The following is a 226740-nucleotide window of genomic DNA, read 5'->3' on the forward strand; positions in this document are numbered from 1 at the left end:
CCGAGCACGCGCTTTTCCACGAATGCCCTTGCTCGCATCAGTTGGTCCGTCGATTGATACGTCACGCGTTGCCCGTCCAGCTCGCAGGTCAACACGCCCGAGGCGATCGCCTGATCGAGCGCGTCGAGATCCGTTTGCGTTAGTGCCATAGCGGCCCTCACAGCCAGTTGTCGCGATCCGGTATCCAGTCCGAACCGCCGTTGTCATAGTTACGCGGCGCCGGCTCGCTCGGTGCAGCTGCCGCCGCCTGAGGCGGGACCGCCGCCCCGTCGTCGGCCACGTCGTCTTCGACTCGCTCAGCAGGCATGGCGCCAGCGCTGAAAAAGTCACTTTGCAGCGGGGCGACGCGATCGGCGAGCACTTGCCACATCGCATCGGTAAATCGATGCAGGTCCAATGCATGCGCCGCGAAGAGCGAATACACGGTGCAGTCCAGCACCTCGTTACGAGCGCCAGGCTTGCGCTTGATCCAGCGCGATTCCTCGCCGCTTTTCGTGCGCTGCACGATCCGCACTTCGGCGGTTAGCTGGTCGTAGAACGCGTCTTCCAGCTGGTCGCTAAAGTGCATGTAGCCTGGCCCCGGCTGGGTGAGCGCGAGCCGGTTGTGTATCAAGTCCTTGGCCGTATCGGTGCCTACGTGCCAGAGCTTCACGCCGCGCTTCTGGACCTTCCCGTTTTCGTTGACGTCCTGCTTGGACGGCTTGCCCTTGATCGGCTTGCCAGCCGCTGGGTCGCCGCGTATCGCATAAACGCGCCGATACGCGCGATCGCGGCAAAACGCGTACACGGAATGCGTATGGTGTCCCTGCGTGTCGATCGCGACAGCTTCGATAGAGAGCATCTGACCGGCAGCATGCAAATAGCGTGTCTGCAAGTACGCGTCGAGCTTGTCCCACGACTCTCGCTGCGCGGGATTCGCCGACAGCACCGTGTAATCGACGATCCACATTTCCTCGCCGCGTCCAAAGGCCCACACGGTGATTTCGAACCGGTCGTCTTGGGTGTCGACCCCTGCCCCGAGGATCAAGCCGCCCATCGGCACGGTGCGCAGCGCGTAGGGTTCCGCACGCTTTTTCAGTAGATCGACGTCCGTTTCCTCGACGTCTTCCTCCCAGGCCTCGCCCAGCGTCGTATTGACGAAGGTTTTCAATTCGGACGTATCGCCGGTCTTTGCTTTCTCCTTCGCGCCCTTGAACTCTCGGACCAATTTTTCCCAACTAACTTGTGGGCTATACGCCGTCCAGATCGAGAAGCCGACCGAAGGCGGCGTCGGCGCAAGTGCGCCGTCAGGCCTGCGGAATCGCCCAGCGTGGTCGATCCAGGTGCCATCCTTCGCTTTCCAGCGTCCCAACTCCCAAACATTGAGATATTCGGCCTGCGTGTAACCGACGCCGCAGGCGGGACAGTGATGCACAACGCCAGCTGGATCGTTGAAATCGAACTTGAAGCCATGCGGTACATCCTTTCCTCCCCACCGCATCACATGCTCGGCTTGGCAGTTCGGACACGGCACGTGGAACTGAAACTGCGCGGCCGTCTCGTCGTGCCGCGACTCAATCAACGAGAAGCCCTTGAGCTTCAGCGTGCCGCCGAAGATCATCTTCGGGAACGTCGCGCCTTCAACGCGCTTTGCAGCGAGCAGGCCCGGAGACCCCTCCTTTTCAATGTCCCGATCAAAAGCGTCGGCCTCGTCGAGATAGCCAACGTCGACGGAAAGGCGCCGGTAATTCTTGGCGGCTTTGCCACCGCGAATGTGCAGCGTCGAGCCGAGGAACACTTTCTGTCGCAGCGTGTTGTGCTTGCTCCGCTGCATATACGACGGAAACACGTCGCGCATGACCACGACGTCGCGCAACATCGGCTCAATCTCAGTTTTGACGAATTCCGCTGCGTCGTCGTCGGTCGGTTGCCACACGCACTGATTGCGCCGGCGGTGATGCGCGAAATATCCCATCGACGCCAGGATCATTTTCGTATAGCCAACACGCGCCGATTTTTTGAACACCACCTCGCGGATGTCGTCGTTCGACATCGCGTCGAGGATCGCCCGCTGATACGGGTACGCGCTCCACCGCTGCTCAACGTAGCTGGACTCTGCCGACAAGTAGAAGTGATCCGAGGCCCACTGCGACAGCGTCATTGGCGGCGCCGTCGCGAGAGACTTAAGCCCCTTCGTTACCGCTTTCTGTATCTCCGCCCTCTGTATCGTCTCCTGGTCCATCCAGCGCCTCATCCAATTTCATCGCGGCAGCTACGTTGCGCGCTCTACTGATTTCGGCCTCGATCGCTTCCACGTCCGAGGCCGGCAAGTGAGGCAGGCGACGCTTGACCTGCGGCGGTATCGCCTCAAGAATTGCACTCACCCGCCGGCCAATGCGCGCGCAGGTCGCTTCGAGTAACGCAATCGGGGCCAGCTCGCGGCGTTGCACCGCGTTGGCCATCTCGATTCGGATACGCTGTTCGCGAGCCAGGGCGGCCCGCTCTTGCGCCAAGTCCAGCACGCCCTCCGAGTAACGGCCAGCGGCTTGCTCGCGCAGATGCCCGCAGTAGCACAGCAGCCATTCATGTGCTGCGCCGTCGCGGGTAAGAACGCCGCGCATGATCAGGTCGCTGACGGCCGGCTGTGAAATGCCGACCATTGCGCCGAACTGCGCTTGCGTGATTGGCGTTTTCGTCTCAATGGCTTCTTGCCCCATCGTATAACCCCCTTACACACGGCTCGTAAGTAGTTTTCGAACAGGGCTCGAATTACCCGTGAGATACCCCGCCCCTGGGAAGGACCCATTGGCCGCGGGCGACGGCATCAGCTGCCGAATTCGCGCTCGATTGCTTGTCGCAACAGCTCGTCGCCGAACGTGTCGACCACCTCGTCCGCCGTCTCGTAGAACGGGAAACGCTGCACGTACTGCGGCGTTGAACGAGCCGCGAGCAACACCGGCCGAATGGCCCAGCCGTGCGCGAACGGGTAGCGAACCCAGATGCCTGGCGCCAGATGCCGCGCACGGTACAGGCCCGCGATGAAGAAGCGCGGCCCGGCACGCTTGCGCCGCCCCTTCGCACCGGCTTTCCCTTCGCGTCGCCCGCGCGAGATCGGCGTCTCGTTCGTGTACGCGTCACCCTGCGCGCTCAACTGCGAAAGCAGCTTTGAATACTGGCCGCGCTGCACGTTGCCATAGGCATCGAGCGATGCAGCAGCGGCCGGGACAAACTGACCGGACAGACCTAAGCGAGCGAGCAGCTCGCCCGCCCGAGCGCTGCGACGGGCGAGCGCGTTCTCAACCCCTTTCGTGTTTCGCCGGCCGCCCTCGATCTGCGGCGCCAGGTACTTCGCCGCAGGCGTTCCCTTGTACGCCTCATCCTTGATGCCGACTTCGGCCGTCAGTTGCTGCGTGGTCGCTCGTCGCAGATACAGCGCGTTGAGCGTGTACGGCGTAGGACGATCGAAGACCTCGCGCATCTTGCGCACCAACTCACCGCGCACTTCGGTCGCTAGATCGTTGAGAGCAGCCCGTTGCGCGTATGGCAGTTTGCGGTCGACGACTTCCCGCAGCCGATCATTAAGACCGGACGCATCGATGCTGATACCGAAATGCGCCATCTCGATCCCCAAAAGCAAAAGCCCCGAGGGCTTTCGCACTCAGGGCTTTTCGTAATCAGTTTTGCTAGGCCGAGCTTCGCCCAAAGACCTCACAGGCTCCATTTTTAATTATTGTGTCCCGAGAGGTTTGCACGACTAAAGCGCGGTGCCAGCAATCGTCCAGTGCCACAGTAAAGAACGTGCGGCAAGTATGCACACGGGTTCAAGGATTTTGCAAGCCATCGCATCGGTGTTGCTGCCTCATCGTGTCGTTGACGAGCGCATCAAGGTTATCGAGCATGGTTAACGCACTTTCAAAGCGCGTATGCCACACGTGCTCATATGTCCGCAGCGGCAAGCCCAGGTGTCGCGCACGCAGCGCCCGATTTACCGGCCTGGTGCCCGTGCCGTTGCAATCGGGGCATATCTGCCGATGAGGGATGGTCGTGCGGGCAACGGCCTTTCCCGTGCCGTCGCAACACGGGCAGGCGGACCTGACGCGATAGATCAGCGGCCCGCTGCCTTCCGGGTGCGCCGCGAACGGTATCAGGTGTTCGTCGATTAACACCCCTGCGCCATCGCAAACCGCGCATGTCTCGACACGGGCGGAAGCGGATGCCTCTTTCCCGCCCACCGTGCCGCGCCCCTTACATGTCGGGCATCGGTCGTTGACCCATTCATCAAGCACGGCCGCCGCAAGACGATCGTACACCTCGCCGTGCTGCGGACCGCTTCTATCGCTGGACGACAACAGCAAACGATTGCGCCCGTGTCGGGTTCGACTTACTGGCCGGCTGTTTCGAAGGCTCTCTGAAAACAGCAGCGACGCCCGGGCGATGCCAGCCCGTTTCACATCCTGCCCGTACTTCATACGCCACAAGAGCCGGCCTAGCTCGTTGGCAAAGGCCAAGGCGCCCAAAGTCACTTTGCGGTCAGGCGTGGCGTCGGTAAAAGCGCCGCGCGTACTCATCGCAATCCCGGCTCGCTCTCTGAAGTCGATCATTCGTTTCCGTCTCCTTGTCCCAGTGTCCTAACGTCCCGAGGGGAAGCGTTGTGGGTGCGCATGCGTGCGCGACCTGCGACGTGCGCTCCTGCGTCGCGCACGTCGCGCCGCACGGGCACGTACACGGGGCGGTGCGCTTGGGACGGCGAGACGTAGTCGGACGTTTGGCGCGCCGTGCGTCGAATGCTGGCGCGCCGCGAGACAGGTGCGCGCGCGCCATGTTGAGACGACGATTCACAGTGGCGCATCATCGGTCTCGCTTGTGCTGGTGGTTGCGATTGGCGACGGGCGATCCGGCGGGCATTCGTAGTACCAGTCACGCCGACCGGTAGACTGGCGCTTCCGAATCCAGCCCAGCGCTTTCAGAGCCTTTCCAACGCGCCGTTGTTCGGCCGGCGTCCACTTCGAGGTTTCGAGCCGAAGGCAATTTTCGAAGATCTCGCGCATCGTTATGGTCGTCAGCCCGACAACGTGCTCCCCGATCATCGTTTCGTAGATATCCCCCTCATACCGGGCGTCCTGCTCGATCTCGAACAGCTGACGCTCATGCGACAGAACCGCCCAGGGTCGCGGGGTGTTTCCGCCTGACAGGCGATTCTGCTCATGCCAGCGCTCGTACAGGTGATAGGCTTCCGCCCAGATCTGATCGCGGTTCAGTGCGAGCGCCTCAAGGTCAACAGGGCGCTCGACCTTGACAGGCCAGTAACGCCGGTTCCCGGACTCGTCTTTCAGGTAGGAGTCGAAGTTGACCGAGCCAGCAAAGACGCCTTGCCGGGGCACGTCAATCGCTCGTCGCCCGTAGGGCGGCCGGTAGGTGTCGTGACTGGACGAGAAGAATCGCTTCGTGGCCGAAGACTCCGCCTTGCTCAACGCGTCCAGTTCGCCCAGCTCGATGATCCATTTTCCGACCATGACGACATAGGTGTCCTTGTCGCCAATCACCATCTGAGCGTCGGTGAACCAGGCATCCCCCGCCAGGATGCGCAGCGCGGTCGACTTACCTACGCCCTGGTCGCCTTCGAGGATCAGTACGTTGTCGACCTTGCAGCCTGGCTCCATCACACGCGCTACGGCGGCGATCGGCCATTTGTATCCGACAGATCGCGTGTACTCGGTGTCCGGCACGCTGAGGTAACGGCTTAACCAGCCATCGCTAACGCGCTTTCTGCCGTCCCACTTCAATTCCCTGAGGTATTCGCGCACGACGTGGTAGCGGTGCCGGTCAGCCGCGAGTTGTACGGCACTGATGATGACGTCCGATCGAGCGTTGAAACCGTAGCGCTGCGCCAGCCATAGTGCGCAGCGGGCGTCGTCCATGTCGGTCCACTCCCCTTCCTCGCCACCGATGAACGGCGGCGCCTTGCGCTTCATGACCCTGCTGGCGAACTCTTCAAAGGCGATGATGCCGGCCCATGCCTCATCGTTTTCGAGGATGAGAAACACGTTGTCGAGCGTGGGCAGCACCGCGCGACTCTTCTCGGCGCGTTTCAGATCCTGTTGCCAGGTGTACGCGCCGTTTTCGACAATCTCCCCTTCGTCGGCTGCCGCCTCAGGCGAAGGTTTCACGGTGTCCGCCGCCACGCGCGCCCTGACCGCCTCTGGCACCAAAGCGGACAGGATTGCCGCTGCTACCTGCGTCTTGACCGCTTCCAGGCCCTGCTCGACGTGCAGGTCGTTGAAGTCCGTTAGTCCGCGCTCGCCGCGATTTGAGAAGCGTGGGGACACAACCGAGGCATTGCCCACTTGAGCTGCCGCCTCGTAGGCGTACTTCAGCCCCGCATTCTCGAAACGCACGGTCCTTTCTGCATGCGCCGTCGCGACTGTCAGTTCAAGGAACGCAACACCGTGCCGGTCCAACTTCTTCAACGCTGCCAGCTGATAATCGACGCCCGCATGCGTGCCGTTGACCGCCGCTCCGTCCAACGGCAATGAGTCCGCCAGGCCGAAGCGCTCGCTGACTTCATCGCGTAGGCGGCGCTCAATCATCCAATCGTCGTCTGCGCAGAACAGCAGGTGAAGGTCGGGATGCCGAGCACGGATCGCTGCTGCCGCTGGTGCGAGGTTGCCCGCATCGAAGCACACAAAGACAGGCACCGAATCATCGGTGGACATTCGCACGCTTCGCGCCGTCGCGTAGCCTTCGGTTACCAACGCGATGCGGTCGTCGGCACCGAGGTCGCCGAGACGGCAAGCCGCAGCACGCTTACCTACGCCCTTGTTAAAGCGTTTCGCACCGTCCGGTGTGATTTTCTGCAGACCGACTAAGTCGCCCGTGTCATAGCGCAGCATTGGCACTAGGATTTGGCCATCCGCGTCGAAGCGTACCGTCTCAGCTGTGATCCGCTTCCGTTCGAGGTATGGCGAGTGCCCTTCTTTGTTTGCGCTCGTCCACTGCTGCCGCGCGCGAGTAGCCGCCCGCTGGGCTGACGCTGCCTTCTGCTCCGCTTCCTTTTCGGCGGCTTCCCTCTCGCGCCGCTGTAACGCGTCGCGCTCGTCCTGCGTCATGGGAGAGCCTTCCCACTGAAAGCGCTCCGCCCCATTGTCGGTGCCCCGCCAATACCCGTAGGCGCCCGCATAGCTGCGGCTGCCGTCCATCCGGCTAACCTCATGCAGGGCGTACCAATACTTCTTTTGCTTGCCGTACCGGTGCACCTTGCCATCCGCCACGGGATGACCATCGGGCAGTGTCGGATGTCCTGCCGCCGCCAACTGCGCCACGACGCTATCCAGACTTCTCATGCCGCCTTTTCCCCGCAACGCTTGATGACGCATTGCCGCCGGAAACGAGCGGGCGCAGAAAGGCCAAGCCGACGAACGAGGATGCAGACAGCCCCACGTGCTGCGCACGCGTTACGGTGTTTTCTCAAAGTCACTTTGCTTACTCTGGTTATTTGCCGCGTAGTCGTTTCCACTCGGCCGCGTGGAGCGCTTCGAAGCGCTCCAGCTCGGAGGTGACGAGATGCGGCGTGATCGCCGCGAGGAAGAGTTGGCGTTCCTGTTTGGTTACGTGGGCAGCACATACTTGCGATGCGGCGTCGATGAACGCCGGCATGCAGCCAACTGTGCGGGCCATTGCGGCCACATCACCAGCAGGAAGCGCCCGGAGGATGCTGAGCAGCTGCGCGTGCAACTGCTGCGGGCCGAGGCGCATTGCACGCCGACACGCGCATAGGGCACAACCAATCATGCTTTGGTAGTCGCAATCTAGACCCATCGTGACGCGGTCTTGTTTGCAGCAGGTCATGCCAGGCTTGAAGTGCATGCCATCAGTCCGGGCGGGTTTCGGACATGCCCTGCAGCGCGGCGACCAAGTGCTGCAATGCTTCGCTCACAGCGAGCGCGTTCCGCTTTACGTGGTCCACCTCATGCTGCTCGACCCGGCCGTCAGCAAGCGTCTCGTACACGGATTTACCGACCGCCCCCTGACGAACCATCAGGACCGCAAGGTGTTCGACCACGTCCAGATCCGCTGCGCAGCCATCGGCCGACACGGGGATCATCACGTAGCCGTGCTGATGCACAAGTGCCCGCAGTGGCCGAACGTCGCCGGTCACCCCAATCAGGCGATCCAGCTCTGCGACGGTCAGGTGATGCGTCGCATTGTTCGGGTTGACCTTGTTACGGAGGACGGCGGGCGACATGCCAATGCGCGGCGCAAGCGATTCGCTGCCGCCGGCATAGTCGTGCACCATCGCGTGCGTGGCGTCTGCTATGTTCATTGCGACCTCGATTGAACGTATCGCGTAGCGGCTCGTGCCGATAAAGTCCGGTTGCGGCTGAAGCTTGGGCCGGCATCGACAGAGCTGACAAAGTGAGAATCTTGCAAAGACGTGTAGCCCGACGAATCTCGCCTCTTGGCAAGCGGCGACTTCTGCACCGCGGATTGCGGGGCCAATCCCTCTTGAATGGGCGGAGTACACCGGTCAGTGCGCATGTGCAGCCCCCTTCGATAAGCCTAAAGAAGCCTGCGGGCGCACCGACCGAGGCCAGCGGCTTGCCGTCGGGCCATTGGTCACCTGGCGAGAGGAAGTGCTCAAATCAGCACCTGCTCTCGTAACTGGGGAGGCGCGAATGCGTCGGGGCAAGCCAATCGCAGATATTGCAGGCGTGCCTTGGGGATTCCGTTGCGACGCCACTGCGAAACCGCGCCCGGATCGATCTCGCAAAGCCGCGCGACGGCTGAGGTCCCTCCCAGGGCGTCGATCAGACGGCAAGCGTCGGGATTGTGTAGGCGCGAAGTCATGCCCGGATTTAAGCGCACTCAAACGCATAAGTCAAGTCAACTCAAATGCGTTTGTTTAAGCTGCCTTAAATGAAAGCCCCTTCGACATTCATGGATCGCTTGCAGCAAGCCATCGCCACGCGCGAGGGCGAGCTTGGCGTTCGCATCCTTAAAAAGGACCTCGCCAGGGCTGCCAACGTCTCGTCATCCGCGGTGACGCTTTGGTACAAGGGAAGCACCGAGCAATTGAAAGCGGAGTCGCTTTTCGGGCTTGCTCGCTATCTGAGGGTCCGTCCCGAATGGCTCCGGGACAATGTCGGACCGATGCGCGATAGCAAGTCGCAAGAGTCGGTTGAGCCGGCTTTCGCGGCCCTGTCTCCAGCCGCTGAAGCGGCCATAGCAGCGATTCGAAGCGGCGATCAAGCGGGAATGCCCGCTGAAGTCTTCACTGCCATCGAGACGCTTCTTCGGTCTGTTCACCGTCGGCCTGAAGGGACCGACGACGGAGACCTGCCGCATCTTCAAGCGTGATCTCGATGTCGCACGGCATCGGCAGATCAATCGGCTCCAATGCTGCGTCGTAAGCCAGCATACGTCTCGCCGCCGTCAGCCGCCGTCGATTTTTGGTGAGGGTCAGACCCGGTTCCCCCACGAGCGTCACATTCCACTCAGTCGCCGAATGGGCGCTGCCTATTACGACGAGGCGCCCTACCAGCGCTTTATTCCATGCGTTCTTAATCAACGCCAAGTCGCCCGGCTTGCATCGCATCTCCGCCTCTCCGCCTGTGTGGCGTACTGTATATTTACACAGTAGTTTGCATTTCTTTTGAGATGGTTTCAAGCGCCATCTCGTGAGTGGCCACGACAAGGCGTCAACCGAGCCAGTTAGAGCGGGCCTTGAATTAAGCGTACTCAAATTTTCTTCCCTCTTTTGTTTGAGTGTGCTTAAATTCGCTACATGCACTTACGGAGCATGAGCGATGCCCTCTTACCGTTGCCATTTTCTGAACGAAGGACAGGAGCCGTCCGCTTCCCTGGTCCCAAGTATTCAGGTTCAAGCACCCAATGCCGTCGAGGCCGCACGCCTCACGCAGGCTGTCACCGGTTGCGCAATCGTCGTCGACGTTGAGCGGGTGGCCTCGTGAAAGCCTTCCTCGTCAAAGTCACTTTGCAGACCGGGCCGGTCGCGCCCTACTACGTGCTCGCGCGCTCGACGTGTGAAGCATGCGTGCAGGCGATGGACGTGCACGGCTTCGCGAGCCGCATCACCGTCAAAGCGGTGACCGCATGAAGTCCCCTTCCTTGTTGCTCATTTGGGCGGCCATCTGCGGACTGTTTGCGCTGATCGGAATCATGCAGCAGCTCGACGACATTGGCCGTCAGCCTGCGCCGGTCTCATCGAGCCGCGCCTGACGCCATGGCACAGCACGCGCCCGTGTCGCTCCTGCAAGTAGCGCGGACCTGGAAGCGTCTTCAGCTCACCGGAACGCTGCGGGACGCGGCCGCTAATCCTGCACTTTGGCGCGCAATTCTCGCAACCGCCAAAGCTGCCGCACGCAAACGGGCCGCGCAAAGCATCCGTCTTTCTCCCCTTCCGCCGGTTGATTTAAAGCGCCTCGCGTCCGGCGACAACGACTGAAACGACTCATGAAAGAGATACGCAACTTCCCGGCCGTGGACGTTGCGCGTCGCGGCACGCTCGGCGTCCGGACACGCACGTTTTACAAGCCGACGCACAGGCCGCTGATGGCGACCATCGTGATAGGCCGATTCGTCGTCCTTTGCCGACCAATCGCTGCCACGCCCTACACGCTGTACAGCGTTCTGTTCGAGGGCGCCGTAGTCCGACAACAGATGTCGATGCCGTGCATCGCGGACTGCGAGGCAGGACTGCGCCACCGCGCCCCCTCAACGGCGGTAGCCGCCGGCGCACTCAAACGCACACCCTCGACGCAAAGCCGTGCGCTACGCGTGAAGGTGCCCGCATGAAGAGGCTTGCGTCTGGCGACCTGCCATTACTGGCACCGATCGTCACAGGCAACACGAAAGCCGCTGTCGCACAGGCGGGCGGCAAGTCGGCCGACCTGTGGATGCTTGCGCCCGACCAAATCCATTACGACGCGCTCGACAACATTCGCCCGCTCAACATCGACCGCGTCAGGCATCTGGCGAATCTGATGCTGGCGAACGGTTACGACAGGAAAAGCCCGCTTGGGTGCTTCGTTAGAAAGGTCGACGGGCAAGACCTGATTTTTGTCTACGCCGGCCAGCACCGCTACCACGCCGCGAAGCTCGCGATTGCCGAAGGGGCCGACATACAAAAGCTGCCGGTCATCATCGACGCTGCGAAGTCCGTCAGCCGTGTCGCGCTGATCATCGCAGGCGTCAACGGCAACGACGGGGAGCGACTGACGCCCCTGGAATTGTCAGCCGCTGTCGCGGAACTAGAGCGCGAAGGGCTGGATGCGAAAGCCATTGCAAAGTCACTTTGCGTAACCGACCAGACGCTCAGAGATTTGCGCCTGCTGCGCCAGGCCCCGGAACGGGTGCACGAAATGGTGCGTCGCGACGAAGTAGCCGCAACGCTCGCGATTGAACAACTCCGCCAGCACGGTCCCGAAAAGGCGCTCGCGAACCTCGAAGCGGCGCTAGCGCGGGCCGTTGAAGCAGGCAAGCCCCGAGCAACTGCCAAGCACGTCCACGCGGCTGAGAAGCCCCCTGCGGCACCGCCACGGCCGCCCCGCGCAGTAGCACGCACGGTCCCTAAGTCCGCCGCCAACCATGACTCACGACCGAACGGGGAAGCCAGTCACAGCGTTCCCGATCGTAGCAACGAATCCGACAGCGAATGCCGCCCTCCGCCCGTGCGGGCGCAGTCGATCACTACTGCTCGCCGACTCGACTCTGCAAGCGAAACCGCGCCCCCTAATCTGCTCCTGCGTCAGGTTGCCGAAGACGGCGCCTTCCGCTTTTTGTCCGATTCCCTGCGTCAACGCATCGCGCGATTCCTGGAGACAAACCCGCAATGAATCACAACACACCGCCCGACGACGGCCGACCGTTGGCCGACCTGATTCGCGAACTCCGCGAGCACCGCGAATTCGTCCCACGTCACGAGCTGGAGCTATTGGACCACGTGGCCGACTTCGCCGCCCGTAACGAAGTCACTGCCGTTCCGCCCCGTGCTCGCGACGCTGTGCGCGATCTGCATGCGCGCTTCGTTCGTCCCCACCTTACCGCCGCTCGGAGCAACGAAGAATGAAGCCCGACCCGTTCACGCAAGCGATGCCCAAAGCGCCCCTCGCCGAGGAGCAGGATGCAAACAAGCAGGCCAATCAGTGGCGCGCGCTTTTCTGCAAAGTCGCGATCGAACTGAATTGCCTGCCGAGTATGTCTATCGACGGCAACGAACATGTCCTACGCGCTGCACGAGAATACGGGGCACCGCCCGTCGAGCAGGCGGCAGGGGCGCTGACCGGCGACCTTGGTCAACTGATCGAAACCGTCAAGCGGCGAGATAAAGCTTGCGGCATTGCCGCCAATACACCCGGTGCCGACTATTTCGACGCCAGCACGAACATGCTGATCGCGGTTCGCGCTCTTGTGGCAAAGATCGAGACCGCCCCCGCACAGTTGCACCAAAGTGCAATTTCGGCGGGAAATGACACTCTAGTATCACCTGCTGCGCGTGACGTGCTCGCCGAGCGCCGTCGACAGATTGAGGTCGAAGGCCGGACGCCCGAGGAGGACGACCTTTACGACCGGGGACAAATGGCGACCGCCGCTGGATGCTACGCCATGTTCACGAAGGCATACCCGGCAGGCGATCCGTCGAGGCATTGGCCGTGGTCCTCGGAATGGTGGAAGCCGACCACGCCGCGCCGCAACCTTGTGAAAGCCGGTGCATTGATCCTGGCCGAGATCGAGCGCTTGGACCGCGCCGCACTCGCCGCCCGCAATGCAGAGAGCAAAGCCAGACAGACGGATGGTGCGTGATGGGATGGTCAATCGGCTTCGATAGCAACTGGCAGCGCGACATCGGCTACGGCGTACCCGCGCAATGCGATCATCCTGAATGCAACGAGAGAATCGACCGCGGCCTGGCATACGTCTGTGGCGGCGAACCCTACGGAGGGGATGACGGCTGCGGCCTTTACTTCTGCGCCAGTCATCTTCGCTGGCGCCGCAACCTCTGCGAGCAGTGCGTCGCCGGCAAAGCTGCTTTTGCCGCCAAGCCTGACGTCGCTGAGTGGCTGCAACACAAGCTGACCGATCCATCTTGGGCCGATTGGCGCACCGAGCACGCGCGAGAGGTGCACGAAATGCGCATGACCCTCGGCATAAGCCAAGGGGTGAAGCCATGAGCCGCATCATCGGCCTGCTCGTCTGCCTGGCGCTGCCCGTGTGGCTGCTGTTCGTCGCCATCTATCTCTGCGTGGAACCATCATGAGCAACGACAACACCGATGTGCTGAACGAACTGCGACGAGCCTGTGCGGAAATCCTGGGAAACGATGGTGATACGTGGCCCGACCACGGTAACGCCGCTTTGGCTATTGCTGCGGCGCTGGGACTGTACGTCAACGCCGCGAGAACTCTCGAAACCGAGAACGCCCGGCTCCGCCAACATATCGAGGCGGCGCAGAAGCAGGAGCCGGCGGCGTGGGTCCGTTATCGCAGCGACGGCGGTTTCGAAGGCCCGATCATGGATACCGATGCCCGCATGTGTGACACGCGCCGGGGATTTTGGACGCCGCTATTCGCCGGCCCTGCTATCGAGGTAGCGCCTGACAACTCGCAGGCGGCGGCACTGAGCGCAGCGAATCGCGGCGAGGATGCGCGGGACGCGGCGCGCTATCGTCGCTGGCGAGACGCCGCAATAGCGAATGACACAGTGTTCGCGCGAAACGTTCGCAAAGCGTTGCCACCTGAAGCGCGAGACGGCAAACCGCGCTGGCCCATCGCGTCTGAGTGGGACGCCGCCATCGACGCCGCCATCGCCCAATCCACGGCCCGCGACGGGAAGGAGCGGACGTGAAAGCGCCAAAGAAGCGGACTCGAAGCTACGATCCGACACGCTGGCTTCGCCGGGTCGAGGCCGGCGCGCAGCGTCGCCGTGACGCGAGCACGTTGTCGCATGAGCAGACGCTCGACGTTGGCATTGCCTGCCGGCTCTCTTTGGATCGCTTACGCCAGGGCGGCGACGAGTCGTCGTGGCACACGCTGGCGCTAGCCTTCAATGTGTCCCTCATTCTTTGCGAGCGCGGCGTCTGCGAGTCCTACTTGCCCGAGATTATCGCAGGCCAAGAGGCGCTCATGCGGATAAAGAAGCGAACACGCACAGCGAGAAGTTGGGCAATGGATGGAGCGGGCCGGCAAGCAATCGAGATTGCGCTCGATGTACATGAAGCGCACATGGAAGGTTGTACGCAGGGCGAGATACGGCTTGCCATCCGCGAGGTCGAGCGGCGAATGGCTGCGGGCGACGTGTTTGAAGAATCGGCAGAGCAGCAATTGACAACGCCAACGACTCCCGCCGAGCAGGCCGTTATCGGATGAGCAGAGAAACCGGGAGGATCAAATGAGCGAAAAATTGAACGCCCAGGAAGCCGCTGCGGTTGTCGGCGTTTCCGCACGGCAGGTCTACGCGCTCGCGTCGCCCAACGGACCGATTCCATGTTATCGGATCGGCGGACGAATCATCTTCGACAAAGACGACCTCAACGAGTACCTGAAATCATGTCGGTTTATCGAGACAAAGCGCGCGGTCGATACGTGTTTGAGTTCGACGCGCGTATCGATGGACAGCGAGTCCGCGCTAGAAAGATCCTTCCGAAAACTTGGAGTCGAACCCAAGCGGAGACGTTCGGAGAGAGAGAGCGAGCGCGGCTCTACAACCACGTCCGCAACGGCCATCGTGCCGCCCACACGATAGACGACGCTGTATCGAAGTATCTGGACTATCGCTGCCCAGAGTTGAAGAGCGGCCGAGCCGCCGCCGCAGAACTCGCCCAGGTGCATTGGGCATTTTCAGGAAAACCGTTGACCGCGCTTGACGAGGTATGCAGGGAGATAGCGCGCGACGGAAGAGAGGATAAGCCAAATCGCCGCCCACTGGCGGCGGCGACTATACGCAACCGTATCAGGTATCTGACGGCCGCATGCCGCTACGCCTGGAAATTTCACGGCATGGGCGAGACCGATCCAGCCGCGCGGGTGTCCGTTCCCGAGGTGCGAAACGAACGGCATATTTATGCCACTCGCGCGGAAATGCTCAAACTGGCTCGGGCATGCCGGAATAGGACCGTTCGGGCCATCATCCGCATTGCGTTCTACTCAGGCATGAGACGGGGCGAGATCCTGCGCGCCGAGCCGCGTGCGGGACTGTTCGTTCTGGAAACAACGAAAAATGGCATGCCGCGTCGCGTACCGATCCATCCGCGCATTCGCTGCTGTCTATCGATTTACCCAATTACCATCTCAGTGTCAACGATCGTCAAACACTGGATGATCGCGCGCGAGGCAACGGGACTCACCCATCTCCATTTTCACGACATTCGACACAGCGCAGCGAGCGAAATGATCAACGCTGATATCGATCTGTACACAGTCGGGTCCGTGTTAGGTCACAGAGACCCTCGCTCAACGCAGCGTTACGCGCATTTGGCAACCCAGACGCTGGCTACCGCAGTCGATCGGATTGGGCGCCGGAAATAGGCATTGGTCAATATTTTACCCACCGCACGCGCAAAAAAGCCGCCCGTGGGCGGCTTCAATAAAACTTTAACGCTATGAATTTATGGCGGAAAGGGTGGGATTCGAACCCACGTTACGGAAGAACCGTAAACCAGATTTCGAGTCTGGCGCATTCGACCACTCTGCCACCTTTCCTGATTTCACTACGCACCCGGCATTCGCGAGTGCTTCGCCGCGGGTCGAATCGCGACGAAGCGGCAATTATAGACGTTTGCGCGGAATGCGCAAGCGCTTTCGCGGCGCCAGTCCCGTTGCAATCGCTCAGGCGCGCAGCACCTCGGCGCCGCCCAGGTAGGGGCGCAATACCGCGGGTACCGTCACGCTGCCGTCCGCGTTCTGATAGTTTTCCAGCACGGCAACCAGCGTCCGTCCGACCGCGAGGCCGGAGCCGTTGAGCGTGTGCACCAGGTCCGGCTTGCCGGCCGCGTTGCGGTAGCGAGCCTGCATCCGGCGCGCCTGGAACGACTCGGTGTTCGAGCAGCTCGAGATTTCGCGATATGTGTCCTGCGCCGGCAGCCACACTTCGAGGTCGTAGGTCTTGGCCGCCGAAAAGCCCATGTCGCCCGTGCACAGCGTGATCACCCGATAGGGCAGGTCCAGGCCCTGCAGCACCGCCTCGGCGTGCCCGACCATCTCCTCCAGCGCGGCATACGACTGCGACGGCTCGACGATCTGCACCATCTCGACCTTGTCGAACTGGTGCTGGCGAATCATGCCGCGCGTGTCGCGCCCGTAGGAACCGGCCTCCGAACGGAAGCATGGCGAATGGGCGGTCATCTTCAGCGGCAACGTCGCCGCATCGAGGATTTCGCCTCGCACGGTATTGGTCAGCGTGATTTCGGACGTCGAAATCAGGTACTGGGCGGCGGGTCCCTGCTCTTCACCGCCGCGCTCGACCCGGAACATGTCGTCGGCGAACTTCGGCAACTGGCCGGTGCCGACCAGCACGTCCGCATTGACGATGTACGGCGTGTACATCTCGGTATAGCCGTGCTGACCGGTGTGCAGGTTCAGCATGTACTGCGCGAGCGCCCGATGCAGCCGTGCGATCTGCCCGCGCAACACGGTGAAGCGCGCCCCGGACAGTCGCGCGCCGGTCTCGAAATCGAGGCCGAGCGGCGCGCCGACATCGACGTGGTCGCGAATCGGGAAGTCGAAGCTGCGTGGCGTGCCGACACGCCTGACCTCCACATTGCCCGCCTCGTCGGCGCCTACCGGCACGCTCTCGTGCGGCAGGTTGGGCAGCGTCAACAGCCAGTCGCGCAACTCCGCCTGGACGGCGTCGAGGCGCGCGGCCGACGCCTTCATCTCCTCCTCCTGGCCTTTCACTTCGGCCATCAGGGCCGTGGCATCCTCGCCCTTGCCCTTCTTCATGCCGATCTGCTTCGACAATGCATTGCGCGAGGCTTGCAACTCCTCCGTGCGGGTCTGCAGCGCACGGCGCTCGCCCTCGAGCGCGGCAAAGCGCTCGGTGTCGAGCGTGAAGCCGCGCTGCGCAAGGCGCGCGGCGACTTCGCCGATGTTTTTGCGAAAGAGTTGGATGTCCAGCATGACGCCTCGGGCCGCAAGTTGGCAAAAGCGGAATTCTATCTTAGGCGCCGGATCCGGCGCCCGCGCCGCCGCGACGCGACACTTTGTTGCAGTTGCGCCGCCCGGCCAGCCTTGACTGCGGCCGCGCTTATGACTAACATCCAACCGCTTTCCATCAATGGAGATTCTCAGTGGACAGTGACTCTCATAGTCACTCGCCGGCACCAGCCGGCGGAAACTGACGAATCAGCTCGACGTTCCTCGCCGCCGCTGATTCGTCGCAAGACGGGTTAGCGCGCGCGACAATGCGTGACCGCCGCCGGACGCTCGTCCGGCACCGAAGCCAGGTTGCAACGACCGCAGCCGACGCCTTCCGGTCCATCGCTTCGGCGCACCGCTTTCCTTTTTGAATTGAACCTGAGCCACGCGCGACCGTGCTGGCCAGGCCAATGCGCGCGACCGGGCCTTCCGCAGGCCCGCGTCCTCCGTCATGCGTCGTACGCCATGACCCGCTCCGGCCTGCCCGCGAAATTCGCGTGACTCACTCCGGCCGTTTCAATGCGCCGCGAGCGTTCGAAAGGAGTGAACCATGCAGCACAACTTCCGCCCCGCCCACCGTGTCGTGCGTCGCGACACGCGCGAACTCAACGTGGTGTGCGCCGCCAGCGCACTGAACCTGGTACGCAAGCAGCTTTTCAACGCGTTGCGCGCCATCGGCCTCGATGCAAGTTGCGTGGTCGTCAGCCGCTGCAACGCGCATACGCACGCGTCGCTGGACGCCACCATCCAATGCCGTGCCGGCGACGAGGCCAAGCTCTATGCAATCGCTGACTCGCTGCGCCGACAGGAAGGTGTCAGCGGCGCAAACTGGCGCATGCCGCTTTACCCGGCGCTGGCGGCCTGAGTTCGCCTGAGCTTGCCTGCGTTCACGCCGCACCGGCGGCGTCAACTCACCGTGAGGCAAGCCACGTTGCGGTTCACGCCGCCACGGCCGTCGCGCCTGGTTCCGGCCGCCACCTGACGAGGCACGCGCCGCTGGCGCACCGACCCGCCGGCCCCGTCGCGCAAGGACCCACAACACCGACATGACGCGTGCCGGCAGCGCCTCGTGCGCCGCCAGGCGCACATGCGTCGATCGGCACGCCGCACGGGTCGGTCGCAACCTCGCAGCGCCGTCGTGGCAACGCGAAGCAGCGCGCAAAGCAGGCGCAGTCGGTCCGCCGCCACGCCGCGCACGCGCCGATGACTCGAGCCGATGACTCAAGCGGATGACTCGTGCCGATGATTCAGGCGGATGACTCAAGCCGCCGTCCGCGCGCCGCCGGACGTCGCTTCCCCCACCGGCGATACCGATGTATCTCCGCCAGCCGGACCACCGGCCTCTTGCAAGGCGAAACTCGCCTGACACCGATGTAGAAAAGGAGTACCAAGCAATGCGAACGACAGAACGAGACCGCATGGCTCGCACCCGTAACCCACGCCGCCGCAGCGGCTCATCGTTCGACATGCCATCCCGGCATGACACGATCGATGACACTCTGCAGTACTATCAATCCGATCGGGAGGGCCTGACCGAACTGGAAGCCGCCCATCGTCTCGAACGCGACGGCCCCAATGTGGTCGCGCAGCAGGGTCCGCCGAGCGCGATCAGTCAGTTGCTCAATGCGTTCAACAATCCGTTCATCGCGATCCTGGTCGTACTGGCAGCGATCAGCGCCTGCACCGACGTCATCTTCGCCGACGCGGACGAGCGCAGCTACAAGTCCGTGATCATCCTGTCGACGATGGTGCTGCTCAGCGCGGTGCTGCGGTTCGTCCAGGAGTACCGTTCCGAACGCGCTGCGCAGGCCCTGCGAGCCTTGGTGAGCGCGACCGCGACCGTGCTCCGTCGCATGAACGGCACCGGACAGGTGGTCGCGCGCACCGTGCCGACGCAGGACCTGGTGGTCGGCGACATCGTGGCCCTCTCGGCCGGCGACATGGTGCCGGCCGATGTGCTGTTGATCGAGTCGCGCAACCTGATGGTCAGCCAGGCCGCGTTGAGCGGCGAATCGCTGCCGGCCGAGAAATACGACACGTTGGGCGCGGTCGCGAGCAAGGACTCCGGCACGCCGGCCGGCCAGAGCGACGGCTCCCTGCTGGAGCGTCCGAACGTCTGCCTGATGGGCAGCAATGTCGTCTCCGGATATGCGCGTGGCATGGTGATCGCCACCGGCGCGCAGACCTATTTCGGCATGCTCGCCGGCAAGGTGTTGAACCGCAAGCCGGCGCCCACCGCCTTCGACCTGGGCGTCAACAAGGTGAGCCGTCTGCTGATCTGCTTCATGCTGGTGATGGTGCCGATCGTGTTCGTGCTGAACGGCGCGAGCACCGGCGACTGGCTGACCGCGGTGACCTTCGCGCTCGCCGTGGCCGTCGGCCTGACACCGGAAATGCTGCCGATGGTGGTAAGCGCAAACCTTGCCAAGGGCGCGCTTGCGATGTCTCGCTGCAAGGTAGTGGTCAAGCGCCTGTCGTCGGTGCAGAACTTCGGGGCGATGGACGTACTGTGCGTCGATAAGACGGGCACGCTGACCGAGGATCGTGTGGTGGTGACCCGGCACGTCGACGCCGGTGGCTACAGCAGCGACGAAGTGCTGCGGCTCGCTGGACTGAACAGCCGCTACCAGAGCGGCATGCGCAACGTCATCGACCAGGCCATTGTCGAGGCGGCCCAGACCCAGCGCGACCCCGACCTCGCGGGCTGGCGGAAGGTCGACGAGATTCCATTCGATTTCGAGCGGCGCCGGCTGTCGGTGATCGTCGAGGACATGCAGGGCGAGCACCGCTTGATCTGCAAGGGTGCCGTTGACGAGGTGCTGTCGGTCGCGACGTCGGTCCGTCTGTCCGATCGCACCGTGGTGGCGCTGGATGCGACGCAACGTGCCGACCTGCGCAAGCGCTGCAATGCATTGCAGCGCGATGGCTTGCGCGTGCTGGTGTTGGGCAGCCGCACGATTCCGGTCGGCATGCGCAACGACAGCTACGACGCCTCGGTCGAGTGCGAACTCGTCATCGAAGGCATGTTGACGCTGTTCGATCCGCCCAAGGCGTCGGCACCCGGCGCCTTGGCCGCGCTGGCCCGCCGCGGCGTCGCGGTGAAGGTGCTGACCGGCGATGCGCCGGAGGTGGCGCGCGCCACCTGCGCGCAGGTCGGCCTGGACGCGAGCCGGCTGCTGTGCGGCAGCGACCTTGCCACGCTGGGCGACAAGGCGCTGCGCGAATGCGCGCGCGACACGGTGGTCTTCGCAAAGCTGACGCCGATGGACAAGGCGCGCATCGTACGTGCGCTGCGCGCCGACGGACATACCGTGGGTTTCCTGGGTGACGGCATCAACGACGCACCGGCGCTGCGCGACGCGGACGTCGGCATTTCCGTCGACAGCGGGGCCGATATCGCCAAGGAGACGGCCGACATCATCCTGCTCGAAAAGGATCTTGCGGTGCTCGAAACCGGCGTGGTCAAGGGCCGCGAAACCTTCGGCAATATCCTCAAGTACCTGAACATCACGGCCAGCTCGAACTTCGGCAACGTGTTCTCGGTATTGATCGCCAGCGCGCTGTTGCCGTGGGAACCGATCCTCGCGCTGCAACTGCTGGTGGTCAACCTGATCTACGACACCTCCCAGATGCTGCTGCCCTGGGACAAGATGGACCCGGAGTTCATCGACAAGCCGCGCAAATGGGACCCGCGCAACATCCGTCGCTTCATGATCTGGATGGGACCCACCTCATCGGTATTCGACATCACGACCTTCTGGCTGATGTGGACCGTCTTCGGCGCCGGCGCGATGTATCACGCCGGCGGCGGCAACGCCGGCCAGATCGTGATGAATTCAGGCTGGTTCATCGAGTCGCTGGTGTCGCAGACGATGGTCGTGCATGTGCTGCGAACCGCGCGCCTGCCGTTCATCCAGAGCCGTCCGGCGTGGCCCGTGTTGATCTCGACAAGCCTGGCGATCGTCATCGGCTGCGCGTTACCCTATTCGCCGCTCGGCGAAGCGTTCGGCTTCGTGCCGATGCCGGCCAGCTACTGGCCATGGCTCGCACTGACCATGCTCGGCTACATCACGCTCGCCCAGGTCATCAAAAAGTGTTACATCGCCCGTTACGGACAGTGGTTCTGAGTAGAGTGACGCCACGCAAGCCTGCAAGAAACCGCTTCATCAACTTGAAAGAACCATGACGATGCATCGATACACGCCGCGTGACGGGACGCAACAAACGCCGCGGCATAGGCAGGAAGGCCAGGGGGGCGGGCCACGCCGAGCGGCCGCCGCGCTGGCCGCCGCCGCGCTGGTCGCAAGCCCTCCAGCGCACGCGGCACATCCACTCTTCACGGACGACCCCGGCACCCAGGGCAACGGCGGCTGGCAGGCCGAATTCAACGCCGAGCGCACCAGCCATCAGGACGACGATGGGCGTCAGGTGCTGTTCGGCACCACGCTCACCCGGGGCATCGGCGAGACCGTCGACGTCTATGCGACCTTGCCCTACACCAGCACTTCGGCCGCGCCCTATGGCGTCGGCTCCGGCATCGGCGACACGGAAGTTGGCGCGAAGTGGCGCTTCATCGACTCCGGTCCGTTCTCGGTGGCGGTACGCGCCGCGGCCATCCTGCCCACCGGCAGCACCAGCAGGGGCCTTGGCAACGGCCAGACCGGCGCCGTCGCGCTGCTCCTGGGGCAGTTCTCGCAGGGCCCGCTGACCCTGCTCGGCAGCGTCGGCAACACCTGGGCACCCAACGACCAGAACAACCGCAGCCGGATCTGGCAGGCCTCGGCCGCGGTGCTGTATCGAATCGTGCCGTCGGTTCAGCTCGTCGCAAACGTCGGCACCACGGCCAACGAGGATCGCAGCGCCGATCGCGCGCCAGCCTTCGCGATCGTCGGCGCGATCTGGAGTCCGAACAAGACCGTCGATCTCGACGTCGGGTATCGGCGTGGGCTCAATCGCGAGACCTACGATCACTCGCTGATGGCGGGTCTCACGCTGCATTGGTGATCCGTGAAAGCGGCACCGGTGCCGGGTGCATGGCGGGGCGCAGGCCCCGCCCGTGCCGCTCCATATCAATCCGTGCCGTCGTTCCGCCCGGCCATCTCGGCGTTCGCCGGCATGCGCATGAGCGTCGAGCGCGATTTCGCCGAAGCGATTACCCCCGCCACCGTCAAGACCGCCTGACACGGACGCGGCCCGGCACTGCGCCGGCGCCGCCATGCGCCGCCGAGCGCCGCTTCGGCAATTCAGTCGTCGCCGTCCGCCGCCGCGCTCTCCGGCGGCGTTGCGGCGACGCCGCCCCGTGTCGTCGCCTTTCTGCCCTGGGTCGCGGCGTCCTGCTTGGCGGCGCCGCGACTGGGCGCCGACGCGCGGGCCTGCGCATCCAGCTGCGACAACCACGCCAGCTTCTCGCCGATCTTCTGCTCCAGACCACGCGGCGTCGGCCGATACCAGTTCGGCGCCGGCATGCCCTCCGGCAGGTAGCTTTCCCCGGCCGCGTACGCATTCGGTTCGTCGTGCGCATAGCGGTACTCGTGGCCGTAGCCCAGCTCCTTCATCAGCTTGGTCGGCGCGTTGCGCAGGTGGATCGGGATCGGCCGGCTCTTGTCCTGCGACACAAAGCGGCGGGCGGCGTTGTACGCGTTGTAGCCGGCGTTCGATTTTGCCGCCACGGCGAGGTAGATCAGCGCCTGGGCGAGGGCCAGCTCGCCTTCCGGCGTGCCGAGCCGTTCATAGGTCTCGGCGGCATCGAGCGCGATGCGCGCGCCCCTGGGGTCCGCAATGCCGATATCCTCCCACGCCATCCGGACGATCCGCCGGGCCAGATAGCGGGGATCGGCGCCGCCATCGAGCATCCGGCAGAACCAGTACAGCGCGGCGTCCGGGTCGCTGCCGCGTACCGACTTGTGCAGCGCGCTGATCTGATCGTAGAACGCGTCGCCGCCCTTGTCGAAGCGGCGCAGGTTCTGCGCCAGCGACGACGCCAGCAAGGCCGCGTCGATGCGTCGCGCGGGCGTCCGCACGGCGGCGCGCGCCGCGATTTCCACGTTGTTCAGCAGCTTGCGGCCGTCGCCATCCGCCGAGGCGATCAGCGCATGGCGCGCTTCCTCGTCGGTTTCCAGATCGCCCAGCTCGTGCAGCGCGCGCGACAGCAGCTCGCCCATTTCCTCGTCGTCGAGGCTTTTCAGCACGTAGACGGCCGCGCGCGACAGCAACGCGCCGTTGACCTCGAACGACGGGTTCTCGGTGGTGGCGCCAATGAACACGAACAGACCCGACTCCACATGCGGCAGAAAGGCGTCCTGCTGGCTCTTGTTGAAGCGGTGCACTTCGTCGACGAAGACCAGCGTGCGCTTGCCGTGCGCCTGGTAATTGCGGGCCATCTCCACGGCTTCGCGGATGTCCTTCACGCCGGAGAGCACGGCGGACAACGCGATGAACGCCGAATCGAAGGCATTCGCCATCAGGCGCGCCAGCGTGGTCTTGCCGACGCCGGGCGGCCCCCACAGGATCATCGAATGCGGCTCGCCCGACGCGAAAGCCACCGCGAGCGGCTTGTCGGGGCCGAGCAGGTGGCGCTGGCCGATCACCTCGCCGATGTTCTTCGGGCGCAGGCGTTCGGCGAGCGGCGTGGCGTGAGCGGGGTCGAGATCAATCATCGTTGGGTCGGCCGGGACCTTGCTGCCGGTCCGGCGTTGAAGCGGCTGTGAAAGGCGGGTCATTCGATTATGCCAGCAGGGGCGTTTCCGCAACGCCGGCGCTTTTTGAGATAATCCGCGCGCAATGGCGGGCGATGCGGCGCGGTGGCTCGCCTCGCCGCCGCTGCAAGCGCAACCGTAGCCGTAGCCGCAGCCGCAACCGCCCTCCGTTGTCCCGAAAACTGTCACTGGCCAGGCGCCGATCACGATGAGCGATACCCCGCAGCGATCCTCCTATTCGCCGGCCGCGCCGGTGCCTCCGTCGGAACGCGTGTTCAGTGGCCGCGACGCGTTCGCATTATGGTTCTCGCTGGGCATCGGCCTGCTGGTGCTGCAGGCCGGCGCGCTGCTGGTGCCGGCGCTGTCGCTGCCGCAGGCGTGCGCGGCGATCGTGGTCGGCAGTGCGATCGGCGTGCTGCTGCTGGCGCTGGTGGCGACGATCGGCGCGGACACCGGCACCGCCGCGATGGCCTCGCTGGCGCCGGCGCTGGGCCGGCGCGGCGCCACATTGCCGGCGTGCCTGAACGTGGTGCAACTGTTCGGTTGGGCCGCGTTCGAGATCATCGTGATGCGCGACTCGGCGAACGCGCTGACGAGTCAGGCCTTCGGCGTCTCGCATCCGCTGCTGTGGACCGTGATCTTCGGCGCGCTCGCCACCTGGCTGGCGATCGCCGGCCCGCTGTCGTTCGTGCGCCGCTTCCTGCGCAGCTGGGGCCTATGGCTGCTGCTGGCGGCCGCGCTCTGGCTGAGCTGGAATCTGTTCGCCCACGAGGACGTCGCGGCCTTGTGGCATCGCGCCGGCACCGGCGGCCTGGCCTTCGGCGCCAGCCTCGATCTGGTCATCGCCATGCCGCTGTCGTGGCTGCCGCTGATCGCCGACTACTCGCGCTTCGGGCGCAGCCCGCGTGGCATGTTCATCGGCACCGCAGCCGGCTACGGCATCGCGAATTGCTGGTTCTACCTGCTGGGCGCGGCCTATGGACTGGCGGCTGGCGGCGGCGACATGCTGACGCGCTCGCTGGCGCTGGCCGGTGGCGGTTTCGCGCTGCTGCTGATCCTGATCGACGAAACCGACAACGCATTCGCGGACATTCATTCGGCTGCCGTCTCGGGCGGCGTGCTGCTGCCGTCAGCGCGTACGCCCGTGCTGGCGCTCGCGTTCGGCGCCGCCGCGACGCTGGCCGCGTTGACCGTACCGATGGCCCGCTACGAGAATTTCCTGCTGCTGATCGGGTCGGTGTTCGCGCCGCTGTTCGGCGTGGTGTTGACCGATCACTTCGTGCTGCGGCGCCGCCGCGCGCCGCAGGCAAACGGTGGCTGGCGCGGTCTGCCGTATCTCGCCTGGGCGCTCGGCATCGCCGCCTATCACGCGATCGCCCGCTGGCTGCCGGACGCCGGCGCGACCCTGCCGGCCCTGGCGATCGCGGCGCTCGCGCATTGGCTGATGCAGCGCGGCGCACAGCGTCGCTTCGCGCAACATCGCGCCTGACCGGGCGAACGACTGCATCGCATGCGCGCCGCGATTGCGTCGCGGCCGCTGCCAACGCGGTCACCGCGCTGAGGGCTGAGGCTGTCGCCGCTCGGCTAGGAGCGGCCACCGGTGGCGCTCCGCCCCATCCTCAGCCGCCAGCCGCCAGCCGCCACCGGTAGCCGCGGTCGGCACCGCACACGGGCCGCGAGCGTGCGTGACGGCACCCGACCGCGCTGCGCCCGGGTTGCCCCGATCAGCCCTTGACCACGTCCGCGCCCTTTGGCGGGGTGAAGCGGAACGTGTTGCTATCGAGCGCGGGGTTGCGCTGGATGTTCGCGAACGTCAGCATGGTCACGTTGCCGAACACGTCGCGCAGCTCCATCGTGTCCAGCGTGCCTTGCCTGAAGCCGATGATGATGCGTTCGAACTGCGTATCGTTGGCCTTCGGCGTGAGTTCGACCTTTTCGACGCCATCCTGCGCGCCGGCATCCTTCAGGTTGAAGCTCTTTTCGATTTCGTTGCTGCCGAACAGGATCGCCGCCGGGCTGGCGCCCAGCGCATCGCCGAGCGCGCGCTCGGTGACCTGGTTCAAGTCCTTGTCATAGACGTACAACGTCTTGCCGTCCGCCTGCAGCAGTTGCTCGTAAGGCTTGTTGTAGTGCCAGACGAAGCGGCCGGGACGCGAGAACACGAAATTGCCGGTGGCGGTCCCGCCACCCTGCGCGCCAGCCGACTGTCCATTCGCCTGGCCACCGGTCTTGACCTGCTTCTGCACGAAGTCGCCACGCGCGGTCTTCACCTGGGCCACGAAGGTCTTCAACTGCTCGATGCCGCCGGCGAACGCCGGCGTCGCGATGCAGAGCGCGGCGGCCACGCCGGCCAGCACCAGCGTGGCGCGGCGCAACGGGCCAGCGTACGGTTTCGGGGAGACAGCTCGGAAATGGGCACTCATTACGTTCTGATCCTTCCTATTCGATGTCGCGGTTCGGTACCAGTATTTCACGATTGCCGTTCGACGACATCGGCGACACCAGTCCCGAGTTCTCCATTTGTTCGAGCAGGCGCGCCGCGCGGTTGTAGCCGATGCGCAGATGACGCTGCACCAGCGAGATCGACGCGCGCCGGTTCTTGACCACGACCTCGACGGCCTGATCGTACAACGGGTCCGATTCGTCGCCGCCCTCGCCGCCGCCGGCCCCGCCGCCTTCCTCGCCTTCCGCCACGCCGCCCTCGAGCAGGCCCTCGATGTAGTTCGGCTCGCCCTGTTCCTTCAGACGCTCGACCACCCGGTGCACTTCGTCGTCGGACACGAACGCACCGTGCACGCGCACCGGCAGGCCGGTGCCCGGCGGCAGATACAGCATGTCGCCCATGCCGAGCAGCGTGTCCGCGCCCTGCTGGTCGAGAATGGTGCGCGAATCGATCTTCGACGACACCTGGAACGCGATCCGGGTCGGCACGTTGGCCTTGATCAGGCCGGTGATCACGTCGACCGACGGCCGCTGCGTGGCCAGGATCAGATGGATGCCCGCCGCCCGCGCCTTCTGCGCGATACGGGCGATCAGTTCCTCGACCTTCTTGCCGACCACCATCATCAGGTCGGCCAACTCGTCGATCACCACGACGATCGACGGCAGCCGGTCGATCGGCTCCGGCGCGTCGGGCGTCAGGCTGAACGGATTCGGGATCTTCTCGCCGCGTTTCGCGGCGTCGTCGATCTTCGTGTTGTAGCCGGCGAGGTTGCGCACGCCGAGCTTGCTCATCAGCTTGTAGCGCCGCTCCATCTCGGCGACCGTCCAGTTCAGCGCATTGCCCGCCTGCCGCATGTCGGTGACCACCGGGCACAGCAGATGGGGGATGCCTTCGTAGACGCTCATTTCGAGCATCTTCGGATCGATCAGGATCATCCGCACTTCATCGGCACGCGCCTTGTAGAGCAAGGACAAAATCATCGCGTTGATGCCGACCGACTTGCCCGAGCCGGTGGTGCCGGCCACCAGCAGGTGGGGCATCTTGGCGAGATCCGCGCACACCGGATTGCCGCTGATGTCCTTGCCGAGCGCCATCGTCAACGGCGACCCGGCACGGTTGTAGACGTCCGCGCCGATCACCTCGGACAGCCGCACGGTCTGCCGCCGGCTGTTCGGCAGTTCCAGGCCCATCAGGTTCTTGCCCGGAATGGTTTCGACCACCCGGATCGAGACCAGCGACAGCGAACGCGCCAGATCCTTCGCGAGATTGACGATCTGGCTGCCCTTCACGCCGGTCGCGGGCTCGATCTCGTAGCGGGTGACCACCGGCCCGGCGAACGCGTCCATCACCGCCACCTCGACGCCGAAGTCCTTCAGCTTCTTCTCGATCAGCCGCTTGGTGAACTCGATGGTCTCGCTCGACACCACTTCCTGCACGGTCGGCGCCGGATCGAGCAGCGACAGCGACGGCAGCGAGCCATCGCCATGGTCGACGAACTGCGGCGTGACCGGCACGGTCAGATAGCTTTCGGTCGCGCCGCGGCTTGGACGCTCCGCCGCACGCTCGACCTTGTCGGCCGGACGGTCGACCGCCCGGTCGGCCGCGCGCGCGGCCGGCGCGGCGCCACGCACCGGCGCCTCGGCGTCGTCCAATCCGACCGCCGGCTCGGTACGCGGTCCGCCGGCCTCGTCCTTGCGGCGTACAACCTTGCCCAGCAGCTTTTCGACCGCTCCGAAGCGCGGCTCCGGCCGATTTGCCTGCGCTTCGCCAACATAGGGCGGATCGAACGGCGGATCGAGCGCGTCGGCGCCGTCCCGGGGCAGTTCGGCCGGCGCCGGACGCGCCGGGGCGGCCGACTCGGCTTTCCTGCCCTTGCGCGGCATCGCGTCACGGACATCGTCGTAGGCGTCGTCGTAAGCATCGTCGAAGCCATCGGTCGCGGCATCGAACGACGGCTCGCGCGCCAGCGTCGGCTCCACGGCGGCGCGCTCGCGGCGCGCCCCGGCGCCGGCGGCCGGCACCGTGGCCACCGCAGCCGGCGCCACCGGCGCGGCCATGGTCTCGGCGCCGCGGCGTGAACGTGCGACCACGCTGCCGCGCTCGCTGGCCGCCGCTTCGCCCAGGCGTCGGTCGCGGCGCGCTTCCTGGCGCAGGCGGGCCAGCGTCACGGCCGAAATGATGCCATCGCCCAGACGCTCGGCAACCGACAACCACGAGAAGCGGAAGAACAGCGAGCTGGCAATGGCCATCGCGAACAGCAACAGCAAGGTGCCGCCAGTGAAACCGAGCGCCATCGAGACCGCGCGCGCGACCACGTCGCCCAGCACGCCGCCCGGCGCGCGCGGCAGCGCGACCGGCAGCGACCACATCCGCAGCGCCTCGATGCCGGTGCTGCTGACCAGCAGCAGTACGAACGCGAAGGACTCGATCAGCCAGCCGCCCTCGCCATGTTGGCCGGGCGGCTCCGCGATACCGTTCAGGCGCCGGAAGACGGACGCGACGCGGCGCGCGATCAACAGCACCCACCAATAGGCGGACATGCCGAACATCAGCAGCATCAGGTCGGACACATAGGCGCCGACGCGGCCGCCCCAGTTCGCGACGCGGGTCACCTGCGCCGCGTGCGTCCACGCGGGATCGCGCGGATCGTAGCTGAGCAGCGCAAGCAGCAGCAGGAGTGCGAGCGCGATCTGTATCAGCCAGCGGATTTCGGTGAAAAGCCGCGACATCCGATGAGGAAGGACCGGCGCGGCCGAGGAAGCGGAGGATTTGGCCATTGACTCTGAGCAGTGCCGGAGGCGTTGCGCCTCCCGTATTTCAATCCGACTATTGTAAACGCATGGCGCCGGGGCGCCCGCTCGGGTGCCAGCGGCAGGCCGGCACCGCTAGTATCATATACACCTCTACATCCAGACCCGGAACATCTATCCGGCCAGCGCGACGCATCCGGCGCGCGGCGGCCGGCAGGCTCCGATCGGTACGCGGCGTCCGTCATCCAGGCACGCCGCGCACCGATCCATATTGTCGGAAACACGTCCATGTCGCAAAACAAACACGCCAAAGTCCTGATTCTCGGCTCCGGCCCGGCCGGCTACACGGCGGCCATCTACGCCGCGCGTGCCAACCTGTCGCCGCTGCTGGTCACCGGCATGGCCCAGGGCGGGCAGTTGATGACGACCACCGACGTCGAGAACTGGCCGGCGGACGCCAATGGCGTGCAGGGCCCCGAACTGATGCAGCGTTTTCTGGAACACGCCGAACGCTTCAACACCGACATCGTGTTCGACCACATCCACACCGTCGAACTCGGCTCGCGCCCGTTCCGCCTGTTGGGCGACGCCGGCGAATACACGTGCGACACGCTGGTGATCGCCACCGGCGCTTCGGCGCAGTATCTCGGCCTGCCGTCCGAAGAGGCATTCATGGGCAAGGGCGTGTCGGCCTGCGCGACCTGCGACGGCTTCTTCTACAAGAACCAGGATGTCGCGGTGGTCGGGGGCGGCAATACCGCGGTCGAGGAAGCGCTGTACCTGTCCAATATCGCGAACAAGGTCACGGTCGTGCATCGGCGCGACAAGTTCCGCGCCGAGCCGATCCTGATCGACCGGCTGCTCGCGAAGGAAAAGGAAGGCAAGGTCGAGATCCGCTACAACCAGGTCCTCGACGAAGTGCTGGGCGACGATTCCGGCGTGACCGGCGTGCGCCTGAAGGCGGGCGACGGTGCGACGGCGGACGTCGCGGTGCAGGGCGTGTTCATCGCGATCGGTCACAAGCCGAACACCGACCTCTTCGCGGGTCAGATCGAGATGGAGAACGGCTATATCGTGACGGGCCGCAACGGCAAGAACTACGCGACGATGACCAGCCTGCCCGGCGTGTTCGCGGCGGGCGACGTGCAGGACCACGTTTATCGCCAGGCAATCACCAGCGCCGGCACCGGCTGCATGGCGGCACTGGACGCGCAGCGCTTCCTGGAAGATCCGGAAGCCACCGAAAGCCTGCAGAAGTGGTGAGCTGACGGCGCGCCGCCGACCGCGCCCCTCCCTGCCCTTGCGTGCCCGGCATCGCCGGACACGCACCCGGACCCGTATGCGATGGCCCGACACCGCAAACCTGGCGGCAAGCCCGGCAAGGCCGACGCACCGCCGGCCGTGGCGGTGCATGACCTCTCGTTGCTGGGCGCATTGCGCGACCAGTTGTCCCAACGCGCCGCGGCCGAAGCCCGGGCCGAGGCGCGCCGCCGCGAAGCGGCCGCGCAAGCGGCGGCCGATGCCGACCTGTTCCGGCGTTCGATCGGCACGGTAACGCCGCTGCGCGCCGAGGAACATGTCGTGACCTCGCCTCCCCGGCCGCTGCCGGTGCCGCTGCACACGCGGCGCGACGAGGCGCAGGTGATGCGCGACGCATTGTCCGATGCCTACGATCCGGACATGATGCTCGACTCCGACGACTCGATCTCGTTCCGGCGCAACGGCATCGGCTTCGACGTCGTCCGTCGCCTCAGGCGCGGCGAATGGGTCGTGCAGGCGCAGCTGGACCTGCACGGGCTGCGCCGCGAGGAAGCGCGCGAAGCACTGTCCAGCTTCATTCACGAAGCGGGCAAGCAGCACTTGCGCTGCCTGCGCGTGATCCACGGCAAGGGCCTTGGCTCGGCCAACCGCGAGCCCGTGCTGAAAGGCAAGGTACGCAGCTGGCTGACCCAGAAGAACGAGGTGCTCGCGTTCGCGGAGACGCGGGATCGCGATGGCGGCGCCGGCGCGGTACTGGTGCTGCTGCAACCGACACGCACGCGCTGCTGAGGCGCTCCTGAGGTGTTGCCGACGCGCCGGGTGGACGCCGGCGCGCGCGACATCAGCCTGGTTCAGATCGCTGCCTCGTCCTCTTCGCCGGTCCGGATCCGCACCACGCGGCTCACGTCGGTGACGAAGATCTTGCCATCGCCGATCTTGCCGGTGCGGGCCGCGTCGACGATCGCGTCGATGACCTTGTCGCATTGCTCGTCCGCCACCACCACTTCAACGCGGATCTTCGGCAGGAAATCGACGACGTACTCGGCGCCACGGTACAGCTCGGTATGCCCCTTCTGCCGGCCGAAACCCTTCACTTCGGTCACGGTCAGGCCGGTCAGGCCGTTTTCCGCCAAGGCCTCGCGCACTTCGTCGAGCTTGAACGGTTTGATGATCGCGGTGATCTGCTTCACGATGTCTCCTGATGGGGTCGCTGGCGCGGGCATCGCCCGCCGCCGGCCGCTGGGTCAGCTGGCCGGTTCCTGATAGCGAGAGGTGATCGGGTAACGCCAGTCGCGGCCGAATGCCCGATGCGTGATGCGCACGCCGATCGGGGCCTGCCGGCGCTTGTATTCGTTGATCTTGATCAGGCGCGTGACGCGGTTCACGTCCGCCGCGCTGAAACCCGCCGCGACGATGTCGCGAGGCGACTCGTCCTCCTCGATGTACCGGCGCATGATTTCGTCGAGCACCTCGTACGGCGGCAGGCTGTCCTGGTCGGTCTGGTTCTCGCGCAGTTCGGCCGACGGCGCGCGCGTCAGGATGCGTGACGGAATCACGTCGGCGCGGCCGAATTCGCTGCTGCCGTTGCGGTAGTGGCAGAGCCGGTAGACCAGTGTCTTCGCGATGTCCTTGATCACCGCGAAACCACCGGCCATGTCGCCGTACAGCGTGCAGTAGCCGACCGCCATCTCGCTCTTGTTGCCGGTGGTGAGGACGATCGCGCCGAACTTGTTCGACAGCGCCATCAACAGCGTGCCGCGCACTCGGGCCTGGATGTTTTCCTCGGTCGCGTCCTCGGGCAGGCCTGCGAACTCGGTCGCGAGCGCGCCACGGAACGCGTCGAACATCGGTGCGATCGGCACGATGTCGTAGCGCACGCCGACGCGCGCGGCCATGTCCTTCGCGTCGGCCAACGAAATGTCGGCGGTGTAGCGCGACGGCATCATCACCGCGCGCACGCGCTCGGCACCGAGCGCGTCGCAGGCGACCGCCAGCACGAGCGCCGAATCGACGCCGCCGGAAAGCCCGATCAGCACGCCCGGAAAGCCGTTCTTCGACACGTAGTCGCGCACGCCCAGCACCAATGCGCGATAGACCTGCGCCTCGATCGGCAGCGTGGCGGCCACCGTGCCCGGCAACGGCGCGGCGCCGTCGAATTCGACGATGCCCACCTGTTCCTCGAACTGCGGCAGCCGGGCCACCAATTCGCCCTCGCGGTCCAGTACGAAGGAGCCGCCGTCGAACACCAGCTCGTCCTGGCCGCCGACCATGTTCGCGTACACCATCGGCAGGCCGGTCTCGGCAATGCGCGTGCGCACGATGTCCTGCCGCACCTCGCCCTTGGCGATGTGATACGGCGAGGCATTCGGCACCAGCAGCACCTGGGCACCGGCGGCCTGCGCGAGCAGCGCCGCACTGCGGTGCCAGATGTCTTCGCAGATCACGATGCCGAAACGCACGCCATCGAGTTCGAACACGCATGGCGCGGTGTCCTGCGCGAAGTAGCGCTTCTCGTCGAAGACTTCCGCGTTCGGCAGCTCCTGCTTCAGGTAACGCGCCACCACCGCGCCGTCCGCCAGCACCGACGCCGCGTTGAAGGTATCGCGCGGCGGCACGCCGCGCTCGATCGGGGCGTTTGCTTTATCATTTCTGCGATAGGGATGGCCGACCACCACGTGCAGGCCGGCGAAGCGGGCCAGGCGTTCACGCAGCGCCTCCAGCGCCGACTCGCACTGCGCATAGAAGGCCGGACGCAGCAGCAGGTCTTCGGGGGGATAGCCCGACAACGCGAGTTCGGGCGCCACCATCAGGCGGGCGCCGCCCGCATGCGCTCGTTCGGCAGCGGCGACGATACGGTCGACGTTGCCGGCGAAATCGCCGACTGTCACATTCAGTTGCGCGAGCGCGATTCGAAGTCTCATAAACGAGTCAACGGCAAGTGCCAGGTCGAGGTTCGATGGATTATCTCATGCGCATCGCGGCCTCGCCGGCCGAGATCGAGCGTGGACAATGGAACGCGCTGCTGGCCAGGCAGCCGGCCCCAACCCCGTTCCTGCGACATGAATTTCTGTGCGCGCTGACCGAGGCCGGCTGCGCCACGCCGGAGACGGGCTGGTCGCCGCAGTTCGTCACGCTGTGGCAGCGCGACGGCGAGGACGAAACGCTGGTGGGTGCGGTGCCGCTCTATGTGAAGTCCCACTCGTACGGAGAGTACGTGTTCGACTGGGCATGGGCCGACGCCTATCGGCGCAACGGTCTCGACTACTATCCGAAGCTGCTTGCCGCGGTCCCCTTCACCCCGGTGGCTGGGCAACGCATGCTGGCCGCCGACGACGCAGCCCGGCGCGCGCTCGCCGAGACGCTGATCCCGATCGCATCCAGGGCGGAGGAAATTTCCTCGCTGCACGTGCTGTTTCCCACGCCAGAAGAAGGCGCATTGCTGCAGGAAGCCGGCATGCTGTTGCGGGAAGGCGTGCAGTTCCACTGGCTCAACGACGGCTACGCCGACTTCGACGCGTTCCTGGCCAGTCTCGAACAGAAGAAGCGCAAGAACATCCGCGCCGAGCGGCGGCGCGTCGCGGAAGCCGGCGTGACCTGCCGGCGCATACGCGGCGAGGACGCGACCGACGCGGACTGGCAGTTCTTCAATCGCTGCTACCGGCGCACCTATCGCGAACACCATTCGTCGCCCTACCTGAATCTCGAGTTCTTCCGCACCATCGCACGCACGATGCCGGAAAACCTGCTGCTGGTGATCGCCGAACGCGACGGCGCGCCGATCGCCAGTTCGCTGCTGGTCTATCAGCGAGAACGCGGCGGCACCCTGTTCGGCCGCTACTGGGGCGCACTCGAACGCGTGCCGTGCCTGCATTTCGAGGTCGCCTACTACCAGCCGTTGATCTTCTGCATCGAAGAGAGGCTGGCGGTGTTCGAGGGCGGCGCGCAGGGCGAGCACAAGATGGCGCGCGGTTTCATGCCGACCGTCACCCGCTCGGCGCACTGGCTCGCGCATCCGGCGTTCTCCGATGCGGTCGCGCAGTTCCTGCGCCGCGAGAAGGAAGGCATCGACGACTACATCGACGAGCTACGCGAACATGCGCCGTTCCGGCGCGACGACGCGCCGTCGGACTGACGCCAGCGCGGCGGCGCGTGCTCAACGAAAGGCGCGCATCTGCGCCCCCATCATCTGCAGCATGCGGTTTGCCGCCACTGACAGACGGCGCCCGACGCGCGTGACCAGGTGGGCCTGCGCCTGTCGGAACAGTGGGTGGTCCAGTTCCAGCGCGAACAGCGTGCCGGCGTCGAGTTCGTCGGACACCGCGAACGCCGGCAGGCAGGTCACGCCCAATTCCGAGCGGACGAACTGCTTGACGATGGCGATCGAGTTGGTCGTCACGGCCGGCTCGAAGCGGATCCGCTCGGCAAACGCCACCGCTTCGACGATCTGACGCGTACCGTAGGCGGGATGGGTCAGCGCCATCGGGAAACGTGCGAGTTCGCGCGGCGTCAGTGCGCTCTGTTTGCCGCGCAGTGCGAACGCGGGGCCCACCACCGCCTGCAACGGCTGCGTGCACACCAGTCGCGACACGATGCGCGGATCGGGCGGCGGACTGTACACCAGTCCGATCTCCGCCTCGTCCTCGGCGACGCGCCGCACCACTTCGTTGGTGCCGGCCAGATCCAGCGTCACCGTGATCGCCGGGTGCTGCGAGCGGAACAGCCTGAGCGGCCCCGCCAGGACGTCCGCGACGAAGCCTTCGCCGAGCACGATGTCGATGTGTCCGCGCCGCAGGCCGCGCAGTGCGTCGAGACGCGACAGCAGATCGTCGCGATGCGCGGCCTGCTCCCGGAAGTAGTCGATCAGTTGCTGCCCGGCGGCGGTCGGCGTGACGCCGCGCGCATGGCGCTCGATCAACGGCACGGCCAATTCCTTTTCGAGCAAGCCGATCTGCCGGCTGACCGCCGACGGCGCAACGTCGAGCCAGTCCGCGGCGGCCCGAATGCTGCCACAACGCACCGCCTCGTACAGATAGACGATCCGGCTTTCGTTCATCGACTGCGCCATGCGGCCGCTCCCATCTAAAAAACAGAACGCTTTTGATATTGGCGTTGATGGATTGTACGCGTCGGCGCCCGCAATATGGCAGCGCCGGACCGCTGGCGCGCGCGGCGAGATCGTGAGCGCGAGTCGTCTCCCAAGTCGCGGCGGCAGTCCCTATCGAATGGAGCTTCGCAATGAACACAACAGGCAAGGTCGGCGTGATCGGCCTCGGCAATATGGGACGCGGCATGGCAACCTCGCTGGCGCGCGCCGGGCATTCCGTGCTGGGCTACGACGCCGCGCCCGGTGTCGCCGCGGCGCTCGCCGACCAGGGCGTCGGCGCAGCGGACTCGATCGCGGCACTCCTGGCCGAAGTCGACTGTGTGATCCTGTCGCTGCCGACCTCGGCAGTGGTCGAACAGGTCGTGTTCGGCGCGGACGGAGTCGCCCGTCAGGCCCGGCCCGGCTTGCTGGTGATCGACACCACCACCGCCGAACCCGCCAGCACCCGCCGCGTCGCCGCCGCCTTGGCCGAAGCAGGCATCGCCTTCATCGATGGCCCGGTCAGCGGCGGCCCGAAAGGCGCGGCCACCGCGACGATGACGATGGTGCTGGGCGGCAGCAGCGAAGACGTTGCGCGCGCCGAACCGGTGCTGGCCGCGATCAGCGCCAAGCGCGTGCACGTCGGCCCGGTTGGCGCGGGACACGTGACGAAGATCATCAACAACATGCTGACCGGCATCCACCTGCTGGCGGCCAGCGAAGCCGTGCGCGTCGCGCAGGCCAACGGCGTCGATCCCGAGAAGCTGGTCGACGCGCTCAATGGCGGCTCGGGTCGCAACAGCGCGACGCTGACCAACTATCCGACCTGGATCTTCAACGACCGTTTCGATTCCGGTTTCACGATGAAGCTGATGCGCAAGGACGTGCGGCTGGCCGAGGCCCTGCTCGACGGCGCCCAGGTGCACGCGCCTGTCGCACAAACCGCGGCCCGGCTGTGGGCGGCCAGCGAGGCGACGCTCGGCGACGGCGAAGACTTCAACCGCATCGTCCAGTTCGTACCGCCGCGCGATTGACGCGTGCTCGCCGCCGGCGCCAGCAGGTACATGAGCGAGCGCACCGGCGGGTGCACCGGCAAGCGCACCAGCGCGTGCGCCAGCAGATGAGCGGCCCAATGCGCTCGCCGCCCCGCACCGACGGCGGGCCGGCTCCGCGCCCGCCGTCGCGCGGACTCAAAGAAACTCACTCAACGATCCAGACATGAACGACCAAGTCAATTCATCGCGCGCTCCTTCGCATGCCGAACGACTGCTCGACGCGTTCCGCCACTTCTTCCCGACCGCGCGGACCGTCGGTTCGTGGATCGCCGGCGAGCTGGTCGAGGGCGAAGGCGAAACCGTCGCCTTGTACGACGCAGCCACCGGCGAAGCTACCCTCTCGTATCGTGACGGCGGCGCGGCCCACGCGGCGCACGCCGCCGACGTGGCGCCGCGCGCGCAGCGGCAATGGTGGGCGCTGACCCACGCGGCGCGCGGCCGCACGATGTTCGCGATTGCGCGCGAGATCCGCGCCGAGCAGGAAGCGATCGCGCACCTGGAAGCGCTGGGTTCCGGCAAGCCGATCCGCGATTGCCGCGCCGAGGCCGCCAAGGTGGCGGAAATGTTCGAGTATTACGGCGGCTGGGCCGACAAGTTCTACGGCGACGTGATCCCCGTGCCGACCTCACATCTGAATTACACGCGCCGCGAGCCGGCCGGCACGGTGCTGCAGATCACGCCTTGGAATGCACCGGTCTTCACCTGCGGCTGGCAGTTGGCGCCGGCGATCGCGATGGGCAACGCGGTGCTCCTCAAACCGTCGGAGCTCACGCCGTTCACGTCGCTCGCGGTCGCCATGCTGGCCGAGCGCGCCGGACTGCCGAAGGGTGTGATCAATGTGCTGGCCGGCTACGGCCACACGGTCGCGCAGGCGGCGATCGCGCATCGGGCCATCGCCAAGGTGGTATTCGTGGGCTCGCCCGCCACCGGCGCGCGCATCGCCGAGGCCGCCGCCAAACGCGTGCTGCCGTGCGTGCTGGAACTCGGCGGCAAGTCGGCCAACGTGGTGTTCGAGGATGCCGATCTCGAACGCGCCGCGCTGAACGCGCAGGCCGCGATTTTCGCGGGTGCCGGCCAGAGTTGCGTGGCCGGCTCGCGCCTGCTGGTGCAACGCAGCGTCTACGACCGTTTCGTCGCGATGGTGGCAGGCGGCGCACGACAGATCCGCGTCGGCGATCCGCTCGACGAGCGCACCGAGGTGGGGCCGATCAACAACCGCCGCCAGTTCGATCACGTGATGGCGATGATTGCGCGCGGCGTCGAGGGCGGCGCCACGTTGGCCGCCGGCAGTGCAACGCCGGTCGAACGCGGCTATTTCGTGTCGCCGACGGTGCTGGCCGGTGCCCATAACGCGATGGACGTCGCCCGCGCGGAAATCTTCGGGCCGGTCGTCGCCGCGATTCCGTTCGACGACGAGGACGAGGCCCTGGCAATCGCCAACGACACCGACTTCGGACTGGCCGGCGCCGTCTGGACACGCGACGTCGGCCGCGCCCATCGCGTCGCCGCCCAGGTCAACGCCGGCACGTTCTGGATCAACGGCTACAAAACGATCAACGTGGCATCGCCGTTCGGCGGCTACGGCCTGAGCGGCTACGGCCGGTCAAGCGGGCGCGAAGCGCTGTTCGAATACACGCAGACCAAGAGCGTCTGGGTAGAAACCGCGCGCGAGCCGGCCACGGCGTTCGGTTACCTTTAACACTGGCCACTGACGCCGCCCCGCGGGGCGGCCCCTTTATCAGGCGGGGAGCGAAGCAGACATGGCACACGTACTCGTGCAGAACCCAAGCGGCAGCGACGGACTGCGGACGGTCAAGCTGTTCTTCTATGCGGCGGTGATTCTGCTGATCGCGGAATGGATCGGCGCCTTCACGTTCAAGCTCGGCCCGGGCAAGATCGTGCTGCTGCCGATGATCTGGGCACTGCTGCTCGGCGCGGCACTGGGCCTGGCCAGCAGCCGGTGGCGCAGCAGCGCGCGTCTCGACGTGGCCACGCAGTTCCTCGCGGCCGCGGTGCTGCAGCCGGCGCTGCTACTGTTCGTCGCCAAATTGGGGCTGTTGGTGGGTGGCGCGCTGCCCAAGCTGGCCGCGGCCGGCTGGGCACTCGCCTTCCAGGAACTGGGCCACTTTGTCGGCACGATCCTGCTGGGCCTGCCGATCGCCCTGCTGCTCGGCATCAAGCGCGAGGCAATCGGTGCGACCTTCTCGGTGGGCCGCGAACCGAGCCTGGCCATCATCGGCGAGAAATACGGGATGGATTCGCCGGAAGGACGCGGCGTGCTCGCCGAGTATCTGACCGGCACCGTGTTTGGCGCGGTGTTCATCGCCCTGCTGGCCGGCTTCGTCGCCAGTCTTGGCATCTTCGATCCGGTCGCGCTCGCGATGGGGTCGGGCGTCGGCTCCGGCAGCATGATGGCGGCCGCCTCCGGTGCGATCGCGGCACAGCAATCGCCCGAAGTCGCGCAACAGGTGCTGACCTTCGCCGCCGCCAGCAACCTGATCACGACGACGATCGGCACCTACTTCACATTGTTCATCTCGCTGCCGATGGCAGTGTGGGGCTATCGCGTGCTCGAACCGGTACTGGGCCGGCGCACGCGGGCCTCGGCCGCCAGCGACGCGGCCGCGCATGCGGCGGTGCGCGCCGCGGAAGGAACGGCGCAGGACGTCGCCAGCGTCCGCACCGAAGCCCCCGCGCTGGGCTATCCGGGCAAGCTGCTGGCCTGGGTGATGACCGCGATCTTCGCGATGCTGTGCGACCGGATCGCGCACGGCACGGCCTTCGGTGCGCTGTTGCCGGGGATGCTCGCCATGCTCGGCGCGGTGATCGTCGGCGACGCGGTCTCGACGCTGACGCGTCGTCGCATCCCCGCCGTGTGCTGGGTGTCGCTCGCGGCGATGTTCATGACCTCGCCACTGTGTCCGTGGGCGACGCAGATCGCCGCGGTCAGCGCGAAGAACGATTTCCTCGCGGTGACCACGCCGATGCTGGCCTTCGCCGGCCTCTCGATCGCGAAGGACATTCCGGCGTTCCGCCGGCTCGGCTGGCGCATCGTGCTGGTGTCGTTCATCGCAAACGCCGGCACCTTCCTCGGCGCAACGCTGGTCGCGCAAATCTTCCACCACTGATTGACGCGACGGGGTGCCGCCGCCGGGCCGGCGGCGCCGTCTACGCGATCTGCGCCACCCTTCGCAATTTGGCACGGCGCTCGGCGCCACCCGGTGCGCTTCGCACTGCACCGCCGGCGTTACCGTCACCCCGCGCTTCATCCCCTCCGGTTTCGCCTTCCCTTCCCACACCGCCCACACCACATTAGCCACGCCGAACGGCGGCCGTTCCCGCGCAGCGCTGCCCCGCGCAGGCGATGCATGGCCGGCCACGCGCTCTCGAATCGCGACGCTCGATCCGCGTCGATCGCCCTATGCATCCCCATGTCCTGTCACGCGCGGGCGAGATCGCCACGGACACAACCAGCCCGCTTACGAGAGCGGCTGATGCAGCTGCGATGCTGCGGCAGCGTGTGGCAGCGCCCACTCCTTCTTTCTCCGTCGACCTTGCCGCAGAAACCGCGGCCCGTTTTTAGAACGATCGTTCTGTTTATTCCGTAACAACTTTCGGCACCGATCCGACCGACGCGGCACGCTGTGTGCTCTATAGAACGTCAAGACTGTCGAACCCATCGGAAACGTATCCATGTCGATCTCGAAACCCGCCAACGCGACTCCGACGCCGCCTGCCGCCACGGCGGACGCGCAATGGCTCGCCACGGCGGAGCCGGTGGTCTTGCCCCTTGTCGAGGAGGTATTGGAAGTCGGCAAGGTGAAGATCGAGAAAGAAGGGATGCGTTTCCGCAAAGTCGAGGAGACGCACTACACCGAAGTGCAGGTCTCGTGCGAAGCGCAGACGTACGACATTCAGCGCGTCACCGTCAACCAACCGGTCGCCGCGAAATTCGAGGCGTATCACGACGGCGATGTGCTGGTGGTGCCCGTGTTCGAGTATGTGCCGGTCACGGAAATGCGTTTGATGTTGAAGGAAGAGGTGCGAATCGCGAAGCGCACGGAGCGTTTCGACCGGGTAGAACCGGTGCAGTGGAAGCGCGAGCGGGTGGAGGTGCAGCGGCGTGCCGCGCCCGACCAACCGTGGACCGACGTAAACGAAGCGGGCACGACGGCAGCAACGGCGCAACCGCCGGATGTTGCTTGAGCGTCCGCTTACCCAACCCTGGCCAGACGGCCGCCCAGACAGGAGAATTCTCATGGCTCAGACGATCATCGGCGTTTTCGACAGCAAGCAACGTGCGCAGGATGCAGTGAACGCGCTGGTCAGCGACGGCTTCAGCAGCGCCCACATCGACGTGCATGCATATGACGACTACGCCGCGGGCACCTATACCGATGCCGGCACGTTCGGCACGCCGGCCACGGGTACTGGCGCCGCGAGCCTTGGCGCCGATCCGCTGGACACCGGCTATGGCACGCAGCGCGCCGCAACGACCGGCTCGCTGGACGCCGACGCGTTGCCGCGCACCGCAACCACCGGCACGACCTACACCGGCACCGAGCGCCCGCACGAAGGCATTCTGTCGCGCATCGAGCATTTCTTCGGCAACCTGTTCGGCAACGACGACCGTCCTGACGAAATCGGCCACTACTCCGAGGCGGTGCGCCGCGGCGGCACGTTGGTGACGGTCGATGTCGATGACGAGGCACGCGTGGAACGCGCCCGCGACATCCTGTGGCAGAACGGCGCCGCCGACATCGACAGCCGTGTCGCGCAATGGCGCGAGACCGGTTACGACCGCTACGACAGCGCTGCGCCGCTGTATAGCCGCGACGAAGCCGATGCCGAGCGTCAGCGCTTCGCGGTGGTTCAGGAAGAACTCGAAGTCGGCAAGCGCGAAGTCAACAACGGTGGCGTGCGGGTGTATTCGCGCGTGACCGAGCGCCCGGTCAGCGAGACGGTGAACCTGCGTGAAGAGCACGCCACAATCGAGCGCCGTGCTGTCGATCGTCCGGCCACCGCGGCCGACCTGCGCGAAGGTTGGACCGAAGTGAACAACACCGAGGAACGCGCGGTGGTCAACAAGTCCGCACGCGTCGTCGAGGAAGTCGTGGTGGGCAAGGAAGCCTCGACCCGCACCGAGACCATCAGCGACACGGTGCGCGGCACCGACGTGCAGGTGGAGCAGGTGCCCGGCGACACCACGATCAACACGCGCAGCACCCTCGACCGCACGGCGGACGTGCCGCTGGATTCGGATACCACCACCGACCCGGCCTATCGCAAGCCGCTGTAAGCGGGCCAGAGTCAGGGGCGCATGTCGCCCCCGAGACTGCACGTCCAGTTCGCCTGCCGCGTCGCTGGGGCCGGGGGCGGGCACGAACCGCAGGGCATCGCGCGTCACGGCATGCGATGCCCCGCGACCTGCCGTCTCAGCGGAGCCGTGACGCGGCCAGTCGTCCCCTGCTGTGTGCGTGTAGGTAATGAGCGGGTAACGACCGGACGTCAGCGAACGAGCGGACGTCAGCGGCCGGCGACGCGCTAGGCGTGCCCAGACGACAGTCCAAAACAAAAAGCCGGTCGCAAGACCGGCTTTTTTCATGCCGCGATGGCGCGGCTTCGTGGCGTCGCAGGCATCGCAGAGGCCGCCTCGCGCTGCCGCTGCACGTCCGAAGCAGCAGCGGCACGGCAGTTTAGCGGTGAAGCCGAAAAGCGGCGAGCGGCATAGCGATGCAGCAGCCGCCTCAGGGCTTGTAGTTCGCCACGCCCTCGGTGATTTCCTTGTGGGCCGCGTCGATGCCTTCCCAGCCCTCGACCTTCACCCACTTGCCCTTCTCGAGCGCCTTGTATTGCTCGAAGAAATGCTTGATCTGGTCCTTCAGGAACGCCGGCACGTCGTCGATCGACTTCAGCGACGCAGTCATCGGGCTCAGCTTGTCGACCGGCACGGCCACCAGCTTCGCGTCGACGCCCGACTCGTCGGTCATCTTCAGCATGCCGAGCGCACGGCAACGCACCAGCGAGCCGGCCAGCAGCGGGAACGTCGTCACCACCAGCACGTCGACCGGATCGCCGTCGCCGGAAAGCGTCTGCGGGATGAAACCGTAATTCGCCGGGTAGCGCATGCCGGTGCTGATGAAGCGATCGACGACGAGCAGCCCCAGTTCCTTGTCGGCTTCGTACTTGACCGGATCGCTCTGCGCCGGAATCTCGATGATGACGTTGAAGTCGTGGGGCAGATCCTTGCCGGCCGGCACGTGATTGAAGCTCATTGCTGTCTCGCAGTCGTGGAAAGAGAAAGGATGCGTTGCGCGTTTTCGCGCCCAGCCGACGATTATAGCCACCGCAACGCGACGCCCGGGTGGCCAAGGCCACGTAGCGGTGGTTTCAGCGCAGGTCCAGCGCGAGTGCGGCGGCGCGGAAAGCGCGGCTCGCCGCCGCGGTATCGCCAAGCGCCTCGTGCAGTTCGCCCAGCGCGCGCTGGATGCGATAGCGCAAGCGCGCGTCGCTCGCATGCGTCAGCGCCTGTTCGTAAGATGCCTGTGCCTTGCCCCAGAGCCGTTGCCGTTGACACAGGCGGCCCAGGGCGTAAAGCAAGTCGCCATCGTTCGGGTGTTCGGACTGCCAGGCCTCGACGCGCTGGATCGGCGCGCGCGCGTCGTCCTCGTCCGCGCACTCCGCATATCGGCGGAGCAGGCGCGCATCCCAGTTCGCTGCAAGCGCCTGTTCCACGACGCGTGCCGCGTCGGCATGACGGCCGAGCGCGACCAGTTCGCCGGCGGCAAGGTCCGCCAGCCGCGGGGTTTCGCGATCGGCGGCCGGCAGTTGCTGCCACAGTTCGAGCAGCGCGTCCGCGTCGGCGCGCCGTTCATGCAGCAGATGCTCCAGCGCCTGCTGGCGCACGCGGGTGGCCGTTTCCGGCGGCAGCGCGTCGCGCTTGTCCAGGCTCTTCTGCCGGTTGAGCACACCCTGCCAATCGCCGCGACGCCGCGCGACACGCCAGGCCAGACGCTGCACGTAGAGCCGCTTCGCGCCGCCTTCCTCGGCCCGCGCCAACGCAGCGCCTGCCTCCTCGGCATCGTGCGCCTCCAGATTCATGTCGGCGGCGGCCAGCCATCTGGCCTCCTGCCAGTCGGCACCGTCGACCCGCGCCAGCCATTCGTCGCGGCGGGTGTATTCGCGCATGCCCTGGGCGGCGCGTGCCGCGACCAGACTCGCCGCTTCCGGCGCGCGCCCGTGTTCGACGGACTGGCGGGCCGCCTTCTCGGCTTTCTCGAAACGCCCGGCGAACAGATGGCCGAGCGCCTCGCGCAGCGCGCGGTGCGCCTTCTGGTCGCGGGAGCGCTCGCGGTAGGCGCCGACGCGCTGCGGCAGGCTGAACACAGCGCGCAGCACGCGCACCAGGATGTACACCAGCACGAACGCGACGATCACCGACACGACCAGAAAGGTCAGCGACATGTCGAGCCGCCACGGCGGATAGACCAGAATCACATGCCCCTGGCCGACTTGCCCGGAGACCGCCAACGCCACGGCGACTGCGAACAGCAGCGCCAACCAGAAAAGGGAACGCATGGCCATCGTGATCAGCCTCCGCTGCCCGTATTCGCCTGGTGCAAGGCGTTGAGGCTGCCGTCAAGGCTGGGCGGCGCAAGCTGCGCCGGTTCGCGGCCCAGGTCGGCCAGCAACGCGCGCAGTTGCGTCACCTCAGGGGCATTCGGCTCGAAGTAACGCGCCAATGCATCGTCGGCCGCGTGCAGGTCGCCGCGCATCGTCGCACCGTCCCGCGCGAGCAGGGACAGGCGTGCGGACAGCAGACGCAGCTTCAGGTTCTCGCGCAACGCGGTGTCCTGCGCCGGAGAGACCAACATCGGATCGCCATCGCGTGCGCCGGCATCGCGGTCGAGCCGCCGGACCTGGACCAGTCCGACCAGGCTGTCCCGAAGCGACGTGCCGGCATGCTGCCAGAAGTGGCGCCACCGCTCGGTCCAGCCAGCCGCCGGCGTGGTGGACGTCGCAGTCGCAGTCGTGGCGGAAGCGGCGACCGGCGCGGCCGCGGCGCGCGCGGCCGGCGTTTCGCCGGCCAGCGGCAACCGGTCGATCGCGGCGAGTGCCTGATCGAGTTGCTGGGCGCGCCGTGCGGTGTCGACGCGCGGCGTGTTCGCAAGCCGCTCGAGGTCGGCGGCGATCGCACGGCGCACGTCGAGCGCGCGCGGCGAGTCGACGCCGTTGAGCCGTGCGTCGGCGCTGCGCAGCGCGCGAAGCGCGGCTTCCGTGTCACCACTCAACTGCAGTTGCTGGCTCGCGGTGCCGAGCGTCTGTTCAATCTCGCTGAACATCCAGTCGTCGCGATTGCGGTTGAGTTCCTGGTAGCGCGACTCCAGCGCATCGTCGCGCCGCTGCGCCTCGTCGAGACGCGTCGACAGCGCCGCCAGACGCGCTTCGCTGTCGCGCGTTACCTGGGTCGCGGCGTCCGCGCGACGCCCTGCCCCTTCGGTTGCGCTGCGCGCCGCCTGCAACTGCGTATCGACCGAGGCCAGCCGCGCTTCCAGGCCGAGCTGGCGCTGATAGACCCAGTAGCCGCCGGCCGCGAGCGCGGCGATCAGCAGTAACAGGAGCAACACCGCGAACCAGCCCGCGCGGCGCGGTGCCGTCCGGTAGGCGGAGCCAGCCTGGGACCGGCCGCCCGGCGGCGCGGCATTGGGCGGAATCGGATTCGGATCGGTCATACGCTTCTGGTCTGCTCTGCTGCGACGTCGAGAAAGGCCCGTGCGATGGCTGCGTCGCCGGGGCCGGAAAGCCTTATCGTATCAAACCCGCATTGCCGCGCCGCTTCGGCGATGCGCTGATGCGGCACGATCAGCGTCTCGGTGCGCAAGCGGTCCCACTGCGGCAAGTCGAGCCGCTGCCGCGCCGCCGCCGCGAAATGCCGGACGGCTTCGGAACTGCTGACCAGCCACGCGCGACGCGTACCGCCGCCCCCGCCCACTCCGCCAAGCCCGTCGAGCACGGTGCGCCACTGCGCGTCGTCCCAGCGCGGCCCGGCGCGCCGATAGGCGGTGACCGCATCGACCTGCGCACCCGCCTTGCGCAGGCTGTCGCCGAGCAGTTCGCGCCCGCCGTCGCCACGGATCAGTGCGACGCGGCGCTGGCGCAGTGCCGCGAGCCCGTCTGGCCAGTGCAACGCAAGTGCCGTGAGCAACGCTTCCGAGTCGAAACGCGGTTCATTCGATTCCCTGGATTCCCGTCGTTCATGCTCGGGCCCGTCCAGGCCGCGCGCCGCTCTGGCATGGCCGGCGCGCGGCTCGGCGGCTGGTGGCCTGCCGATCGCCGCGGTCCGTCCTGCCGCGCTTCCTGCGATGCTTCCTGCGACGCTTCCTGCGGTGGGGTCCGCGGCCGCATCCGCGCTTGCTCCGCTTGTCGTTGCAGCCGCCGAACCGGCCGCCGAGTGGCCAGCCGAATGGGCAACCGAATGGGCAACCGAACCGGGAGCCAAAGCGGCCGCCAGTTCGTCGGCCATTGCAGCGGCACCGGCTGGCGAGACAGTCGTGCACGCGTCAAGGCCAGCCGCCTGCAAGGCGCGCAGGCTGCCGGGCCCGACCACTGCCAGCGGCGGCGCGCGCCGGACAAAATCTTCCGGCCAGCCGCCACGGGTACGCCACCGCGCCGCCGCGTGCATCACCGCATTCGGCGAAACGAAGACCAGCAGCGCGTAGTCGTCGAGCCGGTCGAACACCGCGTCGAGTGGTCGGGGGTCGGAGGCCGCGTCGATCGTCAGCAGCGGCAGGTCGATGCTGGCGATGCCCGCCTGCGCCAGGCGGGCGGCCAGTACGTCGGACTGGCCCGCCGGGCGGGTCAGCACCGCCGTAAACGAAGCGGGCTGGGCATGCCGCTGCGCGCCACCCGCATCGACCGGCACGGCAGCGACAGCAGGCATGGTAGATCCAGCGGCAGGCGAAGGTGGCACCGGAGGCAGGGTCGTGTACGCCGGCATGGTCGTTTCAAGCATCCGTGCATCCGCGCGTTGCCCGGTCGGCCCGGTCGGACTGTCGGCACCGGCGGGGTCGGCTGCACCGGCTGGAGCGGACGGCGCGTCGGCACCGGCCGCGTCCGCACTTGCCAAGCCGTCGCGTGGCGTCGCGCCCCTTGCGTCCGGCGGCGTCGTGTCGTCGTTGGGCGCGCCCGTCACGCCGCGGCCTCAGTGCGTCGTCGTCAGCGCAGCGACGATGTCCATGCCGCCCTGGTCGATCAGCGCCTGCGCGACCGTGCGGCCCAGCGCATCCGCTGCCGCGCAGTCGGGGCGCACCGCCTCGTCCTGCGCCACGACGATCCGGCTGCCGTCCGGCATCGACAGCCGCGCGCGCAGCCGCAGGCGCTCGTCGTGCCAATCGGCGTAGGCGGCGAGTGGCACCTCGCAGCTGCCGCCCAGCATGCGGGACACCGCTCGTTCCGCCGTCACCGCCAGTTCGGTCGGGCTGTCGTGCAGCGGGGCCAGCGCGGCACGCACGTCGTCGCGCGCCGCCGCAATCTCGATACCGAGCGCGCCCTGCCCTGGCGCCGGCAACGACTGTTCGGCGTCGAGCAAGGCGCCAATGCGCGCGGTCAGACCCAGCCGTTTCAGACCGGCCGCGGCAAGGATGATCGCCTGATATTCGCCGCGGTCCAGCTTGCCGAGCCGCGTGTCGAGATTGCCGCGCAGCGGCCGCACATCGAGATGCGGAAATGCCGCCCGAACCATCGCCTCGCGCCGCAGGCTGGCGGTGCCGACCACCGCGCCGGCGGGCAGCGTGGCCAGCGTCCGGCCGAGGTGATCGGGGTGCAGCACCAGCGCATCGCGTGGGTCCTCACGACTCATCACGGTGGCCAGCGCGAACCCCTCGGGCAGCGTCATCGGCACATCCTTCAGCGAATGCACCGCGAGATCGGCGCGTCCATCGGCCAGCGCGTTTTCCAGTTCCTTGACGAACAGTCCCTTGCCGCCCACCTTCGACAGCGTCCGATCGAGGATCTGGTCGCCGCGCGTGGTCATGCCGAGGATCTCCACCTGGCATTGCGGATAGCGGGCGCGCAGACAGGCCTGCACGTGCTCCGCCTGCCACATGGCGAGCCGGCTTTCGCGCGAGGCGATCACGAGACGAGTGGGCAGCGGGAGGTCGGCGGAGGGGTTCATGCGAATGGGACGGCGGCGCGGTGACGGAGCCAGGGATGGTAGCACGCGACCCGCGCCGATCTGGCCCGTGCGGCCCGTCGGCCCGTCGGCAAATCGGCGGAGAGCCGATTCGCCGGGCCAGCCGTCAGACGCGCGTCGCGGCGAAGGACAGCACTTCAAGCTGGAACGAACCGTCCGCCTCGACGCGATAGTGCTGTCGCACCTCGTCGGGCGCGCCGGACCACAGCGAGCGGATCGCGGCGACACGTTCCGGCGGCGTGCGCATCCGCGCGACCCAGGTGTCGAACGCCATGCGCAGCCACCAGTGATCGCTGACGCTGGCCTGGAAGCCGTTGTCCGCCAGCATCGACAGCCACTCGTCGCGCCGGTAGTCCCGCACGTGCGAGCCGTCGCGCAGCAGTTCCACCGCCTGAAAGTGGCTGTCGCAGAGCGGATCGTCGCCGCCCGCGACGTCGATCAGCAGGAAGCGGCCGCCCGGCCGCAGGACCCGATGCAACTCCGCGAGCGCGCTGCCGACGTCGCGCCAGTGATGTGCGCTCATGCGGCTCACCGCGCAGTCGAACGAGGCGTCCTCGAACGGCAGCCGCTCGGCGACGCCCTGCTGCGTACGGACATTGGCCAGGCCGCGGTCGGCGGCCGCCGCCTCGACGACATGCAGCATGTCGGCGGACAGGTCGTACGCGCAGACCGATGCGCTGACCGGCGCGACCGCGAAGCTGGCGTGTCCGGCACCGCATCCCAGGTCGAGTACGTGCAGCCCGTCCGCGTGACGCGGTGTCTCGACCGCACGCAGGGTATCGGCGAGCCAGCCGAGATCGGCGCCCGAGGCATGGACGGCACTGCTGAGATAGGAAGCGGCCGTTGCGCCGAAGGCGCCGGCGACAACATCGTGCTGCTGCATGTTCTTTCTCCTGTAGGGACGGAAGGCGCCGACGCGCGGCCGAATCGTGAACGGTCTGTCGACAGGGCATCGCTGGCCATGTCGTTCAGTCCACGCCGCTCAGTCATGCCGTTCGGCCCTGTCGCTGGTTGTGGCGCAGGGCTCGGCAGACCGCGGCGGCGGCGCTGAAGCGGGGCCTGGAGGCTACAATAGGCGCGCCGTCAACCCATGACAAGACGGCCTTTTATCCTGGTATACGGACGCTTACCATGTCGGATTCCGTGTTCGGCCCAGCAGCCCTCGGCCGCTTCCTGCGGGCGCAGCGCGAACGCGTCGCGCCCGCCGCGCTGGGCATCGTCGCCGGCGCGAGGCGACGCACGCCGGGGCTGCGCCGCGAGGAAGTGGCGCAGCTTGCCGCGGTCAGCGCCGCCTGGTACACACGCATCGAACAGGGGCACGACGTTTCGGTGTCGTCCGCCGCGCTGGCCCGCATCGCCGATGCGCTTGCGCTGCGGCAGGCCGAGCGGGCCTACCTGTTCGAACTGGCCCAGCGGCACGATCCGGCCGCCGTCGCGCTGGCGCCGCCGGCCGACCTGCCGGCCGGGCTGCACGCCTGCGTGGCATCGCTGCCCAGTCCGGCCTACGTGCTCGACCGTGACTGGAACGCCGTCTCGTGGAATGCCCACGCCGCTCACCTGTTCGTCGGCTGGCTGGACGGCGAGACCAATCTGTTGCGCTATATGTTCTGCTGCGCGGCGGCGCGCACGCTGGTGGTCGATTGGGACGAGCGCGCGCGACGGCTGGTGGCCGAGTTCCGCGCCGACACCGGCAGTTGGTCCGACGCACCGTCGACAGCGGCCTTGATCGACGGATTGACGCGGGACAGTGCGCTGTTCGCGCGTTACTGGCGGTTGCAGCAGGTGGACGCGCGCGAAGGCGGCAGCCGGGCCTTCCTGCATCCGCTGGACGGCCCGGTGACCTACGAGCAGTTGACCTGGCGGGCGGCGTCGCGCGCCGACCTGAAACTGGTGATGCTCGTGCATTGCGCCGATGGTTGCGCCAACGCAGCCGGCATGGACGGCGCCGGCGCAACGGTATAATCCCGCATCCTCGTCGCGAGCGCGGCAGAAGCCGGCCGCGGCAGACGTCAGCCGCGTTTCAGCGCCGACATCGACCGACGTGTTGCGTCGCGATGCGCCGAATGGTTATCGCGCATCGCGACGCCGCGCTCACAGCCGTGCTGTCCAACCCTGCTATCCGGCACTCCGCGTGCCGCCCGCATCCATGACCTCGCAATTCCAGAAGAAAGCCGAAGCCTGGTCGGCCCGTTTCTCCGAGCCGATGTCCGAACTCGTCAAGCGCTACACCTCGTCGGTGTTCTTCGACAAGCGTCTGGCCCTCGTCGACATCGAGGGCTCGCTCGCGCACGCGGCGATGCTCGCGGCCCAGGGCATCATCGCGGCCGACGATCTTGCCGCGATCGAACAGGGCATGACGCAGATCCGGGGCGAGATCGAACGCGGCGAATTCGAATGGCAGTTGGACCTCGAAGACGTGCACCTCAACATCGAGGCGCGGCTGACCTCGCTGATCGGCATCGCCGGCAAACGGCTGCACACTGGCCGCTCGCGCAACGACCAGGTAGCGACCGACATCCGTCTCTGGTTGCGCGGCGAGATCGACCGGATCGTCGGCCTGCTCGGCGAATTGCGCACGGCGCTGCTCGACCTGGCCGAACAGCACGCGGCAACCATCATGCCGGGCTTCACGCATTTGCAGGTCGCGCAGCCGGTGACCTTCGGTCATCATCTGATGGCATACGTCGAGATGTTCGGCCGCGATGCCGAGCGGCTGGCCGACTGCCGGCGCCGCGTCAACCGGCTGCCGCTCGGCGCCGCCGCGCTGGCGGGCACGACCTATCCGATCGATCGCGAGGCGGTCGCCAAGCGACTCGGCTTCGACGAAGTCTGCCGCAACTCGCTGGACGCAGTGTCCGATCGCGATTTCGCAATCGAGTTCACGGCGGCCGCCGCGCTGATCATGACGCACGTCTCGCGCTTTTCCGAGGAACTGGTGCTGTGGATGAGTTCGCGGGTCGGCTTCATCGACATCGCCGACCGCTTCTGCACCGGCTCGTCGATCATGCCGCAGAAGAAGAATCCGGACGTGCCCGAACTGGCGCGCGGCAAGGCCGGACGCGTCAATGGCCACCTGGTCGCGCTGCTGACGTTGATGAAGGGTCAGCCGCTCGCCTATAACAAGGACAATCAGGAAGACAAGGAGCCGCTGTTCGACACGGTCGACACGGTCGCCGACACGCTGCGCATCTTCGCGGAGATGGTTGCCGGCATCACCGTGAAGGCAGACGCGATGCGCGACGCCGCGTTGCAGGGCTTCTCGACCGCGACGGACCTCGCCGACTACCTGGTCAAGCGCGGCCTGCCGTTCCGCGATGCGCACGAAGCGGTCGCGAAGGCAGTGCGGGTCTGCGTCGAACGCGGCTGCGACCTGGCCGATCTGTCGGTCGAGGAAATGCGCCAGGCGCTGCCGGAAGTCGTGACCTACCTGGGCGACGACCTGCGCGACAGCCTCACCTTGGATGGTTCGGTGCAGTCGCGCAATCACATCGGTGGCACGGCCCCCGAACAAGTGCGCCAGGCGATCGCGCGCGCGCGGGGCTGAATCGTCCCAGGCATGAGCGGGCCGTGGCCGGCAAGCGCGGGCGCCGGCCGTGGCCCCCGCGTGCTGGCCCCGAAAGCCCCGGCACCGCGCGGCGCAGTTCTGCAGCACCGGCCAGTCCATCGAACCGCGTCGGTGCGGGCCTGCACGCGACCATGCCAAGCCATGCCGCATCAGTCGTTGCCGACCGCCGCCGCCCCCGCCGTCCCGCCGCGTCCCACAGCCGCACCGACGCTCCCGCCTGCCTGATCTGCGCCCCGTCGCGCCGGCTGAACTCCCGATGGCTCGACGTCCCGTCCTGCTCCGGCGCATGGCATCCGCGCCCGCTCTGCCTGGCGAGTGTGGCGCCGCCGGCGGGGGCCGCAACGCAACGTGCGGTGGCGGACAGACAGCCGCGCCGCGACGCCTGTAACGATTTGCAATTCTTTATATGTTAGCGATCGTTGCGCGACCGGCATAATGATGTGTCGACGACTTCCGTCGTCGAAGCGGGTCGCCGCGCGTCAAGCGACCTCAATCCGCCGGCCACCGCGCCGGCGTCCGCCAGCACGCCCGCCGTGCCGTCTCTTGCAACCGGCCCTTGCGGCCGATTCGCACCGCGCTGCCGCCTGGTCAGCACGCGTGCCCCACCTTCACAGGACGAATGACTACTGCTCGCACGCTCACCCTCGCCTTCTCCGCTCTCTCAGCCATCGGCCTCGCGGCCGCCACGCCGGCACTGGCCCAACCCGTCAAGGAAGACGGCCAGTGGCGCGGCTCGGTGAATGCCGGTCTCAGCGCCGCGTCCGGCAATACCACCTCCGCCAGCATCAACGCTTCGGCCAACGCGACGTGGGCCGACCACATCAACAAGTTCACTGCGTCGTTCACGGGCCTGTACGGCACCGAGACCGACAACGACGGCAACAAGTCCACTTCGAACAATCTGTTCCGCGCCAACGCCCTCTATACCCACAACCTGAACGAGCGCGTGTACACCTTCGGTTCGCTCGACCTCGAACGCAACGAGCTACAGGACTTGAACTTCCGCTCGTCGATCGCGGGCGGCATGGGTTACCACGTGATTCGCCGCACCGACGAAACGTTCAATGTGTTCGGCGGTCTGTCGTACAACTACGAGCGCTACAAGACCGAGCAACGCAACTACCCGGAACTGGTGCTTGGTCAGGAGTGGAACCGCAAGGTCAGCGACACCGTCTCCTTCAACGAGCGCTTCGCGGTGTATCCGAACCTCGGCTATCCAGGCTACTTCCGCACCCAGCTCGACGTTGGCCTGACCACCAAGCTCAGCGACCGGCTCAATCTGAACGTGTCGCTGCAGAACCGCTATCAGAACCATCCGGTCTATCAGGTCAAGAAGATGGACACGCTGTTCGTCACCTCGATCGGCTACACGTTCGGCGCGAAGTAATCGTGCCGCTCAAGCTGCGACTGGGTGCGGCCGAACGTGCCGCACCCGGCCAGCGCCTGAGCACTCAGGCGCCGGCCGCCACGGCCCGACGCAGTTGCGACAGATCGATCGGCACACCCAGCACGGCGGCCATCTCCGCCGGGCGGAACGCAAGCACATCGGCCAGCGTGTAGCGGTCCAGCACCGCCAGGAACGCCTGCAGCGCCTCGCCTAGGATGCCCTGCAGGCGGCAGGTGCCCGACACGGCGCAAGACGCCTCGCCAAAACATTCGACGATCACCATGTCGTCCTCGACCTGGCGCACCACGTCGCCGATCACGATGTCTTCGGCCGGCCGCGCCAGGCGTATACCGCCGCCCCGCCCGCGCGTGGTCAGGATCAGGCCGAGCTTGCCGAGATGGTGCACCACCTTGGTCAGGTGGTTTTCGGAGATGTCGTAGGCCTGCGCGATCGCCGCGATCGACGCCTGCTGGCCCGGCCGCAGGCCCAGATAGACGAGCGTGCGTAGCGCGTAATCGGTGTAGCGCGTGAGACGCATGGTCGCTCCCTTAAAGATGTATTTTGTTTGCAACTTATTCCGACGCCCGATAAGATGCATCGGAGATACATTTTATAGGAAATCCCTGTCATGCCCACCGCGCTCAGCCCCGCAACCATCGCTCTCGTCAAGGCCACGGTGCCGGCGCTCGAAGCGCACGGCCTGGCGATCACGCGCCGCATGTACCAGCGGTTGTTCGTCAACGAATCGATCCGCGACCTCTTCAACCAGTCGCACCATGGCGAAACCGGCTCGCAGCCGCGCGCACTCGCCGATGCAGTGCTCGCCTATGCGCGCCACATCGACCGTCTCGAAGTACTGGGCGGCGCAGTGGAGCGAATCGCCCAGAAACATGTCGCGTTGAACATCCTGCCGGAGCACTACCCGTTCGTCGCGGAAGCGCTGCTGGGCGCGATCCAGGACGTGCTGGGCGAAGCCGCCACCGACGAAATCTGCGCGGCGTGGGGTGAAGCCTACTGGTTCCTGGCCGAACTGTTGATCGGCCGCGAAGCGACGCTGTATCGCGAGCGGGCGAGCAGTCCGGGCGGCTGGGCCGGCTGGCGCGATTTCGTGATCGAGCGCGTGGTCGACGAAAGCGACGTGATCCGTTCCTTCGTACTGGTGCCGGCCGATGGCAAGCCGGTGCTGCCGCATCGCCCAGGCCAGTATCTTGGGCTATCCCTGACGATTCCGGGCCAGCCGCCGCTCAAGCGGAATTACTCGATTTCGTCGGCGCCCGACACGCGCGCCTATCGCATCACCGTCAAGCGGGAAGCGCGGCCGGGCGTCATGCCGGGCATCGTCTCGAATTGGCTGCACGACCTGGCCAAGCCGGGCACGCTCGTGCAGGCCGCGGCGCCGGCAGGTGAGTTCTTTGCCGATCCGGCCGCCGCGTCGCCGATCGTGCTGGTCAGCGGCGGCGTCGGCCTCACCCCGATGGTCAGCATGCTCGACGCGATCGCGCACAGCGCGCCGAATCGCCCGGTCTGGTTCGTTCACGGCGCGATGAATGGCCGTGCCCACGCCATGCGCGCCCACGTCGCCGAGCTGGCGCGCCGCATGCCGGGACTCCACACGCACATCGTCTACACTCGCCCGGACGCCGACGACCGGGCGGGCCGCGACTACGATGCCGCCGGCCTGATCGAACCGGCCTGGCTCGCCGCGAACACGCCGCTCGACGAAGCGGACTACTTCGTCTGTGGTCCGAAGCCGTTCCTGGCCTTGATCATCGGCGGGCTGCTGGCGCATGGCGTGCCGCAGGCGCGCGTGCACTACGAGTTCTTTGGTCCCGCCGACACGCTCGCCACGCCGGCCGCTGCGGCGGCCTGAAGCGGAAACAGCTCGGAAACAGCTCGGAAGCAGGTCGGAAGCAGGTCGGAAGCAGCGCGGCATTGGAGCGCCATTAGACGGACATCGAGCCGCTGCAGCGCATGGCCGAGGTCGGCCGCTCAGCGGGCGCCTGCGCGGCTTCGCGCGTGGCCACCCGTGTCTGGCTTCGCGCATGGTCTGGGCTGGCCAAGGTGGCTCGGCGGGCTCGGGCGGCTAGCCTCGGGCCCGCGTTGCCGCGCACCGCCGCGCGGCTCACCGCCGTGCCAAGCGCGCGCGCATCGCCGACAACTCCACATGGTGGTCCTCGGCCCATTGCCACAGCGTGCACAGCGCCGCCCCAAGGCTACGACCAAGTTCGGTCAGCTCGTATTCGACCCGCGGCGGCACTTCAGGGTGGACCGTGCGCTGCACGAAGCCGTCGGCTTCCATATTACGCAGCGTCTTCGTCAACATCTTCTGGCTGATGTCGCCGACAAACTCGCCCACGCGCGTGAAGCGGAGCCGGCCACGTTCGGCGAGCACTTCCAGCACCTGCATCGTCCATTTGTCCGCGACGCGCCCGATCACTTCCAATACCAACCGATCGGTCTCGGGGGTCGACAGCTGGCCGTGCGGCGACGTGAAGACCAGTCCACCGTCGTCGCCGTCAGATTTCCTTTCCTTCGCCATCGTCGCTGTTCTCCGCGTTGCATCGCAAACCACCGCGTCAGGCCTGCCTGGGTGCCTGCCTGAGCACGTTTCTTACCGGCGGGTAAGTACCGCACGAAAAAGTGCCTACTTCCAAGCCGGCGCCAAGCCGCCTATGCTGAGTCGATCCCACACCGGAGAGCAACATGCAGATCAGCGGCAACACCATCCTTATCACCGGCGGCGGTTCCGGCATCGGCCGCGCGCTGGCCGAAGCTTTCCATGCGCGCGGCAACCGCGTGATCGTCGCAGGCCGACGCGAGGCAGCGCTCGCCGAAGTCGCCGCCGCCAATCCGGGCATCGAGACTGCCGTGCTGGACGCGCGCGATGCCGCCGGCATCGCGCGTTTCGCGCAGGATATCGCTGCGCGCTTTCCTACGCTCAACGTGCTGATCAACAACGCCGGCATCATGCAGGCCGAGGACTGGCGTGCCGAGACCGTCGACCTCGACACCGCGGAGGCGACCATCGCGACCAACCTGCTCGCACCGATCCGGCTCAGCGCCGCGCTGCTGCCCCTGCTGCGCCGCCAGACCCGCGCCACCGTGATGATGGTCTCGTCGGGCCTGGCCTTCGTCCCGAAGGCGCAGACGCCGACCTACAGCGCGACCAAGGCAGCCGTGCACGGCTTCAGCGAGGCGCTGCGCCATCAACTGCGCGGCAGCCACGTCGAAGTGCTCGAACTGGCGCCGCCCTACGTGCAAACGGAACTGATGGGCGAACAGCAGGCGCGCGACCCGATGGCCATGCCGCTTGCGGACTTCATCGCCGAAGTCATGCAGATTCTCGAAACGCAGCCAGAGGCGACGGAAATCCTCGTGCAGCGCGTCCACCCGCTGCGCTTTGCCGCCGAAGCCGGCCGCGACACGTATCGCGAGCGCTTCGAGATGTTGAACGCGCCGCGCGGCTAGCGGCCGCCCGCCGCGCGGCGGCGGCGGCGGCGCTGTCAGACGTGCACCGCGGCGCCACCGTCAGTCGCGCCCGGCAGCCCGCGCCAACGCCTCGTTCAGTGCGGCGCGACTGTACGGTTTGCGCAGCAGGCTCGCGTCGGCGATCGCGGCATCATCGCGATGGCCAACGTCCGCATGTCCGGTCGCGAATACCAGGCCCAGGCCAGGCAGGCGCGCCCGCGCGCGACGCGCCAGGTCGAGACCGGACAGATCCGGCAGTTCCACATCCGTCAACAGAACGTCGACTGCCTGCTGTTCGAGCAGCGCCAGCGCCTGCGCCGCATTGCCCGCTTCGATGACCGCATGGCCGTCGATGCGGACCAGTTCCGCCATGTTTTCGCGGATCAGCTCATCGTCCTCCACGAACAGGATGGTCAGCACGTCGGCGCGGCGTGCCACCGCCGGAATGACCGGCCAGGCGCCCTGCACGTCGGAGACCGCCTGCTTCGCCTGTGCACGATTGTTCAGCACGTGCCGGATCTTGCGGCTGAGCGCCTCCCGCGAATACGGCTTGGACAGCAGTTCGACGCCCGCATCCAGGCGGCCGCCGTGGACGATCGCGTTTTCGGTATAGCCCGAGGTGAACAGCACCGCGATGTCCGGCAGGCGCTCGCGCGCCCGTCGTGCCAGTTCCGGACTACGCAGCGGCCCTGGCATCACGACGTCGGAGAACAGCAGGTCGATGTTCACGCCACTGTCGATGATCGTCAACGCGCTGGCTGCATCGGAGGCCTTCAGGACCTGATAACCGAGGTCGAGCAGCATCGCGACCACCGTTTCCCGCACGGCTTCGTCATCCTCGGCGACCAGGATGGTCTCGCTGCCGCGCACCGGCGCGGTGGTGTCGACCGGCGCCACCGGCTGTTCCGGCGCATATGCGCGCGGCAGGTAGAGCCGCACGGTCGAGCCCTGGCCCGGCTCCGAGTAGACCTTCACGTGGCCGCCGGACTGCTTGACGAAACCGTACACCATCGACAGTCCCAGCCCCGTACCGCGCCCTTCCGGCTTGGTGGTGAAGAACGGCTCGAAGACGTGCGAGATGATGTCCGGCGTCATGCCGCAGCCGTCGTCGCTGACGGCCAGCATCACATACTGTCCGGGCAGCACATCGCTGTGGAAGCGTACGTATTCACTGTCGAGCGACGCATTGCCCACTTCGACGGTCAGCTTGCCATGCCCTTCCATCGCGTCGCGCGCGTTGATCGCCAGATTCAACAACGCGTTCTCGAACTGGCCTGGATCGATCGACGTGTTCCACAGCCCGCCCGCGACAATGGTCTCGACCTCGACGCCGTCGCCGAGCGTGCGGCGCAGCATGTCGTCGATGTTGCGCACGAAGCGGCCGACGTTCACCACCTTGGGCGCCAGCGGCTGGCGCCGCCCGAAGGCGAGCAGTTGCGACGCGAGCTGCGCGCCGCGGTTGACGGCGGCCAAGCCGTTCTGAACCCGTTTCTCCGCGCGCTCGTTGCCCGCCACGTCGGCCGTGAGCAATTGCAGATTGCCGCTGATTACCTGCAACAGATTGTTGAAATCATGCGCGACGCCGCCGGTCAGCTTGCCCAGCGCCTCCATGCGCTGCGACTGCTGTAGCTGCGCCTCCGCGACGGCGCGCTCGCCCAGCGCTTTCTCGACCTGCTCGGTCAGCGTGCGCGCGCGTTCGCGTTCCTCCTGCAGGGCCTTCACGACGCCAAGCGACGCAGAGAACTGCCGGGCCATCAATTCGAAGAACGATTCATAGCGGGTATCCCGCGCAAAGCTTGCGTTCTTGCCGGCCACCAGCACGCCGACCGTGGTGCCGATCGCGGTGAGCGGCAACATGAAGGCGCGGCCGGACGCGGTTGCCGGCAGCGCGCCGAACAGCGCATCGACGCTGCCGACGCGCGTCACGCCATCGCCGAACGCCGCGCGCACCAGACCCTTCGCTTCGGCCTGCGCGGGCATGCCGTCCGCGGCCAGGTCGGCGCTCACCGGTACGCTGCCACCCAGCCATACCGCGCCGTACGAGGCCACCGGCACCAGACTGCCGTGGGCGTCGAGTACCAGCGCGGTGGCGAACGGCACATCGATCTCCGCCTCGCTGCTCAGCGTGTTGACCATCGAGCCAAGCGCGGCGCTGACGGTGGCGGCGACCAGTCGCTCACTGACCGAACGCAGGACGGAGAGGCGCCGCTCGCCCGCGATCTGGTCGGTGGTCTCGAGCACGATCGCCTGTACCGCAACGATCGTCTCGTTTTCGTCATAGACGGGGCTGTAATCGAGGTCGAACCATGCTTCCTCGACCTGCTCGCGCCGGTGCAGCAACAGGCGGTGATTGCGGTAGCGCAACGCCTGGCCCGCGAAACCGGACTCGACCACGTGCCGGTTCAAAGCCGCGGCGCCGGGCCAGGCATCGAAGGCGGACATGCCGAGGATGTCCGGATGGCGATCGTCGGCCATCCGTGCATATCCGTCGTTGTACAGGAGGATGCCGCTGCGGCCCCACATCAGGGTGAGCGGGACCGGGGAGGCGAGCATGCTGGCGACACAGGCGCGCATGCTGGGCGACCACTGGGCGCGGGGCCCGAGCGGCGTGGTCGACCAGTCGAATTCAGCGATGAGTTGGCTCATGCCGGCGCTGCCGGCATCGGCGGTTTGGGCGGGATCAGTCACTTCGTCGCAAAACGGTGAGAAACGAGGCGTGGATGGGATGCCGTTGCAAGTACCGTTGAAGGTGCCGATGAGGATGCGGTCGGTTGGCGTCGCGATCGCATCGGCACGGCGGCCGGCGGCGGATGGATCGGCTGCCCCCGGGCCAGGCGGGATCGCCGCCGCGCCCGTGGGCATGCCACTTCACTGCCGGACGCAATCGACGAAGTATTCGATCCGTCCGTTGACGCGCTCGCCGACCAGACCGTGGATGTCGGTGTGGAAGCCGGGAAAGCGCTGGTTGAAATCGCGTGCGAAGCGCAGGTACTGAACGATGATCTGGTTGAAACGCTCGCCCGGGATCAGCAGCGGGATGCCCGGCGGATACGGCGTGAGCAGGATGCTGGTGACCCGGCCTTCGAGTTCGTCGATCGGCACCCGGTCGATTTCGCGATGCGCGAGCTTCGCGAACGCGTCGGTCGGCTTCATCGCCGGCTCCATGTTCGACAGGTACATCTCCGTGGTCACGCGCGCGACGTCGTTCGCCTTGTAGACGCTGTGGATTTCGGCGCACAGATCGCGCAGCCCGATGCGTTCGTACTGCGGATATTGGGCGATGAACTCCGGCAGCACGCGCCACAGCGGCTGATTCGAATCGTAGTCGTCCTTGAACTGCTGCAGCTCGGTCACCATGCTGTTCCAACGGCCCTTGGTGATGCCGATCGTGAACATGATGAAGAACGAGTACAGGCCGGTCTTCTCGACGATGATGCCGTGCTCGGCCAGATACTTGGTGACGATCGCCGCCGGGATGCCGTTCTCGCCGAACTGCCCGTCGACGTCGAGGCCCGGCGTGATGATGGTCGCCTTGATCGGGTCGAGCATGTTGAAGCCGGGGGCGAGGTCGCCGAAGCCGTGCCAACGGTCGTTGGGCGCGAGCATCCAGTCGTCGCGGTCGCCGACGCCTTCCTCGGCAAGCGCGTCCGGCCCCCACACGGAAAACCACCAGTCGTCGCCATAGTCATGGCCGACCTTGCGCATCGCGCGGCGGAAGTCGAGCGCCTCGGCGATCGATTCCTCGACCAGCGCGGGGCCGCCGGGCGCTTCCATCATCGCCGCGGCCACGTCGCAGGACGCGATGATCGCGTATTGCGGGCTCGTCGACGTGTGCATCAGATAGGCTTCGTTGAAACGGTGCTGGTCGAAGACGCTCTCCGACGAATCCTGCACCAGGATCTGCGATGCCTGCGAGATGCCGGCCAGCAGCTTGTGCGTGGAATGGGTCGCAAAGACCAGGGCACGGGTGCGCGGGCGCTCCGGGCCGATCGCATGCATGTCCTGGTAGAACGCATGAAAGCTCGCGTGCGGCAGCCACGCTTCGTCGAAATGCAGCGTGTCGACCTCGTCGCCGAGCAGCGACTTGATCATCTCCACGTTGTAGATTACGCCGTCGTAGGTGCTTTGCGTCAGCGTCAGGATGCGGGGCCGGGCCTCCGGCCGCGCCGCGAGCGCCTCGCGGGCGAACGGGTTCGCCTCGATCTTGCGGCGAATGTTCTCGGGCCGGAACTCGTCGAGCGGAATCGGCCCGATGATGCCGAAGTGATTGCGCGTCGGGGTCAGGAAGACCGGAATCGCGCCGGTCATGGTGATCGCGTGCAGGATCGACTTGTGACAGTTGCGGTCCACCAGCACGATGTCGTTCGGCGCCACCGTCGCGTGCCAGACGATCTTGTTCGACGTCGACGTGCCGTTGGTCACGAAGAACAGATGGTCGGCCGAGAAGATGCGTGCGGCGTTGCGTTCGGAACGCGCGACCGGGCCGGTATGGTCGAGCAATTGGCCGAGTTCGTCGACCGCGTTGCAGACGTCGGCGCGCAGCATGTTCTCGCCGAAGAACTGGTGGAACATCTGTCCGAGCGGGCTCTTCAGGAACGCGACCCCGCCCGAGTGGCCCGGACAATGCCAGGAATAGGAACCGTCCGCCGCGTAGTGGGTCAGGGCCCTGAAGAACGGCGGCGCCAGCGAGTCCAGATAGTTGCGCGCCTCGCGGATGATATGGCGCGCGACGAATTCGGGCGTGTCCTCGAACATGTGGATGAAACCGTGCAGCTCGCGCAACACGTCGTTCGGGATATGCCGCGACGTCCTCGTCTCGCCATACAGGAAGATCGGCAGGTCGGCGTTGCGACGCCGCACTTCGGCCACGAACGCGCGCAGCGCGGCAATTGCGTGAGCCTCTTCGACGCTGTCCTCGTCCGGTCCGGCGAGCAGCAGTTCGTCGTCATCGATCGACAGGATGAAGCACGACGCACGGCTGGCCTGCTGCGCGAAGGACGTCAGGTCGCCATAGCTCGTCAACCCGAGGACTTCCATGCCCTCGCCTTCGATCGCCTCGGCGAGCGCGCGGATGCCGGAGCCCGAGATGTTCTCGGACCGGAAGTCTTCGTCGATGATGACGACGGGAAAGCGAAATTTCATCAGACTGCTCCGCGACGGAATCGGAAACGGAAACGAAAACAGATACAAACGTGGGTGCTGGCCGCCGTCTGTGCACCGGCGCGCGACGATCCGGTGTCGGCCGGCAGCCATCGGCTTGAAACTTACGGCGCGTCGTGCCAGATGCCACGCATGGCGCAGCGCGCCGGCCGGCCGGCCGGCAGCCGATTGCCATCGGTGGCTTGCGCCACGCCGCTTGCTTCATGCCGCTTGCTTCATGCCGCTTGCTTCATGCGATTTGCTTCATGCAGCCTGCCTCACGCAGCTTCCCTCATGCAGCGTGCGCGAGGCCACTCGCCCACCGCGGCCGCGGGCACCGGCAACCCGCGGGGGCTGGCGCAGCAAACGGCGCGCCTGCCATCGGCGGCGAAGCCGCCGCTCAGGTGCGCGGCAAGGTCACGCCGCGTTGGCCCTGGTATTTCCCGCCGCGATCGCGGTAGGAGACCTCGCACACTTCATCGCTTTCGAAGAAAAGCACCTGGGCCACGCCTTCGTTCGCGTAAATCTTGGCGGGCAGCGGCGTCGTGTTGGAAAACTCCAGCGTGACGTAGCCTTCCCACTCCGGCTCGAACGGCGTCACGTTGACGATGATGCCGCAGCGCGCGTAGGTCGACTTGCCGAGGCACACGGTGAGCACGTTGCGCGGGATGCGGAAGTATTCGACCGTGCGCGCCAGCGCGAACGAATTGGGCGGAATGATGCAGACATCACCCTTGAAGTCGACGAAAGAGCCCTCGTCGAAGTTCTTCGGATCGACGATCGTCGAATTGATGTTGGTGAAGATCTTGAATTCGTCGGCACAACGGATGTCGTAGCCGTAGCTCGAGGTGCCGTAGCTGACGATGCGCCGGCCATCGGCGCTGGCACGGACCTGACCGGGCTCGAAAGGCTCGATCATCCGCTGCGATTCCGCCATGCGCCGGATCCATTTGTCGGATTTGATTGTCATTGCTCGAAAAGGCTGTCGCGCCGCTGACGCTTGCGATGATGCGCTGGGGTTGCGCGGAACGCGCATTCTACTCGAAGCACCGGGACGGCACGATTCGACCCTTGAGGCTGCGGGGACGCCTCGGCAGTGCGGCGCGCGGCGTCGATCGCGACCGCGACCTGCCGTGCGCCGGCAGTCGGGCCTGGGCTGCGCCGACGCCATGCGCGGTCGGGCACGTCGAGGCGCTCAGGTGCCGATCACGCCGCAGGCGATATGCTCGGCAGCACTGGCCGTTGCACCTGCGGTCATGCCGGCGGCTTCGCGGTCGACGGTGACGGCGCGCCCGAGCACCGAACGCACGCCGTCCAGCGCGAGCCGACGAGTCACGACCACGCCGATCGCAACGCCGCTCGAATCGGCGCGGATGTTCGGCAAGTCGCCACTGGCGGTGTCGGGCTGCGCTGCGGTGGCGGCGCCCGCCGTGCCCTCGCGGTCGAAGTGCGGTCCGGCGTCGCTCGCGCCGGGGCCCGAGCATAGACCCGTTTCGTGAATGTGCATGCCGTGCACGCTGTTTGGCGCCAGGCCGCGCACGTCATAGCTGATTTGCAAGCCGTCGGCGCCCTCGGCGAGCGCAATGCGTCCGTACACGCGGGCATCGGCCGTCGGCCAAAGCCGCGCTTCCGCCTCGTGCGGATGGCTGCCGAACAACGCGCAACCTGACAGCAACAAACCAGCGCAGCCCGCCGCGCCGAATCCGCCGACGCCCGTCACCTGCCGCAATCGGGCTTGCAGTCGCATCGAACCTCCTGTGCTCGGGCCGCGGGCGCCGGCCACTTGCGGCGGCTGCGCTTCGGCAGTCCGCACGACCATCATAGCGGTTCCGCGCGGGCGCGGCGCCGCACGATGGATCACGTGTTCTGCACGACGATGTTCGGAAACTTGCCGCTCATGTCCCGTTGCTTGGCCGCGATCGCAACGGCGACACGCCGCGCGATCTGACGGTAGATGTGCGCTGCCTTCGAATCGGGCGCGGCGACCACGGTCGGCACGCCGGAGTCCGCCTGCATGCGGATCTGGATGTCGAGCGGCAGGCTGCCCAGGAAGTCGATCTTGAAATCCTCCGACATCTTCTGCGCGCCGCCTTCGCCGAAGATGTGCTCGGCGTGACCGCAGTTCGAACAGATGTGCACGCTCATGTTCTCGATCACGCCGAGAATCGGCACGCCGACCTTCTCGAACATGCGCACGCCCTTGCGCGCGTCGAGCAGCGCGATGTCCTGCGGCGTGGTCACGATCACCGCCCCCGTCACCGGCACGCGCTGCGCCAGCGTCAGTTGGATGTCGCCGGTGCCGGGCGGCATGTCGACGATCAGGTAGTCGAGGTCGCGCCAGTTGGTCTGGTTGATCAGTTGCTCCAGCGCCGAGGTGGCCATCGGCCCGCGCCAGACCATCGGGTTGTCCGGGTCGATCAGAAAACCGATCGAATTGGCCTGGATGCCGTGGCCAACCAGCGGATTCATCGACTTTTCGTCGGGCGATTCGGGACGGCCGCTGATGCCGAGCATCGTCGGCTGCGACGGTCCGTAGATGTCGGCGTCCAGCAGGCCGACGCTGGCGCCCTCGGCGGCCAGCGCGAGCGCGAGGTTGGCGGCCGTCGTGCTCTTGCCGACGCCGCCCTTGCCGGACGCGACCGCGACGATATTGCGCACGCCTGGCACCAGCTTGACGCCGCGCTGCACGCTGTGCGCGACGATCTCGAAATCGACGACGACGTCGGCCTGCGCACCCGCGGGCCATTCGGGCTCGGCAAGCAAGGCCGCGAGTACCGCCTGCCGGATGGGTTCGAGCTGACTGCGCGCCGGATAGCCGAGCACGATGCGCACGCTGACGCGGGAAGCGGAGACATCGATCGATTTGACGCTGCGCGAGGCCACCAGATCGCGTCCGGTGTTCGGGTCGATCACGCTGGCAAGCACGCGCTGGACACTGTCCTTTGTGAACATGGCTGTTCCTTGGCACGACACCGGCGCATCGTCCGGTGCGTTGGAAAGAGAAGGTGCGCCCGATCGGCGCGGCAGCCGGCGTCGTCGCTTGGAATGCAAGTTGCTTGACCAGCGGCGCACGGCTTCCGCGCCATTTTAGGTGCTATCGCCGCCGTCTGCACTGCCGTTCACAAGGAGGAACCGATGAAGAAATTGCTGTCCGCTCAACTTGCCACGGCCGCCGTGGCCGTCTCGCTACTTGCCGGCTGCGCCGACACCCAACAGCGCAATACCGCCATCGGCACTGGCGCCGGGGCTGCCGTGGGCGCGGGCATCGGAGCACTCGCCGGCAATCGTACGGGCGCCATCATCGGCGGCACCGTGGGTGCGGCAGCGGGCGGTATCGCTGGCTACAACTGGACCGCAATCAAGCAACGCCTGTCCGGCGCGACCGCCGGCACCGGTACCCAGGTGACCGAGCAGCAGGACGGTTCGCTGAAGGTCAACATTCCTAGCGCGATCTCGTTCGATACCAACAGCTACACGGTCAAGCCGAGCTTCGCGCCGGTCCTCGAACAAGTCGCGCAGACCTTGACCCAGCACCCGGAACTGGTGGCGCAAGTGGTCGGTCATACGGACAGCACCGGCAGCCCGGCCTATAACCAGACCTTGTCGGTGAACCGCGCGCAAAGCGTCGCCAACTATCTGATCCAGCACGGCATGCCCGCCAGCCGCATCACCGCCGAGGGCATGGGCCAGAATCAGCCGATCGCGGACAACACGACTGAGGCAGGTCGGGCCCAGAATCGCCGCGTGGAGATCTACCTGCGGGCGACCCGCCAGCCCTCGTAAAAAAATTTAAAAAATTTTTCGAACTCGCGGCAAGAAAGGCTGTCAGTCTTAATGGGACGCCGCGGTGCCTGACCGCCGCGTCACCATTCTCCTCTTGTCGTTGTTGCTCCGGGGCGCTGCCCCGGTTTTTTTTTGCCCATTCGAGCGGTGGCAGAAAGCGGTGTATCCCTTAGCGCGGCGCCGACGGGATGCGGGCGGACGAGAGATGCGGGCCGCCGCCACGCGCGAGCCATCGTACCGCAGCGCCATGCGTCCGGCCCGCTCGCGATCGGACAGCACTCAGTGCCGTGATGACCCATACCAGCGGCGGCTCGTCGTCAGCCAGCCTCCGCCACGCCAAAGATAGAAGTCAATTAGACGCAAAATCACCGTCATTGACGGTGAAATATCGTAAAATGACCATCTGATGTCTTGTGATGGGCATCGATCCTAGCGCTGGCGGAGCGAGGTTGAAGGGATTTGACGGAAAGGTGTCGCGGCTGACCAGTCGAAATTCGGCGGGGCCAGGGGCCAAGCGGCGGGGGTGCACCCAACTGCTAGAATGCGGCTCCAGCACCAATGCAGCCGCCGTCGTCCGCCGCCATGTCCGAAAAAGCCGAACAAACCGCCCCTCGCCGGATCCTCGTTACCTCCGCCCTGCCTTACGCCAACGGCCAGATCCACATCGGCCACCTGGTTGAATACGTGCAGACCGACGTCTGGGCGCGGACCATGCGCATGCACGGTCACGAGGTGTATTACGTCGGGGCTGACGATACTCACGGCACCCCGGTCATGCTGCGCGCCGAAAAGGAAGGGCTCACGCCGCGCCAGTTGATCGAGCGCGTCTGGGTCGAGCACAAGCGGGATTTCGATGCGTTTGGTATTTCGTTCGACAATTACTATTCGACCGATTCCGACGAGAACCGCCGCCTGTCAGAGAAGGTCTATCTCGCCTTGCGTGATGCAGGCCTGATCGAGGCGCGCGAGATCGAGCAGGCCTATGATCCGGTCAAGGAAATGTTCCTGCCCGACCGCTTCATCAAGGGCCAGTGCCCAAAGTGCGGCGCCAAGGACCAATACGGCGATTCGTGCGAAGTGTGCGGCGCGACCTACGCGCCGACCGATCTGGTCGAACCCTACTCGGTCGTATCAGGCGCAACGCCAGTGCGGCGCCGCTCGACGCACTATTTCTTCAAGCTGTCCGACCCGCGCTGCGAACAATTCCTGCGCGGCTGGGTGGCGAAACTCGCCCAGCCGGAAGCCACGAACAAGATGCGCGAGTGGCTGGGCAGCGATGACGAAGCCGGCACGCTGGGCGACTGGGACATTTCGCGTGACGCGCCGTATTTCGGCTTCGAAATTCCCGACGCGCCGGGCAAATTCTTCTATGTCTGGCTGGATGCGCCGGTCGGCTACTACGCGAGCTTCCTGAACCTCTGCGAGAAGCGGGGCCTGGACTTCGACGAATGGGTAAGGCCTGACAGTGGCACCGAGCAGTACCACTTCATCGGCAAGGACATTCTCTATTTCCATACCTTGTTCTGGCCGGCCATGCTGGCGTTCTCCGGTCACCGCACGCCGACCAACGTATTCGCCCACGGCTTCCTGACGGTCGACGGCCAGAAGATGTCGAAGTCGCGCGGCACCTTCATCACCGCGCAAAGCTACATCGATGCGGGTCTGGACCCGGAATGGCTGCGCTATTACCTGGCCGCCAAGCTCAACGCGTCGATGGAGGACCTGGACCTCAACCTGGACGACTTCGTCAGCCGCGTCAACAGCGACATCGTCGGCAAATACGTCAATATCGCGAGCCGAACGGCCGGCTTCCTGCAGAAACGCTTCGAGGGACGCGTCGATGACGCCGCGATGGCCGCGCCGCTGCTGGAAGGTTTGCGTGCCGCCTTGCCTTCGATCGCGACGCGCTACGAACAGCGCGAATACAGCCGTGCGTTGCGCGAGACGATGGAACTGGCCGACCGGGTCAATGCCTTCGTCGATGCCGAAAAGCCGTGGGAATTGGCGCGGCTGCCGGACGCCGCGGCCCGATTGCACGCGGTATGCAGCGTTAGTCTAGAGGCATTCCGGCTGCTGACGATTGCGCTCAAGCCAGTGATGCCCGCGCTCGCGGCCAAGGTCGAGACCCTGTTTGCCGTCGGCCCGCTCGGCTGGGAGGACGTCGCCACGCCTTTGTCGTCGGCACACCCGACCCAGCCCTATCAGCATCTGACACGCCGGATCGAGGCGCGCCAGATCGATGCGTTGCTGGCCGCGAATCGCGACTCGCTCGCCGCACAGAACACCACGCCGTCCGGCGCCGCGGCATCCGGCAACGCGGCGGCGGCGGCCGGCGCGGCGTCGAACGACGACAGCGGTCCGCTGGCCATCGAGCCGCTCGCAGAGACGTGCACGATCGACGACTTCGCGAAGATCGACCTGCGCGTGGCGAAAATCGTCGCTTGCGAACGCGTCGAAGGCTCGAAGAAGCTGTTGCGCCTGACGCTCGACGCGGGCGAGGGCCGGACCCGCAATGTGTTCTCGGGCATCAGCTCGGCCTACACGCCGGAGCAATTGGTGGGCAAGATGACGGTGATGATCGCCAACCTCGCGCCGCGTACGATGAAGTTCGGCGTCAGCGAAGGCATGGTGCTGGCCGCCTCGGCCGCCGACGAGAAAGCGTCGCCCGGCTTGTATGTGCTGGAAGCCGACGCGGGCGCGCAGCCAGGAATGCGGATCCGCTGAACGCCGAATCGCCGTGATGACAAAAGCGCCGGGAACGGCGCTTTTTTTTTGGCCGGCGCCGGGCACGGCGCTTTTTCCTGGCCCGCCCGCACCGTACGGCGTCCAGCTCGGTGCGAGCCGGACGCCGGCGCCGCTAGTCGAAGCGGCGCGTGTAGTACAGCGCGACACCGTTGATCGCGCCGGTCTGCGCCGCGACCGACCACCGCCGCGACAGCAGCCAGGTCACCTTGAACAGCGTCGCCGCGGTGGTCAGGCCCTGTTCGTAACCGAGCACGAAATGCTCGTTCAGCGCCTTCGCGATCGACACCACCTGCGGGTCGGTCAGGCCCGACTCGCTCGGGCCGAGCGAGAACTCGTCCAGGCCGACACTGCGCGCGATGCGCTTGCCGCCGACGCTGCCCAACAGGGCAAGCGCGGCCGACGCGGTGTTGTCCTGCCCGAGGGTGGTGCTTTCCGTACCGTGGCCGAACAGCAGCCATGAGAGCTTTTCGTTGTCCGGCACGTTCGGCTCCGACACCAGCACCGCTTCAGGGCTGCGCACCGTGCCGCGCACCCGCACGCCGGCCTCGACCTCCTGGTTGCGTCGCATCGCCAGGATGTTGATCGACGGGTTGTCGATCGGTCCGTTGAACACGAAATAACCGTTTTCGATCGCAAGCTTGCGGCCGAAGGCTTCGTAGGTCGAGCCTTCGACCACGCGCACTTCACCATTGGCGGCCAACGGAACCGCCGGCGCGCTTTTCACCGTCAACGCCCCGGCCAGCAGCAGATCGGCGCCCGCGCCACGGAAACGGAAGTCGCGTCCGAGGTCGACCACGATATTCGACCGTGGCGCAAACCGGCCGACCGGACGCTCCGCCGCGGGCTTGCTGGACGCGAGCGGTGGCGGCGGCCGACGGCTGTCGGAGCGGATCACGACCACGTCGTCGCCCAGCCGCGGCGCCGAACTCTTCGGCAGGTCGAACAGTGCGTGATCGACGACGAAGCGCCCGTCGATGTCGATGCCCTGCCCGTCGCGCGCGTTGGCGATCGTCGCCTGTCCCGACAGCGACAACTGCCGGTCTGGCGCGCCGAACAGTTCGAGCTTGTCCGACACGATCTTCGCGGTCAGGTCCGGGTTCTCGCCATCGAGCTGGATCCGGCCGGTCGCGCGGATTACGCCGTCACCGCCGTGGAATTCGACGCGACGCAATTCGACGAGATTTTCGGTGATGCCGATGTCGACCACGCCATGCTTGAGTTGCACGCCGGAATCGACCAGCGTCGCAGCCAGATTGGTGCCGCTCAGTTGGCCGCTGACGCGCGGCTTGCGTACCTGTCCGGCGACTGTCAGGCGCAGGCGCAGCGCGCCGTCGAGCAGATAGGTCGGTCCGAGCAGGCCGCCGGTGGTGCGCAACGACGGCAGATCGGCATTGATCGTACCGGCCAGCGGTGCCTCCGGCGCAACCCCCAGCACCCCGTCCGCGCTGCTCAATTGCGTGCGCAGCCGCGCCTCGACAGTGCCGAGGCGCGCGGCGCGCGCATCCAGTCGCAGATTCGCCGCGCTGCCGCCTGGAAAGTCCAGCCGCGCCAGCAACTGCTCCAGGCCGAGCGCGCCGCTGCTCGCCCCGGTGCTGACGCGGACGTCGCCGCGCTGCCGGCGAATTTCGACGAAGCCACTGGCCGATGGCGCGAGCGTGAAGTTCCAGTCGCCGTCGAGCACCAGGCTGGTATCGACAGCCGGCCGCTCGCCGGTCAGCGTGCGCTGCACTTCGAGCATGCGGTTCACGTCGACATCGCGCACACGCCCGGCCGACACGATGCGGCCCGGTGCATACGAAAGATTGTCCAGCGTCAGCGTGGCCCCCTCGGCGGTCAGGCGCGTCGCACCGACCGTTACCTGCTGGCCGCGCACCGAGATCTGCATCGGCGCGTTCAGCGCAACATCGACGGTGCCCTGGTTGCTCAGCGTTGTGACCGTGCCGCGCCAACCGGTCCCGCCGGGCCCTTCGAGCAGGCCGCCGCGGCCGGCCAGCCGCGCATTGATCGGGTGGCCGGTGTACGTCCCCACCGCGTTGGCTTCCAGCGCGTGGTTGGCTCGCGTGCCCGTCACACGCGCATCGAGCGTGGTCAGGACCACGTTCGGCACACGCACGCCACGCGCCTCGACAGTCGCGTTCAGCGCGCCGTTCGGGCCGTTGCGCAACTCCGCGCGGCCGCTCGCGTGGTCGACCCGGTCTCCGCCGAACACCAGCGCGTCGGCCGCGTAGGTCGCGCTCACGTTGGGTTTTTCGAACGTGCCGGTGACGTCGCCGTTGGCCGTCAGCGCGCCGGCCAGGCCGAAGCCCAGGCGTTCGAGCTGACGCGCGTCGACCGCGAAGTGCAGGCGGTCGCTAGGCGCGCCGAAACTGCCGCGCAGCACGACGTCGTTGCCGGCGACCGACAGCCGCGCGTCGCTCGGCAACAGCCGCCGGCCGGCGACGTTCAGCGTGCCGGCGCCGGTCATCGGCAGACCGTCGTACACGCTGTCGCGCAACGCGAACGTTACCTTGCTGGTCAGCGTGGGCGCGAAGGCCCCCGCGGCGTCGATCGTACCGGTCACCCGTGCGTCGATCTCGCCGGCCGCGATGCGTTGCCCGCCTGTCGCTGGCGCGGTCGCGGCGGCACCCTTCGCGTTCCCCTTACCCCTGCCCTTGCCTGCAGGCGGCGCGCGGCGCCCCGCGTCCGAGGTGAAGGCGAGCGGATTGAAATCCTTCAGTGTCGTCTTCAGCGCGTAGCTCGACTGCGCATCGCGGCGCAGCAGGCCCGCGACCTCCACATAGCCTGCGCCGGCCGACAGCCGGAAACGATCGATCGCGGTCGCGTCGGCGCGCAGCGCCACGTCGGCCTGCAGCCCGAGCCGCGCGCCCGGGTCGTCCAGCCTGGCGCGCACGGTTTGCCCGGCGTCGCCCAGACGCACTGCGATCGGCCCACCCAGCCGGCTGCGCCGCAGCATCGGATGCAGCGCATGCAGGTCGAGCGCCTGCACGGTCAGATCGATCCCGCCCTTGCCGCCGTTGATGCGTCCTTCGCCAGTCACGGTGGCACCGCCGAGCAACCGTATCACCAGCGCATCGAGCCGCTGTTCGCGCGCGTCGAGCCGCAACTGGGCACGCGCATCGAGCAGCGGCAAGCGGTTTTCGTCGAGCCGCCCCGGCCGTCCATTGACGATGCTCAGCGTGCCCGCCACGGTCAGCGCTTGCTGGCCGGCACCGCTGCCCGGCACCTTGGTGGCGGCGCTGGTGGCGGATGCGCCGCGCTCGACCTGCCGCGCGATGTTGCGCGCGGCGCTCGCCGCGCTCGCGGCGGTGACCGAAGCAACATACTCGTCCGGCGTGCTGGCGGGCAGCGCGTCGCTTGCGCCGTCGGCCGAGGCCGCGCTGGCGGACGCGGCACTGGCCAGGGTCGGCGCGGCGCGGCTGGGGCGCGGCCGCGCGCTGGTCACGGCCGGCGCCCGAGGGCGCGGTTCGACACGCACCGCCGATGCCGCCGAAGCCGTTTCCAGCGGGTGCGCGGACGGATCCTTGGACAGCGCTTCGGCCAGGTCCAGCACCCGCCGCGGCGAACTCGGGGCCGGCGTGGTGACGACCGTTTCCGTGGACTGGCTGCGTCGTGGACGCGGCGTCTCGGTAGGCCGGGGGCGCGACGCTTGGTCCACCGATGCGGCGGTAGTGACGGCAGCGCTGGCGGCGTCGGTGCGCGACGCGGCGCGTGCGGCCGACGCGGCATCGGCCGCCGCGGTCGCGGACGCGGCCGACGCCAGCCGCGCGGCCTCGGCCAACGCCTCGGCGCGGCTGACCGGACGCAGTTGCGCGCGGATCGTCAGGTCCGCTTCCGGCGCACCGGGCGCGACAGCGCGCGGGTTGACGTGATCGGCCGCGATCGCAGCCAGCGTGAACGGTACCGCATCGAACGGCGTGGCTTCGATATGCGCGCGTCCGCTCAGGTTCAGGCCACTGGCGTTCACGTCGAGCCGTGGGGCCGCGAGCGTGCCGGCGGCGGTGGCCGCGACGACGACGTTCTGTTTCTTGTCCGCGCCACGGAATGCGGCATCGGCGGTCAGCGGGAACGGCCGCACGCCGTCGAGCGCCAGTGCCGCGTTCGCATCGCCCCACGGCGTCTCGACGCTGCGCAAGGTCAGACGATGATGGCGTCCGTCGCTGCTCGCGGCCAGCGCGATGCGCCGCAGTTCGGTGACTTCGGTACCGTTGTGCAGCCGCAGCTTGGCGATCGTGACGTCGCGCAAATCCAGCTGCAGCGGCAGCGTAAGCGATTCCGGCAGCTTGAGCGGCGACGCATCCTTCGACTGCGACGGCGCCAGGCGCACATCGACGGTGCCGACGCGCAGATGATCGACCGCGAAGCGCCAGGGCGCGCGCGTCAGGCGCCACGCGCCATCGATCCGGTCGATCCGGATCTCGGTGCCGCCGTCGCGCCAGACCACGTCGCGCAGCGCCACGCCGTCGGACAGCGCGCCGCCCAGATTGCGCCCGCTGAGCCGTCCGCCGAGCAGCTTGGTGGCGCCCTGCCAGACCAGCGCAGTGCCGCGCTGGGTGGTCAGCGCGCCGTAGATCATCGCGGTGCCGAGCACCAGCGCGGCGAGCAACACGCCGATCGCCCAGGCCATGATCCGCAGCCAACGGCGGCGCGGTGGCGATGGGGGTGGCGATGGCGGCGGTGGATTGGCCGGTGCCTGCGGCGGCGGCCCCGACGGTCCATTCGTTCCGGCCGGCGGCAGTGCATCGCTGCCCGCGCCGCCGAGGGTCGGTTCGTCCCGGCCGGCGCCGATGGACGCCTGCGACAAACGGTCTTGACTCATGGCCATCAGAAGGCGACGCCGAGCGTGATGTAAGGCCGGATGCTGTGATTCTGCAAACCGTAGGCGAGGTCGAGATTGACCGGGCCGACCGGGCTGCGCCAGCGCACGCCAAAGCCGACGCCCGAGTAGAAGCGCCGCTCGCGCCAGACGTCGGCGGCGGTGCCGACGTCGTAGAAGACCGCGCCACCCCAGTCGCGGTTGAGCCAATGCTGGTACTCGGCGCCGCCGGTGACCAGGTACTTGGTCGGCAGCACGCTGCCCGACACGTTGTTGCCGACGCTCTGGTAGCCATAGCCGCGAATCGACGCCGCGCCACCGCCGCGGAACCGCAGGCTGGCCGGGATCATCCGCGAGGCGGAGTCGCTGAACACGCCGCCCAACTCGGCGCGCAGCAGCACCAGATCGCGCTTGCCGAGCGGGAAGTACTGCCGTCCGTGCGAATACACCCGGGCAAAGGTGGCGTCGGACAGCACATTGCGCACTGCGAAGCCCAGCTCGACGCCGAACAGGTTGCCCTTGCGCGGGAACGTCGGGTCGTCGACGTCGCGGCGCGTCCACGCGAAACTCGGCACCAGCGCCTTCGCGATCTCGCCGGGTCCGACGTTCTGCTCCAGACGATCCTGGTGATAGATCAGCGAATACGCGTAGTCATAGAACTGCAGCGTGCGGGTCCGCTGCACGCCGAAGCGCGCGCTGTAGATGTTGGTGTCCTCGACGTCGGTCGACTGGTAGGACGCCAGCGCGCTGTTCACATACGCCTTCTCATCGGGCGGCATCGCCAGTTGGATCGAGCCGTAGCGGCTGTCCTGCTCCAGCCGTCCCTGCGTCGACAGCACCCAGGCCCGTCCGAACATGTTGTTGTACGAGTAGGTGCCCTCGACCCGCGCGCCCGTGTCGGTCGAATAGCCGATGCCGGAACGCAGGTTGTGGTACGGGAACTCGCTCACCTTGACGCTGACGGGCGCCTCGTTCGGATGCTGCGGGTCGTTCGCCACGTCGATCGCGACGCTCGCGTAGTACGGGGTGTTCTGAATCTGGCGTTGCAACTCCTGGATGCGCTCGCGGGAGTACACCTCGCCGACGTGCAGCGGATTCACGTGGTCGACGATCCAGGCCGGATAGCGCTTGACGCCGGACACCGAGAGCGGTCCCAGCGTGAACGTCGGGCCGCTGTCGTAGGCGACGGTCAGGTCGGCCTGCTGAGTCCGCGCATCGATGCGCGCCTCCGAGTGCGTGAGCCGTGCGCCGAGATAACGCTGCGCCTGCAGGGCGTCGAGCGACGCGCTCTTCGCATCGGTCCAGTCGGATTGCGTGAACGGCGCACCGGGTTGCAGCGAGAACGCGTTACGGCTCGCGTCCACGCGCGCCGGCGCTTCGGTCTGCACCGGCCCGGTCACCGCGACGTTCAGCGAATGGATGGCGGTGCGCGGGCCCGGCTCGACCGTGATCGTCACGGTCCGCTCGTCGCCCTCGCGCGAGACGTCGGTACTGACGGCCGGCGAGAAATAGCCCTGGGTCTGGACGAGTTCCTTCACCTGCTGCGGCGCGGCGGTCAGCAGAAAATCGAACTGCTCCTCCGAGAGGTCCTTGCGCTTGGCGAAGCGGACGAGGTCGAGGTTGTCCTTGAGCAGCTTGCGCAACGAACGCGGCGACTCGATGTCGACGCGATAGTCCGCCAGCGCGGGCGCGGCGTGCCCGACGCCGAGCACGGCCAGGGTGCCCAGCAACATGCGGATGGCCCGGCGCGGCGGGACGTTCTGGCGTTCGCGCGAGGCGCGCGGGCGCACGAGTCGAGTCGGTCGGAGAAGCGAAGCCAAACAGTCAGTTCTCGAAAGGATGCCACGCCGTCGACAGTATCGACGCGCAGGAAAAAGAAACAGGAATCAGTCACACGTACGCCGGAGACCGCTCGCGGGGGTCGCGCCGCGGCCGGTGAAGTTGCCCCGGCAACTGCCGGCGGCGGCGCGTCGACACGCTCGCCGACCCTGGCTATTTGACCACAACCGCCGTGACGAAGCGACGAAGCCCCGCTGCCGACGCCGGAATCGTGCGGGTCGCGGCCCGAGCGCAGCCCGAAGCAGATAGCGCGCGGGCGACGATCCGCCCATCGCTTCGCAAGCCGTTCCTCGGCCCGGTCGGATACTGGTCCGGCGCCGGTCCGATGCAGTAAAATCGTGACCATCGGCGCTCCGCCCGCGACGCATCCGCGCCCGGCGAGCCAGCTTTCGCGAGACACGACCATGTACCAATCCGAAGCCACGCAATTCCTGAACAGTCTGAAGGAACAAAATCCGCAGATCGAGGCGGGGCAACAGGCGGGCCGCGCGCTGCTGTGGGACAAGCGTCCGGTCAACCTGGCCGAGTCGTCCGACCAGCAGAAGGCGCGCGTCAAACAGACGCCCTACGTCTACTACCAGACGTTCTGAAATCGGCACCGGACAGGCGTCCGCCTTCGGACCGCCGTGCCGTCTGATTGCGGCCGCTTCAGCCGCATCGGCCGCTTTCGTCTGATGCCGTCTCTTGCCGTCTCGTGCCGCCCGTGATCCAGGACACTGAGCCGTCCCTCGACGAAGTCACCGTGGATGGCGGCGCCGTCGCCGACGGCGCCGCTTTCGCGCGTCTGTACGGGGAACCGCTGCTGCAGCTGCCGCACGACCTGTACATCCCGCCCGAGGCGCTGGAAGTCTTCCTCGAGACCTTCGAGGGGCCGCTGGACCTGCTGCTGTACCTGATCCGCAAGCAGAACTTCAACGTGCTCGACATTCCGATGGCGCAGGTGACCGCGCAATACCTCGGCTACGTCGAGCAGGTGCGCGAGCGCAATCTGGAGCTGGCCGGCGAGTATCTGCTGATGGCGGCGATGCTCATCGAGATCAAGTCGCGCATGTTGCTGCCGGTCAAGAAGGCCGAGACCGGCGGCGAAGCCGAGGATCCACGCGCCGAGCTGGTCCGGCGCCTGCTCGAATACGAGCAGATGAAGCAGGCGGCGCGGCGGCTCGACGCATTGCCGCAGGCCGGCCGCGATTTCATGCCGGCACGGGTTCACATCGAGACCGACGACGGGCCGAACTGGCCGAGCGTCGATCCCGACGAACTACGGGCGGCGTTCGCGGCATTGGTGCGGCGCGCGAAGCTGGTCCAGCACCATACGATCAGCCGCGAGGCACTGTCGGTGCGCGAGCAGATGAGCCACGTGCTGCGGCGCCTGCGCGACACCCGCTTCGTCGAGTTCAGCGAGCTGTTCGACCCCGCCGCGGGCGCGCCCCATCTGGTGGTCACCTTCATCGCGCTGCTCGAACTCTGCCGCGAATCGCTGATCGAACTTACCCAGGCGGAAGTGTTCGCGCCGATCTACGCGCGTCTGGCTTACACACCGCACGACGATTAGCCGGCGCGCTTTACACCTCCAAAAAATACTTTACAATCCGGCCGTTTAAGCGTGCCCCGGCAAGTCCGCGGGCCGTTTCGCGACCCGCCGCGCCGGCCCCCGCCGCACGCACCCGTCCCATGCCGTGGCCTTTCCCGGCCATGCACTCGCGCCGAGCGTCATGAAAGTCATCCATACCATCGAGGAACTGCGCGACCAGCTGCGCGGACAGAATCGCGTCGCTTTCGTGCCGACGATGGGCAATCTGCACGACGGTCACCTGTCCCTGATGCGCCTGGCCCGGCAGCACGGCGATCCCGTGGTGGCGAGCATCTTCGTCAATCGCCTGCAGTTCGGACCCAACGAGGACTTCGACAGCTACCCAAGGACGCTGGCCAACGACATCGAGAAGCTGGAGCGCGAAAACGTCTACGTGCTGTTCGCGCCGAACGAGCGGGAACTGTATCCGGAGCCGCAACAATACCGGGTCCAGCCACCGGCGGACCTCGGCGACATCCTCGAAGGCGAATTCCGGCCGGGCTTTTTCCAGGGCGTCTGCACGGTCGTCTTGAAGCTGTTTTCGTGCGTGCAGCCCACCGCGGCCATCTTCGGCAAGAAGGACTACCAGCAGCTGATGGTATTGCGCCGGATGGCACAGCAGTTTTCGTTGCCGATCAACGTCGTGGCGGCGGAAACGGTGCGCGCGGAGGACGGACTGGCGCTGTCGTCCCGCAATTCCTACCTGAGTGCGGACGCACGCGCCGAGGCGCCTCGTCTGTACGCGACGCTTGCGCATCTCAGCGCGCAGGTGGCCGGCGGCCGGCGCGACTTTGCGGCGCTGGAGGACGAGGCGATGCGCATGCTGGGCGAGGCGGGCTGGCAGCCCGACTACATCGCGGTACGCCGCCGCCACGACCTGCAGCGCCCTGCCGCGGACGAGAACGCGGCCCTGGTGGTGCTTGCCGCGGCGCGCCTCGGCAGCACCCGGCTGATCGACAATCTCGAAATTCCGACGCAAGTCGGCTGACCGACAATGGGGCTGCGGCCCCGGGAGAGCATTCATGCAGCGGACCATGCTGAAATCGAAGATCCACCGTGCAACCGTGACGCACTGCGAGTTGCACTACGAAGGTTCGTGCGCGATCGACGAAAACCTTCTGGAAGCGGCCAACCTGGCTGAAAACGAGCAGATCGACATCTGGAACGTCAGCAATGGCGAACGCTTCACCACCTATGCGATCCGTGGCGCGCGTGGCAGCGGCATGATCTCGCTGAACGGTTCGGCGGCACGCCGCGCCCAGGTCGGCGATCTGGTCATCATCGCGGCCTTTGCGCTGGTCGACGAAGCCGAGGTGCAACGCGGCTTCAAGCCGGATCTGGTGTTCGTCGACGAAGCGAACGCGATCAAGTCGCTGCGCGACCACGTGCCGCTGCAGGCCGTCTGAGCCGGCTCGCGGACGCCCGGCCAGCGGGCAAGGCCGTCCGCCTCAGCGCTGCAGCCACCCGGTCAGCGGCGCCCACTGTTCCAGGTCACGCTCGACCCGGCTCGGCGCGACGTCCCACAGGCTATGGCCATGGGCGGCAAGCTGAACGTAGTTCTGCGTGTCGCGCAGGTAGGTGATCACCGGCACGTCCTGGTCGCCGATGAAGCGCTGCAACTCGCCGGTTGAGCGCATCCGCTGGTCGGCGCGCATGCCCACCAGGGCCAGCTCGATCTTGCCGCGCTTGATCCGTTTTTTCTCGAGCAGGATGTCGAGGAAGGCCTTGATCGCGTAGATGTCGAAGATCGATGGCTGCACCGGCACGATGACCTTGTCGGCCAGACTCAGCGCGGTCCGCAAGCCGTCGTCGCGCAGCCCGGCCGGCGTGTCCAACACGCCATAGCGGGTGCCGGGCCGGCTCGGCTCGCCGCCGTTCAGCGACCACTTTTCGATCGCCGGCAGGGCCTCGGGCCGAATCGACAGCCAGGCCGCGGTCGATTGCTGCGGATCCAGGTCGCCCAGCGCGACCGACTCGCCGGTCGACGCCAGATAGCCGGCAATCTGGGTGGACAGTGTGCTTTTGCCAACCCCACCCTTCGGGTTGGCGACCACGATGATCGTCATGACAACTCCCGTTGTACGGTAAAGAGACACGCCTGCTCGATTATCCGACAAGCGACGCACGCGCCCGAGGCCGGCAGCCTGCCCTGACACGAAATGCCGTGCAGCCTAGGGCAAGACCGGCGCCAGCAACACATCCTGGCCGCCGGCGTTCGCGTCGAACGGATGCCCGAAGGCGTTCGTCAGGGCGGCCGGCGTCAACACTGTCCGCGCCGCGCCGCTGATCGCGCCGCCAGCGCCGTCGAGCAACAACGCATGGCTGGCGAAATGACGGGCGAGGTTCACATCGTGGCAGGACAGCACGACAGTGTCGCCGCCCTCTGCCCGTTCGCGCAACAGTGCCAAGCAGGCGATCTGATGGCGCAGATCCAGATGATTCAGCGGCTCGTCGAGCAGCAACAGCGGCACATCCTGCGCCAGGAGCGCCGCCAGCGCAACGCGCTGGCGCTCGCCGCCGGACAGGGTTCGCACGTCCCGCGCGGCGTAATCGGACAAGCCCTGGCGGGCCAGTGCGGCTGCCACCACCGCGTCGTCGCCGCCGGCCCAGGCGCGCCAGCCGCCCCAGCCGGGACGCTGTGCGTGTCGGGCCAGTGCCACGACCTCGTCGACGCGGGCCGCGAACGCGTCGTGGCGGTGCTGCGGCAGCCAGCCGCGCCAACGCGCCAGTTGCGCATCGCCGAAGCCGTCGAGTGCCGCACCGTTCAGGCGCGTCACGCCCGTTGCCGGCGCGTCCAGGCCAGCCAGGACGCGCAGCAGCGTCGTCTTGCCCGCGCCGTTCGGACCCAGCACCGCCCAAAATTCGCCCGGCGCGGCCCGCCAGTGCTCTAGCGCGAGCAAGCGCCGGCCGCCGTGGTCGAGCGACAGCCCGGTCACGGCAAGCTCGGCACGTCGCGTCGCGTGGTCCATCACCTAGGCTCCAGCAAGATCGGGTAAGCGGCGCCGTCATCGCCAGTCGCACCCGGCATCGGCATCGGCATCGGCATCGGCATCGGCATCGGCATCGCGCCGCGCCGCTGCCGACCTTCCGTTCTGCGGTTGCCGCCCGCGCCGCTGCCCGCCGCATTCATCGCGGCGCGCGCTGCAGCAGCCACAGGAACATCGGCACGCCGAGCACCGCCGTCACTGCCCCGAGAGGCAGCTGCAGCGGCGCGACGGCCGTGCGCGCCAGCAGATCCGCCGCCACCACCAGCGCACCGCCGCCGAGCGCCGCCGCCGGCAGCAACATGCGCTGATCGTTGCCGAACGCATGGCGCAGGAGGTGCGGCACGACCAGCCCCACGAAACCGATGGTGCCGGCAGTCGTCACCGCGACGGCCGTCGCCAGCGACGCGACAAGAAACACGCGCAGCCGCAACCTGCGCACCGGCACGCCCAGCGCCCGCGCCTGATCGTCGCCCGCGGTCAGCACGTTGAGCGCGCCGGCGGACGGCAGGATCGCCACCAGCACCAGCGGCAATGCCAACAGTGCGAAGGTCGGCATGGCCTGCCCCCCCAGATCGCCCGCCAGCCAGAACAGCATCGAGCGCAGCCGCAGCGCATCGGCGAGCGACAGCAACAAGGTGAGCAGCGCGCCCCAGCCGGTCGCCAGCACGACGCCCGTCAGCAGCAGGCCCGTGCCGTCGGCAGTCAACGCACGCCGGCTCACCGCCACCAGCAGGACGATCGACACAAGCGCGCCGGCGAACGCGCCGAGCGATACGAGCGCCGGCGGCATCGCCAACGCCAGCGCCGCCAGCGCGAACACCGCCGCGCCGCCCGACACTCCCAGCATGTACGGATCGGCGAGCGGATTGCGCAGCAGCACCTGCAGCAACGCGCCAGCCACGCTCAGCAGCGCGCCCGTCGCGAAGCCGGCCGCAACCCGGGGCAGCCGCAACGACAACACGATGCGGGCGGCGGGACTGTCGGCGCCCGCGCCAAACAACGCGCCGAGCCAGGCGGACGGCGGCGCGTAGACCGAGCCGAGGCACAGCGCCGCGACCTGTGTGCCCACCGCGACGGCCGCCAGTGCCGCCCAGATCCGGCAGGCCCGCGACCAAGTCATCGGCGGCCCCATCTCGCCGCGCCCGCGGCGCGCGTTCATGCCGCCTCCCAGCGCATGCGTGACGGCTCACTGCTGCCAGGCCAGCGTGACCGAGGCGGCGCGGCCGGGCGCGTCGTAGCCATAGACCGTCTGATAGTCGCGATTGAACACGTTGTCGAGCCGCACGGCGAGTGACCACGTGCGGGTGATTTGATATTTTGCATTGAGATTGACCGTTGCATAGCCCGGCGTGCTCGGCCCATAGGCAGACCCGGCGCGCTCGCCGCTCGCCACCACGTTGCCGCCGACCCGCCAGCTGCCGTACGGCATGGCGGCCGCGAACGACGCAAAGCGTCGCGCGCGCCGCGCCAGCTCGCGATTGTTGCTTTCGTCCACCGGATTCTGGATCGTGAAGCTGGCGCGCAGTTCGGCGCGCCCGATCTGCCCCTGCCACGCCGTCTCGATTCCCTGCACCTTGGCGGTCGCGACATTGAACACCGAATAGTTCTGCGCCGCGATCAGATTGCGGTAACGCGTTTCGAACGCGGTCACGCGCGCCACGCCGAAGCCTGCCTCGCTGTATTGCAGCCCGGCTTCCACCGTGTGGGCGCGCTCCGGCTGCAGGTCCGGATTGCTGTAGCCCGGGTAGTACAGATCGTTGTAGGTGGGCGCGCGAAACGCGCTCGCGTAGCTCGCGTTGACGCGCCAGTGCGGCGTGAGGTCGAAGCCATAGCCGAGGTAGTAGCTGTTCGCGCCGCCGAAGTCCGAATACTGGTCGCGCCGCACGTTGGCCTGGAACTGATGGGCGCCGAAGCGGCCGTCGTACGCCACGTAACCTGCGTCGACGCGGCGGTGCGGCGTGTCGAGCACGCCGCCGTCGAAGTAGGCGCTGGCGGCGCGCAGACGCTGCGCCAGACGCTCGTAACCGAACTGCAGTGTCTGCGTCGGTGCGAGATCGAACGTATTGCGCCATGCGAGTTGGCGGTTGCGCGTGTCGAATTGGCTGGCGAACACGCCATCGGTATAGTCGGTCGCATGGTCGGTGGTCTCGGCCAGCGTGAATTGCGTGCGCCACCGGTCGGTCAGCCGGCCGTTCGCGAACAGCGACAGCAGACGCGTCTGCATCACGGATTCGTTGGTCTCGGCGGGCGTGTAACCGTCATAGCTCAGCCGCCCGTCGGACTGCAGGAAACGCACGCCAGCCTCCCAATCGGCATTGAAGCGATGCTTGACGGTGCCGGACACCGTCGTGTTGCGATACGCATTGTCGTTCGGATTGGGCATCGAGCCCGGCGGCGGCCGGTCCACGTCCTGCGCGGAGAAGCCGTTCGTGCGAAAGCGCGTCGCGTTCAACGCGAATGTCGTCGCGCCGTCGGCGTCGAGCGCCCCATCGACGCCGGCGGTCTGCGTCTGGGTGCCGTAGCGGCCATAGCTCACCGATGCATGACCGCGCGGCGCCCATGGCCCGCCTTCCCGCGTGAACAATTGCACGACGCCGCCGACCGCGCCCGCACCGTACAGCGCAGACATATTGCCGTCGACGACTTCGACGCGCTCGAGCGGCGCGGTCAGCAGCTGCGAGATCGACGCCGCCCCGGTACTTGCCGATTCCAGCCGGACGCCGTCGATCAGCACGAGCGTCTGGTTCGGGCTGCTGCCGCGTATCGACAGGCTCGCGGTACTGCCCGGCCCGCCGTTCTGCGATATCTGCACGCCCGGCGCGAGCTGCAGCAGTGTCGGCAGGTCGGCCGCGCCGGCATCGTCGATGGCCTGGCGATCGAACACGGACGTGGCCGGCAAGGCCGTCGCCAGCGGCTGCGCAACGCGCGCCGCGGTCACCTGGACCGGTTCGGGCGCGGCCTCGTCGGTCACCATCGCGCCGGAACGCTTCGAGCCCGCGGACGCAGTCGTGGCTGCGCCAGCCGATGCGGCGGATGGCGCAGCCGTGGGGGCGGCAGAGGAGACGGCGGAAGCGGCGGAAGCGGCGGAAGCGGCGGCGGAATCGGCAACGGCATCGGCACCGGCGCCAGCCGGGGACGGCACGCTGGCCGCCGGCGCGGCGCCGGAACCGATCGCATCGGACGCAACGGCATCGGCAGCGACGGCTTGCGCCGATGCGAAGAACGGCAAGCCGGCGACGAACGCCGCAGCCGCGAGACGGGAGACTGACATGATGGTACGAATCACTGGAGGGAAGCCGACGCGATTCGTCCATCGCGAATCGCGGGTGGCGGAACGCAGGGCGTCCGACTCCGGCCGGTATCCGGGCTGGCGAAACACCGGCTCTGACCTTCCCGCGCGAGCAGTGGTCGGGGCGGCCGGCTTGCGTCGCCAGGGCGACGCGTTCGCTTACCGTTGCGAGGACAGCACAGGTTGCCGCGTCGCGCGCCCGCCCGCGAACGCCGGCGCATGGCGCTGGCGTTCGGCGCGGCAGGAGGCACGGCGAGCGGTCCCTGTTTCCCGTTTAACCGGAACCGATGGTTCCGGGCACCGAAGTGACACGAAGTTTAGGGAGGGCCTCATGGCCGGTCAACCGCGGACGCCATCGCGGCGCGCTTCCGCTACAATGCCGTCGGCGACTCCTGCTCAGGCAGCGATCGCCAAGTCTTCAGGGCGGGGTGCAATTCCCCACCGGCGGTAGGTCGTTCGCCTTGCGCGTGCGACGAGCCCGCGAGCGCCGTCGCGGCGCGCCTCGTGAACCGGCTGGTCCGGTCGCGACGCGTCGCGACGGGTCAGCAGATCCGGTTCGATGCCGGAGCCGACGGTGATAGTCCGGATAGAAGAAGACCTGCGCGGGCGGTGCGGCCTGCGCACGCGGCGCCGTCCGACGACGCCACGTGTGCGCCGCCGCGCGCGCGTTCGTGCCCTGAAACGCTCTTCTTTTCTTTTCAAGGATGCGTTTCAATGTCTGTTTCCGTGCTGGATTCCCTCTCCTCCGTGCCCGCCGTCGCGAGCGCCGCGCCACTGCACGGCTCGCGTGCCGTCGACGCCTGCCCGCCGCCCGACGCGCCGTTCGCGGCCCGCCTTGCAAGGGCGCTGGCCGATCTGCGCCGCTCGCACCCGGTCCTGCTGGTCGACGATTTCGACCGCGAGAACGAGGCCGACCTGATCGTTGCGGCCGAAACCATCGACGTGCCGACCATGGCGCGTTTCATCCGCGACGGCAGCGGCATCGTCTGCCTGTGCCTGGACGACCAAACAGTCCGCCGGCTCGATCTGCCGCCGATGGTGGCGCACAACGGCAGCCGCTATCAGACCGCGTTCACCGTCAGCATCGAAGCGCGCGACGGTGTCACCACGGGCGTCTCGGCCGCCGACCGCGTCACCACGATCCGCGCGGCGATCGCGCCGACGGCCGTCCCCGCCGATCTGGCCCGGCCCGGTCACGTGTTCCCGCTGCGGGCGATGCCGGGCGGCGTGCTCGCGCGACGCGGCCATACCGAAGGTTCGGTGGACCTGGCAGTGCTGGCGGGACTGCGCCCGGCGGCGGTGCTGTGCGAACTGATGAATCCGGATGGCACGATGACGCGCGGCGACGACATCAACGCCTATGCACGGGCGCACGACATGGTGGTACTGTCGATCGACGAGTTGGCGTCGTATCGCCGTGCGTTCGCGGGCCAACGCTGACCGCTCCGGCGCGCGCGCGGGCCACCGCGCGTGCGCTGACACGTCTCGTTACGAGATTGCCGGATCGATCAGGTTACAATGCTCGGTCTAGCCAGGACGCAGCTCGACATGCTCAACGAACTCGATTCCCTGTCTCACAATATCGGTCGCCTGCTCGATGCCAACGAGCGCAACCGCAAGCGCGTGCGCGAACTCGAACAGCAACTGGCCGAGGCTGCCTCGCAGCGCGACGAGAAGGCGTCGGCGCTGGTCCGTGCCGAAGCGGCGCGCGACGAACTCCAGCAGGAGCGCGACGCGCTGGTTGCCCGCATCGACGACGCGCAGACCCGCCTGCGTGCGATTCTCGAACGGCTGCCGGTCGCCCCGCAGCCGGACGGCGACGACGCGGCGAGCGAAGCGGACGCGGAAGCGGAAGCGACTGACGCGCACGAGACGCCCGAAGCCGAACACGAACCGTCCAGCGACGACTCACACTACGTCCATGACCGCTAAGCATATTGAAGTCTATATTCTCGGCCAGTCCTATCGACTGTCGTGTCGTCCCGAGAACGAGGCGGCGCTGCGGCAGGCCGTGGCGCGCGTCGACAGCGAGATGAACCGCGCGCGCGACAACAATCGCGTGCGCGGCACCGATCGAATCGCCGTGATGGCGGCGATTACGCTGGCCTCGGAACTCGGCAATCTGCGGCGCAGCATCGACCACGGCGATGCGCTGCCGGCCGATGAAATCCGCCGTTCGGTGCAGTTGCTCAACGACCGCATCGGCCGCGCGCTGGACGACGCCAACTGATCACGCGCGTCCCCGCGCGGCGCGCTGCGCCCTATTTGCGGGGTGGCTGACCGGATTCAAACGAGGACTGTGCACGGCGCCAAATGCTGTGGCACAATGCATTCACTGGATGTCGGTTTGATGAAGAGCCGCTTCCTCAACGGTTTTACGGCTTCCCTGCCTGGTTCGTGATGGCCTTAAATTCCTTGAACCAATGCCATGTGCAAGGCCGCGGAAATTTGTAGCGTGGGCGTGCGCGTCACTCGTCTGACGTACCCGAAATGCTTCTAACTGCGGCCGTCTTGAACCTCCGGTTCAGGATGCCGGCTTAACGGCCGAGGTGGGGATCTTATTTGACGGCATCGGTCTTCGACCGATGCCGTTTTTCATTGGTGCCACGTTCATTGGTGCCATGTTCATTGGTGCCATGTTCATCGGTCGACCGCGTTGCCCTACCGATCGGCATGGCCCGGCAGGCACGCCTTCCTTCCAGACACGCGCTTCGCCCGAACATCCGGCGCGTGCCACGCTGTCACATCTCTCACCTTCGGTTGCACAGGCGGGTATGGCTTTCGCGTACCCTACAAAACGTCGTGCAAGGCCAGGCCGTCCGGCCGGTCCTGCGACGCAGACCAACCGCAACACTGAAGGAGTCGATGATGTCCCGAAACAAGCGTCTGATCGCCTTGATGTCCGCGCTCTCGATCTGTGCCATGTCCGCCGGCGCGGCGCAGGCGCAGACGGTCAACCCGCCGCCTGCCGGCGTGCTGTCGCTCGACGCGCAGGCGAGCGAAGACGTGCCTGCCGACATCGTGACGATCACGCTCTTCTTCGAACAGGAAGGCAACGATCCGGCCGCGCTGACGCGCGCGCTGAACCAGCGTGCCGCCGACGCGCTGGCCCGGGCGCCCGGCAACAGCGTCGTAAAGGTCAGCACCGGCACGTTCTCGGTTTCACCGGCTACCGACCGTGACGGCAAGATCTCGGCTTGGCGCGGCCGTACCGAACTGGTGTTGGAATCGCGCGACTTCGCGGCCGCCTCGGCGCTGGCCGGACGGCTGAGCAACTTGATGCAGGTGGGTAGCGTCGATTATTCGCTCTCGCCGGAAGCCACGCAGCGCGCGCAGACGCAATTGACCGATCGTGCGATTCGCTCGTTCCGCGAGCGCGCCGATGCAGCGGCAAAGGCCTTCGGCTATTCGTCCTACACGATCCGCGAAGTGAATGTGGGCCAGGGCGGCGCCGTGCCACGCATGCGGACGATGGCATACGCGGCCAAGGCCCAGTCGGACTCGCTGGCGATCCAGGGCGGCACCAACCGCGTCAACGTGACGGTGAACGGTTCGGTGCAGATGCGCTGACCGGCTCGAACGCCCCGGTGGCGCGGTGCACCGGCCCGGCGCGAAGCCAGCGCGGGCCGGTGCGTGCCGCTGCGTGCCGGGATCGTCAGGGCGCAGTCGTCACCGCTGGCCGCTTCCGATAGGCGTAGAACATCAAGGCAGCGCCGACCGCGATCATCGGCAACGACAGCCACTGCCCCATCGACAGGCCGAACGTGAGCAGGCCCAGGAAATCGTCGGGCTCGCGGGCGAATTCGATCACGAACCGCGACAGGCCGTAACCGATCACGAACAACGCCGTCACGGCGCCGAGCGGGCGGCTCTTGCGGCCGAAGATCAGCAACGCGATCAACAGCACCACGCCTTCGAGCGCCATCTCGTAGAGCTGTGAAGGATGCCGCGGCAGCATGCCGTGATAGGTCTGATAAACCTGGAACAGGCCGTCGCGCATCGCCTGCTCCGGATGCGCCAGCAACCATTCGCGATCGTCCGGCGCCGCCGCCTGGAAACCCATCGCCCACGGCGCGTTCGGCGACGTGACCCGCCCCCACAGCTCGCCGTTGATGAAATTGCCGAAACGGCCCGTCGCCAGGCCAAGCGGCACGGCCGGCGCCACGAAGTCGGTCACCTGGAAGAACCGGAAGCCGCGCTTGCGGGCGAACAGTACGATCGCCAGTGCCACGCCGATGAAACCGCCGTGGAAGGACATGCCGCCTTCCCAGACCTTGAAGATATCGAGCGGATGGGCAAGGTACCAGCTCGCCTTGTAGAACACGACGTAACCGAGGCGACCGCCGAGGATCACACCCAGCACGATGTAGAACAGGATATCGTCGATGTCCTTCGCCACCCAGCCCTGCGCGCGGATGTGGGCAAGGCGCAAACGCCAACGGCAGATCAGCAGTCCACCGATGAACCCCACCAGATACATCAATCCATACCAGCGGATGGCCAGCGGACCGAGGTGAATCGCAACCGGATCGAATTGGGGATGGATCAGCATTCGACTGCTCCCGGTCGTCTGCCGATCGACCGCGCGTCCGATTCGGGACGACCAAGGCGGTGCGTAGATACGGCGCGCGTGTCGCGCGATGGCAGGGACTGGGACAGCCTCGGTCTAGATTGCATAGAAAGAACAGGACATCGTGGAAAGAAGCCGGTGCCGTCGCGCCGGCGCATCGAGGCGGTCGGCGTCGCAAGCCCCGGCGCACGTCTGCACGCATGACCTCGTCACGCGCCGCACCGAATTGGGCCGTGCAGCCATCGACGCGTCAAGCCACCGCGTCCACAGGCCGCATGCATCGCGTGGCAAACATGGCGCGGCAGCCCCAACAAGGCGTGCACAGCGGGCATGCACATCGGCGCATGCATAACGGCGCATGCATAACGGGACATACATAAAGCGGCATGTATCGCACAAGCAGACCGCCGAACTGGCGCCGAGCAAGGCATAGTTGCGCCCGTCTCGGCATCGCAGCTCGCGTGCAGCATCCTCGCGGCGCGTGCTCGAACGCAGCATGCGCGCGTCATGCACTGACGCAGACCATCGTGCACGGTCGGCATCGACCCGCATGATGTCACAAGATAATGTCACAAAAATCGGCGCACGAACGCGTCTGCGGAATGCCCGTCCTTCCGGCCGAACGGCGCAGTGGGCTGACGCCCCGTGGTGGCGGCGACGCGATATTCCGCAGTGCGCCGCGGTCTTGCGCGAGGTGCCGTGAGTTGGCGCGAGCGGGCATGTCGTCCCGCCGTGACATGCCGGCGTTCGATGCCATCGGCCACCCGGCCCCGCCCGACTGTCGGGCGAGCCGGGACATCGTACAAGCATGTAGGCACCAGAAACCGGTATAAGACCGCATGCAAGCGCGGCAATCGGTCGGATACTGCCGGCGGCGCAACGGCTGCACCGCACGCCGCTTACCTCCCGATCCCGTGCGCCACGGTACGCGATCAATGATTGGTGATCGCGTAGCCTCGATCGCGATAGAAGCGGTAGCGCTCCCGTCCGGCCGCCAGTTGTTCCGGCTGGTCGCCCACCACTTCCAGCAGCCGTTCGAACCGCGCGAACTGCGGCGGCACGTCGTCGCCCAGGTTGAGCAGCACACCCTGATGCGGCGACGCCGCGCCGTTCGTGCACAGCACGACCGGCGTTTCCGCCGCACCAGGCGCGTCCGCCCCACAGTGGGGGATGAAGTCCAGCGGCGAGAAGGTCCACAACAGGCCGTCGAGACGCGCGAGCGTGTCCGGGTTGCCGACCACTGCCACCGGCTTGCCGGCCGTGTAAGCCTTGCGGACGAGCCGGCACGCGTAGGCAAGCGGATCCGCGACGCGCGTATGGAAATCGACTCGCGTCATCGCCGCATCACTTCCGCTTCGCGCGGCCCGCCGGCGTGCCAACCACGCGGCCGGCCGAAACGCCCGGCGCCGCCTTGCCCGGCGCCTTTGACTCGGCGAGCGCAGCGGGCTGTGCGTTCGAGGCCGCAGCGGCCTCGGCGGTCTCGCCCACCGCCACGTCAGCGCCGGCCTTTGCGGTCTTGCCGGCGCGCTCCGCTTTGTCGGCCTTCGTGCCCTTCCCGGCCTTGTCCTTCGACTTGCCGTTGCGGTCGTTCTTGTCGTTCTTTCCGGCGCGCTCGCCCTTGCCGGCCGGCAAGACCGCCGCTTGGCCGTCGGCCGGATCGAGCACCGCGACCGCGCCCGATGCGAGGTCGACATCGGCCTGCGTGGCGCCGGTCTTGCGCTGCGCGCGCGAGATCAGGAACTCCGTCAGCAGCGGTACCGGCCGGCCGGTTGCACCCTTCGCCGCGCCGCTCTTCCAGGCAGTGCCGGCGATATCCAGGTGCGCCCACGGATAGGCCCCGGCGAAACGCGAGAGGAAACAGGCTGCCGTCACGCTGCCGGCAGGCCGTCCGCCGATATTCGCGATGTCTGCGAAGTTCGACTTCAGTTGCTCCTGGTAGGCGTCCTCGACGGGCATCCGCCAGCACGGATCGACCGCGCGGCGGCCGGCGGCGACCAGTTCGTCGGCAAGCGCATCGTCGGTCGAGAACAGACCGCTGTTGTGATGCCCCAGCGCGATGATGCAAGCCCCGGTCAGCGTGGCGACGTCGACCACGGCAGCCGGCTTGAAGCGTTCGACGTAGGTCAGCGCATCGCACAGGATCAGGCGGCCTTCCGCGTCGGTGTTCAGCACCTCGACCGTCTTGCCCGACATGGTCCGGATCACGTCGCCGGGTTTCAGCGCATTGCCGGCCGGCATGTTCTCGCAGGTCGGCACCACCGCCACCACGTTCAGCGGCAGCTTCATGCCGGCCACCGCGCGCAGGGTCCCGAGCACCGACGCCGCGCCGCACATATCGTATTTCATCTCGTCCATCGCCTCGCCGGGCTTGATCGAGATGCCGCCGGAATCGAACGTGATGCCCTTGCCGACCAGCACCACTGGCGCCTCGGACGCGCCCGCGCCCTGGTAGCGCAACACGATGAAGCGCGGCGGCTGCGTCGAGCCTTTCGCGACGGCCAGGAACGACGTCATCGCCAGCGCCTCGATCTTCTTCTGATCGAGCACCTCTGCCTTCAGCTTGAAGTCGCGCGCCAGTTGCTGCGCCACTTCGCCAAGGTAGGTCGGGGTGCACACGTTCGGCGGCAGGTTGGCCAGGTCGCGGGTCAGGTTGATCCCTTCGACCAGCGCGCTACCCTGCGTGACGGCCTCGCGCACCGCGGCGCTTTCGCCGTTCACCGTGATCGTCACCTGTTCGACGCCGCCCTTCGGCGCTTCGGGCGCGCCCTTCATCTGGTCGAAGCGATAGGCGCCGTAACCGGCCGCCAGCACGGCCGCGCGCACCGCCCATGCCGCATCGCGACCGGCCGGCGGCTGTTCCGCAAGCGTGTACAGCACGCGGCGCACGCCGCTGCCCACCGCCTTGAACGCGGCTTGCGCCGCATCGCCGTGGCGCTTCGCATCGAAGCCCTCGCGATTTCCCAAGCCGACCAGCAGCACGCGCGGCGCGTGCAGGCCGGCCACCGCGTGCAGCATCAGCGTTGTGCCGGGCTTCGCATCGAAGTCGCCGTCGGCGACCAAGCGTCCGACCAGGCCGTCGCTGGCCGCATCGAGCGCCGCCGCCGCGCCGTCGAGGCCGCCGTCGGCGAATACGCCGATCAGGATACAATCGCTGCTGTCCGCAAGAAGGTCGACGCCCGCCGTCGTGTTCGAGCCGCGTGCTTTTATGCTAAAGTCCATCGCGCTTGGATCCTCGTGCTCAGTTTGACTTAGCCGGATTATCCGCCATTTTTCCCGTAGCGGTTCGCCACGCGAGCCAAGCACGCGGTCTGTCACCGCCGAGTCACCGGACGGCCTGCCAACGGGTCGCCAAGCTGATTTCCCGCCATGATCTTCGAACGTTCGCTGCAGCGCGAACTGGGCCTGACGGCCGGCGCTGTGTTCCTGGTGCTGCTGACCGTCATGCTGACCACGATGATGATCCGTGTGGTCGGACTGGCCGCGTCGGGCGGCGCCGATCCGAGCGACGTGCTGGTCCTGATCGGACTCACGGTCGTCGGTTATCTCGCCGTGATGCTCATCGTCACGCTGTTCGTCTCGGTCCTGTTCGTGCTGACGCGCTGGTACCGCGATTCCGAGATGGCGGTCTGGTTCGCCTCCGGCGTCGGCCTGCCCGCCTTCATCAAGCCCGTGCTGGTGTTCGCGGCGCCGTTCATCGTGTTGATTGCGTTCTGCGCAATGGTCGCCTGGCCCTGGTCGAATGCCCAACGGCAGGCGATCAGCCAACGCTTCGCGCAACGCGACGAGGTCTCGCTGCTTGCCTCGGGCCAGTTTCGCGAAGCGCCGTCCAGCCATCGCGTGTTCTTCGTCGAGCGCGTCGGCGAGGGCTCGCGCCGCCTTGAGAACGTGTTCGTCGCCAGCACCGAGAACGGCAAGCTGAACATCGTCGTGTCGCGCAGCGGCCATGTCGAACTGCGCGGCGATGCCGACCGCTACGCGGTGCTGGACCAGGGGCGCCAGTACGACGGCGAACCCGGCAAACCGAATTTCAGGATCTCGACCTTCGAACGCTACGGCGTGAAGATGGAGTCGCGGCCCGTCACCACGTCGATCGGACCGCACGGCCTGAGCACGCCCGCCCTGCTCGCCGATCCGAATCCGGGCAATCTGGGCGAACTGGCCTGGCGCATCGGTCTGCCGATCATGGCGCTGGTGCTGACCCTGCTCGGCATTCCGCTCGCCTACCAGAACCCTCGCCGCGGCCGCACGCTGAACCTCGTGATGGCCGTGCTGGTCTATCTCACTTATGCCAACGTGCTGAATCTGATGCAGGCGCGTATCGAAAGCGGTACGCTGTCCTTCCCGGTCGGGCTCCTGCTGCTGCACGTGATCGCCGGTGCCGGCGCCGCGCTGCTGTTCTGGCGCCGCGTGCGCAACCGTCCGCTGTTTTCCGTGCGCCGCGCGCGCGCCTCGTCGGGGCAGTAAGCGATGCGGATCTACGAGCGCTATCTCGGACGGCAGGTCTACCTTGCCTTCATCTTCATCCTGTTCGCGTTTTCGGGTCTGTTCTTCTTCTTCGACCTGATCAACGAGCTCGGCACGGTTGGCCGTGGCGGCTACAGTTTCGGTTACGCCGTCGTGCGCGTGCTGTTGCAGACGCCCTCGCATTTCTACGAGATCATTCCGGTCGCCGCGTTGATCAGCGCGATCTACGTGTTCGCGCAGATGGCGTCGTCATCCGAATGGACCATCCTGCGCGTCTCGGGTCTGTCGCCGCAGCGGGCGCTCGGCACGCTGATGAAGATCGGCGTACCGCTGATGGTGCTGACCCTGCTGCTCGGAGAGCTGGTCGGCCCCTATGCCGACCAGCTCTCCGAGCGCGTGCGGCTGCGCGCACTCGGCACGCCGGCCTCGTCGGATTTCCAGTCCGGCATCTGGCTGAAGGATTCGTTGAGCAACGACGGTTCGGGCCACCGCGTCACGCGGTTCGTCAACGTCGGTTCCCTCGAAGCGGACACCTCGATCCGCAACGTGAAGGTGTACGAGTTCGACGACCAGTTGCACCTGACGACGGTGCGGCTGGCCGAGCGCGGCACCTTCGTCGCGCCGGACAACTGGCGTCTCGAAAAGGTCAGCGAATCGACGATCGACGAACACGGCCCCGCGAACGCAAGCTGGAACACGCTCAGCACCACGACCAGCGCCACCACGCGGGCACTGCCGGTTTACATGATGCGTTCCGAACTGACGCCGCGCATCCTGTCGGTGCTGCTGGTCAGCCCGAACCGGATGTCGCTGTATGCGTTGACGTCCTACATCAGCCACCTGCGCGAGAACAATCAGGACACGCAGCGCTATGAAATCGCGCTGTGGCGCAAACTGCTGTATCCATTCGCGGTCCTGGTGATGATGACGCTGTCGCTACCGTTCGCGTACCTGCACGCCCGCTCCGGCGTGGTCGGCGTCAAGGTGTTCGGCGGCATCATGCTCGGCATGAGCTTCCAGCTCGTCAACACGCTGTTCTCCCACGTCGGCAATCTCAACACCTGGCCGGCGCCGATCACCGCGGCGACGCCATCGCTGCTCTACCTGCTGCTGGCGATCGCCGGCCTGCGCTGGGCCGATCGGCACTGACGGCGCGCGCCTGGCGCATCGGTCGGCACCCGGTGCGCCGGCCAGCGGCCCAGTGATCCGGCCGTTCAGTCAGGCGGATCGTCTGGCGCGCGGCGCGCCGCAGCACCCGCGGCGGGCGGGCTGGCGCCCGGCGCCACCCAAGCACGGCGCCGGCGGCGCCAGCCAGGTCATTCATCGGAGGTCTTGATGTCCGTATCCGACAGCGCAGCGTTCATGCACGGCTTGATCCTGTTTGGACACGGCGCACGCGATCCGCGCTGGGCCGAGCCGTTCGAGCGGTTGGCGACGTTGACGCGCGCCGGCAACGCACCGGTCACGCTGGCTTACCTGGAATTGATGACGCCGAGTCTCGGCGAGGCAGTGACGGAGCAGGTCTCGGCCGGCTGCACGCGCATCACGATCGTGCCGGTATTTTTCGGACGCGGCGCCCATCTGCGCCGCGATCTGCCGGCCCTGCTCGATGCCTGCCGCGCCGCCCATCCCACCATCGAGATCAGGCTGGCGACTGCCGTGGGCGAGGAAGAGAGCGTACTGCAGGCGATCGCCGCTTTTTGCCTGCGCGCGCGCGACACCTGAATCGGGTCGGATGGCGTGCGCACCGTGCATCGTGGCTTGCCCCGGCACCTCGCCGCCGGGCCGTGGGCCTCGCGTCGCAAACTGCGCTCGCGAGCCGGCGCGTCAGCGGCTCAGGCGCCGTTGCCGCGCGCCAGCACCGGCGCCTGACTGTCGAGGGCGCCGCCCTCGCGCACCGCGAATGCCTCGCCGATCATCAGCATGCTGGCCTGCGTGCGATCCAGCCAGTCGAGTGCGCGGCCGGCGGCAAGCTCGCCAAGGGTCAGCGACAGCACACGCTCGCGCGGCGTGCTGCATGCCTCGACGATGGCAACCGGCGTGGCCGCGGCACGGCCACGTGCCAACAACGATTGGGCGATGTCGACCGCGCCGTCGCGTCCCATGTAGTAGACCAGGGAATCCGCTGACGCCGCCACGCCCACATCCTCGGTACCCGGCGCCTGTTTGGGCGTGACCAGGGCGACGCTGCGCGCCACGCCACGCAGTGTGAGCGATCGCTTCAGGGTCGCGGCGCCGGCCAGCGCCGCGGTGATGCCGGGCACTACCTCGTAATCGATGCCCGCCGCTTCCAACGCCCGCATTTCCTCGTCGGCCCGCCCGAACAGCATCGGATCGCCGCCCTTGAGGCGCGCCACGAGCGGCGCGGCCAGCGCCGCGTCGACCAGCTGCTTGTTGATGAAATGCTGTGCGCTGGAATGCGCCCCGCAGCGCTTGCCGACCGCGATCAGGCGCGCCTGCGGCGCGAGCGCCAGCAACTCGGCCTCGACCAATGCATCGTGCAGCACGACATCGGCCGCGGCCAGCAGCCGCGCGCCGCGCACCGTGATCAAGTCGGCAGCGCCAGGCCCGGCGCCGATCAGGTAGACCTTGCCCATCTCATTGTTCCATCGCTGGCCAAGCGCCAACGCGTCGTTCGGTCGAGGCGCGATCGCTTCGCACCCGACCGGATTCTAACCGCTCAGTGCACGTCCCGAATCATGCCCGCCGCGACCGTCCGGTGCGTCACCTCATCGATCAGCACAAAGGCGCCGGTCGCCGGCAGCGTCTCGTAGGTATCGCACACCAGCGGCCGCTGCAGGTTCAGCGTCACGCGGCCGATATCGTTCATCGCCAGCGACGAGGCGCCCGCCGCGTCTGCCAACGTGTGGATGTCGAGCGTGTGATGAACCGACGCGACGCGGGCGTAGACCGTATTGGTCGTCTGCTTCAGCAGGTACTTGCGTTGCGCGGCCAGGCCGTCCTCGTCGAACCAACACAGGTCGGCATCGATCTGCCGCGCCACCGCGGCCGCCTCGCTGTCGGGGCGGTCGGCCACGATCATGTCGCCGCGAGACACATCGATGTCGTCGGCCAACCGCAGCGTCACGCACTGCCCGGCGCTCGCGCGGTCCACCGCGGCAGTGCCGCCCGGCACCGGCGCCACGATCTCCGCCACCGTACTCGACAGGCCCTGTGGCAGCACGCGCACTGCGTCGCCGACGGCGATCTCACCGCCCTCGATCTTGCCCATGTAGCCGCGGAAATCGTCGGCCTGCGAGCCGTCCTGCCGTGCCACCCATTGCACCGGGAAGCGCAACGCGGCGCGCTCGCGCGTTGCGGCGGGCAAACTTTCGAGCAAGGCCAGCAACGGCTGACCGCCATACCAGGGCATCCGCTCGCTGCCCGTGACGATGTTGTCGCCGACCAGTGCCGAGACCGGCATGATCGTCAGGCCGGTCAGACCGATGCGCTCGGCCAGCGCGAGATAGGCGCGGCGGATCTCGTCGAAACGCGCCTCGCTGTAATCGACCAGGTCCATCTTGTTCACCGCAACGATCACGTGCTCGATGCCGAGCAATTTGACGATCTTGCTGTGGCGCTTGGTCTGGGCCAGCAGTTGCGCCTGCCCATCGACAGTCTCGACGCGGGTCGCGTCGATCAACACGATCGCGGCGTCCGCCGTCGACGCGCCCGTCACCATGTTACGGGTGTACTGCTCGTGCCCCGGCGTGTCGGCGATGATGAATTTCCGGCGCCCGGTCGTGAAATAGCGATACGCGACGTCGATGGTGATGCCCTGCTCGCGTTCCGCTTCCAGACCGTCGGTCAACAGGGCCAGGTCGAGCGTGTCGCCAGCCACCCGCTTGCCGCGCGCGCGGCCCAGCGCGCCAAGTTGGTCCGACAGGACCGCGCGGCTGTCGAACAGCAGCCGGCCGATCAGGGTGCTTTTTCCGTCGTCGACGCTGCCCGCCGTGATGAAGCGCAGTACGCCGAGATCTTCGATCGCTTGTGTCATGTTGGTCTCGCTGTACGCCTTCTTAGAAATAGCCCTGCTTCTTGCGCTGCTCCATCGCCGCCTCCGACGTCTGGTCGTCCATCCGCGTGGCGCCGCGCTCGGTGATCGTCGCCGTGGCCGTCTCGGCGATGATCGCCGCCACGTCCGCCGCGTCGCTTTCGACCGGGCAGGTGCAGCTGATGTCGCCGACCGTGCGGAACCGCACCGTTGCCACTTCGATCGTCGCGCCCTCGGCCGCCGGCGTGAGATCGGTCACCGGCACCAGCAGCCCATCGCGCCGCACGATCTCGCGCTGGTGCGCGTAGTAGATCGACGGCAAGGCCAGGCGTTCGCGCGCAATGTACTGCCAGACGTCGAGTTCGGTCCAATTCGAGATCGGGAACACGCGCAGGTGCTCGCCTTGATGCAGCCGCGCATTGAAGACATCCCACAGTTCCGGGCGCTGCGCCTTCGGGTCCCACTGGCCGAACTCGTCGCGGAACGAGAAGATCCGCTCCTTCGCACGCGCCTTTTCCTCGTCGCGGCGGGCGCCGCCGATCATCGCGTCGAAGCCGTGTTCCGCGATCGTCTCGAGCAGCGTCACCGCCTGGGCGGCGTTGCGCGAATCGGTCGGACGACGCAGACGCACCGTGCCCTTGCGGATCGAATCCTCAACGTGACCGACCACCAGACGCGCACCCAGTTCCGCCACGCGCTGATCCCGGAACGCAATCACTTCGTCGTAGTTGTGTCCGGTATCGATATGGACCAGCGGGAACGGCAGATGGGTCGCTCGCCCCTCGCCCAGCCCGAACGCCTTCAGCGCAAGATGCAGCACGACCACCGAATCCTTGCCACCCGAGAACAGCAGCGCCGGGTTGCGGCACTCGGCAACGACCTCGCGCAGGATATGGATCGACTCGGCCTCCAGCCAGTCGAGGTGATCGCGGCGACGCAGCGACGTGGTGCTTTGTTCGAGAATGATGCTCATATGCTCTCTCTGGATGTTCGACTGGCAGTCCGACTGTCTGTCCGACTGCCCCTGCGCCGGCCGCGGGTACCGGACACTGGCAGCGCTAGTGCGCGCTGCTCACGTGCAGGCCGCATTCCTTCGTGTCCCGCGACTCCCACCACCAGCGGCCCGCGCGGCTGTCCTCGCCGGGACGGATCGCGCGCGTGCACGGCTCGCAGCCGATGCTCGGATAGCCTCGCGCGTGCAGCGGATTGACCGGCACCTGATGAGCGAGCAGATAGGCCCAGACTTCGCCTTCGTCCCAATCGAACAACGGGTTGTATTTCGGCATGCCGCGCGGCGCGTCGAACTCTTCGAGCGCCAGCTCCGTGCGCGTCACCGACTGCTCGCGGCGCTGGCCGGTCAACCACGCATCCGCGTCCGACAGCGCGCGGTTCAACGGCTCGACCTTGCGGATCGCGCAGCAGCGCTGGCGCAGTGCCACGCTGTCGTAGAAAGCGTTCAAACCGAAGGTGTCGACGTAGGCCTTGATCGCCTCGGCGTCCGGATCGAAGGCAATCACGCGCCGTCCATAGCGTTGCGCCACCGTCTCGATCATGCCGACCGTCTCCGCATGCAGACGACCGGTGTTCAGCGTGAAGACCTCGATCGGCAAGCCCCGCGAGAAGATCGCGTGGGTCAAGGCCATGTCTTCGGCGGCCAGGCTGCTCGCAAACTTCGCTCGCGTGTGGCGTTGCGCGATAGCTGCGAGACGCGCGTCGAGCGCGCTGCCCAGTTCGGCAACACGCTGCGCCGTGACGTCCGCAGCCTTGGCTTCCGGCCGTACTGCGGCGACACGCAGCGGGCTGACGGAATGGGTCGTCGTCATGGGCGGGGACTCCTGGCAGCGTGCCGCTCGCGCACGGCGGCACTTATAAGGTAATCAGAGAGCGTAAGAGAGATGCCTTATACTTCAAACAATTAAAAAGTTGTTTTTGCATGCTGGGGAGTTATAAATGAATCTTCATCAGTTCCGGTTCGTGCGGGAGGCGGTTCGACAGAACTTCAACCTCACCGAAGCGGCGAAGGCGCTTTATACGTCCCAGCCCGGCGTCTCGAAGGCGATCATCGAGCTGGAGGACGAGCTTGGCGTCGAAATCTTCCGCCGGCACGGCAAACGCGTGCGTTCGCTGACCGAGCCCGGCCGCCTGATCCTGGCCTCGGTCGAGCGCATCCTGCGCGAAGTCGAAAGCCTGAAGCGGATCGGCAACGAATTCGCCGCGCAGGACCAGGGCAACCTGACCATCGCCGCAACGCACACGCAAGCGCGCTACGCGCTGCCGGAGGCCATCGCGGAATTCCGGCGCCGTTTCCCGAAAGTGCGCGTCTCGATCGTGCAAGGCAATCCAACCCAGGTTGCGGAAATGGTCCAGAACGACGCCGCCGACATCGGCATCGCAACCGAGGCGCTGGCCGACTACCCCGACCTGTCGTCGCTGCCCTGCTTCCAGTGGCATCACGTGGCAGTATTCCGGCCCGACCATCCGCTTGCCGAACGCGCCACGCTGAGCCTCGAAGACCTGATGCAATATCCGTTGATCACCTATGGCGCCGCCTTCGCCGGCCGCACCAAGATCAACGAGGCATTCGCCCGCCGCTCGCTGACGCCCGACATCGTGCTCGAAGCGATCGACTCCGACGTCATCAAGACCTACGTCGAGCTTGGACTCGGCGTCGGCATCATGGCCGACATGGCCTACCACCCGGAGCGCGACAAACATCTGCGCACCGCGCCGGTCGGCCACCTGTTCGGCAGCAACCTGACCCGCATCGCCCTCAAGCAGGGCGCCTACCTGCGCAGCTATGTGTATACGCTGGTCGAACTGCTCTCGCCCGAGACCACGCGCAAGCTGCTCGACCAGGCATTGCAGGGCACCGGCGAACATTACGAGATCTGAATTCCGGGAAGTGGGAAGCGGAAAGCGGGAAGCGCCGCCCTCGAAACGAGACGGCGCCAGCGGCACCTGACGCGCGCGCGCGTCAGCGCCGGACGCGGCGTCCCGGCCTGGACGCCGCGAAATGATCTCGCGGCCGACCTGGACCGCGCGACGGTCGGTGAACAACGGTCGGTGAACAACGGTCGGCGAATGACAGTCGTTGCACGACAGTCATTCAACGATTTCCCGCAGCCTGAAGCGACAGTGCGGCAGCCATCCGGGCGCGGCGCGGCGACGCCACCGCGGCGCGCCGCAGCACCTGACGCGACGGCGCTTTCCGACCCTGCACGGGCGCCCGCCGCACCTTGCAAGAAAAGCCCGGCGGCGATGCGCCGCCGAGTTTTGGCTGGGGTATGCTTCGGCAACATTTCCCGAAGGAGCCCATCAGCATGCCCCGCCTCACCCTTCGTTTTCTCGCCGCAGCGCTGCTCGGCGCCATGGCTTTCACCGCACAGGCGCAGGTCAAGGTAGGCGTCGACCTGTCGACCACCGGCCCGGCGGCGACCATCGGCATCAGCAGCAAGAACGCATTCCTGATGTGGCCGAAGACGCTGGGCGGCCAGCCTGCCGAATACATCTTCCTGGACGACGGCACCGACCCCGGCAACGCAGTGCGCAACATCCGCCGGCTGCTCTCCGAGGACAAGGTCGACGTGATCGTCGGCCCAACCATCACCCCGGCCGCCCTCGCCGCGCTCGATCCGATCGCCGAAGCCAAGACGCCGATGCTCTCGCTGATCGGCTCCGGATCCGTGGTCGAACCGCAGACCGGCTCGCGCACCTGGGCATTCAAGATGGCCTCGTCCGATTCGGCATTCGCCGACGTGATGACCCGCTACATGTCCAACCACAACGTCAAGACCGTCGCCTTCATCGGCTTCGCGGACGGCTACGGCGAAAACTGGCTCACTGAATTCAAGAAATTCGCCGAGCTGCGCAAGATCAAGCTGGTCGCGGTCGAGCGCTACAACCGCACCGACACCAGCGTCACCGGCCAGGTGCTGAAGTTGATCGCCGCCAAGCCCGACGCCATCCTGATCGCCGGCGCCGGCACGCCGACCGTGCTGCCGCAGCGCACGATCGTCGGCTACAACTACAAGGGCCAGATCTACCAGACCGCCGGCATCGGCACGCCCGACTTCATCAAGCTGGGCGGCAAGGACGTCGAAGGCACGCTGTTTCCGACCCAGCCGGTGCTGGTCGCCGCCTCGCTGCCCGCCGACAACCCGGTGCGCAAGACCGCACTGGACTTCGTGAACGCGTACGAAAAGCGATACGGGCCGGGCACCGCCAACCAGTTCTCCGGCGATGCCGCCGGCGTCTACCCGCGCCTGAACGACGCCGTCGCACGTGCGCTCAAGTCCGGCCAACCCGGCACGCCGGCGTTCCGCCAGGCGCTGCGCGACGCGCTTGAAAACACCAAGGACCTGGTGATCCCGCAAGGCATCGTCAACACCAGCGCCAAGGATCACATCGGCCTGGATCAGCGCGCGGTGGTGATGGGCACCGTCAAGAACGGCAAGTTCCAGTACCTCAGCCAGTAAACCGAAGGCGCCGTTGCGCCCCGCGCGCAACGGCGCTTGCCCGGCAACCCGAAACACGCGATAATCGCCGTCTCAGCCGCTCGGCGTCAGGCATCCCTGCCACGTCCTGCGCGCATGGCCCAGGTGGTGAAATTGGTAGACGCAGGGGACTCAAAATCCCCCGCCGCAAGGCGTGCCGGTTCGATTCCGGCCCTGGGCACCACGAACAAAAAGCAAAGGGCTGCGCTTAGCGCGGCCCTTTTTGTTTGTGGGCTTGGAAAGCTGCTTTAAAGCTGGAAGCTCAGCGAAGCGCCGGTACGATGGCGTACGGCCCCCAGTACGCAGCATAGGCGATACACGTAAGTTGGCGTCGTGCCCAAGTGGTGGAATGGTAGGCGCAGGGTAAAGCGACAAAATCCGATCCATCATGGAGAAATGCTATGGATAGACCCATCATTTGGTGAAAACACGGGGCGGCTCAGTCCAGGTTAACTTCTGAGTACCGCCCGCAAATTGGAAGGTTCACAGTAAGGGGCCAAGAGCGGGCGACGGGCATCTAAAGCAAAGCAACAGCGCGCGACTCCGGATCGAGTGCATGTACCCTGAACGCCGCGTCTTTAGCAGCGGCAGTAGCCAAATTGAAAATGATTCCCTTGCCGCAAGTTGGGCTCGTTCGATTCTGGTCTTGCGTAACAACACTTTGGCAAAGAGCCACCGTGTCCCGATCTATGTCCTTTGCGCATCCATCACGTGGGACGAACTTCGGTATAGCGACGCAACCGAGCGATGCGCGTGCTCCCGGCCCAGTTCAGACGCGGCCGTTTGATCCGATGCGTTGGTGAGCGGCCAATCTGTCCGGTGACAGCCACATTCGGCGGCTCGACCTCGAAGGCGCCAACGCAGCCGAGTACCGCGCCGCTAACAAGCCGTTCAGTACCGCCGGAGCGGCCACACAAAGCGCTGCCATAGATACTCAGCGGCAGCGTCCGCTGACAAGCGTTGCATATCGAACTTTTTCTCATGTGCAAACGATCCCATTGACATCGCCGCCTGGAACCGAAGGTCATCACCTTGGGAGAGGGACAAGATCTCGTTATAGCTGTTGTTCGACATGTTCCTGCCCTCGGAATAGGCGATGCCGTTCTCTGAATACAGACCTCCTATCCAGACACGGCCGATACACGTACTCTTGCCGTCGACAAACAGTTCGGCCCGAAAGTCGGTGGCTGTCGTAACCTGAAAATCCGTTTGAATACGCGGTTCCTGCTGGGAAACGGCGTCGAGGTTGGTCTCGAACAAATTCTTGATTGTCATAAAGCCATTTTTCAGAAAATGGCGCTTATCGACGTCCGTGGGAGCCCTTTTCAGCGATGGAATGAGAGTTGTGACTGGCAGCGCGACAACCGATTTAGCGGCCTCGGCACTGGGCCCCGGGAAATCTCTGTGCTGAACTTGCGTCGTAGCTCCAGGAAAACGAGGGCGGGCTGTAGGCTTCGCTCGGTTCCGATTAATCCCATCGACCAAAGCTTGCCGTGCCGCGCCCTCGTCCATTCCAGCAATACGGATCTGCACGATTGACTTGAATAGGCCGGACGGATTGCAGTTACGCACCATCACCGGCACCAGCTTCATCTCCTGTCCTTGCGGATCCTGTCCGAATGCCGCCGCCCACTCCGGCGATGCGAACTGAGAACGGAGATAATCCGGCGACAAGACCATCACGGTCCGCTTCGCCTTAGCTGCAGCCTTCTGCATTTCCAAGACAAAATTACTGCCTGGCCGAAAATCCCAAACTTGGACGATAACGGTGAAACCCTCTTCTTCCAGCACATAGCTGATCCATTGAGCCCAGTCAGTGTCAGCGTTGGTATAGCTAATGAAGAAATCCGTCATGTTTTCCGGGGAGGTGCGGTCACGGCTTTGACATTCATCCTAGCGCTTGATTGTACTGTATTGAGCCAGCAGAACCTGCTCAGGTTAAGCGGCTAAAGCAAATAACTCAGCCAGGGGTCTTGATGCCGAGCGCCTGATGCGGGCGTCGGTGGTTATAAACGCGCATCCAAGCGCCGATCACGCGGCTGGCGTTTTGGATTGTCTCGAAGCAATGCCGATGCACGCAATGTTCCTTGAGCGTGCGGATCACGCGTTCGACCATGCCGTTCTGTTGCGGGCAATGCGACGTGATGAACTCCTGGCGCAAGCCGTAGCTGCGCACGAGTGCGCTGTCGCTGCGTGAGGTGAACCAAGCAGTTGTCCGAGCACAGTAGAAACGGCGCCGGCACGCGGCCCAGCGTTTCAAAGCGTGCGATCAAGGCGTGTTCCAGCGCGCTGCCTGCGGTGCAGGCCTTGCCGCTTCGCAACAGGTGTCAGCCGAGCAACTCACGAGTATGACAGCGCTCGTACTGCTCGCGCACATCCTGGGGATTGGCCCGCAAGGCATTCTCCATGCCCGCTTGCCGTCATCGACCCGTTGTTCGACTTCCGAGGGCGACAAATCGTATTGGCGGCTAGCCTCGGCCACTGCACTCTTACCTTGAATGGTGTCCAGCAGCAACGCGCTTTTGCGCCCCGCCGTCCACCGTTTGATGTCTTCTTCCATCTTCGTGCTCAACGCCGTTGCCTCGATTATGACGTGAGCAGGTTTTCACTGTGTCAGCACATCGCGCCATAGACAGCGCGGATGCCGGGTCAAGGGGTTGGTGCGGCCCGCAGCCCTACGGGCGAGGACACGGCCCCTTGACGCGGCAGGAGTGCCCACACGCTGCGCCCGGGGGGTAGGTGTTCAGGGCCATCGGCCCGTAACCCCTACCCCCGAGGTTCCCGCCGGCGAGGGTGGAGAGTCCAGAGAGGCAAAGCCTCTTTGGGAACTGTCTTCACCGATGGCGGCCGATGTCGCACTCAATCGGGAAAACCTATTGATAGCCACAAAAACAAGACAATTTCTGCGTGAAACCTTTTTGCCTGTTTCCTCTACAAAGCACCAAAAAAATCCCACGCCTTGTAAAATAGCGTTACCTAAAGCACGGGGACAACCATGGCTGAGATGGGTTCGCACGAAACGGAACTAAGTAAAACGATATCAGGTGCTGAGCGCGACCGGCGTGCAGCGGCCGTCAATTACGCACGCGCATCAGTCGGCTTGGCGGGATCCTCGCTCAGTGCAGCAGATGAAGAACATGCTCAACGGTTCATCGACGGGAGCATTGACCTCGAAGAGTTTGTGCAACCGCGTAGTGCCTTGGCAAGCCCAAAAGCTTAGTCATGACGAAGAAAATATAGGTGGTTGAAGCCAGTGCAGGATAGGCTGTCGCCGGTATATGTATTGCGCCAACAGTGCAAACATTCAAAAAGGAAGCGAACGGAGGTCGAGGTTTGTAGTTGCCTAAAGGCCGGAGCTGCGATTGCGAGAACCATGCATAAAGAAAATTGGCCTCAATTGTCGACTATGCACGCCAAAAATAGTGATTCGACTTACCAGAAATTTCGCTAATAAAGTTGTAGATAACGTAAGGACATGAGGGTGAGCACATGGCGACGGAGAAGAGCGTTTCGTTCAGAAGCAACCTTGAGTCGAATTCGCTCGACTTGATTCGAAAGATCGGTTGGAACTGCGCAAGAACATCCGAGTTGATTGCCGGCATGGTTTCTCAGCTTGCAGCGTATACCGAAGAGGGTGTCCCCATGTCGCCCTCAGTTTTCATCTGCAGTTCAGTTTCACAGCTTCTGAAACTTGCAGGGATCGGGGAGCACATTCCTCTTTCCGCAGAGGTTCCTCTTGAATCTGCTGGAGCCCGAATTCTCAAAGATGCAGCGCCATTGTGCTTTGGACAGTGGAGAATCTACATCGAGAGGTCAGCTGACGGACAAAAATGTAAATACGGGGTTTTTTGTGGTACTAGCGATCCGTCTTCACTAACTATTGACGAGGTAGTTCTTGATGAATATGACGAATCTTTTCCTGTCGTGCGAATTTCGCAAAGTGCCACGAACAAAGTTGAGGTTAGATCCAGTGCCGGCGATGGAGTAGAATTTCGTTTTAATAACGATCCAGACGTCAAAGAAATTAAAGTTCATTACCACATTAGCAGACTTGCACAAGCCATAGCCCGCAAAAGTGGACAGCACGCTGACCTATTCGCTGGTTACATTGATCGAATTCTCTCCACGGCAATTCAAGACTGCCACGGCACATTAATCGCCGTACTGCCTTCTAATCAGAACGAACTGCCACAAGATTTTTCTGATCTAGTTCGATTAGATCCACCATTTCACTTATACGATCGGTTTCAGCGACATATTGCCGAGGGGAAGACGGCCTCGTCAGTGAGTCGCCTGCAAGCTGCATCGGAACTCATTTCAGGATTTATTGATAGCGACGGCATCACTGTATTCAATGATGCTGGTTTCGTTCTCGGCTATCGTGCATTCGTCAATGGTGATGCTGTGCCCCCCCCGATTATGGGCGGAGCTAGGAGTAGAGCGTTTAGAACACTGGGAGAGTTGGTTGGCAGATCAATCTTGGCCGCTTTTTTTCGATCACAGGATGGTAGAACCGAGTATCTCCAGGTAGATGCGGAGGGAGAAAAATGAATGCAATCGTAGCTTGGAAGGAACCGCAAGGCACCGTCGTCCCAAGGTCTGCCGACAATGCAGTCGTTATTGCTGGCGTTGCAAAAAATCTGAGTACACGAGATCAGAAACAGATCGTAGCTGCTTTCGAATCTGAATCTTTTGAGATGATGGCCGGCTTTGTACTGAATAAGGCTTTATCTCAGTTGAAGCGTGCCTTAGCGTCGATGGGCATGACATTTGTAGGGGAGATGCTTGGTCGTGCCGACATCAACGAAGATTCGGTCCCGACCGTCAGTATTTCAGATTATGAGGCCATAACCCTCGCGAGAGAGTTAGGCGTAATTAATTCAACAGATGCAAAGCGCCTAACTCAACATCTTGAACTACTGGCACACTTCGACAGTCTCAACACAGACGACGCAGAAAGCGAAGAAATGGCGCGTGAAGAAGCGCTGTCGTTTCTCAGAACTTGTGTTAATGCAGTGTTGGGACGTGAGGGCAACGTAGCACCTGCCGAGTTTATTACGTTCCGCTCTGAGCTTGAGAGCCGTACTTTTAAAGAAGCAGATCCTGAGCTAGTGACATTACAAGTAGCTCCCTACTTCTTTAAAAAGACAACGCTTAGCATTTTGCTTGCAGGTGCTAAGACTAAAACAGGCGCTCAGTTCGAACACACTCTTGGAAATATCGTCGTGATCGTCCCGTCTATTTGGGAAAGCCTGCGCGACTCTGAAAAATACTCCGTCGGCCAAGCTTACGCTGAGGCCGTGAGTGCGGGTTCGAGTGCAGTAGTTCTTGCACTCAAAAAAGCCTTGTCCTCAGTTCAGGGCTTTGACTTCGTCCCAGAATCGCTTCGATCACAATCATTTACAGCAGCCGCATCGAATGTCATCAGCGTGCATACCGCGATGAACAATTTCTACAACGAACCTTCGGCGATACAAGCCCTATCTCGGCTAGGCTCCACAATCCCATGGCCAGCTTTTCCTATCTGCATGTCCGCGATCTTGGCAGTAAAACTTGGAAACAGGTATGGCACGTCGAACGCTGCAATTCCTATTGCTGACGAACTACTGCAACGGCTCACAAAAAATCAGTGGGACTACTATCTTAACGAATGTTTGCCGGGGGATGAACTAGTTCTGCAAAAGCTAAGTTGGTATGAAGGGCCTCTTAAGAGATGGATTTCATTAGTCGATCAATTTGGCCTTCCGGCGAAGGCAGACAAATCTCCATTAGTAACGCGGTTACTCGCAGCCAGCCGTCGCAAAGACACGCAGGCGTCTGCAAACGCAGCCAAAGCCCTATTGGAAGCAATGCGCAAGTAAATCTCAGCGTCGAATAATGAACAGTGTGCAGCGCCCCCATTCGACCCTGAACATTCAGGCGTTATTTCTGCTTCGCCGTCGTTTAGGTACCAAGGCAGTGACTGCGACGACTACGAATGACCATTCGCTTAACCACATAGTTCGACTGGGCATGGAGCACACAGCTGGTGACTGTACCTGTACTGTAATTTCGGTACAGCACAGGTACAGTCACCAGTTTTCACCAATTCAGCTAAAATACGCTAGCCTACTGATTTAAAACTGGTTTTACCTATTTCAACCTACGCTATAATTCGCCCCATTTCTCTGTAGAAACACTGTAAATCACCGATTCAAAATCCCCCGCCGCAAGGCGTGCCGGTTCGATTCCGGCCCTGGGCACCACACTGGATTTTCTGTAGTTTTCGCAAAACGCCTGAAGCCCAGCGCCAGCAAGGGTTTCAGGCGTTTTTGCTTGTGACGGCCGTATGGCGGTCCGTTATCTATGCATGTGCGCGCGTTGCGATTCGTGCAAATTCACGCTGGCAGTTGCGGCGATACGAAGCCGCGGATGATGCGGTCTGCACGTTGGGGATTGCGGAGCAACGCCGAGTCATCCATCGCCGCTTACGCTCGTTTTCCATCCGTCCCATGCTTTTGTGCTCGCTAACAGGCGACCTCATCGCTTAGCTTCGGCTCATTGTTCAAGCCGCATTCAATACGAGCGACGCCTTCCGGAAAGCTGGGCTCCCCGCCTCCAACGTAGTAACGTAACTACGTTTAGTCTGAACAATGAGGAGATAGCGATGACCATCACAACCGTGTCAAGTCGGGAGCTGAATCAGGACGTGACGCGCGCGAAGAAAGCGACCAGGAACGGTCCGGTGTTCATCACGGATCGCGGTAAGCCTGCTCACGTGCTGCTGAGCTTCGAGGAGTATCGAAGACTGACGAAGCAGCGACGCAATATCGCCGATGCGCTGTCGATGCCGGGTGTTGCCGAGATCGAGTTCGAGCCGCCGCGTATGGTCATCGGAGCCCAGCCGGCCGATCTCTCATGATGTATGTGCTCGATACCAACGTCCTGTCCGAATTGCGCAAGGTACGGCTTGGGAAGGCTGACGCGAATGTGACGGCATGGACCGAAAGCGTCGATGCCGCCGACCTCTTCGTATCGGCCATCACGATCATGGAGTTGGAGCTTGGCGTGCTGTCGATTGAAAGCAAGGACGTTTCCCAGGGCGCCCTGCTGCGCGTGTGGCTGGAGCAGCACGTGCTACCCGAATTCTCGGGGCGCACATTGCCTATCGATACCGTGGTGACGCAGCGCTGCGCTCGGTTGCACGTAACTGACAAGCGCGGTGAGCGTGATGCCCTCATCGCGGCGACGGCACTGGTACACGGCATGGCGGTGGTCACGCGTAACGTGGCCGATTTTCAGCCGACGGGCGTCACCCTGGTCAATCCGTGGCAGTCATCGCCGTGATGTCCGGCGGCTTCAAAGCTGTCTCCGATATTGGTACGCCGGCGGTCAAGCGTTGAGCGCTGCCCGCGTCCGTCGCGCTGCGCTGCATAGTTGATCGTAGCTCGCTTCGTTCGGTAGCTCACGCTTGGCTATCCGCGATATGGCGAAGGATGGCGCGTTCGCGACCGCATCAGGCTTCACCATTGAAGATGTGCCGCTTCGATTCCAGCCCTGAACACCAGAAAGTGCAAAGCCGCCTCCCCTACCGCAGGCGGCTTTTTCGTCATGTCTCGGCGGACTTCTTCGTGACCGCGCGACCCGACGCGATCGCAGTCGATCTCGGCGCCACGGCAACCCGAATGCCGGCAGGTCCGCGCCGGGCCTGCTGACCGGGTGCCTCCGCGCCCGCCTTGCTCAGTCCACCGCCGCCGTCACCGTCACCTCAAACAACAGATCGGCAGCGGCCAGGCTCGCCTGCACGGTCGTACGCGCCGGCGCCGCGCCGGGTGGCAGCCATGCTTCCCAGACGGTGTTCATTTCGCCGAACTGGGCGATGTCCTTCAGATGGATGATGGCGGACAGGATCCGCGCGCGGCTGCTGCCGGCTTCGGTGAGCAGTGCGTCGACCCGGGCAAGCGCCTCGGTGGTCTGCGCGGCGATGTCCGGGGTCGACGCACCGACCGCGGTCTGGCCGCATAGATAGACGATGCCTGCATGTCGCACGATCTTGCTCATGCGTGGCGTGGTGCCGATTCGTTCAATCGCTGTGCTCATTCCGAGAAATCTCCGCTGTTGAGAACTTCCTGTGACTCGACGTGCATGCCCGCGAGTGCGTCGAGGGGGATCGGCTTGATGGGTGCGCGCACGCGGTAGGCGCCGATCCGCTGAGGCGACTCGTCTCTCGCTTCGGCGAGGATCTGCGTGACGGTGGTCCCACAAAGTCGGCCCTGGCACGGTCCCATCCCGCAGCGGCTGAAGAACTTGGTCTGGTTCGGGCCGGCGCAGCCCATGCGCGCCATTTCGCGAATGCGTCCGGCCGTGACCTCTTCGCAGCGGCACACCAACGCGTCGTCGGCTGGCGAGCCGACCCAATGCGGCGGGCGATAGAGCGCTTCGAGAAACGGCCGCACCGCACGCTCGCGCAGCAGTTGGCGCTGCCACGGGTTCGCGCGAGCGTCACGCGTGCCCTGATCGATTCGTCCCAGTGCATGTGCAATGCCGAGCGCGGCCAGCGTGCCGGTCGCCTCGGCGGCGCGTGCGCCGTCGATGCCCGCGCCGTCGCCCGCCAGCCAGACGCGGTCGAGGCTGCTTGCTCCCCATGCATCGCGCACCGGCTGCCATGCGAGTTGCGCGTCGCTCCAGCGGTGTTCGAGTCTGAGCAGACGGGTGAGCTGCGGATTCGGGATGACGCCGTGATGCAGCAACACGACATCGGCCGGAACGACAACGTGCCGGTCCTCGTGAAGGAAGCGGAATTCGCGCGCACGCTCGTCGCCGACCACCGCCAGCTCGGTCGCGTGCTTGTACCAGGGGACACCGGCGCGACGCAGCGTCGCCAGCATGCGCAGCCCTTTCAGAAGCGGCTTCGGCGCGCGCAGCGCAGCGGGCAACGCGCGCAACGCGGCAAGCCGGTTCTCGCGCGGCGCCGTCTCGACGAGCGCCTTCAGTTGTGCGCCGGCCGCGAGCAACTGACACGCAACGAGCAGCAACAACGGGCCGGTGCCGGCCAGCACGATCTTTCCGTCCGGAATCGACGGGCCCGACTTGAGGGCGATCTGTGCGGCGCCAGCGTTCATCACGCCGGGCAGCGTCCATCCCGGAATCGGTGACGGCCGTTCCATCGCGCCACTGGCGAGCAGCACATGATCCGCGCGCAGTTGCTCGGCACGACCGGCGCGCAACATGCTGACCGTGCCGTCGCGCGCGATGTCCCACACCAGCGCGCCATTGCGCACGTCGACGGCCGCCTGTTCGAAGCGCTTCAGAAGCGCGCCACCCGCCTCATAGTCGGAACCGAGCAGCGTTCGGACCCGCGGCCCGGCGATGCCGACGTTGCGATAGATCTGGCCGCCCGCGCGGGCCTGCTCATCGAGCACCACTACCTTCAGGCCAAGTTCGCCGGCCGTGGCAGCGGCGGCCATGCCGGCCGGTCCGGCGCCGATCACGATCAGGTCATGCTTCATCGAAATCTCCCGCGACGCGTGCGCCGTTTTGCAGGCGAACCCGCATGCCGTCGCGCACTTCGAGCATGCAGGCTTGCACGTTCGGATGCCCGTCGACTTCGACGAGGCATTCGAAACAGACGCCCATCAGACAAAGCGGCGCGCGCGGCGCGCCCGAAACCGGCGTGGTTCGCGTGTGATCGATGCCGGCATCCATCAATGCCAGCGCAAGGCTGTCGCCATCGCGCGCCTCGATGGTCCGCCCTTCGACGGTAAGCGTGACGCGGCGTCGGGCGGCATCAAGCTGCAGAGGTTTGAACATTGAATCGGTCTGCCTTGAAAGTGCTGATTGCTGGCGGTTCCGTGCCGCCGCGTATCCAGTCCGCGATCACGCCCGCGTGGTTCGCGGCGAGCGTGATGCCGCTGTGACAGGTGATCACATACGCGCCTGGACACTGCGTCGACGCCTGATACACCGGGTAGCCATCGGGCGTCATGACGCGAAGCGCGCCCCACGAGCGCACGATGTTCACGTTGGCGAGCAAGGGGAAGTAGCGTGCCGCGTTCCGCGCGATGCGGCTGAGTTCGCTCACGGAGGTGCCGTCGTCGAAGCCGACATCCTCTTTTGAATCGCCCAGCTGCATCACGCCTTCGCCGGTCTGCCGGACGTGGATGGTCGGATAGCGCAGAAACGGACGCATGCGTTCCGTCACGATGACCTGGCCGCGCTCCGGATGGACCGGCGCGTCGAGTCCGATCTGTGGCGCGAGCTTCCGGTTGCCGAGTCCCGCGGCCAGCACGACCTGCCCGGCGACGTGATGCCCGTTGCCCGTGCGCAGATGAAATTCGCCGTCGCGATGTTCGATCGCCTCGACTTCCTCGCCGGTACGGACCTGGCCGCCCAGGCCGGCGAAGGCCTGGAACAGCGCGCGCAGCAGCCGAAGCGGGCTGACGTGTCCGTCCATCGGCGAAAACATCCCGCCGACGACTTCGGGACCGACCTGCGGCACCAGTTCCCGGACCTGTCTGTCATCCAGACGCTCGAACGGATAGGGCCGACCAATGGCCGCGCTGATGCTCGCCATTTCCGCCGACTGTTGCTCCAGGTCGGAAGCCTTCAACGCCAGACGCAGACCGCCGATCTGCGACAGCTCCAGGTCCACGCCGGCTCGTTGCGTCAGTTCCGCAGCGAACGCTGGCCACGACGTCGCCGACGCCAGGCTCCATCGCGCATACTCGATTCTGTGCAAGCCCTTGCCCTGCACCCACACCAAGCCGAAGTTGCCGCGCGCCGCGCGAAACACGTCGTCGCCCTGGTCGAGCACGGTCACGCGTTGCCCGGCGCGCGCGAGACCGTAGGCGATCGACATGCCGATCACGCCGCCGCCCACGACCACGGTGTCCATCGAAACGTCGTTTCTCATGTCTTTCCCGAAAGAACGCGGTCGAGACCGAACATCCGGTCGAGCGCGAGCATCAAAAGCAGCGTGATCACGATCAGCAGCGTCGAGACCGAGGCTAGCAGCGGATCGATCGTGTTCGCGATGTAGTTGTACATACGAACAGGCAGCGTCTGCGTTGCCGCGGACGAGACGAAGATCGACATGGTCAGTTCGTCGAAGCTGGTGATGAAGGCGATCAACCAGCCGCCTGCGACGCCCGAGGCGATCAGCGGCAGTTCGACCCGGCGGAACGCCGTCCAGCCAGACGCGCCGAGGGTCTGCGCCGCATCGCCAACCGAGCGATCGAGCCCGGCTGCCGACGCCACCACGAGCCGCAATGCGTACGGCAGCACCACCAGCGTGTGCGCCAGCACCAGCGTCCACATCGATCCCGGCGTGTTGATCTGTGTGAAGAAGCGCAGCAACGCGATACCCAGCACCACATTCGGAATCATCAGCGGCGACAGCAGTAGGCTCATCACCGCCTCGCGCCCCCAGAACCGGTACCACGCGATGGCCAGTCCCGAAGGCACCGCCAACAGCGTCGCCAGCGTCGCGGCGCTGGTTGCCAAACCGGCACTGCGCCAGAACGCCTCGATGAAATCCGGCGCGTCGAGAATGGCGCGATACCACCGCAGCGACATGCCGTCGAACGGCATCGCCACATAACCCTTGTCCGTCAGCGAGACGAGCACCACGGTGGCGAGCGGGGCGATCATGAACACCGCGAACACCAGATGAAAAACGAGAAGGAAGGTCGGGATGCGTCGCATCAGAACACCTGTCTGTAACGTCGTTCGACGAAGCGCCCGATCCCGATCGAGATCAGCAGCACGGCGGCCATCAATACGACCGCGAGTGCCGTTCCCAAAGGCCAGTTCAGGCTGCTCAGCACCTCGTCGTAGACAGATGTCGGCACCACTTTCAAACGGCGGCCACCGATGATCGCGGGTGTGGCGAACGCACTGGCGGTCAGCGCGAAGACGATCAAACCACCCGACAGCACGCCGGGAATCGCTTGCGGAAAAACGATGCGGCGCAGGACGGTGCTCGCCGATGCGCCGAGCGTTTCCGCCGCCTGCTCGGTGGCGAGATCCATCTTCTGCAAGGAGGTCCATACCGCCAGCACCATGAACGGCACCTGCACGTGCACCATCGCGATGACGACACCGGTGAAGGTGAACATCAGGCGCAGCGGCTCGTCGACCAGTCCCAGCTTGAGCAACGCTGTGTTGACGAGCCCGCCGCGGTCGAGCAGCACCGCCCAACCCAGGGTGCGGACCACGACCGACATCAGCAGGGGGCCGAGCACGATGAACATCGAGATCGCGCGCCATCGCGGTGACAGCCGCGTCAGGACGTAGGCCTCCGGCACCCCGATCACGATGCAGATCAGCGTTACCACTGCCGACAGTTCGAACGTGCGCAGATAGATGCCACGGTAGTACGGGTCGCCGAACACCGCGCCGTATTGCGCGAGCGAAAAGGCCGGCGTGCCGTCGGCAGCGGGCGCGTAGAAGCTTTGCGATAACGTGAGAAGCAGCGGAATCGCGACGAAGGCCAGCATCACGATGGCCGCGGGTGCCGTCAGGCCATAAGGAAGCGAAAGGCGGCGCGACGAATTCATGCGACGCCTCCCGGCACCACGACCACGTGCTCGCAGTCCCAGCCGAGGCCGACCACGGTGCCTTCGGCCGATGGCGGCACGCCGCTGTTCATCTGTGCGTACTGCACCAGACCGATCGGCGTCTCCGCGGTCAGGAGCCAGTGATTGCCTAGGAACAGGCGACTGACGACGCGACCGTCGAGCAGGGCACCGGTCCGCGTCTCGCCGATCTTCTCCGGCCGGACGATGTAGTCGACCGCGCCCTGCGGGGCAGCCGCGCCGCAGGGCAGACGACGCCCGGCGACTTCGACCGTGCCGCCGCGGCTGGTGCCCCGGAACACGTTCGCCTTGCCGAGGAATTTGGAGACGAAGCTGCCGCTGGGCGCCTCGTACATCTCGAACGGACTGGCAACCTGCTGCACTTCGCCGCGGTTCATCAACACCACGCGGTCCGCCAGCGTCATCGCCTCCGCCTGGTCATGCGTCACCATCAGCGTGGTGATGCCGAGCCGCTGCTGCAGCGCGCGCAGTTCGACCTGCATGTCCTCACGCAGCTTCGCGTCGAGCGCGCCCATCGGCTCGTCGAGCAGCAGCACGCGCGGTTCGATCACCAGCGCTCGCGCCATGGCCACGCGCTGCCGCTGGCCACCCGAAAGTTCCTTCGGATAGCGGTCGCCGAACCCGCCGAGATGCACGAGTTCGAGCGTCTGGTCGACACGGCGCTTGCGCTCCGCCGACGGCACGCGCTTCATTTCCAGCCCGAAGCTGACGTTCTGCCGTACCGTCATATGCGGGAACAGCGCATAGCTCTGGAACACGATGCCGAGGCCGCGTGCGCTCGGTTTCACCCGGGTGATGTCGTCGCCGTCGAGGACGATGCTGCCGGCGGTGGGCGTTACCAGGCCCGCAAGCATCTGCAGCGTCGTGGTCTTGCCGCACCCCGACGGCCCGAGCAGGCAGACGAACTCGCCGCGTCCGATCGACAACGTGCAATCCTTGACCGCAACGAAGTCGTCGTATCGCTTGATGAGGCCATTCAGTTCGAGATAGCTCATGCCGGGCTCAACGTTCGACGGATCTGTCCCAGCGCGAAGTCCATTCGGCGCGCTTGGCATTGATCACGTTGTAGTCGGGGGCGATCAGCGCATTCACCTTGTCGGGACCCGACACGACCTTGGCCGACACCGCCGCGGGCAGCTTCACCGTCTTGTTGACCGGACCGAAGCCCGCGTCCTGCGCGAGCAGCGTCTGCGCGTCCGGCGACACGAGGAATTGCACGAAGTGCTGCGCGGCTTGCGGTTGCGGCGCACCGGCAACGGGGCAGGCCGCACTCATCAGCGCGACCGCGCCCTCCTTCGGATAAACGAAGCCGACCGGCGCGCCCTGGTTGATCACGTCCTGCACGCGGCCATTGCCCCAGACTGCCAGCGCAGCATCGCCGGTTTGCAGCATCTGCGCCATCTTGCCGGGCGACGGTTCCCACGTCAGAACGTTGGGTGCAACCTTCTTCGTCATGACCTGGAAGCCCGGCTCGATGTTGCTTTCGCCGCCACCGTTGAGGCGCGCCATCATCAACAGCGTCAGCAGGCCGTAGCCGTTGCTGATCGGCGGGATCACCACTTTCTGACGATATTTCGGGTCCGCCAGGTCCTGCCACGACGTCGGCGGCGCCCAACCGTGCTTGGCGAACACCTCCTTGTTGTACGCGAGGCCAGTCGCCAGCACGCCGACGCCGATCGAGCGATCGCCGGGCATCCGCGCGAGCGGATAAACATCCTTGATCGCCCCCGCCTGTTCGAGCGGCGCGCACAGGCCCTGCCCGACCGCCTGGAACATCGGACCGTCGTCGATGATTGCGACGGACAGTTCCTGATGGCCTTTCTGCGCCTGCAGCTTGGCGAGGATGTCGGTTGAGTTCCCTGCGACGTAGAGCACCTTGACCCCGGGCTCCTGCTTTTCGAAGCGCGGAATCAGCTTCTCCTTGAAGAGCTTTTCCATCGAGCCGCCATAGCCACCGACGTACAGCGTGCTGTCTGCGTGTGCAACGGTGGCGGCGAAGCCGAGGCTTACAGCGCATATGACTTTAAGGCATGGTTTCACAGCGACGTCTCCATGGGGGGCGTGTATTATTTCCATCGAGAAAACAGGTGCTTCTTCTCAACGTGAAAATCCTATGGCACCGAAAAAGAGACGGATATGTAAAATTCGAGGCTTGCTTATGCCTGAATGTTATAAATGAGGAATGCCCCTAATCTTCGCCACATCGAAGCGTTCAGGGCAGTGATGCTGAGCGGCACGGTAGTGGGCGCCGCAAATCTGATGAACGTCACGCAACCTGCGGTGAGCCGCACCATCGCACTGCTGGAACTGCAACTCGGGTTCAAGCTGTTCGAGCGTCGCGGCCGTCGTCTGTTTCCGACCGCCGAAGCCCAGACCCTGTATCGCGAAGTCGAAAAGCTCTACATCGGTGCGGAACGCATCGGCCAGGCGGCGCAGGACATTCGCTACCAGCGTGCGGGCGCGATACGCGTCGCGTCGCTGCCCGCGCTGTCGCTGTCGGTCGTGCCGCGGGTGCTGAACGCCTTGCTTGCCACCCGCCCGGCGGTGTCGGCGACCGTGCAGAGCCTGCCGTCCAGACAGATCGCGGAGCTCGTCTCGACCGGCCAGATCGACGTGGGCATCGTGGAACTCCCGGTTTCGCGCGCAGCTGTGGTGGTCGAACCGTTCGAACTGGGACGGTCCGTGGTGCTGATGCCGCGCGATCATCGCCTGGCGCAAAAGCGGGTGGTACGCTTCGCGGACCTGCACGAGGAGCGGATGGTCCTGCTTTCGCAGCACAGCTACGTCCGCTACCAGATCGACGACGCCTTGTCGAAAGCCAACGCCACGCCCAACGTGGTGGTCGAGACGCCCAGTTCGTTGATCGCCGCGGCGATGGTGTCGGCCGGGCTGGGCATTACGATCGTGTCGGAATGGACGGCGCCGACCTTTGTCGGAGCGGACGTCGTGGCACGGCCGATCGAGCATGCGGTGCCGACCCGCGTCGCCGCGATCTTCCCGGAAGGCACACCGGTCTCCTCGCTGGCCCGGGCCTTCGTGAAGGAGCTCCACGCGATGCTGAGCGGCTCGCCAGCGTAGACCTGCCGCCAGCCATGCGCACTGGCGCGGCGATGCGAACGGCCTTGATCCAGCGCGTCTGGCGCTGGCAGGTCATGCTGCGAGGCCGTCCAGGCCGTCGCAATCCGCGAGGCAGCGATGGCTCGTGCGAGACGGCCATGCCCCTGCACGTGGCAGCTCGCCGGGGGGCCGCAGGCAGCGTGGCGTCCGCTTCGCGGCTCGCATGTGCCTGTCGTGCCTGTCGTGCCTGTCGTGCCTATACGCGCGCGATATGCGCGATGTGCGCGACCGCTGGTCAGCCGCTCAAGGGTGACGCTCGCCGCTAGATGGCTTTGCCTTGAAGGCTGAAGCTAATAAAAAAAATATCTAACAAAACCGGGCCATCGGAGCGAATTTAGTTAATTTTTCCAAAATTCAGCTTTTAAACTAGAGCCCGCGACGGCGCCGCGTGCGGCACCGCGCCGCTGCGTTGAGCCGATCGCGTGGCGAAACCTGATTCCGAGCAAGGAGAAGCGGCGCATTGCAAGAAGACATCGACCTTTCGATCGACCACGTCGGTCTGGCCATCGAGCATCTTGAAAGCGGCCGCGCGGCGTTCGCCCGGCTCGGTTTCACGCTGTCGCCGCGCAGCGATCATTCCGGTTCGCCCGGTCCGGGCATGCCGGTCATCCCATGGGGTTCGGGCAATCACTGCGCGATGTTCGAAACCGGCTATTTCGAGCTGATCGGCCTGGTCGATGCGGCGAAGTTCAGCAACGTCAAGGCGCTGCTTGCTCAGTATCAAGGCCTGCATATCGTTGCGCTGCGTTGTGGCAATGCCGACCGCGCATTCGAAGCCCTGCAAAGCCGAGGCGTGCTCGCCGACCCGCCGCGCGCGCTCGAACGGGATGCACCGTTTGGCCCGGACAACGGTGAAACGCGGCGCGCCCGCTTTGCGAACGTGTATCTCGATACCAAGGCGAACGCCGAGGCACGCTTCATCGTGATCGAGCACCGCACGCCCGACGTGCTGTGGCAGCCGCATCTTCTGTCGCACGAGAACGGCGCGCGCGCGCTGTCGGCGGTGTATTTCGTGGCCGACGACGCCGCTTCGTTGCAAGCACGCCTGCTCCGCGTCGCCGGCGCGACGGCGAGTGCCGACGGGCGCGAACTCGTCTTGCCGGGCGGCGGCGCGTTTCGCCCCTGTGCGCCCGACGCGTTCGCGCGGCTGATCCCGTTCGAATGCGATGCCGTCCCGCAACGCGTCGCGGCGGCGCAGATCAAGGTCGACTCGCTGGACCGGCTGCGGGCGCTGCTGGACGCGCGCGGCGTCGACGCGCGCCTCGCGCCGGACCCGATTACGTCGGCGCCGAGCGTATGGGTCGGACCGGCCGACGCGTGTGGCACATTCCTACAATTCGTGGCGTAAGCCGTTTCAAAGGGAACCATGAAAGCAGCAGTCATCTACGAGCACGGCGGTGCCGGCAGCATCCAGTTTGAATCGAACTTCCCGGACCCGAAACCGGCCGCCGACGAAGTCGTCGTGAAGGTCGGCGCGGCCTCGCTGAACTACCACGATGTGTTCACCCGCAACGGCATGCCCGGCATCACCGTGCCGTTGCCCGTGATCATGGGCCTCGACTTCGCCGGCGAGATCGTCGAAGTCGGCAGCGCGGTCACGGAATGGCAGGTGGGCGACCGCGTGTTGATCGATCCGTCCGACCGCAAGACCTTCGGCGGCGTGATCGGCGAAGCGCGCCATGGCGGCCTGGCCGAGTATTGCGCGGTTCCGGATCATCATCTGGTGCGCATGCCGGACGACGTGACGTACGAGGAAGCGGCGAGCCTGCCCGTCGCATACGGCACCGCTTATCGCATGATGGTGACGATCGGCAAGATCCAGGCCGGCGAGCGCGTGTTGATTCTTGGCGCTTCCGGCGGCGTCGGTACGTGCTGCGTCCAGTTGGCGAAACTGGCCGGCGCGGAGGTGATCGCGGCCGCCTCGTCGCAGGACAAGCTCGACAAGCTGGCGGCGCTGGGCGCCGATCACCTGGTCGACTACAAGCAGCACGATTTCATGAAGTGGGTTTTCGAGAAATTCGGCAAGCCGCACCGGCGTCTGTATGAAAAAGGCGTCGACGTGGCGGTGAACTTCACCGGTGGCGACACGTGGGTGAAGTCGCTGCGCACGCTGCATCGCGGCGGCCGCGTGCTGACCTGCGGCGCGACGGCCGGCTACGATCCGAAGGAGGACCTGCGTTTCGTCTGGAGCTACGAACTGCAGATCCTCGGTTCCAACGGTTGGGCGCGCGACGACCTGCACACGCTGCTGGACCTGGTCCGGCAGAAGAAGCTCAAGCCGACGATCGACAAGACCTTCCAACTGACCGAAGTCAACCAGGCCTTTGCACAGCTCGAGGACCGGCTGGTGTTCGGCAAGGTGATCGTCAAGCCATGAGCGAACCAGCCAAGCACCTCTCGCGCGAGGACCTGCAAGCGATCTTTGCGCGCTCGCCATTCATCGCGTTCCAGAATCTTGAAATTCTCGCGCTCGATCACGCGGCAACGCAGCTATCGGTGCGCATGCCGCTGCGGCCCGAGTTCGAGCGCCGCGCCGGCACCGGCCAGTTCCATGGCGGCGCAATCGCCGCGCTGATCGACACCTGCGGCGATTTCGCCGTCGGCATGGTGGTCGGCGGCGGCGTGCCGACAATGAACCTGCGTGTCGATTACCTGCGCCCCGGCGCCGGCACGCATCTGGATGCAACCGCGACGGCACGCAAGATCGGCCGCGGCTCCGCCGTGGTCGACATCGATGTGACCGATGCGGCCGGCAAACTCGTCGCAATCGGTCGCGGCACCTTCGTACCGGTCACCGGCTAACTTTTTCACCGAGGAAGTTTCATGTCTCTTCTGTCCCGTGCGCTGATCGCAGCCGCAGGCTTTGCCTTCTTCACCACCGGCGCGCATGCCGCGCCGACCAAGCTGGTGTACGCGAACGTCACCGACATGAGCACGCTGTCGCAGGCGCCGGTCGTCGCCGCGAAGACGCTCGGCTACTACAAGCAGGAGAACCTCGACGTCGAATTCATGGGTTTCAAGGGCACGGCGACGATGTTGCCGCAGCTGCTCGCGGATCGCATCCAGATCGGCTATCCGAATGCCGACACGATCCTCCAGTCGCTCGAGCCCGGTCGCGAACGCCTGCCGGTGAAGTTTTTCTATAACTCGGTGCGTTCGTCGTCGTGGGAATTCGTGGTGCTCGACAACTCGCCGGCCAAGACGATGAAGGACCTGAACGGCAAGCGGTTGGGCGTCGGCGCGCTGACCTTCGGCAACGTGCCGCTGACGAAGGCCGAATTCAAGAAACTCGGCATCGACATGCAACTGGTGCCGGTCGGCACCGGCAGCGCCGCTTTCGTCGCGCTGAAGACCGGACAGGTCGATGCGCTGAACCTGTTCGACACGCAGGACGCCACTTTCGAGACGCAGGGCGAGAAGATCCGTCGTCTTGAGCAGCTCGACGAATACAAGCAGCTGTTCAGCAACGGTTTCATCACCACCGATGCGATGCTGCGCAAGAATCCCGAAGCGATCGCCGGTTTCGGACGCGCGGTGGCGAAGGCCACGGTATTCTGCGACGCGAATCCGCAGGCGTGCGTGAAGATGTTCTGGAAGGCATACCCGCAGACCAAGCCGTCCGGCGACGAAGCGAAGGCATTGGCGGATAGCGTGACGGTGCTGAAGTCGCGTCTGGTGCGGTTGAACGACTTCCCGGCCGGCCAGCCGAAACGCTGGGGCGAATACGATCCACAGGTGTGGAAGAACTTCGTGAAGGCGCTGCATGACGGCGGCCAGTTGAAGACCACCGACATCAAGCCGGAGGACATCTACACCAACGCACTAGTGCCGAAGTTTTCCGACTTCGACGCGGCGAAGGTCGTCGCGCAAGCGAAAGCCTACAAGTAAGCGATCGTGCTCGGACAACAAGCGATGTCGACGTCCAACAAGCTGGCGTTCCGGGCCAAGGGACTGGTCGTCACGTACGACTCGTCCCGTGGGCCCGTGAAGGCGATCGACGGCCTCGACGCCACGGTGGCCGATGGCGAATTCGTCTCCATCCTCGGGCCGTCGGGTTGCGGGAAATCGACGCTACTGAAGATCGTGTCGGGCCTGTTGAAGCCGTCGGCCGGCACCGTCGAACTGGGCGGCGCCAGCATCACCGGCCCGCGCCGCGATATCGGCATCGTCTTCCAGCAGCCGACCCTGCTGCCGTGGCAGACGGTCTTGCAGAACATTCTGTTGCCGATCCGCACGCTGGGGCTGAACCGCACCGAAGGACGCGCGCGGGCCGATGCGCTGTTGCGTCTGGTCGGTCTCGAAAAGTTCGCGAACAACTATCCGCACGAGCTGTCCGGCGGCATGCAGCAGCGCATCGGCATCGCGCGCGGCATGATCCATGATCCCGGCCTGTTGCTGATGGACGAGCCGTTCGCGGCGCTCGACGCGATGACGCGCGAGCACATGATGGCAGAGCTGCAGCGCATCTGGATGGCGGCCGGGAAATCGGTGATCTTCATCACCCACTCGATCCCCGAGGCAGTGTTCCTGTCCGACCGCGTTCTGGTGCTGTCGCAACGCCCGGCGCATCTGGTCAAGGACATGACCATCGCGCTGCCGCGCCCTCGCACCGAGGAGACGATGGGCACCCGCGAGTTCGGCGAATACTGCACGGCGCTGCGCGCGCTGTTCAACGAAATCACCCGGTAAGTGAGCCGGAGGCTGCGATGAACGAACGCATCAAGTCGGTGGTGTATCCGCTGATCCTGTTTGCCCTGATCCTTGCGCTGTGGAGCTTCGCGACCAGCCGCTTCGGGATACCGACGTATATCCTGCCGCCGCTCTCCGGTGTGGTCGCCGCGCTCCGGCACGGCTTCGTCGAAGGCGCGTACTGGGGCGATTTCCTCTACACGTTGACGTCGGTGGTATCCGGCTACGCGGCCGGCTGCACGTGCGCATTCGTGCTCGGCTGCCTGTTCGCGGAATTTCGCCCGGTCGAACGCGTGCTGCATCCGTTCGTGCTCGCCTTGCAGTCGATGCCGAAGGTTGCACTGGCGCCGCTCATCCTCGTCTGGTTCGGCTTCGATCTGGCATCGAAGGTCGTGATGGTGGCGCTCGTGTGCTTCTTCCCGATGTTCATCAATACGGTGGTCGGGCTGAAGGCAACGCCGCCCGCGTTGATCGACCTGATGCGCGCGTTCTCGGCGAGCCGTTGGCAGATCCTGCTGCGCATCAAGATTCCGTCCGCGGCGGGCCACATCTTCGCGGGCCTGCAGATCTCGATCGTGCTCGGCCTGATTGGCGCGATCGTCGCGGAATTCGTGTCGTCGACCAAGGGGCTGGGCTTCCTGATCAATTCGGCAACCGCACAGATGGATACCAGCACGATGTTTGCGGCACTGGCCAGCCTGGCGGTGCTCGGCATCGCCGGCAGCCAGCTGGTGCGTTGGCTGCATCGGCGGATCGTGTTCTGGGACCGGGCGGCCAGCCAGACCACCCTGTCCGAATAAGCGTCAGTCGGAGCTGGCAATGCCCGAGAGCGCGCGATCGATGATGTCCTTGGACTGCGTCACCACGCCGGCTCGCCAGGCGGGCTCGCTTGGGTTGAAGGCCTCGCGCACGTCGCGCTGCAGCGACTCGCGCAGCGCGGGCGCGATGTCCCGGTGGCAGAACAAATACCGCGCGGCCATGCTGGCGCGCTGCATCACCGGCCGCGGACGTGTACCGAATTCGACCACCACGGCGGTGGTCTCGGCACCCTGCAACATGTCGACGAAGGCATCGACCAGCAGCCCCTGGTATTTGGCCACGGCCTTGTGCGTGACGCCTTCGCGATTCACCGCTCGCTCGCCCCACCAGCTGCGCGCGCGATCGTAGGCGTCGCTCTCGGGCTCATGGAAGCAGAGAAAGACATGACCATCTTCGGGACCGATGCCGGTATGCAGATCGACGAACGCCGCATCGCTTGCGGCAAGCAGGTGATCGGAGACGGCTTGCCGGAATGCGTTGTTGGACCACTCGGCGGCAGTGCCGCCGTAAAAGATGCCGTCGGCGTGAGAGTACTGCCCGCCGTTGAAGCCGTTCGAATAGCATTGCTCGCCGATCAGCTCGCGCAACTCGGACAGTTTCTCGAACGTCTCGGTCAGCGCGGCCTCGGACCATGCGGGAGAAGCGATCAGCTTGTGGACGATCGGATAGACGCAGTTCAGCGGCAGCGGCTGCGTGAAGTCCACGAAGTTGCGGTTCAGGTCGACGTTGTGTTCGGTGAAGCGCAGGTAATTCGCGAAACCCCATGGATTATGCGCATGGAAGAAGGCGACCGCGGTATCCGGCGGCAGGGTGTCGATACTGGCCGAGGCGAGCCAGTGGATCTGCGCGGCGGAGCCCGCAAAACCTTCGATGCCGTGCGTGCCCGAGCCGACCGTCAGCACCCGCTTCGCGTCGCGCGCGCCGAGCCAGGCGACGTCGAGCGACAGCGCTTCACCGTTCGGCCCTCTCTCCGACGGATGCGTGTAAGTCGCGATTTCCGCGCCGGCCGCCGCGGCGGCCGCGATGAATTTGTCTCGCGCTTGCGCGTAGGTAACGGAGAAATACGCTTCGGCACTCATTTCGATTCCCTTGGATGGCTGGCGGTTGCATCCGGATGCTAAGGGAAGCGTGATTGATCTAGCAACCCATATCGATATTCAGGCTCAGGGCAATGGAAAGGAATTTTGGTGATCTGATCGGCATGACCGAGCGCAATCGAGACGACGTGGCGTTGATCGATTGCTGCAAGCCGCCCGCAGTGCGCACGTTTTCCCGTGCGCAACTCGACTCGGCCTTCAACGCGTGCGCACGCGGCTTTGCGCGTCGCGGTCTGGTGCCCGGCGACGTCGTTGCACTGGTCGCGGCGAACAGCGTCGAATTCCTGATCGCCTACTTCGGTGCGCTGCGGGCAGGCATGGTCATCGTGCCGGTGAACCACAAGCTGAACGACGACACGATCCGCTTCATCCTGGCGGACTGCGGCGCCAAGCTGATCGTCGAGGACGGCACGCATCGCATCGACGCACGCGATGTCGACACCATCGTGATCCACTCTGCCGAATGGCAGGATCTGGTCGAACCGTCGGCAGCCGCGGGCTATCGCAGTTATCAACCCGGCGACGACGACGTCGCGGTCATCATGTACACCTCGGGCTCCACCGGCCGCCCGAAGGGCGTGATGCTGACGCACCGCGGACAGGTCTGGAGCGTGGCCGCGAGGTTGCCGGAACGTTCGCTGGCCAGCGAACGTTTCATCGTGGCCGCGCCGCTGTTCCACATGAACGGCCTGGCATCCGTGCAGTTCGCGCTTGCGGCGGGCGCCAGCGTCGTCCTGCAGGCCCAGTTCAAGGCGAGCGAATTCGTGCGCGCGATCGGCCGGCATGACGTGACCTGGATCACGTCGGTGCCGACCATGATGGCCCTGGCGGTGCGCGAGACCGACGCGCTGCGCGACATCGACACCAGCAAGGTGCACTACATTCGTCTCGGCTCGGCCGCCACGACCCGCCAGATGCGCGACTCGGTGCGCGCGGCGTTCCCGAACGCGACGCTGGCGGGCGGTTACGGCACGACCGAGTCGGGCCCGATCACCTTCGGCCCGACGCAGGGCCGCGCGGTCCCGGACGGCGCGCTGGGCTGGCCGCTGCCGAACGTCGATGTCAGGCTGGTCGGCGCGGACGGCGCTGACGATCCGCGCGCCGGCGAACTGTGGGTCCGCACGCCGGCCAACATGAAAGGCTATCTCAACCTGCCCGAGAAGACCGCCAGCGTGCTGCTGCCCGAGGGTTGGTATCGCACCGGCGACATGTTCGAGGTCGGCAAGGACGGCGCCTATCGTTTCGTCGGGCGCGTCGACGACATGTTCAATTGCGGCGGCGAAAACATCTATCCGGGCGAGGTGGAGCAGGTGCTCGAACAGATGCCGGCCATCCTGCAGGCATGCGTGGTCGCGATTCCCGACGAACTGAAGGGCCAGAAACCGGTTGCCTTCGTCGTCTTGCGCGAACGGCTGTCCGCCAGCGAGGATGAGATCAAGGCGTTCGTCCTGGCGCGCGCACCGGCTTACCAGCATCCGCGCGCCGTACACTTCCTGCAAAGCATGCCGCTGGCCTCGACCAACAAGGTCGACCGCAAGCAACTGACGGCGCTTGCCGAAGCGCGCGCCAACGCGAAACGGAACGCGAACGCGAACGCGAAATGATGCGGGTCTGGCGGCGTGCGTCCGGGCCGCCGCGTCGGTCCGGAGCTCGAAAGCCGCAAATGTGAGAAATGCGCTGGAGGAGACGCAAATGGATCTGATCGATTACAAGCTGCTAGACCAGTTGCAGAGGGACGTCACCACACCGATCACCAAGCTCGCGGAAATGGTCAACCTCTCCGCGACGCCGTGTTGGCGCCGCATCCAGCGCTTCGATACCGAAGGCATCATCACCGGCCGCGTCGCGCTGCTCGATGCCAAGCAGCTCGGGGTGGCGGTGACGGTGTTCGTCAGCATCAAGACCCGGTGCCACAGCCAGGAATGGTTCGAACGGTTCAAGGAAACGATCGCAACGATTCCCGAGGTGATGGAGTTCTATCGCATGAGCGGCAATGTCGACTATCTGTTGCGCGTCGTGGTCAAGGATATCGACGCCTACGATGCGGTGTACAAGAAGCTGATCGCGAACACCGACCTGTCCGACGTCAGCTCCAGTTTCGCGATGGAACAGATCAAGTTCACGACGGCCCTGCCGCTGCCGGTCGCGCCGGAGCGCTGACCGGCTCGCGCTGGCGCGCGGCTGCCCTGCGCGATCGGACGCCGGCGCACGCGCAGGTTCGGTTGACGGCCGCAGCCTCACACCACCCTCAGGCCGGTTCAAAAACGCGATTCACGTGCGTGGCAAGATGGGCGCCGTCGACACCGTAGACATGCAACGACACAGCGTTGCCGTCTGCCTCGTTGCCGAGCCGATGGATGTCCGCGTGTCCGGCGTCCACCACGACGGTATCGCCGGCCCGGCGCAGCCGCTGTGCACGGCACCGCGGCGCGCCATCCTGCCAGCGATACAACCGCTCGGTGAGCTCGCCCCTGAGCACGACATACCCGCACCACGTCCAATGGGCGTGCACCGGGCTGTGCTGGCCCTGCCGCCAGGTGAGCAACACGATCGAGAACAGACCGGCGGGATCGAGGTACAGCGGTTCGCGGGCGTACCCGCCGGCGCATCCGGCAAGCTGCGTACGTGTCAACGCCGGCGCCAGACGCTGCATGGTCGGCAGCACCGTCTGCAGGCGGGCGAGCAACTGACGCTTGCCGTCACTCATTGCCTCGTTGAGCGCGTTGGCCAGTTCCGTGACGATGCGGTTGTCCGTCGTGTCTGCTTCCCATCCATGCATGGCGATTTCCGCAACGTCGCGAGTTGTTCCAATCGAGCCAGTCTAAACAAGACGCGCTGGCATATGTTTCCAAAATCGCGGCCGAAAAAAAGCCGATTTGGCAAACCATCCCTGTCAGCGGCGAATGCGTAGATGGCTTTTCCAATGCACTGGCCGATCGCCTCAGATGGGCTGGGCGGCGGCCACGATGGAAGCAGATACAGGGTTGCCGCGTGGCACGGGTGAGAGGTGCAAGGCTGCCCCGCGTTACTGGCGGAGCACTGACGGCAGATGAGCGGATCAGCGACCGGATGTGGTGACGGCGCGCTCGGATCGCAAGCATGACTGAGCAGTCCAGGCAAGACGGCGAGCGTCGGCAAAGGGGCATCGGCAGTCGGATGCCTGGCACGCGTCGCTCGCCCGCAACACGTCTCGCAAGCGCGGATGCCGTGGCGCGTTTTCTCCTGCTAGGCTGGCGACGCCCAGCACGGTAAATCGGCCTCGCGGGCGGCGCTTTCGACGCGCACGGATGCTTCCAAGCTGGGCGGAACCGGACATGAAGAATACCAAGACCATGCTGCATCGCTGGCGCGCGGCGTCCAGCGCGTGGACCGACACGTCGGCCTTACCGGCGGCCTTACCGGCGGCCTTAATGTCGTCTGCCCCGTCGTCTGCCCCGTCGTCTGCCCCGTCGTCTGCCCCGTCGTCTGTAACGTCGTCTGTAACGTCGTCTGTAACGTCGTCTGTAACGTCGCCCCTGTCGTCGATGCTATCGCGCACGCCTGGCCGGCTTGCAGCGCGCGCGCCGCGGACGCGCGAGCGCTGGCGGACACGGGCCTTCGCCCTGTGCGTCGCGCTGAGCGCCTGCTTCGCGCCGACGCTTTCGGCGACCGCGCAGGCCGCAACGCAGACCATCGTGCTGTTGCGCCATGCCGAAAAACCGCTCGCCGCGGACGGCCAGGCGGCGCTGCCCGGTCTCGGCCAGCTGACCTGTACCGGCTTGCAACGTGCGCGGCAATTGCCAGGCGTGCTGATCGGCCGCTTCGGCCGTCCCGATTACGTGTTTTCGCTCGATCCGGCCGGCCAGGTCGGCGATTACCGGAATGCCGCCGACCAGGAGCAATACTATTACTACGTGCGCCCGTTGATGACGATCCAGCCGACCGCGATCAAGGCGGGGCGTGCGGTGAACGTCGGCATCAGCTTTGCCGACGCCGGCAATCCGGACTTCGAACTGGCGGCGAAGCTGTCGACCTTGTCGAACGACAGCACGACGTTCGTCGCCTGGGAACACAACAACATCCAGGGACAACTCGTGCAGGACATCTTCGAGGTGTTCGGCTTCCTGCCCCAGGCCGCCGCCGGTCAGTACGACATCCCGAAAGTGTGGACCTTCGCGAACCGTCCGTCCTGGCCCAACGCGGATTTCACGCGGATGTACGTGATCCGCATCAACACGGACGCGAGCGGCAACAAAACGCTGTCGTTCACGAAGCAGGACCAGGGGATCACGCCGACGAACGTCTGCCCGTAAGACCAGACGCGCACGCCTCCACTGCAAACGACGCCCGCGACACGCTGCGCAGGCCCGCTTCAAGGTCCCGACACTTCACGCTCATGCCAACGCTCAACCGTAACCTGGCTGCCACCGCGCTGCTGGCGCTGTCCACGCTGCTGGTCGCCGCCTGCGGCGGTAGTTCGACGTCGATCGACAATCCGACTCCCACTCCCTCTCCGACGCCAACACCCACACCCACGCCGACGCCGACGCCGACGCCCACGCCCACGCCAACGCCAACGCCGACCGGGCAAGTCGAAACGATCGTGTTCGTCCGCGATGCGGAGTCAGCGGCGCAGGGCCTGGGTCAGTTGAGCTGCACCGGCCTGAACCGCGCCTATGCGCTGCCGGCCGCGATCCGCAGCAAGTACGGTGCGATTGCTGCCGTCCTCGCGCCCGATCCGCATCTGACGCAGATCACCGAAGCCGGCGGCACCTACGACTATCTGCGGCCATTGACGACGGTCGAGCCGGCGGCGATCAGCGCCGGCCTGCCGGTCAACCCGCCGTTCACGACCACGCACTCGTCGGCACCCTATTACGGCTACACGGACAACGCCCGCCTCGTTGCGCAAGTGAGTCAGTCCGACTACGTCGCGTCGACGGTGCTGGTTGGCTGGGATGCGGGGCAGATCGCCACCGCGACACGCGCGCTGCTGACCGCCAACGGCGGCGATGCCAGCCAGGTGCCGGACTGGACAAGCGGAGACTACGACAGCGTCTACGTGGTGCGGGTGACGACACCGTCGGAGGGCACGCCGACGTCGACCTTCAGCCACGATACGCTCGGCTTGACGGGACTATCGGCCGAATGCGATTGAAGCGCGGTGGCACGGCGAGGCGGCCGATTACCGTCCCCGCTGCAATCCGAAGTCAGCCCACGCCGCGTTCCTGAAGCGGCGACGGAAGCCGGTGCCCGCTGACGGCATCAACCGAAGCTGTAGGCCGACAGTTGCAGCGCACCGACGCGCTCGCTGAACAAGGTCCGGCCGGCATCGTCACCGGCGGCCCCGGCGGCCACCATCAGCGGCAGAAGATGTTCCTCGCGCGGATGTGCGAAGCGCGCGGCGGGCGCGGCTGCCCACTCTCGCAAACGTGCGTTGCGCTGCGCGGCGGTGGGCGCGCCGACGGTCTCGCCCAGCCAGTCGTCGAACACTTTCGACGCATCGCGGCCGGCCTCGCCGAATGCGCGCAGATTGTGATAACTCATCCCGCTGCCCACGATCAGCACATTGTCGTCGCGCAGCGGCGCGAGCGCGGCGCCGATCGCCAAGTGTTCCGCCGGGTCCAGCCCTTCACGCAGCGACATCTGCACGACTGGCACGTCGGCATCCGGGAAGATCAGCTTGAACGGGATGAAGACGCCGTGGTCCAGGCCACGTTCGCCGTCGGTAGCGCACGGGAAGCCCGCCTCGCCAAGCAGCGTGGCGACCTGCGCGGCCAGCGTCGGCGAGCCGGGCGCCGGATAAGTCAGGCGGTACGTGTGTTCCGGAAAGCCGTAGTAGTCGAAATACAGCGGCGGCGCGGCAGCCGTATTGACCGTCACGCGCGGCGTCTCCCAGTGACCGGATACCACCAGCACCGCGCGCGGACGGGCCGGCAGGCCGCCTGCGATCTGCTCCAGGAAGGCTTGCAGCCGATGCCAGGTATCGGCCGGACCACGCGTCCACTCCATGAAAAAGCAGGGTCCGCCGCCGTGAGGAATGAACCAGGTCGGCTGGCGCACTGGCTGGGCTGGCAGATCGGGACGTTCCATCGGCTTTCTCGCATCGAAGACGGGCGCCGCCACTGTAGCGCGTTGCGCGGCGCCGTGCAGGGACCGCTCCCGATATACGCGAGGGGCAGAAGCTCATGACCAATGACTAGTGGGACAAAGCGGCGGAATCGGGCACCATACTGATTTGCCCAATTCCGAGATAACGATGAGCCGTCTTCCGCTAGTCGACGCGAACAGCGCCCCGGCGGCCAGCAAGCCGCTGGTCGAGCAGGTGCAACGCAACAACGGCTTCCTGCCGAATCTGGTCGCCACGCTGGCCAACGCCCCTGCCGCGCTGGAAGCCTATCTGACCGTCGGCGAGATCAACAGCCGCAGCGGCCTGACCCTGGCCGAACGCGAGGCGGTGCAGATCACCGCCGCCGGCATCCACGGCTGCGGCTTCTGCGTCGCCGGCCATTCCAAGATCGCCACCCTGAAGGCGCAACTCGACGCCCCGGTCGTCACCGCACTGCGTGACGGCACCGCCGTGCCCGACGCGCGGCTGGAAGCGGTCGCGGTGTTTACGCGTGCGGTGATCGCTCACCGCGGCGCGGTGCCCGACGATGCGCTCGCTGCGTTCCGCGCCGCTGGCTTCAGCGACGCAAACGCGCTGGAGGTGGTGCTTGGCGTGAGCCTGGCGACACTCTGCAATTTCGCGAACAACCTCGCCGGCAACGATCTGAACCCCGAACTGGCCTCGTTCGCGTGGCACGGACTGGCGGCGGCCCAGGCATGAGCGCAACGCTCGAGTCCTGGCTCGACACGCATGCGCAGGCGCTGGATGCCGGCACGGGTCCCAGCGACGAAGTGTTGTCGCGCCTTGCCGCCGCCCGTCTGCCGGGCATCGGCGTGCCGCGCGAACTCGGCGGCGAAGGCGGCACGGTACGCGATGCGATCGAGGCGATCGCCGCGGTCGCGGCGCGCTCGCTGACCGTCGCGTTCATGCTGTGGGGTCACCGTGCCTTCATCAGCTACGTCCAGGCCAGCCCCAACGCGGCGCTGCGCGAGACGGTGCTGCGGCGTTTGATCGCGGGCGAGCTGGCCGGCGCCACCGGCCTTTCGAACGCGATGAAGTTCCTGTCGGGTATCGAATCGCTGGCCGTGCTTGCCGCGCCGGGCGGCAATGCCGCCGCCGGCTGGCGCCTGGACGGCCAATTGCCGTGGGTCACCAATCTCCGTCCCGAAGGCTTCATCGTCGCGGCCGCCGTGCAGCATGACGAAGCCGACGGCGGCGTCTCGATATTCGCGCTGCCCAGCGACGCGCCCGGCGTGACACGCAGCCCGGATCTCGATCTGATCGCACTGCGCGGCAGCCATACGGCCGCGATCGCCATCGAGCGTGTCGAACTCGGACCCGAATGGCTGCTGCATGACACCGCGCGGGCGTACCTGCCGGCGATCCGGCCGGCGTTTCTCGGGCTGCAGTGCGGTCTGGCGATCGGGCTGGCCCGGCGCAGCCTGGAGCAGGCGTCGCGGGCCCGCAGCGCGGCCGAAGGCGTGCTGCGCGAGACGGTGGACGCGCTGCGCGGGCGCCTCGACAGCGTCGTCGCCGCCCTCTACGCGGGCATCGCGGACGGCAGTTTCGCGAGCAACGCGGTGCCGCTGTTCGAGCAGCGCATCGCGCTGGCCGGCATCGCGCAGGAGGCGGTCGAAGCCGAGCTGCAGGCCAGCGGCGGCCGCGGTTACTTGCGCGAGAGCGGCGCCGATTTCGCGCGCCGCTGGCGGGAAGCGGCGTTCCTGCCGATCGTCACGCCCAGCCTGCTGCAACTTCGCACCGAACTCGCGCGCCACGCGGCGCGCACGGAGCGCGCATGACCAGCGCGCTTTCGGCAAGCGACATCGGACTCAGCTACGACACGCCCGGCGGTCCGCTGGAGGTGCTGGCCCGTGTCACGCTCGAGGTGGCGGCCGGCGAGCTGGTCTCGATTCTCGGCCCGAGCGGATCGGGCAAATCCAGCCTGCTGCGCGTCTTGGCCGGATTGCAGCCGGCCACGCGCGGCACGGTCACGCTGGGCGACGCGACGCTGACCGGTCCGGACTGGCGCGTGGCGCTGGCGTTCCAGGACCCGTGCCTGCTGCCGTGGCTCAGCGTCGAAAAGAATGTCGGCTTCGGACTGGACTTCGCGCGTCAGCCGCGGACCAGCGCGGCCGAACGACGGGCGCGCGTCGATACGGCGCTGCACGCGGTCGGTCTCGACCATGCCCGCCACCGTCATCCGGACCAACTCTCGGGCGGCATGGCGCAGCGCGCCGCGCTCGCGCGCTGCGTGGCGCGCCGCCCGCAGGTGTTGCTGCTCGACGAACCGTTCGGCGCACTCGACGAAATCACGCGCGAAGCGATGCAGGCGTTGCTGCTCGACCTGGTCGCCGAGACACGCGCCGCGACGGTGCTGGTCACGCATGACATCGACGAGGCGCTGATCGTCTCCGACCGGATCGTGCTGCTCGGCCGGCAGGGACGACTTGCCGGCAGCTGGACCTTGCAGGACCAACGCCCACGCGACCCGGCCAGCGCCAGCTTCGCATCGCTGCGGGCCGACATCGTCACGGTAATGCGTGAAACGATGCATGCTTCGCCCTCTCCGCTTCCTTTGGCTTCCTGAACCCCCATGTGCAATGTTCCGATGAGCCGACGCGAGTGGCTCAAGCTCGCCTCTCTGTTCACCGCGACCGGCGCCGCGCCGCTGCTTGCGGCCGGCGAGGCGCGCGCCGCCGCTGAAACCGATCCGACCGTTCGCATCGGCTATCTGCCGATCACCGACGCCGCGCCGCTGCTGGTCGCGCACAACAACGGCTATTTCGATACCGACGGCCTGAAGTCGGTCAAGCCGGTGATGCTGCGCAGCTGGGCGCAATTGATCGAGGCCTTCCTGTCCGGCCAGGTCAACGTGGTGCACCTGCTCTCGCCGATGACGGTGTGGGCGCGCTTCGGCTCGCGGGCGCCGGCCAAGGTGGTGGCGTGGAACCACGTGAACGGCTCTGCGCTGACGGTGACGCCGGACATCAACGCGATCGGCGATCTGGCGGGCAAGACCGTCGCAATCCCGTTCTGGTACTCGATCCACAACGTCGTGCTGCAGGACATGCTGCGCGCGCACAAGCTCGTGCCGGTCAGCCGCCCCGAAGGCGCGCTGGCCGCGAACGAAGTGCGCCTGGTCGTGATGGCGCCGGCCGACATGCCGCCGGCGCTCGCGTCGAAGCGCATCGCCGGCTTCATCGTGGCCGAGCCGTTCAACGCGGCCGCCGAAATCCTGAAGGTCGGCAAGATCCTGCGCTTCACCGGCGATGTCTGGCGCGACCACGCCTGCTGCACGGTGTTCATGCAGGAACGCGACCTGAACGGCCGGCCGGAATGGTCGCAGAAGGTCGTCGACGGCATCGTCAAGGCGCAGCGCTGGACCCGTGATCACCGGGCCGAGGCAGCGCAGTTGCTGTCGAAAGACGGCAAGAACCATTACACGCCGCACCCCGAAGCCACGCTGGGCCGGGTGCTGGTGCCGTCGGCCGAGCTGGAGGGCAGCTATCTTGGCTCGCGCGCGATCACGCATCCGAACTGGCACGAAAAGCGGATCGATTTTCAACCGTATCCGTTCCCCAGCTATACCGAAACCCTGGTCGGCCGCCTGAAGCAGACGCTGGTCGAAGGCAATACCCAGTTCCTGCAAAACCTGGATCCGGCCAAGGCCGCGCGCGAGCTGGTCGACGACCGCTTCGTCAAGCGCAGCATCGCAGCCAACGGCGGCATGGCGGCGTTCGGCCTGACCGAAGCCTTCACGCGCAAGGAAGAAATCGTTGTCTGACGCCGCTCCCCGCATCGCACCGCGCGTGGGTGCGCGGCCCCGTGCCGTGCCTCATCGCTTGCTGGGGCTGCTTGGCCTGTTGCTGGTGGTCGCGATTTGGTGGCTGGCGGTCGATCTTGCCACCGAACCCGATACGCTGGCCCGCCAGTTCGCGCCGCCCGCGGCGTTCGACGCGCTGCTCGGCCTGCTCCGCGACGGCAGTCTGTTGAACCATGCGTTGGTCAGCCTCCGGCGCGTCGGCCTCGGGCTGCTGATCGCGCTGGTGATTGGCGTGCCGGGCGGCCTGCTTCTCGGCAGCCTGCCCAGACTTGCCGCGACGCTGACGCCGACCCTGCAACTGCTGCGCATGGTGTCGCCGTTGTCATGGATGCCGATCGCGGTGATGGCGCTCGGCATCGGCGACCGCTCCATCGTGTTTCTGCTCGCCTTCGCCGCGGTATGGCCGGTGATGATGAGCACCTCTGCCGGTGTCGCGCAGCTCGATCAGCGCTGGCTGCAACTCGGGCGCAGTCTGGCTGCGACGCGCAGCGAGATGCTGCTGCGCATTGTGCTGCCCGGCGTGGTCAGCCCGGTGCTGACCGGTGTGCGGCTCGCGATCGGTATCCTGTGGATCGTGCTGGTCCCGGCCGAGATGCTCGGCGTCAGCTCGGGCCTTGGCTATTTCATTCTCGACACCCGTGATCGGCTCGCGTATTCCGAACTGATGGCCGGCGTGCTGGCGATCGGCGCGCTCGGCTATGCGCTGGACCTGCTGGCCCGCGGCGCCTACGCGCTGTGGACCGGACGACGCTGAAGCGCCGCCGCGGCCGGCCGCCTCAGGGCTGGCGCGTGGTGCAGGCGTCGAGCGCACGATAGCGCGCTACCGCGTCAACGGATGCATCGACCGCCGCGTCGGGCGACATACCGGCGGCGTCCGCCAAGGCGGCCTGCACGCATTGTGTGAGCCGACGCGGTTGCGCGTCGGTGAACAGCGAAACGCCTGCAAGGCACAGCACGCCGAGCAGAAACAAGACGGCCGCGTGCCAGCGGCGCGGGCGGCGGAATTTGCGGGACGCACTGTTCGACGGCACGGTCGCCGTACCGTGTGCCACCGCTTGTCGAGGCGTCAAAGCGACCAGCAATGGCGATCCGGCGTGCGTTGCCGAGGCCGCGGCCGTGGTCCTGCGGCCCGCTTCGGACGACGATGCCGCCGTGCGAGTAGGCCGCCAAGCCGCCGAGTCGTGTGCAACCGGGTCAGACGCGGCACGCGGCGGCCCTTCAGTACGGGATGAATCGTTGCTTGCCATCAAATTTTCTCCTCAAAAATTAGCTCGACAACCATTTCGATTAGCCAGACAACTTATCGGTCTTACGTGATAGCCAGGACGACGTGTCGGGCCTAGGCCAGCGTGCCGCGCACCGCGCGCATGGCGCCGACCGTGCTCTCGAATTCAGCGCTGCCGATCTGACCGCGCAGGCGCGTGTCGACGGTGCGGCTGGCTTTTTCCAGCGGATCGCGCAGCGCGTCGGCCGCTTGGGTCGGGAACAGTTGCGATTCCCGGCGATCGCCTTCGGCAGTTCGACGCTCGACCCAGCCCTTCGCCACCAGATGATCGATCAGCCGCGTCGCGGTCGGCCGCGCAATGCCAAGCACCTCGGCAAGCTCGCGATGCAGCAAGCCCGGCTGGCGAAGGATGACGCGCAACGCGAAGCCCTGCGGCGGCGTCAGCTCGAAAGGCGCGTAAGCCGCCCCCCATTCGCGTTCGACGAGGCGGGCGAGCGCCGACGTGTTGAAGTAAAGGCAGTGATCGAACATGGATGCCCCACAAACGGTTAGCGAGGCAATTATATCGGAAAAGAACCGGCGTGCTCGAACGTGAGAAGCGATGCGGCCGGGTACGCGACCCGCCGCGGCACACTGGCAGGCCGCCCCATGCGCGTCGCCGCCGAGCGATGGCGCCGACCTTCGACCTCGGACACGCGCGCCCGGGCTGTGGCGTGCTTCGGCGCACCGTCGCGTCAGTACGGTGTCCGGCTGTGGCGGCGGTCGATGATCTCGGCTGCACGGACGTCGGCCACGTCGCGCACACCGGCCAGAGCCATGCTGACATCGAGTTCACGGTGGATGATTTCGAGCGTGCGCGTCACGCCCGCCTCGCCCATCGCGCCCAGCCCGTAGAGAAACGCCCGTCCGATCATCGCGCCGCGCGCGCCGAGCGCCAGCGCCTTGAGCACGTCCTGCCCGCTGCGCACGCCGCCGTCGAACAGTACTTCGGTTTGCGTGCCCACCGCGTCGACGATGGCGGGCAGCGCGGCAATGCTCGACACCGCGCCGTCGAGCTGGCGGCCGCCATGATTGCTGACGATGATCGCGTCCGCGCCGGTGGCGGCGGCGAGCCGCGCGTCGTCGGCGTCGAGGATGCCCTTCAGGATCAGCTTGCCGCCCCAGCGCGACTTGATCCATTCCACGTCGTGCCAGGAGAGCGTCGGATCGAACTGGCGCGCGGTCCATTGTCCGAGCGTGGTGATGCCGCTCGCGTGCTTCACATGACCTTCGAGATTGCCGAAGCTGCGACGCCCGGAGCGCAGCATCCGGTACACCCAAGCCGGTTTGCTCGCAAAGTCGAGTGCGTTGGCCAGCGTCAACCGCGGCGGCACGGTCATGCCGTTCTTCAGGTCCTTGTGGCGCTGTCCCAGAATCTGCAGGTCGAGGGTCAGCACCAGCGCCGAACAGCGCGCCGCCTTCGCACGATCGATCAACGACGCGATGAAGTCGCGGTCCCGCATCACATAAAGCTGGAACCAGAACGGCCGGGTGGTCGCGGCCGCCACTTCCTCGATCGAGCAGATGCTCATCGTCGAGAGCGTGTAGGGAATGCCGAAGCGTTCGGCGGCGCGCGCGCCGAGGATTTCGCCATCGGCCCACTGCAACCCCGTCAAGCCGGTCGGCGCGATGGCGACCGGCATGCTGGCGACCTCGCCGACCAGCGTGGTGGCGGTCGAGCGGTTGTCGACGTTGACCGCCACGCGTTGCCGCAGCTTCAGCGCGGCCAGGTCCTGCTCATTGGCGCGATAGGTCGACTCGGTGTACGAGCCGCTGTCGGCGTAGTCGTAGAACGCGCGCGGCACACGCCGCTGCGCAAGGCGTCGAAGATCCTCGACACAGGTGATGACTTCCATGGCAAAGCCGCGACCGCCCTTCGGCGGCCGCCAGCAACGATCGTAAGGACCCGAATGATGCGCCGGCTTCACTCGCCGAGCAAATGCATTGCGACTTCGCGGCGATGGGGCGCACGCCGATGCTCGAACAGGTAGACCCCCTGCCAGGTGCCGAGTAGCGGACGTCCCTCCGAAACCGGAATGCTCAACTGGCTCTGCGTAAGCGCGGCGCGCAGATGCGCCGGCATGTCGTCCGGCCCCTCGGCATCGTGCACGTAGCGGCCCGGCGCCTCGGGCGCGAGTTCGGCGAAATAGCGTTCCAGGTCGGTCTGCACGTCTGGATCCGCATTCTCCTGAATCAGCAGCGAGGCGGAAGTGTGCCGGCAGAACAAGGTCAGCAGACCTGTCTGCATGCCTTGTCGCGTCACCCAGCGCCGCACTTCGCCGGTGATCTCCACCAGCCCCGCGCCCTGCGTCCTGACCTCCAGCCGATCCACCGCCTGTCTCATCGCTCCCCCGCCACGTCTGACCACGCTTCGCGCCGCGGTCCCCTGCGACCGCGGCCATGCCATCGAGACAGACTAACGCAAAGCGCGTTACCGCTCAGGCGTGGCCGGCTCGCCGCTCAGCGGGCGACGCGGCGTCCGTTCTGCCAGACGCCGACGATCTTCGCACCGTCGTCGCACAGCACGCCGATGTCGTCGAGCGGATTGCCGTCGACCACGATCAGGTCAGCCAGCGCACCGACGGCCACGACACCCAGTTCGCCTTCGCGCTGCACGATCTTCGCCGCCACGCTGGTCGCCGACTGCACCGCCTGGAGCGGATCGAGCATCTCGGCGCGGATGCGGAACTCGTCGCTCTGGTAGCGATGCATCTCGCCAAGCAGATCGCTGCCGTAGCCCATTGCAACGCCGGCACGCGCGTAGGTGCGCAGCGACTCGCGGCCCTGGTCGCGCACGGTGGAGATCTTCGCGATGGATTCGGCCGGCAAGCCCAACGCCTCGCCGTCGCTGGCGAGCGCATCGTAGGTGATGAGCGTGGGCACCGCAAACGCGCCGCGCTCGGCCATCAGCTGCGCCGCCGCGTCGTCGACCAGATTGCCGTGCTCGATGGTTCGCACACCGGCCTTGATGACGCGGGAAATCGCGCGCGGCGTATAGGCATGCGCCATCACATAGGTGTTGGCCGCCTCGGCCTCTTCGACGATGGCGGCAATCTCGGCTTCCGAATACTGCGTATTGGCGATCGGGTCGGTCGGCGAGGCGACGCCGCCGGACGCCATGATCTTGATCTGGTTCGCGCCTTTCTGGATTTCCTCGCGCACGGCCAGCCGCACCGCGTCGACGCCATCGACGATGCGCGCAATGGCACCCGCGCGGAAGCAGCACGAACACGGTTCGAGCACGTCGCCACGCGGACGGAAGTCGCCATGCCCCCCGGTCTGCGACAAGGCCTTGCCCGACGCGAAGATGCGCGGGCCCGACACGATGCCCTGCTCCACCGCCTGCGCGAGCGCCCAGTCCGCGCCGCCCGCGTCGCGGACGCTGGTGAACCCGCGCGCGAGCATCGCGTCGAGGATCGGCACGGCGCGCAACGCCACCAGGATGTTCGGCATCTGCGCGTTGGTGCCAAGGTTCGCGCGCGACGCCAGCACGTGCACGTGGCAGTCGATCAAACCCGGCATCACGGTCTTGCCGCGCACGTCGACCAACTCGGCGCCGGCCGGCACCTGCGCGTTGCGCGCCACTTCGACGATGCGGTCGCCATCGATGACGACGTCGTGCGAGGCCAGCACATTGCCGGTGTGTACGTCGAGTACGTCACCGCCGCGCAATACGGTCACAGTCATGCAAATCTCTCCACAGCAGAAACGAAAATGGGGCGGCCGCCCGGCCGCCCCGAACGGACGGTGCTCAGTCCTTCGACGTCTTGATCGCGAGCGTGCCCAGGAAACTCACGGCAGCCGCGAACATCAGATAGAACGACGGTGCCAGCGTGTTGCCGGTCGACGCGATCAGCCAGGTCATGAAGAACGGCGCGAAGCCGCCGAACAGCGTGACCGCGAGGTTGTACGCGACCGACAGACCGGTCGAGAGCACGTTGCTCGGGAACAGCGTCGCGAATGCGGCGAGGATCGGACCGGTGTAGGCGGCGATCAACACGCCGAAGTACAACTGGAACAGCATCAGCGCGCCACCGCTCGGATGTGCGTTGATGTAAGCGAACATCGGATAGGCGGTGGCGAAGATGACGATTGCCGCGCCGCTCAGGAACACCTTGCGGCCCAGCCTGTCGGCCAGCGCGCCGATGATCGGCGAGCAGATCGTCAGCGCCGCGCCGCCCACGATGCCGGCCGCGAAGCCGTCCGAGGCGGACATCTTCAGCACCTTCACCGCGTAGGTCGGCGTGTAGAACAGCAGCACGTAGGTACAGACGGTCCACAGAATCACCATCGCGAAACTCGCGAAGGTCTGGCGCGGGTAGCGCCGGGCGATCTCGGCAAGCGGCGACTTGACCTTCTCGGCCTGCTTGAACGCCGGCGTTTCGTCGACGCGGTTACGGATGTAGAAACCGATCGGGCCGATCACGATGCCGAGCAGGAACGGAACGCGCCAGCCCCAGCTGTCGAGCGCTGCGGGGCTCAGCATGTTGGTGACGATGCTGCCGGTGAGCGCGCCGAGCACCACGGCCAGGCCGATGCTGGCCTGGATCCAGCTCGAGTAGAAGGTACGCTTGCCGGCGGGCGCGTATTCGGTCAGGAACGCGGTGGCGCCGCCCATTTCGCCGCCGGCCGAGAAGCCTTGCAGCAGGCGCGCAACGACGATGATCATCGGCGCCCCGAGGCCGATCGTTTCATAGGTCGGCGCCAGGCCGATCATCGCCGTGCCGAGCGCCATCAACAGCACGGTCAGCGACAGCGCGGCCTTGCGGCCCGCCTTGTCGCCGTAGATGCCTAGCACGATGCCACCGACCGGGCGCATGAAGAAGCCCACGCCGAATGTCGCGACCGCCAGCAACAACGAAGTGAGTTCGCTGCCGCTCGGGAAGAACTTGCGGGCAATGACGACAGCGAAAAAGCTGTAGACGGTGAAGTCGAACCATTCGAGCGCGTTGCCGATCAGGGTCGCGACGACCGCGTGTCGGCGCGTCCCCGGCGAGATTGAGTCGGCGGCTGCGGCGGCTTGTGTTGCGACAGTGCGCATGAAGTGTCGTCCAGGTCGGTGGACGGTCCCCATGCCGTCCGGTCCGCCGATCGTAGGCGACGAAAATTTGCGGTTGAAGCGCGCTTTTCGCATGCTTGCATGCATGCAACGCATGGCAAAGCCGCCCGCAGTGCATGCCCCGCGACAATAAGCGCCGCTTGCCCAACCTCAATGACGGCGCCAGACGCTTGCGTTCAAAGCCGCTTGTGGCCGGCGAAGCGGGCAAGCGCCGTCGTCGCTCGCGACGCACGGAGCGTCGCGTCGACACGGTGTGTCGGATGGGACGAGGCGCACGGTCGTATCGAGCGGCGAGTCGTGCTTAACCCCGTTCTCGTCGGCGCTCAGATCAACGCGGCGATGATGACCATCACCAGCGCCAGCAGCGAGACCAGCCAGACCAGCGAGCGCACATACGGAACGCCGAACGCGTAGAGCGGCACGTACACGATCCGCGCGACCAGATACAGCAGCGCGCCCCAATGACTCAAGCCGCTGTAGCGGTCGGCCACCGCGACAATCAGCACCGCTGCGGCGAACAGGGGCAGTGTCTCGAACAGGTTCGATTGCGCGCGAGCCAGGCGCGCCGGCAGCGGCTTGAGCGGCGCCGGCGCTTCATCGCGGGCACCGGCGTTCCATTTCAAGCCGTATTGTGCGGTGCGCGCCTGCGCCGCGGCCATGATTTGCACCAGCGCCAGGACCAGCGTCCAGGCCAGACACTGCAGTTCAAACGTCAGCTTCATGCTCGCCTCCAGTCGGTGGCAGCTGGCAAGCACGAACAGCGCCAAGCGTGGCGAGTGCGATGGCCCGACGCACTAAGGCATGAGGCATGAGGCATGAGGCATGCGGCATGCGGCATGCGGCATGGCGCTGGCGCGCCTCGGTGCCGGAGATGGCCTGCCCTACAGTACGTCAGGCGATGGCAAAAGGAATGGCAGCATGTCCGCGCCGATCACAGCGCCGATCACAGCATCATCGGCAGCATTGGCTTGCGCGTCGTACGCCGGCCACGACACCGGCGACGTTGGATGCAGTGGTCCCGCGCACCGCGAGAGACCCTGGCGAACGCGCAGCGTTCGGCCGCCTTGCGGGCGGTGCAGACGCAGCCCGCCCACGGACGGCGAGGCACGCCGGCCATGTGGTCAGCGCCGGAAAACCTGCCGCAGCCGTATCCAGATCCGCCTCCCATCAAAGCGGGGCCGCCCCAGGCGGAACTTGCCGGGACGCGGCTGCGCGGACTGGTAAAGCAGACTTAGAACTCAAGGCGCGCGTTGAGCGCGACCGTTCGCGATTGTCCCGGCTGGATATAGTTCGCGTACTGGAATTCCCAGTAGCGGTGGTTCGTCAGGTTGTCGATGGCCGCGCGCAGACCGACGGTATGTCCCGCTACCTTGGTCGTGTAGGTCGCGCCCATGCTGTAGATCATGTAGCCGGGCACCTTGATGTCGCCGGCCGGACTGAGCGTCGTGTTGCCGGTGAATTTCGCCGAGGCGCCGACCACCAGCCCCGGCAGGGCCGGCACGGCATACGAAGCATGTCCTACCGCGACGAAGCCCGGCGCTCCTGCAACGCGATTGCCATCGTAGTCGGAGCCCTTCTTGTATTTCGTGGCCAGCCACATCAGATCGCCACCGACGGTCCAGTCGCGACCGAGTCGCACGCTGGCGCCGGCTTCGAGCCCCTGGAAGACGGACTCGCCATCCTCCACGAACACATTGTCGCCGTTCGCGTATTGCGCGCCGCGCTCGATCCGAAACAGCGCGGCGGTCGCGCTCCATCGTTCGTTCTGCGTTTTCACGCCGACTTCGTACTGCTTGCTGCGCAGCGGATTGAGCACGGCGCCGTAGTTCGCGTAGGTCGATCCGACGACACTGCCTGCCTCGAGCGATTCGACGTAGCTTGCATACAGCGTGGTGTCGAGCGCGAGCTTGTACATCACCGCGACAGATGGCGTTGCAACGCCGTTCTTCGCATACGTCGAACTGGTCGTGCCGTTGACGCTGTAGCCGTGCTGTTCGTAGTTCGTGAAACGCACGCCGCCCAGCACGGACCAGCGCGACGTCAGCGCGATGGTGTCGCTGACGAACAGCGCCTTCTGCACGATGTCGGCGGCACGGTAGGTAGCGTAGCCGCCGCCGTTGAACCGATTCGTGTTTGGCTGATAGATGTTGCCGATGCCGATCTGCTGGTAGAACGCGTTGGCCGTGTTGTCGCTGGTCTGTTTCTGGTATGACGCGCCGAACACGAGCTGATGCTGCAGTGGGCCCGTGCGCACCAGGCCTTCGGCCATGACCTGCCAGGCGTTGGCCTGATGCCCTTCCTTGCCTTCGAAGCGCGTATCGCTATAGTCGCCTTGGACGTCGCTCAGCAAGTAAGTGCTTTCGTTGCGGTAGCGTGTGCTTTTGCTGAAGCTGTAGCTGGTCGAGATGGTCCAGTTCTGACCGAGGTCGTAGCGAAGACCGGCCGTATAGATCTGCAGATTGGTGTTGAGATGCTGATCCGGTGTCACCAGCGTGTTGCTGCCGCCGCTGAGCGGCGCAGGCAGCATGGTGCCGGCAAGTCCGTAAGTCGAGAGTGCGGTCGTGATGCCCGACGCGTGCCGCTCCTGGTATAGCGCGCCAAACGTCGCGGTCAGCTCGCGCGTCAGACGGGCGTCGGCCGACAGCGAGAACGAATCCCGGCGCACATTGCCGTCGTTGTACGTCTTGCCTTCCTCATGCGTCGCGTTGAACCGGTAGCCAAACATCGCATTCGGTCCTGCACGTCCGCCCAGGTCCAGATGTTCGGACCACACGTTCGTCGACGCATAGCCAACGTCGACGCTTGCGATCTGCTTGTCGGTGACCGGCGGCTTTTTGGTCACATAGTTCACGATGCCGCCCGGCGCACCGAAGCCGTACATGAAACCGGACAGGCCCTTCAGCAGCTGCACGCTCTCCAACTGCTCGTAGGGCATCGTGATGCCATAGGCATTGATCGGTTGACCGTCGATGCGATACCCATTCTGCCAGTCGAGCTGCATGCCGCGCACGGTAATGTAGCTGGCCCATGCGTTGTACGGATTGCTGTTGTCCGACACGGACGCGTCGCGCGCGAACACATCGCCCAGCTTCTTCGCCTGGCGATCGGCCAGCTCCTCGCTGGTGACCACGGTGGTTGAATACGGGGTTGCCAATTGCGTGCGAGTGCCGAGGGCGCCGGACGTCACTTCCTTGCGCAGATGTTGACCTGGCTCACGGTCGTTCTCTGCGGTGACTGCCACCGCGGGCAGCGTGGTCACCGTGGTCACCGGGTCGGCCTGCGCGTCGCGCGCACCGTTTTCCTGGGCCTGTACGCCATGCACCGTACAGAAAAGAAGCATCGCGGCCGAGACGGTTGGTCGAAGCTTCGATTGGCCTGATTGGCGAGCACTGCATCCTGCTGACATCATTTCTTCGCTGCCTTGCTTTTATTGAATAAGAACCATTATCATTCGGTGCCGAATTCTGGGACAGCGAAAACGGTTTGTAAACTAGTTTTGCAGCGGCTTGCGCGTGATTGTCGCAAATGTTTTCCGGGCAGCGCGCGTCAGGCGCGGATGGCGGCTGATGACGCACGCGCCTCGGACTCGACGGTTTCGATCAGCCACCGCTTGAACTCGCGCTCGGCGAGCGACTCGCGCCGGTCATCGGGCCAGATCAGCGAATAGCCGCCGCCAAGCGAGGCCGTCGCGTCGCTGGCCGCGACCAGCGACCCTTCGTTCAGGCAGGCATCGATCATGTGTCCCCAGCCGAGCACGATGCCTTCGCCCTGCATCGCGAGCTGGACCAGCAGCGGGTAGTAGTTGACCACGACCGGATTGCGCGGCTTGCGATAACGCTCTGGCGCGACTCCGTTCAGGTCGAACCATTTCTCCCACGACATCCATTGCCGCTGACCGTCGTCGAGGATCAGCAAACGCTCGTCGGCGATTTCATCGGGGCGCAGGCGCCGGCCGCCGAGATAGCCCGGCGCGCAGACCGGCAGCACGCATTCGGCATAGAGCTGGCGCGATGCCAGGCCCGGCGCGGGGGCGCCGCGCAGGTAGAACACCGCCACGTCGAATTCGGTCGGCGACAGACTGGCCAGTCCATCGCGCACGATCAGGCGGATTCGCGCTTCCGGATAGTGCGCGCGGAAAGCGGAAATACGCTTCGCCATCCAGAGCACCGCGACACCGGACGAGCAGGCGACCGTCAGGTCGAGATCGCTGCGGCCCTTGATCAGGTCGGCTGTCGCGTCGGCGCACTGCGTGAGCAAAGCGCGCACTTCGCGTGCGTAGCGCTCGCCGCCCTGCGTGAGCCGCAGCGCGTGCGGCGCACGCACGAACAACGCGCGTCCGAGGAAGGTTTCAAGCTGGGCGATCTGTCGGCTGATCGCGCTTTGACTCAGGTTGAGCTCGTTTGCGGCGCGCGTGAAACTGCCGGTGCGAGCGGCTGCCTCGAACGCGATCAGCGAAGGCAACGGCGGCAACGGTGACAGCGCCATCGTCAGGCCTCCCGACGCCGCGGCGGCACCACGGCTGGCCGCGTCGTTGCCCTGTCCCGGGACGCCGCCGCGGCACGTCCTCCGCGCAACAAACGCAAGCCGTTGCCGACCACGATCAGGCTTGCGCCGACATCCGCGAAGACCGCCATCCACAGGGTGCCAAGACCGGCAATGGTCAAGGCCACGAAGACCGCCTTCAGGCCAAGCGCGATCGTAATGTTCTGCATCAGTACGCGATGCGTGCGGCGCGACAGGGCGATGAATTCGGGAAGCTTGCGCAGGTCGTCGTCCATCAGGGCGACGTCGGCGGTTTCGATGGCGACGTCGCTGCCGGCCGCGCCCATCGCAAAACCGATGTCGGCGGCCGCGAGCGCCGGCGCGTCGTTGATGCCGTCGCCAACCATGCCGACGCCGCCTTCGGCGCGCCGCGCCGTGATGGCCTCGGCCTTGTGCGCCGGCAGTTGCTCGCCGCGTGCATCGTCGATGCCGAGCTCCGCCGCCACCGCGGCCACCGTGCGCGTGTTGTCGCCGGACAGCAGCAGCGTGCCGACGCCGAGCGCGTGCAACTGCGCGACCGCCTCGCGGCTGCTCGCGCGTACCGTGTCCGCGACGGCGAATACCGCGCGCACCCCGTCGGGACCCGTCAGCAACGTCACCGTCTTGCCCTGCGCCTCGAAGCCATCGGCCAGCGCCGCCACTTCGGGCGACACCGCCCCGGCGGCGCGACGGCTGACCAGGCGATGCGCGATCCCGTCCAGCGTCGCCGACACACCCTCGCCCGGCTGCGCTTCGAAACGCTCGACAGCGGGGGCCGCACCGGTCGCTGCCGCGCCCAGTGCCCGCGCGATCGCGCGCGAGACCGGGTGATCCGAACGGTCGGCCAGCGCCAGCGCGTGGCGCTTGACCGTCTCGTCCACGCCGCTCGCCCGATCGGCGCCGAGGATCACGCAGTCGGTCTGTTCGGGTTTGCCGGCGGTCAGCGTGCCGGTCTTGTCGAGACCGATCCAGCGCAGGCGCCGGCCGCTTTCGAGATGCGCGCCACCCTTGACGAGAATGCCGCGACGCGCCGCGGCGGCCAAGGCGCTGACGATCGTCACCGGCGTGGAAATCACCAACGCGCACGGACAGGCGATGACCAGCAGCACCAGCGCCTGGTACACCGCCTGCGACCACGCCACGCCGAACCCCCACGGCAGGAGCAGTGCGACCAGCACCGCGAGCGCCACCACGGCCGGCGTATAGACCGCCGCGAAGCGATCGACGAAGCGCTGCGTCGGGGCCTTCTCGCCTTGCGCCTGCTGGACCGCGCGAATCATCGCGGCGAGGGTCGAATCCGCCGCACGCACGCTGACCTCGAATTCCAGTTCGCCTTGCTGATTAATCGAACCCGCGAACAACGGTGCGCCGGCCGTCTTGTCGACCGGCAGGCTTTCACCGGTGATCGGCGCCTGGTCGACCGAGGAAACGCCCCGGATCACGCGGCCATCGAGCGGCACGCGCTCGCCCGGACGCACACGCACTGCCGCGCCGGGCGCCACCGTGTCGGCCGGCACCGTGCGCCAGTTACCGTCGGCGTCGCGCACGGTGGCCTGGCTCGGCGCCAGCGCCAGCAGCGCGCGCACCGCGCGGCCCGCCCGATCGAGGGATGCCGCCTCGATGCGTTCGGCCAGCGCGAACAGCACCATCACCATCGCGGCCTCGGGCCACTGACGCAGCAGCAGGGCGCCCGTCACTGCGATGGCCATCAACGCGTTGATGTTGAGCTCGCGGTGGCGCAGCGCGATCAAGCCCTTGCGATAGACGCCGATGCCGCAGCAAGCCAGTGCCACGAGCGCGCACGCAGCGGACAACCAGGCGGCCGGAAACGCGGTGGCATGCGCGTCACCGCCTGCGTCCTGCAGCCACTGCACGATTTCCGCCGCCAGTGCGAACGCGCCCCCGACGGCCAGCGGCCACCAGGGTACGGGCGGGCGTGGCGCGGCCGGTTGCGCGCTTGCCTCGGCGTCCAGCGGCACGGCCTGCATGCCGAGCCCGGCGATCGCGGAGACGATACGGTCATCGTCGAGCCCGCGATGGTCGACGGTCAGCACGCGCTGCATCAGATCGAAGTGCAGCGCGACGACGTTGGGCGTCCGGCCCAGCGCATTGCGAATCAGCCGCTCTTCGGTCGGACAGTCCATCGCCTCGATCCTGAACAGACTGCGCACCGCGCCGTCGGGCAGCGGCGCGGCACCGCGCACCGGCGCTGCCGCGGCATGGGCACAACACGGGCCCGCAGCCGACGCATGGTCGTGGTCGTGGTCGTGACCGTGGCCGTGGTCGTGCGCTTCGCCGTCCGCGTGCCGGTGATGGCCGGACGTCTCGGCATGCGCGTGCGTGACTGGCCGGGCGCCCGCCTGCACCTGTCCGCGCACCTGTCCGCGCACCTGTCCGTGCGCAGGCTCGCGGGCGCCGCAAGCGGTGCCGCATCCGGCCTCATGCTTGCCGTGCGTGCCCACCGCGTCTGCCTCGGGGTTCTGCTGCCTCATCGTTGCTCTCCCGGCTACCATGGGTGTAGCTAACACCTTGTAGCGCTGACAGGGTCAAGCGATGTCGGACAAAAGCCCCGCCGCCGGCAGGGTAAGCCAGGCTCAGGCGAGGTTGGCCAGCAGTTTGCGAAGCGCGTCCATGTCGACCGGCTTGACGAGGCGATGGTCGAAACCCGACTGCGCGGCGCGGCGCGCGACGCTTTCGTCGCCGTAACCCGAGAGACCGATGAGCAGCATTTCCTCCGGACCGTGGCGCGCCCGCAGCCGGCGCGCAACCTCGTAACCGTCCAGATCCGGCATGCCGATGTCGAGAATCACCGCGCGCGGCATGCGCTCCTCGACCGCGGCAAGCGCGGCCAGACCGCCGTACGCGGTGCGGGTGCGATAGTCGTAGAGGCCCAGCACCAGCGCCAGGCTGTCGGCCGAATCGACGTTGTCGTCGACAATCAGAATCTCGCCCTGCGGGGCGGCGGCCTCGGTGTCCGCCGACGCCAGCGTCGAGGCAGGCGCAGGCGCGTCGACCGCCGGCAAGCGAACCAGGAACTCACTGCCGTGCCCGACGCCCTCGCTGTGCACCGTCACGCTGCCGCCGTGCAGCTCGGCCATGCGTTGCACGATGGTGAGGCCGATGCCCAGCCCGGACTCGCTGCTGTTGATGGCCGAGTCGGCACGCGCGAACAGGTCGAAGACCTTCGGCAGCATTGCCGCATCGATGCCCACGCCGTTGTCGCGCACGCTGAATACCGCGTCGCTCCCTTCGCGGGTCAGGCGCAGACGGATCTCGCCGCCGCTGGGCGTGTATTTCGCCGCGTTGTTGAGCAGGTTGCCGAGAACCTGGGTCAGACGCGTCACGTCGGCGTCGACCCACACCGGTTGGTCCGGCAACTCGACCGTCAGGCGGTGCGAACGCGCCCCCACCAGCGCCTCGCAGGTCTCGGTGGCCGAGGCGATCAGCGTGGCGGCTTCGACCGGCTCACGCCGGATCTGCACGGTGCCCTGAGTGATGCGCGACACGTCCAGCAGGTCGTCGACCAAACGCGACAGGTGGCGCGCCTGCCGATTCATCATCTCCTCGATGCCGCCCCAGGCGCTGTCCTCGCTGCGCTGTACGCGCAGGAATTCGATGCCGTTCAGAATGGCCGCCAGCGGGTTGCGCAGTTCGTGCGCCAGCATGGCCAGGAATTCATCCTTGCGCTGATCGGCCTGCCGCAACTGCAACTGGTGCGCGCGCAGTTCGTCGAGCGTGCGCAGGATTTCGCGATTCTGCTGCTCCAGCTCTGCGAGCGGGTCGCCATCGCGGGTGCGGGTCAAGTCCTTCGCGGCGCTCGCGACGCGTTCACGCAGCGCGGCCTGACCGAGCGCCGGCACGTACATGCCAAGCTCGACGGTGGTGCCGTCCCCACCCGACACGATGTCGAAGGTGTCGGTCAGGCGTCGGCTGCCGGCAATGCCCAGACCGCCGCGCGCATCGTGGTCGCCACGGCCGCCACGGCCCGGACGCACCACGGCCGCCGCCGGCAGACCGGGCCCGTTGTCGGAGACCGTGACAACCAGCATCGGCGCATCGCGGTCGGTTCGAATCGCGAATTCGATCCGCCCTTCCCCGGCGAACGCCACCGCATTGCGGGCGATCTCCGACACCGCGGTCGCGAGCCGGGTCTGGTCGAGGGCTTCAAGACCGAACGCGGCGGCGATCTGCCGGGCGCGCTGGCGCGCGAGCGGAACGTCCAGGTCCTTGCGCAACTTGGACGTCAGAATCGGCAGCGATTTCATAGGAGGCGGACGACCGCAATGGTCGCATCGTCGTTGTCGCGCTTGAAGTCGCGATACAGGACCCCGGCAATCAGGTCCGGGTCGTGATGCAGCAGGCCTGGGTAGCCGTCCGGCGACAGTCTGGTGGCCATGCCGTCGCTGTGCATGATCAGCGATGCGCCGCGCTCGAACGCATGGTCGGCATCTCGAAACACGCGCGCCTGATAGCCGAGCGTGCCGTCGGCCGACATCAGATGCCGCCGGCCGCCGTCGGAGCGGATCAGTCCGTTGATGTTGCCGACTCCCGCGTAACGCAGGCGACCGGCGACCGGATCGATCGAGGCAATGGCGGCGACCGCGCCGCGCGTCGCCTTCAGCGCGCGGTGCAATTCGTTCAGGATGTCTGAAGGCAGCACGCTGCGCGCTGTCCGGAACGCAGCGACTGCCGCCGCGGCCGTGGCCGACGCCTGCGGGCCGTAGCCGAGACCATCGACGACCAGAAGCTGCACCTGCCCGTCGACGCGCCGCCATGCCCAGCTGTCGCCGGACAACTGCTGACCACGCTTGGCCAGGCACAGCGCGCCGATCGACAGACGCGCCGACTGCCGCTCGGCAGGCGCCGCCACCGGCTCGCGCGCGCTTGCGGTCCGCGCAAAAACGCGGGCGAGCATCGCGGTGCCGTGTTCGGCGCGCGAGTACAGGTCCACTTCGTCGGACTGACGTTCGATCGCGCCCATGCCGACGCCAAGGCTGCCGCCGGTGGAGTAGCCGTCGCGCATGCTCGCCGCGATGTTCACGATGCCCGGCCCGCGGTCCAGCGCCAGCAATGCCAGGCCGGCGCCGCCGCGGCGCACCGGCGCGAGCAGCATCTCGCCGCCCCGCCCGTGCTTGAGGACGTTGGTGGCGAGCTCCGAGGCGACGATCGCCAGCCGGCCGCTGGCCGTCTCGTCGAACTCGAACGCGGCCGCCAGTGCGGCCGCCTGCCGGCGGATTTCGCCGACATCCGACGGGTCGCGCACGTCGAACGACTGCGCCACGGACTCCGTTACAGCCGCGACGTCGACAATCGTTTCCATTGCACTATCGTAATGCGTGTGCCGGCACCAGGCGCCGTCACGAGGTCGAACTCGTTGACCAGCCGCTTCGCGCCGCTGAGTCCGAGACCCATGCCGTTGCCGGTCGTATAGCCGTCGACCATCGCTTGCGTCACGTCGGCGATGCCGGGCCCCTGATCGTCGAAGACCAGGCGCAGCGCGGTCTTCAGACCGTCCTGCAATTCCGCGAAATGCAGTTCGCCGCCGCCGCCGTAGATCAGCATGTTGCGGGCGAGTTCGCTGGCCGCCGTCACGACCTTGGTCTGATCGATGGTGCTGAATTTGATCCGCTCGCACCAACGACGCACTTCGCGGCGCGCGATGACCAGATCGTCCTGCGTTCGAACGGGCAGAGTCATGCTATTCGTCGTCGCTGTCATCGTCGTGCTCGACGAGCGCGCTCTCCAGCAGCGCCATGCCGCGTTCCACATTCAACGCGGTCTGCACGCCGGGCAGGTGCAGGCCCAGCTCGACGAGCGTGATGGCCACTGCCGGCTGCATGCCGACCAGCACCGTTGCCGCGTCGAGCACGCGCGCCATCGACGAGATGTGCGCCAGCGTGCGTCCGATGAACGAATCGACGATGTCGAGTGCCGAAATGTCGATCAGTACGCCGCGGGCGCCGGTGCTGGAAATCTTCTCGGTCAGGTCGTCCTGCAACGTCAACGCAAGTTGATCGTGCAGTTCGACCTGAATGGTGACGAGCAGATAGCCGCCGACTTTGAGGATCGGGATCCGTTCCAAGATGCTTACTCGCTTGCTCCGCCGGATCTACGCTCGGCGGGAGCTTTGGTGCGACGCGAAATGATCAGGTTGCGCTTGGCGAGCGCGACGCTGAAGGCGGCTGCCAGCGTTGCCTTGGTCACCACGCTGCCCAGGTCCACGCCCAGGTGGACGATGGTCTGCGCAATCTGCGGACGGATGCCGCTGATGATGCACTCGGCGCCCATCAGGCGCGCGGCCGCAATGGTCTTCAACAGATGCTGAGCCACCAGTGTATCGACGGTCGGCACGCCGGTGATGTCGATGATGGCGATGGCTGCTTCCTTCTGCACGATGCCGCCGAGCAGATTTTCCATCACCACTTGCGTGCGTTCGCTGTCCAGCGTGCCGATCAGCGGCAGCGCGAGAATTCCTTCGTACAACTCGACGACCGGCGTCGAGAGGTCGAGCAGCTCCTGCTGCTGACGCATGATGATCTGCTCGCGCCCGTTCTGGTATGCCTCGGCGGTGATCAATGCGAGACGGTCCAGCACCGTGGTGACGTACCAAAGCACGTCGCGCTGCGTGGCGGCATCCCCCACGACGCTGGCGACCCGCTCGAACAGTGGCTGCTTCAGCGACAGCACGAACGTGGCTGTCTCGCTGGGCGAGAAACCCTGCTGCGCGCGGCTGCGCGAGACCGATTCGAGCAGCGCTTGCACTTCGGCCCAATCCTCATCGCCTTCGGCGCCCGAAGCGATGGCGACCTTCAGGGCATCGAGAAAGCGCGCCGACTGCTCGCGCAATTCACCTTCACGCATCAGATCCCGCCGCAGGGTCGAGGCCTTGAGCTGGTAGGCGAGCCAGTCGCTCAGAATGGCTTGTTGTTGTGTGTCCAGAATCGACGCTAGAACTGCGTGCGGCTCGGCCAAAATGGTCTCCTAAAAATAGGCGCCGCTCCAGCCTTGCGAAGTGCGGCGGGAGCGGTGAGGTACTGCCGGCAATTATAAGATGGCGGACTTCAAACGTGCTGGTTTTCCGTCGTGAAAGCCTTGCCCAGCCTGCCGTCGCGCGGTTGCCGCCATCTTTGTCTGCGGACAATCATGCAAAGAGCGTTCCATGCGTAGGCATGGTCCACCGGGGAGAAATGCGAAGGTGCCGGCGCAACCATCGCAAATGGCGGGGAGCGGGAGCGTCGGCAGAATTCGGCAGAATTCGGCGGACCTCGCCGGAAGCCAGCGAGGTCTGGCGAGGTCTGGCGGAATGCAGCGGCGGCATTCGGTGAGCGCCGGCCGGATTCGTGTATCGTCGAAACGGCAGCGGGGCCGAGTAGCCCGAAGGCATGGTGCCAGCACCGCGAGTCGACGGTCCGGACTGCGCTGGTCTCGCTTGGGAACAGCCGATCGTCACGCACGACCATCGCCACCCGGCCGTTCCGCCCGGTTTGCCCGGACCGCTGCCGCGGCGCCTCGCAATCCGGCCTGCAGCAGTGCAGGCCATCCGGATACCATCTGGATGCCATCTGCTTTCGTCGTCCGGGCCGTCGCTTTCGTCGTTCGGCGGCCTCTTCGCTCAACCCGTCAGGATCGCTGCCCGATGTCGATACCCGTTCTTCTGGTGCCCGGCTACGCCGACTCGGATGCCAGCCATTGGCAAAGCCGCTGGCAGGCACGCTACGGCGACAGCCGCGTGTGCATGACGGACTGGTTTCACCCCGTACGCGAGGATTGGGTCGCGACGCTGGATCGCGCGCTGGCGCCGTTCGGTGGCGACGTGATCGTTGTCGCGCACAGCCTGGGTTGCCTCACCTTTGCCGAATGGTCCGCGCGCAGCGGTCGGCAACTCGCGGGCGCCCTGCTGGTCGCGCCACCCGACCCAGGCGGCGCGACATTCCCCGAGGCGATCGTCGGCTTCGATCCGCCGCCGGTCCGGCCCATCGCCACGCCCACTGTCCTGGTCGCGAGCCGCGACGATCCGTACGCCGACTTCGCGTTCGCGCAACGGATGGCGGCGGCATGGCACGCGACGCTCGTCGACATCGGCGCTCGTGGCCACATCAACGGTGGGAGCGGACTGGACGACTGGCCCGAAGGGCGAGTGCTGCTGGCGCGCTTCTCGCCTGCCGGGACTGGCGGCGCCTGAACGGCGCATCGACGTGGCTCCGGGCCCGCCCCCCGGAACCGGAACGCCGAAAGGCGGCAAACCCGCGGCAGGCAAGCAGCAAGCAAGCGGCTAGCAAGCGGCAGGGAAGCCGCAAGCGGGCCCGGCAGTACCCCTGGCGGCTTGCAACCGCCGCCCTTACCGAACTGCAACTCGGGAGAACGACCTTGCTGGTGGTCCACCATCTGAACAATTCGCGCTCGCAGCGCATCCTGTGGCTGCTGGAGGAACTCGGCCTGCCCTACGACGTGAAGCGCTACGAGCGCGATCCGCGCACGCTGCTGGCGCCGCCGGCCTTGCGCGAGGTACACCCGCTGGGCAAGTCGCCGGTGATCAGCGACGACGGCCAGGTGATCGCCGAATCGGGCGCCATCATCGAGTACCTGCTCGAACGCTACGACCCAGCGGGGACATTCGCACCGCCACTGGGCACTGCGCTGCGGCAACGCCTGCGCTACTGGCTGCACTATGCGGAAGGGTCGCTGATGCCCCTGCTGGTGATGAAGCTGGTCTTCAACCGGGTTGCCGCGCAGCCGATGCCGTTCTTCGCGCGCCCTGTTGCGCGCGGCATCGCCAAGGGCGCGGAACGCGGCTTTCTGGATCCGCAACTTGCCCGCCACCTGGATTATCTGGAGGGCGAGCTGGCCGGCTCGGACTGGTTTGTCGGCAACGAATTCAGCGCCGCGGACGTGCAGATGAGCTTCCCGCTCGAAGCCGCCGCCGCGCGCGGCGCCTTGCGCGGCACGCACCCGCGTCTCGCGGCGTTTCTGGAGCGCATCCATGCGCGCCCTGCCTATGCCCGGGCACTGGCCCGCGGCGGCCCGTACGAACTGATGCGATAGCCGCGACGTCGCTCGCCCGCCACAGACGGCGCGCCCAACCCGCCAAACGCGCCGCAGATGCCGCAGATGCCGCAGATGCCGCAGATGCCGCAGATGCCGAATGTGCCACGAGCCGAGCCTCACGGCTCGGATGTCGGCCCGCCCCGCCACGCCCCGCCACGCCCCGCCACGCCCCCCCGCCGCCGCCGAATCGGCCCGCCGTGCGGCGCGCGCCGGCATGCCCCGGGCGCCGCCGCACGGCGACCGCCCCCCTCCCGTACCGGTTCGCCGCGTTAGCGCGGCAGGGGCGGCCGGGCCGCGAGACGGCCAAGCGATGATCGAAGAACGGCCGCACGGCGGGCGCGAAACGCGCGCTCGGCAGGCCCGCCGCAACGACGAGACGCGCGCGGGGCAAGGTTGTCGACGCGCTGCCGCAGTACTGTCGCACCGTGCACGCACGGCGTCGCGCCGGGTTGGTAGCCCGCGCCGCACGCCCGGCCGCGCTGATCTGCGCGTAGGCATCGGACGGCTCGGATGATAGAATGCCGCGTCGCAGCGCTGTCTGCCGGCCGGCGGGCCAACCGCAGCCCGCCCCGTTCTCTCGATAATTGGAGTGTCGCGTGTCCCCCAGACGCCTTTTTCAGCCGTTACTGGCATGCCTGATGATCGGCGGGGCCAGCCTGCCGGGCCTGGCCGCGGCGCAGGAAAAGACGCCCGATTCGATGGCCGATCGCGTGCTGGCTTGCGCCGCATGCCACGGCGTCCAGGGCGAAGGTAACAGCCGGAATCCCTACTTTCCGCGTCTGGGCGGCCAGCCGGCCGATTATCTGAGCAATCAGCTGCGCGCATTCCGTGACGACCATCGCAAATACGGTCCGATGAATTACCTGACGACGTATCTGTCGGACGGATATCTGCACGAGATCGCCACCTACTTCTCCAAGCTGCGTCCGACGCTGCCGGCACCGGCGGCGCCGACCGCCGCGCCGGCCACGCTGGAAGCCGGTCGCAAGCTGGTCATGGAAGGCGACGCCGCCCGCAAGGTGCCGGCGTGCGTGGCTTGCCATGGTGAAAAGCTCACCGGTCGCGAACCCGGCATCCCGGGTCTGCTCGGCTTCAGCAAGGAATACGTGAGCGCACAGCTGGGCGCCTTCCGCGCCGGTGTGCGACACGGCACCGCACCCGACTGCATGCAGCAGGTCGCCACCCGACTCTCCGACGCCGACATCGCGGCGGTATCCGCCTGGCTTGCCGCGCAACCCGCGCCGCAGGACCTTGCGCCGACCGCGGCCGGCACGACGCAGCTGCCGCTGGTCTGCGGCAGTCAGCAGCGTTGAGCGACAGGAGAGAACAGAACATGCAACGCAAAACCCTCTTCGCGCTTTCGACCGGCGTGCTCGCGCTTGCCGCGGCGCTCGCGCTGCTGCCGGGCCGCTTCGCGACCACGCAGGTCGCGCACGCCGAGCAAGGCTTCGGCGATGCCAAACAACCTCCGGCGCCGGCCGGCGCCAGCGAGCAGGTCAAGCGCGGCGAATACCTGGCCCGCATGGGCGACTGCGTGGCCTGCCACACGGTGCGCGGCGCCAAGCCGTACTCGGGCAACTACGCGATCCCCTCTCCGTTCGGCACGATGTTCACGCCGAACCTGACGCCAGACAACGAGACCGGCCTGGGCAAGTGGACCAAGGACGATTTCTATCGCGCGATGCACGAGGGCAAGGGCAAGGACGGCGAGTTCCTGTACCCGGCCTTCCCGTACACCAGCTATACGAAGATGCCGCGGGAGGACGTGGACGCGATCTACGCCTATCTGCGCACGCTCGAGCCGGTGCACAACCCGAAGCGCGACAACCTGATGCCGTTCCCGTTCAACATCCGCTTGTCGCTGTTGGGCTGGAACATCATGTTCTTCCGCAAAGGTGAATTCCAACCCGATCCGAAGCAGTCGGCGGAATACAACCGCGGTGCGTATCTGGTGCAGGGTCCGGGTCACTGCGGCATGTGCCACACGCCGATCAACCCGCTTGGCGGCGCGACTACCAGTGCCGCGTTCTCCGGCGGCCTGATCCCGATCCAGGACTGGTTCGCGCCGGCCCTGAACTCGGACAAGCGTTACGGCCTGGGCGACTGGTCAGTCGAGGAAGTCAGCGACTTCCTGATCACCGGCGTGTCGAACAAGGGCGTCGCGTTCGGGCCGATGGCCGACGTGGTGCACAACAGCACGCAGTACATGACGCCGGCGGACGCGCGCGCGATGGCGGTCTACCTGAAGGCGCAACCGGTGCTGAAGCCTTCGCCGAAGCCGACCCAGTTCGAGGTGTCCGAGGAATTCGGCAAGCAGCTCGAACGCGAAGGCCGCGCGCTCTACGCGGCGAATTGCGCGGTCTGCCACGGCGCCCAGGGCGAAGGCACGCTGCCGCACTTCCCGCCGCTGGCGAAGAATGGCTCGATCGTGATGGAATCCGCGGTCAATCCGGTGAAGATGATTCTGCACGGCGGTTATCCGCCGGTGACGAAGGGCAATCCGCAGCCGTACGGCATGCCGCCGTTCGCGCATTCGATGACCGATCGCGAAGTCGCGGCCGTCGCATCGTATATCCGCATGAGCTGGGGCAATGGCGGCGAAGCGGTATCGCCGCAGCAGGTCAACAGCCTGCGTACCGCGCCGCTGGACTGAGCGCGGTCGCCGACGCCGCCACCCGGGCGGCGCAACCGGCACCTGCCGCCGCGCGCACGCCGACTCGGCGCGAGCGCGGCGGCCCTGGCGTCGGTCCCTTGGCGGGGACCGGCGCCTTCTGTTTCCGCCCGACCGGCTGCAAGCCGGCGCGGCGAGTCCCGCGAGTGGGACGCCTTCCAATGAACGGCATGACTCGCCCGTGTGCCCCCTTCGATGGGCCCGTCGACGTTTGCGTCGTCGAGGCCCGCCGAAGCGCCGCGGCCACCGTTCGACCCGTGCCCTGACAGGCACTTCTGGCGAAATTCAATGACGTCATTTGCACAACTCGGGCTCAGCGCGCCCATCCTGCGCGCGCTCGACGAACTCGGTTACACCACGCCCACGCCGATCCAGGCGCAAGCGATTCCCGTCGTCCTCGAAGGCGGCGATCTGATGGCCGGCGCACAGACCGGCACCGGCAAGACCGCGGGCTTCACGCTGCCGCTGCTCGAACGCCTGAATGCGCGGCGCGGCAGCGGCCGGCCGGTGCTGCGCGCACTGATCCTGACGCCGACGCGCGAGCTTGCCGCGCAGGTGGAGGAAAGCGTGCGCCAATACGGCAAGCACCTGCCGATCCGCTCGATGATGATGTTCGGCGGCGTCGGCATGCAGCCGCAGATCGACGCGCTGCGGCGCGGCGTCGACATCCTGGTGGCGACGCCTGGCCGCCTGCTCGATCACATGCAGCAGGGCCACGTCGACCTCTCGCACGTCGAGGTCCTGGTGCTCGACGAGGCGGACCGCATGCTCGACATGGGGTTCATCCGCGACATCCGCCGCGTCCTCGCGAAGCTGCCGGCGCAGCGGCAGAATCTGCTGTTCTCGGCAACCTTCTCCGACGAGATCAAGGCGCTGGCCAACGGCTTGCTGAACGCGCCGCGCACGGTCGAAGTGGCCAAGCGCAATGCCACCGCGCACACGGTCGGACAAACCGTCTATCTGGTGGACCGCGAGCGCAAGCGGGAATTGCTCACGCACCTGATTCGCGAACACAACTGGTTCCAGGTGCTGGTCTTCACGCGCACCAAGCATGGCGCCAATCGCCTGGCCGAACAGCTCGACAAGGACGGCATCGGCGCGATGGCGATCCACGGCAACAAAAGCCAGTCCGCGCGCACGCGCGCGCTGGCGGCGTTCAAGGATGCGTCGCTGCAGGTGCTGGTCGCGACCGATATCGCGGCGCGCGGCATCGACATCGACCAACTGCCGTACGTGGTCAACTTCGACCTGCCGAACGTGCCCGAGGACTACGTCCACCGGATCGGCCGCACCGGCCGTGCGGGTGCCACCGGCGACGCGGTGTCGCTGGTCTGCGTCGACGATATCGGCTTCCTGGCCGACATCGAGAAGCTGACTGGCAACAAGCTCGACCGCGAGATCGTGCCCGGCTTCGAGCCCGACCCGAACCAGCGGCCGGAGCCAGTACTGCAGCGAGGCCGTGGCCAGCGTGGCGGCGGTCAGGCGCAGGGCCAGCGGCAAGCGCCGCGCCAAGGGCAGGAACCGCGCGCGACGCAGGGCGCGCGTGCGGGTAACAGCGAACGTCCGGCGCGTGAGTCGGCAGGCGCTGGCGGGCGCGGGGGCAGGCCGAATCCGGGCGGCAACGGCGCCCGGCCGGCGCAATCGGCAGGCAATGGCCGCGGCAGCAATGGCGCTCAGGGCGGCAATGGTGGTAATGGGGGCAATGGCGGCGGACGCAGCGGTCGGCCGGCGCAAGCGGCGCAAGGCAGTGGCGGTCGGAGTGCGTCGGGTGGCCAGACGGGCCGGGTGACACGCGACAACGCGCCGCAGGCACGGCATATGGAAGCCGCGCAGAACGCGCGCCGTCCGCACGGCGAGATGCCGCGACAGCGGCAGAACGCACCGCGCGCGGCCCTGCTGGGCGCGAAGAAAGTCTGAGCGATGGTCAAGCGTTCGGTTGGCGCCAGTCCGCGACTACGCTGACCGTCGCGCACCGGCACAGGCGGCAGGCATCCCTCGCCTGCCTGATGCGTGTGGCGGGCCGATTGGCTCCGCGGCCAGGCTCCGCCGATTGCGCGAACTGCGCCCACGGTTTGAACCCATCAATCGCGCCGGCGGTTTTGCGCCGATCGTTCGCCCTGGCCTACCCGGCCCACGGCGCGCGCGCCGTCGACGGCGTGCGGGTGTTTGGGTGTGCGGGTGTGTGTGAGCGATGCGCGGCGCTGCTGCATCGAAACGACGCGCGCAGCGACAGCCGTGCCGGCCTCAGATCATCGTTCGCAAGGTTTGTCGCTGCGCCAACCAACGCGTGAGCGTGGACGGCGACTGCGTTGCTGCGTCACCCTCGTCCGTCAGATCGAACTCGATGCCGTGACGCAGCCTAGCGTAATCGACGCTGACCCATTCTCCCTCGACCACCGTCAGCTCGAACGCATCGAAGGACCGCGCGTCGTCCGCACGCGTCAGCCCGTCGGCGGCTGCCGTTACCGTTGCCGTTGCCGCTGCCGTTGCCGCTGCCGTTGCCGCCGGCGTTGCCACTGGCCTCGTCAGGCGCCGAGGCGCGCCAAGGCGCCATTGGTGGAATGCGCACGCGAACACGAAACTCAGCGTGACGTTGCCACCGTCGGCAAGGTGACGTGCCACGCGCGCCGCTGGCCAGACCGCAACCCGCAGTCGCGCTGGACTCGGCGCAAACAACTCGCCCAGGCTCAACAGCGTGCTGACCACATAGCCAGCTTCATCGACGTGCATCAACGACGCGGTGAATGCGCGCGCGGACACCGGCGCGTCGCCTTGCACCGTGTTGACAGACGCATTCGCCTCGCCTTCCAGGGCGTGCGCCAGCCAACCATGCAACGCCGTGTCGAATGCGTCGGTGCGCTCGCGCACCAAGCCAGGCACCGATGTGCGCGCCGTCACGACGGCAGCCGTCGACATGCTCAACGAAAGAAGATGCGCTGCGTGATGGCCGCCAGCGGATACTGGATCTTCGGCTGCACCGAGGCCGGCAATTCGAGCGGCTTGAGCAGCATCTTGATGCACATGTCGGCCGACAGATTGCGCCGCACGAGTTTGTTGACGCGCCGACTCAGTTGCCGGAAGCGCGCATCGTCGTGCGGTGCATCCGGGTAGCGATGCCGATATACATGCCGCAGTGCGATGTCGGAATCTTCGTTCTTGATTTCGGCCACGCGGCGCACGAGCGCGCCCAGCACCTTCAACCGGCCGTTGCGCTCGACCGCGTTGTATTTCTTGAAATAGCGGTAGAAGTGCTTGTAGTGGCGTACTTCGTCCGAGCGGATGTTCTCGGTGAGTTGCTTGAGCACCGGCTCGTCGCAGCATTGGTTGATCGCACGGTACAACGTCGCGGTGCCGGTCTCGACGACGCAGCGCGCGACCATCTCGAGCGCGCGCGTCTTCTCGAAATACTCGACCTTGCAGGTCTTCGCATATTCCTCGAAGAAGGTTGCGAACGCAGCGTCCCAATCAAAATCCGGCCATACGGTCGCGATGTAGGTCTTCAACGCACGACCGTGCTGAAGTTCCTCGTGTTCCCACGTGCTGTTCAGCCAGGACGCGACTTCGTCGTCGCCCTTGAAATAGGTCGAAAGGTTGGTGGTGTAAAGGTCAGAGCCGCTCTCGATGAACGACGAGGCGCACAGCAGGACCACGAGATCCTCGTCGCGAGCGGCAAGTGTCGGATCGACGCGGCCAAAATCGATGTCCTCGACTCGCCACGGTAGCTCGGTCGTTTCGACTTCCACTTTCATGCTCTCCTGGCGCCGAGTTGCAGAGGCTGGATTGACATGCCGCTATCTTAAGGGAATTTTGCGCCAGGATCGGCAACCCTTACCGTCAACGCGGCCTCCGCATCGGCCTTCAGGATACGCTGGCGAGCATCGCGTGCAAGGTGTCGCCGAAGCCGCCGCTCGCGCGCGGATCGACGCGCGCGCTGGTCACCACGCGCGGCGTGGCGCTCCATGCAATCGACGCACCGGCCGCCAGCAACGCATCGACCAATGCAACGTCCTCGCTCAACGCGAGCGGCAGGAAGCCACCGGCGCGCCGATAGGCCGCGGCGGACACGCCGAGATTGGCGCCATGGATATGGCGGTGACCGTCGGCATCGACGTAGTGCGCGTCGAAGCGGTCGCGCAGACGTGCCGCGTGCACGCCGTGCGGCGACCAGTCGTCGACCGCCACCGAGCCGCACACCGCGTCCGCGCCCAGCCGCGCGTGGCGCAACTGCGCCGCGAGCCAGCCGGACGACACGACCGTGTCCGCATCGGTGAACGCAAGCCAGTCGGCCCCGGCCTGCAACTGATCGGCCGCGCCGGCAGCGCGCGCGCTGCCGACATTGCGCGCCTCGATCGCGAGCGTGGCGACGCCGAAGGTGTCGCATACCCGTGCGGATCCGTCGTCGCAGGCATCGAGCACGACCAGGATGCGAACCGGCTCACCCTCGAGCTCCGCGTCCTCCGCCGCACGCAAGGCGGCCGCAAGACATCCGGGCAGCATCGCTTCTTCGTTGTGCGCAGGAATCACAATACCGATCATAGACCCTCAGCTTCGGCGACCGAACGGCCGTCGGTTGACCAGACGTCGAGCAGGAAGTCGCCGTCCTCGTAATGTGCGACACGCCGTCCAGCCAGGGCGGCGAACGCGGCATCGAATTCTTCGTGGACGGCCGCGGCCGGCGCGGCCCACGCTTCCATCGCGCCGGTCCAGTGGCAGGCGACGAGATCGCCGCCGGCCTGCAGCGTGGTGGCGATGCACTCGCGCAGGCGTGCGCGCTCGGCGGCATCGAGGTAGTAGACCAGCTCGCTCAGCACCACCAGATCGAAGCGTGCGTCGAGCGGCCAGTCGTGCGGCACGCTCTGCCGAAGCACCTGCGCGTGCGCGCAAGCGGCCAGCCGCTCGCGCGCCAGCGCGGTTGCCGCTTCGCTCGCATCGCCGGCCAGCAGTCGGTCGCACCGTCCGGCCAGGCCGATGCTGAGTTCGCCGTTCGCGCAGCCCGGTTCGAAGCCGTATGCGTAGCGCTCGCGCGGCAGCATCGCCAGCGTCAGTGCGCGCTTGCGGCGTTCATACCAACGTTCGCGATAGCGCCATGGATCGGCGGCCTGCCGGAACATCGTCTCGAAATGAGCCTGGCGCTGCGCTCGATCCGGTATCGGCGGGCGGCTCATAGGGCGAACGACGGGTTGCCCCGATGCACCTCATGCACCGCGCGTCCCAGCGCCGCGAAGTCGCGGTCGGCGTGGCTCTGCCGGATGAACACGCCGAGATCGGTCACGCGCCGCGCGAACGCCGCATCGCGGCAGAGCGGCCCGGCACCCAGCGTGCGGGTCGCGCAGCGAAGCGTGACCTCGGCGGCCTGCTCGGCACCGAGCCGGGCGCGCATGGCCCAGACCAGCGCGTCGGCGTCCGGCGACGCATCGAGGCGCGCGGCGGTCGCGCGCAACCGATTCGCCGCGCCGTCCAGCGCCAGGTCGACCTCCCCAAGCGCCAGGGCGACGAGCGGATCGTCATGCCGGCCCGCGGTCCGCGCCGAGAACGCCGCGGCAATGCCGGCGGCGGCGCCATACCAGCACGCCGCGATACCCGCGCCGCCATGCCAGAAGCCGGGACGGTTCAGATAGTCGCCCGGCGCGCCGACCTGAACCGCTTCCGCATCGTCGAATTCGACCTCGACGCTGCCGGTCGCGGCCATGCCGATCGCCGCCCAGCCGCGCTCGGTCACGCGTACGCCGGGCGCATCGAGCGCGACGGCGGCCAGGCAGGAAACATCATTGTCCAGCCATACCGTAAGCAACGCATGGCTGACGGCCGCGGCGCCCGAGCACCAGGCCTTGCAGCCCGCCAGGGACAGGCCGTCGGCGGTGCGCCGCGCCTTGACCCGTGCGTTCGGCGCCTCGGCCGCCCAGACCGCCCAGGCACTGCCCGGCAGCGGCGCCGGACCGTCGAGTTCGGCAAGGATCGCGAGCGCATCCGTATGGCCTTCATACAGTTTGACGAGCCCGACATCGTGGCTCGCCACCGCCGCCAGCGCTTGCCAGCGGCGCAGCGTTTCGCCATGGCCGGGCAATGGGATCACGTCGGCACCCGCGGCAATCAGGCTGCGCAGCGCCTCGGCAAGGACACCCGGTTCGTCGAGCGGTTGAGGCAACGCATCGAGCACGCGCTGCAAGCGTTCGTCGACACCGGCGGAAGGGACGCGCATCGCGGGGCTCTCTTGTTTCAGGCGGCGCGCGGCGCGCGTCGGGCGACTACAGGAGCAATAAACGGTCCAACGTCCCAAACGCCCGTAGGGTCTTATCGCAGCGAAGCGGCGCGCTATAATGTGCGGTTATCCCAACGCCCCCAGGTCAACCACTGCGAACGGCGCTCATGGCAAAGAAAGTATTCATCAAGACCTTCGGCTGTCAGATGAACGAGTACGACTCGGACAAGATGGTCGACGTACTCGGCAGCGACGAGCCGGTGGTCGCGGCCGCCTCTCCAGAGGAAGCCGACGTCATCCTTTTCAACACCTGCTCGGTACGCGAGAAGGCGCAGGAGAAGGTGTTTTCCGACCTCGGCCGCGTGCGCGCCCTGAAGGAGGCGAATCCGGCACTGGTGATCGGCGTCGGCGGGTGCGTCGCCAGTCAGGAAGGCGCGGCCATCGTCGCGCGCGCGCCCTATGTCGATCTGGTGTTCGGGCCGCAGACGCTGCACCGGCTGCCGGCGATGATCGCCGAGCGCCGCCGCAGCGGCCGGCCGCAGGTCGACATCTCGTTCCCCGAGATCGAGAAATTCGATCACCTGCCGCCCGCGCGCGTCGAGGGGCCGAGCGCCTTCGTGTCGATCATGGAAGGGTGCAGCAAGTACTGCAGCTATTGCGTGGTGCCGTACACGCGCGGCGAGGAAGTGTCGCGACCGCTCGAGGACGTGCTGACCGAGATCGCCGGCCTGGCCGACCAGGGCGTGCGCGAGGTGACGCTGCTCGGCCAGAACGTCAATGCGTATCGGGCCGGCCTGCGCGCCGACTCGCCGGTGACGGCCGGCGAGACCGACTTCGCGGAACTGATCGAACTGGTTGCCGAGATTCCCGGCATCGAACGCATCCGCTATACGACGTCGCATCCGAAGGAATTCACGCAGCGCCTGATCGACGCGTACGCCAGGGTGCCGAAGCTGGTCAGCCATCTGCACCTGCCGGTGCAGCACGGTGCCGACACGGTGCTGATGGCCATGAAGCGCGGCTACACGGTGCTGGAATACAAGTCGATCATCCGGCGCCTGCGCGCGGTGCGGCCCGACCTGTCGCTGTCGACCGACGTGATCGTCGGCTTCCCCGGCGAGACGGATGCCGACTTCGAAAAGTTGATGAAACTGGTTGAAGAAATCGGATTCGACACCAGTTTCTCTTTCATCTACAGCCCTCGACCCGGTACGCCCGCAGCCAATCTCGCCGACGACACGCCGCGCGAGGTGAAGCTGGCCCGTCTGACCACGCTGCAGGCCGCGATCGAAGCGAACGCGCGGCGCATCAGCGAGGCGATGGTCGGCAGCGTGCAACGCATTCTGGTCGAAGGACCGTCGCGCAAGGATCCGAACGAGCTGCACGGGCGGACCGAGAACAACCGGGTGGTGAATTTCCCGGCGCCGCCGGCGGCGCATGGCCGCCTGATCGGCCAGTTGGTGGACGTGACGATCAACCGCGCGTTCGCCCACTCGCTGCGCGGCGAACTGGTGCTGCAGGAAGACGCCGCGCTGGCGTGACCGGCGCCGGGGGCCGGACGCCGGCGATGCGCGCCGGTGCCGCGGCTCCCCTATTACCGTTAAGGTGGCCAAGTCTTGAAGAGCAACGTCCTCGAATTCAACGCCCCGCGGGGCGAAAACAGCCGGCTGGCCAATCTGTGCGGTCCGCTCGACGAGAATCTCCGCCAGCTCGAACAGGGTCTGGATGTGGTGGTTGCCCGCCGCGGTCACCAGATCTCGGTCAAGGGCCGCAACGCCAAGGCCGCGGTCGCGGCGCTCGAGGAGCTGTACAACCGCGCCGCCGAACCGCTGTCGGTCGATGACGTGCAGTTGGGGCTGGTCGAGGCGCGCCATCCGCGCTCGCCGTACGGCGAGGAAGCGCCCGCCAACGGCCGCGCCGACGGGGTGGCGGACGACGCCACGGCCGACTCGGATGGCGAGGCGATCCGCCTTCACACGCGCCGCCCCGACCTGCGCGGCCGCACGCCCACGCAGCGCGATTACCTGAAGGCGATCCTGAATCACGACGTTGCGTTCGGCATCGGGCCGGCGGGCACCGGCAAGACCTACCTGGCGGTGGCCTGCGCGGTCGACGCGCTCGAACGCGACCAGGTCAAGCGCATCGTGCTCACCCGGCCCGCCGTCGAGGCCGGCGAGCGGCTTGGCTTCCTGCCGGGCGATCTCGCGCAGAAGATCGATCCGTACCTGCGGCCGCTGTACGACGCGCTGTACGACCTGCTCGGCTTCGACCGGACGGCCAAGCTGTTCGAGCGCCAGGCCATCGAGATCGCGCCGTTGGCGTATATGCGCGGCCGGACGCTGAACCACGCGTTCATCATCCTCGACGAAGCGCAGAACACCACGCCGGAACAGATGAAGATGTTCCTGACGCGGATCGGTTTCGGCTCGAAGGCGGTGATCACCGGCGACACCACGCAGATCGACCTGCCGCGCGGTCACAAGAGCGGCCTGATCGAGGCGGTCGAGATCCTGAAGGACGTGCGTGGCATCGAGATGACGCGTTTCAGCAGCGCGGACGTGGTCCGGCATCCGCTGGTGGCCCGCATCGTCGAGGCGTATGACGCGGCTACCCCGCGCGATGCCGCCTGAGACGACCGGCACCGCCTGACGCCACCCGACGCCCCTGTTCCGCCCGCGCCACGATGAGCCAGCCCAGCCTCGACCTATCGGTACAGTTCGCGACGCGCGCCTTTCCCGCGCATCGCGCCCTGCTCAAGCGCGCGCTGCTGCTGCGCTGGACGCGCGCCGCCCTGTTCGACGACGCGGTGCTGACGCTCCGCTTCGTCGACGCGGACGAGGGACGCCAGTTGAACCGGGCCTATCGGGGCCGCGACTACGCCACCAACGTCCTGACCTTCGCCTATGCGGAAAGCGCGGACGAGCCGGTCAGCGGCGACATCGTGCTGTGCTGCCCGGTGGTCGAGCAGGAGGCGCAGGCACAGGGCAAGTCGCTCGACGCACACTACGCCCATCTGATCGTGCACGGTGTGCTGCACGCTCAGGGCTACGACCACGAGGACGACCAGGAAGCGGAGGAGATGGAGCAAATCGAGACCGACATCCTGCGCGCACTCGGCTTCGCCGATCCGTACGCGGTGCGCGCAGACCTCGGCCCGCCGGATGGGTCGGCAGCGCCGGAAGAGTCGGATCCGCAAGCGAACCAGGACGGCGGCGCGGCGGAAGACGCCGCGTCCCGCTGACCGCCCGGCCACGATGACCAGCGACGAACGCGATCCCCTCGAACCGCGCGACGACCGTGCCGACGACATCGGACCGGACGCAAACCCGCGCGCCGACGACGATCCGCTGCTGCCCCTCGGTCATCCGGACGCGCCGCTGCAACCGGGCGAGCGGCTGGCCGACGACGACCTGCCGGTGCCGCATCCCGGCTATCCGCCGCCGATCGGCGAAGGCCGTCACCTCGACGACGCCGAACTGGCCAGTTCCCTCGCAGCGACGCTGGCCGACTGGCGCGCCCATGCGCCAAACGGCGAGTTCTGGCTGTTCGCATACGGCTCGCTGATCTGGAAGCCGGAAGTGTCGATCGCGGAACGGGTCGACGGCCGCATTCATGGCTACCATCGCGGGCTGTATCTGTGGTCGCGGGTCAACCGCGGCACGGGCACGCGGCCCGGCCTGGTGCTCGCGCTCGACCGCGGCGGTTCGTGCCCGGGCGTGGCGATGCGCGTCGCGCCCGAGCGCATCGACGAGGAACTGCCGGCGCTGTGGCGGCGCGAAATGGCGATGGGTTCCTACCGCCCTGCGTGGCTGCCGTGCCGACTGGCCGACGGCCGCCGCCTGGCGGCGCTGACCTTCGTGATCCGGCGCGACGTACCGGCCTATGCGGGCAAGCTGAACGATGCGCTGGTCCGCCAGGTATTCGCCTGCGCGAGCGGGCGCTACGGCACGACGCTCGACTACGTGGCGCGCACCTGCGATGCACTGCGCGAGAGCGGCATGCCGGACTTCGGCCTAGAAGCACGGCTGCGCCGCTGCCGACCGAAATGAACGGCGTCGGAACGCGCCTATCCGATCGATGCGGCGAACCGCGCGGCAGTGCCATCGCAAGCCACCGCGGCTTGGCCGACCCGCCCGGTCGGCCAGGCCGCGGCGGGATTTCGATTCGTCGCGGACCGTGGTGTATTCTTCGATTTCGTCTTGATCCTGCGTCGTGCGGCGCGCTGCCTGAGTGCGGCGGCCCGGAGGACGCGCCACTATGAACGACCCATATCCCAGTAGAAAGCAGCTCGACCGCCCCCGTTCCCTGCTGGAACGGCTGACGAACCTGATCTCCCCGGAGCCGGAGTCACGCGCCGAGCTGCTTGAAATCCTCCAGGACGCGCGCGAGCGCAACCTGCTCGACGCCGACTCCCTGTCGATGATCGAAGGCGTCTTCCAGGTCGGCGAGATGTGCGCGCGCGACATCATGGTGCCGCGCGCCCAGATCGACGCGATCAACATCGCCGACGCGCCCGAGCAGTTCATTCCCTTCGTGCTGGAAAAGGCGCACTCGCGCTACCCGGTCTACGAAGGCAGCCGCGACAACGTGATCGGCATCCTGCTGGCGAAGGACCTGCTGCGCTTCTACGCGGAGGAAGACTTCGACGTGCGCGGCATGCTCCGGCCGGCGGTCTTCATCCCCGAGTCGAAGCGCCTGAACGTGTTGCTGCACGACTTCCGCGCCAACCGCAATCACATCGCGATCGTCGTCGACGAATACGGCGGCGTGGCCGGCCTGATCACCATCGAAGACGTGCTCGAACAGATCGTCGGCGACATCGAGGACGAATACGACTTCGACGAGGAAGCCGGCAATATCATCGCCACGCCCGACGGACGCTATCGCGTGCGGGCACTGACCGAGATCGAGCAGTTCAACGAGACCTTCGGCACGAACTTCAGCGATGCCGAGGTCGATACCATCGGCGGGCTGATCACCGGCCGCTTCGGCCGCCTGCCGCATCGCGGCGAGCGCGTCGATCTCGACGGTTTCGAGTTCGAGGTGCTGCGCGGGGATGCCCGCCAGGTGCACATGCTGCTCGTCTCCCGTCTCGCCACGGGTCTCGCGGACGCCGACGCCGACGACGCTTCCACGCAGTCGTGAGCGCCCTGCCCGTGCCGGTTCGGCGGGCATGGCGGACGACCATGCTCGGCTCCTTGTGTGCGCTGCTGCTCGGCGTCGTGCAGACCGCCGGATTCGCGCCGACGCCGTATGGCGGCTGGCTGCAACTGGCCGTGATGGCCCTCTTCTATGCCCTGCTCCACGGCGGCAGCCGGGCCGCTGCCCGGCCGGTACGCCGCGCGGCGCTGCTTGGCGTCGCGTTCGGCCTCGGCAACTTCGTCTCCGGGGTCTACTGGCTGTACATCAGCATGCATGACTTCGGTGCGATGGCGGCGCCGCTTGCGGCCGCCACGCTGGTGCTGTTCTGCTTCTACCTGAGCTGGTATCCCGGACTGGCGGGCGCCGTCTGGGCGTGGCTGAGCGTGCGCCGCGCGGCGGCCGCCGCGCGGCGTCGGCGCGTGCCCGCGCCGCTGGTGTTCGCCGCCTGCTGGAGCCTCGGCGAGTGGCTGCGCGGCATGGTCTTCACGGGCTTCCCGTGGCTCAGCATCGGCTACAGCCATGTCGACACGCCGCTCGCCGGGTTCGCCGGCTGGCTCGGCGTCTATGGCGTCGGCTTCGCGGCCGCGCTCGTCGCCAGCGCACTGGCCAGCGCCTTCGTCGACGGCGGTGCCGCCGTCGTGGCGGTGCCTGCGCCGGATCCCGCTTCGTTCGCCTTGCGACGCTCTGCTGCGGATCCTGCTGCGTCGGATCCTGCTGCGTCGGAGCGTGCCGCATCGGATCTCGCCACGGCGTCGTCAGCCGTCGACGGCATGCCGCGTGGCGGACCGGCGCGGCGCGTGCGTCTGGCGGGGCTCGTCACCGCCGTGCTGGTCCTGCTCGCCGGCCTGCTCGCCGGCGTGCCGCGTTTCGTCGCGCCCGACGGCGCACCGCTCGCCGTGCGACTGCTGCAAGGCAATATCGCGCAGGACATGAAGTTCGGCGAAGCGGGCGTGGCTCACGCCATCGATCTGTATCGCGAACTGCTCACCGCGCGGCCAGCGGACCTGATCGTTACGCCCGAAACCGCCTACCCGATCCTGGCCACCCAGATCCCGGCGGCCGACGTCGCGACCCTGCAGGCGTTCGCGCAACGCAGCGGCAGCGCACTGCTGTTCGGCGCGGTGGGGGTGGACTTCGACCCGCAGGGCCGGCCGATCGCCTATACCAATGCGATGTTCGGCATCAGCCCGTCGGGCGGCCCCGTCTATCGCTACGTCAAGCACCACCTCGTGCCGTTCGGCGAGTTCGTGCCCTGGGGCTTCCGCTGGCTGGTCGACGCGATGCAGATTCCGCTCGGCGAACTGGCGCGCGGCGGGCTCGGCCAGCCGCCGTTCCACGTCAAGGGACGGCCGGTGGCGGTCGACATCTGCTACGAGGACATCTTCGGCGAGGAAATCGCCGCCACGCTGCGGCGCCAGGAGCAGCCGGCCGGCCTGCTGGTCAATGCGACCAACCTGGCCTGGTTCGGCAACACCATTGCGCTGGACCAGCATCTGCAGATCGCGCGCATGCGGACGCTGGAAACCGGCCGGCCGATGGTGCGCGCGACCAATACCGGCGTGACGGCGGCCATCGATGCCGAAGGGCACGTGCTGGCCCGCCTGCCGGTGTTCACCGTCGGCGCGCTCGACACGCGTGTGCAGGCGACCAAGGGCTTGACCCCGTATGCGCGCATCGGCAACGCCGGCGTGCTGGCGCTGGCGGCCGTGGTGCTGGCGGCCGCCGCGTTTTCGAGGCGCAAACAGCGCCGACCGGAGTAAAATCGCCGGTTTGACCGCGTTTGCGGCGACCGGCAATCGAAGAAAGGCCCCCAAGCGATGCTCACGTTTCAGCAAATCATCCTGACCCTGCAGTCGTATTGGGACGCACAGGGCTGCGCGCTGCTGCAGCCCTACGACATGGAAGTCGGCGCGGGCACCTCGCACACCGCGACCTTCCTGCGCGCGATCGGCCCCGAGCCATGGCGCGCCGCCTACGTGCAACCGTCGCGTCGTCCGAAAGACGGCCGCTACGGCCAGAACCCGAACCGGCTGCAGCATTACTACCAGTATCAGGTGGTGCTAAAGCCGGCCCCCGAGAACATCCTGGATCTGTACCTCGGCTCGCTGGCGGCGCTCGGCCTGGATCTCCAGCAGAACGACGTGCGCTTCGTCGAGGACGACTGGGAAAATCCGACGCTCGGCGCCTGGGGCCTCGGCTGGGAAGTCTGGCTGAACGGCATGGAAGTGACGCAGTTCACCTACTTCCAGCAGGTGGGCGGGCTCGATTGCAAGCCGGTGCTGGGCGAGATCACCTATGGCCTCGAACGGCTGGCGATGTATCTGCAGAAGGTCGAGAACGTGTACGACCTGGTCTGGACCGAATGGCAGGAGAACGGCGAGACGCGCCGCCTGACGTACGGCGACGTGTTCCACCAGAACGAGGTGGAACAGTCGACGTACAACTTCGAGCACAGCAATGCGGACATGCTGTTCGAATTCTTCAACCATTACGAACGCGAGGCGCAGCGCTTGATCGATACCGCGCTGACGCTGCCCGCGTACGAGATGATCCTGAAGGCGGCACACACCTTCAACCTGCTCGATGCCCGCGGCGCGATCTCGGTGACCGAGCGCGCGCGCTACATCGGCCGCATCCGCACCCTGTCGCGCGGCGTCGCCCAGGGGTATTACGACTCGCGCGAGAAGCTCGGCTTCCCGATGCTGCGCACTGCCGCGACGGCCTGAGCGCCGCGGGCACGCCCGGCGCGGTACGACGCGCCGGCATCAGATGACTACAGCAATGAACCAATCCGTCGTGAATACCCTGCTGGTCGAATTATTGACCGAAGAACTGCCGCCGAAGGCGTTGGCCCGCCTCGGCGACGCCTTCGCCGAAGGCCTGGCGCGCCGTCTGGTCGAGGCCGGGCTGGCCACCGCCGAGGCGCGCGTCGAACGCTTCGCGAGTCCGCGCCGCCTGGCAGTGACCATCGCCGGCGTGGCGGCACGCGCGGCCGACCGCCAGGTTCGTCAGAAGGTGCTGCCGGTCTCGGTGGCACTCGATGCCGAAGGCCGGGGCACCGCACCGCTCGCGAAGAAGCTCGCTGCGCTCGGCGCGCCGAACGTGACCGTCGACGCGCTGGAACGCGACGGCGAAGGCAAGAACGAGGCGTTTTTCCTGACCCGCACCGTGGCGGGCGCGACGCTGGCCGACGCGTTGCAGGGGGCGCTCGCCGAGACCCTCGGGCAGTTGCCGATTCCGAAGATGATGAGCTACCAGCGCCCGGACGGCGAAACGGTGCACTTCGTACGGCCGGCGCATCGACTGGTCGCGCTGCATGGCGCCGACGTGGTGCCGGTCGGCGCGCTCGGTCTGCGCGCCGAGCGCGAGACGCTGGGCCACCGCTTCCTGTCGTCCGGCGCGATCGTGGTGCCGCACGCCGATGCCTATGCCGACACGCTGCGCACGCAGGGACGGGTGATGGCCGGCTTCGCCGAACGCCGCGAAGCGATCCGGCAAGGCCTGGCCGAAGCCGCCGGGGGCGACCAGGTGCTGATGCCGGACGCGCTGGTCGACGAGGTGACGGCGCTGGTCGAATGGCCGGTGGTCTATGCCTGCCGTTTCGACGAGGCCTTCCTGGACGTGCCGCAGGAATGCCTGATCCTGACGATGCAGACCAACCAGAAGTACTTCGCGCTGACCGACGCGAAGGGCCGCCTGCGGCCGCGCTTCCTGATCGTCTCGAATATTGCCACCGACACGCCGACCGCGATCATCGAAGGCAACGAACGGGTGGTGCGGCCGCGTCTGGCGGACGCCCAGTTCTTCTTCGAGCAGGACAAGAAGCGTTCGCTGGAAAGCCGGCTGCCGCAGCTGGCGGCCGTCGTCTACCAGGCCAAGCTCGGCTCGCAGCTCGAACGCAGCGAGCGGCTGGCCGCGCTGGCCGGCGCGATCGCCGAGCGGCTCGGCGAGGACGCGGCGCTGGCCAGCCGGGCCGCGCGTCTCGCCAAGACCGATCTGGTCACCGAGATGGTCGGCGAATTTCCGGAACTGCAAGGCACGATGGGCGCGTACTACGCGCGTCACGACGGCGAGCCCGAAGCGGTCGCGTTGGCGGCGGTCGAACACTACCAGCCGCGTTTCGCCGGCGACGCCCTGCCCGGTTCGCCGATCGGCAGGATCGTCGCGTTGGCGGACAAGCTCGAAACGCTGGTCGGCATCTGGGGCGTGGGCCTCGCGCCGACCGGCGACAAGGACCCGTTCGCGCTGCGGCGCCACGCGCTCGGCGTGGTGCGGATGCTGGTCGAGCAGGCGCTGCCGCTTGATCTGACCGAATTGTTCGGGCTGGCATACCGGCAACTGGCTGACAAGGGCTTCGACGATCCGAGCGAGGCCTTGCATGCGTTCTGCCTCGACCGCCTGCGCTCCCTGCTGCGCGAGCGCGGCTACGCGGCGCAGGAAATCGACGCGGTGCTTGCGCAGGGACCGCGCCGCCTGGACGACCTGATCGCCCGCCTCGACGCCGTGCGTGCGTTCGGCGCGCTGCCGGAGGCAGCCGCGCTCGCCGCCGCCAACAAACGCATCGGCAACATCCTCAAGAAGGCCGACGACGGCGAGATCGCGCCGGCGATCGACGCGGCGTGGCTGCGCGAACCGGCGGAACAGGCACTGGCGCAGGCAGTCGACGCGCTCGCGCCGCGGGTCGAGGCGGACTTCGCGGCACGCCGCTATACGGAGGCCTTGAGCGCACTGGCCACCCTGCGCGAAGCCGTCGACACCTTCTTCGACCGGGTGATGGTGAATGCCGACGAAGCCGCGCTGCGCGCCAACCGCCTCGCGCTGTTGGCACGCCTGCACGGCCTGATGAACGCGGTGGCCGACCTGTCGCGCCTCGCCTGAACGACGCGTCGCCCCGCTCGCCGCCGCGGTGCGACGGGAGCGGGCGCGGCCACGGAAGCAGCCATGACCCTCAAGAAAGTCGTAGTGTTGGACCGCGACGGCGTCATCAACCACGATTCGGACGCCTTCATCAAGACGCCTGACGAATGGCTGGCGATTCCCGGCAGCCTCGAAGCGATCGCCCGGCTGAACCAGGCCGGCTATCGGGTCGTCGTGGCGACCAACCAGTCCGGCATCGGCCGTGGCCTGTTCGACGTGTCGATGCTCAACCAGATCCACGCGAAGATGCACCGCGAAGCTGCGGCCGTCGGCGCGCGCATCGACGCGGTGTTCTTCTGCCCACACGTGAGCGCGGACGACTGCACGTGCCGCAAGCCGCGCGCCGGCATGCTCGAGGACATCATTGCGCGCTACCAGCTCGGCGACGCACCGGTGGCGCTGGTCGGCGATGCGCTGCGCGACCTGCAGGCCGCCGCGTGCGTGAATTTCACGCCATGGCTGGTGCTGACCGGCAAGGGACGCAAGACCCTGACGGCCGGCGGCCTGCCGGAGCGCACGCGCGTGGTCGACGACCTGCGGGCGTTCTCGCTCGATTTTCTCGCCAGCCAGCCCGACGGCTGAGCCCGACATCCCGATTCGCGCGGTACCGCCGCGCCGTCCCGACTGCTGCCCATGCGCGCGATCCGTTCGACCCTCTTCCTGCTGTTCCTGGTGACCCTGACGGTGCCGTACGCGCTGGCGTGCTTCATCGCGTTTCCATTCATGAACGCCCACCGGCGCTACTGGATGGTCACCGGCTGGTGCCGGCTTTCCATCGGCGCCGGGCGCGTGCTGTGCGGCATGCGCTACCGCGTGATCGGCCGGGAAAACCTGCCCGACGGCCCCGCCGTCCTGCTTGCCAAGCATCAGTCGGCCTGGGAAACGCTCGCCTTCCCCGCGCTGCTGCCGCGGCCGCTGTGCTACGTCTTCAAGCGCGAGCTGCTGCTGGTGCCCTTCTTCGGCTGGGCGCTCGGCATGCTGAAGATGATCCACATCGACCGCAAGCGTGGTCCGCGCGCCTTCGTGTCGGTGGTCAGGCAAGGCCGTGAGCGAATTGCCGACGGTTCCTGGGTCATCATGTTCCCCGAGGGCACCCGCACGCCGACGGGACGCACCGGCGTGTACAAGACGGGCGGCGCGCGCTTTGCCATCGAGGTCGGCGCACCGGTCGTGCCGATCGCACACAACGCCGGGCACTGCTGGCCGCGCAACGCGTTTCTCAAGCATCCCGGCGAGATCGTGGTGTCGATCGGTCCGGCAATCGACAGTGCCGGCCTGCGCTCCGAGGAACTCAACCAACGGGTCGCCGCCTGGATCGAGACCGAGATGCGCCGCATCGACGCGGCCGCCTATCAGGATCATGGCGGCGTGCCGATGCAAGCCGGCGACGCGAGCGCCGACGCGGCGCCGGCGGCCGACGCGCGCGATGGGTCCGCCGATGCGTTCGTCCCACGTCGGTGAGTGGCTGCCGCGACGCGCCTGGCTGGGCGGCCGCGAGATCGATTACCGGCTGCGCCGCAGCGCGCGTCGCAGCGTCGGCTTCGTGATCGATCAGCACGGCCTGTCGGTGACGGCGCCGCGCCGCCTCGCCGAGCGCGAGGTGTTGCTCGCGCTGTCGTCGAAGGCTGGCTGGATCGTTGCGAAGCTCGACGAATGGCGGCTGCGCCCGCCGGTCGCGCCGCCCGCGGAGACGGTCTGGCGCGACGGCGACACCGTGCCCTACCTCGGCATGCCGTTGATCCTGCGCCTCGATCAGGCCACGCGCGGCGTCCACCTCGACCGGCTGACCGGCACGCTGACCGTCGGCCGTGCCACCGCGCGGGCGGCGTCGGATGCGCTGTCGCAAGCGCATGTGGGCGCGGCCCTGACGCGCTGGTTCAAGGCGATGGCCCGCGCCGAACTGGGCGACCGGCTCGCCGCCCATGCCGCGCGCGCACAATTGCGCTATGAGCGCTTCGCCCTGTCGTCGGCGCGGACGCGTTGGGGCAGTTGCTCGTCACGCGGCACGATCCGCCTGAACTGGCGCCTGATCCACCTCGACCCGGACCTGATCGACTACGTCGTCGTGCATGAACTCGCGCATCTGCTGCAGATGAACCACAGCCCGCGCTTCTGGGCCGAGGTGGCGCGCCTGATGCCGGACTACGAGACGCGTCGCCGCACCCTGCGACAAATTCCACAGGCGACGCTGCCGCGGCTGTAGCACGCATGCTGCCGGCCGGCGACCGAGCTGAGTGTCGCCGCGCCGTGGGCGGGCCGCTGCGACAGCCTGTCTGCCCGATGCGGTGCCGCCGACGCGGTGAACGGATGCCCACCTTCGCGACGACGCCGCGCCTGTGCCTCGCTCGCCTCGGTCGCCATCGCGCGTCGGCCACCTGCATGGCATGCACGGCAAGAATGGCATGGCGCCGGGCACGCCGCGCGTGGGTGGCCACCGGCCCTGAAAGGCCGGCGCTTTGGCGCTACACTGCTTGGTTCCCGTTCCGGCCACCGGGTGGCCGGCAGGCCGGCGTGGGTCGCGACACGTGTTCGCGCCGCGCTTTTCAACACCATTCCCCGGACACCACAATGCGATTCCTCCACACCATGCTGCGGGTCGGCGATCTGCAACGCTCGATCGACTTCTACACCGGCGTGCTCGGCATGCAGCTGCTGCGCAAGCACGATTATCCGGACGGCCGCTTCACGCTGGCCTTCGTCGGCTACGGTCCCGAGTCCGAGACGGCGGTGCTGGAACTGACGCACAACTGGGATACCCCGTCCTACGATCTTGGCAACGGCTACGGCCATATCGCGCTGGAAGTCGAGGACGCCTACAAGGCCTGCGACGAAGTCCGCGAACGCGGCGGCAAGGTGACGCGCGAGGCGGGGCCGATGAAACACGGCACCACGGTGATCGCATTCGTCGAGGACCCGGACGGGTACAAGATCGAGTTCATCCAAGCAAAATCAACAAGTTGATTAGACGGACGCCATTCCGACGCCAAAAGCACTGATCCACTGCGCAGCGCGTAGCCAACAGCCGACAGAAAAGCCTGCGCAAGCAGGCCTTTGTTGATCTGATGATGGAAACGTGGCAAGCCAGGCCGGTGACGCGATGACCGTGGCGGGCATACGCCTGGCGGCAACGCGCTAAGGAGTGAAATTTTTTGACAGCCGCCCGCCGGTCTTAATCGAAATATTGACGATATAGTCGAATTTAATCAAAATCCGGTTTATCTAATCGTTCTCTGGGCCTTCGCCTGGCTTTCTACATGCCTGACTGGATCGGTTATCGCTGGCTGGCCGAACGGTACGGCGTCAGTGCCGTCCAGACGTTTCGTACAGACAGTGCCATCGGCAAATCGCGTGCGACCGTGCGCGAGAACGGTTACGTCCATGAACAGCATCCGCCTGCTGCTCGTCCCGCGGAGTCCCTGGCGGGCCATCTGACCTTCGCCCTCAAACATGAGGGCGTTCACCTGGAATTCCTCGCACGGCTGTTCGATGCCGCCCCGGTCGCCGAACTGAACGCCTGGGTGGCCGCAGAGCCCACGGGACAGTATGCCCGCCGCACCGGCTTCTTCTACGAGTACCTTACGGGACGGGTGCTCGATTTCCCGGGCGTCGCGGCCGGGAACTATGTGACCGCACTCGATGAAGAGCGCTACGTCACCTCTTCTCAATCGACCAATAACCAGCGGTGGCGGGTGCGCGACAACCTGCCCGGCTCGCGCAACTTCTGCCCGGTAGTGCTGCGCACGCCGGCGGTTCGACAGGCTGAACTTTACGCGTGTGCGGAGCATCTGGCTGCCCTTGAGGCGGAATTCGGCGCAGACGTCCTGCAGCGCAGCGCCGTCTGGCTCACCATCAAGGAAAGCCGCGCCAGCTTTGCGATCGAGCACGAGGAGCAGCACGTCGACCGCGTGCGACGCTTCGCCGCCGCGATGGAGCGCTGGTGCGGCCGGCACGAGGCCCCCTTGTCAGAGGCGTCGTTGGGCGAATTGCAGGCCGAGATCCTGGGGCCGCGCGCCACGCGCTACGGTGTGAGACGCTCACCGGTCTTCGTCGGCGAAGTGGACGGGTTCCGCGAGACCGTCCACTACATCGCGCCCCACTGGGAGGATGCGCCGCAGTTGCTGTCAGGATTGCGCGACTGTGCAGATCGGACCGCCGGCGGCTCCGCCCTGGTCCGCGCCGCTGTGCTGTCGTTCGGCTTCGTCTATATCCACCCAATGTCGGACGGCAACGGCCGCATTTCGCGCTTCCTGGTCAACGACGTGCTGCGGCGGGATGGCGCCGTCCCCGAGCCCTTCATCCTGCCGGTGTCAGCAACCATCACCAGTTCGGTGATCAAGCGCCGTGGCTACGACCAGGTGCTTGAGCTGTTCTCGCTGCCCCTCATGCGCCGTTATACCAACGCATGGCGCTTCGGACCGGAGCAGCAGGCCGCGGACGGCGTGCGCTACAACCTGCAGTTCGACGGCTACGCGGACGCATTGAACGCGTGGCGTTACCCCGACCTCACGGACCACGTCGAGTACATCGCTGACATCGTGCGCGTGACCATCGAGCAGGAAATGCGCAAGGAAGCCGGATACCTGCGCAGCCTTCGGCTCGCGCGTGAGCGCGTGAAGCAGGTGATCGAAGGGCCGGACAGCGACATCGACCGCATCGTCCGCTCGGTGCGCGACAACGGCGGCAAGGTCTCGAACAAGCTGGCGAAGGAATTTCCCGCGCTGGCCGACCAAGCCACGGCGGCCGAACTCGTCGATGCACTGCAAGGCGTCTTCCAAGCCGCACCCGCGGACGGCGCGCCATGACCATCGCACGCCACCACACGCGATCCAGTGGCCCGGCTGCGGACGCATTGCGCGAGGCCTTCCGTCTGAGTTGCGAACTGCCGCAGCCCCGACGGTCCGACATCATGAGGCTGGCCGTGCACACCAAGGTCCAGCCTGAAGGCATGCCATGTGACGTCCTCGGCAACGAGCTGGTCAAAGGCCTGGACCGCAACGATCGTATAAAGCTCAGAGGCATAACGATCTAGTTGCTCCCGACGCGGTTGCATGGTCCGCTCTTGGGCACGAAGCGCCGCGGGATCATGCGTGCCAGGTGCTCCACCACGGCCTGCGCGAAGCCGTTGACCGTATCCCAGTCGTGCAGCCGCTTGATCAGCACAACGACATGCGCGCCCTTGCCTCCGCTGGTCTTAAGAAACGTCGGCAAGCCCAGCTCCTTCAACGGCACCCGAACCAGTTGCGCCGACTCTCGCATCTGCTCCCACGGTACGCCCTCGCCCGGGTCCAGGTCGAAAGCCATCCGGTCGGGCCGGTCGATCCGATCCTTCTTCGCGTTCCCGGTGTGAAACTCGATGACGTTCATCCGCGCGGCCGACAACAAGCCGTCCGGCCGTGCTACTTCCAGCATGGCTGGGTGTCCGATGTAGAGCGCGGGTCGAGCCACTCGACGCCGGCCGTACCGCCCTTGTCCAGGTGCTTCTGAACGAAGCGCTCGCCCTTCACGCCTTCGGGCGCGCGCACCGGAACCACCGGCTGCCCCTTTAGGTGCTACACCAGCAGCGGCGCCACCTTGGCGTCGTAGCGCACCCGCTCAATCGTCGTGATGCCCGTGGACGCATCGATGACGCGCTCCGGGTTGAACACGCAGCGAGGTGGGACAGCGCTGCCCGGCGCGCGCCCCTCATCGCTCAAGCCGCTCAAGCCGATCGCGCCGATCAAAACGATCACGCCGGGCGCGTCAGCGCGCCGGCGCGCGCATCAGGGCCTGGGCCAACGCGACGTACTCGTCGACCGGCACGGCTTCGGCACGCCGGGTCAGGTCGAAGCCAAGGGCTTCGAAGTCGAGCCGGTCGCGATAGGCGCCCAGCGTGTTGCGCAGCATCTTGCGACGTTGCGAGAACGCGGCGCCGACCACCTCGGCGAACAGCCCGGCATCGACCTCGGGCAACGTCGAGCGTTCGCGCGGCAACATCCGCACGACGGCCGAGTTGACCTTCGGCGGCGGCTCGAACGCCGTGGGCGGCACGTCGATCAGCTTGTCCATGTGATAGCGGAACTGCAGCATCACCGACAGCCGGCTGTAGGCCTTGCTGCCCGGTTCGGCCACCATGCGTTCGACGACCTCGTCCTGCAGCATGAAGTGCTGGTCGACCACCCGGTCCGCGAACGTGACCAGGTGGAACAGCAGCGGACTGGAGATGTTGTACGGTAGGTTGCCGACGATGCGCAGGCTTGGCCGCTCGTTACCGCCTCCGTCCCCGCTGCCGGCCTCGCGCTCGATCAGCGCACCGAAGTCGAAGTCGAGCGCGTCGCCGGCATGCACCGTCAGCCGGTCGCCAAAGCGGCGCGTGAGCCGCGCAACCAGGTCGCGGTCCAGCTCGACCGCATGCATCGGATGCGCCGACGCACCGCGGGCATCGAGCAACGGTTCGGTCAGCGCGGCCAGGCCGGGACCGATCTCGACCAGCAGATCATCCGGCCGCGGCGCGATCGCCTTGACGATCGACGCGACGATACCGGTATCGACGAGAAAGTTCTGCCCGAAACGCTTGCGGGCAAGATGGCCTTGATGGCGTGACACGATAGATTCCAGAAAGAATAGGCAGGCGGCGCGGCGCCCGCGGTCAGCCGGCGCGCCGGGCCGCCGCGCGGTGCACGGCCATCGTCACCGCGGTATCGAGCGCGGCGATCATGCTGCCAGCGTCCGCACGGCCGGTGCCGGCGAGGTCCAGCGCGGTGCCATGATCGACCGACGTGCGGATGATCGGCAGGCCGAGCGTGATGTTGATTCCTTCGCCGAAGGTCGCGTACTTGAGCACCGGCAGTCCCTGGTCGTGGAACATCGCGAGCACGCAATCCGCGCCGTCGAGAAAACGCGGCTGGAACAGCGTGTCCGCCGGATAGGGGCCGCGCGCGTCGATGCCCAGGGCCTGCGCCTCGGCCAGCGCGGGTTCGATCACGTCGATCTCCTCGCGGCCGAGGTAACCGTTTTCGCCGGCGTGCGGATTGAGCCCGGTGACGAGGATGGCCGGCCGCGGCAAGCCGAAGTCGCGGCGCAGGTCGGCGTCGATGATGCGCAGTGTCTCGACCAGCATCGGACGCGACAGCGCGGCGCTGACGGCCGACAGCGGCAGATGGGTGGTCGCCAGCGCGACGCGAAGCGGATGCGCGCCGGTGCCGGCAAGCATCATCACGACGCGCGCGGTGCCGGTACGCTCGGCCAGATATTCGGTGTGTCCGGTGAACGGTACGCCGGCGTCGTTGATCGTGCTCTTCTGCAACGGCGCGGTGACGATCGCGTCGTAGGCCCCGGCGAGCGCGCCGTCGATCGCGTGGTCCAGCAGATCGAGCACGTAGCGCCCGTTCGCGGGGTCGAGCCGCCCGGGCGCACAGGGTACGGCGAGCGGCCGGTGCGCGAACGCGATCTGGCCGGACGCCGCCAACGCCGCCAGGGCTGGCTCGCCCGCCAAGCCGCCGCCCGCTCCGGCACGGGCAGCCAGCAGCGGCTGGTCGCCCAGCACCACGAAGCGCGCCTGCGGCCAGCGCGACGCCGCATCGGCCAGCGCCTTCAGCGTCAGTTCCGGCCCGACGCCGGCCGGCTCGCCGGTCGTGACCGCGATGGTCACGGCCGACGCCTGAGGCGGCACGGCGGCGCGGGTCGGCTCCATGGCGAGGTGCCTCAGTTGTCGTCGTCCAGCTTGTACTGGATGTATGCGCTGTCGCGCAGTTGCCGCAGCCAGTCGTCGAAGGCCTGGTCGGCCTTGCGCGCGCCGATCGTCTGGCGCGCCGCTTCCTGCTGCTGTTGCGCCGACTCCTGCGTCTGGCGACGGCCGCTGACCAGAATCAGGTGGTAGCCGTATTCGGTGCGGATCGGGTCGCTGACCTGACCGATCGGCAGACGGTTCATCGCGCGCTCGAACTCCGGCACGGTCTGACCCGGATTGATCCAGCCCAGGTCGCCGCCGGTCGCGGCCGAGCCGTCCTGCGAATTGGCCCGCGCGAACGCGCCGAAGTCGCCGCCGGCCTCGACCTGTCGCTTGATGTCGAGCAGCTTGTTGCGCGCGGCCGGCTCGGAGGTGCCGTTGCCGATCCGGATCAGGATGTGGCTGGCGTGCGTCTGCGTGACACTCTGGTTCGCGCCGCTCTGCGCGCGCCGGCCGGCCAGCCGCACCACTTCATAGCCTTGCGACGTGTGCACGACGTTCGGCGCGACCTGTCCGGGCGCCAGGTTGGCGACCGCCTGACGGTATTCATCCGACAGCGTGTCGGCGGCCTGGAAGCCCATCTCGCCGCCCTTGGCCGCTTCTTCGGCCTGCGACTCGCGCTTCGCCAGGCGCGCGAAGTCGGCGCCGCCCTGTACTTCCTTCAGCGCTGCTTCGGCGCGCTGCTGCGCGGCCTGCTGCTGGTCGGCCGGCGCGTTCGGATCGACCTTGAACACGATGCGCTGCACGTTCACCTCGCTTGCGGCGGGACCGCTGCCGCGCTGGCTGGCGAGATAGCTCGCCACCTCGGCATCGCTGACCGTGATCCGGCTGTCGACCTCGCGCTGACGCAGACGCGTCAGCAGCAGTTCGTTGCGCGCGTCTTCGCGGAAGCTGTCCCAATCGACGTGTTCGGCGGCCAGCCGGTTGCGGAATTGCGTCACCGTCATGCCATTGGCCTGCGCCAGCCGCTCGACGGTGCGGTCGACCTCCCCGTCGTCCACGGTGATCCCGCCTTCCTTCGCGCGCTGCAGCTGCAGGTCGTCGAGCACCATCTGGTTCAGCACCTGCGAGCGCAACTGGTCGTCGGGCGGCAACTGCGCGCCCTGGCCGAGGCGGCGCCGGATCATTTCGACGCGCTGGTCGAGCTGGCGCTGCGTGATCACCCCGTTGTTGACGATCGCCACGATCCGATCGACGGGCTGTCCGCGCGTGTCGGACAGCGCCTGGGCATGGGCAGCCGGCCCCTGCAGGGCACCCAGCAGGACGAGTGCCGCCAGCGGGGCACGAAAACGAGTGGACATTGCGATCGGAAACTCCATCGGTGACCGGCCCGACGGCCGGCAGAAGTAGCCGGCCGCGGGACGAGCCCGGCAGCGGCGCTTATTCATAGTTCGAGAAACGGGACAGGGGCAGCGGTGTCGTCGACGGCTGCACATAGCCGGGTACGCCGGCCTGGAAGGCCGATACCAGGCCGTTGTCGATCTTCGTGAAACCCTTCAGTTCGAGCTGGGCCAACACCCGGGTGCCGCTCGCCGGCAGGCCGTTCGCCAGCACGCCGTTCGCATAGCGCTGCAGCGCCACCCCGAACGTCCAGCACTGCGCATCGTACTGGAAGCCAAGCACACCGTCGACCAGCCGCTTCGCGTCGAGCGCATAGTTCACGCGGCCCACGCCGTACAACTGGCGCGTCAGCGGCCATTGCGCGGACAGCACCGCCTGCTTGATCCGGCCGCTGTCGGCTTCGAGCGTGCTGACCCGCGAATAGCGATACGCGAGGTTGACCACGCGCCGGTCGGCCGGGCTCCACGCCACGCCGAAATTGGCCCGCACCAGCTGCTGGCCATCTGGGTTGTACTGCACCGCGTTCTGCGTCGCGAAGGTGTCGAACAGCTTCAGCGAGGCGCCGACCAGGACGTCCGAGCGGCTCGAGCCGGCCAGCGCTTCCTGCGGCAGCGTCACGCGCTGGCCACGGATGTAGTACTTCTGCGCCAGCGTGAAACGGGCACGCTCGTCGCCGCTGGCCGGATTGATGAAGCGGCTGGTCAGGCCGACCGTGACCCGCTCGCCGTCGGCGATGCGGTCGTTGCCGACGTAGGTGTTCTCGGTGAAGATCTCCGCCGCGCCGAAGTCGGCCTGCGCGGTGTCGAACACCGGTACCAGGCTCTGGTCGACGTACGGCGTGTAGGCGTAGAAGACGCGCGGTTCCAGCGTCTGGATGAAGTCCGAGCCGAACAGCTGCACGCGGCGCTCGAAGATCAGCCCGGCGTCGAGCGAGGCGGTCGGCACCGACACCGACAGGTTCGGCGACGTGGTGTTGTTCGGCTGGCTGGCGGCCGTGGTGCCGGGCAGCGTCAGCCGGTACGACGCCAGGTGCCACTGCAGCTTCGGCACGATGAAGTAGCCCGCGCGGATGATCGGATAGCTGACGTACGGGTTCAGGAAGACGCGCTGCCCTTCCGGCATGCCGCTTTCCTGGCTGCGGAAATACGTGTAGTTGGCCTCGGCCCCGAAGTCGAAGCCGCCGACGTCGTAGCGGCGATAGTTCACGTCGAGCTCGGGCTCGCGCGAATACGGCGGCGTCGTGCCCGACAGCGCCTGCCAGCGCTGCACGCGGCTCAGCACGGACCACGGCCCGTTGCTGTACGTGATGCCCGCTTCCTGCTGGTACAGCAACTGGGTGCCGGTCTGCAGCACCGCGTTGCTGGTCGACAGATCGGTCGTATAGCTGCTGTCCGAGACCCGGTTGTAGTTCACGTAGGCGCCGAAGCCATTGCCCAGGTCCTGCTGGTGCTGCGTGAAGATCGCGTAACGATTGCTGCGGCCGGCGGCGCGATCGTCCGGCATGTATTCGATCGTCGTGTTGCCCGAGTAGCGCTCGGACAGGTAACGATAGTCGGCGCCGAGCTGCACGCCGCGCCGCTGCATGATCCGCGGCCGCAGCGTCAGGTCGTAGTTCGGCGCGAGGTTGAAGTAGTACGGCAGCGTGAAGTCGAAGCCGGTCGTGGTGCTTACCGACACGGTCGGCGGCAGCAGTCCCGACTGCCGGTCGTTGTTCAGCGGGAACGACAGGTACGGGCTGGCGAAGATCGGCACGCCCTGGAAATACAGCACGCCGTTGCGCGCGACGCCGCTGTTGTCGCCCTGGTCCATCTCGAAGCTGCTCGCCTTCATGTACCAGGCGGGGTCCGCGCAGTTGCACGCCGAGTAGGTGCCTTTCGTGAAGCGGGTGCGCTCGTTGTCGATGATGTCGATGCGTTCCGCCTGTCCGCCGCCGCCATTGCTGAAGTGGTAGGTCGGGCTGAGCATGTAGCCTTCGCTGGCGCCGAGCCGCAGTTGGGCGCGCGGACCGACGAAGCGATTGCCATGGTCGTTCAGGCGTACGTGGCCATATGCATCGGCCAGGTCGGTGTCCTCGTCGTAATGCAGGCGGTCTGCCTTCACGACACTGCCGTAACGGCGCAGTTCGGCGTCGGCCTGCGCCTTGGCCGACTCGCGCGCGTCGCTGCCGTCCGCGCCTGCGGACGGTGTGGTGGCCCGCGGGCTCGCCGCCGTGGCGGACGATCCAGCCGGCGACAGGGCAGAAGACTCAGCGGACGACGCAGCGGAAGACCCAGCGGACGCCCCGCTGGACGGATCGGCGGCGTCGGTCGTCACCGGCCGGTCGCCGTCCACCGTCATGTCCTTGTCGGCGGTGCCGGCGGCGCTGCGGCCGATCGCGAAGACCGACGGCGAGGCGTCGCCCATCGGGCGCTCGACGATCTGCGGCGTCAGCATGAAGCCCCAGCCGTTGTCGAGCGCGGCGGGCGCGGCTGCGCGGCCGCTCAACTGCGCGTGGCCGATGCCGGGCAAGGCAAGCACCGCCAGCACCAGCGGATGGAGACGGAAGCGTTGAGGCGTCGGGGTTGTCGGCGGACTAACTGGCATGAGCTATCGGCTGATCGACCGCAAGGCGGCGGACCGTTCGCGGGCCATGCGCGGCGCGTTGCGCAGCTTGGACATGGATGGGTTGCATGGTCGCTTCGCAAAAATCGTCGGTTATTATATGGCAAGACGTTGGTCGGCCTGCCCACGGGCCGACAGCGCCCGGGGCGCCGCTCCCGCGCCGCCGCCGACACGCTTCGCCAGACCCTTTCAACGCCGCCCTGGTCCTTGCTCCCACTCGCCCGCGTGGCCGGTTCGCCTCCGCCGGTGACGGCCCGGCCGCCGAGCTTCGCGCCGCCTCCGCCGACATGCCGATGAATCCAACCGACGACGCCCGCCTTGACGCGCTGCGCGCCTGGCTGCACGCCCTGCCCCCCGACCTCGCCAGCGTCGATCTCGACACGCTCACCCGCGCCTCCGACGATGCCGGCAGCCGGCGCTATTTCCGCCTGCGGGGGCGCGTTGCGGACGGACCAGGCGCCAGCGGCGCGGCCGGCACGCTGATCGCCGTCGATGCGCCGCCGCCGGAAAAGACGCGTGAATTCGTCGCCGTGCGGGCCTTGCTGGCCGAAGCCGGAGTCGCCGTGCCGGCGATCTACGCCGCGTCGCCCGACGACGGCTTCATGCTGCTCGAGGATTTCGGCGACCAGCCCTACCTCGCGGCCCTGCGCGAGGCCACGCCGACGCAGGCGGCCGACCTCCTGCACGATGCGTTCGGGGCGCTGCAGCGATGGCAGTCGCACTCCCGCCCGGACGTGCTGCCCGCGTTCGACGAAGCCTTCCTGCGCCGGGAGATGGAGCTGATGCCGGAATGGTTCCTGGGCAGGCACCTCGGCCTCGAAGTCGACGACACGATACGGGGCAAGCTGGCGCCCGTCTTCGACGCGCTCGTCGCGAACGCGCTCGCCCAGCCGCGGGTGTTCATGCACCGCGATTTCATGCCGCGCAACCTGATGGTGCGCGAAGGCGACGGCAATCCGGGCGTGCTGGATTTTCAGGATGCCGTCTACGGCCCGGTGACCTACGACGCGATCTCGCTGCTGCGCGACGGTTTCATCAGTTGGGAGGAAGACTTCGAACTGGACTGCCTGATCCGCTACTGGAGCCGGGCGCGCGCCGCGGGCGTGCCGGTCGACCCCGACTTCGGCGAGTACTATCGCCAGGCGGAGTGGATGGGCCTGCAGCGTCACCTGAAGATCCTCGGCCTGTTCTGCCGGCTCAACTACCGTGACGGCAAGTCGCGCTACCTCGCCGACCTGCCGCGCTTCCTCGGCTACGCACGCCGCGTCGGCAGCCGCTACCAGCCGCTGTTCCCGCTGGTGCGCCTGCTCGACTCCGTCGAGGGCCGTCTTCCCGCTGTCGGCTACACCTTCTGATGACCTGTGCCATGATCTTCGCCGCCGGACGCGGCGAGCGGATGCGTCCGTTGACCGACCACTGCCCGAAACCCCTGCTCGAAGCCGGCGGCAAGCCGTTGATCGTCTGGCAGATCGAGGCGCTGGCGCGCGCCGGCCTGCGGCGCATCGTCATCAACCACGCGTGGCTGGGCGAGCGCTTCGAGGCCGCGCTGGGCGACGGCAGCCGCTTTGGCGTCACGCTCCATTACTCGGCCGAGCAGGTCGGACTGGAAACCGCTGGCGGCGTCGCACACGCCCGCGCGCTGCTGGAGGCCGACGGTTCGACGGTGCTCGTCGCGGTCAGCGGCGATGTCTACAGCGACTACGATTACCGTGCGCTCGCACCGCGCATCGCGGCCCTGGAGGCCGCCGCCCGCCAGGGCGCGCCGGCGGCGATGCATCTGGTGATGGTGCCGAATCCGCCGTTTCATCCGGACGGCGACTTCGCGCTGGAAGGTGACCGTTTGACGCTGACGGGCGGCGCGCGGCTGACGTTCGGGAACATCGGCGTGTACGATCTGCGTTTGTTCGACGGCATCGCCGACGGCGAGCGCCTGCCGATGACGCCGCTCTACCGGGCCGCCATCGACGCCGGCCGCGCGAGCGGCGAACGGTATTCGGGACGCTGGGAAAACGTCGGCACGCCGGCGCAGCTGGCCGAACTGGATCGTGCGCTGCGGGCCGCGCGTCCCAGTTCGCCGGACCGGCCGGACGCCTGAGGCGCCAGGCGCCCGGCTTCGGCCAGGGTCCGGTGCCGCTTGCTTCGTGCCCCGCTTCGTCAGTAAACCCGCCCCCGCACCTTACGTACGGACAGCCATGACTTCGGACCCGACCCTCGCCGCCGACGCGGCCCTGTCAGCCAGCGATGCACACGTCTACGCGGCCGTGCCGCCAGCGCGCTATGCGGCGCGGCGCGCGGCCCTGGTCGACGCGATGCGGGCCGCCGGCGGAGGCGTCGCGATCATCGCGGCCGCGCCGGTCGTGATGCGCAACCGCGACAGCGACTATCCCTACCGGCAGGACAGCTACTTCCACTATCTGTGCGGTTTCGACGAACCGGACACCCTGCTGTTGATCGACAGCGACGGCACGCTGCGCGCGCCCGACCGCGCGGCACCCGGCGCAGACGGGGAACAAGCCGCGCTCGCGCGGCCGCGCGCGACCCTGTTCTGCCGCGCGCGCGACCCGCAGCATGAGATCTGGGAGGGCCTGCGCTTCGGCCCCGACGGCGCGCGCGAGGCGTTCGGACTGGATGCCGCCTGGCCGAACGAAGCGCGCGACAGCCGCGTGCTCGACGTGCTCGCACAGGCGCGCACGGTCTGGCTGCCGTTCGCCGCGAAGGCCACGGCCAGTTGCGTCAACGACTGGCTGGCGCGCCTGCGCGCGCGGCGCGAGCCGGTCGCGCCGGAAACGGTTCGCGACCTGACGCCACTGCTCGACGCGTTGCGGGTCGTGAAGGACGACGACGAGATCGCGCTGATGCGTGGCGCCGGCCGGATTTCCGCGCTGGGCCATCGCCGGGCGATGCAGGCGTGCCGCGTCGGCATGCGCGAGTACGAACTCGAAGCCGAGTTGCTGCATACGTTCCGCCGCCACGGTGCCCAGGCACCGGCCTACACGTCCATCGTCGCGACCGGCGCGAACGCTTGCATCCTGCACTATCCGGCCGGCAACGCGATCCTGCGCGACGGCGATCTGGTGCTGATCGACGCCGGTTGCGAAATCGACGGCTACGCTGGCGACATTTCGCGAACCTTCCCGGCCAATGGACGCTTCTCGGGGCCGCAGCGCGCGCTGTACGAGATCGTGCTGGCCGCGCAACGCGCGGCGATCGCCGCGACCCGGCCCGGTGCCCGCTTCGACGACGCGCACCAGGCCGCCGTGCGGGTGCTCGCGCAAGGCATGCTCGACACGGGGCTGCTCGATGCCGACCGCCACGGCACGCTCGACGACGTGATCGCCGCGCGCGCCTATGCCCGCTTCTACATGCACCGCACCGGTCACTGGCTGGGCCTGGACGTGCACGACTGCGGCGATTATCGCGACCCGCCGCGTCCGGAGGAAGGCACGACCGGACCGCGTGCGTCGCGCACGCTGCAGCCGGGCATGGTGCTGACCATCGAGCCCGGGCTGTACGTGCGCGCCGCCGACGACGTGCCCGCCGCCTTCCACGACATCGGCATCCGCATCGAGGACGACGCGCTGGTCACGGCCGACGGCTGCGCGCTGCTGACCCGCGACGTGCCGGTCGCGTGCGACGAGATCGAAGCGCTGATGAGGGACGGGCAATGAGCCGCGCGCCGTTGCAAGATAATGGCGCCGACGACTTCGACGTGATCGTCGTCGGCGCGGGACCGGTCGGGCTGGCGCTGTGCGGCTGGCTCGCGCAGCGGGGCGCGACCCGGCCGCTGTCGGTGGCACTGATCGATGCACGCCCGCGGGCCGAAGCGCAGCAGGACCCGCGCGTGCTGGCGCTGTCCGAGGGCAGCCGCGGGCTGCTCGCGCCGCTCGGCTGGCCACGCGAGACGACGCCGATCACGCGGATCCAGGTCAGTCAGCAGGGCCACTTCGGCCGCACGGTGATCGAGCGCGAACGCCACGGTCTCGACGCACTCGGCCACGTGGTGCGTTACGGCACGCTGGCCGCGGCGCTGGCCGACGGCCTCGACCGGCTGGTCGCGCAGGGCGCGAACGTGACGCGGTTCGACGGCATGCGCGCGCTTGCCTACCGGCAGGACGATGCGGGCGTGACCGTGCCGCTGGCCCCGACCGCCGCACTCGCCGCACCCGCCATTCAGCAGCCGGCCGCGCCGTCGCTGCGCGGGCGCGTCCTGGTCAGCGCCGAAGGCGGCGTGTTCAGGCAGGACACCGGAGCGGATGCGGCATCCGGCGACGGCGACGCGCCGGGCGGCGTGCCGGCGCACCGCCCGGCGCATGGCCCCACGCGTGGCCCAACGCGTCGAGATTACCAGCAGACCGCGCTGATCGCGCGGGTGAACTGCTCGCGCCCGGCGCACGGCGTGGCGTTCGAACGCTTCACCGGCAGCGGACCGCTGGCGCTGCTGCCGTTCGAGCACAGCGGCGCACCCGCCGCGGACTATGCATTGGTCTGGTGCGCGGCGCCCGACGTGACCGCGCGCCGTCTCGCCAGCGACGACGCGACGCTGCTCACCGAGCTCGCCGACGCGTTCGGCGGCCCGTTCGGCGCGCTGGGCCGCTTCACGTCGATCGAAGGACGGGCGAGCTTTGCGCTTGGCATGCAGATCGGCGACGTGCTGCGCGACCGGCGCGTCGCGGCGATCGGCAACGCCGCGCAGATTCTGCACCCGGTGGCCGGCCAGGGGCTGAATCTCGGGCTGCGCGACGCCCGCACGCTGGCCGACGCGCTGGCCCATCTCGGCGCGACGCCCGAGGCGCTTGCCGACCTGGCGCGCCGGCGCCGCGTCGATCGCGGCCTGACGTCCTCGCTGACCGATTGGCTGGCCCGCGGCTTCCTCGACAGCGCCGGCCCGGTTGCGGTCCTGCGCGGCCTCGGCCTGCAGGCGCTGGACGTGCTGCCGGGCGCCAAGACCGCCTTCGTGCGGCAGATGATCTTCGGCGCACGCCGTTGAGCCGGGCCAGACCGACGGCGGCGGCCGGGCCCGGGCGTTGATCTAAAGCAACGACCGCGCACCGCCAGGCCGCGCGGCGCGGTCTACCCCCGCGTAAAAGGGCTAGAATGCTGATCTTCCGCCCGTTCCGACCGGCCCGTCAGCGCGCCGCGCTCGGCAGCCGCCGCTCCGGCCTTGCAGGCCGTTACGTCACACCGATCTTCCGATGTCGCTGTCCCCGCCCCCGCCCCGTATCGGCCCGCATTCGTTGCGCAATGGCCTGTTCGTTGCACCGATGGCCGGTGTCACGGACCGGCCCTTCCGCCAGTTGTGCAAGACGCTCGGCGCCGGCTACGCGGTGTCGGAGATGGTCGCGTCCAATGCCCAGCTGTGGCGCAGCGACAAGACGCTGCGCCGCGCCAATCATGACGGCGAGGTCGCGCCGATCGCGGTGCAGATCGCCGGCGCCGATCCCGCGATGATGGCCGAGGCGGCCCGGCACAACGTCGCGAACGGCGCGCAGATCATCGACATCAACATGGGCTGCCCGGCCAAGAAGGTCTGCAACGTGGCGGCCGGCTCGGCGCTGCTGCAGAACGAGCCGCTGGTGGTCCGCATCGTCGAGGCGGTGGTGGCCGCGGTCGGCACCGGCCCCGACGCGGTGCCGGTGACGCTGAAGATCCGGACTGGCTGGGACCGCGCGAACCGCAATGCGGTTCGCGTCGCGCGCCTGGCGGAGTCCGCCGGCATCGCAATGCTGACCGTGCACGGACGCACGCGCGCCGATCTGTACAAGGGCGAGGCGGAATACGAGACGATCGCGGCGGTCAAGCAGTCGGTAGGCATCCCGGTGGTGGCCAACGGCGACATCGATTCCCCGGAGAAGGCACGCGTGGTACTCGCGGCCACCGGCGCGGACGCATTGATGATCGGCCGCGCCGCGCAGGGCCGCCCCTGGCTGTTTCGCGAGATCGACCATTTCCTGCGCACCGGCGAACGTCTGCCCGCGCCGGAAGTCGCGGAGATCCAGGCGATCATGAATCATCACCTGGCCGATCATTATGCGTTCTATGGCGAATTCACCGGGGTTCGCACTGCGCGCAAGCATATCGGCTGGTACACTCGCGCTCTCGCCGGCAGCCAGGCCTTTCGGCACCGGCTCAACACGCTCGACAGCACGCGCGAGCAGTTGGCTGCCGTCAACCAGTTCTTCGACGAACAGAGAGCGCTGTCCGATCGCCTGATCTACGCGGCGGGCGACGGCGACGAAGCGGGCGAACCCCATGCGCCCGCCCCCGTCGCCGACGACGAGAACTGTTCAACCGACCGACTAGCGGCATGAGCAAGAACCACATCGAACAATGCGTGCGCGACAGCCTGGACGCGTATTTCCGCGACCTGGGCGGGTCGGCGCCGCACGACATCTACGAGATGATCATCTCCTGCGTCGAGAAGCCGATGCTGGAGACCGTCCTGCAGCGCGCCGAGGGCAACCAGTCGCTCGCGGCGGAATTCCTGGGCATCAACCGCAACACCTTGCGCAAGAAGCTTCAGCAGCATCAACTGCTGTAAAACGGTCACGGCGCGCTTGCCGGCCCGGGCCGGCAAGCGCCGGCCAGGCTGTCCGCACCGCACGCCGTCCCCTCGCCCGTCATCGGCCCTTCATCGACTTTCCTCGGACCGCCCGGCCTCCTGCCCGTCCGGTCCGCCATTGCGTCGCGATTTCCTCATCATGATCAAGCAAGCGCTTCTTTCCGTTTCCGACAAGACCGGCGTCGTCGATTTCGCCCGTGAACTCGACGCACTCGGCATCAAGCTGCTGTCGACCGGCGGCACGGCGAAACTGCTGGCCGAGGCGGGCCTGCCGGTCACCGAAGTGGCCGATTACACCGGCTTCCCGGAAATGCTCGACGGACGCGTGAAGACGCTGCATCCCAAGGTGCATGGCGGCATCCTGGCGCGGCGCGACCTGCCCGCGCACATGGCCGCGCTGGCCGAGCACGACATTCCGACCATCGACCTGCTGGTGGTCAACCTGTATCCGTTCCGCGAGACCATCGCGCGCGACGACTGCACGCTGGCCGAGGCGATCGAGAACATCGACATCGGCGGCCCGACGATGCTGCGCTCGGCCGCGAAGAATCACCGCGACGTCACGGTCGTGGTCGACCCGAGCGACTACCAGCCGGTGCTCGACGAGCTGCGCGCGAACGCGCGCACCGTGTCGTACGCGACCAACTTCCGCCTCGCCAGCAAGGTGTTCGCCCATACCGCGCAGTACGACGGCGCGATCACCAATTACCTGACCAGCCTCGGCGACACGCTCGACCACGGCCAGCGCAGCGCCTACCCGGCAACCCTGAACCTGGCCTTCGACAAGGTGCAGGACCTGCGCTACGGCGAGAATCCGCACCAGAGCGCGGCGTTCTACCGCGATCTGGCCGCGCCGGCCGGCGCGCTCGCCAACTACCGCCAACTGCAGGGCAAGGAACTGTCGTACAACAACCTGGCCGACGCCGACGCCGCCTGGGAGTGCGTGAAGACGTTCCCGCGCGACGCGGGCGCCAACGCGGCCGCCTGCGTGATCATCAAGCATGCGAACCCATGCGGCGTCGCGCAGGGCGCCACGCCGCTGGAAGCCTACGAGAAGGCCTTCCAGACCGATTCGACCTCCGCGTTCGGCGGCATCATCGCGTTCAACAGCGAACTCGACGAAGCGGGCGCGCAGGCCGTGGCCCGCCAGTTCGTCGAGGTGCTGATCGCCCCGGCCTTCAGCGACGCTGCGCGCGCCGTCTTCGCCGGCAAGCAGAACGTCCGCCTGCTGGAGATCCCGCTGGGCGCCGAAGCGCACGGCTTCGACCTGAAGCGCATCGGCGGCGGCCTCCTGGTGCAGAGCCCGGACGCGAAGAATGTCCTGCCGCACGAGCTGCGCGTGGTCACCCGCCGCCATCCGACGCCCAAGGAAATGGACGACCTGCTGTTCGCCTGGCGCGTCGCGAAATTCGTGAAGTCGAACGCGATCGTGTTCTGCGGCGGCGGCATGACGCTGGGCGTCGGCGCCGGCCAGATGAGCCGGGTCGATTCGGCCCGCATCGCGGCGATCAAGGCGGCACAGGCGAACCTGTCGCTGACCGGTTCGGCGGTTGCCTCCGACGCGTTCTTCCCGTTCCGCGACGGCCTGGACGTCGTCATCGACGCCGGCGCGTCGTGCGTGATCCAGCCGGGCGGCTCGATGCGCGACGCCGAGGTGATCGAAGCGGCGGACGAGCGCAACGTCGCGATGGTGCTGACCGGCACCCGCCACTTCCGGCATTGAGCACGCGGCCTCGCGTGCGAACGGTGAGGCTATGCGCCTGAACCCAAGCCCGAGCCCCAGCGCCGTCGCCGCGCCGGTGCGCATCATCGGCATCGATCCGGGCCTGCGCGTCACCGGCTTTGGCGTGATCGACAAGCAGGGCCAGCAGCTCGCCTACGTCGCGAGCGGCGTGATCCGCAGCGGCGACGGCGACCTGCCGACCCGGCTCGGCGTGTTGTACCGCGGCATCCGCACGCTGCTCGACGAACACCGGCCCGACATGGCGGCGATCGAGCAGGTGTTCGTCAACGTCAATCCGCAGTCGACACTGCTGCTCGGCCAGGCGCGCGGCGCGGCGCTGTGTGCGCTGGTCAGCGCCGAGATTCCGATCAGCGAATACACGCCGATGCAGCTCAAGCAGGCCGTGGTCGGCACCGGCCGCGCCGGCAAGGAGCAGGTGCAGGCGATGGTCACGCGTCTGCTGCGCCTGAACGGCATGCCCAGCACCGATGCCGCCGACGCGTTGGGCGTGGCGATCTGTCATGCCCACGGCGGTACCATGCTGGGTGCGCTTGGCGAGGCGGCTGGCCCGCTGGCGGCGCGCCGCGCGGTGCGGGTCCGGCGTGGCCGGCTGATCGGCTGACCTGTCGACGGGCCACGTCCAGCGCCGCCGGCTGCCGGTCCGACAGCCTTCCTACCGAACGCATTTCTCCCCTCAACCCGCTTCCTCTCGCCATGATCGGTCGAATCGCCGGCATCCTGCTTGAAAAGAATCCGCCGCGCCTGCTGGTCGACTGCGCCGGCGTCGGCTACGAAGTCGACGTGCCGATGAGCACCTTCTACAACCTGCCGCACACCGGCGAGCGCGTGATCCTGCTGACCCAGCAGATCGTGAGGGAAGACGCGCACCTGCTGTTCGGCTTTCTGAGCGCGGACGAACGCACCGCTTTCCGCGAGTTGCTGAAGATCACGGGCGTCGGCGCGCGGATGGCGCTGGCCGTGCTGTCCGGCATGAGCGTCGGCGAGCTGGCGCAGGCGGTCACACTGCAGGACGCGGCGCGGCTGACCCGGGTGCCGGGCATCGGCAAGAAGACCGCCGAGCGGCTGCTGCTCGAACTGAAGGGCCGGCTTGGCGCCGAGCTCGGCAGCGCGGGCGCCGCCTCCACATCCGAACACGCCACCGACGTGGTCAATGCCCTGCTCGCCCTTGGCTACTCGGAAAAGGAAGCACTCAACGCGATCAAGGCGCTGCCGCCCGGCTGCGGTGTCAGCGAGGGCATCAAGATCGCGCTGAAGCTGCTGTCCAAGGGCTGACAGGCGGCGCGACTGCACCGGTCGGCCGACCGTGACAGTCCGGCGCCGCCGCGCCATGTGCATGCATGGCACCGTGCGCCGATGCGGCGCACGATCGGGGCCATGACGACCGACCGCCCCTCCACTCGATCGGCCGGCAGCGCTTGGTGGAACGGCCTGCTCGGCATTGCGATCTTCAGCGCCTCGCTGCCGGCGACCCGCATCGCCGTCGCGTCGCTCGATCCCTTCTTCCTGAGCGCGGCCCGCGCCGCGATCGCCGGCGTGCTGGCCTTGCTGCTGCTGCGCGTGAATCGCACGCCGCTGCCGCAACGCGCCGACGTGCCGGGGCTGGCGGTCACCGCGCTCGGCTGCGTGCTCGGCTTTCCACTGTGCACAGCCCTTGCGCTGCGCTATGTCGACTCCGCGCATGCGATCGTCTTCACCGGCCTGCTGCCGGTGATGACCGCGATCTTCGGCGTGCTGCGCGCCCATGACCGTCCCCGTCCGCTGTTCTGGATCGGCTCGCTGGCCGGCGCGGCGGTGATCGCGGCCTACATCCTGCGCGCCGGCGCGACGCTTTCGCCGCAGGGCGACGGCCTGATGCTGCTGGCAATCGTCGTCTGCGGGCTCGGCTACGCGGAAGGCGGCCGCCTGTCGCGCCGGCTCGGCGGCTGGCAGGTGATCTGCTGGGCGCTGGTGCTGTCGCTGCCGTTCGCCGTCGTGCTGGCGGTCTGGCTGTGGCCGGCCCACCTAGCGTCGGTGACCTGGTCCGGTTGGGCCGCGCTCGGCTACGTGTCGCTGTTCAGCATGCTGATCGGCTTCGTGTTCTGGTATCGCGCGCTGGCATTGGGCGGCGTCGCCAGCATCGGCCAGCTGCAGTTGCTGCAGCCGTTCATGGGGCTCGCGCTGGCCGCGCTGCTGCTGGGCGAACGCATCGAACCGGCGCTGCTCGGCGCCACGCTGCTGGTGGTGGCCTGTGTCGCGCTGGCGCGGCGCTACGCGGCACCGGCGCGCCCGTCGACAGCCGTCCGGCGGGTGCCGGATCGCGCCGCGGTCGGCGTACAATCGGGGCATGATTGAGACAGAAAAACTGGCGGGCGACCGGCTCGTCGCCGCGACCCCGGTCACGCGCAACGAGGAGGTGTTCGAGCGCGCCCTGCGGCCCCGGCAATTGGACGACTACGTCGGCCAGACCAAGGTCCGCGAGCAGCTCGAGATCTTCGTGCAGGCGGCCTCGCGCCGGCGCGAGGCGCTCGACCACGTCCTGCTGTTTGGGCCGCCCGGCCTCGGCAAGACGACGCTCGCGCACATCATCGCGCGTGAAATGGGTGTCAACCTGCGCCAGACCTCGGGCCCGGTGCTGGAGCGACCGGGCGATCTCGCGGCGCTGCTGACCAACCTCGAAGCCAACGACGTGCTGTTCATCGACGAGATCCACCGGCTCTCGCCGGTCGTCGAGGAAATCCTGTATCCGGCGCTCGAGGACTACCAGATCGACATCATGATCGGCGAAGGACCGGCGGCGCGCAGCGTCAAGCTGGACCTGCAGCCGTTCACGCTGGTCGGCGCGACGACGCGGGCGGGCATGCTGACCAACCCGCTGCGCGACCGTTTCGGCATCGTCGCGCGGCTGGAGTTCTATACCGCCGACGAACTGGCGCGCATCGTCGCGCGCTCCAGCGGCCTGCTGGGCGCGTCGATCGGCGAGGACGGCGCGCTCGAGATCGCGCGGCGCGCGCGCGGCACGCCGCGAATCGCGAACCGTCTGCTGCGGCGGGTCCGGGACTACGCGGAAGTGAAGGCCGACGGCCGCATCACCGGCCAGGTGGCCGACGCCGCGCTGAGCCTGCTGGACGTCGATCCGGCCGGCTTCGACCTGATGGACCGCAAGCTGCTGGAAGCGGTGCTGGAGAAGTTCGACGGCGGCCCGGTCGGCCTCGACAACCTCGCCGCCGCGATCGGCGAGGAACGCGACACGATCGAGGACGTGATCGAGCCTTTCCTGATCCAGCAAGGCTATCTGCAACGCACGCCGCGCGGCCGTATCGCGACGCTGCAGGCCTACCGGCATTTCGGCATCGCGTCGCCGGAGCGCGCCCCCGTGCGCGATCTCTGGGACGCGTCGGCTTCCGAGTGAGCGTGCGGCAGTGCCCGGCAACGTCCTGACCGAACCCCTGCGCCGGCGCATCGCCGCGGCGGTGACGCGCCTGACGCACGATTCCCGAACCCGTATCGACTACAGCCAGCCGCCCGGCGACCCGGGGCTGTTCGGACCCGACGCGGTCTGCTGGCGCGTGCACGCGGACTTCGCGTCGATGCTCACCGGCGGCATCACGGCACTCCTGATGCAGGCGCTGCATCCGCTCGCCATGGCCGGCGTGTGGGACCACTCCCGCTTCCGCGAGGATCTGGCCGGACGCCTCGCCGGTACCGCGACCTTCGTCGCCGGCACCACCTTCGCGGCACGCGCGGATGCGCTGGCGCTGATCGACACCGTCAAGCGGATCCATCAGCGAGTGGTCGGCGTTGCACCGGACGGACGGCCATACGCGGCCGACGACCCTGCGCTGCTGTGCTGGGTGCACGTGGCGGAGACCAGCAGCTTCCTCGCCGCCTATCTGCGCTACGTCGACCCGACGCTGTCGCCCGCCGACCAGGACCGCTACTACGCCGAAACCGCGACCCTCGCCGAACGGCTGGGCGCGACCGACGTGCCGCGCTCCGTTGCCGCCGTGCGCGCCTATCTGGATGCGATGCGTCCCCACCTGCTGGCCGACGCCCGCGCCGCCGAGGTGGTGCGCGTTGTGATGTCGGCGCCGCCGCCATCGCGGCTCGCCTGGCCGGTCAGCCGGCTGATTCTGAACGCGGGCGTCGACCTGTTGCCCGCATGGGGGCAGACGATGCTCGGGCTGTCGCGCGGCGCGCGTCTCAGGGCCGCGGTAGTGCGGCCCGGCGTCCGGGCGATTGGCCGGATCATGCGCTGGGCACTGATCCAGGGCATCTCGCGCCGCGCGCGGGCCCGCGTTGCGGGGGGCGCAAAGCCGGCCGACGATCCGGCTCGCCCCGCCTCGCCGGCCTAAGCCTGAGCCCGGTCCGGGCGCGGCTGGAGCGTGGCTGGAGCGCGGCTGGAGCGCGGCTTGAACGCGGCTCGAGGTCGGCATGCACTCGAGTGGACGGGCGCCGCATGCCGCGCGACCGCCGCTGGTTGCGCGCCGTGCGGACGACAGGCACCGTTACGGCCCGCATCGCCATGAAGCGCGCTGCCGACCGCGAACGTCCCGAGCCCCCGCGCCGGAGCGCCGGAGCGCCGCTGTATCGTATGCGCCTGACCCGGCCGGACGCTTGACCTCAGCTGAAGCGGCGCAGCGAATCGTCCTCGGTACGCAGGTCGCCGAGATGCGCCACATCGGCCCAGGCCACCACGCGCGGTTGCCGCACGTCCCAGTCGAGTACGTTCACACTGGTATTGAGCAACAGATGGGTGCGTTCCGCGTCCAGCGGCATGCCGCTCGCATGCCGGTACGCGCAGTCAAGCACGCCGCCGTGCGCGACGCAGACGATGGCGTGCCCGGCATGCAGTCCAGCCAGGCGGTCGAGCGCCGCGACGATGCGCTGCGAGAACGCATGCTGCGATTCGCCGTCGATCGGCGCGAACGCCGGATCGCGAGCGCGCCAGCGCGCGAAGTCCTCCGGGTACTGCGCGGCGATGCTGTCCGCATCGCCCCCCTGGAACGCACCGTAATTGCGTTCGCGCAACTCGGGCGTCGTATGGACCGGCAGGCCCAGTGCCGCGGCGAGCGGCGCGGCCGTCGCACTGGCGCGACTCAGATCGCTCGAGTAGACGGCCACGATCGGACCACTGACGCCTGGCAGCGGCGCGGCGTCGGCGCCGAAGCGGCGCGCCAGTTCCTCGGCCTGTTGACGGCCCAGCGCCGACAGCGGGATGTCGAGCTGCCCCTGGATCCGCTTGATGCGGTTCCAGTCGGTCTCGCCGTGGCGGACCAGCACGATGGTCGCGCGGTCGGACGCGGACGGCTTGCTGTTCATTTGGTCTCCAACCAGAAAGTGACGGGTCCGTCGTTGACGAGGGCAACCTGCATGTCCGCGCCGAAGCGGCCGGTCGCCACCTCGGGGTGCGCGGCGCGAGCCTGGGCGACCAGCGTGTCGAACAGTTGCCGGCCACGCTCGGGCGGTGCCGCGCCGCTGAAGCTCGGGCGCGTGCCGGAGCGCGTGTCGGCGGCCAGCGTGAACTGCGGCACCAGCAGCAGACCGCCGGGTGTGCCGGCGCCGTCGATGTCGCGCAGCGGCCGGTTCATCTTGCCCTGCGCGTCGGAGAAAACCCGCAGCGCCAGCAGTTTGTCGAGCAGCCGGGCCGGTGAGGCGTCGGCGTCGTCGCGCTGCGCGCAGACCAGCACCAGCAGGCCCTGGCCAATCTGGCCGACGGTCTCGCCGCCGACGCGGACCTGCGCGTGACCGACCCGCTGCAAAAGGCCGATCATGCGCTCAGCGTGACGCGCGCGAAGCGGCGCTTGCCGACCTGAACGACGTACTCGCCGGCCTCGATCTTCAGTGCCTTGTCGCTGATCACGGTGCCGTCGATCTTCACGCCGCCCTGCTCGATGTTGCGGTTCGCCTCCGACGTCGACGGCACGAGTTGCGCGCCCTTGAGCAACTGGGCGATGCCGAGCGGCGCACCGTTGAGCGTGACGCTCGGGATGTCGTCGGGCACGCCGCCCCGCGCGCGCAGGTTGAATTCCTCCAGCGCATGTTCGGCTGCCGCGCGCGAATGGAAGCGCGTGACCAGTTCCTGCGCCAGCCGCACCTTGTAGTCACGCGGATTGGCGCCGCTCCCGGTGGCCTGTCGGTAGCCCGCGATGGCGGCTTCCGACTCGAAGGACAGCAGTTCGTAGTAGCGCCACATCAGCGTGTCCGAGATGCTCATCACCTTGCCGAACATGTCGGCCGGCCGGTCCGCGATGCCAATGTAGTTGGCCTTCGACTTGGACATCTTCTCGACGCCGTCCAGGCCCTCCAGCAGCGGCATGGTCAGCACGCACTGCTGCGGCTGGCCGTATTGCTTCTGCAGTTCCCGGCCCATCAGCAGGTTGAACTTCTGATCGGTGCCGCCCAGCTCCAGGTCCGCGTGCAGCGCGACCGAGTCGTAGCCCTGCATCAGCGGATAGAGAAACTCGTGGATCGAGATCGGCACGCCGTTGGAGAACCGCTTCGTGAAATCGTCGCGCTCGAGCATGCGGGCGACCGTCGCGTGCGAAGCGAGGCGGATCAGGCCGTCCGCGCCCAGCTTCATCGACCACTCGCTGTTGTAGCGAATCTCCGTTTTCTCGCGGTCCAGCACCAGCGCCGCCTGTTCGAAATAGGTCTTCGCGTTGTGCTCGATCTGCTCGCGCGTGAGCGGCGGGCGCGTCGCGTTGCGTCCGGACGGGTCGCCGATCAGCGAGGTGAAGTCGCCGATCAGGAAGATCACCGTATGCCCGAGGTCCTGCAACTGGCGCATCTTGTTGAGCACCACCGTGTGCCCGACGTGAATGTCCGGCGCGGTCGGATCGAGGCCCAGCTTGATGCGCAGCGGCACGCCGGTGGCCGCGCTCTTGGCTAGCTTCTGCGCGAACTCCGCCTCGACCAGCAATTCGTCGCAACCGCGCTTGGTCACGGCCAGCGCATGCCGAACCTCGTCCGTGATCGGATAGCTCGTGCCGGTCGAGGTCGGTTGCGGGACTTGCGGCGTGACTTCGCTATTCATGGACGTTTTCGGAATCGGCTGATGGAAGGAAAGATGGCATCGCGGCTAGTCTGCACCATGCCGCACGCGAGCAGCGGCGCGGTGTGACCAGCGAGAAAGCGGATTTTACGTGATGTGCCGGTGGCAAGAGCGTTTTTCAGGCCGGATCGACGCAGCGGTGCGGCGGCTGCGTCGACGGATCGGAGTGGCGATGCGACGCCACGCAACGGTGGCAAGCGCGGCGCAGCGGGCCGGCGCGCGGCCGCGCGAGGGGCCACGCGCTCGCCGCATGTGGCAACGGCCGGCCATGGTCGCGACCGGGCTGACGCTCGCGACGGCGGCGGTCGCCGCTGCTTACGCGCCACTACCGCCGCTACCGCCACTACCGCCGCTATCGCCGCCACCGCAGACACTGCCACTGTCGCCACCGCCGCCCGCCCTGCTGCCCGCGCCGCGCGGCCACGCGGTCGGCCATGCGGTCGGCCATGCGGTCGGCCATGCGGTCGGCCATGCGGTCGGCCATGCGGTCGGCCATGCCGTCGCGGCCGAGGCGCCGCTCCGGCAGCGCGCGGCACGCGCGCGGGGACGCGGCCGCACCGCGCCGGCAGCGCCGGCGGATAGCTTCGCGGTCGTCGGCACGGCCCGCTCCGGCGAGCGCCTTGGCCATCTGCTCAAGCGGATGGACGTCACGGCGCCGGGCCTGAAGCTCGCGCTGGCGCGCGCGCGGCACGCCGAGGTCTGGCGCGCGCTTCGAGCCGGCGACGAGGTGCATGCTCAAGTAGACCACGGCGGGCGCCTGTTGCGCCTGTCTCTGGACCGCCAGGAAGCCGGCGCGCACGCAGGCGTGTCGTGGCGAATCCTGCGCACGGGCAGCGCGCGCTATCGTTTCGAGCGCGTGCCGTCCAAGAGCCACGTCGACATCGAAGCGCGCGCCGGCCGCCTGCGGCGCGGCAGCGTCTTCACGGCGCTCGAAGCGGCGGGCGTGCCGCCGACCGTGGCCGCGCAACTGCCGCGTGCGTTCGGCGACACCTTCGACCTGCGCCGCCTGCCCGCCGCCGATGCCCGGTTCCATGTGGTGTTCGAGACGACAGCGCATCGCGGACGTCGTACCGGCGCCGGCAGACTGCTCGTTGCCGCCGTGGAGACCCACGGCCGGCGACGCATCGCGATCCGCTGTGACGCGCCTGCGGCGGCTGCCGCCGTCGCGACAGGTCGCGACACCGCGCGCTACTGCGACGCCAATGGTCGGCTGCTGGGCCGCCGCTTCCTTGCCGCGCCGGTCAAGGTCGGCCGCGTCAGTTCGCGCTTTGGTTGGCGGCTCGATCCCCGGCGCGGTACCCGGCGACATCATGACGGGACCGACTTCGCCGCGCCCGCCGGGTCGCCGATCCATGCCACGGCCACCGGCCGCGTGACGTTCGTCGGCACGCAGAACGGCTATGGCCGAACGGTCATCGTCGACCATGGCGGCGGCATCCAGACCGTGTACGCCCACCTGCGCGACACGGTCAGCGGTCTGCGCGCCGGCGCGCGGCTCGACCAGGGCACGGTGCTTGGCTACGTCGGCCGCAGCGGCGTTGCGACCGGCAACCATGTGCATTACGAAGTCCGCGAGCATGGCCGCGCGGTGCCGCCAAGCCGCGTTGCCGCGCGTGGCGCCGATGTGCTCGACGCGCGGCGCATGGCGGCTTTCCGTCGTAGCAGCCGACCCTGGCTCGCGAGGGCAGGCCTGCTCGCGGTGGCGGACACACCCCGCAAGGCCCGGAGTTGATTTTCGGTGGCGCGTGGACGGTGACGCGGTCGCGCCAGAGGACTTGGCGCGGGTCGCGGCGTCTTCGCCGCGGTCGCAAGGTGGCGGCCTCTTGCCGTGCCATCGCCGTGCCATCGCCGTGCCATCGCTGGACCGTCGCTGGACCATCGCTGGACCGTCGCCGGGCCTTCGCCAGGCCATCGCCGCCGCCGGCGCGAACGCACGCTTGGCGGGCGCCGCTTCCGGTCGGCTGGATTTCTCGCGCCACCCCGCCATGGCGAGCCAGCGCCTGCCCGGCTGGCGTTAGAATGACCGGCCTCCTCCACGCCGCCAGGAAAGCCAATCGCATGTCAGACCGTTCGTCCACCCTCTATATCGGCCTGATGTCCGGCACCAGCATGGACGGTGTCGACGGCGTGCTGGTCGACCTGTCGGCCAGTGGCATGCGCCTGCTCGCCACCGCGAGCCTGCCGATGCCCGCGCCGCTGCGCGATGCGTTGTTCGCGCTGCAGCAGCCAGGCGACGACGAGATCGATCGCGAGGCGCGCGCCGGCATCGCGCTCGCTGACCTGTATGGTGACTGCGTCGCGGCACTGTTGGCCAGCGCCGCGGTGGATGCGCGGCAAGTGCGTGCGATCGGGGCGCACGGGCAGACCGTGCGGCATCGACCCGAGCGCGGCTACACGCGCCAACTCGGCGCGCCCGCCGCCCTGGCGGAGCGCTGCGGCATCGATGTGGTTGCGGATTTCCGCAGCCGCGACATTGCCGCCGGCGGCCAGGGCGCACCGTTGGTGCCGGCCTTTCATCGCGCGCTTTTTGGTGCCGAGGGCGCGACGCGGGCACTGTGCAATATCGGCGGCATCGCGAACCTGACAGTGCTGGACGCGACGGCGACCACCGGCTTCGACACCGGCCCGGGCAATGTCTTCCTCGACAGTTGGACGCAACGCCACCGTGGCCAGCCGTTCGACGTCGACGGACAATTCGCGGCCGAGGGTCAAGTGGTTGCGGCGCTGCTGGAAGCCTGCCTGGACGAGCCGTACTTCCGCCTGCCGCCGCCGAAGAGCACCGGCCGCGACCTGTTCAACGACGCCTGGCTGGCGAGCCGCCTGGCACGTTGTCCGGGCCTGGCGCCCGCCGATGTGCAGGCAACGCTGACCGCCCTGACCGCGCAGACCATTGCCGAAGCGGTGGCCCAGCACGCACCGTCGTGCGACACGCTTTATCTGTGCGGCGGCGGCGCGCTGAATGGCGTCCTCAGCTGCGCCATCGAGGCCGCGTTGCAGCAACGCCAGGGACGCAATATCGCGGTCTGGTCGACCGCCGCGCTTGGTCTGGACCCGCTCTGGGTCGAGGCCTTCGCATTCGCATGGCTGGCGGAACGTTTCACGTCGCGGCAGCCGGCGAACCTGCCGTCGGTCACCGGCGCGGCCGGCCCGCGCATCCTCGGCGCGCTCTACCCGGCCTGAGCCTGGCTACTCCGATCGCCAAGGCGACGGCACGGCGCGCGGTGAACCTTGTGCGGACGGCGTGGCAGTGACGCACAGCAGCGAGGCATAGCAGCCGGGACTACGGCGGAGCGACGCCCGGTGCCAGGCGTGGCCGGTTCGAGAAGCAGCGGCGGAAAAGAAAAAGCGGCCCAGCGGGCCGCTTCGATCGATCGCGTGTCCGATGTGGCCGGACGGATCAGACGGAGAAGGACGAGCCGCACCCGCAGGTGGTCGTCGCATTCGGATTCTTGATGACGAACTGCGCGCCGTTCAGATCATCCTTGTAGTCGATCTCGGCGCCGACCAGGTATTGGTAGCTCATCGAGTCGATCAGCAGGCTGACGCCGTTCTTGTCCATCACGGTATCGTCCTCGTTGACCTCTTCGTCGAACGTGAAACCGTATTGGAAGCCCGAGCAGCCGCCGCCCTGCACAAAAACGCGCAGCTTGAGCTCAGGATTGCCCTCTTCGTCGATCAACTGCTTGACCTTGTCGGCCGCGCTGTCCGTGAAGACGAGCGGCAACGGCATCTCGGTAGCAACGGATTCGCTGACAGCATTCATGAAATTGGACCCCTTCTAGACACACCTGACATTGTAGGCTTCCCGCCGAGGGGCTGGAGGAAGTCACGTTGCCGATAGGGCTTTAAGCGAACGCCCAAAAGAAAACGCCACCGCGCCGAACGCGGTGGCGTTTGCACTGCCCGCCAGGACGGTGACCGTCCTGGCGAACGAAGCGATTAACGCTTCGAGAACTGCTTCCGGCGACGGGCCTTGTGAAAGCCGACCTTCTTACGCTCGACTTCACGCGCGTCACGGGTCACGAAGCCGGCTTGCGACAGACCGGCCTTCAGCGTGTTGTCGTACTCGATCAGTGCCCGGGTGATGCCGTGGCGCACTGCGCCGGCCTGCCCGGTTTCACCGCCGCCCGACACGTTGACCTTGATGTCGAACGTCGACGCGTGGTTGGTCAGTTCCAGCGGCTGACGCACCATCATCAGCGACGTCTCACGCGAGAAGTAGTCGCTGATGGGCTTGCCGTTGACAACGATGTTGCCGCTGCCAGCCTTCACGAAGACACGTGCGACCGCGCTCTTGCGACGGCCGGTGCCATAGTTCCAATTTCCGATCATGATGGGTTCCCTCAGATCTCGAGCGCTTTCGGCTGTTGTGCCGTATGCGGATGCGTCTCTTCAGCGTAGACCTTGAGCTTCTTGATCATCGCGTAGCCGAGCGGACCCTTCGGGAGCATGCCCTTGACCGCCTTCTCGAGTGCACGGCCCGGAAAGCGTTCCTGCATCTTGCCGAACGTCGTTTCGTAGATGCCGCCCGGGTAGCCCGAATGGCGGAAGTACTTCTTGTCGTTCGCCTTGTTGCCCGTGACGCGGAGCTTGCCCGCATTGACGATGATGATGTAATCGCCCGTGTCGACGTGCGGGGTGAACTCAGGCTTGTGTTTGCCGCGAAGGCGCCGTGCCACTTCGCTGGCGACACGGCCGAGAACCTTGTCCGTCGCGTCAATCACGTACCATTCGCGCTCGACCGTCTCGGCCTTGGCGGAAAAAGTCTTCATGATCGAATCCAAAGTATTAGCCCGATTTTGATCCGGCAGGCAGATGTCGGCCGGTTGAGTCCGCAGGTGCAACTGCTGTCGGAATAGAGCCGTGGCCTGCTCGAAGAGCGTGCCGTCCGGCTCGTCCGATGCCATTGTCGTGGCGCGAACGTAATGCCTCTCCCGTCGGGCTGGTAGCGGAAGAACACGCGAGCATAGCAGGCCTGGCGCCTGCTGTCAAAATTCGCGTTGGAAGGGGCACGTTCGAAGGGGCACGTTCCTAGTGCCGCGGGCGGACGCGGTGCGGGTTGCGCGCGCTCCCGGGGCCTCGGCATGCAAGGCAGCGCGTCGTGTGCGAGATCGCACCCGCTCACCCGGCGCTTGCGCCGATGAACCGCTGGCGCGACGGGCGCATCCGATACGGCAAGCCGGGACGAATGCCTGTCGAAATCGGCCGGCGCTGGCGGGCGGGCAAAAAAAAACCCGATCCAATAGACCGGGTTGAATCCACCAAGGAGAGGTGGAGGAGACAGCGGAGACGAGGCACTGCATGCAATGCGTCGTCGATGGCTCGATTATAGGGTATGCCCGCATGCACCGCAAGAGAGTTCGTATCGTAAAAAACGTGCTCACAATATGAAAAATTCAGCTAAAGCTGATCAGGCGTGGCGTGTCATCCGAAAGGCGGCGCCGCTCGTTGTCGAACAGCACCCGGAAGGGCTGGCACTGGCTGCCACTGGCGCTCACCGGTCAGCGCAGCGGCGGGAACTGGCAGCGGCCGGCGCCTATCGGCGAGTCGATCTAGAATGCGAGTCCGCGCGGGCACGGGGTTTTTACGGCCGGGGCACGCCGCGCCGTGCCTCGGGGCTGAGCACGGCGCTCACAGCAAGGCCGGCGCGGGCATCACAGCGTTGTCGGCTGTGGCGGTTCGTCGCAGCGCCGGTCTGCGAGCGGTGAAAATCAATGGAGCGAAGCGATGGAATGCACGGTGAAATGGGGTGGCGTCGACGGCATGAGCTTCATTGCCGAGACTGGCAGCGGCCATCTCGTCGCAATGGATGGCGCACCGGACGGCGGCGGCCGCAATCTCGCGCCGCGGCCGATGGAAATGGTGCTGCTCGGCACCGGCGGTTGCACCGCCTATGACGTGGTGCTGATCCTGAAACGGGGCCGGCAGGACGTGCGTGGCTGCGAAGTGCAGTTGCGCGCCGAACGGGCGGACAGCGATCCGAAGGTCTTCACGAAGGTGCACTTCCACTTCGTCGTGAGCGGCCGCGGCCTGAAACCCGAGCAGGTCGAGCGCGCGATCAAGCTGTCCCACGAAAAGTATTGTTCGGCGTCGATCATGGTTGCGAAGACCGCCGAACTGACGCACGACTTTGAAATCGTCGAAGCCTGAGCGCGGCGCGTTTGGGCAAGCGCGCGAACGGCAGATACAAATCGCGTGTATGAATGGAGTGCGTGGAGCCGGTCGATAAGCCGGATTCTGTGCATGCGTTGCCGCACGTGACAGTCATTCGTCTAGGCGTACCATTGCTGGCATGCTCGAGCTTCCTACCCGCAGACGCGACGGGGGCCCCGCCCTGCCATCGCGAGGATGGCGTGTCTGCCTATTTGGAATTGCTCCGGGTGGAGGTTACCGTGCCAGGCGCGTCGCCGCGACCCGCGGTGCGCTCTTACCGCACCGTTTCACCCTTACCTGATCCCGCCGGCTTGCGCCAGCGGGCCATCGGCGGTCTGTTCTCTGTTGCCCTGTTCCTCGTGTTGCCACGGATGGCCGTTAGCCATCACCCTGCCCTGTGGAGTCCGGACTTTCCTCCCCCGCGAAACGCGGCGGCGACTGTCTGACCAACTCTACGCGGACGCAAGTGTAGCACCCCGGTGCAGCGCGCACCGTCGTACCAGACTGAACGACCACATACCAATAAACCGACGACGTTCTCCGCGATGACTCACACCATCCCAAGACAATTGCTGTCCGACCGGGCCGCCCGCGCGCTGCGTGAACACATCACCGGCGGACGCTGGCGCATCGGGCAGCGCCTGCCGGTCGAGGCCGAACTGGCCACGGAGCTGCAGGTGAGCCGCGGCACGGTGCGCGAGGCGGTACGCGCGCTGGTCACCAACGGCATGCTGGAGGTGCGGCAGGGCTCTGGCACCTATGTGCGCGCCCGCTTCGACGTGGCGCCCAGCCTCGACGCGATACGTCGCGCGAGCCTGCGCGACCAGTACGAAGTCCGTTGCGCGCTGGATGTCGAAGCGGCCCGGCTGGCGGCGGTGCGCCATGCACCCGCGCATCTCGAAACCATCCGCAAGCGGTTGCTTGCGTTGGACTGTGGCGCGCCGACGAGCGAAGCCGACGTGCGCTTGCTGGTCGAACGCGACTACGCGTTCCACGCCGCGATCGTGGACGCTTCGCAGAACCGCGTGCTGATCGAGACGTATCGCATTCTTTCCGCACACATCGAGCAGTCGATTGCCGAGACCCTGTCAGTCGGCCTGCGTGAACCGGATTACGCGTCGCACGCCGCCGTCGTGCAGGCGATCGCCGCACGTGACCCGGAATGGGCCGAGCGCGCCGTCCGCGCGATGTTCGCGCCGACGCTTGCGGAACTCGATGCGCGCACCGACCTGCGTGCCGACGCCGCACCGGCGCCGCGCGGCGTTCCGGCGGTGCCGCAGTCGGACCCGTCGCGCGCCGATCAATCGGCGCGGCGCAGTGGCCGAAACACCGTCACATCGTCGTAAAAACCGGCCTCATCGTTGTCCGGCCACCAGCCGGGCATGCCGCTGACCGGCAACGGCAACAGGTCGCGCGGCCTGGCGATGCGCGTGCCACCGGTCATGCCACCGGTCGCGCCGCCGGGCGTGCCACCAATCGCGTCGGCCAACGCGCAGTCCACCACACGCTGCTGCCGTTCGAGCGGTAACGCGAAGAAGGCTGACGGCATGGCAAGCGCCGCCGCGTGCGCGGTCAGCGCTTTGTACGGCGCGACGCGCTTTTCCATCAGCGCATGTCCGACCACGAAGACCGCGATGCGCGTCTGCCACCACTCGCTGCCCGCGGCGAACAGACGGGACCAGTCATGCCCGGCCAGTGCCGCGCGCGCGTCATCGTCCGCATGCGCGAATACCAAGCCGTTCTCGTCGAGCAGGGTCAAGGCGTCGCGCAGGCTGCCACGCGACGCGCTCGCAGCGGTCGCAGCGGCTGCATTCGCGATCGCGCTGGCCTGCGCGGCATTCATCGCTGCCTTGCTGCGCGGCCAGAGGAACCAGGCCAGCGCGCCGAAGGTGTCGTGCAGATTGAGCCGGGTCGGCACCTCGCCGGTCGCCGCGATATGGGCTTCGTAGGCGCGCCCGGGCGGCAACGCGGCTTGCGGAACGAAGCGCAATGGGCAGGACGTCGCGGTGCGGAGGCCGGCTTGCACGGCCGCGGCATTGAGGCAGGCGAACCAGCCCGCCGCGCCGTCACGCAAGCTGTCACGCCAGACGCTGGCACGCGCCTGATGAACGCGCAAGGCGGGATCGTGCCAGTCGATCGCGTCGAGCGCCGCCGCCAGGGCGGCGGCCTGCCGTTGCTCGGCACCCGCCGCGCCGCGCACAATCAGCCCAGCCGCCAGGCCAGCGCCTCGCCACCGCCCAGCGGCACGATCGGCGTGCCCGCCGCGTCGAACTCGGCCGGCACGGTCCACGCTTCACGTTTCAACGTGATGGTTTCCGCGCTGCGCGGCAAGCCGTAGAAATCGGCGCCGTGAAAGCTGGCGAAGCCTTCCAGGCGGTCGAGTGCGCCGGCCTCGTCGAAAGCCTGCGCGTACAGTTCGACCGCGTGCAGCGCGGTATAGCAGCCGGCGCAACCGCACGCGTGCTCCTTCAGACCCTTCGCGTGCGGCGCGCTGTCCGTGCCGAGGAAGAAACGGGGGTTGCCCGAGGTCGCCGCGGCCACCAGCGCCTGCCGATGCACCTCGCGCTTCAAGACCGGCAGGCAGTAATAGTGCGGCCGCAGGCCACCGGTGAAGATGGCGTTGCGGTTATACAGCAGGTGGTGCGCGGTGATCGTCGCACCGATCGGCGCACCGCCCGCCTCGCTGACGTACTGCGCCGCCTGACGCGTGGTGATGTGCTCGAACACCACCTTGAGGCCGGGCCGGCGCGCGCGCAGCGGGATCAGCACGCGCTCGATGAAGGCTTCCTCGCGATCGAACACGTCGACCGCGGCATCGGTGACTTCGCCGTGCAGCAGCAGCGGCAGGCCACGCGCCTCCATCTCGGCGAGTGCCGCGTCGCACTTCGCGAGATCGGTCACGCCGGCGTCCGAGTTGGTCGTCGCGCCCGCCGGATACAGCTTCACGCCGTGCACGAAACCGGCATCGCAGGCCCGGCGGATCTCGTCGGCGCTGGTGTTGTCGGTCAGGTAGAGCGTCATCAACGGCTCGAAGCGGCTACCGGCCGGCAACGCGGCCAGGATGCGCTGCCGATAGGCGGCGGCCTGCTCGGTCGTCGTCACCGGCGGTTTCAGATTCGGCATCACGATGGCCCGGCCGAACTGGCGGGCCGAGTGCGGCAATACCGCCTGCAGCATCGCGCCGTCGCGCAGGTGGAGGTGCCAGTCGTCGGGACGGGCCAGCGTGAGTTCGCGCGTGGCGGCCTGATTCGAAGTCTGCTCGGTTGTAGCGTTCATGGGGAATGCGGTGTCATGTGGGGCCGCCGGACGCCCGCGCCACGGCGAGGTGGTGGGCAGGGGCGCCGAGATCGGCGTAAGTATCGCAAAATGCTATGCTTGGTGTCGGATCTTTCTCATGTGCGCCGTTGCGCGATGCGGCCGGGCCACGCCGCCGCTTCACGCTGGCCGGGCACCGGCACCGACCGGGTCTCGTCGACCGTCTCCACCATCATGTGTCAACTGCTCGGACTGAACTGCGCAGCACCGACCGACGTCAACTTCTCGTTCAGCGGCTTCGCGGAGCGCGGCGGCAACACGGACCATCACGCCGACGGCTGGGGTATCGCGTTCTTCGAGGACAAGGCGTGCCGCCTGTTCATCGATCATGAATCGTCGGCCACCTCGCCGGTCGCCGAAATGGTCAAGCGCTATCCGATCAAGTCGCGCAACACCATTGCGCACATCCGGCGCGCGACGCAGGGCGGTCCGCTGCTGGAGAACTGCCACCCGTTCATGCGCGAATGCTGGGGCCGTCACTGGATCTTCGCGCACAACGGCGATCTGCACGATTTCGCGCCAACACTCGGCGACCACTACCGCCCGGTCGGCACGACCGACAGCGAACGCGCGTTCTGCCTGCTGATGGAGAGCCTGCGGGCCCGCTTCGACGGCGCCGAACCGTCGCTCGACGCGATCTTCGACGCGCTGGCCGACGTGACGAATGAAATCGGCCGCCACGGCATTTTCAACTTCCTGCTGTCGAACGGCCAGGCGTTGTTCGCCTACTGCTCGACGCGCCTGCATTATCTGGTGCGCCGCTGGCCCTTCTCCACCGCGCACCTGATCGACGCGGACATGTCGATCGACTTTGCACGCTACACCACGCCCGAAGATCGGGTGGCCGTGATCGCAACCCAGCCGTTGACCGACGACGAGGTCTGGACGACCTGCGAACCCGGCGAACTGCTGATGTTCCGCGACGGCGAGGTGGCGCGGCAGACGATCGTGCCAGTGCCGGAAGCGGTGCTCGAACGCGCCCGCGCCGGCTGCCCGAGCGGCGACCGTCCGCGCACGGCGACCGTCTAGCCCGCCGCGCCCGCTCACCGCTGGCGGCGCGGGCCCCGCTGGGCACCGCGCCGGCGGTGTCGCCTCAGTGCAGGATTTTCGCGAGGAAGTCTTTCGCGCGGTCTGACTTCGGATTTTCGAAGAAGGCGTCCTTGCGGTCGTCCTCGACGATCAAGCCGCGGTCCATGAAAATCACCCGATGCGCGACCTTCTTCGCGAAGCCCATTTCGTGGGTCACGCACATCATCGTCATGCCTTCCTGCGCCAGCTCGACCATCACGTCGAGCACTTCGTTGATCATCTCCGGATCGAGCGCCGAGGTCGGTTCATCGAACAGCATGGCGATCGGGTCCATCGACAGCGCGCGGGCGATCGCGACGCGCTGCTGCTGGCCGCCGGAGAGCTGGCCCGGAAACTTGTCGGCATGCGCTCGCAGGCCGACGCGATCGAGCAGCTTCAGGCCCTTGGCCGTCGCCTCGTCACGGCCGCGGCCGAGCACCTTGATCTGGGCCAGCGTCAGGTTCTGCACGATCGACAGGTGCGGGAACAGCTCGAAATGCTGGAACACCATGCCGACACGCGAGCGCAGCTTCGACAGATTGGTCTTGCGGTCGGTTACCGACACGCCGTCGATCGTGATGCTGCCTTGCTGGATCGGCTCCAGACCGTTGACGGTCTTGATCAGCGTCGACTTGCCCGAACCCGACGGGCCGCATACGACGACCACCTCGCCCTTCTTGACCTCGGTCGTGCAGTCGGTCAGCACCTGGAAGCTGCCGTACCACTTCGAAACGTTGTTCAGTTGAATCATCTTGCCGTCCTCTTTTGCATCTTTTTGACGAGTGCCGACGCGAGCACGCAGATTACGAAATAGCAGGCGCCCGCGAACAGGATCATCTCGACGGTGGTGCCGTCACGATCGCCGACGTTGGTCGCGGTGCGGAAGAAATCGGCGAGGCCGATCACGTAGACCAGCGAGGTGTCCTGGAACAGCACCACGCCCTGCGTCAGCAGCAGCGGCACCATCGCGCGCAGCGCCTGCGGCAGGATCACCAGGCGCATCGCCTGCGCGTAGTTCATGCCCAGCGCGAACGCCGCGTTGACCTGTCCGCGCGACACGCTCTGCACGCCGGCGCGGATGATCTCCGAGTAGTACGCCGCCTCGAACAGCGCGAACGCCGTCATTGCCGACGCCAGCCGAATGTCGATCGTGGGCGACAGGCCCAGCACCGACTGCAGGAACTGCGGCACGATCAGGAAGAACCACAGCAGCACCATCACCAGCGGAATCGAGCGGAAGAAGGTGACGTACAGCGATGCGAACCAGACGAGGGGCTTGACCGGCGACAGCCGCATCAAGGCCAGCAGCGTCCCCCACACAATGCCGACGACGATCGCCAGCACCGTGATTTCCAGGGTGATCAGAAAGCCGCTCCAGAGCGCCGGCATCGCGCCCGGGATCGAGCTCCAGTCGAAATGATGCATCACTTGCCTCCGATATAGCCGGGCAGCCGGGTCTTGCGTTCGACCCAGCGCATGAAGAACATGACGACGGCGTTGATGATGAAATACGCGATGGTCACCGCGATGAACGACTCATAGGCCTGCGCGGTGTAGTCGACGAGCTGACGCGCCTGCGCCGACAGTTCCAGCAGACCGATGGTCGAGGCCACCGCCGAGTTCTTGAACACGTTCAGGAACTCCGAGGTCATCGGCGGCACGATCACCCGGTAGGCGTTCGGCATCAGGATGTAGCGGTATGTCTGCGGCAGCGTGAAGCCGAGCGCCAGACCCGCGGCACGCTGGCCGACCGGCAACGACATGATGCCCGAGCGCACTTGCTCGCAGACCCGCGCGCCGGTGAACAATCCCAGGCAGACGACGGCCGACGAGAAGAACTGAATGTTCGGCGGCAGTTGCTTGAAACCGTTGCCGAGCGCCGGCGGCAACATTTCGGGTATCACCAGATACCAGATGAAGAATTGCACGATCAACGGGATGTTCCGGAAGATCGCGACGTAGACGGTTCCTACCGCGCGCGCGAATGCGCCCGGCAGCGTTCTCAGTATCCCGAAGAAGGAGCCGACGACCAGCGCGATGATCCAGGCGGCCAGCGACAGTTCGATGGTGACGAGAAAGCCGGATGCGAGCCAGCCGAGATAGGTGGTCGGTTCACCGGTCGAAACGGGGCTGGTCAGGACACCCCAGTTCCATTGGTAAGCCATAGACGACTCCATATAGAAAACGGAAGGCGGGCCTTCCGTTTCGTCAAGCAATAATCGCGAACCGCCCGTGACCGGCACGGGGCCGGTACGGGCGGTTCAGACTGCGTGCGGCTGCAGCGAGGTTCAGTCAAGCGCCTTGTCGTTGGGCGACTTGAACAGCGCCTTCATGTCGTCGCTCATCGCGAAGTCGAGATTCAGCCCCTTCGGCGGAATCGGCGACTGGAACCACTTTGCGTACATCTTCGCGCCTTCGCCCGAGGTCTGGACCTTGGCGATCGCGTCGTCGACCACCGCCTTGAAGGCCGGATCGTTCTTGCGGATCATACAGCCATAGGCTTCACGCGACTGCGGCTTGCCGACGATGACGAAATCGCCCGGCTTCTTGGCCTTCGCGCGTTCGCCGGCGAGCAGCGCATCGTCCATCATGAACGCGGCGGCACGGCCCGTTTCGAGCGTCAGGAACGCATCGCCGTGGTCCTTCGCGCTGATGATGTTCATGCCCAGGTTCTGGTCCTGGTTCATCTTGCGCAGCAGACGCTCCGAGGTCGTGCCCGCGGTCGTCACGACCGTCTTGCCCTTCAGGTCCGGGAAGTCCTTGATGCCCGAATCCTTCTTGGTCATCAGGCGCGTGCCGATGATGAACAGCGTGTCGGAGAAGTCGACCTGCTTCTGACGTTCCAGATTGTTGGTCGTCGAACCGCACTCGATGTCCACCGTGCCGTTCAGCACGAGCGGAATACGGTTCTGCGACGTGACCGGCGTCAGCTTGACCTGCACGTTCTGGTTGCCGAGCTTCGCCTTGACGGCCTCGACGACCTTCAGCGCATATTCATGCGAGTAGCCGATCACGCGTTGCTGATCGTCGTAATACGAGAAAGGAATCGATGACTCGCGGTGTCCAACCGAGATGACACCCGAATCCTTGATCTTCTTGAGCGTGCCGCTGTCCTGCGCGTGCGCCGTCCCCGTAGCGATCGCGCCCAGCGCGATCAACGCCACCACCCCTTTCTTCAGCATCATGTGTAACGTGCTCCTTCTCGTTGGAAACGGCGCTAGTGTACCAAGACAAATCTGCAAAAACCGTTGTTTGTTGGCTTGTCGAAAACACCGATAGCCTGCGTCGGGATGCCGCATGGGAAAACGCCCCTCCCGCGCACTGCGCGGGAGGGGCGTCGCCCTTCGAGGAAGCCGGCTCGCTCGCTCAGGGGTACAGGCCGCGCAGCTCGCGCGCCTGCAGGATGCGGGTACAGGCGACGATGTAGGCGGCGGTCCGCATCGAGACCGATTTCTCCTGGGAAACCTGCCAGACGCTCGCGAACGCGTCGCGCATGATGCGCTCCAGGCGGGCATTGATCTCTTCCTCGGACCAGAAGAAGCTCGAGAAGTCCTGCACCCACTCGAAGTAGCTGACCGTCACGCCGCCGGCATTCGCGACGACGTCCGGCACGACCAGCGTGCCGCTTTCACGCAGGATGTCGTCGGCCTTCGGCGTGGTCGGGCCGTTCGCGCCCTCGACGACGATGCGCGTGCGGATGTCGCCCGCGTTGCGCTCGGTGATCTGGCCTTCGAGCGCCGCCGGGATCAGGATGTCGGATTCGATCTTCCAGAACTGGTCGTGGTCGTCCAACGCCTCGGCGCCCTCGAAGCTCTTCACGCCGCCAGTGCGTTGCACGTGTTCGAGCAAGGCGTGGGCATCGATGCCGCCCGGCTGGTACAGCGTGCCGGTATGGTCCTGCACCGCGATCACCTTTGCGCCCGCCTCCTGGAACAGACGCGCCGCGATGCCGCCGACGTTGCCGAAGCCCTGCACCGCGATGCGCGCGCCCTTCAGGTCGAGGCCGATCTTCTCAGCCGCTTGCGAACCGACCACGAAGACGCCACGCCCCGTCGCGTCGCGACGGCCTAGGCTGCCACCCAGCGTGATCGGCTTGCCGGTCACCACGCCGGTCGCGGTCTGCCCGGTGTTCATCGAATAGGTGTCCATCATCCACGCCATCACCTGCTCGTTGGTGTTGACGTCCGGCGCCGGAATATCCTTGTTCGGCCCGATGATGACGTTGATTTCGCTGGTGTAGCGGCGCGTCATGCGCTCCAGCTCGCCGCGCGACAGGGTGCGCGGGTCGACGCGGATGCCGCCCTTGGCACCGCCGTACGGCACGTTGACCGTGGCGTTCTTGATCGACATCCAGGCTGCCAGCGACATGACTTCCGACAGCGTCACGTCCTGGTGATACCGCACCCCGCCCTTGCCAGGACCGCGCGACACGTTGTGTTGCACGCGGTATCCCTCGAAGTGGGCGATCGCTCCGTTGTCGAGTTCGATCGGCACGTCCACCACGAGGATGCGCTTGGGCCGCTTCAACGTTTCAAGCCAGCGGCTCAACGAGCCGAGATGCGGTGCGACCCGGTCGATCTGCTCCAGATAGCTCGCCCAGGGGCCGAGGTCTTCGCTGTTCAGATAGGACGGGATCGCGTGGCCAGAAGCCATGAAAGTCTCCAGGAATTAGGGAAACCTCACTTTAGGCAAGCCATAAACAACCTGCAAATGCCGTGTTTTCATTCCGCCATGCTTTTTTTGCATAGCGTACCGAAGGGCTTAATCCGGCTGTCAGTAGTGGCGCGAGCGGGACGCCGTCGACTGGCCGCGGACGCACGATCGAGTGCTACCGCGACCGCCCGACACGCACCACGGCGTTCAGTCGGCCGGCTTTCGCGCCGCGTCCGCCACCTGCGCGCAGGCCGCCTGCCAGACGCGTTCGATGAGTGCGTCGCGGCGCTGTCCATCCGCGTGGGGACCGTCGCGTTCGGCGCCGAGTTTGTCGCGATAGAGACGAATGTCCATCGTCACGCTCAGCGCCGGCCTGCCGAGCGGCAGCAGACGGCCGCGATCCACCGCCTGTGCAGCGGCGCTGTCCGGCAGGAACGCAATGCCGTGCCCGGCCAGCGCCATCTCCTTGAGGCCCTCGGCCATGTCGGTCTCGTAGATCTTGTGCAGGGTCAGCGGCGGGACGGCGCGCGCGATCACATATTCAGTCATCCGCCCAAGATAGGCGTTCGCCGAATAGGCGAGATACGGTGTCGACGCGTCGCCGTCGAGCGCCAGCAGCGCGCTGCCGCTCGCATCGCTGGCCACGTAGGGCCGCAGCGCCTCGGTGCCCAGCACGATGCTTTCGTAGCGCGCCGGATCGAGCGCGATCGGTTGGCTCGGATGGTGATACGCCATCATCAGGTCGCAGCCCCCCTCGACCAGCGCGATGGCGGCATCGTGGACGTTGAGCGCGCGCAAGCGCGCATGCAGCGGCTGCTCGCCGATCGCCCGTTCGATCGCATGCAGCCAGTGCGGCATGAAAGTGAGTGACAGCGTGTGCGGCACCGCGAATTCGATCGTGCTCTCCGAGGCGCCAGCCTTGCTGCGCAACAACAGACGCGCCTCGCGCGCCTGGCTGAGGATGGTCAGCGCCTGGGCGTGGAAGATTTCACCCGCTTCGGTGAGCCGGGTGGGAAACACCGAGCGGTCGATCAGCTCGGCCCCGACCCACGATTCCAACGCCTGGATCCGGCGCGAGAAGGCCGGCTGGGTGATGTGCCGCAACGCCGCCGAACGGCTGAAGCTGTGCGTTTCCGCCAGCGAAACGAAGTCTTCGAGCCACTTGGTTTCCATCGTCTCATTCTCCCGCCGCGGCCCGCGACGCGGGTCGCCTGTCCAGGCTCGGCGCCAAGTCCGGATCGGCGTCCGGGTCCGGCGCTTCGTCATCCACGTCGTGATGCGATTGCTGCAGCCGCCACATCTGCGCATAGGCGCCGCCGGCGGCGAGCAGGTCGCGGTGCGTGCCCCGCTCGACGATCCGTCCCTGATCGAGCACGATGATCTGGTCGGCGCGCACCACCGTCGACAGGCGATGCGCGATGACCACCGTCGTCCGGTTGCGCGAAACGTCGTCGAGCGCGCCCTGGATCGCCCGCTCGGAGCGCGAATCGAGCGCCGAAGTGGCTTCGTCCAGCACCAGTATCGGCGGATCCTTCAGGATGGTGCGCGCAATCGCGACGCGCTGCTTCTCGCCGCCCGACAGTTTCAGCCCGCGCTCGCCGACCATCGTGCGATACCCGTCCGGCAACCGCGCGATGAAAGCGTCGAGGTGCGCGGCACGCGCCGCCGCCTCGACCGACGCGCGGCTTGCCCCCGGCCGCCCGTAGGCGATGTTGTATTCGAGCGTGTCGTTGAACAGCACGGTGTCCTGCGGCACGATGCCGATGGCCGCGCGCAGACTGGCCTGCCCGACCGCGCGGATGTCCTGGCCATCGATCGTGATGCGGCCGGCACCGGTTCGCGGCACGTCGTAGAAACGGAACAGCAGCCGGGCGATCGTCGACTTGCCCGAGCCGCTGTGGCCGACGATCGCCGTCGTGGTGCCCGCCTCGACCACGAAGTCGACGTCGCGCAGGATCGCGCGGTTGGCTTCGTACGAGAAATCCACGTGTTCGAACGCGATGCGCCCGCCCGCCACCGACAGCGCCGGCGCATCGGCAAGGTCGGCAACCTCGCGGTGCTGGCCGAGCAGCGCGAACATCTTTTCCATGTCCGCCAGACTCTGTTTCAGTTCGCGATAGATGACGCCCAGGAAGTTCAGCGGGATGTACAACTGCAACATGAACGTATTGATCAGCACGAGATCGCCGAGCGACAGCGTACCGGCCAGCACCCCTTGCGTCGCACGCCAGAGGATCACCGCCAGGCCCACGGCGATGATCGTCTGCTGGCCGAAGTTCAGGTAGGACAACGTCTGCTGCGAACGAATCGCGGCGGCGCGGTACGCCCGCAGGTTCTCGTCGTAGCGACGTGTCTCGAAGACTTCGTTGCCGAAGTACTTCACGGTCTCGTAATTGATCAGCGCATCGATCGCGTGCGAACTGGCACGCGATTCCAGTTCGTTCATCTCGCGCCGGAAACGCGTGCGCCAGGCGGTGAGCCGGACCGTGAACAGCACATAGATCACCAGCGCCGCGAAGGTGACCAGCGCGAACATCGGCTCGTAGCGCGTCACCAGGAACACCAGCACCAGCGTCACCTCGATCAGCGTCGGCAGGATGTTGTACACCGAGTACGTGATGACGGTCTGGATGCCGCGTGTGCCGCGATCGATGTCGCGCGTCACGCCGCCGGTCTGCCGTTCGAGGTGGAAACGCAACGACAGGCCGTGCAGGTGTTCGAACACCTGCAGCGCCATGCGCCGCACCACGCTCTCGGTCACTTTCGCGAACAGCCACTCGCGCAACTCGTTGAACAACGATGTCGAGAGCCGGACCACGGCGTAAGCGACGACCAGCAGGCCGACGCCGCCCGCCGCCAGCATCAGCGGCGAATCGGCCGCGCGCGCCGCCGCGGTGAGCTGCGCCGCGCCGCCCAGCCGATCGACGATCAGCTTCAGCAACATCGGCACGCCGAGATTGGCCAGCTTGGCGGCAAGCATGCAACCGAGCGCGGCCGCGATGCGGGCGCGATACGGCTTGAGATACGGCAACAGCGCAAGGACGGCGCGCCAGTCGCTGCGACCGGGCTTGCGGGTCGAGGCGCCGGCCGAGAAAGGCAAAGGCATCGTGCAGTGGCAGACAGAGCGGGACGCGCGAAGCGTCGGACGAATCGGAAGGTGGCCGGCGCCGGCCGCGGGCCACCACGGCTGGCGTGGCGGACCACCGCACCACGTCGGCGAGCGGGCCGGCAGGAACGCCGCGCTGGCGCTCGGCGCTCGGCCGCGTGCGCGGCTGCCACCGGACCGCGCCCGCCTTGTCCCGTAAAATGCCGGCATCGACACGGCGCCGTGGCGCCTGTGCCCGCCGCCTGTGCCCCTATTCTCGCAGAAAGCGCCCTTCCTACCGGGTTCCCGACATGACCGACCAACACTCCAACAACGACGCGCCCGCGATTCCCTCGCCGTTCGCCGCCTTGACGCCGCATCGCGGGCGCGACGCCCAGCCCGCGCTGCGCGTCGTCCCGCAGTCTTCGGACGCCAATGTGTACGGCGACGTCTTCGGCGGCTGGATCATGGCCCAGGTCGACATCGCCGGCTCGGTGCCGGCGATACGCCGGGCCAACGGCCGGGTGGCGACCGTGGCCGTCAACTCCTTCCTGTTCAAGGAACCGGTGTTCGTCGGCGACTTGCTGAGTTTCTATGCCGATATCGTCGCGACCGGCCGGACCTCGATCACGGTGCAGGTGGAGGTCTACGCGCAGCGCATGAAGCTCGACGAAGAAGTGGTCAAGGTGACCGAGGCGACGCTGGTGTACGTGGCGACCGGCGAGGACCGGCGCCCTCGCGAGTTGCCGCCGCTCACCGGCCGCGCCAAGGACTGAGTCCCGACACGACACGGCACGGCACGACGCGGCAGATCGGCCGCGCCTGCGGGGCGGGATGCCGGGGGGGGCGCCGCCTCAGCCCAGCCCGAATTCCTGCATCGCGGCGCGAAAATCGTGGTTCGGCTTGTCCTTGCGGGACAGCTTGAGCAACGCGTAGCGCTGGAAGCGCCCGAGCCGGCGCCAGGCCGCCTCGTCCGGCGGCGCCATGCCGTGCAATGCCGCCTGCCGGCACACGCTCTCGGGCGCCGCCGGCGCGTCCTCGCCGAGTCCCGGCACGCCCGTGCCGGAGGCGGTGCTCTGCTCGTCCAGCGCCGGCGCGCTGCCGGCCGCCGCCAAGGCCCTGTCAAGACACGCAACGCAGTCGGCGGTGGCGGCCGCGTCGTGGCCCGCCTCGGGAACCGGAAAGTCGCTCAGGCGCTCGCGGTCCGCCATTGGCAGCGCCTGCCACTGTGCGAGCGAAATGCGGCGATCGCCTGCATCCAGGTGATAGCGCACGGACAGCGGAATGAAGGCCAGGCCGTCGCAGGACGGGACTTCGAAATCGAACATCTGGGACATCGTTTCACTCCACGGGAAGGCGCCTCGCGCGCGGCGGCGGAGGCGATGCTAAATTGTAGGACTTGGCAACCGGCATGGGGCGGCAGACTGCCGCGGGCGAAATGAACGAAGCAGGCGACCGGAACGAACCGAGCGCCGCCAGCGCAGGCGGGTGGCAGCCGCGCGCCGCGATCCGCCATCGTCGTGGCGAGGTGGCGCAGGTCGAGGACCGGCTGGCCGAGGAAACGCCGGTCGCGCTGGTCTACAACGGCATCTCGCACGCGGTGATGATGGCCACGCCGCTTGACCTCGAACAACTGGCGGTCGGCTTCTCGCTCAGCGAAGGCATCATCGCGCGCGCCGGCGACATTCTCGATGTCGATGTCGTGCACGGCGAGGAAGCCGCCGAAGTGCACATCACGCTGCTGCAGGCGCCGTTCATGGCGCTGAAGGCGCATCGCCGCGCGCTGGCCGGCCGCACCGGCTGCGGCGTGTGCGGCATCGAAAGTATCCAGCTGCTCGACCTGCACGCGCCGCCGCTGGCCCGTGCCGGCGCGTGCGCGCAGGTCGATGCCGCCGCGATCGCGCGGGCCGCCGCCGGGCTGCCCGCGCACCAGCAGCTGATGCGCGCGACCGGCGGCGTGCATGCGGCGGCATGGTGCGAGCTCGATGGCACGATCCGCTTCGCCTATGAGGACGTCGGGCGTCACAATGCACTCGACAAGCTGATCGGGCGTCTGGTCGAGGATGAACAGGACACGGCGCTCGGCTTCGTGTTCATGTCGAGCCGCGCGAGCTACGAACTGGTCCGCAAGTCCGCGCGCGTCGGCGTGACGATGCTGGCGACGATCTCGGCCCCCAGTTCGCTGGCGGTGCGCATCGCCGGCGAGGCAGGCATGCGCCTGGTCAGCTTCTGTCGCAATGACGGCTTCGTCGAGTACGTCGCTGGCGGCGCGCCGGTGGTCGACGCGCAGCCGGCCGCCGTGCCGCGCTGACGCCAGCCAGACGCCCGCGAGATCCGCTGGCCTGCGAAGGCGGGCAGCCCGCGCCGCCGGGTCGCCGCCGCCGGGTCGCCGCTGTCATCTCCCGGCCATCCCCTCCCTGCCCCCTCCCTGCCCCCTCCCCGCCGCATTCCCGCCGCATTCCCGGCAAGGATGGCCTGCTGATCTTGCGCTGCAGCTACGTTACTGACTGCCCTCGCCGGCGCTGTTCTCGTGTCCGGCGCTCGCGCGCTCGCCGTCGTCGGCCGACGGCCGTCCGCTGAAGGCGGCGAGTGCCGCCCGCGCAGCCGGCGTGGCGAGCAGTCGTTCGAAACACTGTGCTTCGCGTGCAAGGCGTGCCCCGACCGACTCGGCGGGATCGGCGCGCAGCAGCGCCTTGGTCGCCCGCACTGCGTCGCCCGGCAGGCCGGCCAGACGCTCGGCGGCAGCGAGCGCCACCGTTTCGACGTCGGCGGGTGCCGCGATCCGGTTGACGAAGCCGAGCCGCCGCGCCTCCGCCGTGTCGAATGCATCGCCAAACAGCAGTTTTTCGGCAGCCTGCTGGGGTCCGGCCAGACGCGGCAACAACAGGGTCGACGCTGCCTCGGGACACAGGCCCAACGGCACGAACGGCATCGCGAAACGCGCGTCCTCCGCGGCATAGACCAGATCGCAGTGCAACAGCATCGTCGTGCCGACCCCCACTGCAACACCGTTCACCGCGGCAAGCACCGGCTTCGGCGCGGCGGCCAGGGCACGCAGGAAGCGCAGTACGGGGGCGTCGCCGGCCGGCGGTGCGCGCAGGAAGTCGCCGACATCGTTGCCAGCGGTGAAGTGTCCGCCGCGACCGGCCAACACCAGGACCTGGGCCGCCGCGTCGCGCTCGAACTCGGCGAGCACCTCGGCCATCCGCGCATACATGGCGGCAGTGATCGCATTGCGCTTGGCCGGCCGGTCCCAGCGCGCCAACCAAACCCGTTCGTGCCGAACGACGCTGACGCCCTCGCTCATCGCACGGCCTCAGACGCTTTCCAGCACCAGGGCGGCACCCATGCCGGTGCCGACGCACATCGTAACCATCGCGTGCCGCAGGCCGCGGCGGCGCAGCGCATGCACCGCCGTCGTCGCGCGGATGGCGCCGCTTGCGCCGAGCGGATGGCCAAGCGCAATGGCGCCACCCAGCGGATTGACCTTTGCCCGGTCAAGTCCCAACGCATCGATCACCGCCAACGATTGCGCGGCGAATGCCTCGTTCAGTTCGATCCAGTCGAGCTGGTCCTGGCTGATGCCGGCGCGCTGCAACGCCACCGGGATCGCCTCCTTCGGCCCGATGCCCATCACTTCCGGTGGCACGCCGCGCACCGCGAAGCTGCTCACGCGCGCCAGCGGCGTCAGGCCGAAGCGTTTCAGCGTCGCCTCGGAGACCAGCAGCAGGGCAGCCGCGCCGTCGGAGGTCTGCGAACTGTTGCCGGCCGTCACGCTGCCCTTCGCGGCGAACACCGGCTTGAGCCGCGCCAGTGCCTCGAGCGATGAATCGCGCCGGGGTCCTTCGTCGCGCGCGACGGTCCGGCGCTCGATGCGCACTTGCGCGCTGGCCCGGTCCGCGACGCGATGCTCGGTCGCCACCGGCACGATTTCGTCATCGAATTCGCCCGCGTCCTGCGCCGCGATCGCACGTCGGTGCGATTCGAGCGCGAAGGCGTCCTGCGCCTCGCGGCTGACGTGCCAGCGCTCCGCCACCTTTTCCGCCGTCATGCCCATGCCGAAGGCGATGCCGAGGTTTTCGTCCTGCTCGAAGATGCGCGGCGAGAACGACGGTGTGTTGCCGACGATCGGCACCATGCTCATCGATTCGCAGCCACCGGCCAGGATCGCATCGGCTTCGCCGACGCGGATGCGGTCCGCGGCCATCGCGATCGCGGTCGCCCCTGACGCGCAGAACCGGTTCACGGTGACGCCGCCGACGCTGGCCGGCAGGCCGGCCAGCAGCGCGCCCAAGCGCGCCACGTTCAGGCCCTGCTCGGCTTCCGGCATCGCACAGCCGGCGATCAGGTCCTCGACGGCGGCGGGATCGAAGTCGGGAACGCGCGCCAGCGTCGCGCGCACCGCGTGGATCAGCAGGTCGTCCGGACGGGTGTGGCGAAACACGCCGCGCGGCGCCTTGCCGACCGGGGTACGGCAGGCCGCGACGATGTAGGCATCCTGTACTTGTCTGTTCATTGCGCTGTCTCCGCTTCAGTTCCGCACCGGCTTGCCCGTCTGCAGCATCCCCATGATCCGCTCCTGCGTCTTGCCGGTGCCAAGCAATTCGATGAAGGCCTGCCGTTCGAGCGTCAACAGCCAGGCCTCGTCGACGGTCTCGCCGGCATCGAGATCGCCGCCGCACAGGATGGTCGCAATGTGCTTGCCGATGCGCATGTCGTGTTCGGAGATGAAGCCGCCCTCGCGCATGTTCACCAGTTGCGCTTCGATCGTCGCGCGCGCCGCGCGTCCGGCCACCGGGATCGCGTGGTCGGCGAGCGGTGGCCGATAGCCGGTCTGCGCCAGCGCGCGCGCCTGCGTCAACGCCGCGCCGAGCAATTCGTGGACGTTGAAGACCACCGGATCGGTCGCTTCCAGATAACCGAAGCCGACCGCCTGTCGCGCGGACCCGGACACCTTGCCAAGCGCAATCGTGGTGAAGCGGGGCGAGATGAAATCTAGATAGCGCGTGCTGCCGGTGGCACGCGCCGCGCGGGCCGCGCGCACCACCGTTTCCTTCAGGCCGCCGCCGGCCGGCACCAGGCCGACGCCGACCTCGACCAGGCCGAGATAGGTTTCGAGATGCGCGACGCGCCGCGCGCAATGCAGTGCAAGCTCGCAGCCGCCGCCAAGCGCGATGCCGGCGAGCGCCGCGACGACCGGCACCTGCGCATACTTGACCCGTTGCATCGTGTCCTGGAACTTGCGCACCAGCGGCTCGACGCCGGCGGCACCGCGGCTCATGAACAGCGGCATTGCAGCTTCGAGGTTGGCGCCGGCCGAGAACGGACCGCCTGGCGTGCCGAGCTGCAGCGCGCTGGTCTGCCAGATGACGAGGCCATCGAAGCCGGCTTCGGCGCGTTCGACCGCCAGACCGATGCCGTCGAGCACCTCGGCGCTCATCGTATTCATCTTCGTCTTGAAAGACAGCACCGGCACCGTTTCATGACCGGGCGCGAGCCACAAGCGCACGCTGTCGTTCTCGAACAGCGTCTCGCCGAGCGCCGCGGGCGACGGCTGGCCAAGCACCGGTGCACGCGCGATCTGACGCCGATAGACAGGCAGGTCGCTGCGCGCTTCGAAACGGCCGGTGGCGGGCGAATACGAGCCGTCGGCGCGATGCACGCCCTGCCCGGCCGCGCCGCGCACCCAGTCCGGCAGCGGTGCCTTGCTCAGGGCCTGCCCGGCGGCGATGTCCTCGTCGATCCACCGCGCGATTTCACCCCAGCCTGCCTGCTGCCATTCCTCGAAGGGTCCACGCTGCCAGCCGAAGCCCCAGCGCACCGCCAGATCGACATCGCGAGCATTGCCCGCAATCGCCTCCAGATGCACGGCGACGTAATGAAAAACGTCGCGAAAGATCGCCCACAGGAAGCGCGCCTGCGGATGCGAGGACTCCCGCAGCAGCTTGAAGCGTTCGGCCGGCGGCCGTTTCAGGATGCGCGCGACGATTTCGTCGGCCTTCGCGCCGCCCTCGACGTAGCTGCCGGTTGCCGGATCGAGCACCTTGATCGCGCGCCCTTCCTTCCGATAGAAGCCCGCACCGCGCTTCTGCCCGAGCGCGCCGCCCTCGATCAGGCGGGCAAGCACCTCCGGGGTTCGATAGTGCGCGAAGAACGGATCGTCCTGCAGGCGCTCCTGCATGGTCCCGATCACGTGGGCCAGCGTGTCGAGACCGACGACGTCGGCGGTTCGAAACGTGGCCGACTTCGCGCGGCCCAGGCGCGCGCCGGTCAGGTCGTCGATCAGATCGAAGGACAGGCCATGGCGACGGCCTTCCTCGATCACCGCGAGGATCGAAAACACGCCGACCCGGTTCGCGATGAAATTGGGCGTATCTTTCGCTCGCACCACGCCCTTGCCCAGCACCGAGGTCAGGAAGGCCTCAAGCGCGTCGAGCGTCGGCGCATCGGTGGCAGCGGTCGGAATCAGTTCGACCAGGTGCATGTAGCGCGGCGGATTGAAGAAGTGCACGCCGCAGAAGCGACCAAGCAGTTCGGCAGGCAGGCCCTCGGCCAGCGATGCGATCGGCAGGCCGGAGGTGTTGCTGGCCAGGATCGCATGCGGCGCGAGCTGATTGGCGATGCGGGCGTACAGCCCATGCTTGAGGTCCAGCCGCTCGGCAATCGCCTCGATCACCAGGTCGCACTCGCCGAGCCGGGCAAGATCGTCGTCGTAATTGGCCGGCTCGATGAAGCGCAGGTCGTCGGTGTCGGCCAGCGGCGCCGGCTGCAGCTTGCCGAGGCGCTGCAACGCCTGCTCGACGACACGGTTCGCTGTACCCGCTGTACCCACTGTACCCGCTGTACCCGCTGTACCGGCATCGCCGGCATTGCCTGCGAGGTCGAACAGCAGCACCGGCACACGTGCATTGACGAGATGCGCGGCGATCTGCGCGCCCATCACGCCCGCCCCGAGGACCGCCACTTTTCGAATGTTCAGCTTGCTCACCGTCTGGTCTCCTTCATTTCGCTTCATGCCGTTCGGGCCCTGCCGCGCGCGGCCTGGCGTTCGCCTTGCACTGATCGCCGGTTGCCGACCGCTACCGCTGTTTCACTGCCCCGCTGCCCCGCCGTGCTGCCGTGCCGGCGCCGCCCGCCCGGCGCCCGCTGCCGGCGCGTACCGGTCAGAACCAGTCGGCGTCGAGGGCCATCAGCACCTTCGCGCCACTGCGTGCCATGCGGATCTGCGCCGCCGTCTCCGGCAGCAGCCGCGCGAAATAAAAACGCGCGGTGGCCAGCTTCGCCGCGTAGAACGGGTCGCCGTCCGGCTGCCGGTCCAGCGCGATGCGCGCCATGCGCGCCCACAGGTAGGCGAAGCACAGGTGTCCGATGACGCGCAGGTAAGGCACCGACGCGGCGCCGACTTCGTCGCGATCGGCCATCGCCTTCATGCCCAGCTCTGCCGTGAGCTTCTGCACCTTCTGGGCGAGGTCGGCGAGCGGATCGACGAACTCGAGCATCTCGGCCTTCACGCCCTCCGCGTCGATGAACGCCTCGATTTCGGCACCGACCGCTTTCAGCGATGCGCCCATGTCGCCCAACACCTTGCGCCCCAGCAGGTCGAGCGCCTGGATGCCGTTGGTGCCTTCGTAGATCGTGTTGATGCGCGCGTCGCGCAGGTACTGCTCGACGCCCGTGTCGCGGATGAAGCCGTGGCCACCGAAGATCTGGATCGCGTGGCTGGTGCATTCGAGCGCGTTGTCGGTCAGAAACGCCTTCGCGACCGGCGTGAGCAGCGCCACCGCCCGTGCCGCCGCCGCCCGCGCGCCTTCGTCCGGCTCGTGCCGGGCGCGGTCGATCTGCAGCGCCAGCCAGCTTGCGAAGGCGCGTCCGCCTTCCGCATAGGCCTTCTGCGTGAGGAGCATGCGCCGCACGTCCGGGTGAACGATGATCGGATCGGCTGCCTGGTCGGGCGCCTTCGGCCCGGTGAGCGCGCGCATTTGCGTGCGCTCCTTCGCATACGCCAGCGACTGCTGATACGCGACTTCGGTCAGCCCGAGGCCCTGCATGCCGACACCCAGGCGCGCCGAATTCATCATCACGAACATCGCGTTGAGGCCACGATGCGCATCGCCGACCAGCCAGCCCCGCGCGTCGTCGAGATTCATCACGCACGTCGCGTTGCCGTGGATGCCCATCTTCTCCTCGATCGCATCGCAGCGAATGCCGTTGCGCGCGCCGAGGCCATCGGCCGCGTCGGGCGCGGGCAGGAACTTCGGCACGACGAACAGCGAAATGCCCTTGGTGCCGGCCGGCGCGTCAGGCAGCCGCGCCAGCACGAGGTGCACGATGTTCGCGGCCAGGTCGTGCTCGCCGCTGGAAATGAAGATCTTGGTGCCGCTGAGTGCGAAACTGCCATCCTCCAGCGGCCGCGCGCGCGTCTTGAGCAGGCCGAGATCGGTGCCGCAGTGCGGCTCCGTCAGGCACATCGTGCCGGTCCATTCGCCGGAGACGAGGCGCGGCAGATAGGTGCGCTGCTGCGCGTCCGTGCCGTTCGCATGCAGGCATTCGTAGGCGCCGTGGCTCAGGCCGGGATACATCGTCCAGGCCTGATTGGCGGCGTTCATCATCTCGTAGAGCGCGTTGTTGACGACGCTCGGCAAGCCCTGGCCGCTATGCGCCGGGTCGCAGGAGAGCGCCGGCCAGCCTGCCTCGACAAAGGCGCGGTATGCCGCCGCGAAGCCCGCCGGCGTGCTCACCTCGCCGGCGGCGAAACGGCAGCCTTCGCGGTCGCCGCTGGCATTCAACGGGAACAGCACTTCGCTGCAGAAACGCCCGGCCTCTTCCAGCACCTGTGCGATCGTGCCGCTGTCGATCGGCTCCGCATCGGGGAACCGGGCAAGCACGGCCTGAACATCGAGCAGTTCGTCGAACACGAACGCCATGTCGCGAAGCGGGGGGGTGTAACGCGGCATCAGACTCCTCCTTACGGACGGCCCCGCCTGCACGACGCCGTCAGCGTTGGTATGACTCGATCAAACGTTTCAACGCCCGGTCGGCGATCGCCGGTGCGTCGTCCAGATGCAGGAAGCGCGCATCGTGATGCAGGCCCAGCATCAGGCTGTAAATCTCGAACAACAGTGTCGGCGCATCGGTGTCCTGCCGCAGATGGCCTTCGTCGCGGGCCTGCTCGATGGCGCGCGCCAGCGCGCCACGCCACGCGGCGATGCTCTGCAACAGCTGTTCACGCACCACGCTGGCTGGACGGTCGTCGTACTCGACCGCCCCGCTGATGAAGATGCAACCCGTCTGCACCTCGTGGATGCGCTTGTCGGTCCAGCGCGCGATCATCGCCGCCAGCCTGGGCAGGCCCCGCGGCTCGGCCAGACTCGGACGAAACACCTCCGCCTCGAAACGGCGGTGATACTCGCGCACCACCTCGACCTGCAATTCCTCGCGCGCGCCGAAATGCGCGAAGACACCGCTCTTGCTCATCTTCATGCGTTCGGCGAGGCTGCCAATCGTCAGCCCTTCCAGGCCATCGCGGCTGGCCAATTCGAGCGCCGCGTCAAGAATCGCCGCTCGTGTCTGTTCTCCCTTTCGCATCGGTTCGCATCGGTTCGATCTGCCCGCCAAAAATCGAACGCTCGTACTATTATTCGTGCGAGCGGTTCGGCCAACAAGGACTTTATTAGAAAAGTGGTTCTAATGTGATGACCGCGGCCGGCGCAACCCGGGTCGCGGCCGCGCGCCGTTGCCCGCTCAGTCGTAACGGCCGATCGTAAGGAGCTTCATCGCCACCCGATACAGGCGGTACGCGAACCAGTTGCCGAGCCGCCGCCACCACGCGCGCGCGGTGTAATGCGATCCGTCGATTGCGGTCGCATCGTCGAGCGCCGCCAACATCGCGCGTTTCAGCTCGACGAGCGCCGGATCGTTGACGATCACCAGATTGGCTTCCTGATTCACCAGCAGACTGAAGGCGTCGAGATTCGACGAGCCGACGGTGCCCCACCAGTCGTCGATCACCGCGACCTTGCCGTGCAGCAGCGTCTTGTCGTACTCGGCAATGCGAACCCCTGCGTTGAGCAGCTTGCCGTACAGCCAGGGCACGGCCCAGTCGAGCAGCACGAACTCCTTGCAACCGACCAGCAGGCGAACGTCGACGCCACGTTGCGCGGCGATCACCAGCGCGCGACGCAGCCGGCGCCCTGGCACGAAGTACGGATTGGCAAGAAGGATCTGGTGGCGCGCACGCCCGATCGCGACCAGATAGGCGTTCTCGATCGCGCGCCGGTTGCGGAAATTGTCGCGCGACACGAAGGCCACGCACGGCTCCGGCGAGGCGGGCAGGCTGGTGGCCACGTGCGTCACCGTGCGCGGCGGCCGCGGCGCGCGTTCGCCGGGCGGCGCGGGATCCAGCCGGCGCCATTGCTTGTCGATGGACTGCACCACTTCGGCGACCACCGGCCCCGCCACCTCGATCGCGAAATCCCAGCGCGGGAAAGGCAGTTCGTGGTCGCCGTTGCGGAAATCGTCGACCACATTGATGCCGCCGACAAAGGCGATCTCCCGGTCGACCGCCGCCAGTTTGCGGTGCGTGCGCGCAAAGCCCTGCCGGCCGAATACGTGCGGATTGTAGATGCGGTGATCGACACCGGCCGCCGGCCACTGCTTGAACAGGTCAAGCCGGGCGGTGCCGAGCCCGTCGGTGATCACGCGCACCGTCACGCCGCGTTCGGCGGCGCGGCACAACGCGGCGCTGACCGATT

At 66.9% G+C, this 226740-nt stretch carries 200 protein-coding genes, 2 tRNA genes, 2 other RNA genes, 4 pseudogenes and 2 riboswitches (1 of these 210 only partly in view); of the genes and pseudogenes, 103 read left to right on the top strand and 105 right to left on the bottom strand.

Going from position 1 to position 226740, the window contains the following annotated elements; genetic code table 11:
- From BLU54_RS24535 to BLU54_RS07685, 8 genes are all read right to left on the bottom strand, one after another.
- A partial coding sequence (locus tag BLU54_RS24535; protein ID WP_170845069.1) for a phage head-tail joining protein occupies window positions 1-149 on the bottom strand: 149 nt, incomplete at its 3' end.
- Between the two features lie 8 nt (window positions 150-157).
- Window positions 158-2221 carry a phage terminase large subunit family protein gene (locus tag BLU54_RS07660; RefSeq protein ID WP_170845070.1) on the bottom strand — a complete coding sequence of 688 codons (2064 nt, stop codon included), beginning with the start codon at window positions 2219-2221 and terminating at the stop codon, window positions 158-160.
- Window positions 2163-2696, bottom strand: a complete 534-nt coding sequence (locus BLU54_RS07665; RefSeq protein ID WP_091906735.1) for a terminase small subunit — start codon at window positions 2694-2696, stop codon at window positions 2163-2165. Before BLU54_RS07665 ends, BLU54_RS07660 begins: the two co-directional genes overlap by 59 nt.
- Before the next feature lie 107 nt (window positions 2697-2803).
- Window positions 2804-3598, bottom strand: a complete 795-nt coding sequence (locus BLU54_RS07670) for a hypothetical protein (RefSeq protein ID WP_091906737.1) — start codon at window positions 3596-3598, stop codon at window positions 2804-2806.
- Window positions 3599-3800: 202 nt separating this feature from the next.
- Window positions 3801-4580, bottom strand: a complete 780-nt coding sequence (locus tag BLU54_RS23170) for a DnaJ-like cysteine-rich domain-containing protein (RefSeq protein ID WP_139169557.1) — start codon at window positions 4578-4580, stop codon at window positions 3801-3803.
- Window positions 4581-4814: 234 nt separating this feature from the next.
- Window positions 4815-7319: a VapE domain-containing protein gene (locus tag BLU54_RS07675; protein ID WP_170845071.1), complete on the bottom strand. Its 2505-nt coding sequence runs from the start codon at window positions 7317-7319 to the stop codon at window positions 4815-4817.
- Between the two features lie 148 nt (window positions 7320-7467).
- The gene (locus BLU54_RS07680; RefSeq protein ID WP_139169559.1) at window positions 7468-7842 is read right to left on the bottom strand and encodes a hypothetical protein; all 375 of its coding nucleotides are present in this window, start codon (window positions 7840-7842) and stop codon (window positions 7468-7470) included.
- Between the two features lie 4 nt (window positions 7843-7846).
- Window positions 7847-8299, bottom strand: a complete 453-nt coding sequence (locus tag BLU54_RS07685; protein WP_091906743.1) for a phage regulatory CII family protein — start codon at window positions 8297-8299, stop codon at window positions 7847-7849.
- Window positions 8300-8892: 593 nt separating this feature from the next.
- On the opposite strand from BLU54_RS07685, the gene BLU54_RS23175 reads away from it, so the two are divergent.
- The 11 genes from BLU54_RS23175 (at window position 8893) to BLU54_RS07740 (ending at window position 15518) form a co-directional block, all read left to right on the top strand.
- Complete coding sequence (locus BLU54_RS23175) at window positions 8893-9333, top strand: helix-turn-helix domain-containing protein (protein WP_139169561.1); 441 nt, start codon at window positions 8893-8895, stop codon at window positions 9331-9333.
- Window positions 9334-9943: 610 nt separating this feature from the next.
- On the top strand, window positions 9944-10093 hold the full coding sequence (locus BLU54_RS23670; RefSeq protein WP_170845073.1) for a hypothetical protein: 150 nt from the start codon (window positions 9944-9946) through the stop codon (window positions 10091-10093).
- Window positions 10090-10215, top strand: coding sequence for a hypothetical protein (locus tag BLU54_RS24365; protein WP_268874512.1), 126 nt, complete (start codon window positions 10090-10092; stop codon window positions 10213-10215). The genes BLU54_RS23670 and BLU54_RS24365 overlap by 4 nt, the downstream gene beginning before the upstream one ends.
- A gap of 572 nt (window positions 10216-10787) precedes the next feature.
- Window positions 10788-11831 (top strand): ParB/RepB/Spo0J family partition protein, encoded by a 1044-nt coding sequence (locus BLU54_RS07705; protein ID WP_091906752.1) that lies wholly within the window; start codon window positions 10788-10790, stop codon window positions 11829-11831.
- Complete coding sequence (locus BLU54_RS07710) at window positions 11828-12064, top strand: hypothetical protein (RefSeq protein WP_091906754.1); 237 nt, start codon at window positions 11828-11830, stop codon at window positions 12062-12064. Before BLU54_RS07705 ends, BLU54_RS07710 begins: the two co-directional genes overlap by 4 nt.
- Window positions 12061-12798, top strand: coding sequence for a hypothetical protein (locus tag BLU54_RS07715; protein ID WP_091906756.1), 738 nt, complete (start codon window positions 12061-12063; stop codon window positions 12796-12798). The genes BLU54_RS07710 and BLU54_RS07715 overlap by 4 nt, the downstream gene beginning before the upstream one ends.
- Window positions 12798-13166 carry a hypothetical protein gene (locus BLU54_RS07720; RefSeq protein ID WP_091906758.1) on the top strand — a complete coding sequence of 123 codons (369 nt, stop codon included), beginning with the start codon at window positions 12798-12800 and terminating at the stop codon, window positions 13164-13166. Before BLU54_RS07715 ends, BLU54_RS07720 begins: the two co-directional genes overlap by 1 nt.
- Window positions 13167-13248: 82 nt before the next feature.
- The gene (locus BLU54_RS07725) at window positions 13249-13839 is read left to right on the top strand and encodes a hypothetical protein (protein WP_091906760.1); all 591 of its coding nucleotides are present in this window, start codon (window positions 13249-13251) and stop codon (window positions 13837-13839) included.
- Window positions 13836-14360 carry a hypothetical protein gene (locus tag BLU54_RS07730; protein WP_091906762.1) on the top strand — a complete coding sequence of 175 codons (525 nt, stop codon included), beginning with the start codon at window positions 13836-13838 and terminating at the stop codon, window positions 14358-14360. The genes BLU54_RS07725 and BLU54_RS07730 overlap by 4 nt, the downstream gene beginning before the upstream one ends.
- Window positions 14361-14382: 22 nt before the next feature.
- Window positions 14383-14736, top strand: a complete 354-nt coding sequence (locus BLU54_RS07735) for a helix-turn-helix domain-containing protein (protein ID WP_091906764.1) — start codon at window positions 14383-14385, stop codon at window positions 14734-14736.
- Window positions 14737-14843: 107 nt separating this feature from the next.
- On the top strand, window positions 14844-15518 hold the full coding sequence (locus tag BLU54_RS07740) for a tyrosine-type recombinase/integrase (RefSeq protein WP_139169563.1): 675 nt from the start codon (window positions 14844-14846) through the stop codon (window positions 15516-15518).
- An 83-nt stretch (window positions 15519-15601) separates the two neighbouring features.
- On the opposite strand, the gene BLU54_RS07745 is transcribed toward BLU54_RS07740, so the two are convergent.
- Together BLU54_RS07745 and serS are read right to left on the bottom strand one after the other, a co-directional pair.
- A tRNA-Ser gene (locus tag BLU54_RS07745) sits at window positions 15602-15692 on the bottom strand.
- Between the two features lie 126 nt (window positions 15693-15818).
- Complete coding sequence (serS, locus tag BLU54_RS07750) at window positions 15819-17108, bottom strand: serine--tRNA ligase (protein WP_091906768.1); 1290 nt, start codon at window positions 17106-17108, stop codon at window positions 15819-15821.
- Between the two features lie 568 nt (window positions 17109-17676).
- On the opposite strand from serS, the gene BLU54_RS07755 reads away from it, so the two are divergent.
- The 3 genes from BLU54_RS07755 (at window position 17677) to BLU54_RS07765 (ending at window position 22130) form a co-directional block, all read left to right on the top strand.
- Window positions 17677-17991 (top strand): hypothetical protein, encoded by a 315-nt coding sequence (locus BLU54_RS07755; RefSeq protein ID WP_091906770.1) that lies wholly within the window; start codon window positions 17677-17679, stop codon window positions 17989-17991.
- A gap of 601 nt (window positions 17992-18592) precedes the next feature.
- Window positions 18593-21253: a magnesium-translocating P-type ATPase gene (gene mgtA / locus BLU54_RS07760; protein WP_235837868.1), complete on the top strand. Its 2661-nt coding sequence runs from the start codon at window positions 18593-18595 to the stop codon at window positions 21251-21253.
- 55 nt (window positions 21254-21308) lie between these two features.
- The gene (locus BLU54_RS07765; RefSeq protein ID WP_235837848.1) at window positions 21309-22130 is read left to right on the top strand and encodes a transporter; all 822 of its coding nucleotides are present in this window, start codon (window positions 21309-21311) and stop codon (window positions 22128-22130) included.
- Window positions 22131-22369: 239 nt separating this feature from the next.
- On the opposite strand, the gene BLU54_RS07770 is transcribed toward BLU54_RS07765, so the two are convergent.
- The gene (locus BLU54_RS07770; RefSeq protein WP_091907346.1) at window positions 22370-23782 is read right to left on the bottom strand and encodes a replication-associated recombination protein A; all 1413 of its coding nucleotides are present in this window, start codon (window positions 23780-23782) and stop codon (window positions 22370-22372) included.
- 247 nt (window positions 23783-24029) lie between these two features.
- On the opposite strand from BLU54_RS07770, the gene cytX reads away from it, so the two are divergent.
- Window positions 24030-25310 carry a putative hydroxymethylpyrimidine transporter CytX gene (gene cytX / locus BLU54_RS07775; protein WP_091906774.1) on the top strand — a complete coding sequence of 427 codons (1281 nt, stop codon included), beginning with the start codon at window positions 24030-24032 and terminating at the stop codon, window positions 25308-25310.
- A 235-nt stretch (window positions 25311-25545) separates the two neighbouring features.
- Here the strand turns inward: cytX and lolA are convergent, their stop codons facing one another.
- Both lolA and BLU54_RS24150 read right to left on the bottom strand, forming a co-directional pair.
- Window positions 25546-26244, bottom strand: a complete 699-nt coding sequence (gene lolA / locus BLU54_RS07780; RefSeq protein WP_091906776.1) for an outer membrane lipoprotein chaperone LolA — start codon at window positions 26242-26244, stop codon at window positions 25546-25548.
- Window positions 26245-26260: 16 nt separating this feature from the next.
- The gene (locus BLU54_RS24150; protein ID WP_170845075.1) at window positions 26261-28993 is read right to left on the bottom strand and encodes a DNA translocase FtsK; all 2733 of its coding nucleotides are present in this window, start codon (window positions 28991-28993) and stop codon (window positions 26261-26263) included.
- 309 nt (window positions 28994-29302) lie between these two features.
- On the opposite strand from BLU54_RS24150, the gene trxB reads away from it, so the two are divergent.
- Together trxB and BLU54_RS07800 are read left to right on the top strand one after the other, a co-directional pair.
- Window positions 29303-30277 (top strand): thioredoxin-disulfide reductase, encoded by a 975-nt coding sequence (trxB, locus tag BLU54_RS07795; RefSeq protein ID WP_091906778.1) that lies wholly within the window; start codon window positions 29303-29305, stop codon window positions 30275-30277.
- Window positions 30278-30358: 81 nt separating this feature from the next.
- On the top strand, window positions 30359-31063 hold the full coding sequence (locus tag BLU54_RS07800) for a Smr/MutS family protein (RefSeq protein ID WP_091906780.1): 705 nt from the start codon (window positions 30359-30361) through the stop codon (window positions 31061-31063).
- Between the two features lie 62 nt (window positions 31064-31125).
- Here the strand turns inward: BLU54_RS07800 and BLU54_RS07805 are convergent, their stop codons facing one another.
- Entirely contained in the window at window positions 31126-31464 is a 339-nt protein-coding gene (locus tag BLU54_RS07805; RefSeq protein ID WP_091906782.1) for a P-II family nitrogen regulator, read from the bottom strand.
- A 54-nt stretch (window positions 31465-31518) separates the two neighbouring features.
- On the bottom strand, window positions 31519-33195 hold the full coding sequence (locus BLU54_RS07810; protein ID WP_091906783.1) for an NAD+ synthase: 1677 nt from the start codon (window positions 33193-33195) through the stop codon (window positions 31519-31521).
- A gap of 35 nt (window positions 33196-33230) precedes the next feature.
- Here BLU54_RS07810 and BLU54_RS07815 point away from each other — a divergent pair, with 35 nt between their 5' ends.
- Entirely contained in the window at window positions 33231-34406 is a 1176-nt protein-coding gene (locus tag BLU54_RS07815; RefSeq protein WP_091906785.1) for a GNAT family N-acetyltransferase, read from the top strand.
- A gap of 21 nt (window positions 34407-34427) precedes the next feature.
- Here BLU54_RS07815 and BLU54_RS07820 read toward each other — a convergent pair whose 3' ends face one another.
- Window positions 34428-35339, bottom strand: coding sequence for a LysR family transcriptional regulator (locus tag BLU54_RS07820; protein WP_091906787.1), 912 nt, complete (start codon window positions 35337-35339; stop codon window positions 34428-34430).
- 170 nt (window positions 35340-35509) lie between these two features.
- Here BLU54_RS07820 and BLU54_RS07825 point away from each other — a divergent pair, with 170 nt between their 5' ends.
- The 5 genes from BLU54_RS07825 (at window position 35510) to BLU54_RS07845 (ending at window position 41711) form a co-directional block, all read left to right on the top strand.
- On the top strand, window positions 35510-36391 hold the full coding sequence (locus tag BLU54_RS07825) for an NAD(P)-dependent oxidoreductase (RefSeq protein ID WP_091906789.1): 882 nt from the start codon (window positions 35510-35512) through the stop codon (window positions 36389-36391).
- A 184-nt stretch (window positions 36392-36575) separates the two neighbouring features.
- Complete coding sequence (locus BLU54_RS07830) at window positions 36576-38111, top strand: aldehyde dehydrogenase family protein (protein ID WP_091906792.1); 1536 nt, start codon at window positions 36576-36578, stop codon at window positions 38109-38111.
- 61 nt (window positions 38112-38172) lie between these two features.
- Window positions 38173-39540, top strand: a complete 1368-nt coding sequence (locus BLU54_RS07835) for a DUF3100 domain-containing protein (protein WP_091906794.1) — start codon at window positions 38173-38175, stop codon at window positions 39538-39540.
- Between the two features lie 565 nt (window positions 39541-40105).
- Complete coding sequence (locus BLU54_RS07840; RefSeq protein ID WP_091906796.1) at window positions 40106-40618, top strand: YsnF/AvaK domain-containing protein; 513 nt, start codon at window positions 40106-40108, stop codon at window positions 40616-40618.
- 52 nt (window positions 40619-40670) lie between these two features.
- A complete protein-coding gene (locus tag BLU54_RS07845; protein WP_091906798.1) occupies window positions 40671-41711 on the top strand; it encodes a YsnF/AvaK domain-containing protein in 1041 nt (346 codons plus the stop codon).
- A gap of 448 nt (window positions 41712-42159) precedes the next feature.
- On the opposite strand, the gene ppa is transcribed toward BLU54_RS07845, so the two are convergent.
- The 6 genes from ppa to BLU54_RS07875 form a co-directional block, all read right to left on the bottom strand.
- Window positions 42160-42687 carry an inorganic diphosphatase gene (gene ppa, locus BLU54_RS07850; protein ID WP_091906800.1) on the bottom strand — a complete coding sequence of 176 codons (528 nt, stop codon included), beginning with the start codon at window positions 42685-42687 and terminating at the stop codon, window positions 42160-42162.
- Between the two features lie 115 nt (window positions 42688-42802).
- The gene (locus tag BLU54_RS07855; protein WP_091906802.1) at window positions 42803-43996 is read right to left on the bottom strand and encodes a heme biosynthesis HemY N-terminal domain-containing protein; all 1194 of its coding nucleotides are present in this window, start codon (window positions 43994-43996) and stop codon (window positions 42803-42805) included.
- Window positions 43997-44001: 5 nt separating this feature from the next.
- Window positions 44002-45144 carry a uroporphyrinogen-III C-methyltransferase gene (locus tag BLU54_RS07860; protein WP_091906804.1) on the bottom strand — a complete coding sequence of 381 codons (1143 nt, stop codon included), beginning with the start codon at window positions 45142-45144 and terminating at the stop codon, window positions 44002-44004.
- Window positions 45141-46352: a uroporphyrinogen-III synthase gene (locus BLU54_RS07865; protein ID WP_235837850.1), complete on the bottom strand. Its 1212-nt coding sequence runs from the start codon at window positions 46350-46352 to the stop codon at window positions 45141-45143. The genes BLU54_RS07860 and BLU54_RS07865 overlap by 4 nt, the downstream gene beginning before the upstream one ends.
- A gap of 261 nt (window positions 46353-46613) precedes the next feature.
- Window positions 46614-47585, bottom strand: coding sequence for a hydroxymethylbilane synthase (gene hemC, locus BLU54_RS07870; protein ID WP_091906808.1), 972 nt, complete (start codon window positions 47583-47585; stop codon window positions 46614-46616).
- A 124-nt stretch (window positions 47586-47709) separates the two neighbouring features.
- Complete coding sequence (locus BLU54_RS07875) at window positions 47710-48486, bottom strand: class I SAM-dependent methyltransferase (RefSeq protein ID WP_091906811.1); 777 nt, start codon at window positions 48484-48486, stop codon at window positions 47710-47712.
- A 248-nt stretch (window positions 48487-48734) separates the two neighbouring features.
- Here BLU54_RS07875 and BLU54_RS07880 point away from each other — a divergent pair, with 248 nt between their 5' ends.
- The 3 genes from BLU54_RS07880 (at window position 48735) to BLU54_RS07890 (ending at window position 52555) form a co-directional block, all read left to right on the top strand.
- Window positions 48735-49565 carry a helix-turn-helix transcriptional regulator gene (locus tag BLU54_RS07880; RefSeq protein ID WP_091906813.1) on the top strand — a complete coding sequence of 277 codons (831 nt, stop codon included), beginning with the start codon at window positions 48735-48737 and terminating at the stop codon, window positions 49563-49565.
- Window positions 49566-49749: 184 nt separating this feature from the next.
- A complete protein-coding gene (argH, locus tag BLU54_RS07885) occupies window positions 49750-51147 on the top strand; it encodes an argininosuccinate lyase (protein ID WP_091907349.1) in 1398 nt (465 codons plus the stop codon).
- Between the two features lie 640 nt (window positions 51148-51787).
- Window positions 51788-52555, top strand: coding sequence for a DUF481 domain-containing protein (locus BLU54_RS07890; protein ID WP_091906815.1), 768 nt, complete (start codon window positions 51788-51790; stop codon window positions 52553-52555).
- A 64-nt stretch (window positions 52556-52619) separates the two neighbouring features.
- Here the strand turns inward: BLU54_RS07890 and BLU54_RS07895 are convergent, their stop codons facing one another.
- Window positions 52620-53093 carry an Rrf2 family transcriptional regulator gene (locus tag BLU54_RS07895; protein ID WP_091906817.1) on the bottom strand — a complete coding sequence of 158 codons (474 nt, stop codon included), beginning with the start codon at window positions 53091-53093 and terminating at the stop codon, window positions 52620-52622.
- Between the two features lie 90 nt (window positions 53094-53183).
- Here BLU54_RS07895 and hmpA point away from each other — a divergent pair, with 90 nt between their 5' ends.
- Entirely contained in the window at window positions 53184-54425 is a 1242-nt protein-coding gene (gene hmpA / locus BLU54_RS07900; protein ID WP_091906820.1) for an NO-inducible flavohemoprotein, read from the top strand.
- A 252-nt stretch (window positions 54426-54677) separates the two neighbouring features.
- Here the strand turns inward: hmpA and BLU54_RS07905 are convergent, their stop codons facing one another.
- A complete protein-coding gene (locus BLU54_RS07905) occupies window positions 54678-55094 on the bottom strand; it encodes a winged helix-turn-helix transcriptional regulator (protein ID WP_091906822.1) in 417 nt (138 codons plus the stop codon).
- A gap of 164 nt (window positions 55095-55258) precedes the next feature.
- On the opposite strand from BLU54_RS07905, the gene BLU54_RS07910 reads away from it, so the two are divergent.
- On the top strand, window positions 55259-56023 hold the full coding sequence (locus tag BLU54_RS07910) for an SDR family oxidoreductase (RefSeq protein WP_091906824.1): 765 nt from the start codon (window positions 55259-55261) through the stop codon (window positions 56021-56023).
- Window positions 56024-56083: 60 nt separating this feature from the next.
- Here BLU54_RS07910 and BLU54_RS07915 read toward each other — a convergent pair whose 3' ends face one another.
- From BLU54_RS07915 to apbC, 5 genes are all read right to left on the bottom strand, one after another.
- Window positions 56084-58669, bottom strand: coding sequence for a response regulator (locus BLU54_RS07915; protein WP_091907351.1), 2586 nt, complete (start codon window positions 58667-58669; stop codon window positions 56084-56086).
- A 222-nt stretch (window positions 58670-58891) separates the two neighbouring features.
- On the bottom strand, window positions 58892-61165 hold the full coding sequence (locus BLU54_RS07920) for an arginine/lysine/ornithine decarboxylase (protein ID WP_091907353.1): 2274 nt from the start codon (window positions 61163-61165) through the stop codon (window positions 58892-58894).
- 397 nt (window positions 61166-61562) lie between these two features.
- Window positions 61563-62132, bottom strand: coding sequence for a dCTP deaminase (dcd, locus tag BLU54_RS07925; RefSeq protein ID WP_091906826.1), 570 nt, complete (start codon window positions 62130-62132; stop codon window positions 61563-61565).
- A 225-nt stretch (window positions 62133-62357) separates the two neighbouring features.
- Window positions 62358-62909 carry a superoxide dismutase family protein gene (locus BLU54_RS07930; protein ID WP_170845077.1) on the bottom strand — a complete coding sequence of 184 codons (552 nt, stop codon included), beginning with the start codon at window positions 62907-62909 and terminating at the stop codon, window positions 62358-62360.
- A gap of 110 nt (window positions 62910-63019) precedes the next feature.
- Window positions 63020-64114: an iron-sulfur cluster carrier protein ApbC gene (apbC, locus tag BLU54_RS07935; protein ID WP_091906830.1), complete on the bottom strand. Its 1095-nt coding sequence runs from the start codon at window positions 64112-64114 to the stop codon at window positions 63020-63022.
- A gap of 183 nt (window positions 64115-64297) precedes the next feature.
- Here apbC and BLU54_RS07940 point away from each other — a divergent pair, with 183 nt between their 5' ends.
- Together BLU54_RS07940 and metG are read left to right on the top strand one after the other, a co-directional pair.
- Window positions 64298-64945, top strand: a complete 648-nt coding sequence (locus tag BLU54_RS07940; RefSeq protein ID WP_091906832.1) for an OmpA family protein — start codon at window positions 64298-64300, stop codon at window positions 64943-64945.
- Between the two features lie 582 nt (window positions 64946-65527).
- Complete coding sequence (gene metG / locus BLU54_RS07945) at window positions 65528-67669, top strand: methionine--tRNA ligase (RefSeq protein WP_091907355.1); 2142 nt, start codon at window positions 65528-65530, stop codon at window positions 67667-67669.
- Between the two features lie 133 nt (window positions 67670-67802).
- Here metG and BLU54_RS07950 read toward each other — a convergent pair whose 3' ends face one another.
- Together BLU54_RS07950 and BLU54_RS07955 are read right to left on the bottom strand one after the other, a co-directional pair.
- On the bottom strand, window positions 67803-72506 hold the full coding sequence (locus tag BLU54_RS07950) for a translocation/assembly module TamB domain-containing protein (protein WP_139169569.1): 4704 nt from the start codon (window positions 72504-72506) through the stop codon (window positions 67803-67805).
- Between the two features lie 5 nt (window positions 72507-72511).
- The gene (locus BLU54_RS07955; protein ID WP_091907357.1) at window positions 72512-74236 is read right to left on the bottom strand and encodes an autotransporter assembly complex protein TamA; all 1725 of its coding nucleotides are present in this window, start codon (window positions 74234-74236) and stop codon (window positions 72512-72514) included.
- 510 nt (window positions 74237-74746) lie between these two features.
- Between BLU54_RS07955 and BLU54_RS07960 the strand changes: the two genes are divergently transcribed.
- The 4 genes from BLU54_RS07960 (at window position 74747) to panD (ending at window position 77318) form a co-directional block, all read left to right on the top strand.
- Complete coding sequence (locus BLU54_RS07960; protein ID WP_091907359.1) at window positions 74747-74932, top strand: DUF3460 family protein; 186 nt, start codon at window positions 74747-74749, stop codon at window positions 74930-74932.
- 113 nt (window positions 74933-75045) lie between these two features.
- Window positions 75046-75894 (top strand): segregation and condensation protein A, encoded by an 849-nt coding sequence (locus tag BLU54_RS07965; protein WP_407919403.1) that lies wholly within the window; start codon window positions 75046-75048, stop codon window positions 75892-75894.
- A 160-nt stretch (window positions 75895-76054) separates the two neighbouring features.
- Window positions 76055-76900, top strand: a complete 846-nt coding sequence (panC, locus tag BLU54_RS07970; protein ID WP_091906839.1) for a pantoate--beta-alanine ligase — start codon at window positions 76055-76057, stop codon at window positions 76898-76900.
- Window positions 76901-76934: 34 nt separating this feature from the next.
- Window positions 76935-77318 (top strand): aspartate 1-decarboxylase, encoded by a 384-nt coding sequence (gene panD, locus BLU54_RS07975; protein ID WP_091906841.1) that lies wholly within the window; start codon window positions 76935-76937, stop codon window positions 77316-77318.
- Between the two features lie 42 nt (window positions 77319-77360).
- Here panD and BLU54_RS07980 read toward each other — a convergent pair whose 3' ends face one another.
- The 4 genes from BLU54_RS07980 to BLU54_RS07995 form a co-directional block, all read right to left on the bottom strand.
- The gene (locus tag BLU54_RS07980; protein ID WP_091906844.1) at window positions 77361-77978 is read right to left on the bottom strand and encodes a ParA family protein; all 618 of its coding nucleotides are present in this window, start codon (window positions 77976-77978) and stop codon (window positions 77361-77363) included.
- A gap of 105 nt (window positions 77979-78083) precedes the next feature.
- Window positions 78084-78881 carry an ABC transporter ATP-binding protein gene (locus BLU54_RS07985; RefSeq protein ID WP_091906846.1) on the bottom strand — a complete coding sequence of 266 codons (798 nt, stop codon included), beginning with the start codon at window positions 78879-78881 and terminating at the stop codon, window positions 78084-78086.
- 157 nt (window positions 78882-79038) lie between these two features.
- Entirely contained in the window at window positions 79039-80058 is a 1020-nt protein-coding gene (locus BLU54_RS07990) for a FecCD family ABC transporter permease (RefSeq protein WP_235837851.1), read from the bottom strand.
- Between the two features lie 27 nt (window positions 80059-80085).
- Window positions 80086-82170, bottom strand: a complete 2085-nt coding sequence (locus BLU54_RS07995) for a TonB-dependent receptor plug domain-containing protein (protein ID WP_091906849.1) — start codon at window positions 82168-82170, stop codon at window positions 80086-80088.
- Between the two features lie 65 nt (window positions 82171-82235).
- Window positions 82236-82508, bottom strand: a riboswitch (cobalamin riboswitch).
- Window positions 82509-82598: 90 nt separating this feature from the next.
- Window positions 82599-82790, top strand: a riboswitch (FMN riboswitch).
- Between the two features lie 112 nt (window positions 82791-82902).
- On the opposite strand from BLU54_RS07995, the gene ribB reads away from it, so the two are divergent.
- From ribB to BLU54_RS08020, 5 genes are all read left to right on the top strand, one after another.
- Complete coding sequence (ribB, locus tag BLU54_RS08000) at window positions 82903-83628, top strand: 3,4-dihydroxy-2-butanone-4-phosphate synthase (protein ID WP_091906851.1); 726 nt, start codon at window positions 82903-82905, stop codon at window positions 83626-83628.
- Window positions 83629-83706: 78 nt separating this feature from the next.
- Window positions 83707-84120: a hypothetical protein gene (locus BLU54_RS08005; protein WP_091906853.1), complete on the top strand. Its 414-nt coding sequence runs from the start codon at window positions 83707-83709 to the stop codon at window positions 84118-84120.
- The gene (locus BLU54_RS08010; protein ID WP_091906856.1) at window positions 84110-84418 is read left to right on the top strand and encodes a cell division protein ZapA; all 309 of its coding nucleotides are present in this window, start codon (window positions 84110-84112) and stop codon (window positions 84416-84418) included. The genes BLU54_RS08005 and BLU54_RS08010 overlap by 11 nt, the downstream gene beginning before the upstream one ends.
- Window positions 84419-84568: 150 nt before the next feature.
- Window positions 84569-84748: non-coding RNA, 6S RNA (gene ssrS / locus BLU54_RS08015), on the top strand.
- 308 nt (window positions 84749-85056) lie between these two features.
- Window positions 85057-85758 (top strand): SIMPL domain-containing protein, encoded by a 702-nt coding sequence (locus BLU54_RS08020; protein ID WP_091906858.1) that lies wholly within the window; start codon window positions 85057-85059, stop codon window positions 85756-85758.
- A gap of 85 nt (window positions 85759-85843) precedes the next feature.
- Here the strand turns inward: BLU54_RS08020 and lgt are convergent, their stop codons facing one another.
- The 3 genes and pseudogenes from lgt to BLU54_RS08035 form a co-directional block, all read right to left on the bottom strand.
- Window positions 85844-86740: a prolipoprotein diacylglyceryl transferase gene (gene lgt / locus BLU54_RS08025; RefSeq protein ID WP_091906860.1), complete on the bottom strand. Its 897-nt coding sequence runs from the start codon at window positions 86738-86740 to the stop codon at window positions 85844-85846.
- A gap of 950 nt (window positions 86741-87690) precedes the next feature.
- Entirely contained in the window at window positions 87691-88095 is a 405-nt protein-coding gene (locus BLU54_RS08030) for a DNA polymerase III subunit chi (RefSeq protein ID WP_091906862.1), read from the bottom strand.
- A 385-nt stretch (window positions 88096-88480) separates the two neighbouring features.
- Window positions 88481-89977, bottom strand: a pseudogene (locus BLU54_RS08035) (leucyl aminopeptidase); the annotation flags it as partial.
- Between the two features lie 147 nt (window positions 89978-90124).
- On the opposite strand from BLU54_RS08035, the gene lptF reads away from it, so the two are divergent.
- The 3 genes from lptF (at window position 90125) to BLU54_RS08050 (ending at window position 92947) form a co-directional block, all read left to right on the top strand.
- Window positions 90125-91222: an LPS export ABC transporter permease LptF gene (gene lptF / locus BLU54_RS08040; RefSeq protein WP_091906866.1), complete on the top strand. Its 1098-nt coding sequence runs from the start codon at window positions 90125-90127 to the stop codon at window positions 91220-91222.
- Window positions 91223-91225: 3 nt separating this feature from the next.
- Window positions 91226-92371, top strand: coding sequence for an LPS export ABC transporter permease LptG (lptG, locus tag BLU54_RS08045; protein ID WP_091906868.1), 1146 nt, complete (start codon window positions 91226-91228; stop codon window positions 92369-92371).
- A 186-nt stretch (window positions 92372-92557) separates the two neighbouring features.
- Window positions 92558-92947 carry a sirohydrochlorin chelatase gene (locus BLU54_RS08050; protein WP_235837852.1) on the top strand — a complete coding sequence of 130 codons (390 nt, stop codon included), beginning with the start codon at window positions 92558-92560 and terminating at the stop codon, window positions 92945-92947.
- A gap of 110 nt (window positions 92948-93057) precedes the next feature.
- Here the strand turns inward: BLU54_RS08050 and cobA are convergent, their stop codons facing one another.
- The 4 genes from cobA to BLU54_RS08070 form a co-directional block, all read right to left on the bottom strand.
- Window positions 93058-93819 carry a uroporphyrinogen-III C-methyltransferase gene (cobA, locus tag BLU54_RS08055; protein ID WP_091906870.1) on the bottom strand — a complete coding sequence of 254 codons (762 nt, stop codon included), beginning with the start codon at window positions 93817-93819 and terminating at the stop codon, window positions 93058-93060.
- 83 nt (window positions 93820-93902) lie between these two features.
- Window positions 93903-95219, bottom strand: a complete 1317-nt coding sequence (locus BLU54_RS08060; RefSeq protein ID WP_091906872.1) for a sulfate adenylyltransferase subunit 1 — start codon at window positions 95217-95219, stop codon at window positions 93903-93905.
- Window positions 95220-95241: 22 nt separating this feature from the next.
- Window positions 95242-96189, bottom strand: coding sequence for a sulfate adenylyltransferase subunit CysD (gene cysD, locus BLU54_RS08065; RefSeq protein WP_091906874.1), 948 nt, complete (start codon window positions 96187-96189; stop codon window positions 95242-95244).
- A gap of 85 nt (window positions 96190-96274) precedes the next feature.
- Entirely contained in the window at window positions 96275-97039 is a 765-nt protein-coding gene (locus BLU54_RS08070) for a phosphoadenylyl-sulfate reductase (RefSeq protein WP_091906876.1), read from the bottom strand.
- Between the two features lie 127 nt (window positions 97040-97166).
- Between BLU54_RS08070 and BLU54_RS08075 the strand changes: the two genes are divergently transcribed.
- The 3 genes from BLU54_RS08075 (at window position 97167) to BLU54_RS08085 (ending at window position 99893) form a co-directional block, all read left to right on the top strand.
- Window positions 97167-98108: a CysB family HTH-type transcriptional regulator gene (locus BLU54_RS08075; protein ID WP_091906878.1), complete on the top strand. Its 942-nt coding sequence runs from the start codon at window positions 97167-97169 to the stop codon at window positions 98106-98108.
- A gap of 428 nt (window positions 98109-98536) precedes the next feature.
- Complete coding sequence (locus BLU54_RS08080) at window positions 98537-99691, top strand: ABC transporter substrate-binding protein (protein ID WP_091907365.1); 1155 nt, start codon at window positions 98537-98539, stop codon at window positions 99689-99691.
- A gap of 117 nt (window positions 99692-99808) precedes the next feature.
- Window positions 99809-99893, top strand: a tRNA-Leu gene (locus tag BLU54_RS08085).
- A 707-nt stretch (window positions 99894-100600) separates the two neighbouring features.
- On the opposite strand, the gene BLU54_RS08090 is transcribed toward BLU54_RS08085, so the two are convergent.
- From BLU54_RS08090 to BLU54_RS08100, 3 genes and pseudogenes are all read right to left on the bottom strand, one after another.
- A complete protein-coding gene (locus BLU54_RS08090) occupies window positions 100601-101563 on the bottom strand; it encodes a toll/interleukin-1 receptor domain-containing protein (RefSeq protein ID WP_091906880.1) in 963 nt (320 codons plus the stop codon).
- A gap of 106 nt (window positions 101564-101669) precedes the next feature.
- Window positions 101670-101825 carry an integrase core domain-containing protein gene (locus BLU54_RS23955; protein WP_235837853.1) on the bottom strand — a complete coding sequence of 52 codons (156 nt, stop codon included), beginning with the start codon at window positions 101823-101825 and terminating at the stop codon, window positions 101670-101672.
- A 211-nt stretch (window positions 101826-102036) separates the two neighbouring features.
- Window positions 102037-102281 (bottom strand): annotated as a pseudogene (locus tag BLU54_RS08100) (DUF1153 domain-containing protein).
- A 432-nt stretch (window positions 102282-102713) separates the two neighbouring features.
- Between BLU54_RS08100 and BLU54_RS08110 the strand changes: the two are divergent.
- The 5 genes from BLU54_RS08110 to BLU54_RS08120 all read left to right on the top strand — a co-directional run bounded on the left by BLU54_RS08110 (window position 102714) and on the right by BLU54_RS08120 (window position 107035).
- Entirely contained in the window at window positions 102714-102929 is a 216-nt protein-coding gene (locus BLU54_RS08110; RefSeq protein ID WP_235837871.1) for an antitoxin VbhA family protein, read from the top strand.
- Window positions 102930-103198: 269 nt separating this feature from the next.
- The gene (locus BLU54_RS23185; protein ID WP_139169571.1) at window positions 103199-104260 is read left to right on the top strand and encodes a hypothetical protein; all 1062 of its coding nucleotides are present in this window, start codon (window positions 103199-103201) and stop codon (window positions 104258-104260) included.
- Window positions 104257-105570, top strand: a complete 1314-nt coding sequence (locus tag BLU54_RS23190) for a hypothetical protein (RefSeq protein WP_139169573.1) — start codon at window positions 104257-104259, stop codon at window positions 105568-105570. Before BLU54_RS23185 ends, BLU54_RS23190 begins: the two co-directional genes overlap by 4 nt.
- Window positions 105571-106355: 785 nt before the next feature.
- Window positions 106356-106610 (top strand): type II toxin-antitoxin system Phd/YefM family antitoxin, encoded by a 255-nt coding sequence (locus tag BLU54_RS08115; RefSeq protein ID WP_091906889.1) that lies wholly within the window; start codon window positions 106356-106358, stop codon window positions 106608-106610.
- Complete coding sequence (locus BLU54_RS08120) at window positions 106607-107035, top strand: type II toxin-antitoxin system VapC family toxin (RefSeq protein ID WP_211435316.1); 429 nt, start codon at window positions 106607-106609, stop codon at window positions 107033-107035. Before BLU54_RS08115 ends, BLU54_RS08120 begins: the two co-directional genes overlap by 4 nt.
- 393 nt (window positions 107036-107428) lie before the next feature.
- Here BLU54_RS08120 and BLU54_RS08125 read toward each other — a convergent pair whose 3' ends face one another.
- The 8 genes from BLU54_RS08125 to BLU54_RS08160 are packed head-to-tail and all read right to left on the bottom strand — an operon-like array spanning window position 107429 to window position 114324.
- The gene (locus BLU54_RS08125; protein WP_091906893.1) at window positions 107429-107788 is read right to left on the bottom strand and encodes a RidA family protein; all 360 of its coding nucleotides are present in this window, start codon (window positions 107786-107788) and stop codon (window positions 107429-107431) included.
- Complete coding sequence (locus BLU54_RS08130; protein WP_091906895.1) at window positions 107785-109197, bottom strand: FAD/NAD(P)-dependent oxidoreductase; 1413 nt, start codon at window positions 109195-109197, stop codon at window positions 107785-107787. The genes BLU54_RS08125 and BLU54_RS08130 overlap by 4 nt, the downstream gene beginning before the upstream one ends.
- Window positions 109187-109498: a (2Fe-2S)-binding protein gene (locus BLU54_RS08135; protein WP_091906897.1), complete on the bottom strand. Its 312-nt coding sequence runs from the start codon at window positions 109496-109498 to the stop codon at window positions 109187-109189. The genes BLU54_RS08130 and BLU54_RS08135 overlap by 11 nt, the downstream gene beginning before the upstream one ends.
- Window positions 109476-110600, bottom strand: coding sequence for an NAD(P)/FAD-dependent oxidoreductase (locus BLU54_RS08140; protein WP_091906899.1), 1125 nt, complete (start codon window positions 110598-110600; stop codon window positions 109476-109478). The genes BLU54_RS08135 and BLU54_RS08140 overlap by 23 nt, the downstream gene beginning before the upstream one ends.
- A complete protein-coding gene (locus BLU54_RS08145; protein ID WP_091906901.1) occupies window positions 110597-111391 on the bottom strand; it encodes an ABC transporter permease in 795 nt (264 codons plus the stop codon). The genes BLU54_RS08140 and BLU54_RS08145 overlap by 4 nt, the downstream gene beginning before the upstream one ends.
- Complete coding sequence (locus BLU54_RS08150) at window positions 111391-112245, bottom strand: ABC transporter permease (RefSeq protein ID WP_091906903.1); 855 nt, start codon at window positions 112243-112245, stop codon at window positions 111391-111393. Before BLU54_RS08150 ends, BLU54_RS08145 begins: the two co-directional genes overlap by 1 nt.
- Window positions 112242-113279: an ABC transporter ATP-binding protein gene (locus tag BLU54_RS08155; RefSeq protein ID WP_091906906.1), complete on the bottom strand. Its 1038-nt coding sequence runs from the start codon at window positions 113277-113279 to the stop codon at window positions 112242-112244. Before BLU54_RS08155 ends, BLU54_RS08150 begins: the two co-directional genes overlap by 4 nt.
- A gap of 7 nt (window positions 113280-113286) precedes the next feature.
- Window positions 113287-114324 carry an ABC transporter substrate-binding protein gene (locus BLU54_RS08160; RefSeq protein WP_235837854.1) on the bottom strand — a complete coding sequence of 346 codons (1038 nt, stop codon included), beginning with the start codon at window positions 114322-114324 and terminating at the stop codon, window positions 113287-113289.
- 135 nt (window positions 114325-114459) lie between these two features.
- Between BLU54_RS08160 and BLU54_RS08165 the strand changes: the two genes are divergently transcribed.
- The 7 genes from BLU54_RS08165 to BLU54_RS08195 all read left to right on the top strand — a co-directional run bounded on the left by BLU54_RS08165 (window position 114460) and on the right by BLU54_RS08195 (window position 120890).
- Window positions 114460-115362 carry a LysR substrate-binding domain-containing protein gene (locus tag BLU54_RS08165; RefSeq protein WP_091906910.1) on the top strand — a complete coding sequence of 301 codons (903 nt, stop codon included), beginning with the start codon at window positions 114460-114462 and terminating at the stop codon, window positions 115360-115362.
- Window positions 115363-115861: 499 nt separating this feature from the next.
- Complete coding sequence (locus BLU54_RS08170) at window positions 115862-116749, top strand: VOC family protein (RefSeq protein ID WP_091906912.1); 888 nt, start codon at window positions 115862-115864, stop codon at window positions 116747-116749.
- An 18-nt stretch (window positions 116750-116767) separates the two neighbouring features.
- The gene (locus BLU54_RS08175) at window positions 116768-117778 is read left to right on the top strand and encodes a zinc-binding dehydrogenase (protein WP_091906914.1); all 1011 of its coding nucleotides are present in this window, start codon (window positions 116768-116770) and stop codon (window positions 117776-117778) included.
- Complete coding sequence (locus BLU54_RS08180) at window positions 117775-118203, top strand: PaaI family thioesterase (protein ID WP_091906916.1); 429 nt, start codon at window positions 117775-117777, stop codon at window positions 118201-118203. Before BLU54_RS08175 ends, BLU54_RS08180 begins: the two co-directional genes overlap by 4 nt.
- Window positions 118204-118224: 21 nt before the next feature.
- A complete protein-coding gene (locus BLU54_RS08185) occupies window positions 118225-119289 on the top strand; it encodes an ABC transporter substrate-binding protein (protein ID WP_091906918.1) in 1065 nt (354 codons plus the stop codon).
- Between the two features lie 24 nt (window positions 119290-119313).
- Window positions 119314-120090 (top strand): ABC transporter ATP-binding protein, encoded by a 777-nt coding sequence (locus tag BLU54_RS08190; protein ID WP_091906920.1) that lies wholly within the window; start codon window positions 119314-119316, stop codon window positions 120088-120090.
- A gap of 17 nt (window positions 120091-120107) precedes the next feature.
- Window positions 120108-120890: an ABC transporter permease gene (locus BLU54_RS08195; protein ID WP_091906922.1), complete on the top strand. Its 783-nt coding sequence runs from the start codon at window positions 120108-120110 to the stop codon at window positions 120888-120890.
- Window positions 120891-120893: 3 nt separating this feature from the next.
- Here BLU54_RS08195 and BLU54_RS08200 read toward each other — a convergent pair whose 3' ends face one another.
- A complete protein-coding gene (locus BLU54_RS08200; protein ID WP_091906924.1) occupies window positions 120894-121988 on the bottom strand; it encodes a M14 family metallopeptidase in 1095 nt (364 codons plus the stop codon).
- Window positions 121989-122080: 92 nt separating this feature from the next.
- Between BLU54_RS08200 and BLU54_RS08205 the strand changes: the two genes are divergently transcribed.
- Both BLU54_RS08205 and BLU54_RS08210 read left to right on the top strand, forming a co-directional pair.
- Window positions 122081-123610 (top strand): class I adenylate-forming enzyme family protein, encoded by a 1530-nt coding sequence (locus tag BLU54_RS08205; RefSeq protein WP_235837855.1) that lies wholly within the window; start codon window positions 122081-122083, stop codon window positions 123608-123610.
- Between the two features lie 88 nt (window positions 123611-123698).
- Window positions 123699-124166 carry an Lrp/AsnC family transcriptional regulator gene (locus BLU54_RS08210; RefSeq protein ID WP_091906925.1) on the top strand — a complete coding sequence of 156 codons (468 nt, stop codon included), beginning with the start codon at window positions 123699-123701 and terminating at the stop codon, window positions 124164-124166.
- 88 nt (window positions 124167-124254) lie between these two features.
- Here the strand turns inward: BLU54_RS08210 and BLU54_RS08215 are convergent, their stop codons facing one another.
- On the bottom strand, window positions 124255-124785 hold the full coding sequence (locus tag BLU54_RS08215; protein ID WP_091906927.1) for a cysteine dioxygenase family protein: 531 nt from the start codon (window positions 124783-124785) through the stop codon (window positions 124255-124257).
- A 745-nt stretch (window positions 124786-125530) separates the two neighbouring features.
- On the opposite strand from BLU54_RS08215, the gene BLU54_RS08225 reads away from it, so the two are divergent.
- Entirely contained in the window at window positions 125531-126298 is a 768-nt protein-coding gene (locus tag BLU54_RS08225; protein ID WP_211435317.1) for a histidine phosphatase family protein, read from the top strand.
- Window positions 126299-126381: 83 nt separating this feature from the next.
- Entirely contained in the window at window positions 126382-127143 is a 762-nt protein-coding gene (locus BLU54_RS23960) for a histidine phosphatase family protein (RefSeq protein WP_211435318.1), read from the top strand.
- Window positions 127144-127250: 107 nt separating this feature from the next.
- Here BLU54_RS23960 and BLU54_RS08240 read toward each other — a convergent pair whose 3' ends face one another.
- Window positions 127251-128078 (bottom strand): DODA-type extradiol aromatic ring-opening family dioxygenase, encoded by an 828-nt coding sequence (locus tag BLU54_RS08240; RefSeq protein ID WP_091906933.1) that lies wholly within the window; start codon window positions 128076-128078, stop codon window positions 127251-127253.
- A gap of 166 nt (window positions 128079-128244) precedes the next feature.
- On the opposite strand from BLU54_RS08240, the gene BLU54_RS08245 reads away from it, so the two are divergent.
- From BLU54_RS08245 to BLU54_RS08265, 5 genes are read left to right on the top strand one after another with little or no spacing between them, the layout of a single operon-like run.
- Entirely contained in the window at window positions 128245-128814 is a 570-nt protein-coding gene (locus tag BLU54_RS08245) for a carboxymuconolactone decarboxylase family protein (protein ID WP_091906934.1), read from the top strand.
- Window positions 128811-129893 carry an acyl-CoA dehydrogenase family protein gene (locus BLU54_RS08250; protein WP_091906935.1) on the top strand — a complete coding sequence of 361 codons (1083 nt, stop codon included), beginning with the start codon at window positions 128811-128813 and terminating at the stop codon, window positions 129891-129893. The genes BLU54_RS08245 and BLU54_RS08250 overlap by 4 nt, the downstream gene beginning before the upstream one ends.
- Complete coding sequence (locus tag BLU54_RS08255; RefSeq protein ID WP_091906936.1) at window positions 129890-130681, top strand: ABC transporter ATP-binding protein; 792 nt, start codon at window positions 129890-129892, stop codon at window positions 130679-130681. The genes BLU54_RS08250 and BLU54_RS08255 overlap by 4 nt, the downstream gene beginning before the upstream one ends.
- Window positions 130682-130687: 6 nt before the next feature.
- On the top strand, window positions 130688-131878 hold the full coding sequence (locus BLU54_RS08260) for an ABC transporter substrate-binding protein (RefSeq protein ID WP_091906937.1): 1191 nt from the start codon (window positions 130688-130690) through the stop codon (window positions 131876-131878).
- Window positions 131871-132671 carry an ABC transporter permease gene (locus BLU54_RS08265; protein WP_407919404.1) on the top strand — a complete coding sequence of 267 codons (801 nt, stop codon included), beginning with the start codon at window positions 131871-131873 and terminating at the stop codon, window positions 132669-132671. Before BLU54_RS08260 ends, BLU54_RS08265 begins: the two co-directional genes overlap by 8 nt.
- Window positions 132672-132693: 22 nt before the next feature.
- Here the strand turns inward: BLU54_RS08265 and BLU54_RS08270 are convergent, their stop codons facing one another.
- The 15 genes from BLU54_RS08270 to BLU54_RS08345 form a co-directional block, all read right to left on the bottom strand.
- On the bottom strand, window positions 132694-132969 hold the full coding sequence (locus BLU54_RS08270) for a hypothetical protein (RefSeq protein ID WP_139169575.1): 276 nt from the start codon (window positions 132967-132969) through the stop codon (window positions 132694-132696).
- A gap of 287 nt (window positions 132970-133256) precedes the next feature.
- Window positions 133257-133673 (bottom strand): MarR family winged helix-turn-helix transcriptional regulator, encoded by a 417-nt coding sequence (locus BLU54_RS08275; RefSeq protein WP_091906941.1) that lies wholly within the window; start codon window positions 133671-133673, stop codon window positions 133257-133259.
- Window positions 133674-133876: 203 nt separating this feature from the next.
- Entirely contained in the window at window positions 133877-135037 is a 1161-nt protein-coding gene (locus BLU54_RS08280) for an alpha-hydroxy acid oxidase (protein ID WP_091907372.1), read from the bottom strand.
- Between the two features lie 68 nt (window positions 135038-135105).
- Window positions 135106-135525 carry a secondary thiamine-phosphate synthase enzyme YjbQ gene (locus BLU54_RS08285; protein WP_091906942.1) on the bottom strand — a complete coding sequence of 140 codons (420 nt, stop codon included), beginning with the start codon at window positions 135523-135525 and terminating at the stop codon, window positions 135106-135108.
- Window positions 135526-135641: 116 nt separating this feature from the next.
- Window positions 135642-136868, bottom strand: coding sequence for a metal-dependent hydrolase family protein (locus BLU54_RS08290; RefSeq protein WP_091906945.1), 1227 nt, complete (start codon window positions 136866-136868; stop codon window positions 135642-135644).
- A 64-nt stretch (window positions 136869-136932) separates the two neighbouring features.
- Window positions 136933-138222 carry an MFS transporter gene (locus tag BLU54_RS08295; RefSeq protein ID WP_091906947.1) on the bottom strand — a complete coding sequence of 430 codons (1290 nt, stop codon included), beginning with the start codon at window positions 138220-138222 and terminating at the stop codon, window positions 136933-136935.
- 341 nt (window positions 138223-138563) lie between these two features.
- The gene (locus BLU54_RS08300; RefSeq protein ID WP_235837856.1) at window positions 138564-138962 is read right to left on the bottom strand and encodes an MAPEG family protein; all 399 of its coding nucleotides are present in this window, start codon (window positions 138960-138962) and stop codon (window positions 138564-138566) included.
- A 509-nt stretch (window positions 138963-139471) separates the two neighbouring features.
- Window positions 139472-141580, bottom strand: coding sequence for a TonB-dependent siderophore receptor (locus tag BLU54_RS08310; protein ID WP_091906952.1), 2109 nt, complete (start codon window positions 141578-141580; stop codon window positions 139472-139474).
- A 206-nt stretch (window positions 141581-141786) separates the two neighbouring features.
- Window positions 141787-142725 (bottom strand): LysR substrate-binding domain-containing protein, encoded by a 939-nt coding sequence (locus BLU54_RS08315; protein ID WP_091906954.1) that lies wholly within the window; start codon window positions 142723-142725, stop codon window positions 141787-141789.
- Window positions 142726-142727: 2 nt separating this feature from the next.
- Window positions 142728-145253: a heavy metal translocating P-type ATPase gene (locus BLU54_RS08320; RefSeq protein WP_235837857.1), complete on the bottom strand. Its 2526-nt coding sequence runs from the start codon at window positions 145251-145253 to the stop codon at window positions 142728-142730.
- Between the two features lie 102 nt (window positions 145254-145355).
- Window positions 145356-147026: an ATP-binding protein gene (locus BLU54_RS08325; protein WP_091906958.1), complete on the bottom strand. Its 1671-nt coding sequence runs from the start codon at window positions 147024-147026 to the stop codon at window positions 145356-145358.
- The gene (locus tag BLU54_RS08330) at window positions 147023-148081 is read right to left on the bottom strand and encodes a SpoIIE family protein phosphatase (protein WP_091906960.1); all 1059 of its coding nucleotides are present in this window, start codon (window positions 148079-148081) and stop codon (window positions 147023-147025) included. The genes BLU54_RS08325 and BLU54_RS08330 overlap by 4 nt, the downstream gene beginning before the upstream one ends.
- A complete protein-coding gene (locus BLU54_RS08335) occupies window positions 148051-148458 on the bottom strand; it encodes an anti-sigma regulatory factor (protein ID WP_235837858.1) in 408 nt (135 codons plus the stop codon). The genes BLU54_RS08330 and BLU54_RS08335 overlap by 31 nt, the downstream gene beginning before the upstream one ends.
- Before the next feature lies 1 nt (window position 148459).
- Window positions 148460-148843 carry an STAS domain-containing protein gene (locus BLU54_RS08340; RefSeq protein WP_170845079.1) on the bottom strand — a complete coding sequence of 128 codons (384 nt, stop codon included), beginning with the start codon at window positions 148841-148843 and terminating at the stop codon, window positions 148460-148462.
- 5 nt (window positions 148844-148848) lie between these two features.
- The gene (locus tag BLU54_RS08345) at window positions 148849-149733 is read right to left on the bottom strand and encodes an STAS domain-containing protein (protein ID WP_211435319.1); all 885 of its coding nucleotides are present in this window, start codon (window positions 149731-149733) and stop codon (window positions 148849-148851) included.
- 664 nt (window positions 149734-150397) lie between these two features.
- On the opposite strand from BLU54_RS08345, the gene BLU54_RS08350 reads away from it, so the two are divergent.
- The 5 genes from BLU54_RS08350 (at window position 150398) to BLU54_RS08370 (ending at window position 156394) form a co-directional block, all read left to right on the top strand.
- Window positions 150398-150943: an RBBP9/YdeN family alpha/beta hydrolase gene (locus tag BLU54_RS08350; protein WP_091906970.1), complete on the top strand. Its 546-nt coding sequence runs from the start codon at window positions 150398-150400 to the stop codon at window positions 150941-150943.
- Window positions 150944-151128: 185 nt separating this feature from the next.
- Window positions 151129-151803 (top strand): glutathione S-transferase family protein, encoded by a 675-nt coding sequence (locus BLU54_RS08355; RefSeq protein WP_091906972.1) that lies wholly within the window; start codon window positions 151129-151131, stop codon window positions 151801-151803.
- Between the two features lie 587 nt (window positions 151804-152390).
- Complete coding sequence (locus BLU54_RS08360) at window positions 152391-153119, top strand: c-type cytochrome (RefSeq protein ID WP_091906974.1); 729 nt, start codon at window positions 152391-152393, stop codon at window positions 153117-153119.
- Between the two features lie 20 nt (window positions 153120-153139).
- On the top strand, window positions 153140-154459 hold the full coding sequence (locus BLU54_RS08365; protein ID WP_091906976.1) for a cytochrome c: 1320 nt from the start codon (window positions 153140-153142) through the stop codon (window positions 154457-154459).
- 306 nt (window positions 154460-154765) lie between these two features.
- Window positions 154766-156394 (top strand): DEAD/DEAH box helicase, encoded by a 1629-nt coding sequence (locus BLU54_RS08370; RefSeq protein WP_091906978.1) that lies wholly within the window; start codon window positions 154766-154768, stop codon window positions 156392-156394.
- Window positions 156395-156721: 327 nt separating this feature from the next.
- On the opposite strand, the gene BLU54_RS08375 is transcribed toward BLU54_RS08370, so the two are convergent.
- The 5 genes from BLU54_RS08375 to BLU54_RS08395 all read right to left on the bottom strand — a co-directional run bounded on the left by BLU54_RS08375 (window position 156722) and on the right by BLU54_RS08395 (window position 160676).
- Window positions 156722-157393 (bottom strand): hypothetical protein, encoded by a 672-nt coding sequence (locus BLU54_RS08375; protein ID WP_091906980.1) that lies wholly within the window; start codon window positions 157391-157393, stop codon window positions 156722-156724.
- A gap of 2 nt (window positions 157394-157395) precedes the next feature.
- Complete coding sequence (locus BLU54_RS08380) at window positions 157396-158226, bottom strand: ferritin-like domain-containing protein (RefSeq protein ID WP_091906982.1); 831 nt, start codon at window positions 158224-158226, stop codon at window positions 157396-157398.
- 109 nt (window positions 158227-158335) lie between these two features.
- Complete coding sequence (locus BLU54_RS08385; protein ID WP_091906984.1) at window positions 158336-159013, bottom strand: glycosyltransferase family 2 protein; 678 nt, start codon at window positions 159011-159013, stop codon at window positions 158336-158338.
- Window positions 159010-159642 (bottom strand): class I SAM-dependent methyltransferase, encoded by a 633-nt coding sequence (locus BLU54_RS08390; RefSeq protein ID WP_091906986.1) that lies wholly within the window; start codon window positions 159640-159642, stop codon window positions 159010-159012. Before BLU54_RS08390 ends, BLU54_RS08385 begins: the two co-directional genes overlap by 4 nt.
- Window positions 159639-160676 carry an acyl-CoA dehydrogenase family protein gene (locus BLU54_RS08395; protein ID WP_211435320.1) on the bottom strand — a complete coding sequence of 346 codons (1038 nt, stop codon included), beginning with the start codon at window positions 160674-160676 and terminating at the stop codon, window positions 159639-159641. Before BLU54_RS08395 ends, BLU54_RS08390 begins: the two co-directional genes overlap by 4 nt.
- A 167-nt stretch (window positions 160677-160843) precedes the next feature.
- Here BLU54_RS08395 and miaB point away from each other — a divergent pair, with 167 nt between their 5' ends.
- From miaB to BLU54_RS08460, 13 genes and pseudogenes are all read left to right on the top strand, one after another.
- Window positions 160844-162217, top strand: a complete 1374-nt coding sequence (miaB, locus tag BLU54_RS08400; protein WP_091906988.1) for a tRNA (N6-isopentenyl adenosine(37)-C2)-methylthiotransferase MiaB — start codon at window positions 160844-160846, stop codon at window positions 162215-162217.
- 75 nt (window positions 162218-162292) lie between these two features.
- Entirely contained in the window at window positions 162293-163306 is a 1014-nt protein-coding gene (locus BLU54_RS08405) for a PhoH family protein (RefSeq protein ID WP_091906990.1), read from the top strand.
- A gap of 53 nt (window positions 163307-163359) precedes the next feature.
- A pseudogene (gene ybeY / locus BLU54_RS08410) lies at window positions 163360-163809 on the top strand (rRNA maturation RNase YbeY); the annotation flags it as partial.
- A gap of 121 nt (window positions 163810-163930) precedes the next feature.
- Window positions 163931-164725 carry a gamma-glutamylcyclotransferase gene (locus BLU54_RS08415; protein WP_091906994.1) on the top strand — a complete coding sequence of 265 codons (795 nt, stop codon included), beginning with the start codon at window positions 163931-163933 and terminating at the stop codon, window positions 164723-164725.
- Window positions 164726-164933: 208 nt separating this feature from the next.
- Window positions 164934-165821, top strand: coding sequence for an HlyC/CorC family transporter (locus BLU54_RS08420; RefSeq protein WP_091906996.1), 888 nt, complete (start codon window positions 164934-164936; stop codon window positions 165819-165821).
- Between the two features lie 41 nt (window positions 165822-165862).
- On the top strand, window positions 165863-167578 hold the full coding sequence (lnt, locus tag BLU54_RS23200; RefSeq protein WP_091906998.1) for an apolipoprotein N-acyltransferase: 1716 nt from the start codon (window positions 165863-165865) through the stop codon (window positions 167576-167578).
- 57 nt (window positions 167579-167635) lie between these two features.
- Window positions 167636-168544: a glycine--tRNA ligase subunit alpha gene (glyQ, locus tag BLU54_RS08430; protein ID WP_091907000.1), complete on the top strand. Its 909-nt coding sequence runs from the start codon at window positions 167636-167638 to the stop codon at window positions 168542-168544.
- A gap of 55 nt (window positions 168545-168599) precedes the next feature.
- Window positions 168600-170696, top strand: a complete 2097-nt coding sequence (gene glyS, locus BLU54_RS08435; RefSeq protein ID WP_091907002.1) for a glycine--tRNA ligase subunit beta — start codon at window positions 168600-168602, stop codon at window positions 170694-170696.
- Between the two features lie 63 nt (window positions 170697-170759).
- Window positions 170760-171317, top strand: a complete 558-nt coding sequence (gene gmhB / locus BLU54_RS08440; RefSeq protein WP_091907004.1) for a D-glycero-beta-D-manno-heptose 1,7-bisphosphate 7-phosphatase — start codon at window positions 170760-170762, stop codon at window positions 171315-171317.
- 51 nt (window positions 171318-171368) lie between these two features.
- Window positions 171369-172196, top strand: coding sequence for a lysophospholipid acyltransferase family protein (locus BLU54_RS08445; protein WP_091907006.1), 828 nt, complete (start codon window positions 171369-171371; stop codon window positions 172194-172196).
- Window positions 172174-172938, top strand: a complete 765-nt coding sequence (locus tag BLU54_RS08450; RefSeq protein WP_170845080.1) for a M48 family metallopeptidase — start codon at window positions 172174-172176, stop codon at window positions 172936-172938. Before BLU54_RS08445 ends, BLU54_RS08450 begins: the two co-directional genes overlap by 23 nt.
- Window positions 172939-173303: 365 nt before the next feature.
- Window positions 173304-173696, top strand: coding sequence for a lactoylglutathione lyase (gloA, locus tag BLU54_RS08455; protein ID WP_091907010.1), 393 nt, complete (start codon window positions 173304-173306; stop codon window positions 173694-173696).
- A gap of 395 nt (window positions 173697-174091) precedes the next feature.
- Complete coding sequence (locus BLU54_RS08460) at window positions 174092-175537, top strand: Fic family protein (protein WP_235837859.1); 1446 nt, start codon at window positions 174092-174094, stop codon at window positions 175535-175537.
- Window positions 175538-175760: 223 nt separating this feature from the next.
- Here BLU54_RS08460 and ligD read toward each other — a convergent pair whose 3' ends face one another.
- The 6 genes from ligD to BLU54_RS08490 form a co-directional block, all read right to left on the bottom strand.
- Window positions 175761-176144, bottom strand: coding sequence for a non-homologous end-joining DNA ligase LigD (gene ligD, locus BLU54_RS24445; protein WP_091907018.1), 384 nt, complete (start codon window positions 176142-176144; stop codon window positions 175761-175763).
- A gap of 140 nt (window positions 176145-176284) precedes the next feature.
- A complete protein-coding gene (locus BLU54_RS24450; protein ID WP_139169577.1) occupies window positions 176285-176464 on the bottom strand; it encodes a hypothetical protein in 180 nt (59 codons plus the stop codon).
- A gap of 10 nt (window positions 176465-176474) precedes the next feature.
- The gene (gene rsmA, locus BLU54_RS08475; protein ID WP_091907020.1) at window positions 176475-177320 is read right to left on the bottom strand and encodes a 16S rRNA (adenine(1518)-N(6)/adenine(1519)-N(6))-dimethyltransferase RsmA; all 846 of its coding nucleotides are present in this window, start codon (window positions 177318-177320) and stop codon (window positions 176475-176477) included.
- Window positions 177321-177360: 40 nt separating this feature from the next.
- Complete coding sequence (gene pdxA, locus BLU54_RS08480) at window positions 177361-178404, bottom strand: 4-hydroxythreonine-4-phosphate dehydrogenase PdxA (RefSeq protein WP_091907023.1); 1044 nt, start codon at window positions 178402-178404, stop codon at window positions 177361-177363.
- A gap of 11 nt (window positions 178405-178415) precedes the next feature.
- Window positions 178416-179741 (bottom strand): peptidylprolyl isomerase, encoded by a 1326-nt coding sequence (locus BLU54_RS08485; protein WP_235837860.1) that lies wholly within the window; start codon window positions 179739-179741, stop codon window positions 178416-178418.
- Between the two features lie 79 nt (window positions 179742-179820).
- Window positions 179821-182364, bottom strand: coding sequence for an LPS-assembly protein LptD (locus BLU54_RS08490; protein ID WP_091907027.1), 2544 nt, complete (start codon window positions 182362-182364; stop codon window positions 179821-179823).
- Between the two features lie 305 nt (window positions 182365-182669).
- Between BLU54_RS08490 and BLU54_RS08495 the strand changes: the two genes are divergently transcribed.
- From BLU54_RS08495 to BLU54_RS08550, 12 genes are all read left to right on the top strand, one after another.
- A complete protein-coding gene (locus BLU54_RS08495) occupies window positions 182670-183737 on the top strand; it encodes an aminoglycoside phosphotransferase family protein (RefSeq protein ID WP_091907029.1) in 1068 nt (355 codons plus the stop codon).
- A gap of 11 nt (window positions 183738-183748) precedes the next feature.
- Window positions 183749-184477: an N-acetylmuramate alpha-1-phosphate uridylyltransferase MurU gene (murU, locus tag BLU54_RS08500; RefSeq protein ID WP_091907378.1), complete on the top strand. Its 729-nt coding sequence runs from the start codon at window positions 183749-183751 to the stop codon at window positions 184475-184477.
- 97 nt (window positions 184478-184574) lie between these two features.
- Complete coding sequence (locus BLU54_RS08505; protein WP_091907031.1) at window positions 184575-186050, top strand: aminopeptidase P N-terminal domain-containing protein; 1476 nt, start codon at window positions 184575-184577, stop codon at window positions 186048-186050.
- A complete protein-coding gene (locus tag BLU54_RS08510) occupies window positions 186047-187369 on the top strand; it encodes an FAD-dependent monooxygenase (RefSeq protein WP_091907033.1) in 1323 nt (440 codons plus the stop codon). Before BLU54_RS08505 ends, BLU54_RS08510 begins: the two co-directional genes overlap by 4 nt.
- 205 nt (window positions 187370-187574) lie before the next feature.
- Complete coding sequence (gene dusB, locus BLU54_RS08515) at window positions 187575-188690, top strand: tRNA dihydrouridine synthase DusB (protein ID WP_091907035.1); 1116 nt, start codon at window positions 187575-187577, stop codon at window positions 188688-188690.
- Entirely contained in the window at window positions 188687-188920 is a 234-nt protein-coding gene (locus BLU54_RS08520) for a Fis family transcriptional regulator (protein WP_091907037.1), read from the top strand. Before dusB ends, BLU54_RS08520 begins: the two co-directional genes overlap by 4 nt.
- A 160-nt stretch (window positions 188921-189080) precedes the next feature.
- On the top strand, window positions 189081-190664 hold the full coding sequence (gene purH / locus BLU54_RS08525) for a bifunctional phosphoribosylaminoimidazolecarboxamide formyltransferase/IMP cyclohydrolase (RefSeq protein WP_091907380.1): 1584 nt from the start codon (window positions 189081-189083) through the stop codon (window positions 190662-190664).
- Window positions 190665-190740: 76 nt separating this feature from the next.
- Window positions 190741-191286 carry a crossover junction endodeoxyribonuclease RuvC gene (gene ruvC / locus BLU54_RS08530; RefSeq protein ID WP_091907383.1) on the top strand — a complete coding sequence of 182 codons (546 nt, stop codon included), beginning with the start codon at window positions 190741-190743 and terminating at the stop codon, window positions 191284-191286.
- Window positions 191287-191378: 92 nt separating this feature from the next.
- On the top strand, window positions 191379-191957 hold the full coding sequence (ruvA, locus tag BLU54_RS08535) for a Holliday junction branch migration protein RuvA (RefSeq protein WP_091907039.1): 579 nt from the start codon (window positions 191379-191381) through the stop codon (window positions 191955-191957).
- 102 nt (window positions 191958-192059) lie between these two features.
- On the top strand, window positions 192060-193016 hold the full coding sequence (locus BLU54_RS08540; RefSeq protein ID WP_091907386.1) for a DMT family transporter: 957 nt from the start codon (window positions 192060-192062) through the stop codon (window positions 193014-193016).
- On the top strand, window positions 193009-194073 hold the full coding sequence (ruvB, locus tag BLU54_RS08545; RefSeq protein ID WP_091907041.1) for a Holliday junction branch migration DNA helicase RuvB: 1065 nt from the start codon (window positions 193009-193011) through the stop codon (window positions 194071-194073). Before BLU54_RS08540 ends, ruvB begins: the two co-directional genes overlap by 8 nt.
- Before the next feature lie 10 nt (window positions 194074-194083).
- Window positions 194084-195016: an oxygenase MpaB family protein gene (locus BLU54_RS08550; RefSeq protein ID WP_091907043.1), complete on the top strand. Its 933-nt coding sequence runs from the start codon at window positions 194084-194086 to the stop codon at window positions 195014-195016.
- A gap of 268 nt (window positions 195017-195284) precedes the next feature.
- Here the strand turns inward: BLU54_RS08550 and BLU54_RS08555 are convergent, their stop codons facing one another.
- The 3 genes from BLU54_RS08555 to tyrS are packed head-to-tail and all read right to left on the bottom strand — an operon-like array spanning window position 195285 to window position 197697.
- Window positions 195285-195983, bottom strand: coding sequence for a histidine phosphatase family protein (locus BLU54_RS08555; protein WP_091907045.1), 699 nt, complete (start codon window positions 195981-195983; stop codon window positions 195285-195287).
- Complete coding sequence (dtd, locus tag BLU54_RS08560) at window positions 195980-196435, bottom strand: D-aminoacyl-tRNA deacylase (RefSeq protein ID WP_091907047.1); 456 nt, start codon at window positions 196433-196435, stop codon at window positions 195980-195982. The genes BLU54_RS08555 and dtd overlap by 4 nt, the downstream gene beginning before the upstream one ends.
- Window positions 196432-197697, bottom strand: a complete 1266-nt coding sequence (gene tyrS, locus BLU54_RS08565; RefSeq protein WP_091907049.1) for a tyrosine--tRNA ligase — start codon at window positions 197695-197697, stop codon at window positions 196432-196434. Before tyrS ends, dtd begins: the two co-directional genes overlap by 4 nt.
- Window positions 197698-197887: 190 nt before the next feature.
- Here tyrS and BLU54_RS08575 point away from each other — a divergent pair, with 190 nt between their 5' ends.
- Together BLU54_RS08575 and BLU54_RS08585 are read left to right on the top strand one after the other, a co-directional pair.
- Window positions 197888-199447: a M23 family metallopeptidase gene (locus BLU54_RS08575; RefSeq protein ID WP_170845081.1), complete on the top strand. Its 1560-nt coding sequence runs from the start codon at window positions 197888-197890 to the stop codon at window positions 199445-199447.
- A gap of 326 nt (window positions 199448-199773) precedes the next feature.
- The gene (locus tag BLU54_RS08585) at window positions 199774-200895 is read left to right on the top strand and encodes an anhydro-N-acetylmuramic acid kinase (RefSeq protein ID WP_235837861.1); all 1122 of its coding nucleotides are present in this window, start codon (window positions 199774-199776) and stop codon (window positions 200893-200895) included.
- A gap of 217 nt (window positions 200896-201112) precedes the next feature.
- Here the strand turns inward: BLU54_RS08585 and erpA are convergent, their stop codons facing one another.
- The 3 genes from erpA to rplM all read right to left on the bottom strand — a co-directional run bounded on the left by erpA (window position 201113) and on the right by rplM (window position 202487).
- Complete coding sequence (gene erpA / locus BLU54_RS08590) at window positions 201113-201478, bottom strand: iron-sulfur cluster insertion protein ErpA (RefSeq protein WP_091907060.1); 366 nt, start codon at window positions 201476-201478, stop codon at window positions 201113-201115.
- A 176-nt stretch (window positions 201479-201654) separates the two neighbouring features.
- Entirely contained in the window at window positions 201655-202047 is a 393-nt protein-coding gene (gene rpsI, locus BLU54_RS08595) for a 30S ribosomal protein S9 (protein ID WP_091907063.1), read from the bottom strand.
- An 11-nt stretch (window positions 202048-202058) separates the two neighbouring features.
- The gene (gene rplM / locus BLU54_RS08600; protein ID WP_091907388.1) at window positions 202059-202487 is read right to left on the bottom strand and encodes a 50S ribosomal protein L13; all 429 of its coding nucleotides are present in this window, start codon (window positions 202485-202487) and stop codon (window positions 202059-202061) included.
- Window positions 202488-203442: 955 nt separating this feature from the next.
- Here rplM and BLU54_RS08605 point away from each other — a divergent pair.
- The gene (locus BLU54_RS08605) at window positions 203443-203865 is read left to right on the top strand and encodes an OsmC family protein (protein ID WP_091907065.1); all 423 of its coding nucleotides are present in this window, start codon (window positions 203443-203445) and stop codon (window positions 203863-203865) included.
- 60 nt (window positions 203866-203925) lie between these two features.
- Here BLU54_RS08605 and rnpB read toward each other — a convergent pair.
- An RNA gene (gene rnpB / locus BLU54_RS08610) (RNase P RNA component class A) lies at window positions 203926-204322 on the bottom strand.
- Between the two features lie 91 nt (window positions 204323-204413).
- Here rnpB and BLU54_RS08615 point away from each other — a divergent pair.
- Window positions 204414-205214, top strand: coding sequence for a FadR/GntR family transcriptional regulator (locus BLU54_RS08615; protein ID WP_091907067.1), 801 nt, complete (start codon window positions 204414-204416; stop codon window positions 205212-205214).
- On the opposite strand, the gene BLU54_RS08620 is transcribed toward BLU54_RS08615, so the two are convergent.
- Both BLU54_RS08620 and pyrC read right to left on the bottom strand, forming a co-directional pair.
- The gene (locus BLU54_RS08620; RefSeq protein ID WP_170845082.1) at window positions 205169-206068 is read right to left on the bottom strand and encodes a DUF3025 domain-containing protein; all 900 of its coding nucleotides are present in this window, start codon (window positions 206066-206068) and stop codon (window positions 205169-205171) included. The two genes, BLU54_RS08615 and BLU54_RS08620, sit on opposite strands and share 46 nt — an antisense overlap.
- A gap of 2 nt (window positions 206069-206070) precedes the next feature.
- Window positions 206071-207144, bottom strand: coding sequence for a dihydroorotase (pyrC, locus tag BLU54_RS08625; protein WP_091907071.1), 1074 nt, complete (start codon window positions 207142-207144; stop codon window positions 206071-206073).
- A gap of 213 nt (window positions 207145-207357) precedes the next feature.
- Here pyrC and BLU54_RS08630 point away from each other — a divergent pair, with 213 nt between their 5' ends.
- Window positions 207358-208212, top strand: coding sequence for a class II glutamine amidotransferase (locus BLU54_RS08630; protein ID WP_091907073.1), 855 nt, complete (start codon window positions 207358-207360; stop codon window positions 208210-208212).
- 64 nt (window positions 208213-208276) lie between these two features.
- Here BLU54_RS08630 and BLU54_RS08635 read toward each other — a convergent pair whose 3' ends face one another.
- The 7 genes and pseudogenes from BLU54_RS08635 to BLU54_RS08665 all read right to left on the bottom strand — a co-directional run bounded on the left by BLU54_RS08635 (window position 208277) and on the right by BLU54_RS08665 (window position 216027).
- On the bottom strand, window positions 208277-209002 hold the full coding sequence (locus BLU54_RS08635) for an amino acid ABC transporter ATP-binding protein (RefSeq protein ID WP_091907075.1): 726 nt from the start codon (window positions 209000-209002) through the stop codon (window positions 208277-208279).
- Window positions 208999-209676 carry a glutamate/aspartate ABC transporter permease GltK gene (gene gltK / locus BLU54_RS08640; protein WP_091907077.1) on the bottom strand — a complete coding sequence of 226 codons (678 nt, stop codon included), beginning with the start codon at window positions 209674-209676 and terminating at the stop codon, window positions 208999-209001. The genes BLU54_RS08635 and gltK overlap by 4 nt, the downstream gene beginning before the upstream one ends.
- A complete protein-coding gene (locus BLU54_RS08645) occupies window positions 209676-210416 on the bottom strand; it encodes an amino acid ABC transporter permease (protein WP_091907079.1) in 741 nt (246 codons plus the stop codon). The genes gltK and BLU54_RS08645 overlap by 1 nt, the downstream gene beginning before the upstream one ends.
- 123 nt (window positions 210417-210539) lie before the next feature.
- Window positions 210540-211433, bottom strand: coding sequence for a glutamate/aspartate ABC transporter substrate-binding protein (locus BLU54_RS08650; protein WP_407919407.1), 894 nt, complete (start codon window positions 211431-211433; stop codon window positions 210540-210542).
- A 184-nt stretch (window positions 211434-211617) separates the two neighbouring features.
- On the bottom strand, window positions 211618-212904 hold the full coding sequence (locus tag BLU54_RS08655) for a Glu/Leu/Phe/Val family dehydrogenase (RefSeq protein WP_091907083.1): 1287 nt from the start codon (window positions 212902-212904) through the stop codon (window positions 211618-211620).
- A gap of 207 nt (window positions 212905-213111) precedes the next feature.
- Complete coding sequence (locus BLU54_RS08660; RefSeq protein WP_091907085.1) at window positions 213112-214077, bottom strand: LysR family transcriptional regulator; 966 nt, start codon at window positions 214075-214077, stop codon at window positions 213112-213114.
- 4 nt (window positions 214078-214081) lie between these two features.
- Window positions 214082-216027: pseudogene (locus tag BLU54_RS08665) on the bottom strand (ABCB family ABC transporter ATP-binding protein/permease).
- Between the two features lie 273 nt (window positions 216028-216300).
- Here BLU54_RS08665 and BLU54_RS08670 point away from each other — a divergent pair.
- The gene (locus BLU54_RS08670; protein WP_091907086.1) at window positions 216301-216765 is read left to right on the top strand and encodes an acyl-CoA thioesterase; all 465 of its coding nucleotides are present in this window, start codon (window positions 216301-216303) and stop codon (window positions 216763-216765) included.
- Window positions 216766-216843: 78 nt separating this feature from the next.
- Here BLU54_RS08670 and BLU54_RS08675 read toward each other — a convergent pair whose 3' ends face one another.
- Entirely contained in the window at window positions 216844-217326 is a 483-nt protein-coding gene (locus BLU54_RS08675; RefSeq protein ID WP_091907088.1) for a nitrate reductase associated protein, read from the bottom strand.
- A 101-nt stretch (window positions 217327-217427) separates the two neighbouring features.
- Between BLU54_RS08675 and fdhD the strand changes: the two genes are divergently transcribed.
- Window positions 217428-218300, top strand: coding sequence for a formate dehydrogenase accessory sulfurtransferase FdhD (gene fdhD, locus BLU54_RS08680; RefSeq protein WP_091907392.1), 873 nt, complete (start codon window positions 217428-217430; stop codon window positions 218298-218300).
- Between the two features lie 189 nt (window positions 218301-218489).
- Here fdhD and BLU54_RS08685 read toward each other — a convergent pair whose 3' ends face one another.
- The 6 genes from BLU54_RS08685 to clsB all read right to left on the bottom strand — a co-directional run.
- The gene (locus tag BLU54_RS08685; protein ID WP_091907091.1) at window positions 218490-219296 is read right to left on the bottom strand and encodes an enoyl-CoA hydratase-related protein; all 807 of its coding nucleotides are present in this window, start codon (window positions 219294-219296) and stop codon (window positions 218490-218492) included.
- A gap of 9 nt (window positions 219297-219305) precedes the next feature.
- The gene (locus BLU54_RS08690) at window positions 219306-220505 is read right to left on the bottom strand and encodes an acetyl-CoA C-acyltransferase (protein WP_091907093.1); all 1200 of its coding nucleotides are present in this window, start codon (window positions 220503-220505) and stop codon (window positions 219306-219308) included.
- Window positions 220506-220520: 15 nt separating this feature from the next.
- The gene (locus BLU54_RS08695; protein WP_091907394.1) at window positions 220521-222977 is read right to left on the bottom strand and encodes a 3-hydroxyacyl-CoA dehydrogenase/enoyl-CoA hydratase family protein; all 2457 of its coding nucleotides are present in this window, start codon (window positions 222975-222977) and stop codon (window positions 220521-220523) included.
- Between the two features lie 175 nt (window positions 222978-223152).
- Entirely contained in the window at window positions 223153-224943 is a 1791-nt protein-coding gene (locus tag BLU54_RS08700) for an acyl-CoA dehydrogenase C-terminal domain-containing protein (protein WP_091907095.1), read from the bottom strand.
- Between the two features lie 40 nt (window positions 224944-224983).
- Window positions 224984-225574: a TetR/AcrR family transcriptional regulator gene (locus BLU54_RS08705; RefSeq protein ID WP_091907097.1), complete on the bottom strand. Its 591-nt coding sequence runs from the start codon at window positions 225572-225574 to the stop codon at window positions 224984-224986.
- 156 nt (window positions 225575-225730) lie between these two features.
- A protein-coding gene (gene clsB / locus BLU54_RS08710; protein WP_091907397.1) for a cardiolipin synthase ClsB crosses the window boundary here: on the bottom strand, window positions 225731-226740 show its 3' portion. The gene runs 172 nt beyond the window's last position; the window shows 1010 of its 1182 coding nt (coding positions 173-1182); the start codon falls outside the window, past its right edge; its stop codon occupies window positions 225731-225733.

The sequence above is a fragment of the Chitinasiproducens palmae genome, from assembly GCF_900095735.1.
GTDB classification, from domain to species: Bacteria; Pseudomonadota; Gammaproteobacteria; order Burkholderiales; family Burkholderiaceae; genus Chitinasiproducens; species Chitinasiproducens palmae.

What these genes read in the sequence shown, in the direction of transcription:
- BLU54_RS07660 (WP_170845070.1), bottom strand. Translation starts at nt 2,221, where the DNA reads ATGGACCAGGAGACGATACAGAGGGCGGAGATACAGAAAGCGGTAACG.
- BLU54_RS07665 (WP_091906735.1), bottom strand. Translation starts at nt 2,696, where the DNA reads ATGGGGCAAGAAGCCATTGAGACGAAAACGCCAATCACGCAAGCGCAG.
- BLU54_RS07670 (WP_091906737.1), bottom strand. Translation starts at nt 3,598, where the DNA reads ATGGCGCATTTCGGTATCAGCATCGATGCGTCCGGTCTTAATGATCGG.
- BLU54_RS23170 (WP_139169557.1), bottom strand. Translation starts at nt 4,580, where the DNA reads ATGATCGACTTCAGAGAGCGAGCCGGGATTGCGATGAGTACGCGCGGC.
- BLU54_RS07675 (WP_170845071.1), bottom strand. Translation starts at nt 7,319, where the DNA reads ATGAGAAGTCTGGATAGCGTCGTGGCGCAGTTGGCGGCGGCAGGACAT.
- BLU54_RS07680 (WP_139169559.1), bottom strand. Translation starts at nt 7,842, where the DNA reads ATGCACTTCAAGCCTGGCATGACCTGCTGCAAACAAGACCGCGTCACG.
- BLU54_RS07685 (WP_091906743.1), bottom strand. Translation starts at nt 8,299, where the DNA reads ATGAACATAGCAGACGCCACGCACGCGATGGTGCACGACTATGCCGGC.
- BLU54_RS23175 (WP_139169561.1), top strand. Translation starts at nt 8,893, where the DNA reads ATGAAAGCCCCTTCGACATTCATGGATCGCTTGCAGCAAGCCATCGCC.
- BLU54_RS24365 (WP_268874512.1), top strand. Translation starts at nt 10,090, where the DNA reads ATGAAGTCCCCTTCCTTGTTGCTCATTTGGGCGGCCATCTGCGGACTG.
- BLU54_RS07705 (WP_091906752.1), top strand. Translation starts at nt 10,788, where the DNA reads ATGAAGAGGCTTGCGTCTGGCGACCTGCCATTACTGGCACCGATCGTC.
- BLU54_RS07710 (WP_091906754.1), top strand. Translation starts at nt 11,828, where the DNA reads ATGAATCACAACACACCGCCCGACGACGGCCGACCGTTGGCCGACCTG.
- BLU54_RS07715 (WP_091906756.1), top strand. Translation starts at nt 12,061, where the DNA reads ATGAAGCCCGACCCGTTCACGCAAGCGATGCCCAAAGCGCCCCTCGCC.
- BLU54_RS07720 (WP_091906758.1), top strand. Translation starts at nt 12,798, where the DNA reads ATGGGATGGTCAATCGGCTTCGATAGCAACTGGCAGCGCGACATCGGC.
- BLU54_RS07725 (WP_091906760.1), top strand. Translation starts at nt 13,249, where the DNA reads ATGAGCAACGACAACACCGATGTGCTGAACGAACTGCGACGAGCCTGT.
- BLU54_RS07735 (WP_091906764.1), top strand. Translation starts at nt 14,383, where the DNA reads ATGAGCGAAAAATTGAACGCCCAGGAAGCCGCTGCGGTTGTCGGCGTT.
- serS (WP_091906768.1), bottom strand. Translation starts at nt 17,108, where the DNA reads ATGCTGGACATCCAACTCTTTCGCAAAAACATCGGCGAAGTCGCCGCG.
- BLU54_RS07755 (WP_091906770.1), top strand. Translation starts at nt 17,677, where the DNA reads ATGCAGCACAACTTCCGCCCCGCCCACCGTGTCGTGCGTCGCGACACG.
- mgtA (WP_235837868.1), top strand. Translation starts at nt 18,593, where the DNA reads ATGCCATCCCGGCATGACACGATCGATGACACTCTGCAGTACTATCAA.
- BLU54_RS07765 (WP_235837848.1), top strand. Translation starts at nt 21,309, where the DNA reads ATGACGATGCATCGATACACGCCGCGTGACGGGACGCAACAAACGCCG.
- BLU54_RS07770 (WP_091907346.1), bottom strand. Translation starts at nt 23,782, where the DNA reads ATGATTGATCTCGACCCCGCTCACGCCACGCCGCTCGCCGAACGCCTG.
- cytX (WP_091906774.1), top strand. Translation starts at nt 24,030, where the DNA reads ATGAGCGATACCCCGCAGCGATCCTCCTATTCGCCGGCCGCGCCGGTG.
- lolA (WP_091906776.1), bottom strand. Translation starts at nt 26,244, where the DNA reads ATGAGTGCCCATTTCCGAGCTGTCTCCCCGAAACCGTACGCTGGCCCG.
- BLU54_RS24150 (WP_170845075.1), bottom strand. Translation starts at nt 28,993, where the DNA reads ATGTCGCGGCTTTTCACCGAAATCCGCTGGCTGATACAGATCGCGCTC.
- trxB (WP_091906778.1), top strand. Translation starts at nt 29,303, where the DNA reads ATGTCGCAAAACAAACACGCCAAAGTCCTGATTCTCGGCTCCGGCCCG.
- BLU54_RS07800 (WP_091906780.1), top strand. Translation starts at nt 30,359, where the DNA reads ATGGCCCGACACCGCAAACCTGGCGGCAAGCCCGGCAAGGCCGACGCA.
- BLU54_RS07810 (WP_091906783.1), bottom strand. Translation starts at nt 33,195, where the DNA reads ATGAGACTTCGAATCGCGCTCGCGCAACTGAATGTGACAGTCGGCGAT.
- BLU54_RS07815 (WP_091906785.1), top strand. Translation starts at nt 33,231, where the DNA reads ATGGATTATCTCATGCGCATCGCGGCCTCGCCGGCCGAGATCGAGCGT.
- BLU54_RS07820 (WP_091906787.1), bottom strand. Translation starts at nt 35,339, where the DNA reads ATGGCGCAGTCGATGAACGAAAGCCGGATCGTCTATCTGTACGAGGCG.
- BLU54_RS07825 (WP_091906789.1), top strand. Translation starts at nt 35,510, where the DNA reads ATGAACACAACAGGCAAGGTCGGCGTGATCGGCCTCGGCAATATGGGA.
- BLU54_RS07830 (WP_091906792.1), top strand. Translation starts at nt 36,576, where the DNA reads ATGAACGACCAAGTCAATTCATCGCGCGCTCCTTCGCATGCCGAACGA.
- BLU54_RS07835 (WP_091906794.1), top strand. Translation starts at nt 38,173, where the DNA reads ATGGCACACGTACTCGTGCAGAACCCAAGCGGCAGCGACGGACTGCGG.
- BLU54_RS07840 (WP_091906796.1), top strand. Translation starts at nt 40,106, where the DNA reads ATGTCGATCTCGAAACCCGCCAACGCGACTCCGACGCCGCCTGCCGCC.
- BLU54_RS07845 (WP_091906798.1), top strand. Translation starts at nt 40,671, where the DNA reads ATGGCTCAGACGATCATCGGCGTTTTCGACAGCAAGCAACGTGCGCAG.
- ppa (WP_091906800.1), bottom strand. Translation starts at nt 42,687, where the DNA reads ATGAGCTTCAATCACGTGCCGGCCGGCAAGGATCTGCCCCACGACTTC.
- BLU54_RS07855 (WP_091906802.1), bottom strand. Translation starts at nt 43,996, where the DNA reads ATGGCCATGCGTTCCCTTTTCTGGTTGGCGCTGCTGTTCGCAGTCGCC.
- BLU54_RS07860 (WP_091906804.1), bottom strand. Translation starts at nt 45,144, where the DNA reads ATGACCGATCCGAATCCGATTCCGCCCAATGCCGCGCCGCCGGGCGGC.
- BLU54_RS07865 (WP_235837850.1), bottom strand. Translation starts at nt 46,352, where the DNA reads ATGCCTGCTGTCGCTGCCGTGCCGGTCGATGCGGGTGGCGCGCAGCGG.
- hemC (WP_091906808.1), bottom strand. Translation starts at nt 47,585, where the DNA reads ATGAACCCCTCCGCCGACCTCCCGCTGCCCACTCGTCTCGTGATCGCC.
- BLU54_RS07875 (WP_091906811.1), bottom strand. Translation starts at nt 48,486, where the DNA reads ATGCAGCAGCACGATGTTGTCGCCGGCGCCTTCGGCGCAACGGCCGCT.
- BLU54_RS07880 (WP_091906813.1), top strand. Translation starts at nt 48,735, where the DNA reads ATGTCGGATTCCGTGTTCGGCCCAGCAGCCCTCGGCCGCTTCCTGCGG.
- argH (WP_091907349.1), top strand. Translation starts at nt 49,750, where the DNA reads ATGACCTCGCAATTCCAGAAGAAAGCCGAAGCCTGGTCGGCCCGTTTC.
- BLU54_RS07890 (WP_091906815.1), top strand. Translation starts at nt 51,788, where the DNA reads ATGACTACTGCTCGCACGCTCACCCTCGCCTTCTCCGCTCTCTCAGCC.
- BLU54_RS07895 (WP_091906817.1), bottom strand. Translation starts at nt 53,093, where the DNA reads ATGCGTCTCACGCGCTACACCGATTACGCGCTACGCACGCTCGTCTAT.
- hmpA (WP_091906820.1), top strand. Translation starts at nt 53,184, where the DNA reads ATGCCCACCGCGCTCAGCCCCGCAACCATCGCTCTCGTCAAGGCCACG.
- BLU54_RS07905 (WP_091906822.1), bottom strand. Translation starts at nt 55,094, where the DNA reads ATGGCGAAGGAAAGGAAATCTGACGGCGACGACGGTGGACTGGTCTTC.
- BLU54_RS07910 (WP_091906824.1), top strand. Translation starts at nt 55,259, where the DNA reads ATGCAGATCAGCGGCAACACCATCCTTATCACCGGCGGCGGTTCCGGC.
- BLU54_RS07915 (WP_091907351.1), bottom strand. Translation starts at nt 58,669, where the DNA reads ATGAGCCAACTCATCGCTGAATTCGACTGGTCGACCACGCCGCTCGGG.
- BLU54_RS07920 (WP_091907353.1), bottom strand. Translation starts at nt 61,165, where the DNA reads ATGAAATTTCGCTTTCCCGTCGTCATCATCGACGAAGACTTCCGGTCC.
- dcd (WP_091906826.1), bottom strand. Translation starts at nt 62,132, where the DNA reads ATGACAATCAAATCCGACAAATGGATCCGGCGCATGGCGGAATCGCAG.
- BLU54_RS07930 (WP_170845077.1), bottom strand. Translation starts at nt 62,909, where the DNA reads ATGCGACTGCAAGCCCGATTGCGGCAGGTGACGGGCGTCGGCGGATTC.
- apbC (WP_091906830.1), bottom strand. Translation starts at nt 64,114, where the DNA reads ATGTTCACAAAGGACAGTGTCCAGCGCGTGCTTGCCAGCGTGATCGAC.
- BLU54_RS07940 (WP_091906832.1), top strand. Translation starts at nt 64,298, where the DNA reads ATGAAGAAATTGCTGTCCGCTCAACTTGCCACGGCCGCCGTGGCCGTC.
- metG (WP_091907355.1), top strand. Translation starts at nt 65,528, where the DNA reads ATGTCCGAAAAAGCCGAACAAACCGCCCCTCGCCGGATCCTCGTTACC.
- BLU54_RS07950 (WP_139169569.1), bottom strand. Translation starts at nt 72,506, where the DNA reads ATGAGTCAAGACCGTTTGTCGCAGGCGTCCATCGGCGCCGGCCGGGAC.
- BLU54_RS07955 (WP_091907357.1), bottom strand. Translation starts at nt 74,236, where the DNA reads ATGTTGCTGGGCACCCTGGCCGTGCTCGGCGTCGGGCACGCCGCGCCC.
- BLU54_RS07960 (WP_091907359.1), top strand. Translation starts at nt 74,747, where the DNA reads ATGTACCAATCCGAAGCCACGCAATTCCTGAACAGTCTGAAGGAACAA.
- panC (WP_091906839.1), top strand. Translation starts at nt 76,055, where the DNA reads ATGAAAGTCATCCATACCATCGAGGAACTGCGCGACCAGCTGCGCGGA.
- panD (WP_091906841.1), top strand. Translation starts at nt 76,935, where the DNA reads ATGCAGCGGACCATGCTGAAATCGAAGATCCACCGTGCAACCGTGACG.
- BLU54_RS07980 (WP_091906844.1), bottom strand. Translation starts at nt 77,978, where the DNA reads ATGACGATCATCGTGGTCGCCAACCCGAAGGGTGGGGTTGGCAAAAGC.
- BLU54_RS07985 (WP_091906846.1), bottom strand. Translation starts at nt 78,881, where the DNA reads ATGGACCACGCGACGCGACGTGCCGAGCTTGCCGTGACCGGGCTGTCG.
- BLU54_RS07990 (WP_235837851.1), bottom strand. Translation starts at nt 80,058, where the DNA reads ATGAACGCGCGCCGCGGGCGCGGCGAGATGGGGCCGCCGATGACTTGG.
- BLU54_RS07995 (WP_091906849.1), bottom strand. Translation starts at nt 82,170, where the DNA reads ATGTCAGTCTCCCGTCTCGCGGCTGCGGCGTTCGTCGCCGGCTTGCCG.
- ribB (WP_091906851.1), top strand. Translation starts at nt 82,903, where the DNA reads ATGTCTGTTTCCGTGCTGGATTCCCTCTCCTCCGTGCCCGCCGTCGCG.
- BLU54_RS08005 (WP_091906853.1), top strand. Translation starts at nt 83,707, where the DNA reads ATGCTCGGTCTAGCCAGGACGCAGCTCGACATGCTCAACGAACTCGAT.
- BLU54_RS08010 (WP_091906856.1), top strand. Translation starts at nt 84,110, where the DNA reads ATGACCGCTAAGCATATTGAAGTCTATATTCTCGGCCAGTCCTATCGA.
- BLU54_RS08020 (WP_091906858.1), top strand. Translation starts at nt 85,057, where the DNA reads ATGTCCCGAAACAAGCGTCTGATCGCCTTGATGTCCGCGCTCTCGATC.
- lgt (WP_091906860.1), bottom strand. Translation starts at nt 86,740, where the DNA reads ATGCTGATCCATCCCCAATTCGATCCGGTTGCGATTCACCTCGGTCCG.
- BLU54_RS08030 (WP_091906862.1), bottom strand. Translation starts at nt 88,095, where the DNA reads ATGACGCGAGTCGATTTCCATACGCGCGTCGCGGATCCGCTTGCCTAC.
- lptF (WP_091906866.1), top strand. Translation starts at nt 90,125, where the DNA reads ATGATCTTCGAACGTTCGCTGCAGCGCGAACTGGGCCTGACGGCCGGC.
- lptG (WP_091906868.1), top strand. Translation starts at nt 91,226, where the DNA reads ATGCGGATCTACGAGCGCTATCTCGGACGGCAGGTCTACCTTGCCTTC.
- BLU54_RS08050 (WP_235837852.1), top strand. Translation starts at nt 92,558, where the DNA reads ATGTCCGTATCCGACAGCGCAGCGTTCATGCACGGCTTGATCCTGTTT.
- cobA (WP_091906870.1), bottom strand. Translation starts at nt 93,819, where the DNA reads ATGGGCAAGGTCTACCTGATCGGCGCCGGGCCTGGCGCTGCCGACTTG.
- BLU54_RS08060 (WP_091906872.1), bottom strand. Translation starts at nt 95,219, where the DNA reads ATGACACAAGCGATCGAAGATCTCGGCGTACTGCGCTTCATCACGGCG.
- cysD (WP_091906874.1), bottom strand. Translation starts at nt 96,189, where the DNA reads ATGAGCATCATTCTCGAACAAAGCACCACGTCGCTGCGTCGCCGCGAT.
- BLU54_RS08070 (WP_091906876.1), bottom strand. Translation starts at nt 97,039, where the DNA reads ATGACGACGACCCATTCCGTCAGCCCGCTGCGTGTCGCCGCAGTACGG.
- BLU54_RS08075 (WP_091906878.1), top strand. Translation starts at nt 97,167, where the DNA reads ATGAATCTTCATCAGTTCCGGTTCGTGCGGGAGGCGGTTCGACAGAAC.
- BLU54_RS08080 (WP_091907365.1), top strand. Translation starts at nt 98,537, where the DNA reads ATGCCCCGCCTCACCCTTCGTTTTCTCGCCGCAGCGCTGCTCGGCGCC.
- BLU54_RS08090 (WP_091906880.1), bottom strand. Translation starts at nt 101,563, where the DNA reads ATGACGGATTTCTTCATTAGCTATACCAACGCTGACACTGACTGGGCT.
- BLU54_RS23955 (WP_235837853.1), bottom strand. Translation starts at nt 101,825, where the DNA reads ATGGTCGAACGCGTGATCCGCACGCTCAAGGAACATTGCGTGCATCGG.
- BLU54_RS08110 (WP_235837871.1), top strand. Translation starts at nt 102,714, where the DNA reads ATGGGTTCGCACGAAACGGAACTAAGTAAAACGATATCAGGTGCTGAG.
- BLU54_RS23185 (WP_139169571.1), top strand. Translation starts at nt 103,199, where the DNA reads ATGGCGACGGAGAAGAGCGTTTCGTTCAGAAGCAACCTTGAGTCGAAT.
- BLU54_RS23190 (WP_139169573.1), top strand. Translation starts at nt 104,257, where the DNA reads ATGAATGCAATCGTAGCTTGGAAGGAACCGCAAGGCACCGTCGTCCCA.
- BLU54_RS08115 (WP_091906889.1), top strand. Translation starts at nt 106,356, where the DNA reads ATGACCATCACAACCGTGTCAAGTCGGGAGCTGAATCAGGACGTGACG.
- BLU54_RS08120 (WP_211435316.1), top strand. Translation starts at nt 106,607, where the DNA reads ATGATGTATGTGCTCGATACCAACGTCCTGTCCGAATTGCGCAAGGTA.
- BLU54_RS08125 (WP_091906893.1), bottom strand. Translation starts at nt 107,788, where the DNA reads ATGAGCACAGCGATTGAACGAATCGGCACCACGCCACGCATGAGCAAG.
- BLU54_RS08130 (WP_091906895.1), bottom strand. Translation starts at nt 109,197, where the DNA reads ATGAAGCATGACCTGATCGTGATCGGCGCCGGACCGGCCGGCATGGCC.
- BLU54_RS08135 (WP_091906897.1), bottom strand. Translation starts at nt 109,498, where the DNA reads ATGTTCAAACCTCTGCAGCTTGATGCCGCCCGACGCCGCGTCACGCTT.
- BLU54_RS08140 (WP_091906899.1), bottom strand. Translation starts at nt 110,600, where the DNA reads ATGAGAAACGACGTTTCGATGGACACCGTGGTCGTGGGCGGCGGCGTG.
- BLU54_RS08145 (WP_091906901.1), bottom strand. Translation starts at nt 111,391, where the DNA reads ATGCGACGCATCCCGACCTTCCTTCTCGTTTTTCATCTGGTGTTCGCG.
- BLU54_RS08150 (WP_091906903.1), bottom strand. Translation starts at nt 112,245, where the DNA reads ATGAATTCGTCGCGCCGCCTTTCGCTTCCTTATGGCCTGACGGCACCC.
- BLU54_RS08155 (WP_091906906.1), bottom strand. Translation starts at nt 113,279, where the DNA reads ATGAGCTATCTCGAACTGAATGGCCTCATCAAGCGATACGACGACTTC.
- BLU54_RS08165 (WP_091906910.1), top strand. Translation starts at nt 114,460, where the DNA reads ATGAGGAATGCCCCTAATCTTCGCCACATCGAAGCGTTCAGGGCAGTG.
- BLU54_RS08175 (WP_091906914.1), top strand. Translation starts at nt 116,768, where the DNA reads ATGAAAGCAGCAGTCATCTACGAGCACGGCGGTGCCGGCAGCATCCAG.
- BLU54_RS08180 (WP_091906916.1), top strand. Translation starts at nt 117,775, where the DNA reads ATGAGCGAACCAGCCAAGCACCTCTCGCGCGAGGACCTGCAAGCGATC.
- BLU54_RS08185 (WP_091906918.1), top strand. Translation starts at nt 118,225, where the DNA reads ATGTCTCTTCTGTCCCGTGCGCTGATCGCAGCCGCAGGCTTTGCCTTC.
- BLU54_RS08190 (WP_091906920.1), top strand. Translation starts at nt 119,314, where the DNA reads ATGTCGACGTCCAACAAGCTGGCGTTCCGGGCCAAGGGACTGGTCGTC.
- BLU54_RS08195 (WP_091906922.1), top strand. Translation starts at nt 120,108, where the DNA reads ATGAACGAACGCATCAAGTCGGTGGTGTATCCGCTGATCCTGTTTGCC.
- BLU54_RS08200 (WP_091906924.1), bottom strand. Translation starts at nt 121,988, where the DNA reads ATGAGTGCCGAAGCGTATTTCTCCGTTACCTACGCGCAAGCGCGAGAC.
- BLU54_RS08205 (WP_235837855.1), top strand. Translation starts at nt 122,081, where the DNA reads ATGGAAAGGAATTTTGGTGATCTGATCGGCATGACCGAGCGCAATCGA.
- BLU54_RS08210 (WP_091906925.1), top strand. Translation starts at nt 123,699, where the DNA reads ATGGATCTGATCGATTACAAGCTGCTAGACCAGTTGCAGAGGGACGTC.
- BLU54_RS08215 (WP_091906927.1), bottom strand. Translation starts at nt 124,785, where the DNA reads ATGCATGGATGGGAAGCAGACACGACGGACAACCGCATCGTCACGGAA.
- BLU54_RS08225 (WP_211435317.1), top strand. Translation starts at nt 125,531, where the DNA reads ATGCTATCGCGCACGCCTGGCCGGCTTGCAGCGCGCGCGCCGCGGACG.
- BLU54_RS23960 (WP_211435318.1), top strand. Translation starts at nt 126,382, where the DNA reads ATGCCAACGCTCAACCGTAACCTGGCTGCCACCGCGCTGCTGGCGCTG.
- BLU54_RS08240 (WP_091906933.1), bottom strand. Translation starts at nt 128,078, where the DNA reads ATGGAACGTCCCGATCTGCCAGCCCAGCCAGTGCGCCAGCCGACCTGG.
- BLU54_RS08245 (WP_091906934.1), top strand. Translation starts at nt 128,245, where the DNA reads ATGAGCCGTCTTCCGCTAGTCGACGCGAACAGCGCCCCGGCGGCCAGC.
- BLU54_RS08250 (WP_091906935.1), top strand. Translation starts at nt 128,811, where the DNA reads ATGAGCGCAACGCTCGAGTCCTGGCTCGACACGCATGCGCAGGCGCTG.
- BLU54_RS08255 (WP_091906936.1), top strand. Translation starts at nt 129,890, where the DNA reads ATGACCAGCGCGCTTTCGGCAAGCGACATCGGACTCAGCTACGACACG.
- BLU54_RS08260 (WP_091906937.1), top strand. Translation starts at nt 130,688, where the DNA reads ATGTGCAATGTTCCGATGAGCCGACGCGAGTGGCTCAAGCTCGCCTCT.
- BLU54_RS08275 (WP_091906941.1), bottom strand. Translation starts at nt 133,673, where the DNA reads ATGTTCGATCACTGCCTTTACTTCAACACGTCGGCGCTCGCCCGCCTC.
- BLU54_RS08280 (WP_091907372.1), bottom strand. Translation starts at nt 135,037, where the DNA reads ATGGAAGTCATCACCTGTGTCGAGGATCTTCGACGCCTTGCGCAGCGG.
- BLU54_RS08285 (WP_091906942.1), bottom strand. Translation starts at nt 135,525, where the DNA reads ATGAGACAGGCGGTGGATCGGCTGGAGGTCAGGACGCAGGGCGCGGGG.
- BLU54_RS08290 (WP_091906945.1), bottom strand. Translation starts at nt 136,868, where the DNA reads ATGACTGTGACCGTATTGCGCGGCGGTGACGTACTCGACGTACACACC.
- BLU54_RS08295 (WP_091906947.1), bottom strand. Translation starts at nt 138,222, where the DNA reads ATGCGCACTGTCGCAACACAAGCCGCCGCAGCCGCCGACTCAATCTCG.
- BLU54_RS08300 (WP_235837856.1), bottom strand. Translation starts at nt 138,962, where the DNA reads ATGAAGCTGACGTTTGAACTGCAGTGTCTGGCCTGGACGCTGGTCCTG.
- BLU54_RS08310 (WP_091906952.1), bottom strand. Translation starts at nt 141,580, where the DNA reads ATGCTTCTTTTCTGTACGGTGCATGGCGTACAGGCCCAGGAAAACGGT.
- BLU54_RS08315 (WP_091906954.1), bottom strand. Translation starts at nt 142,725, where the DNA reads ATGGCGCTGTCACCGTTGCCGCCGTTGCCTTCGCTGATCGCGTTCGAG.
- BLU54_RS08320 (WP_235837857.1), bottom strand. Translation starts at nt 145,253, where the DNA reads ATGAGGCAGCAGAACCCCGAGGCAGACGCGGTGGGCACGCACGGCAAG.
- BLU54_RS08325 (WP_091906958.1), bottom strand. Translation starts at nt 147,026, where the DNA reads ATGAAATCGCTGCCGATTCTGACGTCCAAGTTGCGCAAGGACCTGGAC.
- BLU54_RS08330 (WP_091906960.1), bottom strand. Translation starts at nt 148,081, where the DNA reads ATGGAAACGATTGTCGACGTCGCGGCTGTAACGGAGTCCGTGGCGCAG.
- BLU54_RS08335 (WP_235837858.1), bottom strand. Translation starts at nt 148,458, where the DNA reads ATGACTCTGCCCGTTCGAACGCAGGACGATCTGGTCATCGCGCGCCGC.
- BLU54_RS08350 (WP_091906970.1), top strand. Translation starts at nt 150,398, where the DNA reads ATGTCGATACCCGTTCTTCTGGTGCCCGGCTACGCCGACTCGGATGCC.
- BLU54_RS08365 (WP_091906976.1), top strand. Translation starts at nt 153,140, where the DNA reads ATGCAACGCAAAACCCTCTTCGCGCTTTCGACCGGCGTGCTCGCGCTT.
- BLU54_RS08370 (WP_091906978.1), top strand. Translation starts at nt 154,766, where the DNA reads ATGACGTCATTTGCACAACTCGGGCTCAGCGCGCCCATCCTGCGCGCG.
- BLU54_RS08375 (WP_091906980.1), bottom strand. Translation starts at nt 157,393, where the DNA reads ATGTCGACGGCTGCCGTCGTGACGGCGCGCACATCGGTGCCTGGCTTG.
- BLU54_RS08380 (WP_091906982.1), bottom strand. Translation starts at nt 158,226, where the DNA reads ATGAAAGTGGAAGTCGAAACGACCGAGCTACCGTGGCGAGTCGAGGAC.
- BLU54_RS08385 (WP_091906984.1), bottom strand. Translation starts at nt 159,013, where the DNA reads ATGATCGGTATTGTGATTCCTGCGCACAACGAAGAAGCGATGCTGCCC.
- BLU54_RS08390 (WP_091906986.1), bottom strand. Translation starts at nt 159,642, where the DNA reads ATGAGCCGCCCGCCGATACCGGATCGAGCGCAGCGCCAGGCTCATTTC.
- BLU54_RS08395 (WP_211435320.1), bottom strand. Translation starts at nt 160,676, where the DNA reads ATGCGCGTCCCTTCCGCCGGTGTCGACGAACGCTTGCAGCGCGTGCTC.
- miaB (WP_091906988.1), top strand. Translation starts at nt 160,844, where the DNA reads ATGGCAAAGAAAGTATTCATCAAGACCTTCGGCTGTCAGATGAACGAG.
- BLU54_RS08415 (WP_091906994.1), top strand. Translation starts at nt 163,931, where the DNA reads ATGACCAGCGACGAACGCGATCCCCTCGAACCGCGCGACGACCGTGCC.
- BLU54_RS08420 (WP_091906996.1), top strand. Translation starts at nt 164,934, where the DNA reads ATGAACGACCCATATCCCAGTAGAAAGCAGCTCGACCGCCCCCGTTCC.
- lnt (WP_091906998.1), top strand. Translation starts at nt 165,863, where the DNA reads ATGCTCGGCTCCTTGTGTGCGCTGCTGCTCGGCGTCGTGCAGACCGCC.
- glyQ (WP_091907000.1), top strand. Translation starts at nt 167,636, where the DNA reads ATGCTCACGTTTCAGCAAATCATCCTGACCCTGCAGTCGTATTGGGAC.
- glyS (WP_091907002.1), top strand. Translation starts at nt 168,600, where the DNA reads ATGAACCAATCCGTCGTGAATACCCTGCTGGTCGAATTATTGACCGAA.
- gmhB (WP_091907004.1), top strand. Translation starts at nt 170,760, where the DNA reads ATGACCCTCAAGAAAGTCGTAGTGTTGGACCGCGACGGCGTCATCAAC.
- BLU54_RS08445 (WP_091907006.1), top strand. Translation starts at nt 171,369, where the DNA reads ATGCGCGCGATCCGTTCGACCCTCTTCCTGCTGTTCCTGGTGACCCTG.
- BLU54_RS08450 (WP_170845080.1), top strand. Translation starts at nt 172,174, where the DNA reads ATGCGTTCGTCCCACGTCGGTGAGTGGCTGCCGCGACGCGCCTGGCTG.
- gloA (WP_091907010.1), top strand. Translation starts at nt 173,304, where the DNA reads ATGCGATTCCTCCACACCATGCTGCGGGTCGGCGATCTGCAACGCTCG.
- ligD (WP_091907018.1), bottom strand. Translation starts at nt 176,144, where the DNA reads ATGCTGGAAGTAGCACGGCCGGACGGCTTGTTGTCGGCCGCGCGGATG.
- pdxA (WP_091907023.1), bottom strand. Translation starts at nt 178,404, where the DNA reads ATGGAGCCGACCCGCGCCGCCGTGCCGCCTCAGGCGTCGGCCGTGACC.
- BLU54_RS08485 (WP_235837860.1), bottom strand. Translation starts at nt 179,741, where the DNA reads ATGTCCACTCGTTTTCGTGCCCCGCTGGCGGCACTCGTCCTGCTGGGT.
- BLU54_RS08490 (WP_091907027.1), bottom strand. Translation starts at nt 182,364, where the DNA reads ATGCCAGTTAGTCCGCCGACAACCCCGACGCCTCAACGCTTCCGTCTC.
- BLU54_RS08495 (WP_091907029.1), top strand. Translation starts at nt 182,670, where the DNA reads ATGCCGATGAATCCAACCGACGACGCCCGCCTTGACGCGCTGCGCGCC.
- murU (WP_091907378.1), top strand. Translation starts at nt 183,749, where the DNA reads ATGATCTTCGCCGCCGGACGCGGCGAGCGGATGCGTCCGTTGACCGAC.
- BLU54_RS08505 (WP_091907031.1), top strand. Translation starts at nt 184,575, where the DNA reads ATGACTTCGGACCCGACCCTCGCCGCCGACGCGGCCCTGTCAGCCAGC.
- BLU54_RS08510 (WP_091907033.1), top strand. Translation starts at nt 186,047, where the DNA reads ATGAGCCGCGCGCCGTTGCAAGATAATGGCGCCGACGACTTCGACGTG.
- dusB (WP_091907035.1), top strand. Translation starts at nt 187,575, where the DNA reads ATGTCGCTGTCCCCGCCCCCGCCCCGTATCGGCCCGCATTCGTTGCGC.
- BLU54_RS08520 (WP_091907037.1), top strand. Translation starts at nt 188,687, where the DNA reads ATGAGCAAGAACCACATCGAACAATGCGTGCGCGACAGCCTGGACGCG.
- purH (WP_091907380.1), top strand. Translation starts at nt 189,081, where the DNA reads ATGATCAAGCAAGCGCTTCTTTCCGTTTCCGACAAGACCGGCGTCGTC.
- ruvA (WP_091907039.1), top strand. Translation starts at nt 191,379, where the DNA reads ATGATCGGTCGAATCGCCGGCATCCTGCTTGAAAAGAATCCGCCGCGC.
- BLU54_RS08540 (WP_091907386.1), top strand. Translation starts at nt 192,060, where the DNA reads ATGACGACCGACCGCCCCTCCACTCGATCGGCCGGCAGCGCTTGGTGG.
- ruvB (WP_091907041.1), top strand. Translation starts at nt 193,009, where the DNA reads ATGATTGAGACAGAAAAACTGGCGGGCGACCGGCTCGTCGCCGCGACC.
- BLU54_RS08555 (WP_091907045.1), bottom strand. Translation starts at nt 195,983, where the DNA reads ATGAACAGCAAGCCGTCCGCGTCCGACCGCGCGACCATCGTGCTGGTC.
- dtd (WP_091907047.1), bottom strand. Translation starts at nt 196,435, where the DNA reads ATGATCGGCCTTTTGCAGCGGGTCGGTCACGCGCAGGTCCGCGTCGGC.
- tyrS (WP_091907049.1), bottom strand. Translation starts at nt 197,697, where the DNA reads ATGAATAGCGAAGTCACGCCGCAAGTCCCGCAACCGACCTCGACCGGC.
- BLU54_RS08575 (WP_170845081.1), top strand. Translation starts at nt 197,888, where the DNA reads ATGCGACGCCACGCAACGGTGGCAAGCGCGGCGCAGCGGGCCGGCGCG.
- BLU54_RS08585 (WP_235837861.1), top strand. Translation starts at nt 199,774, where the DNA reads ATGTCAGACCGTTCGTCCACCCTCTATATCGGCCTGATGTCCGGCACC.
- erpA (WP_091907060.1), bottom strand. Translation starts at nt 201,478, where the DNA reads ATGAATGCTGTCAGCGAATCCGTTGCTACCGAGATGCCGTTGCCGCTC.
- rpsI (WP_091907063.1), bottom strand. Translation starts at nt 202,047, where the DNA reads ATGATCGGAAATTGGAACTATGGCACCGGCCGTCGCAAGAGCGCGGTC.
- rplM (WP_091907388.1), bottom strand. Translation starts at nt 202,487, where the DNA reads ATGAAGACTTTTTCCGCCAAGGCCGAGACGGTCGAGCGCGAATGGTAC.
- BLU54_RS08605 (WP_091907065.1), top strand. Translation starts at nt 203,443, where the DNA reads ATGGAATGCACGGTGAAATGGGGTGGCGTCGACGGCATGAGCTTCATT.
- BLU54_RS08615 (WP_091907067.1), top strand. Translation starts at nt 204,414, where the DNA reads ATGACTCACACCATCCCAAGACAATTGCTGTCCGACCGGGCCGCCCGC.
- pyrC (WP_091907071.1), bottom strand. Translation starts at nt 207,144, where the DNA reads ATGAACGCTACAACCGAGCAGACTTCGAATCAGGCCGCCACGCGCGAA.
- BLU54_RS08630 (WP_091907073.1), top strand. Translation starts at nt 207,358, where the DNA reads ATGTGTCAACTGCTCGGACTGAACTGCGCAGCACCGACCGACGTCAAC.
- BLU54_RS08635 (WP_091907075.1), bottom strand. Translation starts at nt 209,002, where the DNA reads ATGATTCAACTGAACAACGTTTCGAAGTGGTACGGCAGCTTCCAGGTG.
- gltK (WP_091907077.1), bottom strand. Translation starts at nt 209,676, where the DNA reads ATGCATCATTTCGACTGGAGCTCGATCCCGGGCGCGATGCCGGCGCTC.
- BLU54_RS08645 (WP_091907079.1), bottom strand. Translation starts at nt 210,416, where the DNA reads ATGGCTTACCAATGGAACTGGGGTGTCCTGACCAGCCCCGTTTCGACC.
- BLU54_RS08650 (WP_407919407.1), bottom strand. Translation starts at nt 211,433, where the DNA reads ATGCTGAAGAAAGGGGTGGTGGCGTTGATCGCGCTGGGCGCGATCGCT.
- BLU54_RS08655 (WP_091907083.1), bottom strand. Translation starts at nt 212,904, where the DNA reads ATGGCTTCTGGCCACGCGATCCCGTCCTATCTGAACAGCGAAGACCTC.
- BLU54_RS08660 (WP_091907085.1), bottom strand. Translation starts at nt 214,077, where the DNA reads ATGGAAACCAAGTGGCTCGAAGACTTCGTTTCGCTGGCGGAAACGCAC.
- BLU54_RS08670 (WP_091907086.1), top strand. Translation starts at nt 216,301, where the DNA reads ATGACCGACCAACACTCCAACAACGACGCGCCCGCGATTCCCTCGCCG.
- BLU54_RS08675 (WP_091907088.1), bottom strand. Translation starts at nt 217,326, where the DNA reads ATGTCCCAGATGTTCGATTTCGAAGTCCCGTCCTGCGACGGCCTGGCC.
- fdhD (WP_091907392.1), top strand. Translation starts at nt 217,428, where the DNA reads ATGAACGAAGCAGGCGACCGGAACGAACCGAGCGCCGCCAGCGCAGGC.
- BLU54_RS08685 (WP_091907091.1), bottom strand. Translation starts at nt 219,296, where the DNA reads ATGAGCGAGGGCGTCAGCGTCGTTCGGCACGAACGGGTTTGGTTGGCG.
- BLU54_RS08690 (WP_091907093.1), bottom strand. Translation starts at nt 220,505, where the DNA reads ATGAACAGACAAGTACAGGATGCCTACATCGTCGCGGCCTGCCGTACC.
- BLU54_RS08700 (WP_091907095.1), bottom strand. Translation starts at nt 224,943, where the DNA reads ATGCCGCGTTACACCCCCCCGCTTCGCGACATGGCGTTCGTGTTCGAC.
- BLU54_RS08705 (WP_091907097.1), bottom strand. Translation starts at nt 225,574, where the DNA reads ATGCGAAAGGGAGAACAGACACGAGCGGCGATTCTTGACGCGGCGCTC.